General features: G+C 59.8%; 216 protein-coding genes, 2 pseudogenes and 1 riboswitch (2 of these 219 only partly in view). Of the genes and pseudogenes, 159 read left to right on the forward strand and 59 right to left on the reverse strand.

The features are described from left to right. The 4 genes in view from ACNYC6_RS20895 to speB are tightly spaced (at most 54 nt apart) and all read right to left on the reverse strand, a layout consistent with a single transcriptional unit that may run on beyond the window. Positions 1-1,129, reverse strand: the 5' portion of a protein-coding gene (locus tag ACNYC6_RS20895; RefSeq protein ID WP_419708964.1) for a sodium:solute symporter. The gene continues 251 nt to the left of window position 1, outside the view; the window shows 1,129 of its 1,380 coding nt (coding positions 1-1,129); its start codon is at positions 1,127-1,129; its stop codon lies beyond the left edge, outside the window. Positions 1,130-1,170: 41 nt separating this feature from the next. Continuing rightward, a complete protein-coding gene (locus tag ACNYC6_RS20900; protein WP_419708965.1) occupies positions 1,171-2,682 on the reverse strand; it encodes a purine-cytosine permease family protein in 1,512 nt (503 codons plus the stop codon). A gap of 54 nt (positions 2,683-2,736) precedes the next feature. Beyond that, positions 2,737-3,159, reverse strand: coding sequence for a YybH family protein (locus tag ACNYC6_RS20905; protein ID WP_419708966.1), 423 nt, complete (start codon positions 3,157-3,159; stop codon positions 2,737-2,739). Between the two features lie 9 nt (positions 3,160-3,168). After that, entirely contained in the window at positions 3,169-4,119 is a 951-nt protein-coding gene (gene speB / locus ACNYC6_RS20910; protein ID WP_056853080.1) for an agmatinase, read from the reverse strand. 356 nt (positions 4,120-4,475) lie between these two features. Between speB and ACNYC6_RS20915 the strand changes: the two genes are divergently transcribed. Then, positions 4,476-5,369 carry a LysR family transcriptional regulator gene (locus ACNYC6_RS20915; RefSeq protein ID WP_007972518.1) on the forward strand — a complete coding sequence of 298 codons (894 nt, stop codon included), beginning with the start codon at positions 4,476-4,478 and terminating at the stop codon, positions 5,367-5,369. A 5-nt stretch (positions 5,370-5,374) separates the two neighbouring features. Further along, the gene (locus ACNYC6_RS20920) at positions 5,375-5,971 is read left to right on the forward strand and encodes a tRNA-uridine aminocarboxypropyltransferase (protein ID WP_419708967.1); all 597 of its coding nucleotides are present in this window, start codon (positions 5,375-5,377) and stop codon (positions 5,969-5,971) included. 140 nt (positions 5,972-6,111) lie between these two features. Here ACNYC6_RS20920 and ACNYC6_RS20925 read toward each other — a convergent pair whose 3' ends face one another. Genes ACNYC6_RS20925 through ACNYC6_RS20935 form a run of 3 tightly spaced genes read right to left on the reverse strand, consistent with a single transcriptional unit; the run spans position 6,112 to position 11,022 of the window. Next, positions 6,112-7,476 (reverse strand): HlyD family type I secretion periplasmic adaptor subunit, encoded by a 1,365-nt coding sequence (locus tag ACNYC6_RS20925; RefSeq protein ID WP_419708968.1) that lies wholly within the window; start codon positions 7,474-7,476, stop codon positions 6,112-6,114. A 9-nt stretch (positions 7,477-7,485) separates the two neighbouring features. Continuing rightward, complete coding sequence (locus ACNYC6_RS20930) at positions 7,486-9,645, reverse strand: type I secretion system permease/ATPase (RefSeq protein WP_338582434.1); 2,160 nt, start codon at positions 9,643-9,645, stop codon at positions 7,486-7,488. Positions 9,646-9,663: 18 nt separating this feature from the next. Then, positions 9,664-11,022, reverse strand: coding sequence for a TolC family outer membrane protein (locus ACNYC6_RS20935; protein ID WP_419708969.1), 1,359 nt, complete (start codon positions 11,020-11,022; stop codon positions 9,664-9,666). Positions 11,023-11,615: 593 nt separating this feature from the next. On the opposite strand from ACNYC6_RS20935, the gene ACNYC6_RS20940 reads away from it, so the two are divergent. Beyond that, entirely contained in the window at positions 11,616-18,056 is a 6,441-nt protein-coding gene (locus ACNYC6_RS20940) for a retention module-containing protein (protein WP_419708970.1), read from the forward strand. Between the two features lie 115 nt (positions 18,057-18,171). On the opposite strand, the gene lapD is transcribed toward ACNYC6_RS20940, so the two are convergent. The 4 genes from lapD to ACNYC6_RS20960 form a co-directional block, all read right to left on the reverse strand. After that, positions 18,172-20,112 (reverse strand): cyclic di-GMP receptor LapD, encoded by a 1,941-nt coding sequence (gene lapD, locus ACNYC6_RS20945; protein ID WP_419708971.1) that lies wholly within the window; start codon positions 20,110-20,112, stop codon positions 18,172-18,174. Positions 20,113-20,134: 22 nt separating this feature from the next. Next, positions 20,135-20,842, reverse strand: coding sequence for a cysteine protease LapG (gene lapG / locus ACNYC6_RS20950; protein WP_419708972.1), 708 nt, complete (start codon positions 20,840-20,842; stop codon positions 20,135-20,137). Positions 20,843-20,984: 142 nt separating this feature from the next. Then, positions 20,985-21,380, reverse strand: coding sequence for a YbaN family protein (locus ACNYC6_RS20955; protein ID WP_419708973.1), 396 nt, complete (start codon positions 21,378-21,380; stop codon positions 20,985-20,987). Positions 21,381-21,390: 10 nt separating this feature from the next. Beyond that, entirely contained in the window at positions 21,391-21,978 is a 588-nt protein-coding gene (locus tag ACNYC6_RS20960; protein WP_338582428.1) for a YecA family protein, read from the reverse strand. A 272-nt stretch (positions 21,979-22,250) separates the two neighbouring features. On the opposite strand from ACNYC6_RS20960, the gene recQ reads away from it, so the two are divergent. The 4 genes from recQ (at position 22,251) to ACNYC6_RS20980 (ending at position 27,048) form a co-directional block, all read left to right on the forward strand. Next, positions 22,251-24,377: a DNA helicase RecQ gene (recQ, locus tag ACNYC6_RS20965; RefSeq protein ID WP_419708974.1), complete on the forward strand. Its 2,127-nt coding sequence runs from the start codon at positions 22,251-22,253 to the stop codon at positions 24,375-24,377. Positions 24,378-24,495: 118 nt separating this feature from the next. Further along, positions 24,496-24,930 carry a MarR family transcriptional regulator gene (locus ACNYC6_RS20970; protein ID WP_338582426.1) on the forward strand — a complete coding sequence of 145 codons (435 nt, stop codon included), beginning with the start codon at positions 24,496-24,498 and terminating at the stop codon, positions 24,928-24,930. A gap of 127 nt (positions 24,931-25,057) precedes the next feature. Further along, positions 25,058-26,713, forward strand: a complete 1,656-nt coding sequence (locus ACNYC6_RS20975; protein WP_419708975.1) for a FimV/HubP family polar landmark protein — start codon at positions 25,058-25,060, stop codon at positions 26,711-26,713. Positions 26,714-26,760: 47 nt separating this feature from the next. Then, positions 26,761-27,048, forward strand: a complete 288-nt coding sequence (locus tag ACNYC6_RS20980) for a SelT/SelW/SelH family protein (RefSeq protein WP_084320512.1) — start codon at positions 26,761-26,763, stop codon at positions 27,046-27,048. Here the strand turns inward: ACNYC6_RS20980 and ACNYC6_RS20985 are convergent. Both ACNYC6_RS20985 and ACNYC6_RS20990 read right to left on the reverse strand, forming a co-directional pair. After that, positions 27,042-27,935, reverse strand: coding sequence for a DMT family transporter (locus ACNYC6_RS20985; protein ID WP_419708976.1), 894 nt, complete (start codon positions 27,933-27,935; stop codon positions 27,042-27,044). The genes ACNYC6_RS20980 and ACNYC6_RS20985 overlap by 7 nt on opposite strands. Before the next feature lie 76 nt (positions 27,936-28,011). Continuing rightward, complete coding sequence (locus ACNYC6_RS20990) at positions 28,012-28,770, reverse strand: AraC family transcriptional regulator (protein WP_419708977.1); 759 nt, start codon at positions 28,768-28,770, stop codon at positions 28,012-28,014. A 135-nt stretch (positions 28,771-28,905) separates the two neighbouring features. On the opposite strand from ACNYC6_RS20990, the gene ACNYC6_RS20995 reads away from it, so the two are divergent. Beyond that, positions 28,906-29,721 (forward strand): UDP-2,3-diacylglucosamine diphosphatase, encoded by an 816-nt coding sequence (locus ACNYC6_RS20995; RefSeq protein ID WP_248692372.1) that lies wholly within the window; start codon positions 28,906-28,908, stop codon positions 29,719-29,721. Between the two features lie 17 nt (positions 29,722-29,738). Here the strand turns inward: ACNYC6_RS20995 and ACNYC6_RS21000 are convergent, their stop codons facing one another. Together ACNYC6_RS21000 and ACNYC6_RS21005 are read right to left on the reverse strand one after the other, a co-directional pair. Further along, positions 29,739-30,329 (reverse strand): HD domain-containing protein, encoded by a 591-nt coding sequence (locus ACNYC6_RS21000; RefSeq protein WP_419708978.1) that lies wholly within the window; start codon positions 30,327-30,329, stop codon positions 29,739-29,741. Between the two features lie 18 nt (positions 30,330-30,347). Next, a complete protein-coding gene (locus ACNYC6_RS21005) occupies positions 30,348-30,659 on the reverse strand; it encodes an Mpo1-like protein (protein ID WP_419708979.1) in 312 nt (103 codons plus the stop codon). A 160-nt stretch (positions 30,660-30,819) separates the two neighbouring features. On the opposite strand from ACNYC6_RS21005, the gene ACNYC6_RS21010 reads away from it, so the two are divergent. Continuing rightward, on the forward strand, positions 30,820-31,881 hold the full coding sequence (locus tag ACNYC6_RS21010) for an AraC family transcriptional regulator (RefSeq protein ID WP_419708980.1): 1,062 nt from the start codon (positions 30,820-30,822) through the stop codon (positions 31,879-31,881). Here the strand turns inward: ACNYC6_RS21010 and ACNYC6_RS21015 are convergent. After that, on the reverse strand, positions 31,838-33,292 hold the full coding sequence (locus ACNYC6_RS21015; protein WP_419708981.1) for a TrkH family potassium uptake protein: 1,455 nt from the start codon (positions 33,290-33,292) through the stop codon (positions 31,838-31,840). The two genes, ACNYC6_RS21010 and ACNYC6_RS21015, sit on opposite strands and share 44 nt — an antisense overlap. 122 nt (positions 33,293-33,414) lie before the next feature. Here ACNYC6_RS21015 and ACNYC6_RS21020 point away from each other — a divergent pair, with 122 nt between their 5' ends. After that, positions 33,415-33,981 (forward strand): NAD(P)H nitroreductase, encoded by a 567-nt coding sequence (locus ACNYC6_RS21020; protein ID WP_419708982.1) that lies wholly within the window; start codon positions 33,415-33,417, stop codon positions 33,979-33,981. Positions 33,982-34,006: 25 nt separating this feature from the next. Here ACNYC6_RS21020 and ACNYC6_RS21025 read toward each other — a convergent pair whose 3' ends face one another. From ACNYC6_RS21025 to ACNYC6_RS21050, 6 genes are all read right to left on the reverse strand, one after another. Beyond that, positions 34,007-35,350: a sensor histidine kinase gene (locus ACNYC6_RS21025; RefSeq protein WP_419708983.1), complete on the reverse strand. Its 1,344-nt coding sequence runs from the start codon at positions 35,348-35,350 to the stop codon at positions 34,007-34,009. A gap of 160 nt (positions 35,351-35,510) precedes the next feature. After that, the gene (locus ACNYC6_RS21030) at positions 35,511-35,960 is read right to left on the reverse strand and encodes an LTXXQ domain protein (protein WP_419708984.1); all 450 of its coding nucleotides are present in this window, start codon (positions 35,958-35,960) and stop codon (positions 35,511-35,513) included. Between the two features lie 150 nt (positions 35,961-36,110). Then, the gene (locus ACNYC6_RS21035; RefSeq protein ID WP_027922300.1) at positions 36,111-36,788 is read right to left on the reverse strand and encodes a response regulator transcription factor; all 678 of its coding nucleotides are present in this window, start codon (positions 36,786-36,788) and stop codon (positions 36,111-36,113) included. 7 nt (positions 36,789-36,795) lie between these two features. Further along, a complete protein-coding gene (locus ACNYC6_RS21040; RefSeq protein WP_419708985.1) occupies positions 36,796-37,209 on the reverse strand; it encodes a translation initiation factor 2 in 414 nt (137 codons plus the stop codon). A 109-nt stretch (positions 37,210-37,318) separates the two neighbouring features. Continuing rightward, the gene (locus tag ACNYC6_RS21045) at positions 37,319-37,618 is read right to left on the reverse strand and encodes a YciI family protein (RefSeq protein WP_007984134.1); all 300 of its coding nucleotides are present in this window, start codon (positions 37,616-37,618) and stop codon (positions 37,319-37,321) included. Between the two features lies 1 nt (position 37,619). Further along, positions 37,620-38,216 (reverse strand): septation protein A, encoded by a 597-nt coding sequence (locus ACNYC6_RS21050; protein ID WP_419708986.1) that lies wholly within the window; start codon positions 38,214-38,216, stop codon positions 37,620-37,622. Positions 38,217-38,303: 87 nt separating this feature from the next. Here ACNYC6_RS21050 and ACNYC6_RS21055 point away from each other — a divergent pair, with 87 nt between their 5' ends. From ACNYC6_RS21055 to arfB, 7 genes are all read left to right on the forward strand, one after another. Continuing rightward, positions 38,304-39,167 (forward strand): PHP domain-containing protein, encoded by an 864-nt coding sequence (locus ACNYC6_RS21055; RefSeq protein WP_419708987.1) that lies wholly within the window; start codon positions 38,304-38,306, stop codon positions 39,165-39,167. 13 nt (positions 39,168-39,180) lie between these two features. After that, a complete protein-coding gene (locus ACNYC6_RS21060) occupies positions 39,181-39,810 on the forward strand; it encodes an L-threonylcarbamoyladenylate synthase (RefSeq protein WP_338582410.1) in 630 nt (209 codons plus the stop codon). Positions 39,811-39,930: 120 nt separating this feature from the next. Beyond that, positions 39,931-40,629 carry a segregation and condensation protein A gene (locus tag ACNYC6_RS21065; RefSeq protein ID WP_419712993.1) on the forward strand — a complete coding sequence of 233 codons (699 nt, stop codon included), beginning with the start codon at positions 39,931-39,933 and terminating at the stop codon, positions 40,627-40,629. 11 nt (positions 40,630-40,640) lie between these two features. After that, a complete protein-coding gene (scpB, locus tag ACNYC6_RS21070) occupies positions 40,641-41,612 on the forward strand; it encodes an SMC-Scp complex subunit ScpB (protein ID WP_419708988.1) in 972 nt (323 codons plus the stop codon). Positions 41,613-41,886: 274 nt separating this feature from the next. After that, positions 41,887-43,098, forward strand: coding sequence for a 23S rRNA pseudouridine(2605) synthase RluB (rluB, locus tag ACNYC6_RS21075; RefSeq protein ID WP_419708989.1), 1,212 nt, complete (start codon positions 41,887-41,889; stop codon positions 43,096-43,098). Positions 43,099-43,905: 807 nt separating this feature from the next. Continuing rightward, entirely contained in the window at positions 43,906-45,318 is a 1,413-nt protein-coding gene (locus tag ACNYC6_RS21080; protein ID WP_419708990.1) for an amino acid permease, read from the forward strand. A gap of 222 nt (positions 45,319-45,540) precedes the next feature. Beyond that, a complete protein-coding gene (gene arfB, locus ACNYC6_RS21085) occupies positions 45,541-45,954 on the forward strand; it encodes an alternative ribosome rescue aminoacyl-tRNA hydrolase ArfB (RefSeq protein ID WP_419708991.1) in 414 nt (137 codons plus the stop codon). Here the strand turns inward: arfB and ACNYC6_RS21090 are convergent. The 6 genes from ACNYC6_RS21090 to phhA form a co-directional block, all read right to left on the reverse strand. Next, positions 45,951-47,150, reverse strand: a complete 1,200-nt coding sequence (locus ACNYC6_RS21090; protein ID WP_419708992.1) for an MFS transporter — start codon at positions 47,148-47,150, stop codon at positions 45,951-45,953. The two genes, arfB and ACNYC6_RS21090, sit on opposite strands and share 4 nt — an antisense overlap. 99 nt (positions 47,151-47,249) lie before the next feature. Continuing rightward, entirely contained in the window at positions 47,250-47,435 is a 186-nt protein-coding gene (locus ACNYC6_RS21095; protein WP_056853044.1) for a hypothetical protein, read from the reverse strand. A gap of 72 nt (positions 47,436-47,507) precedes the next feature. After that, complete coding sequence (locus ACNYC6_RS21100) at positions 47,508-47,639, reverse strand: hypothetical protein (protein ID WP_275428116.1); 132 nt, start codon at positions 47,637-47,639, stop codon at positions 47,508-47,510. Positions 47,640-47,831: 192 nt separating this feature from the next. Then, positions 47,832-49,025: an amino acid aminotransferase gene (locus ACNYC6_RS21105; protein WP_419708993.1), complete on the reverse strand. Its 1,194-nt coding sequence runs from the start codon at positions 49,023-49,025 to the stop codon at positions 47,832-47,834. Further along, a complete protein-coding gene (locus ACNYC6_RS21110; protein ID WP_008055502.1) occupies positions 49,025-49,381 on the reverse strand; it encodes a 4a-hydroxytetrahydrobiopterin dehydratase in 357 nt (118 codons plus the stop codon). The genes ACNYC6_RS21105 and ACNYC6_RS21110 overlap by 1 nt, the downstream gene beginning before the upstream one ends. Positions 49,382-49,485: 104 nt before the next feature. Continuing rightward, on the reverse strand, positions 49,486-50,277 hold the full coding sequence (phhA, locus tag ACNYC6_RS21115) for a phenylalanine 4-monooxygenase (protein ID WP_419708994.1): 792 nt from the start codon (positions 50,275-50,277) through the stop codon (positions 49,486-49,488). A gap of 278 nt (positions 50,278-50,555) precedes the next feature. Here phhA and ACNYC6_RS21120 point away from each other — a divergent pair, with 278 nt between their 5' ends. The 71 genes and pseudogenes from ACNYC6_RS21120 to ACNYC6_RS21470 all read left to right on the forward strand — a co-directional run bounded on the left by ACNYC6_RS21120 (position 50,556) and on the right by ACNYC6_RS21470 (position 129,442). Beyond that, on the forward strand, positions 50,556-52,121 hold the full coding sequence (locus ACNYC6_RS21120; protein ID WP_419708995.1) for a sigma-54-dependent transcriptional regulator: 1,566 nt from the start codon (positions 50,556-50,558) through the stop codon (positions 52,119-52,121). A gap of 241 nt (positions 52,122-52,362) precedes the next feature. Further along, positions 52,363-53,103, forward strand: coding sequence for a flagellar basal body rod protein FlgF (locus tag ACNYC6_RS21125; RefSeq protein WP_419708996.1), 741 nt, complete (start codon positions 52,363-52,365; stop codon positions 53,101-53,103). A 45-nt stretch (positions 53,104-53,148) separates the two neighbouring features. Beyond that, positions 53,149-53,934 (forward strand): flagellar basal-body rod protein FlgG, encoded by a 786-nt coding sequence (gene flgG / locus ACNYC6_RS21130; protein ID WP_008055493.1) that lies wholly within the window; start codon positions 53,149-53,151, stop codon positions 53,932-53,934. A 53-nt stretch (positions 53,935-53,987) separates the two neighbouring features. Beyond that, complete coding sequence (gene flgH, locus ACNYC6_RS21135; protein ID WP_419708997.1) at positions 53,988-54,683, forward strand: flagellar basal body L-ring protein FlgH; 696 nt, start codon at positions 53,988-53,990, stop codon at positions 54,681-54,683. Positions 54,684-54,725: 42 nt separating this feature from the next. Further along, the gene (locus ACNYC6_RS21140; protein ID WP_419712994.1) at positions 54,726-55,799 is read left to right on the forward strand and encodes a flagellar basal body P-ring protein FlgI; all 1,074 of its coding nucleotides are present in this window, start codon (positions 54,726-54,728) and stop codon (positions 55,797-55,799) included. A gap of 13 nt (positions 55,800-55,812) precedes the next feature. Beyond that, entirely contained in the window at positions 55,813-57,093 is a 1,281-nt protein-coding gene (flgJ, locus tag ACNYC6_RS21145) for a flagellar assembly peptidoglycan hydrolase FlgJ (protein WP_419708998.1), read from the forward strand. Between the two features lie 24 nt (positions 57,094-57,117). Next, on the forward strand, positions 57,118-59,178 hold the full coding sequence (flgK, locus tag ACNYC6_RS21150; RefSeq protein ID WP_419708999.1) for a flagellar hook-associated protein FlgK: 2,061 nt from the start codon (positions 57,118-57,120) through the stop codon (positions 59,176-59,178). Between the two features lie 13 nt (positions 59,179-59,191). Continuing rightward, positions 59,192-60,763, forward strand: coding sequence for a flagellar hook-associated protein 3 (locus ACNYC6_RS21155; RefSeq protein WP_419709000.1), 1,572 nt, complete (start codon positions 59,192-59,194; stop codon positions 60,761-60,763). 95 nt (positions 60,764-60,858) lie between these two features. After that, positions 60,859-64,431, forward strand: coding sequence for a glycosyltransferase (locus ACNYC6_RS21160; RefSeq protein ID WP_419709001.1), 3,573 nt, complete (start codon positions 60,859-60,861; stop codon positions 64,429-64,431). A gap of 242 nt (positions 64,432-64,673) precedes the next feature. After that, entirely contained in the window at positions 64,674-65,447 is a 774-nt protein-coding gene (gene rfbF / locus ACNYC6_RS21165) for a glucose-1-phosphate cytidylyltransferase (protein WP_419709002.1), read from the forward strand. Next, complete coding sequence (rfbG, locus tag ACNYC6_RS21170) at positions 65,429-66,511, forward strand: CDP-glucose 4,6-dehydratase (protein ID WP_419709003.1); 1,083 nt, start codon at positions 65,429-65,431, stop codon at positions 66,509-66,511. The genes rfbF and rfbG overlap by 19 nt, the downstream gene beginning before the upstream one ends. Then, entirely contained in the window at positions 66,508-67,068 is a 561-nt protein-coding gene (locus ACNYC6_RS21175; RefSeq protein WP_419709004.1) for a dTDP-4-dehydrorhamnose 3,5-epimerase family protein, read from the forward strand. The genes rfbG and ACNYC6_RS21175 overlap by 4 nt, the downstream gene beginning before the upstream one ends. Further along, a complete protein-coding gene (locus ACNYC6_RS21180) occupies positions 67,065-68,291 on the forward strand; it encodes a methyltransferase domain-containing protein (RefSeq protein WP_419709005.1) in 1,227 nt (408 codons plus the stop codon). Before ACNYC6_RS21175 ends, ACNYC6_RS21180 begins: the two co-directional genes overlap by 4 nt. Beyond that, a pseudogene (locus ACNYC6_RS21185) lies at positions 68,288-69,124 on the forward strand (NAD-dependent epimerase/dehydratase family protein); the annotation flags it as partial. The gene ACNYC6_RS21180 and the pseudogene ACNYC6_RS21185, both read left to right, overlap by 4 nt. A gap of 87 nt (positions 69,125-69,211) precedes the next feature. Beyond that, on the forward strand, positions 69,212-69,946 hold the full coding sequence (locus ACNYC6_RS21190) for a cephalosporin hydroxylase family protein (RefSeq protein ID WP_419709006.1): 735 nt from the start codon (positions 69,212-69,214) through the stop codon (positions 69,944-69,946). 45 nt (positions 69,947-69,991) lie between these two features. Then, on the forward strand, positions 69,992-72,922 hold the full coding sequence (locus ACNYC6_RS21195; RefSeq protein ID WP_419709007.1) for a TIGR00180 family glycosyltransferase: 2,931 nt from the start codon (positions 69,992-69,994) through the stop codon (positions 72,920-72,922). A gap of 30 nt (positions 72,923-72,952) precedes the next feature. Continuing rightward, positions 72,953-73,954, forward strand: a complete 1,002-nt coding sequence (pseB, locus tag ACNYC6_RS21200) for a UDP-N-acetylglucosamine 4,6-dehydratase (inverting) (protein WP_419709008.1) — start codon at positions 72,953-72,955, stop codon at positions 73,952-73,954. Further along, entirely contained in the window at positions 73,951-75,114 is a 1,164-nt protein-coding gene (gene pseC / locus ACNYC6_RS21205) for a UDP-4-amino-4,6-dideoxy-N-acetyl-beta-L-altrosamine transaminase (RefSeq protein ID WP_419709009.1), read from the forward strand. The genes pseB and pseC overlap by 4 nt, the downstream gene beginning before the upstream one ends. Positions 75,115-75,120: 6 nt before the next feature. Beyond that, complete coding sequence (gene pseF / locus ACNYC6_RS21210) at positions 75,121-75,816, forward strand: pseudaminic acid cytidylyltransferase (RefSeq protein ID WP_419709010.1); 696 nt, start codon at positions 75,121-75,123, stop codon at positions 75,814-75,816. Continuing rightward, positions 75,813-77,312, forward strand: a complete 1,500-nt coding sequence (pseG, locus tag ACNYC6_RS21215) for a UDP-2,4-diacetamido-2,4,6-trideoxy-beta-L-altropyranose hydrolase (protein ID WP_419709011.1) — start codon at positions 75,813-75,815, stop codon at positions 77,310-77,312. The genes pseF and pseG overlap by 4 nt, the downstream gene beginning before the upstream one ends. Beyond that, positions 77,309-78,361: a pseudaminic acid synthase gene (gene pseI, locus ACNYC6_RS21220; protein WP_419709012.1), complete on the forward strand. Its 1,053-nt coding sequence runs from the start codon at positions 77,309-77,311 to the stop codon at positions 78,359-78,361. The genes pseG and pseI overlap by 4 nt, the downstream gene beginning before the upstream one ends. 229 nt (positions 78,362-78,590) lie before the next feature. Next, positions 78,591-79,517, forward strand: coding sequence for a ketoacyl-ACP synthase III (locus tag ACNYC6_RS21225; RefSeq protein ID WP_419709013.1), 927 nt, complete (start codon positions 78,591-78,593; stop codon positions 79,515-79,517). Between the two features lie 80 nt (positions 79,518-79,597). After that, on the forward strand, positions 79,598-80,890 hold the full coding sequence (locus tag ACNYC6_RS21230) for a motility associated factor glycosyltransferase family protein (protein ID WP_419709014.1): 1,293 nt from the start codon (positions 79,598-79,600) through the stop codon (positions 80,888-80,890). Then, positions 80,887-81,156, forward strand: a complete 270-nt coding sequence (locus ACNYC6_RS21235; RefSeq protein WP_419709015.1) for a hypothetical protein — start codon at positions 80,887-80,889, stop codon at positions 81,154-81,156. Before ACNYC6_RS21230 ends, ACNYC6_RS21235 begins: the two co-directional genes overlap by 4 nt. Positions 81,157-81,409: 253 nt before the next feature. Continuing rightward, positions 81,410-82,261: a flagellin domain-containing protein gene (locus tag ACNYC6_RS21240; protein ID WP_419709016.1), complete on the forward strand. Its 852-nt coding sequence runs from the start codon at positions 81,410-81,412 to the stop codon at positions 82,259-82,261. Between the two features lie 72 nt (positions 82,262-82,333). Further along, the gene (locus tag ACNYC6_RS21245) at positions 82,334-82,702 is read left to right on the forward strand and encodes a flagellar protein FlaG (RefSeq protein ID WP_419709017.1); all 369 of its coding nucleotides are present in this window, start codon (positions 82,334-82,336) and stop codon (positions 82,700-82,702) included. A gap of 82 nt (positions 82,703-82,784) precedes the next feature. Continuing rightward, positions 82,785-84,209, forward strand: coding sequence for a flagellar filament capping protein FliD (gene fliD / locus ACNYC6_RS21250; RefSeq protein WP_419709018.1), 1,425 nt, complete (start codon positions 82,785-82,787; stop codon positions 84,207-84,209). Between the two features lie 129 nt (positions 84,210-84,338). Then, positions 84,339-84,734, forward strand: a complete 396-nt coding sequence (fliS, locus tag ACNYC6_RS21255; protein ID WP_419709019.1) for a flagellar export chaperone FliS — start codon at positions 84,339-84,341, stop codon at positions 84,732-84,734. A gap of 10 nt (positions 84,735-84,744) precedes the next feature. After that, positions 84,745-85,041, forward strand: coding sequence for a flagellar protein FliT (locus tag ACNYC6_RS21260; RefSeq protein ID WP_419709020.1), 297 nt, complete (start codon positions 84,745-84,747; stop codon positions 85,039-85,041). Positions 85,042-85,213: 172 nt separating this feature from the next. Then, positions 85,214-86,689: a sigma-54 dependent transcriptional regulator gene (locus tag ACNYC6_RS21265; RefSeq protein ID WP_160106523.1), complete on the forward strand. Its 1,476-nt coding sequence runs from the start codon at positions 85,214-85,216 to the stop codon at positions 86,687-86,689. Positions 86,690-86,817: 128 nt separating this feature from the next. After that, positions 86,818-88,023, forward strand: a complete 1,206-nt coding sequence (locus ACNYC6_RS21270) for a sensor histidine kinase (RefSeq protein WP_419712995.1) — start codon at positions 86,818-86,820, stop codon at positions 88,021-88,023. Between the two features lie 5 nt (positions 88,024-88,028). Next, positions 88,029-89,414, forward strand: a complete 1,386-nt coding sequence (locus ACNYC6_RS21275; protein ID WP_419709021.1) for a sigma-54-dependent transcriptional regulator — start codon at positions 88,029-88,031, stop codon at positions 89,412-89,414. 132 nt (positions 89,415-89,546) lie between these two features. Next, positions 89,547-89,876, forward strand: coding sequence for a flagellar hook-basal body complex protein FliE (gene fliE, locus ACNYC6_RS21280; protein ID WP_419709022.1), 330 nt, complete (start codon positions 89,547-89,549; stop codon positions 89,874-89,876). Between the two features lie 15 nt (positions 89,877-89,891). Then, a complete protein-coding gene (gene fliF / locus ACNYC6_RS21285) occupies positions 89,892-91,679 on the forward strand; it encodes a flagellar basal-body MS-ring/collar protein FliF (protein WP_419709023.1) in 1,788 nt (595 codons plus the stop codon). After that, positions 91,672-92,691: a flagellar motor switch protein FliG gene (gene fliG / locus ACNYC6_RS21290; protein WP_056853022.1), complete on the forward strand. Its 1,020-nt coding sequence runs from the start codon at positions 91,672-91,674 to the stop codon at positions 92,689-92,691. Before fliF ends, fliG begins: the two co-directional genes overlap by 8 nt. A gap of 4 nt (positions 92,692-92,695) precedes the next feature. After that, positions 92,696-93,487, forward strand: coding sequence for a flagellar assembly protein FliH (gene fliH / locus ACNYC6_RS21295; protein WP_419709024.1), 792 nt, complete (start codon positions 92,696-92,698; stop codon positions 93,485-93,487). Then, a complete protein-coding gene (gene fliI, locus ACNYC6_RS21300; RefSeq protein WP_419709025.1) occupies positions 93,477-94,835 on the forward strand; it encodes a flagellar protein export ATPase FliI in 1,359 nt (452 codons plus the stop codon). The genes fliH and fliI overlap by 11 nt, the downstream gene beginning before the upstream one ends. A 6-nt stretch (positions 94,836-94,841) precedes the next feature. Continuing rightward, positions 94,842-95,291, forward strand: coding sequence for a flagellar export protein FliJ (gene fliJ, locus ACNYC6_RS21305; RefSeq protein ID WP_419709026.1), 450 nt, complete (start codon positions 94,842-94,844; stop codon positions 95,289-95,291). A gap of 108 nt (positions 95,292-95,399) precedes the next feature. After that, positions 95,400-95,699, forward strand: a complete 300-nt coding sequence (locus tag ACNYC6_RS21310; protein ID WP_419709027.1) for an STAS domain-containing protein — start codon at positions 95,400-95,402, stop codon at positions 95,697-95,699. A gap of 5 nt (positions 95,700-95,704) precedes the next feature. Beyond that, complete coding sequence (locus tag ACNYC6_RS21315) at positions 95,705-97,411, forward strand: ATP-binding SpoIIE family protein phosphatase (RefSeq protein ID WP_419709028.1); 1,707 nt, start codon at positions 95,705-95,707, stop codon at positions 97,409-97,411. A 30-nt stretch (positions 97,412-97,441) separates the two neighbouring features. Beyond that, positions 97,442-97,792, forward strand: a complete 351-nt coding sequence (locus ACNYC6_RS21320) for an Hpt domain-containing protein (protein WP_419709029.1) — start codon at positions 97,442-97,444, stop codon at positions 97,790-97,792. 101 nt (positions 97,793-97,893) lie between these two features. Next, complete coding sequence (locus ACNYC6_RS21325) at positions 97,894-99,234, forward strand: flagellar hook-length control protein FliK (protein ID WP_419709030.1); 1,341 nt, start codon at positions 97,894-97,896, stop codon at positions 99,232-99,234. A gap of 228 nt (positions 99,235-99,462) precedes the next feature. After that, positions 99,463-99,963 carry a flagellar basal body-associated protein FliL gene (fliL, locus tag ACNYC6_RS21330; protein WP_419709031.1) on the forward strand — a complete coding sequence of 167 codons (501 nt, stop codon included), beginning with the start codon at positions 99,463-99,465 and terminating at the stop codon, positions 99,961-99,963. A gap of 9 nt (positions 99,964-99,972) precedes the next feature. Next, positions 99,973-100,941: a flagellar motor switch protein FliM gene (gene fliM, locus ACNYC6_RS21335; RefSeq protein WP_419709032.1), complete on the forward strand. Its 969-nt coding sequence runs from the start codon at positions 99,973-99,975 to the stop codon at positions 100,939-100,941. A gap of 62 nt (positions 100,942-101,003) precedes the next feature. Then, on the forward strand, positions 101,004-101,462 hold the full coding sequence (gene fliN, locus ACNYC6_RS21340) for a flagellar motor switch protein FliN (protein WP_419709033.1): 459 nt from the start codon (positions 101,004-101,006) through the stop codon (positions 101,460-101,462). Next, positions 101,463-101,912, forward strand: coding sequence for a flagellar biosynthetic protein FliO (gene fliO, locus ACNYC6_RS21345; RefSeq protein WP_419709034.1), 450 nt, complete (start codon positions 101,463-101,465; stop codon positions 101,910-101,912). Then, on the forward strand, positions 101,912-102,670 hold the full coding sequence (gene fliP, locus ACNYC6_RS21350) for a flagellar type III secretion system pore protein FliP (protein WP_095195713.1): 759 nt from the start codon (positions 101,912-101,914) through the stop codon (positions 102,668-102,670). Before fliO ends, fliP begins: the two co-directional genes overlap by 1 nt. Then, positions 102,667-102,936 (forward strand): flagellar biosynthesis protein FliQ, encoded by a 270-nt coding sequence (fliQ, locus tag ACNYC6_RS21355; protein ID WP_008058625.1) that lies wholly within the window; start codon positions 102,667-102,669, stop codon positions 102,934-102,936. Before fliP ends, fliQ begins: the two co-directional genes overlap by 4 nt. A gap of 3 nt (positions 102,937-102,939) precedes the next feature. Further along, a complete protein-coding gene (gene fliR, locus ACNYC6_RS21360; RefSeq protein WP_419709035.1) occupies positions 102,940-103,725 on the forward strand; it encodes a flagellar biosynthetic protein FliR in 786 nt (261 codons plus the stop codon). Positions 103,726-103,728: 3 nt separating this feature from the next. Next, on the forward strand, positions 103,729-104,868 hold the full coding sequence (gene flhB, locus ACNYC6_RS21365; RefSeq protein WP_419709036.1) for a flagellar biosynthesis protein FlhB: 1,140 nt from the start codon (positions 103,729-103,731) through the stop codon (positions 104,866-104,868). 237 nt (positions 104,869-105,105) lie between these two features. Next, positions 105,106-107,235, forward strand: a complete 2,130-nt coding sequence (flhA, locus tag ACNYC6_RS21370) for a flagellar biosynthesis protein FlhA (protein WP_419709037.1) — start codon at positions 105,106-105,108, stop codon at positions 107,233-107,235. Positions 107,236-107,246: 11 nt separating this feature from the next. Beyond that, positions 107,247-108,572, forward strand: a complete 1,326-nt coding sequence (gene flhF / locus ACNYC6_RS21375) for a flagellar biosynthesis protein FlhF (RefSeq protein ID WP_419709038.1) — start codon at positions 107,247-107,249, stop codon at positions 108,570-108,572. 116 nt (positions 108,573-108,688) lie between these two features. Beyond that, a complete protein-coding gene (gene fleN / locus ACNYC6_RS21380; protein ID WP_008001746.1) occupies positions 108,689-109,519 on the forward strand; it encodes a flagellar synthesis regulator FleN in 831 nt (276 codons plus the stop codon). After that, on the forward strand, positions 109,516-110,256 hold the full coding sequence (fliA, locus tag ACNYC6_RS21385; protein ID WP_419709039.1) for an RNA polymerase sigma factor FliA: 741 nt from the start codon (positions 109,516-109,518) through the stop codon (positions 110,254-110,256). Before fleN ends, fliA begins: the two co-directional genes overlap by 4 nt. 165 nt (positions 110,257-110,421) lie before the next feature. After that, complete coding sequence (locus ACNYC6_RS21390; RefSeq protein ID WP_003183998.1) at positions 110,422-110,793, forward strand: chemotaxis response regulator CheY; 372 nt, start codon at positions 110,422-110,424, stop codon at positions 110,791-110,793. A gap of 19 nt (positions 110,794-110,812) precedes the next feature. After that, positions 110,813-111,601: a protein phosphatase CheZ gene (locus tag ACNYC6_RS21395; protein ID WP_419709040.1), complete on the forward strand. Its 789-nt coding sequence runs from the start codon at positions 110,813-110,815 to the stop codon at positions 111,599-111,601. 35 nt (positions 111,602-111,636) lie between these two features. After that, positions 111,637-113,907, forward strand: a complete 2,271-nt coding sequence (locus ACNYC6_RS21400) for a chemotaxis protein CheA (protein WP_419709041.1) — start codon at positions 111,637-111,639, stop codon at positions 113,905-113,907. Between the two features lie 49 nt (positions 113,908-113,956). Further along, on the forward strand, positions 113,957-115,087 hold the full coding sequence (locus ACNYC6_RS21405; protein ID WP_419709042.1) for a protein-glutamate methylesterase/protein-glutamine glutaminase: 1,131 nt from the start codon (positions 113,957-113,959) through the stop codon (positions 115,085-115,087). Then, positions 115,087-115,827, forward strand: a complete 741-nt coding sequence (locus ACNYC6_RS21410; RefSeq protein ID WP_419709043.1) for a flagellar motor protein — start codon at positions 115,087-115,089, stop codon at positions 115,825-115,827. Before ACNYC6_RS21405 ends, ACNYC6_RS21410 begins: the two co-directional genes overlap by 1 nt. A gap of 12 nt (positions 115,828-115,839) precedes the next feature. After that, complete coding sequence (motD, locus tag ACNYC6_RS21415) at positions 115,840-116,733, forward strand: flagellar motor protein MotD (protein ID WP_419712996.1); 894 nt, start codon at positions 115,840-115,842, stop codon at positions 116,731-116,733. A 43-nt stretch (positions 116,734-116,776) separates the two neighbouring features. Beyond that, a complete protein-coding gene (locus tag ACNYC6_RS21420) occupies positions 116,777-117,565 on the forward strand; it encodes a ParA family protein (protein WP_338582367.1) in 789 nt (262 codons plus the stop codon). A 1-nt stretch (position 117,566) separates the two neighbouring features. After that, on the forward strand, positions 117,567-118,523 hold the full coding sequence (locus ACNYC6_RS21425; RefSeq protein WP_419709044.1) for a chemotaxis protein CheW: 957 nt from the start codon (positions 117,567-117,569) through the stop codon (positions 118,521-118,523). Positions 118,524-118,564: 41 nt separating this feature from the next. Further along, positions 118,565-119,050 (forward strand): chemotaxis protein CheW, encoded by a 486-nt coding sequence (locus tag ACNYC6_RS21430; RefSeq protein WP_007980742.1) that lies wholly within the window; start codon positions 118,565-118,567, stop codon positions 119,048-119,050. Next, positions 119,051-119,443, forward strand: coding sequence for a DUF2802 domain-containing protein (locus tag ACNYC6_RS21435; RefSeq protein ID WP_419709045.1), 393 nt, complete (start codon positions 119,051-119,053; stop codon positions 119,441-119,443). 451 nt (positions 119,444-119,894) lie between these two features. Further along, on the forward strand, positions 119,895-120,149 hold the full coding sequence (locus tag ACNYC6_RS21440; protein WP_419709046.1) for a PAAR domain-containing protein: 255 nt from the start codon (positions 119,895-119,897) through the stop codon (positions 120,147-120,149). Between the two features lie 9 nt (positions 120,150-120,158). Then, complete coding sequence (locus tag ACNYC6_RS21445) at positions 120,159-121,238, forward strand: hypothetical protein (RefSeq protein WP_419709047.1); 1,080 nt, start codon at positions 120,159-120,161, stop codon at positions 121,236-121,238. Between the two features lie 35 nt (positions 121,239-121,273). Then, positions 121,274-124,150: a type VI secretion system Vgr family protein gene (locus tag ACNYC6_RS21450; protein ID WP_419709048.1), complete on the forward strand. Its 2,877-nt coding sequence runs from the start codon at positions 121,274-121,276 to the stop codon at positions 124,148-124,150. A gap of 2 nt (positions 124,151-124,152) precedes the next feature. Further along, positions 124,153-126,114 carry a phospholipase D-like domain-containing protein gene (locus ACNYC6_RS21455; protein WP_419709049.1) on the forward strand — a complete coding sequence of 654 codons (1,962 nt, stop codon included), beginning with the start codon at positions 124,153-124,155 and terminating at the stop codon, positions 126,112-126,114. A gap of 3 nt (positions 126,115-126,117) precedes the next feature. Next, entirely contained in the window at positions 126,118-127,149 is a 1,032-nt protein-coding gene (locus ACNYC6_RS21460; RefSeq protein WP_419709050.1) for a DUF6396 domain-containing protein, read from the forward strand. Positions 127,150-127,232: 83 nt separating this feature from the next. Next, positions 127,233-128,297, forward strand: a complete 1,065-nt coding sequence (locus ACNYC6_RS21465; RefSeq protein WP_419709051.1) for a DUF6396 domain-containing protein — start codon at positions 127,233-127,235, stop codon at positions 128,295-128,297. 80 nt (positions 128,298-128,377) lie between these two features. Next, complete coding sequence (locus ACNYC6_RS21470; RefSeq protein WP_419709052.1) at positions 128,378-129,442, forward strand: DUF6396 domain-containing protein; 1,065 nt, start codon at positions 128,378-128,380, stop codon at positions 129,440-129,442. A 265-nt stretch (positions 129,443-129,707) separates the two neighbouring features. On the opposite strand, the gene ACNYC6_RS21475 is transcribed toward ACNYC6_RS21470, so the two are convergent. Both ACNYC6_RS21475 and ACNYC6_RS21480 read right to left on the reverse strand, forming a co-directional pair. After that, positions 129,708-130,037 carry an EscU/YscU/HrcU family type III secretion system export apparatus switch protein gene (locus tag ACNYC6_RS21475; RefSeq protein ID WP_419709053.1) on the reverse strand — a complete coding sequence of 110 codons (330 nt, stop codon included), beginning with the start codon at positions 130,035-130,037 and terminating at the stop codon, positions 129,708-129,710. Further along, positions 130,034-131,608 (reverse strand): flagellar hook-length control protein FliK, encoded by a 1,575-nt coding sequence (locus tag ACNYC6_RS21480; RefSeq protein ID WP_419709054.1) that lies wholly within the window; start codon positions 131,606-131,608, stop codon positions 130,034-130,036. Before ACNYC6_RS21480 ends, ACNYC6_RS21475 begins: the two co-directional genes overlap by 4 nt. A gap of 198 nt (positions 131,609-131,806) precedes the next feature. On the opposite strand from ACNYC6_RS21480, the gene ccmA reads away from it, so the two are divergent. The 25 genes and pseudogenes from ccmA to ACNYC6_RS21605 all read left to right on the forward strand — a co-directional run bounded on the left by ccmA (position 131,807) and on the right by ACNYC6_RS21605 (position 151,659). Beyond that, positions 131,807-132,442 carry a cytochrome c biogenesis heme-transporting ATPase CcmA gene (gene ccmA / locus ACNYC6_RS21485; RefSeq protein ID WP_419709055.1) on the forward strand — a complete coding sequence of 212 codons (636 nt, stop codon included), beginning with the start codon at positions 131,807-131,809 and terminating at the stop codon, positions 132,440-132,442. Continuing rightward, positions 132,439-133,107, forward strand: a complete 669-nt coding sequence (ccmB, locus tag ACNYC6_RS21490; protein WP_007980754.1) for a heme exporter protein CcmB — start codon at positions 132,439-132,441, stop codon at positions 133,105-133,107. The genes ccmA and ccmB overlap by 4 nt, the downstream gene beginning before the upstream one ends. A gap of 78 nt (positions 133,108-133,185) precedes the next feature. After that, positions 133,186-133,941: a heme ABC transporter permease gene (locus ACNYC6_RS21495; RefSeq protein ID WP_419709056.1), complete on the forward strand. Its 756-nt coding sequence runs from the start codon at positions 133,186-133,188 to the stop codon at positions 133,939-133,941. Next, positions 133,938-134,114 carry a heme exporter protein CcmD gene (gene ccmD / locus ACNYC6_RS21500; RefSeq protein WP_008055370.1) on the forward strand — a complete coding sequence of 59 codons (177 nt, stop codon included), beginning with the start codon at positions 133,938-133,940 and terminating at the stop codon, positions 134,112-134,114. The genes ACNYC6_RS21495 and ccmD overlap by 4 nt, the downstream gene beginning before the upstream one ends. Next, positions 134,111-134,566, forward strand: coding sequence for a cytochrome c maturation protein CcmE (ccmE, locus tag ACNYC6_RS21505; protein ID WP_008052305.1), 456 nt, complete (start codon positions 134,111-134,113; stop codon positions 134,564-134,566). The genes ccmD and ccmE overlap by 4 nt, the downstream gene beginning before the upstream one ends. Before the next feature lie 3 nt (positions 134,567-134,569). Then, positions 134,570-136,558, forward strand: a complete 1,989-nt coding sequence (locus tag ACNYC6_RS21510) for a heme lyase CcmF/NrfE family subunit (RefSeq protein ID WP_419709057.1) — start codon at positions 134,570-134,572, stop codon at positions 136,556-136,558. Then, positions 136,555-137,091, forward strand: coding sequence for a DsbE family thiol:disulfide interchange protein (locus ACNYC6_RS21515; RefSeq protein ID WP_338582361.1), 537 nt, complete (start codon positions 136,555-136,557; stop codon positions 137,089-137,091). Before ACNYC6_RS21510 ends, ACNYC6_RS21515 begins: the two co-directional genes overlap by 4 nt. After that, a complete protein-coding gene (locus ACNYC6_RS21520) occupies positions 137,088-137,558 on the forward strand; it encodes a cytochrome c-type biogenesis protein (protein ID WP_419709058.1) in 471 nt (156 codons plus the stop codon). Before ACNYC6_RS21515 ends, ACNYC6_RS21520 begins: the two co-directional genes overlap by 4 nt. Next, complete coding sequence (ccmI, locus tag ACNYC6_RS21525; protein WP_419709059.1) at positions 137,555-138,757, forward strand: c-type cytochrome biogenesis protein CcmI; 1,203 nt, start codon at positions 137,555-137,557, stop codon at positions 138,755-138,757. Before ACNYC6_RS21520 ends, ccmI begins: the two co-directional genes overlap by 4 nt. A 14-nt stretch (positions 138,758-138,771) precedes the next feature. Continuing rightward, complete coding sequence (locus tag ACNYC6_RS21530; protein WP_419709060.1) at positions 138,772-139,182, forward strand: hypothetical protein; 411 nt, start codon at positions 138,772-138,774, stop codon at positions 139,180-139,182. 1,145 nt (positions 139,183-140,327) lie between these two features. Next, on the forward strand, positions 140,328-141,161 hold the full coding sequence (gene phnC / locus ACNYC6_RS21535) for a phosphonate ABC transporter ATP-binding protein (protein ID WP_419709061.1): 834 nt from the start codon (positions 140,328-140,330) through the stop codon (positions 141,159-141,161). Between the two features lie 44 nt (positions 141,162-141,205). Beyond that, positions 141,206-142,216 (forward strand): phosphonate ABC transporter substrate-binding protein, encoded by a 1,011-nt coding sequence (gene phnD / locus ACNYC6_RS21540; RefSeq protein ID WP_419709062.1) that lies wholly within the window; start codon positions 141,206-141,208, stop codon positions 142,214-142,216. A gap of 167 nt (positions 142,217-142,383) precedes the next feature. After that, entirely contained in the window at positions 142,384-143,166 is a 783-nt protein-coding gene (gene phnE, locus ACNYC6_RS21545; protein ID WP_419709063.1) for a phosphonate ABC transporter, permease protein PhnE, read from the forward strand. A 36-nt stretch (positions 143,167-143,202) separates the two neighbouring features. Then, complete coding sequence (phnF, locus tag ACNYC6_RS21550) at positions 143,203-143,907, forward strand: phosphonate metabolism transcriptional regulator PhnF (RefSeq protein WP_419709064.1); 705 nt, start codon at positions 143,203-143,205, stop codon at positions 143,905-143,907. Positions 143,908-143,918: 11 nt separating this feature from the next. Further along, on the forward strand, positions 143,919-144,368 hold the full coding sequence (phnG, locus tag ACNYC6_RS21555) for a phosphonate C-P lyase system protein PhnG (protein WP_419709065.1): 450 nt from the start codon (positions 143,919-143,921) through the stop codon (positions 144,366-144,368). Then, positions 144,368-144,958 carry a phosphonate C-P lyase system protein PhnH gene (gene phnH, locus ACNYC6_RS21560; RefSeq protein ID WP_419709066.1) on the forward strand — a complete coding sequence of 197 codons (591 nt, stop codon included), beginning with the start codon at positions 144,368-144,370 and terminating at the stop codon, positions 144,956-144,958. Before phnG ends, phnH begins: the two co-directional genes overlap by 1 nt. Next, complete coding sequence (locus ACNYC6_RS21565) at positions 144,958-146,034, forward strand: carbon-phosphorus lyase complex subunit PhnI (protein WP_419709067.1); 1,077 nt, start codon at positions 144,958-144,960, stop codon at positions 146,032-146,034. Before phnH ends, ACNYC6_RS21565 begins: the two co-directional genes overlap by 1 nt. After that, positions 146,035-146,899 (forward strand): annotated as a pseudogene (locus ACNYC6_RS21570) (alpha-D-ribose 1-methylphosphonate 5-phosphate C-P-lyase PhnJ); the annotation flags it as partial. Continuing rightward, entirely contained in the window at positions 146,896-147,702 is an 807-nt protein-coding gene (gene phnK / locus ACNYC6_RS21575; protein ID WP_419709068.1) for a phosphonate C-P lyase system protein PhnK, read from the forward strand. The pseudogene ACNYC6_RS21570 and the gene phnK, both read left to right, overlap by 4 nt. Before the next feature lie 28 nt (positions 147,703-147,730). After that, entirely contained in the window at positions 147,731-148,450 is a 720-nt protein-coding gene (phnL, locus tag ACNYC6_RS21580) for a phosphonate C-P lyase system protein PhnL (RefSeq protein ID WP_419709069.1), read from the forward strand. Further along, positions 148,440-149,585: an alpha-D-ribose 1-methylphosphonate 5-triphosphate diphosphatase gene (locus ACNYC6_RS21585; protein WP_419709070.1), complete on the forward strand. Its 1,146-nt coding sequence runs from the start codon at positions 148,440-148,442 to the stop codon at positions 149,583-149,585. Before phnL ends, ACNYC6_RS21585 begins: the two co-directional genes overlap by 11 nt. After that, positions 149,585-150,154, forward strand: coding sequence for a phosphonate metabolism protein/1,5-bisphosphokinase (PRPP-forming) PhnN (gene phnN, locus ACNYC6_RS21590; protein WP_419709071.1), 570 nt, complete (start codon positions 149,585-149,587; stop codon positions 150,152-150,154). The genes ACNYC6_RS21585 and phnN overlap by 1 nt, the downstream gene beginning before the upstream one ends. Beyond that, positions 150,145-150,894, forward strand: a complete 750-nt coding sequence (gene phnP, locus ACNYC6_RS21595) for a phosphonate metabolism protein PhnP (RefSeq protein ID WP_419709072.1) — start codon at positions 150,145-150,147, stop codon at positions 150,892-150,894. The genes phnN and phnP overlap by 10 nt, the downstream gene beginning before the upstream one ends. 148 nt (positions 150,895-151,042) lie before the next feature. Further along, entirely contained in the window at positions 151,043-151,255 is a 213-nt protein-coding gene (locus ACNYC6_RS21600; RefSeq protein WP_419709073.1) for a type II toxin-antitoxin system HicA family toxin, read from the forward strand. After that, entirely contained in the window at positions 151,255-151,659 is a 405-nt protein-coding gene (locus ACNYC6_RS21605) for a type II toxin-antitoxin system HicB family antitoxin (RefSeq protein ID WP_419709074.1), read from the forward strand. Before ACNYC6_RS21600 ends, ACNYC6_RS21605 begins: the two co-directional genes overlap by 1 nt. A 23-nt stretch (positions 151,660-151,682) precedes the next feature. Here the strand turns inward: ACNYC6_RS21605 and ACNYC6_RS21610 are convergent, their stop codons facing one another. The 9 genes from ACNYC6_RS21610 to gcl form a co-directional block, all read right to left on the reverse strand. After that, positions 151,683-152,888: an MFS transporter gene (locus ACNYC6_RS21610; RefSeq protein ID WP_419709075.1), complete on the reverse strand. Its 1,206-nt coding sequence runs from the start codon at positions 152,886-152,888 to the stop codon at positions 151,683-151,685. Between the two features lie 979 nt (positions 152,889-153,867). Continuing rightward, entirely contained in the window at positions 153,868-154,866 is a 999-nt protein-coding gene (locus ACNYC6_RS21615) for a sulfate ABC transporter substrate-binding protein (RefSeq protein ID WP_419709076.1), read from the reverse strand. Between the two features lie 103 nt (positions 154,867-154,969). Further along, positions 154,970-155,794 carry an ion transporter gene (locus tag ACNYC6_RS21620; RefSeq protein ID WP_419709077.1) on the reverse strand — a complete coding sequence of 275 codons (825 nt, stop codon included), beginning with the start codon at positions 155,792-155,794 and terminating at the stop codon, positions 154,970-154,972. A gap of 21 nt (positions 155,795-155,815) precedes the next feature. Continuing rightward, a complete protein-coding gene (locus ACNYC6_RS21625; RefSeq protein ID WP_419709078.1) occupies positions 155,816-156,730 on the reverse strand; it encodes an urea transporter in 915 nt (304 codons plus the stop codon). Positions 156,731-156,919: 189 nt separating this feature from the next. Next, on the reverse strand, positions 156,920-158,335 hold the full coding sequence (gene pyk / locus ACNYC6_RS21630; RefSeq protein ID WP_419709079.1) for a pyruvate kinase: 1,416 nt from the start codon (positions 158,333-158,335) through the stop codon (positions 156,920-156,922). Next, a complete protein-coding gene (locus ACNYC6_RS21635; protein WP_419709080.1) occupies positions 158,332-159,606 on the reverse strand; it encodes a glycerate kinase type-2 family protein in 1,275 nt (424 codons plus the stop codon). The genes pyk and ACNYC6_RS21635 overlap by 4 nt, the downstream gene beginning before the upstream one ends. A gap of 150 nt (positions 159,607-159,756) precedes the next feature. Next, positions 159,757-160,650, reverse strand: a complete 894-nt coding sequence (locus ACNYC6_RS21640) for a 2-hydroxy-3-oxopropionate reductase (protein WP_416129955.1) — start codon at positions 160,648-160,650, stop codon at positions 159,757-159,759. Between the two features lie 225 nt (positions 160,651-160,875). Continuing rightward, positions 160,876-161,658: a hydroxypyruvate isomerase gene (hyi, locus tag ACNYC6_RS21645; protein ID WP_160388288.1), complete on the reverse strand. Its 783-nt coding sequence runs from the start codon at positions 161,656-161,658 to the stop codon at positions 160,876-160,878. Positions 161,659-161,765: 107 nt separating this feature from the next. Next, positions 161,766-163,541 (reverse strand): glyoxylate carboligase, encoded by a 1,776-nt coding sequence (gene gcl, locus ACNYC6_RS21650; protein WP_419709081.1) that lies wholly within the window; start codon positions 163,539-163,541, stop codon positions 161,766-161,768. Positions 163,542-163,808: 267 nt separating this feature from the next. Here gcl and ACNYC6_RS21655 point away from each other — a divergent pair, with 267 nt between their 5' ends. Both ACNYC6_RS21655 and ACNYC6_RS21660 read left to right on the forward strand, forming a co-directional pair. Further along, positions 163,809-164,249: a GlcG/HbpS family heme-binding protein gene (locus tag ACNYC6_RS21655; protein ID WP_416129954.1), complete on the forward strand. Its 441-nt coding sequence runs from the start codon at positions 163,809-163,811 to the stop codon at positions 164,247-164,249. 211 nt (positions 164,250-164,460) lie between these two features. Next, complete coding sequence (locus tag ACNYC6_RS21660; RefSeq protein WP_419709082.1) at positions 164,461-164,919, forward strand: REP-associated tyrosine transposase; 459 nt, start codon at positions 164,461-164,463, stop codon at positions 164,917-164,919. A 124-nt stretch (positions 164,920-165,043) separates the two neighbouring features. Here ACNYC6_RS21660 and ACNYC6_RS21665 read toward each other — a convergent pair whose 3' ends face one another. Continuing rightward, complete coding sequence (locus ACNYC6_RS21665; RefSeq protein WP_419709083.1) at positions 165,044-165,652, reverse strand: TetR/AcrR family transcriptional regulator; 609 nt, start codon at positions 165,650-165,652, stop codon at positions 165,044-165,046. Positions 165,653-165,786: 134 nt separating this feature from the next. Here ACNYC6_RS21665 and ACNYC6_RS21670 point away from each other — a divergent pair, with 134 nt between their 5' ends. After that, positions 165,787-166,701 (forward strand): DUF808 domain-containing protein, encoded by a 915-nt coding sequence (locus ACNYC6_RS21670; protein ID WP_419709084.1) that lies wholly within the window; start codon positions 165,787-165,789, stop codon positions 166,699-166,701. Between the two features lie 125 nt (positions 166,702-166,826). Here the strand turns inward: ACNYC6_RS21670 and ACNYC6_RS21675 are convergent, their stop codons facing one another. Both ACNYC6_RS21675 and ACNYC6_RS21680 read right to left on the reverse strand, forming a co-directional pair. Continuing rightward, positions 166,827-167,615, reverse strand: coding sequence for a VacJ family lipoprotein (locus ACNYC6_RS21675; protein WP_419709085.1), 789 nt, complete (start codon positions 167,613-167,615; stop codon positions 166,827-166,829). Continuing rightward, the gene (locus ACNYC6_RS21680) at positions 167,608-168,906 is read right to left on the reverse strand and encodes a serine/threonine protein kinase (RefSeq protein WP_419709086.1); all 1,299 of its coding nucleotides are present in this window, start codon (positions 168,904-168,906) and stop codon (positions 167,608-167,610) included. The genes ACNYC6_RS21675 and ACNYC6_RS21680 overlap by 8 nt, the downstream gene beginning before the upstream one ends. A gap of 223 nt (positions 168,907-169,129) precedes the next feature. On the opposite strand from ACNYC6_RS21680, the gene ACNYC6_RS21685 reads away from it, so the two are divergent. After that, the gene (locus tag ACNYC6_RS21685; protein ID WP_419709087.1) at positions 169,130-169,498 is read left to right on the forward strand and encodes a hypothetical protein; all 369 of its coding nucleotides are present in this window, start codon (positions 169,130-169,132) and stop codon (positions 169,496-169,498) included. Positions 169,499-169,607: 109 nt separating this feature from the next. On the opposite strand, the gene ACNYC6_RS21690 is transcribed toward ACNYC6_RS21685, so the two are convergent. Next, positions 169,608-170,555, reverse strand: coding sequence for an IS110 family transposase (locus ACNYC6_RS21690; protein ID WP_419708264.1), 948 nt, complete (start codon positions 170,553-170,555; stop codon positions 169,608-169,610). A gap of 340 nt (positions 170,556-170,895) precedes the next feature. On the opposite strand from ACNYC6_RS21690, the gene ACNYC6_RS21695 reads away from it, so the two are divergent. Further along, positions 170,896-171,936: an RHS repeat-associated core domain-containing protein gene (locus ACNYC6_RS21695; protein ID WP_419709088.1), complete on the forward strand. Its 1,041-nt coding sequence runs from the start codon at positions 170,896-170,898 to the stop codon at positions 171,934-171,936. 51 nt (positions 171,937-171,987) lie between these two features. Here ACNYC6_RS21695 and ACNYC6_RS21700 read toward each other — a convergent pair whose 3' ends face one another. Beyond that, positions 171,988-173,583, reverse strand: a complete 1,596-nt coding sequence (locus ACNYC6_RS21700) for a beta (1-6) glucans synthase (RefSeq protein ID WP_419709089.1) — start codon at positions 173,581-173,583, stop codon at positions 171,988-171,990. Positions 173,584-173,884: 301 nt separating this feature from the next. Between ACNYC6_RS21700 and ACNYC6_RS21705 the strand changes: the two genes are divergently transcribed. The 3 genes from ACNYC6_RS21705 (at position 173,885) to ACNYC6_RS21715 (ending at position 176,945) form a co-directional block, all read left to right on the forward strand. After that, a complete protein-coding gene (locus tag ACNYC6_RS21705; RefSeq protein ID WP_416129946.1) occupies positions 173,885-174,736 on the forward strand; it encodes a glycine betaine ABC transporter substrate-binding protein in 852 nt (283 codons plus the stop codon). 242 nt (positions 174,737-174,978) lie between these two features. Beyond that, on the forward strand, positions 174,979-175,290 hold the full coding sequence (locus tag ACNYC6_RS21710) for a DUF485 domain-containing protein (protein ID WP_419709090.1): 312 nt from the start codon (positions 174,979-174,981) through the stop codon (positions 175,288-175,290). After that, positions 175,287-176,945 (forward strand): cation acetate symporter, encoded by a 1,659-nt coding sequence (locus tag ACNYC6_RS21715; protein ID WP_419709091.1) that lies wholly within the window; start codon positions 175,287-175,289, stop codon positions 176,943-176,945. The genes ACNYC6_RS21710 and ACNYC6_RS21715 overlap by 4 nt, the downstream gene beginning before the upstream one ends. 391 nt (positions 176,946-177,336) lie before the next feature. Here the strand turns inward: ACNYC6_RS21715 and gltA are convergent, their stop codons facing one another. Further along, the gene (gltA, locus tag ACNYC6_RS21720) at positions 177,337-178,626 is read right to left on the reverse strand and encodes a citrate synthase (protein WP_075948473.1); all 1,290 of its coding nucleotides are present in this window, start codon (positions 178,624-178,626) and stop codon (positions 177,337-177,339) included. 363 nt (positions 178,627-178,989) lie between these two features. On the opposite strand from gltA, the gene sdhC reads away from it, so the two are divergent. The 10 genes from sdhC to brnQ all read left to right on the forward strand — a co-directional run bounded on the left by sdhC (position 178,990) and on the right by brnQ (position 192,021). Continuing rightward, positions 178,990-179,364, forward strand: coding sequence for a succinate dehydrogenase, cytochrome b556 subunit (gene sdhC / locus ACNYC6_RS21725; protein WP_056852964.1), 375 nt, complete (start codon positions 178,990-178,992; stop codon positions 179,362-179,364). Continuing rightward, positions 179,358-179,726 carry a succinate dehydrogenase, hydrophobic membrane anchor protein gene (gene sdhD / locus ACNYC6_RS21730; protein ID WP_007977503.1) on the forward strand — a complete coding sequence of 123 codons (369 nt, stop codon included), beginning with the start codon at positions 179,358-179,360 and terminating at the stop codon, positions 179,724-179,726. The genes sdhC and sdhD overlap by 7 nt, the downstream gene beginning before the upstream one ends. Before the next feature lie 3 nt (positions 179,727-179,729). Continuing rightward, positions 179,730-181,502: a succinate dehydrogenase flavoprotein subunit gene (gene sdhA / locus ACNYC6_RS21735; RefSeq protein WP_419709092.1), complete on the forward strand. Its 1,773-nt coding sequence runs from the start codon at positions 179,730-179,732 to the stop codon at positions 181,500-181,502. An 11-nt stretch (positions 181,503-181,513) separates the two neighbouring features. After that, entirely contained in the window at positions 181,514-182,218 is a 705-nt protein-coding gene (locus ACNYC6_RS21740; protein WP_056852962.1) for a succinate dehydrogenase iron-sulfur subunit, read from the forward strand. Between the two features lie 259 nt (positions 182,219-182,477). Beyond that, the gene (locus ACNYC6_RS21745; protein WP_419709093.1) at positions 182,478-185,309 is read left to right on the forward strand and encodes a 2-oxoglutarate dehydrogenase E1 component; all 2,832 of its coding nucleotides are present in this window, start codon (positions 182,478-182,480) and stop codon (positions 185,307-185,309) included. A gap of 42 nt (positions 185,310-185,351) precedes the next feature. After that, positions 185,352-186,572, forward strand: coding sequence for a 2-oxoglutarate dehydrogenase complex dihydrolipoyllysine-residue succinyltransferase (gene odhB / locus ACNYC6_RS21750; RefSeq protein ID WP_419709094.1), 1,221 nt, complete (start codon positions 185,352-185,354; stop codon positions 186,570-186,572). 98 nt (positions 186,573-186,670) lie between these two features. Next, positions 186,671-188,107: a dihydrolipoyl dehydrogenase gene (gene lpdA / locus ACNYC6_RS21755; RefSeq protein ID WP_419709095.1), complete on the forward strand. Its 1,437-nt coding sequence runs from the start codon at positions 186,671-186,673 to the stop codon at positions 188,105-188,107. Positions 188,108-188,303: 196 nt separating this feature from the next. Next, on the forward strand, positions 188,304-189,470 hold the full coding sequence (gene sucC / locus ACNYC6_RS21760) for an ADP-forming succinate--CoA ligase subunit beta (protein ID WP_007919879.1): 1,167 nt from the start codon (positions 188,304-188,306) through the stop codon (positions 189,468-189,470). Continuing rightward, positions 189,470-190,351 (forward strand): succinate--CoA ligase subunit alpha, encoded by an 882-nt coding sequence (sucD, locus tag ACNYC6_RS21765; protein WP_008032672.1) that lies wholly within the window; start codon positions 189,470-189,472, stop codon positions 190,349-190,351. Before sucC ends, sucD begins: the two co-directional genes overlap by 1 nt. 356 nt (positions 190,352-190,707) lie before the next feature. After that, positions 190,708-192,021: a branched-chain amino acid transport system II carrier protein gene (gene brnQ, locus ACNYC6_RS21770; protein ID WP_419709096.1), complete on the forward strand. Its 1,314-nt coding sequence runs from the start codon at positions 190,708-190,710 to the stop codon at positions 192,019-192,021. 14 nt (positions 192,022-192,035) lie between these two features. Here the strand turns inward: brnQ and ACNYC6_RS21775 are convergent, their stop codons facing one another. Further along, positions 192,036-192,308, reverse strand: a complete 273-nt coding sequence (locus ACNYC6_RS21775; protein ID WP_419709097.1) for a hypothetical protein — start codon at positions 192,306-192,308, stop codon at positions 192,036-192,038. On the opposite strand from ACNYC6_RS21775, the gene ACNYC6_RS21780 reads away from it, so the two are divergent. Together ACNYC6_RS21780 and ACNYC6_RS21785 are read left to right on the forward strand one after the other, a co-directional pair. Beyond that, positions 192,298-193,035, forward strand: a complete 738-nt coding sequence (locus ACNYC6_RS21780; RefSeq protein WP_419709098.1) for a DUF599 domain-containing protein — start codon at positions 192,298-192,300, stop codon at positions 193,033-193,035. The genes ACNYC6_RS21775 and ACNYC6_RS21780 overlap by 11 nt on opposite strands. Then, entirely contained in the window at positions 193,035-193,436 is a 402-nt protein-coding gene (locus ACNYC6_RS21785; RefSeq protein WP_419709099.1) for an MAPEG family protein, read from the forward strand. Before ACNYC6_RS21780 ends, ACNYC6_RS21785 begins: the two co-directional genes overlap by 1 nt. A 79-nt stretch (positions 193,437-193,515) precedes the next feature. On the opposite strand, the gene ACNYC6_RS21790 is transcribed toward ACNYC6_RS21785, so the two are convergent. Beyond that, positions 193,516-193,761: a hypothetical protein gene (locus ACNYC6_RS21790; protein WP_150702767.1), complete on the reverse strand. Its 246-nt coding sequence runs from the start codon at positions 193,759-193,761 to the stop codon at positions 193,516-193,518. A gap of 160 nt (positions 193,762-193,921) precedes the next feature. On the opposite strand from ACNYC6_RS21790, the gene ACNYC6_RS21795 reads away from it, so the two are divergent. From ACNYC6_RS21795 to ACNYC6_RS21810, 4 genes are all read left to right on the forward strand, one after another. Beyond that, a complete protein-coding gene (locus ACNYC6_RS21795) occupies positions 193,922-194,398 on the forward strand; it encodes a PaaI family thioesterase (protein WP_419709100.1) in 477 nt (158 codons plus the stop codon). Further along, the gene (locus ACNYC6_RS21800; protein WP_419709101.1) at positions 194,395-194,844 is read left to right on the forward strand and encodes a PaaI family thioesterase; all 450 of its coding nucleotides are present in this window, start codon (positions 194,395-194,397) and stop codon (positions 194,842-194,844) included. Before ACNYC6_RS21795 ends, ACNYC6_RS21800 begins: the two co-directional genes overlap by 4 nt. Before the next feature lie 82 nt (positions 194,845-194,926). Next, positions 194,927-196,831 carry a molecular chaperone HtpG gene (gene htpG, locus ACNYC6_RS21805; RefSeq protein WP_419709102.1) on the forward strand — a complete coding sequence of 635 codons (1,905 nt, stop codon included), beginning with the start codon at positions 194,927-194,929 and terminating at the stop codon, positions 196,829-196,831. A gap of 67 nt (positions 196,832-196,898) precedes the next feature. Continuing rightward, positions 196,899-197,627 carry a dienelactone hydrolase family protein gene (locus ACNYC6_RS21810; protein ID WP_419709103.1) on the forward strand — a complete coding sequence of 243 codons (729 nt, stop codon included), beginning with the start codon at positions 196,899-196,901 and terminating at the stop codon, positions 197,625-197,627. Positions 197,628-197,743: 116 nt separating this feature from the next. Here ACNYC6_RS21810 and ACNYC6_RS21815 read toward each other — a convergent pair whose 3' ends face one another. The 5 genes from ACNYC6_RS21815 to purM all read right to left on the reverse strand — a co-directional run bounded on the left by ACNYC6_RS21815 (position 197,744) and on the right by purM (position 201,658). Beyond that, positions 197,744-198,604: a pirin family protein gene (locus ACNYC6_RS21815; RefSeq protein WP_419709104.1), complete on the reverse strand. Its 861-nt coding sequence runs from the start codon at positions 198,602-198,604 to the stop codon at positions 197,744-197,746. Positions 198,605-198,666: 62 nt separating this feature from the next. Next, complete coding sequence (locus ACNYC6_RS21820) at positions 198,667-199,083, reverse strand: OsmC family protein (protein WP_419709105.1); 417 nt, start codon at positions 199,081-199,083, stop codon at positions 198,667-198,669. A 144-nt stretch (positions 199,084-199,227) separates the two neighbouring features. After that, entirely contained in the window at positions 199,228-199,941 is a 714-nt protein-coding gene (locus tag ACNYC6_RS21825; protein WP_419709106.1) for a DUF3108 domain-containing protein, read from the reverse strand. 8 nt (positions 199,942-199,949) lie between these two features. Further along, positions 199,950-200,600, reverse strand: a complete 651-nt coding sequence (gene purN, locus ACNYC6_RS21830) for a phosphoribosylglycinamide formyltransferase (RefSeq protein WP_419709107.1) — start codon at positions 200,598-200,600, stop codon at positions 199,950-199,952. Then, positions 200,600-201,658, reverse strand: coding sequence for a phosphoribosylformylglycinamidine cyclo-ligase (gene purM, locus ACNYC6_RS21835; protein ID WP_034146362.1), 1,059 nt, complete (start codon positions 201,656-201,658; stop codon positions 200,600-200,602). The genes purN and purM overlap by 1 nt, the downstream gene beginning before the upstream one ends. A 383-nt stretch (positions 201,659-202,041) precedes the next feature. Here purM and ACNYC6_RS21840 point away from each other — a divergent pair, with 383 nt between their 5' ends. The 6 genes from ACNYC6_RS21840 to ACNYC6_RS21865 all read left to right on the forward strand — a co-directional run bounded on the left by ACNYC6_RS21840 (position 202,042) and on the right by ACNYC6_RS21865 (position 207,368). Then, positions 202,042-203,106, forward strand: a complete 1,065-nt coding sequence (locus ACNYC6_RS21840) for a DUF2066 domain-containing protein (protein ID WP_419709108.1) — start codon at positions 202,042-202,044, stop codon at positions 203,104-203,106. A gap of 37 nt (positions 203,107-203,143) precedes the next feature. Beyond that, positions 203,144-204,217, forward strand: a complete 1,074-nt coding sequence (locus ACNYC6_RS21845) for an AI-2E family transporter (protein ID WP_419709109.1) — start codon at positions 203,144-203,146, stop codon at positions 204,215-204,217. A gap of 197 nt (positions 204,218-204,414) precedes the next feature. Continuing rightward, positions 204,415-205,119 carry a DnaA regulatory inactivator Hda gene (gene hda / locus ACNYC6_RS21850; protein WP_338582304.1) on the forward strand — a complete coding sequence of 235 codons (705 nt, stop codon included), beginning with the start codon at positions 204,415-204,417 and terminating at the stop codon, positions 205,117-205,119. A 226-nt stretch (positions 205,120-205,345) separates the two neighbouring features. Beyond that, the gene (locus tag ACNYC6_RS21855; RefSeq protein ID WP_419709110.1) at positions 205,346-205,993 is read left to right on the forward strand and encodes a C40 family peptidase; all 648 of its coding nucleotides are present in this window, start codon (positions 205,346-205,348) and stop codon (positions 205,991-205,993) included. Between the two features lie 166 nt (positions 205,994-206,159). Further along, on the forward strand, positions 206,160-206,696 hold the full coding sequence (locus ACNYC6_RS21860; RefSeq protein WP_419709111.1) for a C40 family peptidase: 537 nt from the start codon (positions 206,160-206,162) through the stop codon (positions 206,694-206,696). Between the two features lie 18 nt (positions 206,697-206,714). Continuing rightward, positions 206,715-207,368, forward strand: coding sequence for an O-methyltransferase (locus tag ACNYC6_RS21865; RefSeq protein ID WP_419709112.1), 654 nt, complete (start codon positions 206,715-206,717; stop codon positions 207,366-207,368). A 4-nt stretch (positions 207,369-207,372) separates the two neighbouring features. Here ACNYC6_RS21865 and ACNYC6_RS21870 read toward each other — a convergent pair whose 3' ends face one another. Next, on the reverse strand, positions 207,373-208,686 hold the full coding sequence (locus ACNYC6_RS21870) for a PQQ-dependent sugar dehydrogenase (protein WP_419709113.1): 1,314 nt from the start codon (positions 208,684-208,686) through the stop codon (positions 207,373-207,375). 67 nt (positions 208,687-208,753) lie between these two features. Then, positions 208,754-209,338, reverse strand: a complete 585-nt coding sequence (locus ACNYC6_RS21875; protein ID WP_419709114.1) for a hypothetical protein — start codon at positions 209,336-209,338, stop codon at positions 208,754-208,756. A gap of 152 nt (positions 209,339-209,490) precedes the next feature. Then, a riboswitch (cobalamin riboswitch) is annotated at positions 209,491-209,725 on the forward strand. 82 nt (positions 209,726-209,807) lie between these two features. Between ACNYC6_RS21875 and cobO the strand changes: the two genes are divergently transcribed. From cobO to ACNYC6_RS21945, 14 genes are all read left to right on the forward strand, one after another. Beyond that, a complete protein-coding gene (gene cobO / locus ACNYC6_RS21880; protein WP_419709115.1) occupies positions 209,808-210,419 on the forward strand; it encodes a cob(I)yrinic acid a,c-diamide adenosyltransferase in 612 nt (203 codons plus the stop codon). Beyond that, positions 210,416-211,723 (forward strand): cobyrinate a,c-diamide synthase, encoded by a 1,308-nt coding sequence (locus tag ACNYC6_RS21885; protein WP_419709116.1) that lies wholly within the window; start codon positions 210,416-210,418, stop codon positions 211,721-211,723. Before cobO ends, ACNYC6_RS21885 begins: the two co-directional genes overlap by 4 nt. Next, positions 211,720-212,370, forward strand: a complete 651-nt coding sequence (gene bluB, locus ACNYC6_RS21890) for a 5,6-dimethylbenzimidazole synthase (protein ID WP_419709117.1) — start codon at positions 211,720-211,722, stop codon at positions 212,368-212,370. Before ACNYC6_RS21885 ends, bluB begins: the two co-directional genes overlap by 4 nt. After that, on the forward strand, positions 212,367-213,275 hold the full coding sequence (cbiB, locus tag ACNYC6_RS21895) for an adenosylcobinamide-phosphate synthase CbiB (protein ID WP_419709118.1): 909 nt from the start codon (positions 212,367-212,369) through the stop codon (positions 213,273-213,275). The genes bluB and cbiB overlap by 4 nt, the downstream gene beginning before the upstream one ends. Next, positions 213,268-214,260, forward strand: a complete 993-nt coding sequence (gene cobD, locus ACNYC6_RS21900) for a threonine-phosphate decarboxylase CobD (protein WP_419709119.1) — start codon at positions 213,268-213,270, stop codon at positions 214,258-214,260. Before cbiB ends, cobD begins: the two co-directional genes overlap by 8 nt. Then, a complete protein-coding gene (locus tag ACNYC6_RS21905; RefSeq protein WP_419709120.1) occupies positions 214,257-215,708 on the forward strand; it encodes a cobyric acid synthase in 1,452 nt (483 codons plus the stop codon). The genes cobD and ACNYC6_RS21905 overlap by 4 nt, the downstream gene beginning before the upstream one ends. 65 nt (positions 215,709-215,773) lie before the next feature. Continuing rightward, positions 215,774-216,295 carry a bifunctional adenosylcobinamide kinase/adenosylcobinamide-phosphate guanylyltransferase gene (gene cobU, locus ACNYC6_RS21910; protein ID WP_419709121.1) on the forward strand — a complete coding sequence of 174 codons (522 nt, stop codon included), beginning with the start codon at positions 215,774-215,776 and terminating at the stop codon, positions 216,293-216,295. After that, positions 216,292-217,347 (forward strand): nicotinate-nucleotide--dimethylbenzimidazole phosphoribosyltransferase, encoded by a 1,056-nt coding sequence (gene cobT, locus ACNYC6_RS21915; RefSeq protein ID WP_419709122.1) that lies wholly within the window; start codon positions 216,292-216,294, stop codon positions 217,345-217,347. Before cobU ends, cobT begins: the two co-directional genes overlap by 4 nt. After that, positions 217,344-217,919: an alpha-ribazole phosphatase family protein gene (gene cobC / locus ACNYC6_RS21920; protein WP_419709123.1), complete on the forward strand. Its 576-nt coding sequence runs from the start codon at positions 217,344-217,346 to the stop codon at positions 217,917-217,919. The genes cobT and cobC overlap by 4 nt, the downstream gene beginning before the upstream one ends. Positions 217,920-217,921: 2 nt before the next feature. Further along, entirely contained in the window at positions 217,922-218,653 is a 732-nt protein-coding gene (locus tag ACNYC6_RS21925; protein ID WP_419709124.1) for an adenosylcobinamide-GDP ribazoletransferase, read from the forward strand. Between the two features lie 54 nt (positions 218,654-218,707). After that, complete coding sequence (locus tag ACNYC6_RS21930; RefSeq protein ID WP_419709125.1) at positions 218,708-219,112, forward strand: MarR family winged helix-turn-helix transcriptional regulator; 405 nt, start codon at positions 218,708-218,710, stop codon at positions 219,110-219,112. Between the two features lie 52 nt (positions 219,113-219,164). Beyond that, complete coding sequence (locus tag ACNYC6_RS21935; RefSeq protein ID WP_419709126.1) at positions 219,165-220,373, forward strand: MFS transporter; 1,209 nt, start codon at positions 219,165-219,167, stop codon at positions 220,371-220,373. Continuing rightward, the gene (locus ACNYC6_RS21940) at positions 220,370-220,492 is read left to right on the forward strand and encodes a hypothetical protein (protein WP_419709127.1); all 123 of its coding nucleotides are present in this window, start codon (positions 220,370-220,372) and stop codon (positions 220,490-220,492) included. Before ACNYC6_RS21935 ends, ACNYC6_RS21940 begins: the two co-directional genes overlap by 4 nt. Positions 220,493-220,535: 43 nt before the next feature. Then, positions 220,536-221,105 (forward strand): glutathione peroxidase, encoded by a 570-nt coding sequence (locus ACNYC6_RS21945; RefSeq protein WP_419709128.1) that lies wholly within the window; start codon positions 220,536-220,538, stop codon positions 221,103-221,105. An 89-nt stretch (positions 221,106-221,194) separates the two neighbouring features. On the opposite strand, the gene ACNYC6_RS21950 is transcribed toward ACNYC6_RS21945, so the two are convergent. From ACNYC6_RS21950 to ACNYC6_RS21960, 3 genes are all read right to left on the reverse strand, one after another. Further along, entirely contained in the window at positions 221,195-222,481 is a 1,287-nt protein-coding gene (locus ACNYC6_RS21950) for an OmpP1/FadL family transporter (protein WP_419709129.1), read from the reverse strand. Between the two features lie 147 nt (positions 222,482-222,628). After that, a complete protein-coding gene (locus tag ACNYC6_RS21955; protein ID WP_419709130.1) occupies positions 222,629-223,111 on the reverse strand; it encodes a hypothetical protein in 483 nt (160 codons plus the stop codon). Between the two features lie 273 nt (positions 223,112-223,384). Beyond that, positions 223,385-223,609, reverse strand: coding sequence for a hypothetical protein (locus tag ACNYC6_RS21960; RefSeq protein ID WP_130908481.1), 225 nt, complete (start codon positions 223,607-223,609; stop codon positions 223,385-223,387). Positions 223,610-224,604: 995 nt separating this feature from the next. On the opposite strand from ACNYC6_RS21960, the gene ACNYC6_RS21965 reads away from it, so the two are divergent. Next, positions 224,605-224,928, forward strand: a complete 324-nt coding sequence (locus ACNYC6_RS21965) for a sel1 repeat family protein (protein WP_419709131.1) — start codon at positions 224,605-224,607, stop codon at positions 224,926-224,928. A gap of 175 nt (positions 224,929-225,103) precedes the next feature. Next, positions 225,104-226,468, forward strand: coding sequence for a DNA recombination protein RmuC (rmuC, locus tag ACNYC6_RS21970; protein WP_419712997.1), 1,365 nt, complete (start codon positions 225,104-225,106; stop codon positions 226,466-226,468). Positions 226,469-226,502: 34 nt separating this feature from the next. On the opposite strand, the gene ACNYC6_RS21975 is transcribed toward rmuC, so the two are convergent. Both ACNYC6_RS21975 and ACNYC6_RS21980 read right to left on the reverse strand, forming a co-directional pair. After that, positions 226,503-229,973: a NahK/ErcS family hybrid sensor histidine kinase/response regulator gene (locus ACNYC6_RS21975; protein WP_419709132.1), complete on the reverse strand. Its 3,471-nt coding sequence runs from the start codon at positions 229,971-229,973 to the stop codon at positions 226,503-226,505. A gap of 141 nt (positions 229,974-230,114) precedes the next feature. Next, positions 230,115-230,686: the end of a methyl-accepting chemotaxis protein gene (locus ACNYC6_RS21980; protein ID WP_419709133.1), read on the reverse strand. Its footprint extends 910 nt past the window's final position; the window shows 572 of its 1,482 coding nt (coding positions 911-1,482); its start codon lies beyond the right edge, outside the window; its stop codon occupies positions 230,115-230,117.

A 230,686-nucleotide genomic window follows, 5' to 3' on the forward strand; every position in this document is an offset into this window, starting at 1 on the left:
TCAGGGCGCTGATCACGTCATTGACCACCAGTGCGATGCCCAGCACAACAATACCGGTCAACAGGGTGAACAGGCGGTTGGTGGCGATGTTCGACTCTCTACCGCCGCGCAGTTTCGGCAGCAGGTCTTCTGTCAGGGTGGTCGACGCAGCCAGCAGGCCGGCGCTGGCGGTGGACATCATCGCTGCCAGGGCAGCAGCAATCACCAGGCCACGGATGCCGTCCGGCAGCGAGACTTTGACGATAGCGGCGAAGGCGTTGTTGACGTTGTCCAGATCCGGGATCAGCACGTGGGCGGCCATACCGATCAGGGCGCAGACCAGACCGTAGATGATGCAGTAGATACCGGCCGAAGTACCGGCATACTTCGCCACTTTTTCGCTCTTGGCGGTGAACACCCGTTGCCAGATGTCCTGACCGATCAGGATGCCGAAGAAGTAGATCATGAAGTAGGTGATGATGGTGTCCCAGCCAATGCTGGTGAAGTTGAAGCTGGCCGCCGGCAGTTGCGCGACCAGTTGATCCCAGCCACCCACACGGTACAGGCAGATTGGCAACAGCAGGAACATCAGGCCGACGGTCTGGATACCGAACTGGACGATGTCGGTCAGGGTCAGCGACCACATGCCGCCGATGGTCGAGTAAATGACGACGATGCCGCCGCCTACCAGTACAGAGACCCAGAACGGCAGGTCAAACAGCACTTGCAGTACGGTGCCGATGGCCAGGATCGAAACCACGCCGATCATCAAGGCGTAGGCCAGCATGATGGTTGCGCTGGCGGTACGGGCCATTGGGTTGTAGCGCTTTTCCAGCACCTGGGTGACGGTGAACACTTTCAGTTTCAGCAGCGGTTTGGCGAGGAACAGGTTCAGCGCGATGATCCCGCAGCCCAGTGCGGCGCACAACCAGAAACCGGAGATGCCGTGCACGTAGCCCAGACGCACGGTGCCCACGGTAGACGCGCCGCCCAGAACGGTGGCGGCCATGGTGCCCATGTACAGGCTCGGGCCGAGGTTACGACCGGCGACCAGGTAGTCTTCGTGGGTCTTGGCCTTGCGCATGCCGTAGTAGCCGAGTAACAGCATCGCTGCGGCGTAGATGAGTACGACGATTAAATCCAAAGCCATGATGGCGTGTCTCCGATTGTATTTTTTATGTGAGGCGAAAATCAGGCGACGGGTTGCATCGCCGGTTTAACGAGCGGGTCCGTGCTCTTGCTGCGTGAATCATTCGGGCCGAATACGGCGCTCGCTTCCGGGAACATCTTGAGCAACACCAGGTACACCACCGAAGCCAGGCCCAGGGTGACCGGCAAACTGATGTCAATGCCATCGGCCAGGTTGCCCAGCGGGCCGACGAACTGCCCCGGCAGGTTCACGAAGCACAGGCCGACGGCCGCGCTCGGAATCCAGGCACCCATGCCACGCCAGTTCCAGCCGTGGGTGAACCAGTAACGACCACCTTTCTCGCCACGGGTGAACACTTGCAGGTCATCCGGGCAGTAGAAGCCGCGACGCGTGACCAGGCCGATGATCATGATCACCATCCATGGCGTGGTGCAGGTGATGATCAGTACGGCGAAGGTCGACACGCTCTGCACCAGGTTCGCCGCGAAGCGACCGATGAAGATGAAGGCAATCGACATCACGCCGATCAGCAATGTGGCCTTGACCCGCGACAGCACCCGTGGGAACACGCTGGACATGTCCAGCCCGGTGCCATACAGCGAGGTGGTGCCGGTGGACATGCCGCCGATCACCGCAATCAGGCACACCGGCAGGAAGAACCAGGTCGGCGAAACCGCCAGCAGGCCGCCGACATAGTTGTTGGCCGCGATGTAGTCCGGTGCCTTGATCGCCACGATGGTGGCGGTGGCGAGGCCGAACAGGAACGGAATCAGCGTGGCCAGTTGCGCGGCGATCACCGAAATCATGATCCGGCCTTTCGGCGTTTCACGCGGGATGTAGCGCGACCAGTCACCGAGGAACGCACCGAAGGAAATCGGGTTGCTCATGGCGACCAACGCTGCGCCGATGAACGCGGCCCAGAAACCGGCCTGGCCCATGGCGACTGTGCCTGCGTACTGGCTGTCGAACGCCGGGGCGAAAGCAAAGATGCCCAACAGGAACAACAGGCTGGCCGCCCACACCGCAATGCGGTTGACCCACAACATGAAACGGAAGCCGTAGATGCACACCGTCAGAACCAGCAACGCGAACAGACCGTAGGCCAGGCCCAGGGTCAGGTCGGTTTCCGGCAGATCGATCAGGCGTTTGGCGCCGCCCACCAGTGCATCGCCCGAACTCCAGACGGAGAGCGAGAAGAACGCGATAGCGGTCAACAGCGACAGGAAAGAACCGACGATTCGCCCGTGCACGCCGAAGTGTGCACCGGAAGACACGGCGTTGTTGGTGCCGTTGATCGGGCCGAACAGGCCCATCGGCGCGAGGATCAATGCACCGAGCACCACGCCCAGCACAATCGCCCAGACGCCTGCCTGAAACGACAGGCCGAACAGTACCGGGAAACTGCCAAGCACGGCGGTGGCAAAGGTATTGGCGCCGCCGAAGATCAAGCGAAACAGGTCGCTGGGCCGGGCGGTGCGCTCATTGTCCGGGATCTGTTCGACCCCGTTTGTTTCGATGCTGCTAAGGCTTTGTTCGTTGTTGTTGTTATTCATGATCTGCTCCGATCATAAAGGCGCGCTCATCGTGCGTGAGCGTCACCTGTTTGGCTAAGGGGTTGGCAGCCCTTCCGGCATTGCGGACAAATGTTCGTGACAGGCCAGCCATAGGCCTTGTTGTTCTTGGCCAGACGCTTGTTTCTTGAAAACAATCGTCTCGCGCTCCTGGCTGAAGTGTTGCTCCCCTTGCATGCGCAGCTCGGTGGCCACGTCATGGATGAAAATCGCCACGTCACCCTGCAGGCTGACGAAGGCGTTGCTCGACGTGCACGACAGCACTTCGAAGCCGTCCTCGGCACGCCAGCTGTCCCACAACGCCTGGTAGGCATCGCGCGACAGCAGCGGCTGTTCGAGGGTGTAGAAGACGAAGCTGGCTTCAACGCTGAACGCGCCGAAGTAGGCTTCGCGATCGTTACGGGCGAAGGCGGACACCAGGTCGGCGGCCGCTTTCAAAACCTCATCACGTGGGTTCATGACTGATCCTCAGCGATGGACCACGCCAGGCAGTACGCAGAGCATTTCGTACAGCAGGTTGGCGGCCAGCAGCGAGGTGTTGCCGGTGGTGTCGTAAGCGGGCGAGACTTCTACCAGATCGCAACCGATCAGGTCGAGGCCTTGGCAGCCGCGAACGATTTCGATCGCCTGAATGGTCGTCAGGCCACCGATTTCCGGGGTGCCGGTGCCTGGTGCCCAGGCCGGGTCGATACCGTCGATGTCGAAGCTCAGGTAGACCGGACCGCCGCCGACTTTCTCGCGAACTTCGGCCATCAGTGGCGCCAGGGATTTGTGCCAGCACTCTTCGGCCTGGACCACACGGAAGCCCTGGTTGCGGCTCCAGTTGAAGTCGTCAGCGGTATAGCCCTGGGCGCGCAGACCGATTTGCACAACGCGGTCCGGGTCGATCAGGCCTTCTTCGACGGCGCGACGGAAGGTGGTGCCGTGGGCGATTTTCTCGCCGAACATGTGATCGTTCACATCGGCGTGGGCGTCGATGTGCACCAGGCCAACCTTGCCGTGCTTTTTATGGATGGCACGCAGGATCGGCAGGGTGATGGTGTGGTCGCCACCCAGGGTCAGGGGAATCACATCGTGTTCGAGGATGTTGTCGTAGGATTCTTCGATGATCCGTACGGCATCCAGCAGGTTGAACGTGTTGATCGCCACGTCGCCGATGTCGGCAACCGACAGCGAGTCGAACGGTGCGGCACCGGTGGCCATGTTGTACGGGCGGATCATCACCGATTCGGCGCGGATGTCACGCGGTCCGAAACGGGTGCCGGGGCGCAGCGAAGTACCGATGTCCAGTGGCACGCCTACGAAGGCAGCGTCCAGACCGGCAGCGGTAGGTACGTGGGGGAGTCGGAGCATGGTGGCGATGCCGCCGAAGCGCGGCATTTCGTTGCCGCCCAGTGGTTGGTGAAGAATCTTGTCCACGGGTAGGGCCTCATCGTCGTTGTTTTATTTATGTCGGTTGCGCCGTTCACGGAAGGGACGGGCACCGTTGTGGGGCGATTCTGCGAAATGTAGTGGCCGGGAAGAATCGCTACGGGCAAATACTTAGTTCAGGTTTTTCTAAACTAATGGCTGGGACAGCGATAGACTTACGGCGCTCCACAGAATCCTGTGGCGAGGGAGCTTGCTCCCGCGGGGGTGCGAAGCAGCCCCAAACCATTGATCTCAGTGCGGCAGACAAACCACATGAGCAGGTTTTACGACTGCTGCGCAGCCGAGCGGGAGCAAGCTCCCTCGCCACAAGAGCAACATGCTTTACCCAGCAAATGGAGCCCGCCATGGCCAACGCTTTACCCGACCTGAAACTATTGCGCATCTTCGTCAGCGTGGTGCGTCATCAGGGATTCGCCAACGCCCAGCAAGAGCTCAACCTCTCGACGTCGGCCATCAGTACCTACATGAGCCAGCTCGAAGCGGCGCTGGGTCTGGTGCTGTGCCATCGTGGGCGCGGCGGTTTCAGCCTGACCAGCAAGGGTGAGCTGTTCCATCAGGAAACCCTGCGTCTGCTCGGCGAACTGGAAGGCTTCGAGCAATACGCTGCTGCGCTCAAAGGCGAATTGCGCGGCACACTGAACCTTGGAGTGATCGATTCCACGGTCAGCGACAAGGCCTTGCCGTTTGCTGAAGCCATCGGCGCCTACAGCCAGGAACACCCGGCCGTGCACTTGCACCTGTCGGTGATGAGCCCTTATGAGTTGCAGCTTGGCGTGCAGGACAACCGTCTCGACCTGGCCATCGGCGCGTTTTCCACGCGCATGAGCGGTCTGGTGTACATGCCGTTGTACCGCGAGCAGCACTGGCTTTATTGCAGCACGCGGCATCCGTTGTTCAACGAGCGGCGCATTCCCGAGCAGGTCATCACCCAGCAGCGCATGGTCGGTCGCGGTTATTGGAGCCAGGCCGAACTGGCGCGTCACGGCTTCAAGCACAGTGCCGCGACGGTAGAAAGTATGGAAGCGCAGCTGATTCTGGTGCTGTCCGGCGCCTACATCGGCTACCTGCCGGAGCACTACGCCCAGGCTTGGGCCGACAAGGGCGATCTGCGTGTGCTGTTGCCGGCGACGTTCGGTTATCAGGCGCCGTTCTCGATGATTGTGCGTCGTGGCCGCAGCCGCGAACCGTTGATCCAGACTTTCCGTGATCTGCTCAAAGCACAACTGAATCAGGCCTGAAGACCATGTCCAGAATCCAATGCCCGCGCTGCCTGCGTCCGCAAAGCCATTGCCTGTGCCCGTTGATCCCCAGCCTCGACAGCCGCACCCGGGTGTTGCTGTTGCAGCATCCGAGCGAAGTGAACCATGCGTTGAATACCGCGCGGCTGGCGGCGCTGGGGTTGAAGCATGCCGAGTTGATCGTCGGTGAGGTGTTCGAGGATTTGCCCAGCCTATTGAATCAGTCGGGGTATCGGGCGCGGTTGTTGTTTCCCGGTGAAAACGCGCAGCCGATGCAGGCTTGTGCGGTGACGGATGAGCCACTGTTGCTGGTGGTCCCGGACGGCACCTGGCGCAAGGCGCGCAAGATGCTGCACCTCAATCCGTTGCTGGCAGCATTGCCGAGGGTGACGCTGGCTGAAGGCGGCGTGTCCCGTTATCGGCTGCGCAAAGCGCCGGGGCCGGGGGCGTTGTCGACGGTGGAAGCGATTGTTCAGGCGCTGGAAACCCTTGAGGCACCGACCTCGTTTGCGCCGTTGTTGAAGCCGTTCGAGGCGTTGATCGAGGGGCAGATTGCGGCGATGGGGGAGGAGGTTTTCCAGCGTAATCATGCCGACAAGTAAGGGTTGTTTGTGCGGGCCTCATCGCGAGCAGGCTCACTCCCACATTTTGATCGGGTTCCTCCAGGAGAAATGCGGTCCACTGCAGGAGCGAGCCTGCTCGCGATGGCGTGAGTTCAATCACCACAAAAACCGGAGAATGCCTACCGCTCCCGCATCGCCTCAGTCCGCGCCTTAAGCACCGGCTTCAGCAGATAATCCAGCACCGTCTTCTCCCCGGTAATAATGTCCACCGTCGCCACCATCCCCGGAATGATCAGCAACGGTTTCACGTCCCCGCCCAAATGGTTTTTATCGGTGCGCACCTGAATCAGGTAGAAGCTGTTGCCCTTGTCATCGGTGATGGTGTCAGCGCCGATCAGTTCCAGCTTCGCGCTCAGCCCGCCGTAGATCGTGTAGTCGTAAGCCGTGAATTTGACCATGGCTTTCTGGCCTGGATGCAGGAACGCGACGTCCTGGGGGCGGACCTTGGCTTCTATCAGCAGGTTGTCTTCCAGCGGCACGATTTCCACCATGTCGCTGCCCGGTTGGACCACGCCGCCGATGGTATTGACCTTCAACACCTTGATGATGCCTTTGACCGGCGAGGTCACCGTGGTGCGCGTTACGCGGTCGTCGATGGCGATGCTCGATGCCGTGATTTTCGACAGGTCGGTGCGTTTTTCATTCAGCTCTTTGGCTGCGTCCGAACGGAAGGATTGTTCCGACTCGTCGATCTTGCTCCTGATCTCGGCAATCGCCGATTCAGCCCGGGGAATCGCCAGGGTGGTGGCGTTCAGCGAGCCGCGGATTTCCACGGCGCTGCGTTTGAGCCGCAGGATCTCCACCGGCGACACGGCGCCGGTCTTGACCAGTGGCTCGGACATGTTCATCTCTTGGTTGACCAGCGCCAGGCTGGAACTGTACTGCCCGGCTTTCGAGCGGAATTCCGCCAGTTCCTGGGCTTTTTGCCTCAGTTGTTCTGACAGTGTGCGCTGTTCGCTGGCCAGTCGGCGTTGCCGTTGTTCGTACAGTGAGCGCTCGTCCTCGGCCACTTGTGGAGCCTTGGCGATCACTTCGTCCGAGAGCTTGAAAGGTCGGCCTTCGGCTTCCGCCGACAGTCGCTCGACTTGCGCGGTCAGTGCATAGCGATCGGCCTCGCTTTCGCCCTTGTTCGACAGGTAGCGGGTGTCGTCGAGGCGCAACAAGGTATCGCCCTTGCTGACCATTTGCCCTTCGCGCACGAAGATCTCGGTGACGATGCCGCCCTCCAGGTTCTGGATCACCTGAACCTTGCTCGACGGAATCGCCTTGCCTTCGCCCATCGTCACTTCCTGCAACACCGCGAACTTGGCCCAGACCAACGCGCTGATCAACAGCGCGGCCGCCAGCCACACGGTCACCCGCGACCAGCGCGGCGAGTCCTGCAATGAAGCGCCGGCGGTTTCCGGCATGAATTCGGCTTCGGCGCTTTTGCCGAAACTGTCGAAGTAGCCGCGATCTTTCGAAGAATCCGATGAAGCAGACATGGGCAACTCCTAGACCGCCGCAGAGCCGACACGGCCCTTGCGCAGTGCATCGATGACCGCTTCTTTCGGCCCGTCGGCGACGATCCGCCCGTTGTCCAGCACCACCAGCCGGTCCACCAGGCTGAGCATCGAGGTGCGGTGAGTGACCAGCAGCACGGTTTTACCCTGGACCCAGCCGTGGAGTTTTTGCCGCAGTACGTCTTCGCTGCTGTTGTCCATGGCGCTGGTAGGTTCGTCGAGCAACATGATCGGCGGGTCGAGCAACAACGCCCGGGCCAGCAGCACAGCCTGGCGTTGGCCACCGGAGAGCAATTGCCCGCGCTCGCCCACGGGGCGGTCGAAGCCTTGCGGGTGTTGCCGGGCCAGTTCGGTAACGCCGGTGAGTTCGGCCACTTCGAGCATGCGTGCGTCGCTGATGTAGCGCGCGCCGAGGGTCAGGTTGTCGCGCAGGCTGCCGGCCAACAGCGGCAGGTCATGGGCGACGTAACCGATTTGATGGCGCAGGTCAGCGACGTCGAGTTGCCGCAGGTCCAGGCCATCGAGCAGCAACTGGCCTTCCTCCGGCTCATAAAACCCCATCACCAGTCGCCCCAAGGTGCTTTTGCCCGAGCCGCTGCGACCAATGATGCCGATGCGCTCGCCGGGTTTGACGCTGAAACTGATGTTGGCCAGCGCCGGGGCGTTCTGGCCGTTGTAGTGGAAGGTTACGCCGACCACATCCAGCGCGCCTTGCAGTTGGGTGCGCTCCAGCGGCCTTTGCCGGGCATCGCGCTCCTGGGGCAACGACATCAGCGCATCGGTGCTTTTCATGGTCAGTTGGGCTTGCTGGTAGCGGGTGATCAACCCGGCAATTTGCCCCAGCGGCGCCAGCACCCGGCTGCCGAGCATGTAGGTCGCCACCAGTGCGCCGACGCTGAGGTTGCCGGCGATGATGCTGTAGACCCCGGCAACGATGGTCGCCATGCCGGAAAACTGCTGGATGAACAATGTGCCGTTGGTCGCCAGCGCCGAAAGGTTGCGCGCGTGGCTGTCGAGGCGGGTGAGGGCGCCGTGCGTGCTTTCCCATTTGTGCTGGCGCTCGCTTTCGGCGCTGCACGCCTTGAGGGTTTCCAGACCGCCGAGGGTTTCGATCAGCAACGCCTGGCGTTCGGCGCCAAGGCTCAGGCTTTTCTGCACGGTGTCGCGCAGGCGTGCCTGAATGATCATGGCGAAGATAATCGTAATCGGAAACGCCAGCACCGGAATCACTACCAGCCAGCCGCCCAGCAGGCCAATCACCACCAGCATCAGCAGGGCGAAGGGCAGGTCGATCAGGCTGGTCAGCGTGACCGCGGTGAGAAATTCCCGCAGGCCCTGGAAGTCATGGATGCTCTGGGCAAAGCCGCCGATGGTCGCCGGCCGCGCTTTCATCGCCATGCCGGTGATGCGTTCGAACAAGGTTGCCGAGAGAATCACATCGGTCTTCTTGCCGGCAGTGTCCAGCAAATGCGCGCGCACCACCCGCAGCACCAGTTCGAAGCCGGTGCCGATCAGCAGGCCGATGGACAGCACCCACAAGGTCGACGTGGCCTGGTTCGGCACTACGCGATCATAGGTCTGCATCACGAACAGCGGCACCATCAGGCCCAACAGGTTGATCAGGAAACTGGCGAGAATCGCATCGCTGTACAGCCATTTCGACAGCTTCAGGGTGTCACGAAACCAGGCCTGTACGCGGGGCACGAGTGGCGAGCGCAGGTCTTCGAGTTCATGCCGTGGCCGGGCGAACAAGGCCTGGCCGGTGTAGTGTTCAGCCAGCTCCTGCGGGCTGATCCACTGTTCGCCACCATCGGCTTCGCTGGGCAGGATCAGCACCCGGCCGTCCTCGCCATAACGGCGCAGGACCGCGGTGCGGCCATTGTTGAGCAGCAGCATCACGGGCAGGTTGAGCGGGGAGATGTCCTTGAGGTCGCGGCGCAGCAGGCGCGCCTGCAAACCGGCCCGGGCCGCTGCGCGGGGCAGCAGGTCCAGGCTCAGGCGTTGGTGTGCCATTGGCAGCCCGGCACTCAGGCTGGCGCGACTGACGGTCGCGCCATGAAGTTTGCAGAGGATCAACAGACCGTCCAGAAGCGGGTCATCGAAGCTCAGGCGCGGATCGACACCGGTGTTGCCGGGTTCCATGCTGGTCACATTGATCGCTCCCGTGCACTACTTCAGTTCAGGCAAACGAGCGTCGCTCTTCACTTCGGCCTGGGCGATGGCATCGGCGGGCAGTACGACCCGCTGCTTGCTCAGCAGCTGGCCCATGTTCGCCAGTACACGGTACATCGAAAACTCTTCGGTGTAGCGCACTTCGGTGTAGCGGCGGTTGGCGTTGTAGAGTTCGTTTTCGCTGTCCAGCAGGTCGAGCAGGGTGCGTTGGCCGAGGCCGAACTGGTCTTGATACGCCACGCGCACGCGTTTGCTGGTGTCGGCGTATTCACGAGCGGTCGGGGTTTGTTTCTTGGCATTGACCATGGCGTTCCAGGCCAGGTGAATGTTTTCGTTGAGCTGGCGCAGGGCGTTGTTGCGGATGTCCATCGCCTGATTGATCTTGTGCGCATCCGATTGCAAACGCGCCTTGTCGCTGCCACCGCGGAACAGGTTGTAGTTCATCACCACGCCCACCCGCCATTCGTTGTCGTGGCCTTCTTCACCGGCAATGTTGTTGTTCGCGCCCACCGCGGCCTCGGCGTCGAAACGTGGGTAGAACGGCGACTTGGCGACTTCGTACTGGCTCTCGGCCGATTGCACGTCGGCCTGGGCGGATTTCAGGTACGGGTTGTTGTCCACCATGCTTTGCTGGGCTTCTTGCAACGTGGCCGGCAGTTCGCCGCGGGTCGATGGCGGTGTTTCCAGTTCATCGGGCAGACGCCCGACCACGGCGTAGAAATTCGATTCGGCGTCGGCCAGGTCGACCTCGGCGGTGTCGAGGTTGTTCTCCGCCAGCGCCCGACGAGCGGTGGACTGGTCGGCGTCGGCGCTGCTGCCGATCCCGCGCTCGGTGCGCAGGCCAATTTGATCGTTGACCCGCAAATGCGCCTGCAGGTTGTTCTTGGCCAGCGTCGCCAATTCGCGGCGCTTGAGCACTTCGAGATAGACCTCGATGGTGCGCAGGGCCAGATCCTGAGCGGTGCCCTGAGCGTAATAGGCCCGGGAATTGACCACGCCTTTGGTGCGCTCGACTTCGTTGGCGGTATTGAAGCCGTCGAAGAGCATCTGCCGCAGACGCAGTTCCGACTGGGTGTAATTGAGGATTTCGGTGTGGTGATTACCGAATGCCCGGGTGTTGGTGTTATCGCTGTACCCGCGCCCGTACGCAGCATTCAAGTCAACCGACGGATAAAAGCCCCCCTTCGCGACCTTCACGTCTTCGTCAGCCGACAGACGGCTGTCCACCCGCGACGCCAGTTCCGGGTGTGTGGCGATGGTGCTTTGAATGGCTTCGGTCAATGACATGGCATGTGCTTGAGAAGTGCAGGCCATGGCCAGCAGAACCGCGCTGCAAAGGGGGGTTAAAAGGCGCATGGAGCATCTCCCTGATTCCTGATGGTGCTTTATAGGTCGCCAATTATTTGACGACATTTATAGGTAAACCGTTTCACGCGTTTTACAGAAGAGCTAAGAACATTCTGGAGCGAACCTAAGAAGTGTTTCTCATAAGACTTATGCCGAAAAAAACTTATGCGCTCTGCAAAATCCAGCACATTGTTCACTACGAAAGCCCTTGATTTATGAGCTTTAGGGCGCTCGTCAGGGCAGGTAAAAAGTTCCGATCCACTTATCGACATAGGGCGGAGAAGTGCTGGAGGGGAGGGAAGCGTAGCGGAATTGGGTGACGGTTTTTTGTCACTCGGGTGATTCAGAACCGTTACGCATCGCTCGCAGGGCAACGTGTTTGCGATGTGGTCCCGATGCCTTTGATTGCAAAGGGGTTTGTTGCGCAACGAAACGTGGTCCGTGGGCAACACCCAGGCGGGATCGTCGCCAGGTCAGCGGCTTACTCAGGTAAACCCGCTGACCGGTAGATGATCCGCCGGGCAACCCGTTGAGCCATCCATGAGCATTGCTCCGCGCAATAAAAAAAATGCCGACAGCGGTTGGCAGCGGAGGAAATGCACATGGCTACGCTCATCGGTATCGTCAGTAAGATCGTCGGGCAGGTGTTCGCGGTTTCAAGCGACGGCACGCGTCGTGCCCTGATTGAGGGAGACCGGTTATTCGCCGGTGATCAACTGACGACCGGGGCCGAAGGCGCGGTGGCGGTGCATTTGCAGAATGGCCAGGAACTGACGCTTGGACGGGGCAGCAGCCTGCAAATGACGCCACAGTTGCTGGCTGATCACGCGCCCCACGTCGACACGGCCGAAGCGGTGACGCCGAGCCAGGCGCAACTGAGCGATGTCGAGCAACTGCAAAAAGCCATTGCCGCCGGTGACGACCCGACGCAAACCGCTGAAGCCACCGCGGCTGGCCCGTCGACCGGTGCACCGGGTGGTGCGGCGGGTGGCGGACACAGTTTCGTGATGCTTGAAGAGGTCGGTGGTCGCGTCGATCCGAACATCGGCTTTCCCACTGCCGGTTTCGATGGCATCCCCGAGCTTCCCGAAGAGCGCCACGATGGCGATGCCGATCCTGATGCCGGCACGCCAGCGGCAGCGATCGAGCCGGTCGTTCCTCCCGTCATCCCACCGGTGGCGAACGAGCCGGTCGTTCCTCCCGTCATTCCTCCGGTGGCGGACAATCCCGTCACCCTCAAGGGCCTGTCGGTGGAGGGCGGTGAACTTACCGTCAACGAAGCCAATCTCGCCGACGGCTCGGCCAGCAATCCTGGCGCACTGACCCAGAACGGCACGTTCACCATCACGGCTCTCGACGGGCTGAGCAGCCTGAGCATCGGTGGGATCACCGTGATCAGTGGCGGTGCGACGGTTGGCTTCCCGCAGTCGATCACCACCCCGTTGGGCAGCACCCTGACCATCACCGGTTACAACCCGGCCACTGGCGTTGTGAGTTACAGCTACACCCTCAACGGCAACGAAACCCATACGAGCGGTGACGGCACCACCCTCAGCGAACACTTCACCGTGGTGGCCAGCGACAGCGATGGCGACACCGCAACCGGGTCGCTGGACATCAACATCACCGACGACGTGCCAAAAGCCATCGACGACGGTAACGGCGTGGCGTCGGAAACCCAGCTGACCCTCAACGGCAACGTGCTGACCAACGATGTGCAAGGCGCGGACCGTGTGGCGGTCGGTGAAAACGCCGGGCCGATTACCCCCGGCACTTTCGTCGGCACTTACGGCACCTTGGTGCTGAATGCCAACGGCACTTACACCTATACCCTGAACACCAGTGACGCCGATTTCAAAGCCCTGCATGGCGGTGGCAACGGCACCGAAACGTTTACCTACACCTTGACCGATGCCGACGGCGATTCCAGCACCGCCAACCTGGTGCTGAACATCCACAACAACGACGATGGCGTGACCATCGACGGCCTGAACGTCGAAGGCGGTGAACTGACCGTCTACGAAAAAAACCTCAGTGACGGCACTGACCCCAACACACCGGCGCTGACCCAAAGCGGCACGTTCACCATTACCGCGCTGGACGGCGTGCAAACCCTGACCGTTGGCGGTATCGCTGTCGTCAGCGGTGGCGTGGTCGCAGGCTTCCCGCAATCGGTCGTCACCCCGCTGGGCAGCATGCTGACCATCACCGGGTTTGATCCTGTCACCGGTGTTGTGAGCTACAGCTACACCCTGGTCGATAACGAAAATCACCCGACTGGCAATGGCACCAACAGCATTTCCGAGCCGTTTGCCGTGGTGGTGACCGATGACAACAACACCACCGCCACCGGTGAGTTGAATGTCAACATCGTCGATGACACACCGACGGCCAAAGCCGATTTTGATTCGGTACAGGAAGGCGGCACCGTCCGCGGCAATGTGCTGGATAACGACATCGGCGGGGCGGATGGCCCGGCGGCCAGTGGCGCGGTGGTCGGCGTGCGTGCCGGCGGCGACACTTCGACTTCGGCCATCGGCGGCCTGAACAGCCAGATCAACGGCACCTACGGTTACCTGACCCTCGATGCCAATGGCAGCGCGGTCTATCACAGCAACCCGAACGCAGTCAGCGGTCCCGGCGCGGTGGATGTGTTCACCTACACCGTACGCGATGCAGACGGCGACGAAAGCACCACGACCATCACCATCGACGTCTACAACAGCTGCCTGAAAGCGGTCAGCGACACCGATGTGACCGTCTACGAAAAAGCCCTCGACCTGAACAAGGACGGCCAGGACCTGGCCGCTGGTACGGTCGTTGGCAGTCAACCGGGCAACACCGGTGAAACCGCGTCCGGCACGTTGGTCGGCTCGGTCAGCGGCGCAGTGGGCGCGGTCACCTATGCGCTGGTCGGCAGCGCTACCGGGGCGCACGGGCAAATCGTCCTCAACCCGAATGGCACCTACACCTACACCCTGACGTCGCCAGCGAGCACCACACCAAACGCCAATGACGGCCCGAACGTCACTCACGAAACCTTCACCTACCAGGCCACCGATTCTCTCGGCAACACCGTCACCAGCACCATCGTGGTGAACATCGTTGATGACGTGCCGACGGCCAAAGCCGATTTTGATTCTGTACAGGAAGGCGGCACGGTCCGCGGCAATGTGCTGGATAACGACATCGGTGGCGCCGATGGCCCGGCGGCCAGTGGCGCGGTGGTCGGCGTGCGTGCCGGCGGCGACACTTCGACTTCGGCCATCGGCGGCCTGAACAGCCAGATCAACGGCACCTACGGTTACCTGACCCTCGATGCCAATGGCAACGCGGTCTATCACAGCAATCCGAACGCAGTCAGCGGTCCCGGCGCGGTGGATGTGTTCACCTACACCGTACGCGATGCCGACGGCGATCAAAGCACCACCACCATCACCATCGACGTGTACAACAGCTGCCTCAGAGCAGTCAGCGATACCGATGTAAAGGTCTACGAAAAAGCCCTCGACCTGAACAAGGACGGCCAGGACCTGGCCGCTGGTACGGTCGTTGGCAGTCAACCGGGCAACACCGGTGAAACCGCATCCGGCACATTGGTCGGCTCGGTCAGCGGTGCGGTCGGTGCGGTCACCTATGCGTTGGTCGGCAGCGCTACCGGGGCGCACGGGCAAATCGCCCTCAACCCGAATGGCACCTACACCTACACCCTGACGTCGCCAGCGAGCACTTCGCCGAACGCCAACGATGGCCCGAACGTCACTCACGAAACCTTCACGTATCAGGCCACCGATTCTCTCGGCAACACCGTCACCAGCACCATCGTGGTCAACATCGTTGATGACGTGCCGACGGCCAAAGCCGATTTTGATTCTGTACAGGAAGGCGGCACCGTCAGCGGCAACGTACTGGACAATGACATCGGCGGCGCCGACGGTCTCGGTGCCGTGATCGGCGTACGCGCTGGCGGCAATACCTCGACCCCGGCGGTGGGCGGGCTCAACACGCCGATCAACGGCAACTACGGTTACCTGACCCTCGATGCCGATGGCAACGCGGTCTACCACAGCAACCCGAATTCGGTCGCTGCACAGGGAGCCACCGACACGTTCACCTACACCGTACGCGATGCCGATGGCGACCAAAGCACCACGACCATCACCATCGACGTCTGCAACAGCAACATCAAAGCCGTCACTGACACCGACGCGACGGTCTACGAAAAAGCCCTCGACCTGAGCAAGGACGGCCAGGACCTGGCGGCCGGCACGGTCACCGGCAGCGAGCCGGGCAACACCGGTGAAACCGCTACGGGAACACTGGTGGGTTCAGTCACCGGCGCGGCGGGAGCGATCACCTACACCCTGGTCGGCAGTGCCAACGGCGCCTTTGGGCAAATCCTGCTCAACCCCAACGGCACCTACACCTACACCCTGACCTCGGCACCGAAAACCACGCCGGGCGCCAACGATGGCCCGAACACCCTGAGCGACAGTTTCACCTACAAGGCCACCGATGCAGGGGGCAACAGCACCACCAGCACCATCGTGGTCAACATTGTCGATGACGTGCCCAAGGCCGTGGCCTCGGAGCGTTCGGTGGCAGCGGTGGAAATCGACACCAACCTGCTGCTGGTGATCGACGTGTCCGGCAGTATGGCCGACTCGTCCGGCGTATCAGGGTTGTCGCGGCTGGAACTGGCCAAGCAGGCCATCAGCGCCTTGCTCGACAAGTACGACGACCTTGGCGACGTCAAAGTGCAGATCGTGACGTTCAGCAGCAACGCCACTGACAAGACGTCGGTGTGGGTGGACGTGGCGACTGCCAAGGCGATCGTTTCCGGTCTGTCGGCGGGCGGCGGTACCAACTACGACGCGGCGGTGGGCGTGGCGCAAGACGCGTTCAACACCAACGGCAAACTGACGGGCGCACAGAACGTCGGCTACTTCTTCTCCGACGGCAAACCCAATGAAGGTTCGATCGGCACACAGGATGAGGCGAACTGGAAAGACTTCCTCACCGACAATCAAATCAAGAACTACGCGATCGGCTTGGGTAAAAACGTCGACAACGATGCCCTCGATCCACTGGCCTATGACGGCACCGGCACCGGCACCAATACCAACGCGGTGATCGTCACCGACCTCGGTCAACTCAACTCGGTGCTCTCGGGCACCGTGATCGGCGCACCGGTCACCGGTTCGCTGCTGGGCGAGGGCGGTACGTTCGGGGCGGATGGCGGCTTCATCAAAACCATCACCGTCGACGGCACCACGTACACCTACGATCCGAAAGGCAACAACAACCAGGGTTTGCTGAACTTCAGCGGCGGCACCAACCACGGCACGTTCAACACCACCAACAACACCCTGAGCATCGCCACCGACAACAAAGGCACCCTGGTGGTGAACCTGGACACCGGCGAATACAACTACGTGTCGCAGAAAACCACGTCGGCGGTGCTCACCGAAAATATTGGTTTCACCGTCAGCGACAACGACGGCGATCTGGCCAACTCGACGCTGGTGATCAAAGTCATTCCGAACGCGCCACCGGTGGCCACCGATGACCACATCATCACCAACGTGCTGTCCAACAGCGTGACAGTGCCGGGCGAGTTGCTGCTGGCCAACGACACCGACGCCGACGGCGACCCGCTCAAGGCTTCGCCAACCACCTTCAACACCGGCTGGGTCGCCAAGGGAGCGGATTTCATCGGCACCGGCGCGATCGACTTCTCCGGCATCGGCGTCAAACCGAGCAACCAGAGCCTGAGCAATGTGCGCGGCTCATTCGCGGCCAACACCGTAACGATGACCGCCCTGTTGGTGATCAGTGGCTACCTGGGCCCGGTCACCGCCGCTAATACCAACGATGAGGACCGCATCACCGTCAACCTCAAGCAGGGTGAAACCCTGAATCTGGACCACAACCTGGCGGCCGGCCATATCACCATGGAGTACTCCATCAACGGCGGCGCCTGGATTCCCCTCGCCGATGGCCAGACCATCACAGCAAACGCCGATGGCGTTTACCAGATTCATGTCACCAACATTGCCAACGTCGGTGGCGGCAGCGGTGCAGGCAACGCGGAAGCCTATCAGCTGACCATGAAGCTCGATTATTCCGGCGCCCACGACAGCACGCCGGACTACCACGGCAGCTACACCGCCAGCGACAGCCATGGCGGCAGCGACAGTGCCAACGTGGCCATCAGCTACCAGGACGGCCACACCCTCACCGGGACCGCAGGCAACGACACGCTGGTGGCAGGCAACGGTGACAACGTCATCAATGCCGGTGACGGCAATGACATCCTCACCGCCGGCACCGGCAACAACACGCTGCATGGCGATGGGGGCAATGACTTGCTGTTCAGCGGTATCGGCAATGACCTGCTGGACGGCGGCACTGGCAACGACACCGCCAGCTACGCCCATGCCACTTCTGCGGTGACGGTCAACCTGGGCCAGAGTGGACCGCAGAATACCTTCGGCGCCGGCACCGACACGCTGACCGCCATCGAAAACCTCATCGGCTCCGACTTCAACGACAAACTGACCGGCGACAACAACAGCAACATCATCACCGGGGGCCTGGGCAACGACGTGCTCAAGGGCGAGGGCGGTGACGACTTCCTGATCGGCGGCCTGGGCAACAACACCCTGACCGGCGGCAGCGGCGCCGACACCTTCCAGTGGCTCAAGGGTAACAGTGGCCATGACGTGATCACCGACTTCACGCCGGGCACCGACAAACTCGACCTGTCGCAATTGCTGCAAGGAGAAAACAGCACCGCGGCTTCGCTGGATGACTACCTGCACTTCACCGTCAGTGGCAGCGGCGCGTCACTGGTGACTAGCATCGACGTCAGCGCCATGGCCGGCGCGGCAGCGAACCAGACCATCGACCTGGCGGGCGTCAACCTGGCCAGCCATTACGGCGTCACGCCGGGGGCAGGTGGGGTGATTTCCGGAGCGGACACGGCGACGATCATCAACGGCATGCTTAATGATCATTCGTTGAAGGTGGATACTGTTTGACCTGAAAAATGTGGGAGCAAGGTTGCTTGCGATTGTGGTGGCCCCGTCAACATCATTGTTGAATGGGAAACCGCTATCGCGAGCCGGCTTGTTCCCACAGGTTTTTTCGTGAGGCTCACATCGGCTCCGGCGGCCCGATCAATCTTCCCATCACCCCGAACACCCCCAACTCCCTGATCGCTTCCAGCTCACCCTGGGTCTCGACCATTTCCGCAATCAACGGTAGATCAATGCTGTTGGTCGCCCGGTAAATCGCGTCGATGAACAGTCGTTTGTCCCGCTGCTGATCAATGTGGCGGATATAGGCCCCATCGATTTTCAAGTACGCCAGGCCCAGTTGAGTGAGGTTGCCGATCTGGCTGAAGCTGCCGCCAAAATGCTGCAGGCCGATGTGATATCCGGTGTCGAGCAGGCTGTGGCTCAGCCGCTGCAATTCGTCGGGCGGCGGCAGTTGGCGTTCGTCGATTTCCAGGGTCAGCAACGGTGCCAGTTCCGGCAGTGATTCAAGCATGTCGAGGATCAGTTGCAGCTGCGACTGATCGCGCAAGGTGCCGCCGGACAGGCTCAGCGCCAGCGGCCAGCGATTGACGGCGAGGTAGTCGAGTGTCACCTCGAGCATTGCCAGGTCGAAGCGTGCCGACCAGCCAAGTCGCTCGATCCACGGCAGGAAATGCCCGGCGGCAATCGCTTGGCCCTGCGGGTCGAGCAGCCGTGCGAGGACTTTGTGATGCAGCACCTCACTGGTGTCGGCGCACTGCACCACCGGTTGAAAGTACAGCTGTAGTTTGCCTTGGGTCAGGGCGTCGTCGATCCAGCCGCGCCAGTCATGTTGCGAGTGGTTCGGTGCAGTCTCGCCATGGCTCAGCAGCATCCAGGGTCGTTCCGGGTGTTGGCGGGCCTGGGTCAGCGCCTGATCGAGTCGCATCAGCACGTCACTGGCCGGTTCGCCGGGGTGATAGGCGACGATGCCCAGATGCGCGACCGGCATGCAGTCACTGGCACCGGTCAGGCGCAGGTTTTCCAGGGTGGCGCTGATTTCTGCGGCCAGATGTTCGGCGTCTTCGGTGTTCAGGCCCGGCGACAGCAGGCTGAATTCGCCGCCACGGTTGCGCGCGGCCAGCCAGGTACGACGCTCCGGCAATAAGGTCAGTCGCTTGAGCAGTTCGCCGACCGCACTGATCAACGCATCGGTGCGTTGACCGCCCAGGCGTTGGTTTAGCCCGCTCAGATCATTGATCTGCAGCGTCAGCAAATGACCGTGGCAATGTTGCTCGGCGACCAGCAAATGGTCCGCCAGTTGTTCATCCAGCATGCGCCGGTTGGCCAGCCCGGTCAGGCTGTCCTGATAGGACTCGCTGCGCAGTTTTTCACTGCGCGCGGCCTCTTCGGTGAACAAGGCTTTGAGCTTCTCGACCATCTGGTTCATCGCCAGCACCACGCGTTTCAGTTCCGGCGTGCGTGGCAGTTTCGGCAGGCTCAAAAACTCGCGTTTACTGATGGCTTCGGCCTGTTTGACCAACGATTCGAGAGGACGAAGTTGCCGACGCAACAGCCAGCCACCGAACACAGCGCTGAGCAGTCCGCAGACCAACAACCAGATCAGACTGCCGAGGGTACTGTCCCAGAGCTTGGCCAGGGCGAACTGCGGATTGCTCAGCACTTCGACCCGGGCCGCCTGCTCCCAGCCGCGCATGATCAGCGCGTCGCCACCCTCGTGACGCAAATTGACCAGGCTGACAAACCAGCCCGGCACGCCTTTGGTCCGCGCCGGAATGCTGCGTTCTACCAGCACTTGCTGATTGTCGATACTGACGATGCGGATGTTGCTGAAATAGCCACTGTCGAAAATCGAACTGACCATCAACTCCATCATCGCGGGGTCATCGATCTGCGCGGTCAGCGAAAGCCCGAGCGCGGTGGCCGCGTCCTGGGCGTGAGCGCGCAACTGGCCGAGGGTTTGTTCGCGAGAGCTTTCCAGGCTGACAAAAAAACTGCCGCTGAACGCCACCAGCAAGAACAGGCAGATGGCGAGAAACAATTGATTGCGCAGTTTCATTCAACGCTCCTTGCTGCGGCCTTCAGCCATCGCCCACGGCGAAGCCTTCGGCCTGCATCTTTTGCAATACGTCTTGCCAGCGCGACAGCTTTTTCGAGTCGCTGCTGCGTTTTCCGCCGTTGGCGCCCGGCAGGTACAGGCCTTCGGCATTGAAGGCGTACACCGGCAGCAGGTCTTTGCGTTGCGAGGCGGGGCGGATGTCGCCAATCAGGTTGTCCAGCACCAGCGGGTCGGCGGTGGGGCTGCTGTAGAAGGTGAGCACCATGTGCGCCTGATTCTGGGTCAGGGCCTTGACGTAGGTGATGCGTAGTTTTTCGCTGGGAATGCCGAGTTCGCGCAGGCTGAAATATTTCGCCAGGGCGTAGTCTTCGCAGTCGGCAGCACCCTTGATCAGGGCTTCGACGGGCGTGGCCCAGTAATCGGTCTGACGCCAGATGCGTGTGTCGTCCTGGAAGTTGAGTTGTTGATTGAAGAAGCGATTGACCGCGGTCAGTTGCTCGCGCTCAGGCGCATCGCGCTCGCTTTGCAGCAGTTGACTCCAGGCCTCGATTCGCCCACGCGCGGGGCCGAGGGTGCCGTAGCGTTTTTCGGCGGTTTGCAGGATCTGTGTGAAATTCCAGTCGGCCCAGACAGTGTTCAGTCCGGCTAGCAGGAAAGCGGTCAGCAGCAGCCATCCGCCGAACCGAAGTCGGGGCGTTGGCCATCCTGGACTACGCGGACCGCGGGGCATGTCAGGCTGCTCGGATGCAGATTTGTGAAGTCTAGGTGGTGTTTTTTGAAATGTGGGGTTGGTCGTCGGGCGGTTTTTTTTGATGGTGTACATATCCGTTACCGCAGAAACGGATATGTACACCAAAACACCAACCAAAGACTCAAGACTTGCGCAAAGTCTTCTGCCGAAGAATATAAATCGTCACCAACACCGCACTGGTCAACATGAACCCCCGCGCCCAAGGCATCGGCACCAGATAGCAGGAAAACAGAATGCTCGCCCACATCAGCCCAATGGCATAGACCTTGCCCTTGAGCGGAATCCCATTGCCATCGAGATAATCGCGAATCCAGGGCCCAAGCCGCGGATGATCGACCAGCCATTGATAGAAACGCGGCGAACTGCGGGCGAAACAGGCGGCTGCCAGCAACAGGAAGGGAGTAGTGGGCAACACTGGCAGGAAAATCCCGATCACCCCCAACGCTACGCTCAGCCAGCCGATGGCCAGCAGCACGTAGCGCAACATCAGTGAGCGGTTGCCTATGGGGTTGTCCATAGGCAGGACCTTAGTGGTGACGAGGCTTGAGGATCGCCGGTTTTTCGTCTGGCGCGTTGCACAGCAGGTACAGCGCGGTCAGGGCTTCCGGGATCTGCACAATCATGTCGTCCATCAGGTTGGCATCTTTGGCGATGTCTTCGAACTCAGGCTGCTCGTCGAACAGGCCCGAGCCGACCATGATCGGCAGCAGCATTTCGCTGACTTCTTCTTCGGCGCTTTCGAACCAGGCCGCTTCACGCAGGAACACGCCTTCCATGAAACCGATGCACCAGCCGCGCAATTCGGAGTCGTCCGGGTCGTCGCCCAAGTCCAGATCGCACGGCAATTCGAATTCTTCATCCGAAGCCAGTTGACGAGCGATGTGAGCCTTGAGGCCGATCAAAGTGGCTTCGATCTCTTCGCGTTGAGCTTCACTGCTGTAATGCGGCTCTTCGGCAAAGAGGGCATCGATCCACTCACGATCGGGAACGACTTCGGAACAGATCGACAGCGCAGTGAGGTAGCCGTGGGCGGCCACGTAGTCCAGCGCCTCGTCATGCAGTTCATCGGCGTCGAGGAAGACTTGCAGGCGGGTAAGTTGCTCAGCGAAGGACATTAAAGGACTACCTTGGGGAATATTCGATGCGGGAATTCTAGGCCTTCTTGAGCGCTTGGGCCAGCCGCAAGGCACATTTGCACTTCCATGTGTCTTCTCAGCGGCGCCCTTTGCCGGACAGGGCTCGGGTATACTCGCGCGTTTTGTGATGCCCTGCCGGCTTCTTGGCTGAAATGTGAAGCGTCATGCAATGCGCACTTACGATTTGTCGGTGCAGCGTCGCGGGTTCTGAACCAGCCTGCAGGGATGTTTCGGTGATTTTTGGAGTTTTTATGCTCGAACAGGCTCAACGCGTCCTCAAGGACATCTTCGGCTACGACAGTTTCCGTGGCCGCCAGGGTGCAATCATTGAGCGCGTGGCCAGCGGCGGCGATGCCCTGGTCCTGATGCCTACCGGTGGCGGCAAGTCCCTGTGCTTCCAGGTCCCGGCGCTGTTGCGCGAAGGCCTGGCGGTGGTGGTCTCGCCGTTGATCGCATTGATGGACGATCAGGTCGCCACCCTTGAAGAGCTGGGCGTGGCTGCCGCTGCGTTGAACTCCACTCTCAGCGCCGAGCAGCAACGCGATCTGGCGGCCCGCATCCGCCGCGGTGAAGTGAAAATGCTTTACCTCGCGCCAGAACGCTTGGTCCAGCCGCGCATGCTCTCCTTCCTGCAAGGGCTGAACATTTCCCTGTTCGCTATCGACGAAGCGCACTGCGTGTCGCAGTGGGGCCATGACTTCCGTCCGGAATACCTGCAATTGGGTCAGTTGGCGGAAATGTTCCCCGATGTGCCGCGCATCGCCCTGACCGCCACCGCCGACAAGCGTACTCGCGAAGAAATCGTCACACGCCTGCATTTGCAGAATGCCGAGCGCTTCCTGTCGAGCTTCGACCGGCCAAACATTTTTTACCGCATCGTGCCCAAGGAACAGCCGCGCAAGCAGTTGCTGGCGTTCCTCGCCGAGCGGCGCAGCGACGCAGGCATCGTTTACTGCCTGTCACGGAAAAAGGTCGAGGAAGTGGCCGCGTTCCTCAGCGAGCAGGGCTTTCCGGCGCTGCCGTACCATGCCGGCCTGCCCAACGATCTGCGCGCCTATCACCAGAAACGCTTCCTCAATGAGGAAGGCCTGATCATGGTCGCCACCGTGGCGTTCGGCATGGGCATCGACAAACCCAACGTGCGGTTTGTCGCGCACCTGGACTTGCCGAAATCCCTTGAGGCTTACTATCAGGAAACCGGGCGCGGCGGCCGTGACGGTCTGCCGGCGGATGCCTGGATGGCCTACGGCCTGCAAGACGTGGTGATGCTCAAGCAGATGCTGCAGAACTCCGAGGGCGACGAGCGCCACAAGCGCCTGGAGCAGCACAAGCTCGACGCCATGCTGTCGCTGTGCGAAGAAACCCGCTGTCGCCGCCAGACCCTGCTGGCCTACTTCGACGAAGACATGCCCGAGCCGTGCGGTCATTGCGACAACTGTGTCGACGGTGTGCAAACCTGGGATGCCACTGAGCCTGCCCGTCAGGCACTGTCGGCGATCTACCGCACCGGCCAGCGCTACGGTGTCGGGCACCTGGTGGATGTGTTGCTGGGCAAGGACAACGAAAAGGTTCGCAGCTTCGGCCATCAGCACCTGTCGGTGTTCGGGGTCGGCAAGGCGCGGGCCGAAGGGGAGTGGCGATCGCTGTTCCGCCAGTTGGTGGCTCGCGGTCTGGCCGATGTCGATCATGAGGGCTACGGCGGTTTGCGCCTCAGTGACACATGCCGGCCGCTGCTCAAGGGAGAAGTGACCCTGGAGCTGCGCCGCGACCTCAAGGCGCAAACCACCGCGAAAAGCAGCAAGAGCCAGGCGAGCCAACTGGTCCGGGGCGAAGAGCGCGAACAGTGGGAAGCCTTGCGTGCCCTGCGGCGCAAACTTGCCGAAGAGCATGGCGTCCCACCGTACGTCATTTTTCCCGACTCGACCTTGCTGGAAATGCTGCGCAGCCAGCCAACCTCGCTGGCGGAAATGGCCACGGTCAGTGGCGTCGGTGCGCGCAAGCTCGAACGCTACGGCGAGGCCTTCCTCGAAGTCCTTGGCGGTCAGGTCGAGGCGCCGAAACCCGTGGCCGATGTGCGCCACGAACTGATTACCCTGGCCCGCGCCGGCATGACGCCGTTGCAGATCGCCGGTCAACTGCAATGCTCGGAAAAGAACGTCTACACCATGCTTGCCGAAGCCATTGGCAAACAGCAGTTATCGCTGGAGCAGGCACTGGATTTGCCCGAAGAGCTGATGGGCGAAGTTCAGGACGCGTTCCTTGACGGTGAAGGTGAGTTGCCGCCCGTGTCGGAGATTTCCACACTGTTTGCCGGACGGGTGCCGGAAGGTGTTTTGTATTGCGTTCGGGCCGCTTTGCAGTCCGAATTTGAAATTTGAGTAATAGCGCTCACTGATGTAACGATTCAGTAAAGAACAGTCCTTGCCTCCAGTCGAGGCTCATGCTTAGCTGACTAATAATTAGTTTTCACTATTTCAGTCTAATCATGAGTGTTTTATGCCGTTAACCGATCAACACCGCTTTGGCATGCAATTGGCCCAGATGTCGCGCGGCTGGCGCGCCGAACTGGATCGCCGACTGGCTGGCCTCGGACTGTCCCAGGCCCGCTGGCTTGTGCTGCTGCATCTTGCGCGTTTCGAAGAGGCCCCGACCCAGCGTGAATTGGCGCAGAGTGTTGGCGTCGAGGGTCCGACCCTGGCGCGCTTGCTCGACAGCCTGGAAAGCCAGGGCCTGGTACAACGCCAAGCGGTGCTGGAGGACCGTCGGGCGAAGAAAATCGTCCTCTGCGCCCCGGCGCTTCCCCTGATCGAGCAAATTGAAACCATTGCCACTCAACTGCGCCACGAACTGTTCGAAGGCGTCGATGAGGCGGATTTGCGGGTCTGCATGCGGGTTCATGGGCACATCCTGGGCAACCTTGAAAAATCTTGAGGCATAACCCCACGCCAGGTTTTTGAGATGCCGCGTTGAGCCGACTATAAGAACTACTGCGCAATATCGTGTTCGTACCGGATGTGCGAACACGTGCAGGTTGGTTCTGGTTACCTAAGGGATGCTCATGCTTGAAAGTCGGCGAGTCGTTGTGCGGTGTTGTTTTCGGTGGTTGCTGGTCGCTGCTGCTGTCACCTGGTCGGCCCTGGCGCCGGCGTTGGGCCTGGGTGAGATCACCCTGCACTCAGCGCTGAATCAGCCGCTACGTGCAGACATCGCTATGGTGGACGCCGCCGGTCTGGAAGAGGGCGAGCTGTCGGCCAAGCTGGCGACGGCGGATGAGTTCAATCGTGCGGGTGTCGAGCGGGTGCTCTTCCTCAACGATCTCAAGTTCACACCTGTCTTGCGGGGCAACCGCAGCCTGATCCAGGTCACGTCCAACAAACCGGTCAATGAACCGTTCCTGAATTTCCTCGTGCAACTCAATCAGCCCAACGGCCGCGTGCTGCGCGAGTACACGGTGTTGATCGATCCGCCGGGGACGCCGGGCATTGAGCCCGCCACGGATGAACCGGTGGCCAGCCGTCCATCTTCGGCCTTTCCGAGTGTCCCGCCCGCCGTCGCGCCAAAGTCTGCTCCTAAGGAACCGCTGCCAAAACCTGTCGCTGCACCCGTGGCGGATCCTCTCGCAGAGCAGCTGGCCGCGAGCGTCCTGCAGAACCAGCAATTGCAGGCCACCATCAATGAACTCAGCGCGAAACTTCAGGCTCAGGACGAGCAGATCGCCGCTGAGAAAAAACAGCTGACCGAATTGCAAGCCCGATTGGCCGAGGTCAGGCACGTGCCGCCGGAGCCCGTTGCACCTGTTGTTGAGGCTCCTGCGCCTGTGGTTGTCGAAGAGCCCGGGACAAACTGGCTGTTGATCGGCGGCTTACCGGGGCTGCTCGCGTTGGTGATTCTGGCGGTGTGGGTTCGTCGGCAACGACAGCAAGATCAGGCAACGTTCGTCTCGACCACCGATCCGTCTCCCCGGCATGAACCCTTACCCGATCACACGTCAAAACCTGCGGTACAAGCTGGCGCACTGCAACCCACACATACACACCACGAAGAAACACCCGCGAATGATGTGCTTGAAGCGGTCGCGATTTACCTGACGTACGGCCGCTATGGCGAGGCAAGCGTCCTGTTGCGAGAGGCGATGATCAAAGACCCGCAGCGCATCGATGTTGCTGTGCAATTGCTGGATGTTCTCGGTAAACAAGGTGATGCAGCTGCATACGCGGTGCAGGAAGCCAGCCTGCGCAATGCCGGGTTCGACGGGCAGAAACTTCAGGAGATACGTGCGCATCATCCAAAACTGGGACCGATGGCTGTGATGCCGGAGCCGATGCCCAAGGACGAATTCCAGTTGAATCTGGATGACCTGTCGATGGACACGAATTGGGACCTGGACCCGATGGAAACCACTTCCTCTTCTGGCAAGCCATCGAGCGTGCCAATGCTGCCCGAGCCGGAGATAGACTGGGAAATCGAGCCGGTTGCCCAATCCCTGGACGACAGCTTTCTTGAGGCATTCAGCGAGCCGGATCAGTCGTTCGAACTTGTGCCACTGAACCTGGAATCGACCGGGCCGGGTAACGCAGGCAAACTGGAACAGGCCCAGACCTGCATCGATGACGGTGACCTCGACAGCGCCATCGAACTGCTCAACGAGCTGCTCAAGGACGCCGATGAGCCGCTGAAGCAGACCGCCCGAAGTTTACTGGCCGGAATACGATAACCTTGGGTATCGAGATCGCTCACTCTCCCTCAGGAACCCCGTCACCCATGACCGCCCATAAACCGGAAATCGTCATCACCTATTGCACCCAGTGCCAGTGGCTGTTGCGTGCAGCCTGGTTGGCCCAGGAGCTGCTCAGTACATTTGGCGACGACCTTGGCAAAGTGTCCCTGGTGCCCGGCACCGGCGGGGTCTTTCACATTTTCTGCGACGACGTGCAGATCTGGGAACGCAAGGCCGACGGCGGCTTCCCCGAGGCGAAAGTGCTCAAGCAGCGCGTTCGCGACCAGATCGATCCGGACCGCGACCTGGGGCACAACGATCGCACTCAGTGAGACGCCGCTTCCGCCGCCACGGCTTTCTTGCTTGAACTGCCAGCGAGCCGGCTGGACACCACGATCGCGACGATGATCAACGCACCGCCGAGCAGCATGCGCAGGGTCGGGTTCTCATTGAACAGCAACCAGGCCATGGTGATGCCGTAAACCGGCTCCAGGGCGAAGACCACGGCGGCGGTTCTCGCCTTGATCACTGCAAGGCTGGCGACGAACAAACTGTGGGCGACCCCGGTGCAGAACACCCCGAGCAGGGCGATCCACAACCAGTCGATGGCACGCACTTCACTCAAGTGCGGTGCCGCCGCCGGCAGCAGGCACAATGCGACCACGACGTTCTGACACAGCGCGGCCTGTACCGGCGGGATGCGTGCGGAACTTGCGCGATTGGTCAGCGACAACAGGGAGAACAGTAAGCCGGAAAGCACCGACCACAGCAGGCCGGTGGTGGCACCGCTGGCCAGATCGAACTCAGGCGTGACCAGCACCAGCCCGACGCTGACCAGCACCACCAGCAGGACTTCATTGGCGCGAATGCGCTCGCGGAAAATCAGCCCTTCGAGGATCACGGTGAAGGCCGGAAAACTGGCGAAGCCCAGCGTCGCGATGGCCACGCCGGCGACCTTCACGGAAATGAAGAAACTCACCCAGTGCCCGGCCAACAACAGGCCGCTGAGCAACAGTCGGCGGACATCCACGGCTGCGAGTTTTTGCCAGCGGGTATTGCTGGCGAAGCGTGCAAAGAACGCCAGCGCCAACACCGCGAACATCGCCCGGCCGAACACGATGATCGCCGGTGACGCGGCGGCGAGTTTGCCGAACACACCGGTCAGGCCGAACATCAGTGCGCCGATATGCAGGGCGCCAAGGGCGGTGCGGGGAGTCATGGCAATCCTTGGTAAACGTAGTGGACGCGGTCATTTAACCGCGCCCGCCGGCGTTGTGTCTGTCGCCAGACTCGCGTTATTTGTCGCCAGCCTCGCGCCGCAGCTTGCCGGGTGATGCGCCGAACTCGCGCAGTACCGCAGCAGCAAAGGCACTCTGGGAGCTGTAGCCGACCTGACAGGCAATCTCGCCGATGGGCAGTTGCGAATTTCGCAGCAGTGCGACGGCCTTGTGCAGGCGGCGACTGCGAATGTAATCCATCGGCGTCTGACCGCATTCGGAGACAAAGCGTGCATGCAGGCGTGCGCTGGATAGGCCGGCCACGCGGGCCAGGTCGGCGACTTGCAGCGGGTAGGCGGCGTACTGGTCGATGTGCGCATTCAGCGCTGCATAGGGCAGGCGCCGGCCGCCAACAACGTCGGGCGTGGCGTTGTTGAGACTGGCCAGCAGCAGCACCGCGCCTTGTTGGGCAATCAGCGGGTCATCGACCTTGCTGTTGGCCAGCCAATCGACCAATTGGCTTTGCCCGGCATCCAGTGACAAACGACCCGCATTGTCGAGCAAGCGCCGACTGGCATCGGCATGCTCGCCCAGGGACTGGACAATCCATTGATCGCCGGGCACGTCCAGCACCAGGCAACGGCTGCCATTGGGACTGCCGCAGGCGTGATGAAACCCAGACGGAATGACCACGAAACTTTGCTGAACCACCTGGCTGCCACGCCCGTCGACCTCGAAATCCAGCGCACCCGACAGCCCGAACACCAGTTGCGCGTGTTCGTGGCTGTGGACGATCAGGTCTTCGGTGTATTGGCGCAGGGTGAGGATCGGTCTCATCGCGGGTCTCCCGGTTCTGGGCGTCAGTCTACACCGACCCGGCCTGCACACGTTGTCACAGGACTGACTTGCCGCTGTCATGGGCCATTAACCCGACCGGCGCAAGCTTGCCAAAACTTGTCCTGAGGGTTGCCCATGACCAGCGCCGAGCTCGCCAAACCCAGCCGTAAACAACGAGTGCGGACCCTGTGGATTTCCGACGTGCATCTTGGCACCCGCGATTGTCAGGCCGAGCACTTGTCGCAGTTTCTCAAGGGTTATCACGCGGACAAGATCTATCTGGTCGGCGACATCATCGACGGCTGGAAACTGCGCGGCGGCATGTACTGGCCGCAGGCGCACACCAATGTGATCCGGCGCCTGCTGACCATGAGCAAGCGCGGCACCGAGGTGATCTACGTCACTGGCAACCACGACGAATTCCTGCGCCGCTATTCGAAGTTGATTCTGGGCAACATCCAGTTGGTGGACGAAGCCGTGCACGTCACCGCTGATGGCCGGCACCTGCTGGTGATCCACGGCGACCAGTTCGACGTGATTACCCGCTACCACCGCTGGCTGGCGTTTCTTGGCGACTCGGCCTACGAGTTCACCCTGACCCTCAACCGCTGGCTCAACCATTGGCGCGCTCGTTATGGCTATGGTTATTGGTCGCTGTCGGCCTACCTCAAGCACAAGGTGAAAACCGCGGTCAGCTTCATCAGTGACTTCGAAGAAGCCATCGCCCACGAGTGCGTCAAGCGTGAGTTGCATGGGGTGGTGTGCGGGCACATCCACCATGCCGAGATTCGCAAGGTGGGTGAGGTGGACTACCTCAATTGCGGTGATTGGGTGGAGTCGTGCACGGCGCTGATCGAGCATTGGGATGGCACGATCGAGTTGTATCGCCTGGCCGATGCACAGGCGCGGGCGGCGCAGTTGAAGGCGGCGAAGGTGGCAGAGCTGGCTTGAAGAAGCGTCAAAAGATCTCAGGCCGGCGAATGCTCTTGCATCGCCGCCTTGTAAATTGAATTCTTGGGCTGCGCAAACAACCGTTCCATCATCGGCTCGAAGAAGCTCAGCGGCAGCGTGTCATACGCCGGATCAAACGCCGCTGCATCGTACTTGGCACAGAACTCGATGGTCGCCTGGTACTGCGGATGTTCCTTGTATTGCTCGCGCAGGTGCCGGTCCATGCCCAGGTGATGGAAGAAGTAGTAGCCCTGGAAAATCCCGTGTTTCTCCACCATCCACAGATTTTCGACGCTGACGAACGGCTTGAGGATCGCCGCCGCGATATCCGGGTGATTGTAGGAACCCAAGGTGTCGCCGATGTCGTGGAGCAGGGCGCAGACCACGTACTCTTCATCGCGACCGTCGCGCCAGGCGCGGGTGGCGGTTTGCAGGGAATGGGTCAGGCGATCTACCGGAAAACCGCCGAAATCACCCTCCAGCAACTTCAGGTGCGCCGCGATCCGTGTCGGCAACTGACGGGCGTAGGCACTGAAATCCGCGGCGATGATCGCCCAGTCTTCCTGTGTGCCGTCCTTCATGTGGGTGAAACGAGCATTGGCATTCATCGGCAATCCTCTTGTGATCTAGAACGGCACGCGCCCCAGAATCATGTCGCGATACATGACGAAATCGCCAAGCAGGCTGTAGAAAGGATGTTGGAACGTCGCAGGACGATTCTTCTCGAAGAAGAAATGGCCAACCCAGGCGAAGCTGTAACCCGCCAGCGGCAAGGCCCACAGCAGCATCCAGGCGCCCCGACCGATGGTCAGTGCCAGGATGAAAATGACCAGCGTGGTGCCGATGAAGTGCAGTCGTCGGCAGCTGCTGTTGCTGTGTTCGCTGAGGTAATACGGGTAAAACTCAGCGAAGCTATTGAAACGCTTGATGTTTTCCACGACAGCGATCTCTGTGGTTATTGTTCTGACTGCAAGTTGTTCTGCGGGTAGCTTATTTGAGTCTAGAGTGATCAATGGCGGCAGCCAGTGACAATCGGCGCCACTTTAGTATCCTTCGCAAATCGGCCGTGAAATACGGCTCTTCATGCAAGAACCCGACATGAGCGAACGAACGACTTCTGCAAGCTGGGCGATGGGGATTGTCAAAGCACTGGAAATGGACGGCCTGGATTGCCGGGTTCTGTTCAAACAGCTAGGGCTCGACTACGCGGCACTGGATGATCCGGATGCACGCTTCCCGCAAGATTCCATGACACGACTGTGGCAACGCGCGGTCGAGCTGTCCGGCAACCCGGCGATTGGCCTGAACATGGGCAAAGTGGTGCGACCTGCGCAATTTCACGTCGCGGGCTATGCCTTGATGTCCAGCCAGACCCTGGCCGAAGGCTTTCAGCGCCTGGTGCGTTTTCAGCGCATCATTGCCGAAAGTGCCGACCTGAGTTTTCGCCTGCTGGATGAAGGCTACGCACTGATCCTGACGGTGCACGGCGATCACTTGCCGCCGACCCGGCAAAGCGCCGAGGCCTCGCTGGCCTGCGCCCTGGCGCTGTGTGGCTGGCTGACCGGGCGCACGCTGCATCCGCGCAAGGTGCTGGTGCAGGGCGATCAACCGGTCAATCTCGAACCCTACAAACAAGCCTTCCATGCGCCGCTGGTGTTCAACGCGCCTTACGATGCGTTGATATTCGAGCGCGCCGACATGGAAGCCCCGCTGCCGACCGCCAACGAGGCGATGGCGCTGCTGCATGACCGGTTTGCCGGTGAATACCTGGCGCGATTTTCCGAGAGCCGTGTGACCCACAAGGCGCGGCAGGTGCTGTGTCGCCTGTTGCCTCAAGGTGAACCGAAGCGCGATACGGTGGCGCAAACGCTGCACCTGTCGCAACGCACCTTGCAGCGACGGTTGCAGGAAGAGGGCACGAGTTTCCAGACGTTGCTCGATGACACCCGACGCGAGCTGGCCGAGCAATATCTGGCGCAACCGACCATGACCCTGCTGGAAATCGCCTACCTGCTGGGATTTGCCGATCCGAGTAACTTCTTCCGCGCCTTCCGCCGGTGGTTCGATACCACGCCCGGTGAATACCGGGCGCGGTTGCTGCAAATGCCTGCGGCGGTCAATGACGCCAAAATGCCGGAATACACAGCACAAACACGGTGATGATTTCCAGTCGGCCCAACAGCATGCCGAACGAGAGAATCCACTTGGCGGCGTCCGGCAGGGTGGCGAAGTTGCCTGCCGGGCCAATGGTTTCCCCCAGCCCCGGACCGACGCCGGACACGGTGCTCGCCGCGCCGGTGAGGGCGGTCATCCAGTCCACGCCGAGCAGCGACAGCAACAGCGCGATCACACAAATGGTGATGGCGAAGAAGAACGAGAAAGTCAGAATCGAACGCACGATCTCTTCGTCGAGACGGTGACCGTTGTACTTCTGCTTGATCACCGCGCGCGGGTGAATCAGTTGGTTAAGGTTGGCCTTGAGCAGGATGTAGGCCACCTGGAAGCGGAAAATCTTGATCCCGCCAGCAGTCGAGCCGGAACAACCGCCAACGAAGCCCAGATAAAAGAACAGCATCAGCGAGAAATTGCCCCACAGGCTGTAGTCCCCCAGCGCGAACCCGGTGGTGGTGACCACCGATGTCACGTTCAGCGCCACATGCCGCAACGCTTCCAGCCAGTGCAGCTTGGTGGTCCACCAGTACCAGGTGCCGAGTACCAGCCAGGTGACCAGCAACATGCCCAGCAAGCCTTGCACCTGTTGATCCTTGATCAGCGCCCGGCGGTTGCCGCGCAGGGTTGCCACGTACAGGGTGAACGGCAGGCTGCCGAGAATCATGATGACGATCGCCACCCAGTGCACCGCCGGTTGCGTCCACTTGGCCAGTGACTGGTCCGAGGTCGAGAAACCGCCGGTGGAGATTGCCGACATCGCATGGTTGATCGCATCGAACGGACTCATCCCGGCCCACCAGAACGCCAGGCTGCCGAGAATGGTAATGCCGACGTAAGCCGCCACGATCAGGCGCGCCACCATATGCGAGCGGGGCATGACTTTTTCCGAACGGTCCGAGGATTCGGTCTGGAACAGTCGCATGCCACCGATACGCAGCAGCGGCAGAATCGCGACCGCCATGCCGATAAACCCGATGCCGCCGATCCAGTGCAGCAGCGAACGCCACATCAAGATGCCCGGGGACATTTCGTCCAGATGGTTGAGCACGGTCGAACCGGTGGCCGTAATGCCGGACATGCTTTCGAAGAACGAGTCGGTATAGCTGATGTGCTGGGTCAACAAAAACGGCAGCGCGGCGAAGATACACACCACCAGCCAACTGCTGACGGTCAGCAGGTACATGTCTCGCGGTCGCAGGTGGACATGCTCGGGGCGCCCGGGAATCACCAGGGCCAGGCCGGCGACAAAGGTGATCATGCTGGCCCAGAGGAACGACGGCAGGTCACCGGTGCGTTCGAAGATCACCAGCGTGCCCATTGGGACGACCATGGCGATGGCCAGGGTGATCAGGAAGATGCCGATGATGAAACCAATGAGACGTAAGGTCGGCAACGCCATGAAGTCCGCTCGGGCTGAAATAGGGAAGGGCGCCATTCTACCTGTGGGGCAGGGCATGTAAACCGGCACTGCCTTCGCGGTTACAGCTAGAATAGCCGCACAAATTTTTCTGGAGGTGGCCGATGCAGGCTCTCGACGTTTTGCTCAACCGTGTTTCCGTCCCGCGCCTGATCGAGCCGGCACCGTCCCAGGCACAGCGCGAAGTGCTGTTTGCCGCTGCCATGCGCGCACCGGATCACGGTCACTTGCAACCTTGGCGGTTCCTCACCGTCGAAGGCGAGGCGCGTGAGCAAATGGGCGAGTTGCTGGCCGAAGCGGCGAAGCAGCAGGACAGCGAAGTCACCGAAGCGGCCATCGACAAGGCGCGTAACGGACCGCTGCGGGCGCCGTTGGTGGTGGTGGTGATCGCTAAAGTGCAGGACCACATCAAATATCCGAAGTCCGAGCAATTGCTGGCGGCAGGTTGTGCAGCCCACGGGATTTTGCTGGCGGCCTATGCGCAAGGCATTGGCGCGGTGTGGCGCACCGGGGATCTGGCTTATTCGCCGCACGTGGCCAAGGGGTTGGGGTTGGCGGAAGGCGAAGAGGTGATTGCCTTCCTGTACCTCGGCACGCCGCAGAAGGAACCGCGTGTGGCGGAGAAAGTCGATCTGGCAGAGTTCGTCAGCGCCTGGCCCGGTAAAGCCTGAAGATCAATAGATCGCAGCCGCATTTTTACGGCGAAACGACAGCCCCCGGCACCAAAGGCAATTCCAGGCTGGCAATAAACCCGCCCTCAGGGTGATTGGCCAGTACCAGATGCCCGCCATGTCGCTCCGCCGCTCGCCGGGCAATCGCCAGACCCAGGCCATGCCCGGCCGCTGTCTGCCCAGGCGCACGGTAGAACGGCTCACCGAGCTGGTTCAAATGTTCAGCTTCGACCCCAGGGCCATGATCACGCACGCTCACCACGATCCGTTCGCCATTACGTAACGCCTGCATTTCAATCGGCAAACCGCCGACCGGATTGAAGCGTTGGGCATTGCGCAACAGGTTGTCCACGGCGCGTTCGATCATGGTCGGCCAGCCCTTGAGGCTCAGTTGTGCTTCGGCTTCGAGATGGACGAGTTGATCCGGTGAAGCCAATTGCGCATCTTTTTGCAGGGTATTGAGCAGCGAGTTCAGGTCCACTTCTTCGGCGCTGGCATTGTCGGCATCGACCCGTGCCAGCACCAGGATTTCGCTGATCAGCGCTTCGAGCCGGTCGCATTCGCGGGTAAGGCGCGGCCAGAGTTTATCCCGTTCCTCAGGCGTGGCCCGTTCGGCCAAGGCCAGGGCGATGCGCAGTCGGGCAAGCGGAGAGCGCAGTTCATGGGAGACGTCTCGCAGCAACTGGCGTTGGCTGCCGATCAGGCTTTGCAGGCGCGAACCCATGCGGTTGAAGTCGTTGGCCAGTACCCCGAATTCATCGCGCCGGTTGGCCAGTTTGATCAGGCTGTTCTGTTGGTACGTGGTTTGCCCCAGATCATGCACCGCTCCGCGCAAACGGCTGAGCGGGCGGGTGATGGAGAAGGTCACCAGCAGGCTGAACAGGGTCAGCACCACCAAGGCAATGCCCAATGCACTCAGCGGCCAGAGCAGGCTTTCGCGGTGCCAGGCGTCGAGTTCGGGGTGGGGGATCCGGTAGATGAACAGGTAGGTGTCGCCAGTTTTTTCGCTGGTGTATTCGTCGGTCAGGCGTCGCCATGGCAGGCGTCGGTCGTCGTTATTCTGCCGTGCTTCGAAGGCGGCGGCGCGGCGCGGAAAGGTGCCGCGCACCACCGGGTCACCGCTCTCGTTGAGCACCTGGACGTCGATGTGATATTGGCGTTTGCGCTGTTCCAGCAGGTCCTGGGCGTCCGCTTCGCCCTGGGCTTCGTAGGTTTGCGTCCACTGTTCGGCCAGGGTGTTGAGGCCCGGATGGCGGCTGAGAATCCATGCATCCTGGTTGAGCATGTGCCCGAGCAATATGGACAGCCCTGCAACCAGAGCGATGGCCAGCCAGAAGCTGGCCAGGATACGCCAGAACAGTGAACGCACGGAAAATCCTCAAAACCTGCAGGAGCGAGCCTGCTCGCGATAGCGTCTGCACATTCAACTGTGACTGAAAGAACGCTATCGCGAGCAGGATCGCTCCCACATTTAATTGGCGTGGTATCAGACCCAACGGCGTTCAGCCGTTGGGTCCAGGGTCAGCGCATTATTGCGCTTTTTGCGGCTGTTGCGCTTTCCAGGCCTTGAATTCTGCCCATTCGGCGCGACGCTCAGCCTGTTTTTTCTGGATCTCGTCGAATTTCTTCTGTTGATCCGGTTTCAGCAAGGCGCGTACATCCGCCTCGCCTTTTTTGTGGTTCGCGGCCATTTCATCTTTCATGGCTTTCTGGTCGGCCGGGGAGAGTTTCTCCAGGTATTTGTCGACCAGTTGCTTACGGTCGTGCATCTGCTCGCCCATAATCTTGCGGATCTGCTCGCGCTGTTCGCGGCTCAGGTCCAACTGGCTGTAAGGGCCTTTACCGTGCATGCCGTGCATCTGACCGCCATGGCGCGAACCGTCCATTGGGCCACCCATCGGGCCGGCGCCTTCAGGCATGGCCATGGCAACGGTCGGCAGGGCAGCGGCGAACATCAGAGCGATAAGAGTCTTGCGCATGGTGAATCTCCTTGTCTCATTCCCGGTACGTTCCGGATGTGTGCAGATTACGGAGATCAAGGTCAGCGGCGGTCAGCGGAGCGTAAAGCTTGGGTAAAGATGATTTTCGGCTGACCTGACAAAACCTACCGGCAGCTCCTGCAGGAGGATTCAGAGGCTGTAGTAGTAGCCGCGACTACGCAGGGCCACGATGCGCGGGCGGCCATCCGGATGCGGGCCAATTTTTTTGCGCAGGTTGCTGACGTGCATGTCGAGGCTGCGGTCGTACAGGGTCAGCTTGCGACCGAGGGCGATTTGCGCCAGTTCCTGTTTGTCCAGCGGCTCGCCGGGTTGCTTGAGCAGGGCTTCGAGCAAACGGCTTTCGGAAACGGTGAGGGTAAACTCTTGCTCATCAATGCTGACCACACCGCGCACCGGGCTGAAACACAGGTCGCCCAGCTCCAGCTGGCTGGACACCGCCGCCGGATGGCTGCGCCGCAACACGGCGCGCAGGCGGGCTGTCAATTCCCGTGGATCGCACGGCTTGGCCAAGTAGTCGTCGGCGCCCAGTTCCAGGCCGAGGATGCGGTCCAGGGGTTCGCCCCGGGCCGAGAGCATCAGCACCGGCAAATCCGGATGATCGCTGCGCAACTGCTTGAGCAGTTCCAGGCCGCTGCCGTCCGGCAGCATCACATCCAGCACCACGGCTGCCGGAGAGGTTTCGGCCAGTGCGCGACGAGCGCTCTGTCCATCGTGACAGGCACGTACCTGAAAGCCTTCCTGGCTCAGCCAACTGCTCAGGAGCTCACACAGCTCCTGGTCATCATCAATTAGTAACAGCTCGCTCATGACTCACTCAATTTAGCCATTGTCGACGTTTTCGACTTGCACCACTGGCGAAGATACCGCAGAGCAGGGCCAGTAGTGCAACCCCGGCGCCAATGACGAACCACTGTTGCTGGTCGGTCAGCAAGCGCGGGATCGAGCTGCCGGCCTGGGTTTCCTTGAGTTGCAGCTTCAAACGCTGGTTCTCCTGGCGCAACCGGGTCAGTTGGGCACTTTCGCGTTCGCCATCGGCACTCTGCAATTGTTTGTTCAGTTCTTCTCGTTGCCGCTCGCTTTCCTTCAAGCGTTGCTGCAATTCGTTGATCTGGCTGCCGGCGCTCAAGGACAAAGGCGTCGAACTGCCGCCCTCGGCACTGTCTTCGCCGTGGGCGGGGGCCATGATCGACAACGTGACCAATAACAGACACAACGGACCTTTGCGCATCGCGACTCCTGATTCCAATACGAGTATTGGGAAGTTGTCGGCCGGCAAACGAGAATAATGAGCGATTGAGAACGCGATGAACCGATAAGGTTCATCGCGTAGGGGGGCGTTACGGCAGGACTTGCTTGAATGGCTTGACCAGAACGTTGGCGTAGACGCCTGCGGCGATGTACGGATCGGCATCGGCCCAGGCCTGTGCGGCGCTCAGGGAATCGAATTCGGCGACGATCAGGCTGCCGGTGAAACCCGCTGCGCCCGGATCATTGCTGTCGACCGCCGGGTGCGGTCCGGCCAATACGATGCGACCTTCGCCTTTGAGCACTTGCAGGCGCTCAAGGTGTGCCGGGCGTGCGGCCAGGCGGGCTTCCAGGGAGTTGGCGACGTCTGTGGCAATGATTGCGTAAAGCATGTCAGTCCTCGGTTTTTGGCGATGTGGTATCGGCGTCGTGCAGGTGACGGGACAGGTAGATGCCCTGGCCGATCAGGAACAGCAAAGTCATGCCCAGGCTGCCGAAGACCTTGAAGTCGACCCAGTAGCTCTGGAAGGTGAACGCGACGAACAGGTTGGCGGCACCGCAAAACAGGAAAAACACGATCCAGGCGATGTTCAGGCGCGTCCAGACCGGCTCCGGCAGCGTCAGCGCGTGGCCCATGATGCGCTTGATCAGCAAGCGGTCACCGATGAAGTGGCTGCCGATGAAACCCAGGGCGAACAGCCAGTTGACCGCCGGGGCTTTCCATTTCAGGAAGGTCTCGCTGTGGAAGGCCAGGGTCAGGCTGCCGAAGACCAGGCAGGCGACGAGGGTCAGCCACTGGCTCTTCTCCAGCTTGCGCTGTTTGATGAACAGCGTGCCGTAGACCACCAGCGAACTGATGATCAGCATCGCGGTGGCGCTGTAAATACCGCCTACAGTTACCTCGTGGCCGGCAATGTCGACGACCCGTGGATCGATTTTGAAAACGATGAAAAACAGCAGGAGCGGGATGAAATCGATGAATTGTTTCACAGTGGCAGCCAGAAGCAGGATGTGGCGGCATAATAACAAACATATGGGCGCGCGATAGCGCCAGCTGATTTGAGGTTACAAAGCCCTGTGAATGTTGATTTGCATTGCCATAGCACGGCCTCCGATGGCGCCCTGGCGCCTGCCGTTCTGGTTGCGCGTGCGTTCGAGAAAGGCGTGCGAGTCCTGGCCTTGACCGATCACGATACCCTCGAAGGCATCGCTGAAGCCCGGGAAGCAGCGAATGCGTTGGGGATGCAACTGGTCAACGGCGTCGAGTTGTCCTGTACCTGGGGCGGCGCGACCATTCATGTGTTGGGCTACGGATTCGACGTCAATGCCGCACCGTTGGTCGAGGCGATTGCCAAATTGCACGATGGCCGCTGGCTTCGGTCGGAAGAAATAAGCCGCAAACTGGCATTGAAGGGCATGCCCGGTGCGCTGGAAGGCGCGCGCGAGATCCAGCAGGAACTGGGCGACAGCGGCAACGCACCGGCCCGACCGCATTTCGCTGACTGGATGGTCCGTGAAGGTATCGTCAAGGATCGCGCCGAAGCGTTTCGCAAATGGCTGGGCGCCGGTAAGCTCGGGGACGTCAAGCAGCACTGGCCGACCCTGGAAGACACCGTCGAAACCCTGCGCGCCGCCAAGGCCTGGGTCAGTCTGGCCCATCCCTGGCATTACGAATTTACTCGCAGCAAGCGTCGCCGCCTGATTGCCGACTATATTCAAGCGGGGGGGCACGCGATCGAAGTGGTCAATGGTTATCAGCCTGCCGATCAAGTGGGCAGCCTGGCCATTCTGGCCCGCGAGTTCGGTCTGCTGGTCAGCGCCGGCAGTGATTTCCATGGCCCAGGCGGGTGGTCGGAAATCGGTGAGTACCGCCCGCTACCGGAGGATCTGCCACCCCTGTGGTGTCGGTTCAAACATGACACAGTTATTGCCGCCGTCTGAACAGGTAGAGAACGTGAGTCAATTTTTCCAGATTCATCCGGAAAACCCGCAACCGCGCCTGATCAAACAGGCTGTCGAGATCATCCGTAGCGGCGGGGTGGTGATTTATCCCACGGACTCCTCCTACGCAATCGGTTGCCAGATCGGTGACAAGGTCGCCGTGGAACGGGTGCGCCGATTGCGCGGGCTGGACGACAAGCACAACTTCGCGCTGATTTGCAGCGACCTGTCGCAACTGGGCCTGTTCGCCAAGATCGACACCGGCACCTTCCGCATTCTCAAGGCCCATCTGCCGGGGCCGTATACCTTCATTCTCAACGCCACCCGCGAAGTTCCGCGGCTGTTGTTGCACCCGAAAAAACGCACCATCGGCCTTCGGGTGCCGAGCCATCCAATCGCCCTGGCATTGCTGGATCAACTCGGCGAGCCGCTGATGAGCGTGAGCCTGATCATGCCCGGTGAAACCGACCCGATGTTTGATCCCTATGAAATGCGTCAGTTGCTGGAGCATCAGGTCGACCTGATCATCGACGGCGGTTTCGGCGGGATCAAGGCGTCCACCGTGATCAGCCTCGCCGATGGCGAACCGGAAGTGATCCGCGTCGGTTGCGGCGATCCTGCGCCGTTCATGGCCGAGGCCTAGATGTCTGCAGTAGAACCCGTCGACAGTCAGGCCGGAGCCCAACAAGAGCTGCCCTTCGCCATGGTCTATGGCCAGGCGGTCATGGAAATGCCGCTGGACCTGTACATCCCGCCGGATGCACTGGAAGTCTTTCTCGAAGCTTTCGAAGGCCCGCTCGACTTGCTGCTGTACCTGATCCGCAAACAGAACATCAACATCCTCGACATCCCGGTGGCGGAAATCACCCGCCAGTACATGGGTTATGTCGAGTTGATGCAGTCTGTGCGCCTGGAACTCGCCGCCGAGTACCTGGTGATGGCCGCGATGCTCGCCGAGATCAAGTCGCGGATGCTGCTGCCCCGGGCCGAAACCGTCGAGGACGAGGAAGAAGACCCGCGCGCCGAACTGATCCGCCGCTTGCAGGAGTACGAACGCTTCAAGGCTGCGGCAGAAGGCATCGATGGCCTGAGCCGTGTCGGTCGCGACGTAATAGTGCCCAAGCTCGATGCTCCGGAGGCCCGAGCGCGCAAGTTGTTGCCGGACGTGCGTCTGTCGGAGTTGCTGCTGTCCATGGCCGAGGTGCTGCGCCGTGGCGACATGTTCGAAAGTCACCAGGTCAGCCGCGAGGCGCTGTCCACCCGCGAACGCATGAGCGATGTGCTCGAACGTCTCAAGGGCGGCGGTTTCGTGCCGTTTGTCGAGCTGTTCACCGCGGAAGAGGGGAAGTTGGGGGTCGTCGTGACCTTTATGGCGATCCTTGAACTGGTGAAGGAATCTTTGGTCGAGCTGGTGCAGAATGAGCCGTTCGCCGCGATCCATGTGCGAGCCCGAGCCGAATAACGAGTCGAATCATGAACCTGAGTGAACCCCGCGAGCTGGCGCCACTGCTCGAAGCCTTTCTGTTGGCCTCGGGAAAACCGCAATCCCTGGAGCGCCTGTTCGAACTCTTCGAAGAAGGCGAGCGCCCGGAGCCGGCGGTTTTCAAGAAAGCCCTGACCATTCTGGGCAAGTCCTGCGATGGTCGCGCGTACGAGTTGAAGGAAGTCGCTTCCGGCTATCGCCTGCAAATTCGCGAGAAATTTTCGCCGTGGGTCGGGCGTTTGTGGGAAGAGCGGCCGCAGCGTTACTCGCGGGCCATGCTCGAAACCATCGCTTTGATCGCCTACCGACAGCCGATCACCCGGGGCGAGATCGAGGATGTGCGGGGCGTGGCGGTCAACAGCCAGATCGTCAAGACGCTGATGGAGCGCGAGTGGATCCGCATCGTCGGCTACCGTGACGTGCCGGGTAAACCGGCGATGTTCGCCACCACCAAGGCGTTTCTCGATCACTTCAACCTGAAGAATCTCGACGACCTGCCGCCACTGGCGGAGTTGCGCGAGCTGGAACCCGATCCAGTCCTCGATTTCGACGACGCGCCGGTGCCGGCATCCCTGCAAGAGTTGGCAGATGCCAGCGCCGAGCCGGAAGAGCCGAAGGAAGAGACCAGTTTCCATACGCTGTTGCTGGAACTGGACAGCATGGAAGAGGGGATCAAGACCGATTTCGATGATCTGTTGCGTGACGGCGTGGCGCCTGAGTTTGATTCGGAGCAGCCCGACATCGAACCGGAACCTGAAATTGCCCAAATCGAGCCTGAGCCGGACATTGAACCGGAGCAAGAAGACGACATTCTCGGCGTGGCCGAGGCTCGTGAAAAACTCCTGGCCGCCGTTGCCGCGCTGGAGCAGCCGAAACCCCAGCCCGAGTTAAGCGACGAAGAAGCCGAAGCCCTGGCGCTCGCCGAAGCCATCGAAGCTGAACGCCGCGAATTCGAAGACTGACCCAATACCTGCTGGCAATGGAGATCCCCTGTGTGCGAGCTTGCTCGCGATGACGGCGGAACATTCAACATCCTTGTGGCAGACACACCGCTATCGCGAGCAGGCTCACTCCCAGGGTTTTGTGTGAGTCGCCGGTCGGCGGAAAAATTAATAACCTTGTCTCGATCAGCTAGTCTCTGATGCGCAAACGCCCTCATGCGCGTATGATTCGCGACCCTTCGGCGATCCCTTCGCCCAAGTACCCAGTTTTCAGAACACACCGGGAGGTGCCCAGATGAGTATCAAAGACCAGAAAGACGACCAGGAAATCGGCCCAGCAGGCGAAAAGCTACAGAAAGTCCTCGCCCGTATCGGCGTCGGCTCGCGCCGTGACGTGGAAGCCTGGATCAGCCACGGCCGCATCAAGGTCAACGGCAAAGACGCCACCCTTGGTCAGCGCGTCGACATGCACGACGCCATCACCATCGATGGCAAGGTGATCAAGCGCGAAGAGGCTGCCGAATCGGTCCGCCGCGTGATCATGTACAACAAGCCCGACGGCGAGATCTGCACCCGCGTCGACCCGGAAGGTCGCCCGACCGTATTCGACAAGATGCCGCGCCCTAAAGAAGGCCGCTGGATCAATATCGGTCGTCTCGACATCAACACCACCGGTCTGTTGATGTTCACCACTGACGGTGAGCTGGCCAACCGCCTGATGCACCCTTCCTACGAAATGGACCGTGAATACGCGGTGCGTGTGCGTGGCGAAGTCGATGACGAGATGATTGAGCGCCTGAAGGCTGGCGTTGTCCTCGAAGACGGCCCGGCCAAGTTCACCGATATCAAGCAGGCACCAGGTGGTGAAGGCTTCAACCACTGGTACCACTGCGTGGTGATGGAAGGTCGTAACCGCGAAGTTCGTCGCCTGTGGGAATCACAGGGTCTGGTGGTCAGCCGCCTGAAGCGCGTGCGTTTCGGTCCGGTGTTCCTCAACTCCGACCTGCCGATGGGCCGCTGGCGCGAAATGAGCCAGTACGAAGTCGACATCCTCAGTGCCGAAGTCGGCCTGACGCCGGTCGCGATGCCGCAGATGAACGCCAAGAGCAAAGACAAGCTCGACCGGATGCAACGCAAGTCGTCGCGTCCGATGGCCAAGACCGAGCGCGTGCGCACCTTGCGCCCGGCCACTGCCGCACCTGCCGCGCCACGGGAAAACCGCGAGCCGCAGATCGAAGGCGAGCGTCCGGGTCGCAAGCCAGTGGCCCGTCAGGACGGTGAGCGCGGTCCACGCACGCCACGTCCGGCCAATGGCCGTACCGAGCGCGGCGAAGGTCGTGGTACGCCGGTAGCGGATCGCCCAGTCGACACCAAGCGCCCGGCCAAACCTGCACCGAAGCGTCCGGGGATCAAACTGGTCGATGGCGACAAGCCGTCGGGCAAGCGCCGTGGCGCACCGGCCGGTTCGGGCCAGCGCCCGGGCTTCGGTCGCCGCAAGCCTGAGTAATCGGCAAGCGCTTCATAAAAAACGCCAACCTTCGGGTTGGCGTTTTTTTGGGTCCGGCTTTTATGTCTGTGTTGTTTTTGAGGGCGCCATCACGATCAAACGGTAGGAGCGAGCCTGCTCGCGATGGCGCCAGTCGCCGCACCGAATAGGTCCAGATGGAAATTAAGCATTACGGCTCGTAAAGAAAACCTTACGAAATCCCCGGCTTGCTCCCCTGAATTCGCCACTCCTTCAATCCTGTATAAAATTGCTTACGCACTAACGTCGTCCTCAATCCTCCAGGCCCTCTAGCCCGCTTGTTTCAGTGCCCCATGCAAGGTGTTATGCGCGCCATGCCTGTCGTGCAGGTGCATAACAAAAAGGAGGCGCAATGAACGCCGCAATCCGTTTCCAGCTTTTCGCGCGGGCCGGTTTTCCCACCGTCCCCGTCAACGACCCGCAAAGGTCTGACTCCCTTTTTGCAGCCGCCCGAAGCCATCGGGGCGGACACAGGCAATCCCGGCAACCGATACGCTGATCCAGCGGGTCTGGCAGCAGGGGGTTAGCGGTGTACAATGCGCCGCGTTTTACCTGTGACCTCCTGCGCACCTGCGCAAACCTCAAGGCTATCCGCCTTGTTCACTCCGCCGCGTCACGAGCGTGTCGGGTTCGATTTCGTCACAGATAAAAACAAACAGGTGACGCATGACCGTTGTAAATACGCTGAACTCCTGGTGCCTACGCTGGGGTTTGATCGGTGCTGCTTAATGTCTTTGCCAAGCAGCAACGTCTTCTGAACATCATCAAACCTTGCGTGAGACCTTTTTCATGAGTGGACAAAACTCGCATTCGGGCGAGCTGAAACGCGGCCTGAAAAATCGCCACATTCAACTGATTGCCCTCGGTGGCGCGATCGGTACCGGATTGTTCCTCGGCTCGGCCGGGGTGCTGAAATCCGCCGGACCGTCGATGATCCTCGGCTACGCCATCTGCGGCTTCATTGCCTTCATGATCATGCGCCAACTGGGCGAAATGATCGTCGAAGACCCCGTAGCCGGTTCCTTCAGCCATTTTGCGCACAAGTACTGGGGCGGCTTTGCCGGCTTCCTGTCGGGCTGGAACTGCTGGATTCTGTACATTCTGGTGGGCATGTCGGAGCTGACCGCGGTTGGCAAATACATCCACTACTGGGCACCGGACATCCCGACCTGGGTCTCCGCCGCTGCCTTCTTCGTGCTGATCAACGCCATTAACCTGGCCAACGTCAAAGTGTTCGGCGAGGCCGAGTTCTGGTTCGCGATCATCAAGGTCGTGGCGATCGTCGGCATGATCGCGCTGGGCAGCTACCTGCTGGTCAGCGGTAATGGCGGCCCGCAAGCGGCGGTCAGCAACCTGTGGTCCCACGGTGGCTTCTTTCCGAACGGTACGAGCGGTCTGGTGATGGCCATGGCGTTCATCATGTTTTCCTTCGGTGGCCTGGAAATGCTCGGCTTCACCGCTGCCGAAGCCGACAAACCGAAAACCGTGATCCCGAAAGCCATCAACCAGGTGATCTACCGGATCCTGATTTTCTACATCGGTGCCCTGGTGATCTTGCTGTCGCTGACACCGTGGGACAGCTTGCTGGCCACTCTGAACGCCTCCGGTGATTCCTACAGCGGCAGCCCGTTCGTGCAAGTGTTCTCGATGCTGGGCAGCAACACCGCGGCGCACATCCTCAACTTCGTGGTCCTGACCGCGGCGCTGTCGGTGTACAACAGCGGCACCTACTGCAACAGCCGCATGCTGCTGGGCATGGCCGAGCAGGGCGACGCGCCGAAGGCCTTGGCGAAGATCGACAAGCGCGGCGTACCGGTGCGTTCGATCCTGGCGTCGGCTGCGGTGACGTTGATTGCCGTACTGCTGAACTACCTGATCCCGCACAGCGCACTCGAGTTGCTGATGTCGCTGGTAGTGGCCACGCTGGTGATCAACTGGGCGATGATCAGCTACTCGCATTTCAAGTTCCGCCAGCACATGAACAAAACCAAACAGACGCCGCTGTTCAAGGCCCTGTGGTACCCGTACGGCAACTACATCTGCCTGGCGTTCGTGTTGTTCATTCTCGGCGTGATGCTGTTGATTCCGGGGATTCAGACTTCGGTGTACGCGATTCCGGTGTGGCTCGTGTTCATGTGGGTCTGCTACGGCATCAAGAACAAGCGCAGTGCCCAGCGCACGTTGCAGGCTGCGACGGAGTAACTCCGCGCGCAAACAACAAACCCGGCCACGTGCCGGGTTTGTTGTTCCAAGGCATACACATTTCCCTGAGGGAGCCAGCCTGCTGGCGATGAGGTCCTATCAGTGACATTTTGATTTCCTGTCACATCACAATCGCCAGCAGGCTGGCTCCCTCAGGGATTTGTGGCGTGCTGAAGATCTGATCGCGGTATTCTGCACGCTCTGAATACGGACGCTTTTTCCATGCTGGTGATTTCCAACAACGTGCATCTGCCGGATGCCGAGATCGAGTTGACGGCCATTCGCGCCCAGGGCGCCGGTGGGCAGAACGTCAACAAGGTCTCCAGTGCGGTGCACCTGCGCTTCGACATTCCAGCCTCGTCCTTGCCCGAATACTACAAGGAGCGGCTGCTGGCGCTGCGTGACAGCCGTATCACCAGCGATGGCGTGTTGATCATCAAGGCCCAGCAATACCGGACGCAGGAGCAGAATCGTGCTGATGCGCTGGAACGCTTGGTCGAGTTGATCCAGAGCGCCACCAAGGTCGAAAAGAAACGCCGCCCGACCAAGCCGACCCTCGGTTCGAAAACCCGTCGGCTGGAATCCAAATCCAAGCGCGGCAACATCAAGGCCGGGCGCGGCAAGGTCGATTTCTAACGCGTGTCCCGCGCTTCGCGTTGCTTCGGCGCCTGCCGGTACAAGTAAACGCTGAGCCCCAGGCCGCTGAGTGCGGCCAGTGCGGCGAACAGGAAGATCGAAGCAAAGCCGAATCCCGCCGCAATCGCACCGGCTAATGGCCCGGTGATGCCCAGCGACAAATCGATGAACAGCGAATAAGCACCGACCGCTGCGCCACGGCTGGAGGCCGGCACCAGGTTGACCGCTTCAACCCCCAGCGCCGGAAACACCAGCGAGAAACCGAAACCGCTCAGCGCTGCGCCCGCCAGCGCCCAATGAGCATCCGGTGCCAGCCACAGCAGCAACAGGCCCAGGGTCTCCACCGACAGGCAGGCAATTGCCACGCGAAAACCGCCGAGACGGTTGATCAGGTTGCCGAACAACAGCCGTGCGCCAATGAAACTGGCGCCGAACAGGCTCAGGCACAGCACCGCGTTATCCCAGTGCTGCGTGGCGTAATACAGGGTGATGAAGGTGGCGATGGTGCCGAAGCCGATGGAGCCCAAGGCCAGGCCGCAACCGTGGGGCAGCACTCGGCCGAGCACATGCATGAACGGCAAGCGTTCACCGGTCACGATCGGCGCCGCGGTTTTCGGCCAGGCCAGCAGCAGGCCGATTACAGCCAGCAACACGATGCTCACGCCCATGCTCCACAAGCCCATGTTGTTCACCAGCAGCACGCCCAGCGGTGCGCCGACCGCCAGTGCGCCGTAACTGGCGATGCCGTTCCACGAAATGACTTTGGCGGTGTTCGCCGCGCCGACGCGGCCGATGCCCCAACCAATCGAACCGGAACCCACCAGGCTTTCTGCGCTGCCGAGTACCAGGCGACCGATCAACAGGCTGATCAGGCTAAGCATCGGCAAGCTTTGCGTCCATGCCGAAATCAGCATGAATACGCCGCTCAAACCACACCCGGCGAGGCCATACATGACCGCCAGTTTGCTGCCTTTGTTATCGATGATTTTCCCGGCATACGGACGGCTGAGCAGGGTGGCCAGGTATTGCACACTGATCACCAGGCCTGCGATCACCGCGCCGAAACCCAGGTCGCTGTGGACGTAACCCGGCAATACGGCCAGGGGAATGCCGATGTTCAGGTAGCCGATGAAGGTAAAAAGGACGATGGAAACAACTTGCAGCGTGACCGCCAGGGGGCGCTGATTTTCAGGCATGGGGAAAGGTCCACGGTAAAGCAGGATAGATAGGCTGCTTATGATAGCGGTGATGGCTGTCGTGGGTTGTGTAAAAGTAAAACTATTTGCCGGGCGGGGTCATTCGGGTTTGGCAGGTGCCACCAGTTGCGTGGTCACCAGTGCGGCCAAGGCATTTTCTTCGGTGCCGAAACGGGCGAGCAATGCGGCCTGTTTTTCGGGGGAGAGGCGATTCCAGATCTCGATCATTTTCTCGGCGGTGCCAATCAGGACGCTGGCCTGTGCTTCGCTGAATTCATCGGTCATGGGTAAAGGCTCTTTCAGGCAGTGTGGAAAGCGCATGTTAGCGCTTTCCACACGGTCTGTACGGCGGGTGTTTCAGTCTTCGCTGTCAGCCTTGCGACTGTCAGATGCTTCTTTCGGCTCGGGCTGTTGGGCGCCGGCTTGTTGCGTGGTCGTCTGCTCAGGTACGTGCAGGCTTGGGAAGGGGAGATTAGGAATCTCGTGCATGGTTGCGCTCCTCGCTAAGTCTGTTGATAGATCTGGTAGATCCGCGCTTTTAAAAAGCCTGGGCAGGATACAGCACTGAAAATGACAAACAGACTTTTATATCCATTTGTTTCGACGGACGGGGTTGTATAGACAGATGAGTGTAGGAGCGAGCTTGCTCGCTCCTACAGGGGGATTTGCAGTGTTTGAGGGTTACTTGCAGACGCTGGCAATCGCCTCGGCCAACAAATCCAATCGTGTTGCATCAATCCCCGCCACGTTGGCCCGACCCGAATTGACCATATAAACACTGTGATGGTCGCGCAGGTTTTTCACTTGCTCAGGCGTCAACCCAGTGTAGGAAAACATCCCGCGCTGCACACCAATGTGCGCAAAGCGCTCGCGTAAACCGTGTGGTTCCAACGCTTCCACCAAACCACTGCGCAGTTGGGCGATACGCAGGCGCATTGTTTCCACTTCGTCGGCCCACAAGCGTTTCAGCTCCGGGTCGCCGAGGATGGTCGCCACCACGGCGGCGCCATGATCCGGCGGTGTTGACCACAGATTGCGGGCGATGTTGGCCAGTTGGCTGCGGATGTCGGTGAGCTTGTCGGTGGTTTTCGCGCAGACAATCAGCGCACCGGTGCGGTCGCGATACAGGCCGAAGTTCTTCGAGCAGGAGCTGGTGATCAGCACTTCCGGCAACTCGGCGGCGAACAGCCGGGTCGACCAGGCATCCTGTTCCAGGCCATCGCCGAAACCTTGATACGCGAAGTCGATCAGCGGCAGCAGTTCGCGTTTGCGTACGATATCCAGTACACGGCGCCAATCGTCATGGGACAGGTCGAAGCCGGTCGGGTTATGGCAGCAGGCGTGCAGCAACACCACGTCGCCCTTGGGCGCTTCGTTCAGCGCCGCGAGCATACCGTCAATGTCGAGCCGGTTGTCGCTGCCCACGTACGGGTAGTGACTGACCTTGACCTTGGTTGCCGCGAAAATGCTTTCGTGGATCGGCCAGGTCGGATTGCTCAGCCACACGCCACGGCCCGGCAGGCATTGGGCGATGAAGTCTGCGCTCAGGCGCAGCGCCCCGGTGCCGCCCGGTGTCTGGGTGGCGCCGGCGCGTTGTTCGGCGATCAGTTTCGAGTCGGCGCCCAGCACCAACTCATTGATCGCTTTGCCGAACGCCGGCTCGCCGTGACCACCGATATAGGTCTTGGTGGTTTGACGCTCCACCAGACGCGCTTCGGCAAGTTTCACCGACTGCGGAATCGGCGTCAGGCCCTGAGCGTCTTTGTAGACACCCACGCCAAGGTCGAATTTGCGCGGGTTCGGGTCCTGCGCGTAGGCCTCCATCAGGCCGAGAATCGGGTCGCCGGGTACACGGCCGATGGCGTCGAAATGCATTACTTACGACCCTCGGCGTCCTTGGCTACTTCGTCAGTGCGCGCGGCCATGATGAAGTCGTTGCGGTGCAGGCCTTTGATCGAGTGGCTCCACCAGGTCACGGTGACTTTGCCCCACTCGGTCAGCAGGCCCGGGTGGTGACCTTCGGCCTCGGAGATTTCACCGACGGCGTTGGTGAACGCCAGGGCATGCTTGAAATTCTTGAACAGGAAGACTTTCTCCAGCTGCATGATGCCGTCGCGAACTTCGATGTTCCAGTCCGGGATCTGCTTGATCAGGATCGGCAATTCTTCGTCGCTGACTTGTGGGGCATCGGCGCGGCAGGCTTCGCAATGGGCTTGGGTGAGTGCGGTCATGATGTGTTCCTGAAATCGAATGTTGGAAAATCGGCCGTCAGTAGCATCACGCTAATGCATCGCGTGGGTTTCTGACAGGCTCACTTGATTCTAAAAGCGGCGGATCACGCGGCTTTTGGCTTTGGCGGAAATTTCGGTGCGTGCAGACCCATCTGCATCGCTTGCTTGACCATGCCCATGATGTCTTCGTGGGCGAGGTCGAACAGGCGCTTGAGGTTCGGCAGCACGAAATACAGCGGCTGCAGAATGTCGATGCGGTATGGCGTGCGCATGCATTCCACCGGATCAAACGCCTGATGCTCAGGCTCGTCCGACAGGCAGTAAACGGTTTCTTTCGGCGAAGACAGAATGCCGCCGCCGTAGATGCGCTGGCCTTGCGGGGTGTCGACCAGGCCGAATTCGATGGTCATCCAGTACAGGCGCGCCAGGTACACGCGTTCTTCCTTGGAGGCCTGTAGGCCGAGTTTGCCGTAGGTGTGGGTAAATTCGGCAAACCAGGGGTTGGTCAGCAGCGGACAGTGGCCGAAGATCTCGTGGAAAATGTCCGGCTCTTGCAGGTAATCCAGCTCTTCGCGGGTACGAATGAAGGTAGCGACTGGAAACCGCTTGCTGGCGAGCAATTCAAAAAAGGTCTGGAAGGGGATCAGCGCCGGTACACGGGCGACCTGCCAACCGGTGGTTTCACCGAGGACCTTGTTGATCTCGCCCAGTTGCGGAATGCGGTCGTGGGGCAGACCGAGTTTTTCGATACCGCCCAGGTATTCCTGGCACGCACGCCCTTCGATCACTTTCAGTTGGCGAGTGATCAGCGTGTTCCACACCGCGTGTTCTTCAGCGGTGTAGTCGATAAAACCTTGCGCATCGGGCTCGCGAGCCACGTATTGCGTCTGCTTCATGCTGCTCTCCTGCTAGGGGATTCGTTCTTGTTATGTGCTGCTATGGACTCAGAAATAACCCATGAATTGCGCAATGGCAGCAGGTGATCCGTGCTCCGCGTAGGAAAATTCTTCAATAATCGTAAAATTTTCGTTACGTTTTAGCCGTTATCGCGCAGATGTTGAGATTGGCGGGTGGGAAAAGCGCTCCGCGTGTCACATAATCTTGACGACTATCTGAGCGCTCCAGCAGAAAATTTCCTGCGGTGGGCCTCTTTCACCACTGTTCGGGCCTTTACATGCGTATCAAAGTCCACTGCCAGAACCGCATCGGCATCCTGCGCGACATCCTCAATCTGTTGGTGGAGTACGGCATCAACGTCGCTCGCGGTGAGGTGGGCGGTGAGCATGGCAATGCGATCTATCTGCACTGTCCGAACCTGATCAACATTCAATTCCAGGCGCTGCGTCCGAAATTCGAGGCGATTGCCGGGGTTTTTGGCGTCAAGCGTGTAGGGCTGATGCCCAGCGAGCGTCGGCACATGGAGCTCAATGCGTTGCTCGGCGCCCTGGAGTTTCCGGTGCTGTCGATCGACATGGGCGGTTCCATCGTGGCGGCCAACCGTGCGGCGGCGCAGTTACTCGGTGTGCGGGTGGACGAGGTGCCGGGGATCCCGTTGTCGCGTTATGCCGAAGATTTCGATTTGCCGGAACTGGTGCGCGCCAACAAATCGCGGATCAACGGCTTGCGGGTCAAGGTCAAGGGCGATGTGTTCCTGGCGGACATCGCGCCGCTGCAATCGGAGCACGACGACAGCGAAGCGATGGCCGGTGCGGTACTGACGCTGCACCGCGCCGACCGGGTAGGTGAGCGCATCTATAACGTGCGCAAGCAGGAATTGCGCGGCTTCGACAGCATCTTCCAAAGCTCGAAGGTCATGGCGGCGGTGGTGCGTGAAGCCCGGCGCATGGCGCCACTCGATGCGCCGCTATTGATAGAAGGCGAAACCGGCACCGGCAAAGAGTTGCTCGCGCGCGCCTGTCACCTGGCCAGCCCACGAGGGCAATCGCCGCTGATGGCGCTCAACTGCGCCGGCCTGCCGGAGTCCATGGCCGAGACTGAGTTATTCGGCTACGGCCCGGGCGCCTTTGAAGGAGCGCGGGCCGAGGGCAAGCTCGGGCTGCTGGAGCTGACGGCGGGCGGTACGCTGTTTCTCGATGGCGTCGGGGAAATGAGCCCGCGCTTGCAGGTGAAGTTGCTGCGCTTTCTGCAGGACGGTTGCTTCCGTCGGGTAGGCAGCGATGAAGAGGTTTACCTCGATGTGCGGGTGATCTGCGCGACCCAGGTCGATCTTTCCGAGCTGTGCGCGCGCGGCGAGTTTCGTCAGGACCTTTATCACCGCTTGAACGTGCTGTCGCTGCACATCCCGCCGCTGCGCGAATGCCTCGACGGTTTGCCGCCGCTAGTGGAGCACTTCCTCGATCAGGCCAGTCGGCAGATCGGTTGCCCGCTGCCGAAACTGGCCCCGGCGGCCATGGACCGGCTCAGTCACTATCATTGGCCGGGCAACGTCCGGCAGTTGGAGAACGTGCTGTTCCAGGCGGTCTCCCTGTGCGATGGCGGGACCGTCAAGGCCGAACACATTCGCTTGCCGGACTATGGCGTGCGTCAGCCGCTTGGCGATTTTTCGCTGGAGGGAGGGCTGGACGAGATTGTCGGTCGGTTCGAAAAAGCCGTGCTGGAGCGCTTGTATTCCGAGCATCCGAGCAGTCGGCAACTGGGCAGGCGCCTCGGCGTTTCGCATACCACCATCGCCAACAAGTTGCGCGATTATGAGGTGGGCAAAGATTCAAATAACGCTTAGCTCTGCGTAGCAGCTGCCTCGTAGGCTCGGCAGCTGCTACAAGGCAGCGGTTGCTAGTTGCCGTAAGCGGCACAACACCGCCGGTTTTTCGTCTCCGATACAATCGCGCAAATCCCCTCTGAACCCTCAAACCCTTTGTTTACCGGCCCTCGCGCCGCGAAAAACAAGTTGGTCTGCAAATTGCTTATGCCTCGTCAGTACAGCAGTGGGCGGCAAACGTCCGGCAGGCAGAGGAAAGATTGTGGACAAGTACCTTTATGTGGCAATGACCGGCGCCAGCCAGAATGCACTGGCGCAAAAGGCTCATGCCAACAACCTCGCGAACATCTCCACCAACGGCTTCCAGAAAGACCTGGAGCAGGCGCGTTCGATGCCGGTGTTCGGCGACAGCTTTCCGGCGCGTGCGTTTGCCATGTCCGAACGACCGGCCACCGACTTCTCTCCGGGCTCTTTGGTAGAAACCGGCCGCGACCTCGATGTCGCCGTGCAGGGCAATGGCTGGCTGGCGGTGCAGAACCCCGATGGCGGCGAAAGCTATGTGCGCACCGGCAGTCTGGTGGTTGACGCCCTGGGCGTGTTGCGCGCCGGCAACGGCATGCCGGTGATCGGCAACGGCGGCCCGATCGCCGTGCCGCCCGAGCAGCAGATCGAAGTTGGTGAAGACGGCACCATCAGCATTCGTGCGATGGGCGAAGGTCCGCGCGTGATGGCGGAAGTCGATCGCATCAAGCTGGTCAATCCGGACTTCAAGAACATGACCAAGGGCCTGGACGGTTCGATCCACACCAAGGACGGCCAGCCGGCGCAAGCCGATGCCAACGTCAAACTGGTGTCCGGTTTCCTTGAGTCGAGCAACGTCAACGCCGTGGACGAGATGACCTCGGTGCTGGCCTTGTCCAAGCAGTTCGAGCTGCACATCAAGATGATGAACACCGCCAAAGAAGACGACCAGGCCATGGCTCGGGTCTTGCAGATCAGCTAATTATCAGAACGTCGCGCCGTAAAACAGGCGCACGAGGAGAATCGAATGCTTCCGGCTCTATGGGTTGCCAAAACCGGTCTGTCCGCCCAGGACACCAACCTGACCACCATTTCCAACAACCTGGCCAACGTGTCGACCACGGGTTTCAAACGTGACCGCGCCGAGTTCCAGGACTTGCTCTATCAGATCAAACGCCAGCCGGGCGCGCAGTCGACCCAGGACAGCGAACTGCCGTCGGGCCTGCAACTGGGTACCGGTGTGCGCATTGTCGGCACCCAGAAAAACTTCAACGCCGGCAGCCTGCAAACCACTGAGCAGCCGCTGGACATGGCCATCGACGGTCGCGGTTTCTTCCAGATCCTGCAACCGGACGGCACCACGTCCTACACCCGTGACGGTACTTTCCACCTGGACTCCAACGGCCAGATCGTCAACGCCAGCGGTTTCGCCCTGGAACCGGCGATTGTCATTCCGAACGACGCCCAGACCTTCACCGTCGGCAAGGACGGCACCGTGTCCATTACCGTGGCCGGCAACCCGGCTTCCCAGGTGATCGGCAACCTGCAGACTGCCGACTTCATCAACCCGGCCGGTCTGCAAGCGGTGGGTAACAACCTGTTCCTGGAAACCGCTGCCAGTGGTGCACCGCAAGTCGGTACGCCTGGCTTGGCCGGTTTCGGTACCACGCTGCAGAACACTCTGGAAACGTCCAACGTCAGCACCGTTGAAGAGATGGTCAATATGATCACCACTCAGCGCGCCTACGAGATGAACTCCAAGGTGATCTCCACCGCCGACCAGATGCTCTCGTTCGTAACGCAGAATCTGTAATCAAGTCTATGAGGCGGCCATGCGGTCGCCTGCAACACCGTGAGGTAAGGGTCATGAATCGCTTCGTCTCTGTTCTGGCATTGAGTGGGATCACCATGCTCGCCGGCTGTGTCGGTCCGACACCCAAGCCCAATGATCCTTATTACGCCCCGGTGTTGCCGCGCACGCCGCTGCCGGCTGCCGCGAATAACGGCTCGATCTACCAGGCCGGTTTCGAACAGAACCTCTACAGCGACCGCAAGGCGTTCCGGGTCGGTGACATCATCACCATCACCCTGAACGAGAAGACCCAGGCGAGCAAAAACGCCAACTCGCAAATCGGCAAGAACAGCAAGGCCAGCATCGGCCTGAGTTCGCTGTTCGGTTCCGTGCCTAATACCAACAACCCGTTTGGCAGTGGTGACCTGAGCCTGGATGCTGGTTATGAGGGCGATCGCTCGACCAAGGGTGACAGCAAGGCGGCGCAGGGCAACACCCTGACCGGTTCGATCACCGTTACCGTCGCCGATGTGTTGCCCAACGGTATCATTGCCGTACGCGGCGAGAAGTGGATGACGCTCAACACTGGCGATGAGTTGGTGCGCATTGCCGGTCTGGTTCGCGCCGACGATATCTCCACCGACAACACCGTGTCGTCGACCCGTGTCGCCGATGCACGCATCACTTACTCGGGCACCGGTTCGTTTGCCGATGCGAGTCAGCCAGGCTGGTTCGACCGTTTCTTCCTCAGCCCGCTGTTCCCTTTCTAGGTGGCTACGTTGAAATTCAGAAGTCTCATCGTTGTCGCTCTGATGTTGTCGGCAGCCTTCAGCGTTCAAGCCGAACGCCTGAAGGATATCGCCAGCATTTCCGGCGTGCGTTCCAACCAATTGATCGGTTACGGCCTGGTGGTCGGGCTTAACGGCACCGGCGACCAGACGACGCAAACCCCGTTCACCCTGCAGACCTTCAATAACATGCTCTCGCAGTTCGGCATCAAGGTGCCGCCGGGTTCGGGTAACGTGCAGTTGAAAAACGTCGCGGCGGTGTCGATCAGTGCCGATCTGCCAGCGTTCGCCAAACCGGGTCAGCAGGTCGACATCACGGTTTCGTCCATCGGTAACTCCAAGAGCCTGCGCGGCGGTACGTTGCTGCTGACACCGCTCAAGGGTATCGACGGCAACGTCTACGCCGTCGCCCAGGGTAACCTGGTGGTCGGCGGTTTCGACGCCGAAGGTCGCGACGGTTCGAAGATCACCGTCAACGTTCCGTCGGCCGGTCGCATCCCTGGCGGTGCGTCGGTTGAGCGTGCGGTGCCGAGCGGATTCAACCAGGGCAACAGCCTGACGCTGAACCTCAATCGCTCCGACTTCACCACGGCCAAGCGCATCGTCGACAAGATCAACGACATGCTCGGCCCTGGCGTGGCGCAGGCCATCGACGGCGGTTCGATTCGCGTGAGCGCGCCACTTGATCCGAGCCAGCGTGTCGACTACCTGTCGATCCTCGAAAACCTCGAAATCGATCCGGGTCAGGCGGTGGCGAAAGTCATCATCAACTCGCGCACCGGCACCATCGTGATCGGCCAGAACGTCAAGGTTTCCCCGGCCGCCGTCACCCACGGCAGCCTGACCGTGACCATCACCGAAGACCCGATTGTCAGCCAGCCCGGCCCTCTGTCCAATGGTCAGACGGCGGTCGTGCCGCGCTCGCGGGTCAACGCCCAGCAGGAAGCCAAGCCGATGTTCAAATTCGGCCCGGGCACCACCCTCGACGAAATCGTCCGTGCGGTGAACCAGGTCGGCGCGGCGCCGGGCGACTTGATGGCCATCCTCGAAGCACTGAAACAGGCCGGCGCCTTGCAAGCCGACCTGATCGTGATCTAAGGACGGCGATCATATGGACATGTTCAAGAGTGGTCGGGTCAGCAGCAGCGATTCAGGTGCATTCTCCGACCTGAACCGGCTGAACCAACTCAAGGTTGGCGACAAGAACAGCGACGCGAACATGCGCAAGGTGGCGCAGGAGTTCGAATCGTTGTTCCTCGGCGAGATGCTCAAGTCCATGCGCTCGGCCACCGAAGCGCTGGGCAAGGACAATCCGCTCAACACCGCTGAAGCCAAGCAATACCAGGAAATGTACGACCAGCAGTTGGCCGTTTCCATGTCCCGCGAGGGCGGTGGTATCGGCCTGGCCGACGTGCTGATGCGGCAGATGTCGAAGAACAAACCGCTGGCTCCGGGTGAGGCGGCAACCTTGTCCGCCGCCAAGCAGGAGGCCGCGAAAGCCGCTGCACAAACGCCAGTCGCGGCGGGTACGGTGGCAATCAACGGGCCGCTGTCGCGGGTCAACGGCGAGCGTCCGTTGTGGGCCTCGCGTTCGGTCAAGGCACCGACCGGCGAGGGCGAGCATCGCAATGACATGGCGCTGATCAATCAGCGGCGCCTGGCATTGCCGCCGAAGCTGGCCGATCGTTTGCTGGCAGGTCTGGTGCCTTCCGCCACGACGACCGCTGCGGCAGTCAACAAGACACAACTGCCGGAGCGCGTCGCAGCCGCAGGCGCCGGGCCTTTGTATAACAGCGACTGGCTGGCGAATGCGCAAGCGGCCTCGAGCGGCTCCCTGCAGATTCATGGTCGCGCCATTGCGCAAATTCCTTTGGCGCCGGCGAAGAAAGCCTTCAGTTCCGCCGACGAATTCGTCAACACCATGCTGCCGATGGCCAAGGAAGCAGCCGATCGCATTGGCGTCGATCCGCGTTACCTGGTGGCCCAGGCCGCACTGGAAACCGGATGGGGCAAGTCGGTCATGCGCGCGCAGGATGGCAGCAGCAGCCACAACCTGTTCGGCATCAAGGCCAGCAGTAACTGGCAAGGCAATTCGGCGCGGGCGATCACCAGCGAATTCAGGAATGGCGAGATGGTCAAGGAGACGGCCGAGTTCCGTTCCTACGATTCTTACAAGGACAGTTTCCATGACCTTGTGACTTTGCTGCAGTCCAATAATCGCTATCAAGATGTGCTGAAGTCGGCCGATAACCCAGAACAGTTTGTACGCGAGTTGCAGAAGGCCGGTTATGCAACCGACCCGGACTACGCAAGCAAGATTTCGCAGATAGCCAAGCAGATGACGAGTTACCAGAACTACGCTGCGGCGGGCGTTTCCACCACGCCTTTATAAGGCACCAGGAATAAGGTCTGAACCATGAGTTTGCTCAATATCGGGATGTCGGGGCTGAGCGCAAGCCATAACGCCCTGGCGACCACCGGCAACAACATTGCCAACGCTGATACCGCCGGGTACTCGCGTCAGCAAACCGTGCAGAGCACCAAGGGCTCTATTCAATACGGTAACGTCTACATCGGGACCGGCACGACGCTGGCCGATGTGCGCCGGGTCTATAACAGCTATCTCGATGCACAGTTGCAGACCACGACATCGCTCAACAGTGATGCGGCCGCCTATCAAGGGCAGATCACGCCACTCGATACCCTGATGTCGGATAGCGGCACCGGCCTCAACGGCGCACTGACCAATTTTTTCGCGTCAGTCCAGAACGTAAACGCCAAGCCGGGCGATGACGCATCTCGTCAATTGCTGCTCAGCAACACCCAGGCCTTGAGCGCTCGTTTCAACTCGATGGCCAGTCAGTTGAACGCACAGAACAACACCATCAACGGCAACTTGAGCAACATGGCCGACCAGGTCAACAAGTTGGCGGCGACCGTGGCGCAGCTAAACCAGAAGATCACCGAGATCTCGAGTTCCGGTGGCCAGCCGAACGACCTGCTCGACGCCCGTAACGAAACCATCCGCCAACTGTCGACCCTCACCGGCGCACAGACCGTCGAGCGCGATGGCAACATTGATATCTACCTGGGCAGTGGCCAGCCGCTGGTCATGGGCAACACCGTCAACAAGCTGGAAACCGTGCCGAGCCAGGACGATCCAGGTCGTTTGGCACTGCAACTCAATCGCGGCTCGAGCACCATCGACATCACGTCGATCATGACCGGCGGCGAGATCGGTGGCCTGTTGCGTTACCGAAGCACCGTGCTGGATCCGGCCATGAATGAGCTGGGCCGCGTAGCGCTGGTGGTTGCTGACCAGATGAACACCCTCCAGGCCCAGGGCATCGACAAGAACGGTGACTTCGGCTCGAACCTGTTCAACAGCATCAACAGTGCGGCACAAATATCGCAGCGCAGCATTGCCTCCGGCGGCAACACAGGCAATGGCAACTTCGATGTGAGCATCGAGGACACCGGCCAGCTGACCATCAACGATTACAAGGTGACCTTCACCTCGGCGACGGACTACTCCGTTACGCGCCTGCCGGATAATTCAACGGTGGGCTCGTACAGCACAACGACCACGCCGGCACCGGTGATCGAAGGGTTCTCGCTTAAACTCAACGGTGGTGCGGCCGTCGGCGATACGTTCAAGATCACCCCGACCCGCAACGCGGCCACCAACATCAAGACCGAGATGACTGACTCCAAGCGTCTGGCACTCGCGGCGCCATTGGGCGCGGCTATTGCAGCGGGCAGCAGCGGCACTTTGTCGATTCCGGCCAGTGGCCAGCCGACCCTGAAGACCTCTCTGGATATCTATGACACCGCTGCCACTCAGGCGATCCAGAACGGCCTGAAGAACTCGACACCGGTCAAGGTCGTGTTCGGCGCGGTTTCGACCGACGGCACCAGCCAGGCTTACCAGTTCCTTGACGCCCAGGGTAGTTTGATCAGCAGCGGCACGATCAAGCCAGGCGAGAACAACACCCTGAGCCTGTCTATTCCCTTGACCGATGCCAGCGGTGCGCCGATCAATGACCCGGGCCCGCCTGTCGTACAGCGTACGGCTCAGTTCGACATGACCGTTGCCGGTTCGCCCTCCGATGGCGCGGCGATCAACGTGACGCTCAGCCAGCCCGGTACCCTGGACAACCGCAACGGTACGACGCTGGCCGGCCTGCAAACCGCCCAGGTGGTAGACACCGGTTCGGCCAGCAAGGGTATTTCCCTGACTGATGCCTACGGCAAACTGGTTGAAGGCGTTGGCGCCAAGGCTGCCCAAGGCAAGCTCGACAGCGCCGCGACCGACGCCATTCTGGCGAACGCCAAGGGCGCCCGTGATTCGCTGTCAGGCGTTGACCTCGACGAGGAAACCGGCAACCTGGTCAAGTATCAGCAGTACTACACCGCCTCTTCGCAGATCATCAAGGCTGCGCAGGAAATCTTCAGCACACTGATCAACAGTCTTTAAGGAGTCGTAGCCCATGCGCATTTCTACCGCCCAGTTTTACGAGTCCACGGCAGCGAACTATCAAAAAAACTTCGCGAATATCGTTAAGTCCAGCGAAGAGGCCAGCAGCCTGGTCCGCGTCAACACCGCTGCCGATGATCCGGTCGGCGCTTCGCGTTTGCTGCAACTGGGTCAGCAGGCTTCGATGCTCGATCAGTACCAGACCAATGCCAACACCATCAAGGCGACCCTGGGTGCGACTGAAGCGGTGATGACCAGCATCAACAACGTACTGCAACGCGCCAAGGAATTGGCCGTCGGTGCCGGCAACGCCGGTTACACCGATGAGGATCGCCAGGCTAACGCCGCGGAACTGGGGCAGATCGAAGAGCAACTGCTCAGCCTGATGAACAGCAAGGACGAGAATGGTAAATACATCTTCGCCGGTTCCAAGGGCGACACTGTGCCATTCACACGCAACAACGACGGTACTTACAGCTACAACGGCGACCAGGTGACCCTTGATCTGGCCGTTGGCGATACGATGTCGATGGCCACCAACAGCACCGGCTGGGAAGCGTTCGAGCAGGCTGTCAATACCAGTCGCAGCCAAGTCACGATGAATGCGCCGGCGGTGGATGATGGTCGTGTGACCCTGTCCAATGGCCAAGTGTCGTCGAACGTCAGTTACAACAGCAAATTTCGCAGCGGCGAGCCCTACACCGTGGACTTCGTCAGCGGCACGCAGTTGAGGATCACCGATTCGGCCGGCAATGATGTGACCGCCGAAGCCAGCCAGGGTGGTGCGTTCGATCCGACCAGCAAAAGTGGGCAAAGCGTGAGTTTCCGAGGCGTCGACCTGACCCTGAATATCAACCTGGGCACCGGTGACGTACCTGGCACCGTGCTGCCGGGACACTCCTTTACTCTGGCCGGCAAGCCCGACACGTTCACCGCTACCCGCAGCCCGGGCAATCCGACGGCCGCACAGGTGACTGGCAGCAGCATCACCAACCCGGCTGACTACCACGCCAGTTTCCCGTCGGGGGCAGCGGTGATCAAATTCACCACCGCTACCGATTTCGAGTTGTATGCCGCGCCGCTGACGTCCACCAGTAAACCAGTGTCCACCGGCACCATGGCCGGTAACGTTGCCACGGCATCTGGCGTGAGTTTCACTCTCACCGCTGCACCAGGGCCAGGCGCCGGTGATCAGTTTAGCGTTGCGGTCAACACTCACGAAACCCAGAACATTCTGGATACCGTGAGCCAGTTGAAATCGGCGCTGAACACGCCCACAAATGGCGATCCGATTGCCGTCCAGAAGCTGCAAGCCTCTCTGGCCTCGGGCATCGCCAACCTGGCAAGTGGCACCGATCAACTGTCCAGCGCCCTGAGCTCGGTCGGTGGTCGTGGGCAGGCCCTGGATACGCAAATCGATACCAATCAGAGCATGGTGTTGGCCAACACCCAGACACAATCGGCGATTCGCGACTCCGATCCGGCCGAAGTGATGACCCGCCTGACCTTGCAACAAACCATGTTGCAGGCCTCGCAACTGGCCTTCAGCAAGATTGCTCAGTTGGGCTTGTTCAACAAGGTCTGAGTTTGCGCCCGTCGAGCAGCCAGCCGTCTTTTTCCAAGCGGTTCCGGGGTCTCTGCCTGAAAGGGTAGGGGCCCGCCGCTCGAGAGTTTCCCGCCGTGAATCAACACCCCCTCGTCAGCATTGTCATCCCTGCGTTCAATCCGCGTTTTTTCAGCCAGGCGCTGGAAAGTGCCCTCGCGCAAACCTATCGGTCGGTAGAAATCGTCGTCTGCGACGATTCATCCAATGACGTAATCCGTGGCATCGTCGATTCCTTTGTCGAGCCGGCTCACCCGATTCGCTACTTGCGCAATCCGCAACGCCTGGGTTTGCAAAAGAATGTGCTGCGTTGCGTTGAAGAAGCCCGGGGCGAATTCATCAAAGTGCTATGCGATGACGACCGTTTGTTTGCGCCAAGCGTGGCCCTGCAGGCGAAGGTGCTGATCGAGCATGCCGACGTCAACCTGGTGTTAGCGCTGCGCATGTTCAGTGATGCGGGTAGTTTCATCTTGCCGTCGCGGGTCGACAACTGTCGGTTTGCGCCCGCGGATGCGCTGTTGAAGGGCGACGACATGCTCGCCATTTTCGAGGGCACACCGAAGAACTTCCTAGGTAACTTCAGTGCCTCTCTGATGCGTCGGGCCGATGTCCTGGAGTTGTTGCCGACCTTGATTCAGGAGGGTGCAGGATTTGTCGCGATGCTCGATTTCGCCTTGTTCGTGTGCCTGATGCGGCGCGGTAACCTGGTATCGCTTGGTTCTGTATTGAGCAGCGAGCGCCTGTACCCGGAGCGTTTGAGCAAGACCCCGGAGATGCTCAAGGCGGCTGTTGCGGAATGGGGCTGGTTAAACCAGATGCTGGCCGCACGCAGCGGCGAAGCAGCACCTGCTTCGGGATGGGTGCGCTACATCGAGTTGGCGAAAATCACCGATCAGCCTCACGCATGGGAAGAGTTGTGCGTCGTGCGAATCCTTGGCAATCGCTACACCGTGGTCAATGGCCGGGTGGGCGGGGAGAGCGACAGTTATGCCGACTTCTACCGCGAGTGGTTGGCTATACGCAGGTTCTCGGATGTGGAACAGCGTGTGATGCCGCAACGCATCGATAGCTGGCCGTTCAAGCCGCAGATCGTGCCGATTGTGATCGACAGCGATGCCGATGGCAGCGCGCTGAAGGTGACCTTGCAAAGTCTTCAGGGACAGCTGTATCCGCCCCAGGCCGTTGTCGTGCTATCCGACGCGCACTGCGCCGCCGACGAGTGTGTGCTGCAGTTGCCGTATCAGACCGACTGGGTGCAACAGCTCAATGCCGTGATCCCGCAGCTGGAAGGTGCTCACTGGTTCTACCTGCTGCACGCTGGTGACTGCGTGCGCGAATCCGCATTGTTGATCCTGGCCGAACGTATTGCCGGTTCCCCGGGCATTCTTTGTGCCTATAGTGACGAGGGCACGCTGATCGAAGGGGAATCCATTGATCCGGTGTTCAAGCCGGATTTCAACCTGGACTTGATGCGCGCCTATCCCTATGTCGGGCGCACCCTGGCTTTTGCACGTGAGCGCTTTTTGACATTGGGTGGCTTCGATCCGGACATGGGCGAGTTGGCCCCCCATGATCTTCTGTGGCGCCTGGTGGAAGATGCCGGGCCACAGACCATTGAGCACATCGCGGAAATACAGGTTGAAGCAAATCTGAGCTACGCCCGGTGGCTATCGTTGTCGACCGTGGTCAACGGCAATTCGCGAGTGGTCAGTGCACATCTGGACCGCATTGGCGTGGCGCACGAGATCCGGCAGGACAGCTTGCCGTTGATCAATCGCATCGACTACTTGCATGGCGAGCGACCGCTGGTGTCGATCATTGTACGCACCGGTGATTCGTTGTACGCCTTGCAGCGTTGTGTCGAAGGTTTGATCGAACGCACCGCGTACACTCAATATGAAATTCTGATCGTCGACAGTGGCACCCAAGACCCGGCGATGCTCGACTGGTTGGCGGCCATGGCGCAAATCGGCGCCTCCATGCTGCGGGTGCTGCGCTATGCCGGTGACGACAATGAAGCAGCGATTCGCAATTTCGCTTCGGAACAGGCCCGTGGCGAGTATCTGTTGCTGCTCGACGCGCAGGCAGTGATTTGTGACGCGGACTGGCTCGACGAATTGCTCAACCATGCCCAGCGTCCTGAGGTGGCTGTGGTCGGTGCGCGTATCCTCAGTCCTGAGGGCACCATTGTCAGCGCCGGGTTGATCCTGGGACTTGCCGGGCCGGTCGGTTCGCCGTTTCGCGGTGAAGCGGCCGGGGCTCGCGGGTACATGCAGCGTATGCACGTCACCCAGAACTGGAGTGCGCTGAGCAGTCATTGCCTGATGGTCCGCAAGCAGGTGCTTGAGGAACTGGAGTGGTTTGATGAGAAGCGCTTCAGCCTCGGCCTAAGCGAAGTCGATTTGTGTTTGCGAGCAAGCAAGGACGGCTACCTGGTGGTCTGGACGCCTTACGCCAGTGTGGTGCTGGCGCCTGAGGTCGGCCCACTGGCTGCGCCTTCAAACCCGGCCTTGCTCGAACAAGAGCAGGAAACCTTTTATCGCCAATGGTTGCCGAAAATTGCCAGGGACCCTGCCTACAGCCCGTCGTTGAGCCTTGGCAATTCCAGCTTCAGTCTGGAGCCCGCGTTGCGCAATAACTGGAATCCGTTCTGCAGCCGGACTTTGCCGCTGATACTTGGAATGCCGGTCAATAGTACGGCTGTGGGGCACTATCGTGTCACCGCGCCGTTGGCAGAGCTCGAGGCCGCCGGGCGAGTGATTGCACATGTTGCCTACGAGTCGCCCTCGACGGTGGATATCGAGCGATTGTCCCCGGACACCCTCATTCTGCAATGCCGCTACAGCGAAGGCGCCGTCAGTGACATTCTGCGAATGAAGAAGTATTCAGGAGCCCTGCGGATTTTCGAACTCGATGATTATGTGGTCAGTGCTCCGAAGAAAAACACCCATGCCCGTAACAAGCCGGTCAATACCGAGCAGATGCTGCGTGAGGGGATCGCGTTGTGTGATCGCGTGGTGGTGACGACCCAACCGTTGGCCGATGCATTGTCGAGCATGCACAGCGAGATTCGCGTAGTGCCGAACATGCTCTCACCAGAACCTTGGGCGACATTGACCAGCCAGCGGCGCACCGCGCGTAAGCCACGTGTAGGTTGGGGCGGCGGCACCAGTCACACCGGCGACCTGGAAGTCATCGCCGAGGTGGTGCGCGAGTTGGCGGACGAGGTTGAATGGGTATTCTTTGGCATGTGCCCGGATAAATTGCGCCCGTATATTCACGAGTTTCATTCCACCACCAGCTTTCAAAGCTACCCGTTCAAACTGGCGAGCCTGAACCTCGACCTGGCGCTGGCGCCGCTGGAATTCCACATTTTCAACGACTGCAAGAGCAACCTGCGCTTACTGGAATACGGCGCCTGCGGTTACCCGGTGATCTGCACCGACACCGAGGCCTACCGCGGCCACTTGCCGTGCACCAGGGTCTACAGCAACAGTACCGAAGAGTGGCTACAGGCGATCCGCATGCACCTGGCCGATCCGGACGCCAGTTATCGCATGGGCGATGAATTGCGCGAGGCGGTGCACCGCGATTTCATGTTGCGTGGCGACAACCTGAACCACTGGCTGTGGGGCTGGTTGCCGGACTGATTCCCGGTGCGTCGCCAACCTTGAAAAACGCCCGTGCGTGACTCGCATCCGGGCGTTTTTTTTGTTCTGTGCAATTGGCTCACTTCCTGCAAGTCACCCGGTATATCGCCATAAAACCTTCACCTCCAGGGGGCTGAACGGCCCAATGGCTGCGGGTAAATGATGTGCATCTGACGGTTCGCCGACCCTTGCGGAGGGCGCCGCACCAAGCAAAGAGCAAGAGCAAGAGCAAGAGGACAGCGATGAAGGCAGTAATTCTGGCGGGTGGTCTCGGTACGCGGATCAGCGAAGAGTCGCACCTCAAGCCCAAGCCGATGATCGAGATCGGTGGCAAGCCAATTCTTTGGCACATCATGAAGCAGTACTCTGTCCACGGGATTCATGACTTCGTGATCTGCCTTGGCTACAAGGGCTACGCGATCAAGGATTTTTTCGCCAACTACTTCCTGCATACCTCAGACGTTACTTTCGACATGCGTAACAACCGCATGGACGTCCACCAGAACTACAGCGAGCCGTGGAGCGTTACCCTCATCGATACCGGTGAGGAAACCATGACCGGTGGCCGACTGCTGCGGGCAGGTCGCTACCTGAAGGATGAGCAGGCATTCTGTTTCACCTACGGTGATGGCGTCTCCGATCTCAATATTCGTCAGTTGGTGGATTTCCACAGCGCTCACGGCAAGCTGGCGACTGTGACGGCGGTGCAGCCTCCCGGTCGCTACGGCGCGTTGGAGCGGGTCGGCGATCAAGTGCTCGGTTTTACCGAGAAGCCTCGAGGTGACGGCGGCTGGATCAATGGCGGGTTCTTTGTACTGTCGCCCAAAGTGCTGTCGTACATCGCCGGTGATGAAACCACTTGGGAGGCGGAGCCATTGGCTCAGCTTGCTGCCCAGGAACAATTGCAGGCGTTCGAACACGACGGCTTCTGGCAACCGATGGACACCCTGCGCGACAAAAATCACCTCGAAGCGCTGTGGCAGAGCGGGGAGGCCCCATGGAAGCAATGGGTCTGAGCCCGCAATTCTGGCGCGGCAAGCGAGTCTTGCTGACCGGCCATACCGGTTTCAAAGGCAGCTGGCTGACGTTGTGGCTGCAAAGTCTCGGTGCCGAGGTCAGTGGCTTTTCGCTTGATCCGTCAACTGAGCCGAGCCTGTTCGAACTGGCGCGGGTGGCTGAAGGCATCAACGATCAACGCGGCGATCTGCGCGATCTGGGCGCCTTGCTGGAACTGATCGCCGACGTGCAACCGGAAATCGTCCTGCACCTGGCGGCACAACCGTTGGTGCGCGAAGGTTATCGCGACCCGCTGGGAACTTACTCCAGTAACGTCATGGGCACTCTCAATCTGCTCGAAGCGATACGCCAGATCGGCGGCGTGCGCGCCTGTGTGCTGGTGACGACTGACAAGGTCTACGCCAACCAGGAGTGGCAGTGGCCTTACCGCGAAAACGAAGCGCTCGGTGGACACGATCCGTACAGCAGCAGCAAGGCCTGTTGCGAATTACTGGCGCAATCCTACGCCGCATCGTTCTTCCCGGCCGAGCGTTATGACAAACACGGTCTGGCTTTGGCTACGGCACGCGCCGGCAATGTACTGGGCGGTGGCGACTTCGCTCCAGAGCGTTTGGTTCCCGATGTGCTCAAGGCCTGGTCGGCGGATGAACCGGTGACCCTGCGTTACCCGCAAGCCGTGCGCCCATGGCAGCACGCCCTGGAGCCATTGGCCGGTTACCTTCAACTGGCCGCCGGCCTTTACGAGCAGGGCCCCGAGTTCGCTGGCGCGTGGAACTTCGGCCCCGGCGAATCCGATATGTGCAGCGTCGGCGAAGTGGTCGAACGGCTCGCCAAGCGCTGGCCGCAAGCGCCTGGCCTGCGCATCGAGCCGAGCGATTTGCATGAAGCCGGCCTGCTGCGTCTGGACAGCAGCCGCGCCCGTCAGCGACTGGCCTGGCAACCGCGCTGGTCGTTGCAGCAATGTCTGGCGCAGACCCTCGATTGGCACTTGGCCTGGAAAAAAGGCGACGACATGCGTGAATTCACGTTGGGTCAGTTGAATCTGTACCGAGGCGTGCTGTGAGCGAGTTTCTGTTGAAAACGTTGCCACTGGCTGGGCTGTTCAGCGTGCAGCACAAACGCTTCGAGGATCAGCGGGGGCACTTCGCTCGACTGTTTTGCGAAGGCAGTCTGAGCGCCTTTGGCCAGCCGTTCCATATTCGTCAGATCAACCATTCCTGTACCCGTGAACGGGGCAGTGTCAGAGGCCTGCACTATCAGAACGCAAGTGTACCGGAAGCCAAGTTGATCACTTGCCTGCGTGGCGAGGTCTGGGATGTGGCGGTGGACTTGCGGCCCGACTCCGAGACTTTCCTGCACTGGCACGCCGAACACCTGCGGGCCGGCGATGGTCGCGGTCTGCTGATTTCGGCCGGATTCGCCCACGGTTTTCAGACGCTGACCGACGATGCCGAGTTGCTCTACCTGCACAGCGCCGACTACACGCCGGAACACGAGGGCGGGTTGTCGGTGAACGATCCACGGCTGGCGATTGCCTGGCCGTTGCCTGTCAATAATCTGTCGGCCAGGGATTCCAGCCATCCCTTGCTCGATGAACACTTCGCTGGAGTACGTCTATGAACTGCCGTGGTTGCGGTACTCCTCTGACCTTGCCGCTGATCGACCTGGGCACCTCACCGCCGTCCAACGCTTATGTGCGCGCCGATCAGCTTGAACAAGCCGAGCAATGGGTGCCGCTGAAGGTTGCGGTGTGTCAGCAATGCTGGCTGGTGCAGACCGAGGATTACACCAGCGCCGACAGCCTGTTCGACGCCGAGTACGCCTATTTCAGTTCGTTCTCCAGCACTTGGCTGGCCCATGCCGAGCGCTATGTGGCAGAGATGGTCGAGCGCTTCGGCCTGACGGCTGACAGCCGCGTGGTGGAAATCGCCGCCAACGACGGATACCTGTTGCAGTACGTGGCCGGGCGTGGCATTCCTTGCCTGGGTGTCGAACCCACGCGCAGCACCGCACAAGCGGCGCGGGAAAAAGGCCTGGAGATTCGCGAACTGTTCTTCGGCTGTGAGACGGCAACGCAGCTGAGCGGCGAAGGTTGGGCGGCAGACCTGATGGCCGCCAACAATGTGCTGGCCCACGTCCCTGACATCAATGATTTCCTCGGTGGTTTCGCGACCCTGCTCAAACCCTCCGGTGTGGCAACGTTCGAGTTTCCGCAGTTGCTGACGCTGATGGCCGGGCAGCAGTTCGACACGCTGTATCACGAGCACTATTCCTACTTGTCCCTGACCGCTGTGCAGACCTTGTGCGAGCGCAATGGCCTGGAAGTGTTCGACGTCAGTCAGTTGTCGACCCACGGCGGTTCACTACGAGTATTCGTCCAGCGTGACGACGGTGATCGCCGCGCCGTGCAGCCGGCGGTTCAGCAGCAATTGCAGGCCGAACTCGCCGCGGGAGTGAAAACCCCCGATTACTACAAGACCCTCGCGCCCGCCGCCGAGCGGATCAAGCACGAACTGCTGCGATTCCTGTTGCAGGCCAGGGCCGACGGCAAGCGTGTGGTCGGTTACGGCGCGGCGGCCAAGGGCAATACGTTGCTCAACTATGCCGGCGTCAAACCGGATCTGCTGGCCTGGGTCGCCGATGCCAACCCGCACAAACAGGGCAAGTATCTGCCGGGCAGTCGTATCCCGATTGTCTCGCCGGCGCAGATCGACATGGAGAAGCCGGATTACGTCCTGGTGCTGCCATGGAACCTGCTGCACGAAGTCAGTGAGCAGTTGGCCCGGGTACGCCAGTGGGATGGCCGTTTCGTGATCGCCGTGCCAGAGTTGATCGTCCTGTGAAAGTTCTGGTTACCGGGGCCACCGGGTTCGTCGGCCGGCATCTGGTTGCAGCGTTGCTCGCCCGTGGCTGTCAGGTACGGGCAGTGGCGCGTAATGCCCAGACCGCTGCCAACCTGCCATGGATCAACGACGTGGAGTTCGTCGCCATGGATGTGCACGCCATCGATCTGGACATTGCCACGCTGACGGAGGGCGTCGATGCCCTGGCGCATCTGGCCTGGCCAGGGTTGCCGAACTATCAGGCGCTGTTTCATTTCGAGCACAACCTGATGGCCGATTACCGGTTCATCAAAAGCATTGTCGAAGCGGGTGTATCGCAGGTAATGGTGACCGGGACCTGTTTCGAGTACGGCATGCAGAGCGGGCCGCTCAGCGAGCTGAGCACGCCGCAGCCGAGCAACGCCTACGGCTTGGCGAAGAATACCCTGCGCCTATTTCTTGAAACCTTGCAGCGCCAGCAGCCGTTCACCCTGCAATGGGCGCGACTGTTTTACCTGCACGGCGCCGGACAGAACCCCGGCAGTCTGCTGGCGGCGCTGGATCGGGCCATTGATGCCGGTGAAGCGACGTTCAACATGTCCGCGGGTGAACAACTGCGTGACTACCTGGCGATCGACACGGCCGCCGGTTATCTCGCCGCGATCTTGTTTCAGCGGCGGTTCGACGGTGTTATCAACTGCGCCAGCGGACAGCCGATATCGGTTCGCGCATTGGTCGAGCAGCGGCTGCGAGAACGCGACGCATCGATCCATTTGAACCTGGGTCATTACCCTTATCCAACCCATGAGCCAATGGCGTTCTGGGGCGATAGCGAGCGACTGCATGAGTTGCTGCTCAAAGAACAAACCCCATCGCTTGATCGAATCGACCTGACGACGTTGGCCGGGCCAGCGATATTTAATATTGAGTGAGATTGGAAAATGACCAAAACAGTGAATGAAGCATTCGAAGCCGAATGCCAGGCTGAAATCGTTGAGCAGGGTGCTAACGCAAAGCTCAAAGACCTGGCCCGTGATTTTTACAACGAATCGGCCAAGCACAAGTACACCTATCACTTTTCCTGGATGGGCCGACCGATTATCCAGCTGCCCCAGGACATGATGGCGATGCAGGAAATCATCTGGCAGGTCAAGCCGGATCTGGTGATCGAGTGCGGCATCGCCCACGGCGGTTCGATCCTGTACTACGCCTCGTTGCTGGAGCTGCAAGGCCATGGCGAAGTGCTGGGTATCGATCGTGATATCCGCGCGCACAACCGTCAGGCCATTGAGGCGCACCCGATGTTCAAGCGCGTGAGCATGATCGAAGGTTCGAGCCTTGATCCGGCAATCGTCGAACAAGTGCGTGCGGCGGCGGCAGGCAAGAAAGTCATCCTGGTGCTCGACTCCAACCACACCCATGAGCACGTGCTCCAGGAGCTGCGTCTGTATGCACCACTGGTCTCGGTCGACAGCTACTGCGTCGTCATGGACACCGTTGTCGAAAACATGCCAGAAGATGCGTTTCCGGATCGTCCGTGGGGCAAGGGTGATAACCCGCGAACGGCTGTCTGGGCCTTTCTCGAAGAAAACCGCGACTTCGAAATCGACCGCCAGATGCATAACAAACTGCTGATCACTGTGGCGGAAGACGGTTACTTGCGTCGTATTCGCTGATCTCGGTTTTTTCAAAGCATAAATAATTGATGGTAGGGAAAGGTGATGCACGTGCAGATCAACGCAGAAAAATTCGGGCCTTTGAGTGAGCGTTTCACGCTGGTACTGATTACTCACAATCGGCCTGCGTTCCTGCAAAGAGCCTTGCAGTACTACAGCAGTTACGCCTGCAAGATTCTGGTTCTGGATTCAACGCCTGAAGCCAATGCGCTCGCGACAGCGCATTTTCCTGACGTGGACTATCGCCATCTTCCCCAATTCAGCTATACCGGCCTGCAGGACAAGGTCACTTATGGTGTCGAGCAAGTCACCACACCGTACATGGTGTTTGCGGCTGATGATGACTTCCTGTTGCACGATGCTATGACGCGGTCAGTCGAATTCCTTGAGGCCAACCCGGATTACGGCTTGTGCCATGGCTACGGCATGATGTATCTGGCCCGCGCTACCGAGGTCAATTACTACCGACGTGATCTTCGGGTGTGCGAGGACTATTCGTCCGAGCTGGGCGAAGAGCGGGTCATGGAATTCATGAGCCAGTTTCTGCCGCCCTTTTATGCGGTGACCCGTACCGATCTGCTGCAACAGTGGTACCGCGCCCTTCCACCGGGTACGAGTTTCGAGTGGCAGGAAATTGGCCACACCTACTATCTGCTGGCCTGTGCCAAGGCACGCATTCTGCCGATTCCATTCGCGGTACGTGAGGTGAACTACGGTGGTTCCGAGCACAACACCAATGTGCTCACTGTACTGACCTACACCGATCCGAAAACCATTGCCGACCGGGATCGCTTCGCGGAGTTTCTGGCGTCCCTACCTACCGGGATCGCCAATCAGGACCCGCAACAGCGCAAACAGATAGCGCTGGACAGCTTCAAGGCCATGGCCGATTGCTTGCTGACCGGTAAGTCGCTGGCCTCCGTACTGGTTTTTCGATCACTGTGGAAACAACATGACGCGGATCCTTCCCGCCGTTTCGGTGAGTTGCAGTTCGTCGAGATGCCTTTCTACAACAAGCCGATGTTCGATCTGCTGACGGAGTTCGAGTTCCTGATTCACGCGATGCCGGCCGGTCGTCTGCAACTTCAGGAGCTGGAAGGCATTCTGCTGCGCCAGCACGAGCTGATGCGCGTCCAGCCTAACGACAACGAGCGCACCTTGCGCGCCCGTCTGTGGGAGGCATTGAGCCTCAACGTGTTCAACCGCTCGGTGGTAAGACGCCTGGCTGAGTTGCTCAAAAGTACCGAAGAGGCAGAGGAAGGTCTGAAGTTGCAGGCCTGGGTCGAGCGCCTGGATTCGGTGCCGGGGCAGGACGACCGTGCATTGTTCAAGAACATGCCGTCCGGGCGTCTGCTCGACTGGCTGGAGTCGCGCAATCCCGATGCTGCGCAGCTACCCGCCATTGCCAGCCACCTGGACGCGCACAATGGCGGCCCGCAGTTCGGGATTTTGCTGTTGGACCTGGACGCGGACATGTTTAAGTTGCAGGCGACTTTCGACAGCCTGGTCAACGGTCATTGCAAGGCCTTCAAGGTGGTGGTCTTCACCACCGGTGAGTTGCCGGCAACCACGTCCGCGCGCGACACCGTGCACTTTGTCAAAGTCAGCGCCGCGAACTATGTGGAGCGAATCAACCAGGCTGTCGCTCAATCCACGGCGGACTGGCTGCTGCTGGCCGAGGCCGGTGACCAGCTCACCTCCAGTGGCTTGCTGCGTGCAAGCCTTGAGCTCATCGGTGCCGAAGGTGTGCGTGCGGTGGCGATGGACGAAATCCAGCGTCAGGAAAACGGTGCCCTGGTGGATGTATTCCGTCCCGGGGTCAACCTCGATTTGCTGCAAACCGTCCCGTCGATGATGGCGCGGCACTGGTTGATCCAGCGTGACGTTCTGGTTCAGGCCAAAGGTTTCTCGCCGGAGTGCACCGATGCTCTGGAGTTCGACCTGTTGCTGCGCTTGATTGAAAACGGTGGCCTGGGTGGCCTGGCACACCTGGCCGAGCCATTGTTGATCTGCAGCGCAAGCGCTACTGAAGAGAACGCCGAGGAACGTCGGGTGCTGACGCGCCATCTGGCTAACCGTGGCTACCGCGGCCAGGTCCGCTCGTCGCTGCCGCCAACCTGGCAGATTGATTACCAACACGCCGAGCGACCACAGGTATCGATCATCCTGCACAGTCAGGACAATCTGGAACATCTGCAACGGGCACTGATCAGTGTGCTGCAACGCACCCGATATCAGCGTCACGAAGTGTTGATCGCCGACAATCACAGCCAGTCACCAGAACTGGCAGCTTGGCTGAGCAGCCTGCAAGGCAAGGGCGAGCGTATTCGTGTCCTGCACAGTGGCCAGCGTCTGAGCAGTTCGGCGCTGCACAACCTGGCGGTCGGTGAAGCCAAGGGTGAATACCTGGTGTTGCTGTCAGCCGAGGCTGAAGTGTTCAACGCCAACTGGCTCGACGCCATGCTTAACCAGGCTCAGCGACCTGAAGTCGGTATCGTTGGCGCCAAATTGATGGACATTCGTGGTGTGACGACTCAGGCCGGTTTGATCCTTGGTCCCAATGGCCTGATCGGGTCGGCATTTGTCGGTGAGCGCAAAGACGCCAAGGGCTATATGTTCGGCCATCAGGTCGAGCAGAACTATTCGGCTGTTTCCGGTGCCTGCCTGATAATCCGCAAGGATCTGTACCAGGCCGTCGGTGGCCTGGACGAAGAGCATTTCGACGAGGCGTTTGCCGATATCGACCTGTGCCTGAAAGTCGCTGATGCCGGTTACCTGACGGTTTGGTGCCCGCAGGCGCAGCTCCTGCACCCGGGCCTGCTGCCAGACGCTCCCCAATTGGCCAGCGCCCTGCGTGACAAGTGGCAAGCGCGCTTCGCTCAGGACGCCGCTTACAACCAGAACCTGGCCCTGACCGGCAAGGGCTTTACCCTTAGCGACGCCTCCAGTGTGAACTGGGCGCAGTTGCTCGCATAAGTCTGGCTGACAGGTAATAGGACTCAAGGCATGTTCAACGGTAAATCGATTTTCATCTCGGGCGGCACCGGTTCGTTCGGGCGCAACTTCATCCGCCGTTTGCTCGAGCAATACCAGCCCAAGCGTGTGGTGGTGTTCTCGCGCGACGAGCTCAAACAGTACGAGATGCAGCAGACGTTCAACGCTCCGTGCATGCGCTACTTCCTGGGCGATGTGCGCGATGCCGAGCGATTGCGCCATGCCATGCGCGGCATCGATTACGTGGTGCACGCTGCCGCGCTGAAACAAGTGCCGGCGGCGGAATACAACCCTACCGAGTGCATTCGTACCAACGTCAATGGCGCGGAAAACATCATCGCCGCCGCCATCGACAATGGCGTGAAGAAAGTGGTTGCGCTGTCCACCGACAAGGCTGCCAGCCCGATCAACCTGTACGGCGCGACCAAGCTGCTGTCGGACAAACTGTTCGTGGCCGCCAACAACATTGCCGGCGAACAGCCGACCCGCTTTGCTGTGGTCCGCTATGGCAACGTGGCTGGCTCGCGCGGCTCTGTGGTGCCGTTTTTCAGCAAACTGATTGCCGACGGCGCAACTGCGTTGCCGATCACCGACGAGCGCATGACGCGCTTCTGGATCAGCCTCGATCACGGTGTGCAGTTTGTGCTCGACAGCTTCGCGCGAATGCACGGCGGTGAAGTGTTCGTGCCGAAGATTCCGTCGATTCGCATTGTCGATCTGGCGCTGGGCATGGCTGAGCACTTACCGCACATAAACGTCGGTATTCGTCCGGGGGAAAAACTCCATGAACTGATGGTGCCGCTGGACGACGCGCGCATGACCCTGGAGTTCGCCGATCACTACACCATTCAGCCGTCGATCCGCTTCACCAGCGTCGATGTGGACTTCGCCGTGGACAAGCTGGGCGAGCAGGGCAAGCCTGTGAGCGAAGACTTCGAGTACCGCTCCGACACCAATCCGCATTTCCTTTCAGTCGGCCAGATCGCCGACCTGCACGCGGAACTGTCGGCATGATTCCCTACGGTCGGCAAAGCCTCGATCAGGCGGACATCGATGCGGTGGTCGCCGTGTTGCAGTCCGACTGGCTGACTCAAGGGCCGACCATCGAGCGTTTCGAGCAGGCCATGGCCGAGCGTTGCCAGGCTGATTTTGCGGTGGCGGTGTGCAATGCCACCGCCGCGCTGCACATCGCCTGCCTGGCGGCGGGACTTGGGCCGGGCGATCGGTTGTGGACCACGCCGAATACCTTTCTGGCCTCGGCCAACTGCGGTCGCTACTGCGGCGCTGAAGTCGATTTTGTCGACATCGATCCGCTGACCTGGAACCTCGACGCCTTTGCCCTGGCGACAAAGCTCGAGCAGGCCGAGCGCGACGGCAAATTGCCGAAGGTGCTGGTGGCGGTGGCGTTTTCCGGTCAAAGCTGCGACATGCGGATGATCGCAGAACTGGCCGAGCGCTATGGTTTCACGGTGATCGAAGATGCCTCCCACGCGGTCGGTGCGTCCTATGCCGGGCGCCCGGTGGGGTGTGGCGAATTTGCGGCGATGACGGTGTTCAGTTTCCATCCGGTGAAGATCATCACCAGTGCCGAAGGCGGTATGGTCCTGACCAATCGCCCGGAACTGGCCGAGCGCCTGCAGCGTCTGCGCAGCCACGGCATGACCCGCGATCCGCAGCAGATGACCGAACCCAGCCACGGTCCCTGGTACTACCAGCAAGTGGAATTGGGCTTCAATTATCGGATCACCGATCTGCAAGCCGCCCTCGGTCTGTCGCAGATGAACAAGCTCGATGGCTTCATCGAGCGCCGTCGTGAACTGGCGGCGCGTTATGACCGGTTGCTGGCGTACTTGCCGCTGACCTTGCCCAGCGCTCAACCCGAGGCCGAGTCGGCGTGGCATCTGTACGTGGTGCGGCTGCAGACGGATCGAATCAGCCTCAGCCACCGGCAGGTATTCGAAGGCTTGCGAGCGGCCGGGATTGGCGTGAACCTGCACTATATTCCGCTGCACTTGCAGCCCTACTATCGCGAACTGGGGTTTGCCGAAGGTGACTTCCCGCAGGCCGAACGTTATTACGCCGAGGCCATCAGCCTCCCGCTGTTTCCTTTGCTGAGCGATGAACAACAGGACGCTGTGGTCGAGCAACTGCGACGGCTGGTCCTTGAGGAGTAGTGACTCTTGAACTGCGTTGCGATCATTCCGGCCCGTGGTGGCAGTAAGCGCATCCCGCGCAAGAACCTCAAACCGTTCGATGGTGTGCCGATGATCGTCCGTTCGATCCGCACGGCACTGGATTCGAAGCTATTCGATCAGGTGATCGTCAGCACCGACGATGAGGAAATCGCCGATGTCGCGCGGGCTCACGGCGCTCAAGTGCCGTTCATGCGTCCCGCGTCGCTGGCCGATGATTTCACCGGCACCGCTGCGGTGATCATGCATGCCTTGAATCAATTGCAACCGTTCGACTATGCCTGCTGCCTCTACGCGACCGCGCCATTGTTGCAGGCGCGGTATCTGCGTCAGGGACATGAATTGCTGGAGCAGCATGCAGACAAGTCTTACGCATTTTCCGTCACCGGTTTCGGCTTCCCGGTGCAGCGCGCCTTGACCCTCGACAAGCAGGGTGCCTTGATCTCGCTCTATCCGGAATTTCGCAACACTCGTTCTCAGGATTTGGCCGAAGCCTATCAGGACGCAGGCCAGTTCTACTGGGGGCGCTGCGAAGCGTGGTTGCGCGGTGATGTGTTGTTCTCCCCGGCGAGCCTGCCGGTGATTCTGCCGCGACACTTGGTGCAGGACATCGACACCCTCGAAGACTGGAAACGTGCCGAGTACCTTTATGCCGCGTTGAAGGCCGGTGGAGAGCTGCAATGAGAGTGCTGATTCGCGCCGACGCTTCGCCGACCATTGGCAGCGGCCACATCGCCCGTTGCCTGACTCTGGCCCGAGTGTTGCGCAAGCAAGGTACGCACGTGGCTTTCGCGTGTCGCCTGTTGCCGGGGCATCGACTGGACAGCCTGGCCGCGGAGGGTTTCGAGACCTTCGCGCTGATGAATCGTTATCCCGATGAAGACCCGCAGCAGGCCATCGAAGCCATGTTGCCATGGCAGGCAGATATCGATGCGTTAGGGCAAGCATTGGAAAACCATCCGGCCTTTGACTGGATCATCGTTGACCACTATGGCCTCGACCATCACTGGCAGACTGCGGCCCGTCGCTGGGCGCCACGGATCGCGGCGGTGGACGACCTCGCCACTCGAATCTACAGCGTCGATCTGCTGCTCAATCAAAATCTGTCGGGTACCCAGGAAGCGTATGCCTCGCTGCTGGCACCCGGCTGCCAGACGTTGCTTGGCCCACGTTTCGCGATGCTGCGCGATGAGTTCTGCTGCCCTGCGATCGAGATCAAGCCTCAGGTCAAGCGCGTGCTGGTGAATTTCGGCGGCTTCGATGCGGCGATGCAGACTCATCATGCGATGCTGGCGCTGGCGGATTTTCATGAGCTGGAGGTCGATTTCGTTGCTGGCGTCGACAACCCGGCCTGGGAGCAGATTCAGAGCCTGGCGGCTTATCGTCCGAATTGGCGCCTGAACAGTTTTATCAGCGATTTCTTTCGGCTGATGACCGAGGCCGACCTGTTTGTCGGTGCCGGTGGCGGCACCAGTTGGGAGCGCGCGGCCATGGGGCTGCCGACGATCTGCATTGCGGTTTCGAATAATCAGCAGGCCAATGGCGAGTTGATGGCGATCTCGGGTGCTCATGTGTTCCTGGGTAATCGCGAGCAGGTCGGCATCGAGCAGTTGCGCCAGGCCATCGCTTTTGTCGCGGGCAATCACGGTTTTCGTCAGAGCCTGGCCGAGCGTTCTCGGCAGTTGGTCGATGGCCGCGGGGCACTGCGAGTGGCGGCAGCACTGGCGGGTGCGGTACTGCAGCTTCGTCGGGCCAATCAGGAAGATGCGCACTTGTTGTTCGAGGGGCGCAATGCCGAGGCGGTACGACGCTGGTCGCTGGACACGCACGTCATCGATTGGCAGCGGCATCAGGTTTGGCTGGCCGCGAGCCTGAGCAATCCGCGCCGGTTGCTGTTGATTGCCGAGGCGGATGATGGCCCGGTCGGCGTGCTGCGTTATGACTTTGACGGCTCTCGGGCCGAAGTGTCGATTTATCTGTTCGAAGGCCGTTTCGGTCTGGGCTGGGGCAGGGCGCTGCTGGTGCGGGGCGAAGCCTTCGTCGCCGCACATTGGCCGCAACTGCAAGCTATCACCGCTCAGGTGTTGCCGGCCAATCAGCCGTCGCTGAAGGTTTTCCGCGAGGCTGGTTTCACCCAGAATGCTTGTGCGTTTACGCGCGTGTTAAAGGATCACCAATGACTAGTTTCAAGATCGGCAATCGCTTGATCGGTGCCGATGCGCCGCCGTTCATCATTGCCGAGATGAGCGGTAACCATAACCAGTCGCTGGATGTGGCCTTGCAGATCGTCGAAGCCGCGGCCAAGGCCGGCGCCCACGCCTTGAAGCTGCAAACCTACACCGCCGAAACCATGACCCTGGACTTGTCCGAAGGTGAGTTTTTCATCAAGGACCCCAACAGTCTTTGGGCCGGCACTTCGTTGTACGCGCTGTACGAGAAGGCTCATACGCCATGGGAATGGCATGCGCCGATTTTCGCCCGTGCCAGGGAACTAGGCATGCTGGCGTTCTCCACACCGTTCGATGACAGTGCGGTGGACTTCCTCGAAAGTCTCGACGTGCCGGCTTACAAAATCGCCAGTTTCGAAAACACCGACCTGCCTTTGATTCGTCGGGTCGCGGCCACCGGCAAGCCGTTGATCATCTCCACCGGCATGGCCAGCATCGCCGAACTTGACGAGACCGTGCGCGCGGCCCGTGAAGCGGGGTGCAAGGACCTGGTGCTGCTCAAATGCACCAGCACGTACCCGGCGACGCCGGCCAACAGCAATGTGCGGACGATCCCGCACCTGCGTGAGCTGTTTGGTTGTCAGGTTGGGCTTTCCGATCACTCGATGGGCGTGGGCGTCTCCGTCGCCGCCGTGGCACTGGGAGCGACTGTGGTGGAAAAACACTTCACACTCGACCGCGCTGCGGGCGGGGTGGATGCCAGTTTCTCCCTGGAGCCGGCAGAGCTTGCCAGTCTGGTAGTGGAAACCGAACGTGCCTGGCAAGCCTTGGGTCAGGTGCAATACGGCGTGACCGAGGCCGAGCAAAAGTCATTGGTGTATCGCCGTTCACTGTACGTCGTCCAGGACATGGTCGCCGGGGACGCCTTCACGGCGACCAATCTGCGGGCCATTCGTCCGGGGCTGGGACTCGCCCCCAAACACGCCGAGCGCCTTATCGGCCGCCGCGCCAAGCAGGACCTGAAGCGCGGTACGCCGCTGGACTGGTCGTTGGTCGAATAACCCTTTGCAGGATTGATTCGGCAATTTAGCGTGACCTGCGAGTCAGAACGCGCATCTTCACTGTATTGTATTGACCGGGGAGATGGCGCCTGACCCTTCGCAGGGTTCAGTGATAGCCCTTTATTCTTCTCGCTGTCGCTCCTTGGCGGGCGGCGGAATGACTGTTTGTCGGCGCCCCTCGATTCCTTGCGAGCGGTTGTATTGGGCTGTTTATTATTGGGAAGCCGTAATGATTGGCATAAAAAGCATTGCGAGCTACGTTCCTGTAGCCGGCGTGGACAATTACGCACAAGGTGCAAAATTCGAAAAGGATGAAGAATTCATCCTGGGCAAGATCGGTTCGGCCTTCCTGCCGCGCAAGGGCGTTGATCAGGAAACCTCCGATCTGTGCGTTGAAGCGGCCAATGCGCTGTTTGCCAGTAATCCTGAGTTGAAGCGCGAGTCCATCGACGCGCTGATCGTTGTCACCCAGAACGGCGACGAAGAAGGTCTGCCGCACACGGCCGCCATCGTCCAGGACAAACTCGGTCTGCCAACCAACGTGGCTGCGTTCGACATATCCCTGGGCTGCTCCGGCTACGTTTACGGCATCTACGCGATCAAGGGCTTCATGGAAGCTGCCGGCCTGAAGAACGGCCTGCTGATCACCGCCGACCCATATTCGAAGATTGTCGACCCGGAAGACCGCAACACCACCATGTTGTTCGGCGATGCCGCCACCGCGACCTGGATGGGCGAGAATCCGGTCTGGGAGCTGGGCAAGTCCAAATTTGGCACTGACGGTTCCGGTGCGCCGCACTTGAAGGTCACCGACGGTGTGTTCTTCATGAACGGTCGTCAGGTATTCAACTTCGCCCTGCTTAAAGTCCCGGCGCATCTGCATGAGCTGCTCGACGATTCTGGCCTGAAGGTCGACGACATCGACGCCTTCTGCATCCACCAGGGCAGTGCGGCCATTGTCGATGCCGTTGCGCGGCGCTTCGAGGGTGCGCCGGAGAAGTTCATCAAGGACATGGTAGAAACCGGCAACACCGTGTCATCGAGCATTCCATTGCTGCTCGAAAAACACGTACTGGACTCCGACTGGAATCGCATTGCAATCAGTGGTTTCGGTGTAGGCCTGTCGTGGGGCTCGGCGATTATCCATCGCCCTTGAGTGATAAACCCAAGCACAACAATAGCGTTCAAGGTGTAACCTTGAGCGCTATTTTTTTGTCCGATTGAAAGCGAGGCTCCATGAGCGAGTTCTTTGAACCCAACGTCGCGGTCATACAGCGCCGCTGGCCAGCACTGGCCGAGCGTTTGTTGGTTGAAGAGACGCACCTGTTGGAGGTTGATCTGACAGAAGGCCTGGGCTCGACCCTGAGCATCAACGGCATTCAGCTGACCAGCCGGCATGACCGCACCCGCGAGGCCGGGCTCCAGGCGGGCAGCCTACCGATCGACTGCCAGGTGCTGCACGTCTACGGCACGGGCCTTGGTGATCTGCAACTGGAGCTATTGCGACGCGTCGGGCTTGAACGCTTGTGCGTGCACATACTGAACGGTGCGGTGTTCGCTTTGGTCCTGCAATTGCTCGACCAACAACCCTGGCTAAGCGATCCTCGAGTGGAGCTCCGGTATGCAGGAGATCTACCGGAAATTCACCTGCCGTACTTTGCCTTGCCGTCGGAGTTGGTGCTGGCGGATGACTTCAATGCGAAAATTCGCGACCGGTTGATCAGCGAAACCCACCTCACCTTCAATAACCGTGAGTTCGATCCGCAGGCGCCGCAGATCGTCGAGCGCTTGCAGGCCAGCCTGAAATGGGTGCAGTCCGATGGTGATGTAGCTGAACTGTTCGGCAAGCGGCAAGGACAGGAAGTGTTTGTCATTGCCACCGGCCCGAGCCTGGAGCCGCACTTCGAGGCATTGCACGTTCTGCGCAATCAGGTGGAGCGACCGTTGTTCATCTGTGTCGACACCGCCTATCGACCGTTACTCAGGCACGGTATCCGCCCCGACATTGTGGTCAGTATCGATCAGCGCATCTCGACCAGCCATTTGCCGCCGGAAGGTACCTCAGGCATCAGCTTGGTTTACATGCCAATGGTCGATCCGCAGGTGTTGGGGGCCTGGCAGGGCGAAAAGTATGCGGCTTACTCCGCCAGCCCGATGTACCAGTCATTGCGAATCCAGTTGCCCAGAGGTGAGCTCCATTATGGTGGCAGCGTGATTCACCCGGCGGTGGACCTGGCGGTGAAGATGGGCGCGGCGCAAATCACTCTGTTCGGTGCAGACTTCGCTTTCCCCGGCGACAAGACCCACGCCGGTTGGGGCGATGGCGAGCTTGGGCCTCAGCTGGGGGCCGCCAGGCACTGGGTACTGGATGGTCATGGGCAGCGGATCAAGACCCAGCTCAACTTCCGCAGCTATTTGTGTGAGCTGGAGCGTTTTATTACTGGCCACCCGCATGTGCGCTTCTATAACAGCAGTCGGGCCGGGGCGATGATCGCCGGTGTTGTGTTTCATCCGGAGTTGGCGGTATGAGTACGGTCGAGTCCTTCGTCAGGGAGGCACAACGCTGCGCGGTGATGTTCCGTCTGGGGCGCGACGTGGAGGCCGGTCTGGCGATGATTGAGTTGGCTGCTGCGCTGCAGGTGTCCTTCGATTTTGCACCGACAGATGTTCAACAGCAGTGGCTGGCCTTGCTCGGAAGTCTGCTTCTATGTCAGGAGGCTCAAAACTGGTTGGCGCTGGCTGATTATCTGGAGTATGAGCTGCCTCATCTACTGGCTGACAATCTGTCCCTTTAAACAGTTTCTCTTCTGTCGGTACTAGTAAGTCCTCTTGCGCAATTCAGCGCCACTTCCATGACGCCATTTTTTCGCTGTCGCGGTGCTCGCAATCCATTGATTTATGAGGGATGGCGTCGTGATGGCAAATATTTTTCAAAATCCCCTAAAGCAAGTTGCATTCCCGACGATAACTATTACGAAGGTTCTCTAGGCCATACCCGGCGGTTGCCAGGGCCGGAAGCCGCAGTACCCAACCAACGAGGAATTCGTCATGGCTTTAACAGTAAACACTAACGTTACATCGTTGAACGTACAGAAAAACCTGAACAAGGCTTCTGATGCTCTGTCGACTTCGATGACTCGTCTGTCCTCCGGCCTGAAAATCAACAGCGCTAAAGACGACGCCGCCGGTCTGCAAATCGCTACCCGTATGACTTCGCAGATCCGCGGTCAGACCATGGCGATCAAAAACGCCAACGATGGTATCTCGATTGCTCAGACCGCTGAAGGCGCGATGCAGGAATCGACCAACATTCTGCAGCGTATGCGTGAACTGGCTGTTCAAGCACGAAACGACTCGAACGGCACCGATGACCGTGCTGCTCTGAACAAAGAATTCGCAACAATGTCGGACGAGTTGACTCGTATCGCCGCGTCGACCAACCTGAACGGCAAAAACCTGATCGACGGTACTGCTGGCACCATGACCTTCCAGGTCGGTTCCAACACTGGCGCTACCAACCAGATCACCATCACTCTGGACAGCGGCTTCGACGCGGCTACCCTGAGCGTAGATTCTGCAACCATCGCTGTAACTGGTACTGACAGTGCCACGGCTGAAGCCAGCACCAAGGCTGCAATCGACGCAATCGACTTGGCACTGAAAACCATCAACACCAGCCGTGCTGACCTGGGTGCTGCACAAAACCGTTTGACCAGCACCATCTCCAACCTGCAGAACATCAACGAAAACGCCAGTGCTGCACTGGGTCGCGTACAAGATACCGACTTCGCTGCTGAAACTGCACAGCTGACCAAGCAACAAACTCTGCAACAAGCTTCGACCGCAGTTCTGGCCCAGGCCAACCAACTGCCGTCCGCTGTACTGAAACTGCTTCAGTAATAGCTGGGTGCGTTTTGGCGGGGGAGTGTGCATGTCGCGCTCTCTCGCTTTTTACTTTAAGAGGTGATGGACATGGATATGAGCGTCAAGCTGAACTTGTCTTATCCTGCGTCGCAGCAGGCGACGACGACTGTTGCCGATACGCCTGCGCGCAAGCCTCTAGCGGAAACTGCGCCAGTGGTTGCCGTCAAGGATGAAGGTAAAAGCGATCAGACCGAGCAGGAAAAACTGAAGATGGCCGTTCAGGAAATCGAAAAGTTCGTGCAATCGGTCAAGCGTAACCTGGAGTTCTCGATTGATGAGCCCTCCGGCAAAGTTGTAGTCAAAGTGATTGCCAGTGACTCCGGTGAGGTGATTCGTCAGATCCCCAACGAAGAAGTCCTTAAGCTGGCCAATAGTTTGAATGATGCAAGCAGCCTGTTGTTCAGCGCTAAAGTCTGATAACTGGCACGAATTTTGTTGCAATGTTCTTTTGGGCGTTGTAGTGGTCAAAAGGCCGGCGAGACACTGAAGGGAGATCTGCATGGCAAGTATAATTCTACCGGGTACAGGCTTGGGCTCCGGCCTTGATACCTCGTCGATCATCACTGCTCTGGTTGACGCCGACAAGGCTGCTAAACAAAGCCAGATCGACAGGCAGACCAAAGTCAACACTGCTGCTCTGTCGGGCGTCGGGCAGTTGAAAAGCGTTCTCGCGGCTTATCAGGCGGCCTTGGATAAACTCAATAGCACCACAACTCCAGCATTTCTGGGGTTTGCGGCGACTTCTTCCAATGAGGCGTCCGTCAAGGCTACCGCGACCAACTCTGCGGTCAGCGGTTCCTATGAGATAGCAGTGCAAAGCCTGGCCACTTCATCGAAAGTAGCCACCTCGTCCTTGACTGCCGCTCAGGCCAGTGCAATTCCTGCTGGTAGCCTGGAGATCACTCAAGGCACCAATGTCTATACGGTGGATATCAGTGCGACCTCGACGCTGCAAGAGGTTCGTGATGCGGTCAACAGCAAGCTGCAGGCCAGCGGCATTTCTGCAAACATCATTAATGACTCTAGTGGCTCGCGCCTGGTTTTCGGCTCTACCGTAACCGGGGAAGGCTCGGATATTTCTGTTGCTGCTTCCGCTGCCGATGGCAGTACGGATCTCGATTTTTTGAATATCGATGGCAAGAAGCTGATTTCTGACACGGGTGGCGCGGGGGCCATTTCCGCCCTGGCGGCAGACGCCAAGTTCACAGTCGACGGTCTGGCTTTGACCAGCGCCAAGAACACGGTCAGCAATGCGATTTCCGGTTTGAGTTTTGATCTGGTGGCGGCGGGTGGCAAGTCGACAGTAACGGTCGCTACCAACACTACTGGCTTGAAGACTTCGCTGCAGTCTTTCGTCGATGCTTACAACAATCTGGTAAAAACGATCGGCACCCTGACCACTAATACAGCCGATGAGGATGGTAATCTGACCGTTGCTGCAGCCTTGTCAGGTGATTCGACGCCTCGCTCGATCCTGGCGGCTGTGCGTTCCGAGTTGGCGACCTCTACTTCGAGTGGGAAGCTCACGGTACTGTCCCAGTTGGGTATTGCTACTCAGCGGGATGGCACCCTGGCGTTTGATAGCACTACTTTCACCGCCGCCCTTGAGGATAAGAAGTTGGGCGGGGAGATTCAGAGCCTCTTCCTGGGGGATGATGGGTTGCTGGCTCGGATGAGCAGTGCTATCGAGCCTTACACTGATACGATCGACGGCATTCTCACCAGCAAGACCGCCAATCTGAATTTGCAGAAATCAAAGTTGAGCGATGATCAGGAGGCTCTGGATCGTCGCATTGAAACGCTGACTGCGGTGCTCACGAAAAAATACAACGCCATGGATCTTCTGGTTGGCCAGCTCAAGGCGACGGCCAGCAACATCACTTCAATGTTTGAAGCGATGAATGCTCAAAAAAGTAGCAGCTGATTCTGTTTAAGCGCCAAAAGCCCGGCAGCTTTTTTTAGCGAGCCGGGTTTTTCGCTTTTGGATCTAAAGCTTTTTGACGCGTCGTCGATACATTGGTTATACGAGCTACAGAATTTGATGAGGTACAACATGAATCCAATGTTAGCCCTTCGCCAATACCAGAAGATTGGCGCGCAGGCGCAGACTTCCGAAGCCAGTCCTCACCGTCTGGTGCAGATGTTGATGGAAGGTGGCCTGGATCGCATCGCACAGGCCAAAGGTGCCATGGAGCGCAAGGATATCCCGAACAAAGGCATTTTGATCGGCAAGGCCATCGGCATCATTGGCGGTCTGCGTGAAGGTCTGGATCTTGAGAATCAGGCTGAGTCGGTAGGGGAGCTGGATACCCTGTACACCTATATGATGAAGCGTCTGGTCGAGGCCAACACCAAGACAGATCCAAGGATTCTCGACGAAGTCGCCGATTTGCTTCGCACCGTCAAGGACGGTTGGGATGCTATCGCCGCGGCGGGTCCGCAATTCTAAGGAGATCACCATGAGTCTTGTCTTGCAGAGAATCGAAGAAACTCGTGAAAGCCTGGTGGGAGCTCTCGCCGAGCGAAACTGGGAAGCTATCGGTGAGTTGGACCTGGCTTGCCGTTCCTGCATGGAAGACGTCTTGAGTGAGGCTTCGGTGGACGAGGTGGCGTTGCGCGAAAACCTTGAGGAGTTGCTGAGGGTGTACAAGCAGCTTCTGGAAGCGGCGACTGGGGAAAGACAGGCGATAGTTGATGAAATGTCGCAGATCCATCAAGCACAGAACGCGGCAAAGGTTTACCATCTGTTTGGTTAATTGACGCCAGTTAATCCAAACATAGTGCGCCATAAATTTGACTGTGCACGGTTTTTTGACTTAACTAGTGGCTGTTCCAGATTTCAGTCGTCTTCAGGCATATTTTTGCCTGCAAGCGTTTAGCTTGCCCCGGTATTTTGGGCATCAAGTTGACTAGGGAAGTAGCTATTGCATGTGGCGTGAAACCAAAATTCTGCTGATAGACGACGATAGCGTCCGCCGCCGCGACCTGGCGGTGATTTTAAATTTTCTCGGTGAAGAAAATTTACCCTGCGGTAGCCATGACTGGCAGCAGGCTGTCGGCTCTTTGTCGTCTAGTCGAGAAGTGATTTGTGTCCTCATCGGGACGGTCAATGCTCCTGGTGCGCTTCTGGGCTTGCTAAAGACACTCTCTACATGGGATGAGTTCCTTCCGGTTTTGCTAATGGGCGATAATTCTTCCATTGACTTGCCAGAAGACCAGCGTCGCCGGGTGCTTTCGACGCTCGAAATGCCGCCCAGCTACAGCAAATTGCTCGACTCGCTGCACCGTGCCCAGGTCTACCGCGAAATGTACGACCAGGCCCGCGAGCGCGGTCGCCATCGCGAACCCAATCTTTTCCGTAGCCTTGTCGGCACCAGCCGGGCGATCCAGCACGTCCGTCAGATGATGCAGCAAGTCGCCGACACCGATGCCAGCGTGCTGATCCTCGGCGAGTCCGGGACCGGCAAGGAAGTGGTTGCGCGCAACCTGCACTATCATTCCAAGCGCCGCGAAGCGCCGTTCGTGCCCGTCAACTGCGGGGCGATCCCGGCTGAGCTGCTCGAAAGCGAATTGTTCGGTCACGAGAAGGGCGCCTTCACTGGCGCGATCACCAGCCGCGCCGGTCGATTCGAACTGGCCAACGGCGGCACCCTGTTCCTCGACGAAATCGGCGATATGCCGCTGCCGATGCAGGTCAAATTACTGCGCGTATTGCAGGAGCGCACCTTCGAGCGCGTGGGCAGCAACAAGACCCAGAGCGTCGACGTACGCATCATTGCGGCGACCCACAAGAATCTCGAAAGCATGATCGAGATCGGCACCTTCCGCGAAGACTTGTACTACCGCCTGAATGTGTTCCCGATCGAGATGGCGCCGTTGCGTGAGCGCGTCGAAGATATTCCGCTGCTGATGAACGAGCTGATCTCGCGCATGGAGCATGAGAAGCGCGGCTCGATCCGCTTCAACTCGGCCGCCATCATGTCGCTTTGCCGTCACGGCTGGCCGGGCAACGTCCGCGAGCTGGCAAACCTGGTGGAGCGCATGGCGATCATGCACCCATACGGTGTGATCGGTGTGGTCGAGTTGCCGAAGAAATTCCGCTATGTCGATGACGAAGACGAGCAGATGGTCGACAGCCTGCGCAGCGATCTTGAAGAGCGGGTGGCCATCAACGGTCATACCCCGGACTTCACGGCCAGCGCCATGCTGCCGCCGGAAGGCCTGGACCTGAAGGACTACCTTGGTGGTCTGGAGCAGGGCTTGATCCAGCAAGCGCTGGACGACGCCAATGGCATTGTGGCGCGTGCCGCCGAACGGCTGCGTATCCGCCGTACCACGCTGGTAGAGAAGATGCGCAAGTACGGCATGAGCCGTCGTGACGGAGACGAGCAGGCGGATGATTGACGCCTGTTTTTCAAGCGGTTCATTTTTAAGTAGTTTTTTTTAGGCACGGGTATTGCTACGTCCCTCGCAACGTTCCGTTTCACTGACGGTCAGCCAAGCGAGAGAGCACGATGCCCCAAGTCGCCCAGATGTCTCCTGTCCCTAATGCCCTGGGGCAATCGTCGTCCGTAGAACAGGCAAGCCGGCTTGGCCTCGAGCAGGCATTCGCCCTGTTTAACCAGATGTCCAGTCAGTTGACCAGTTCCTACAGCATGCTCGAAGCCCGGGTCACTGAGCTAAAGGGTGAGCTGGCTGTGGTCAGCGCCCAGCGCATGCAGGAGCTGGCGGAAAAAGAACGCCTGGCCAACCGTCTACAGAACCTTCTCGACCTGCTGCCCGGCGGCGTGATCGTCATCGACGCCCAGGGCATCGTGCGCGAAGCCAACCCGGCAGCCTGCGAACTGCTCGGTCTGCCGCTGGAAGGTGAGTTGTGGCGGCATGTCATTGCCCGCTGCTTTGCGCCTCGTGAAGACGACGGTCATGAAGTCTCGCTCAAGGATGGGCGGCGTTTGTCGATTGCGACTCGCTCGCTGGATGCTGAGCCCGGCCAGCTGGTGTTGCTCAACGATCTGACCGAAACCCGTCACCTGCAAGATCAACTGGCCCGCCACGAGCGACTGTCCTCTCTCGGTCGCATGGTTGCGTCTCTCGCTCATCAGATTCGTACGCCGTTGTCCGCCGCGCTGCTCTACGCCAGTCATTTGACTGAGCAGGAATTGCCAGTCGAGACCCGGCAACGTTTCGCCGGGCGTCTCAAAGAGCGCCTGCACGAGCTGGAACATCAGGTGCGCGACATGCTGGTGTTTGCACGCGGTGAATTGCCGCTGACCGATCGCGTAACCCCCAAGCAATTGATGCAGTCGCTGCAAGCGGCAGCCCTGACCCATGTGCAAGACCTGCCTGTCCGCTGGCAATGCGACAGCCATGCCGGCGAGTTGCTGTGCAGTCGCGACACCTTGGTCGGGTCCATTCTCAACCTCATCGAAAACGCCATTCAAGCCAGTGCCGGCGACGTGCGCCTGAAGGTTCATCTGTATACCCGGGACAACCACTTGCGTGTGTGTGTCAGCGACAGCGGCAGCGGGATTGACGGCGTTGTGCTGGCGCGTCTGGGTGAGCCGTTTTTCACCACCAAGGCCACCGGCACCGGCCTCGGCCTGACCGTGGTCAAGGCCGTTGCCCGTGCCCATCAAGGCGAATTGCAATTGCGTTCGCGGGTGGGCCGAGGTACGTGTGCGCAGGTCATCCTGCCGCTTTTTGTCAGCGAAAAAAGCAGTGCTCAGGGAGCGGAGTGAAGGTCATGGGTATCAAGGTTCTACTGGTCGAGGATGACCGCGCTTTACGCGAAGCACTGGCCGATACGCTGTTGCTCGCCGGCCACGAATACAAAGCCGTTGGTTCGGCGGAAGAAGCCTTGGCCGCGGTCGAGGCTGAGGCGTTCAATCTGGTGCTCAGCGACGTCAACATGCCGGGCATGGATGGTCATCAACTGCTGGGTTTGCTGCGGGCACGCCAGCCGCAACTGCCGGTGTTGCTGATGACCGCGCACGGTGCCGTGGAGCGCGCAGTGGATGCAATGCGTCAGGGCGCGGCGGATTATCTGGTCAAGCCGTTCGAGCCCAAGGCTTTGCTTGATCTGGTCGCTCGGCATGCGCTGGGCAGTCTCGGCACTGCCGACAGCGAAGGGCCGGTGGCTTTGGAGCCGGCCAGTGCACAGCTGCTGGAATTGGCTGCGCGGGTGGCCCGCAGTGATTCCACGGTATTGATCTCCGGGGAGTCCGGGACGGGCAAGGAAGTGCTGGCGCGCTACATCCATCAACACTCCCATCGCGCCGGTCAGCCGTTCATTGCGATCAACTGCGCGGCGATCCCCGACAACATGCTCGAAGCCACACTGTTCGGCCACGAAAAAGGCTCGTTCACCGGCGCCATTGCCGCGCAGGCCGGCAAGTTCGAGCAAGCCGATAGCGGGACCATCCTGCTCGACGAAATTTCCGAAATGCCCCTCGGCCTGCAAGCCAAACTGCTGCGTGTGCTGCAAGAGCGCGAAGTCGAGCGCGTCGGCGCTCGCAAGCCGATTACCCTGGACATTCGCGTGGTCGCTACCACCAACCGTGACCTGGCCGGGGAAGTGGCGGCGGGGCGTTTCCGTGAAGACCTTTACTATCGTCTGTCGGTGTTTCCGCTGGCGTGGCGTCCGTTGCGCGAGCGCACCGCCGATATCCTGCCGCTGGCCGAGCGGCTGCTGGCCAAACACGTCAATAAAATGAAGCATGCCGCGGCGCGACTGTCGCCCGACGCGCAAGCGTGCCTGATCGGTTATCCGTGGCCGGGTAACGTGCGTGAGCTGGATAACGCGATTCAGCGCGCGTTGATCCTGCAACAGGGCGGCCTGATTCAGCCGCAGGACTTCTGTCTGGCCGGACCGGTCGCCTGCGCGCCATTGCCGTCATTGGCGCCGGCGCCGGTGCGTCCACTGGAAGTCGATGCCGAGTCTGCCGGTGCACTGGGCGATGACCTGCGTCGTCGCGAGTTCCAGATGATCATCGACACCCTGCGCACCGAGCGTGGCCGTCGCAAAGAGGCCGCCGAGCGCCTGGGTATCAGCCCGCGCACATTGCGCTACAAGCTGGCGCAGATGCGTGACGCCGGGATGGACGTAGAAGCGTATTTATTTGCTACCTGACTCTATTCCTGCAGGAGCGAGCTTGCTCGCTCCTGCAGGAATAGAGTCTCGAAAGCTGGCACCCTTGTTGCTAACACCTCAGTACCCGCCGAGTGAGTGTCAAAAAATTGCGGGTCGCCAAAGAGAGAAATCATGAGCCAAGGTATTGAATTCAATCGGTTGATGCTGGATATGCGCGCCATGCAAATGGACGCGATGTCTGCGCCGAAATCGTCTGCCGCCGTCCCTGAACTGAATGGCAGCAGCTTTTCCGACATGCTCGGTCAGGCCGTCAATAAAGTGAACGACACCCAGCAGGCTTCCAGTCAGTTGGCCAGTGCCTTCGAGATCGGCAAGAGCGGCGTCGACCTGACGGACGTGATGATTTCCTCGCAGAAGGCCAGCGTGTCTTTCCAGGCATTGACCCAGGTGCGTAACAAGCTGGTTCAGGCTTACCAAGACATCATGCAGATGCCGGTTTAAGGACGAGATTGAGTCATGGCAGAAGCAGTCGCCGATAATGTTCCGGCCAAGGCCACACCGATAGACGGCAAGCCGCCGCTGTTCGGTCTGTCTTTCCTGGAAAACCTCTCCGAGATGACCATGTTGCGTCAGGTGGGCCTGTTGGTCGGCCTGGCCGCGAGCGTGGCGATTGGCTTTGCCGTGGTGTTGTGGTCCCAGCAGCCGGACTACCGTCCGCTGTACGGCAGCCTTGCCGGTATGGACGCCAAGCAGGTGATGGACACCTTGGCCGCCGCCGATATTCCTTATACCGTCGAACCGAATTCCGGTGCCTTGCTGGTCAAGGCCGAAGACCTGTCCCGTGCGCGGCTGAAACTCGCGGGCGCTGGTGTCACTCCCAGCGATGGCAACATCGGTTTTGAAATCCTCGATAAAGAACAAGGCCTGGGTACCAGCCAGTTCATGGAAGCTACGCGTTATCGTCGTGGTCTCGAAGGTGAACTGGCCCGCACGATTTCCAGCCTGAACAACGTCAAGGGTGCCCGCGTGCACCTGGCGATTCCGAAGAGTTCGGTGTTCGTGCGCGACGAGCGCAAGCCGAGTGCTTCGGTACTGGTTGAGCTGTATTCCGGTCGTTCGCTGGAGCCGGGTCAGGTGGTGGCCATCGTCAATTTGGTGGCAACCAGCGTTCCTGAACTGAGCAAGTCGCAAATCACCGTGGTCGACCAGAAGGGCAACCTGCTATCCGATCAGGCGGAAAACTCCGAACTGACCATGGCCGGCAAGCAATTCGATTACAGCCGTCGCATGGAAAGCATGCTCACCCAGCGTGTGCACAACATCCTGCAACCGGTGCTGGGCAACGATCGCTATAAAGCGGAAGTCTCGGCCGATGTCGACTTCAGCGCCGTCGAGTCCACTTCCGAGCAGTTCAACCCGGATCAACCGGCGTTGCGCAGCGAGCAGTCGGTCAACGAACAACGCACCGCCAGCAATGGTCCGCAAGGTGTGCCGGGTGCCTTGAGCAACCAGCCTCCATCGCCGGCTTCCTCGCCGCAAACGACTGCGGGCGCAGCTCCCGCTGCCGGCATGGTGCAACCAGGCCAGCCACTGATCGATGCCAACGGCCAGCAAATCATGGATCCGGCCACGGGCCAGCCAATGCTCGCGCCGTATCCGGCAGACAAGCGTCAACAGTCTACGAAGAACTTCGAACTCGACCGCTCCATCAGCCACACCAAACAGCAACAAGGCCGTTTGAATCGCCTGTCGGTGTCGGTGGTGGTGGACGATCAGGTCAAGATCAATCCGGCCAACGGTGAAACCACCCGTGCCCCGTGGACCGCCGATGAATTGGCGCGCTTCACTCGCCTTGTGCAGGACGCGGTCGGTTTCGACGCCAGCCGTGGCGACAGCGTCAGCGTGATCAACATGCCGTTCTCCGCTGATCGCGGCGAAGTGATTGCCGATATTCCGTTCTACTCCCAGCCGTGGTTCTGGGACATCGTCAAACAAGTGATGGGTGTCCTGTTCATCCTGGTGCTGGTCTTCGGTGTGCTGCGTCCGGTGCTCAACAACATCACCGGTGGCGGCAAGGACAAACAACTGGCCGGCATCGGCAGCGACGTCGAGTTGGGTGGTATGGGCGGCCTGGACGGCGAACTGGCCAACGACCGCGTCAGCCTCGGCGGCCCGCAAAGCATCCTGCTGCCGAGCCCGAGCGAAGGCTATGACGCGCAGTTGAACGCAATCAAGAGTCTGGTGGCAGAAGACCCGGGTCGTGTGGCCCAGGTCGTGAAAGAGTGGATTAACGCAGATGAGTGATAACCGAGCCGTTGCCGCCAAGCTGACCAAGGTCGACAAAGCCGCGATCCTGCTGCTGTCCCTTGGCTCTACCGATGCCGCCCAGGTGTTGCGCCACATGGGGCCCAAAGAGGTCCAGCGTGTGGGCGTGGCCATGGCGCAGATGGGTAACGTGCACCGCGAGCAGGTCGAACAGGTGATGAGCGAGTTCGTCGACATCGTCGGCGACCAGACCAGCCTGGGCGTCGGCTCCGACGACTATGTACGCAAAATGCTCACCCAGGCACTGGGCGAAGACAAGGCCAACGGCCTGATCGACCGCATCCTGCTGGGTGGCAACACCAGTGGCCTCGACAGCCTGAAGTGGATGGAGCCGCGTGCCGTCGCCGATGTGATCCGTTACGAGCACCCGCAGATCCAGGCGATCGTGGTGGCGTATCTCGACCCGGACCAGGCCGGTGAAGTGCTCGGCAACTTCGACCACAAGGTGCGACTGGACATCATCCTGCGCGTCTCGTCGCTGAACACCGTGCAGCCTGCGGCCCTGAAAGAACTCAACCAGATCCTCGAGAAACAGTTCTCCGGCAACTCGAACGCCTCGCGTACCACGCTGGGTGGCATCAAGCGTGCGGCGGACATCATGAACTTCCTCGACAGCTCGATCGAAGGCCAGCTCATGGACTCGATCCGCGAAGTCGACGAAGACCTGTCCGGTCAGATCGAAGACCTCATGTTCGTGTTCAACAACCTGGCCGATGTCGACGACCGCGGTATCCAGGCACTGTTGCGCGAAGTGTCCTCCGACGTGTTGGTGCTGGCCCTTAAGGGTTCGGACGAAGGCGTCAAGGAGAAGATCTTCAAGAACATGTCCAAGCGTGCGGCGGAACTGTTGCGCGACGACCTGGAAGCCAAAGGCCCGGTGCGCGTCAGCGACGTGGAAACCGCGCAGAAAGAAATCCTCACTATCGCCCGCCGTATGGCCGAGGCCGGGGAAATCGTTCTCGGTGGCAAGGGCGGCGAGGAAATGATCTAACACCATGGCCAAACATGATGATTCACCCACTGACCTGATCCGGGCCAGGGATGTCAGTGGTTTCGATACCTGGGCGCTGCCCAGTTTCGACCCGCCGGCACCCGAGCCTGAACCGGAGCCGGAACCCGAACCGCCGGAAATGGAAGAAGTGCCGCTGGAGGAAGTCCAGCCACTGACCCTCGAAGAACTCGAAAGCATCCGCCAGGAAGCCTATAACGAAGGCTTCGCGGTGGGTGAAAAAGAGGGTTTCCACAGCACCTCACTCAGGGTCCGCCAGGAAGCCGAACAGGCACTGGCGCCTAAGATCGCCGGGTTGGAACAGCTGATGGCGCACCTGTTCGAGCCTATCGCCGAACAAGACACCCAGATTGAAAAGTCGCTGGTCGACCTCGTGCAGCACATCACCAAACAGGTGATTCAGCGCGAACTGGCCATCGACTCGACGCAGATCGAACACGTCATGCGCGACGCCCTCAAGCTGCTGCCGCTGGGCGTGGGCAATGTGCGGCTGTACATCCATCCGCAGGATTTCGAGCAGGTCAAAGCCCTGCGCGAACGCCATGAAGAAACCTGGCGCATCGTCGAAGACGAGTCGTTATTGCCCGGCGGTTGCCGGGTCGAGACCGAGCACAGTCGCATCGATGCCACGGTGGAAACCCGCGTCAAACAGGTCATGGACAAACTGTTCGATCAGCTCCACGAACAGGCCTTGCACCCGGCCGCGCCGGACGTAAGTCTGGAACTGCCAGTCGAAAGCAAGCTCGTTGCCGATCCGGACCTTCCCGATGCGCCTTGATCGCACCAGTTTCGCCAAGCGCCTGGGTAGCTATGCCGAGGCCACGGAACTGGCCGGTGCGCCGATCCTTGAAGGTCGTCTGCTGCGCATGGTCGGCCTGACCCTCGAAGCCGAAGGCTTGCGCGCCGCCATGGGCAGCCGCTGCATGGTCATCAACGACGACAGCTATCACCCGGTGCAGGTCGAAGCCGAAGTCATGGGGTTCTCCGGCAGCAAGGTTTTCCTGATGCCGGTGGGCAGCGTGGCCGGTATCGCCCCCGGCGCCCGCGTCGTTCCTCTTTCCGATACCGGTCGCTTGCCGATGGGTATGAGCATGCTCGGGCGCGTGCTGGACGGCGCCGGTCGTGCGCTGGACGGCAAGGGCGGGATGAAGGCCGAAGACTGGGTGCCGATGGACGGCCCGACCATCAACCCGCTCAAACGCGAACCGATCAGCGAGCCGCTGGACGTGGGCATCCGCTGCATCAACGGCATGTTGACGGTGGGTCGTGGTCAGCGTCTCGGCCTGTTCGCCGGTACCGGTGTCGGTAAATCCGTGCTGCTGGGCATGATGACCCGCTTTACCGAGGCCGACATCATCGTCGTCGGGCTGATCGGTGAGCGGGGTCGTGAAGTTAAAGAGTTCATCGAGCACATCCTCGGTGAAGAAGGGCTCAAGCGCTCCGTGGTGGTGGCGTCCCCGGCGGACGATGCGCCGCTGATGCGTCTGCGCGCCGCCATGTACTGCACACGAATTGCCGAATATTTCCGCGACAAGGGCAAGAACGTCCTGTTGCTGATGGATTCGCTGACGCGTTTCGCCCAGGCCCAGCGGGAAATCGCCCTGGCCATCGGGGAGCCGCCGGCAACCAAGGGCTATCCGCCGTCGGTGTTCGCCAAGTTGCCGAAACTGGTGGAGCGGGCGGGTAATGCGGAGAAGGGGGGCGGTTCGATCACCGCGTTCTATACCGTGTTGTCCGAAGGCGATGACCAGCAGGACCCGATTGCCGACTCGGCGCGAGGCGTGCTCGACGGGCATATCGTGCTGTCGCGGCGTCTGGCCGAAGAAGGTCACTACCCGGCCATCGACATCGAGGCGTCCATCAGCCGGGTGATGCCGGCGGTGGTGTCGCCGGAACACATGACGCGCGCGCAGTACTTCAAGCAGTTATGGTCACGTTATCAACAGAGTCGCGACCTGATCAGCGTCGGCGCCTACGTCGCCGGTGGTGATCGTGAGACCGACCTGGCGATTTCCCTGCAACCGCAACTGGTCAAATACCTGCGTCAGGGCCTCAATGACAGCATCAGCCTGGGCGAAAGCGAAGCGTATCTCGCCTCGATCTTCGCGCCTGCGGCGGGCGGCTAACCGGTCATGGCACAGACTCGGGCAGGGCGGCTGGCACCCGTGGTGGAAATAGCCGAGAAGGCCGAGAAAACCGCAGTCCAGCGTCTGGGGCATTTCCAGGGACAGGTACGTTTGGCCGAAAGCAAACTCGCCGACCTCGAAGCCTTTCGCCTCGATTATCAAGAACAGTGGATCGTGCGCGGCAGCAGCGGCGTGTCGGGCCAGTGGTTGCTCGGCTATCAGGGTTTCCTGGCACAACTGGGCACGGCCATCGATCAGCAGCGACAAAGCCTGGCCTGGCACCAGAACAACCTGAACAAGGCGCGGGACACCTGGCAACAGGCGTTCGCCCGGGTCGAAGGCTTGCGCAAACTGGTTCAGCGCTACGCCGATGAGGCGCGGGCAATCGAAGACAAACGCGAGCAAAAGCTGCTGGATGAGTTGTCCCAGCGCTTGCCGCGTCAGGATCAGTATTGAGGAAGGCTGCAATCTTTTGATCCTGACTACCTGCCTTGCCCCAACCTCTACCAAATGCTAAACCTTGTACAAGCAGGTTTACCAATGACAAGACAAGGAAGCCATGACATGTCAGTCGTTACAGAAGTCTCGCCGGATGGACAAAAACTGACGATATCGATCAAAGGGCGCTTCGATTTCGCCAAGCATCAGGAATTTCGTGAATCCTACGAAAGCCGGGATCTGGCTGAGGTCGTTGTCGACCTGAAGGAAGCAACCTACCTCGACAGCTCCGCGCTGGGCATGCTCCTACTGTTGCGTGACCACGCCGGTGGCGAAAAATCCGATATTCGCGTGGTCAACAGCAGTTCCGACGTGAAGAAGATCCTCGCCATCTCCAATTTCGACAAACTGTTCGACATCAGTTGATCGCCGTGCAGCCTGCGCTCGAATCGCTGACGATCCTGATCGCCGAAGACAGCGCGGCCGACCGCATGCTGTTGTCGAGTATCGTCCGGCGTCAGGGCCATCAGGTGCTGACCGCCGCCAACGGTGCTGAAGCGGTCGAGGCGTTTCGCCTGCTACGTCCGCAACTGGTGTTGATGGACGCGATGATGCCGGTGATGGACGGTTTCGAGGCCGCACAACAGATAAAGGCCCTGGCCGGCGAGCACCTGGTGCCGATCATCTTCCTCACTTCGCTATCCGAGAGCGAAGCCTTGGCTCGCTGTCTGGAGGTCGGGGGTGACGATTTTCTGGCGAAGCCGTACAACCAAGTGATCCTTGCCGCCAAGATCAAGGCGATGGACCGTTTGCGGCGGTTGCAGGCGACCGTGTTGAAGCAACGTGATCAGATCGCCCGGCACCACGACTATTTGCTCAATGAGCAGCGGGTGGCCAAGGCTGTATTCGACAAAGTGGCCCATTCAGGTTGCCTGAACGCGCCCAATATCCGCTACCTGCAATCGCCTTACGCACTGTTCAACGGTGATTTGCTGTTGGCCGCGTTCACCCCGGCGGGCGACATGCATGTGTTGCTGGGCGATTTCACCGGCCATGGTTTGCCGGCCGCAGTCGGCGCGATGCCGTTGGCCGAAGTCTTCTACGGCATGACTGCCAAGGGCTACGGTCTGGCGGAAACCCTGCGCGAGATGAATGCCAAGCTCAAGCGCATCCTGCCGGTGGACATGTTCTGTTGTGCGACGCTGCTGTGCCTGAGTTTTCAGCGGCGCTCAGTGGAAGTCTGGAACGGCGGCATGCCGGACGGGTATCTGCACAGCATCGCCAGCGGTGAACGCACGCCGCTGATCGCCCGGCACTTGCCGCTTGGCGTGTTGAGCCCGCAAACATTCGATGACCGCACCGAAGTGTTTCCAATGGCGCTGGGGGATCGGGTTTTCCTGTTGTCCGACGGGGTGATCGATACCTGCGATGCCAATGATCAGTTGTTTGGCGTGCAGCGTTTGCAGCAGGTGTTTGCGGCCACTCGTCAGCCGGATGCGCTGTTCGAGGACATCCAGCAGGCGCTGCGGGACTTTGGTGGCGAGGCCCGCGACGATGTGAGCATGGTCGAAGTCAGCCTGTTGGAGCCGACTCAGCTGAGTCCGCCCGCGCCGGTCTATTCCGACAGCGGCCAGTCCTGCCCGCTGGACTGGTCGGTAAGTTTCGAGTTTCGCGCCGCCACGCTCAAGCGCTTCAACCCGCTGCCGTACTTGCTGCAACTACTGCTTGAGGTTCACGGCCTGCGAGCTCAGGGCGGGGCGCTTTACAGTGTGCTGGCCGAGTTGTATTCCAATGCCCTGGAGCATGGCGTGCTGGGCCTGGACTCAAGCCTCAAGCGCGATGTCACCGGGTTTGGTCGTTATTATCAGCAGCGCAATGCGCGCCTTGATGAGTTGCAGGACGGTTATGTGCGGGTGCACCTGCAAGTCACGCCGCAGGACGAGGGGGGGTGTCTGGTGATTCGCGTCGAGGACAGCGGCAAGGGGTTTGATGTTGACCGAGTGTTGAAGCGCCCCGTGGACCCTGTCCGTTTGTCGGGGCGCGGTGTAAGTCTGGTCCGTCAGTTGGGGCGTAATGCCAGTTGGTCCGACGATGGTCGTACTGCCCGCGTGGAGTTTTTCTGGGAGGCTCTGGCATAATCCGCGCATTCTTGATCAAGGAGTGAGCAAGTGGCTGACAAACATCTGGACCCGGACGCGCTGAGCGCGTTACGGGAAGTCATGGAGGATGAGTTTTCGACATTGGTCGATACCTTCCTCGCGGATTGCGAAGAACGCCTGCGCCTGTTGCGTCAGGCGAATTCGGCTGATCAATTGACCGAGATAGCCCATAGCTTCAAAGGCAGCAGCAGCAATATGGGCGCCATCAGGCTCGCGGAGCTGTGTGGCACGTTTGAGCACAATGCCAAAACCCTTACAGCTGCCGATATTGAGCAATTGATCGCCGAGATCGAGGGTGAGTTCGCTATCGTGCGGCCTCTCTATGAATTCGAGCGACAACGTTCACCAGCGGCAAGCTGAGTCGACTCGCGCCTTTCGTCGTCAACCGGCGAAACTGGCGCGACCCTTGCAGATAACTCTTCCAACTGTACCTACGATCCCAGTGCAGCGGAGACCGTTAAATGCCCGTTACCCCCAATAATCTTCTTCAGGCCGTCGCGCCGGCCAAGGCGCAAGCCAACGCCGCCAATTCCACGGCGCTGACCGCTGAGCCCGGGGACAAGGCTTCCAGCTTCGCTCAGGTGTATGCCAAGCAAGGACAGAACAAGCCCGTCGCTGCGGCAGATAGCTCGGTCAAACCGGTACGTGAGAAGGTGGCGGACGGCGCCGGCAAGAAGGACGTCGTCGAGGATAAGCCTGCCGCCGCAGAGCCGGTGGTTGCCGATAGCGGCAAAACCTTGCCCGCCGACAAACCGACACAGTCCGACGATGCTGCCAGCGACGCTGCTACCGATACCGAGCAAACACCGGTCGTCGATGCCGTGCCTGTTGATCTGACGCTTGATCCTGCCTTGCTGCTCGCGGCGCAACCCGTAACGGCGACGCCTGCACCGGTGGTAACGCCGGTTGTGGATGCCGTTCAGTTAACGGCTGAAGCCCCGGTTGCCGCGTTGCCGGCGGCTGTCTCCACAGACACCGCCTTCGATCCCGAAGCCGATCCGCTCGATGCATTGCCAGCCTTGCGCATGGCCATGGAGCAAAGTGGTCACGTTTCCGCGTCCAGCCAGTCACAACCCAAGGCTGCCCCGACGTCCGCCCAAGCCCAGGCCGATGGCGAACAGACCGCCGCGCAGAACTTTGCCGCCGGTATGGCCAGCATGCTTGACGTGCAGGCCGACAAGGACAGCACCAGCCAGGGGGGCGAGAAGGCTTTCAGTGGACTGATCGATGACGGTCTGAAGGATCTGAAGTCGGCCAGCAGCGATACGCGGGTCGACGATTTCGCCAATCGACTGGCGGCACTCACGCAAGCGGCTACGCCGAAAACCGCCAATGCGTTGCCGGTGAACCAGCCGATCGCCATGCATCAGAGTGGCTGGACCGAAGAAGTGGTGAATCGGGTCATGTACTTGTCCAGCGCCAATCTCAAGGCGGCGGACATCCAGTTGCAACCGGCTGAGCTGGGGCGCCTCGACATTCGCGTGAACATGGTTCCGGACCAGCAGACTCAGGTGACATTCATGAGCGCTCACCCTGGCGTGCGTGAAGCGCTGGATGGTCAGGTCCATCGCCTGCGCGACATGTTCGCGCAGCAGGGCATGGGCCAGGTCGACGTCAACGTGTCCGACCAGAACCGTGGTTCGCAGGATCAGGGGCAGAATCAGCAGGCCCAAAACGGACGTACTCAGGCCAATGGCGGTCGTCTTGATGCAATGGATGGCGAAATCGCTCCGGGCGTCGCCGAAGTCGCCGCACCGGTTACCAGCGTGATCGGCTCCAGCGCGGTCGACTATTACGCCTGATAGACACTAAACCCTGTAGGAGCAGCCTGCTCGCGATAGCGGCATAGAAGTCGATAAAGATGTCGACAGTTACATGGCCATCGCGAGCAGGCTCACTCCTACAAGGGTTTTGCTGTGATCTTTCGATCACTGCCCGTCCACCCATCCCCCTCCCAACACTTCTGGCATAACACTTGCTCTTGCCTATCCGTGCGACTGTGAAAACCCGAATAGTGACGGATTATTGGCATGGCGAAGAGCGACGCAGCAGTAAAAGATCCCGCAACCAAAGGCAAACTCAAGCTGATTATCGTGGTCGTGGTGGCTCTGCTGCTGGCGATTGGTTTGTCCGTGGGGGCCACCTGGTACTTCATGCACGGCGCCCAGAGCAAGCCTGCGGCCGTGGTTGAAACCGCACCGCTGGGCAAGCAGCCGGCGATTTTCGAGTCGATGGCGCCGGCGTTTGTCGCCAACTACAACCAGAACGGCCGTCAGCGCTACATGCAGGTGAGCATCACCATGCTTGGCCGCAATCAGGCTGATCTGGATGCGCTCAAGGTGCACATGCCGGTGATCCGCAACAACCTGGTCATGCTGTTCTCCGGGCAGGACTTCGCCACGCTCGCGTCGCCGGTCGGTCAGGAAATGCTGCGCCAGAAAGCCACGGCCAGCGTCCAGGAAGTGGCGCAGAAGGAGCTCGGCAAAGTGGTCATCGAACAATTGCTTTTCACTAATTTCGTACTGCAGTAGGAACACGACATGGCCGTGCAGGACCTGCTGTCCCAGGATGAGATCGATGCGCTGTTGCATGGCGTGGACGATGGTCTGGTACAGACCGATATCGCTGCCGAACCCGGCACCGTCAAAAGCTACGACCTGACCAGCCAGGATCGCATCGTCCGTGGACGCATGCCGACCCTGGAAATGATCAACGAACGTTTCGCCCGCTACACGCGCATCAGCATGTTCAACATGCTGCGCCGCTCGGCGGACGTGGCGGTCGGTGGCGTACAGGTGATGAAGTTTGGCGAATACGTGCACTCGCTGTACGTGCCGACCAGTCTCAACCTGGTCAAGATCAAACCGCTGCGCGGCACCGCGCTGTTCATCCTCGACGCCAAACTGGTGTTCAAGCTGGTGGACAACTTCTTCGGCGGCGACGGCCGTCACGCCAAGATCGAAGGGCGTGAATTCACCCCGACCGAACTGCGCGTGGTGCGCATGGTGCTGGAGCAGGCCTTCATCGACTTGAAGGAAGCCTGGCAGGCGATCATGGAAGTCAACTTCGAGTACATCAACTCGGAAGTGAACCCGGCGATGGCCAACATCGTCGGCCCGAGCGAAGCCATTGTGGTCTCGACCTTCCACATCGAACTCGATGGCGGTGGCGGCGACCTGCACGTGACCATGCCGTACTCGATGATCGAACCGGTGCGCGAAATGCTCGACGCCGGCTTCCAGTCGGACCTCGACGACCAGGACGAACGCTGGGTCAACGCCCTGCGTCAGGACGTGCTGGATGTCGACGTGCCGATCGGTGCCACGGTTGCCCGACGCCAGTTGAAACTGCGCGACATCCTGCACATGCAGCCGGGGGACATCATCCCGGTGGAAATGCCGGAAGACATGATCATGCGCGCCAACGGCGTGCCGGCCTTCAAGGTCAAGATGGGCTCGCACAAAGGCAACCTTGCGTTGCAGGTGATCGAGCCGATCGAGCGCCGTTGACCGGCGCTCGTACCCATTCGCTGTTAACCGAATTCTGAATTTTTGCTCGCCGAGGACACATCATGGCTGACGATATGAACATGCAGGACGACCAGGCGCTGGCCGATGAGTGGGCTGCGGCCCTGGAAGAAACCGGCGATGCCGGGCAGGCCGACATCGACGCCTTGCTGGCAGCCGATTCTGGCGGTTCCGCGTCCAATCGCCTGCCGATGGAAGAATTTGGCAGCATGCCGAGAAACAACGATCCGGTCACGCTCGATGGGCCGAACCTGGACGTGATCCTCGACATTCCAGTGTCCATTTCCATGGAAGTGGGCAGCACCGACATCAACATCCGCAACCTGCTGCAACTCAACCAGGGTTCGGTGATCGAACTCGATCGCCTGGCCGGTGAGCCGCTGGACGTGCTGGTCAACGGCACGCTCATCGCCCACGGCGAAGTGGTTGTGGTCAACGAGAAGTTCGGCATCCGCCTGACCGACGTGATCAGCCCAAGCGAACGCATCAAGAAGCTGCGCTGAGTGAAAAGGTTTCTCGGGGTTCTTCTGGCGTTGCCATTGAGCGTGCTGGCGGCCGAGCCTGTCGCGACCGCCACTACCGCCGTTGCTGCGCCTGTAGCCAGTAGCGGTGTGGCGGGGCAATTGACGCAACTGGTGTTCGGCCTACTGCTGGTGCTGGGGTTGATCTTCTTCCTCGCCTGGCTGTTGCGCCGGGTGCAGCAGGCAGGCTCGGCGGGCAAGGGGCAGATCATCGAGCTGATCGGTTCCCGAGCCCTCGGCCCGCGTGATCGCCTGATGCTGGTACAAGTCGGCAACGAGCAGATTCTGCTTGGCCTGAGCCCCGGAACCATCACCGCGTTGCATGTGCTCAAGGAGCCGGTGCAGGTGCCGAGCGCGACTGAAAAGACCACGCCGGAATTTGCCCAGCGCCTGCTGGAGATCCTGGGCAAAGATCAAAAGGATAAGAAGTAATGGGCGCGCTGCGCATCGTCTTGACGCTGGCCCTGTTGCTGGCGGCTCCTTTGGCGTTCGCCGCCGACCCGTTGTCGATCCCGGCGATCACGCTGGGCACCAACGCCGAAGGTGCTCAGGAATATTCGGTCAGCCTGCAAATCCTGCTGATCATGACCGCGCTGAGCTTCATCCCGGCGTTCGTCATGCTGATGACCAGTTTTACCCGGATCATCATCGTCTTCTCGATCCTGCGTCAGGCCCTTGGCTTGCAGCAAACGCCGTCGAACCAGATCCTCACCGGCATGGCGTTGTTCCTGACCCTGTTCATCATGGCGCCGGTGTTCGATCGCGTGAACCAGGACGCCCTGCAACCGTACCTGGCGGAAAAAATGACCGCTCAGGATGCCGTGGCCAAGGCCCAGGTGCCGATCAAGGATTTCATGCTGGCCCAGACCCGCACCAGCGATCTTGAGCTGTTCATGCGTCTGTCCAAGCGCACCGACATCGCCTCGCCGGATCAGGCACCGCTGACCATCCTGGTGCCGGCCTTCGTGACGTCGGAGCTGAAAACCGCGTTCCAGATCGGCTTCATGATCTTCATTCCGTTCCTGATCATCGACCTCGTCGTGGCGAGCGTGCTGATGGCCATGGGTATGATGATGTTGTCGCCGCTGATCATTTCCCTGCCGTTCAAAATCATGCTGTTCGTGCTGGTCGATGGCTGGGCGCTGATCATCGGCACTTTGGCCAGCAGCTTCGGCGGTGTCTCGCCATGACGCCTGAAGTTGCGGTCGACATCTTCCGTGAAGCGTTGTGGCTGACCACGCTGATGGTCGCCGTGCTGGTGATTCCGAGCCTGCTGGTGGGCCTGATCGTGGCGATGTTCCAGGCTGCCACCCAGATCAACGAACAAACCTTGAGCTTCCTGCCGCGCCTGCTGGTGATGCTGGTGACGCTGATCGTGGCCGGGCCATGGCTGGTGCAGACCTTCATGGAATACATCCTGCAGTTGTACGGCAGCATTCCGCAGGTCATCGGTTAAGCCATGTCGTCGCTGCTGCAACTGACCGATACCCAGATCAGCACCTGGGTGGCGACGTTCATGTTGCCGCTGTTTCGCGTCGGCGCCTTGCTGATGGTCATGCCAGTGTTCGGCACTTCGCTGGTACCCAAGCGCATACGGCTTTACTTTGCGATCGCCATCACCGTGGTCATCGCCCCCAATTTGCCGCCCATGCCGCCAGTCAATGCGCTGGATTTGAGCGCACTGCTGCTGATTGCCGAGCAGATTCTCGTCGGCGCGATCCTCGGGTTCTCCTTGCAGTTGTTCTTCCAGGCGTTCGTGGTGGCGGGGCAGATTGTCGCGATCCAGATGGGCATGGGTTTCGCCTCGATGGTCGACCCCACCAACGGCGTGTCGGTGGCGGTGATCGGGCAGTTTTTCACCATGCTGGTGACGCTGATGTTCCTGGCGATGAACGGCCATCTGGTGGTGTTCGAGGTGCTCACCGAAAGCTTTACCACGCTGCCGGTCGGTAGCGGCTTGATGGTCAATCACTACTGGGAAGTGGCCGGCAAACTGGGTTGGGTGCTTGGCGCAGCACTGTTGCTGGTGCTGCCGGCGATCACCGCGCTGCTGGTGGTCAACATCGCCTTTGGCGTGATGACCCGGGCGGCGCCGCAACTGAACATTTTCTCCATCGGTTTCCCGCTGACCCTGGTGCTTGGACTGTTTATCGTCTGGGTCGGGCTGGCGGACATTCTCAATCAGTATCAACCGCTGGCCACCGAGGCCCTGCAGTTTTTACGCGAACTGGCACAGGCACGCTGAGTCATGGCTGAGAGCGAAAGCGGTCAGGACAAAACAGAAGACCCCACGGAGAAAAAGAAAAAGGACGCCCGTGAGAAGGGTGAAATCGCCCGCTCCAAGGAGCTCAACACCCTGGCGATCATGCTCGCCGGTGCCGGTGCGTTGCTGATATTCGGCGGGGCGCTGGCCCAGGAAATGATGGACCTGATGCGCCTTAACTTTTCCCTGTCGCGGGAAGTGGTGCTGGACCAGCGCTCGATGGGCACCTATCTGCTGCACTCGGGGCAAATTGCCTTGCTGGCGATTCAACCGGTGATGATCACTTTGTTGCTGGCCGCATTGATCGGTCCGATTTCCCTCGGTGGCTGGCTGTTCTCCGCCGGCACCATGGCCCCTAAATTCAGCCGTATGAACCCCGGCGCCGGCCTCAAGCGCATGTTCTCGGCCAAGGCCATTGCCGAACTGCTCAAGGCGCTGGCGAAGTTTTTCATCGTGCTCTTCGTGGCTCTGTTGGTGTTATCGGCGGACATCGACGACCTGCTGCGCATCGCCCACGAACCGCTGGACCGGGCAATCATCCACAGTCTGCAAGTGGTCGGCTGGAGCACGCTGTGGATGGCCTGCGGCTTGATCATCATCGCCGCCGTGGACGTGCCGATCCAGCTCTGGGAAAGCATCAAGAAACTGAAGATGACCAAGCAGGAAGTGCGCGACGAGCACAAGGATCAGGAAGGTCGACCTGAAGTCAAACAACGCATTCGCCAACTCCAGCGAGAAATGTCCCAGCGGCGGATGATGGCGGCGATTCCCGACGCCGACGTGGTCATCACCAACCCGACCCACTACGCCGTCGCCCTCAAGTACGACCCGGACAAGGGCGGCGCGCCAATGCTGATCGCCAAGGGCAGCGACTTCCTGGCGCTGAAAATTCGTGAAATTGCGGCGGCTAACGAGATTTTGCTGTTGGAATCGCCGGCGCTGGCGCGGTCGATTTATTACTCGACGGAGCTTGAGCAGGAAATTCCGGGTGGGCTTTACCTGGCTGTTGCCCAAGTGCTGGCGTATGTCTATCAGATTCGCCAGTACCGGGCGGGCAAGGGCAAGCGGCCTGATCCGCTCAAGGATGATTTGCCGATTCCGCCGGATCTGCGCCGCGACTCCTGATTTCTGTACCCGTAGCAGCTGCCGAGCCTGCGAGGCTGCGTTCGAGGAGGAAGTCCTCGCCAGAACCTGACGACTGCTACGCAGTCGAACGCAGCCTCGCAGGCTCGGCAGCTGCTACAGAGGATGTGCGCGACTCTCTATTTCGTGCCTGCGCAAAAGTTGGAAGGCTTCTTGCAATACTCGCCCCGAGCCTGCTTCAGGCGTCAAAAGTTTGCTTCAAAGGAACGGGGAATACCGGTGGATCGCTCTCAGTTAATCAACAGTGCCCGCACGAACATGGCAGACCTCAGTCGAGGCAATCTGGGCGTGCCGCTGTTGCTGCTGGTCATGTTGGCAATGATGATGTTGCCGGTGCCGCCGTTCCTGCTCGACGTGTTTTTTACCTTCAACATTGCTCTGTCGATCGTGGTGCTGCTGGTCTGCGTGTACGCCTTGCGGCCGCTGGATTTCGCAGTGTTCCCGACCATCCTGCTGGTGGCGACGTTGTTGCGCCTGGCGTTGAACGTGGCCTCGACGCGGGTGGTGATGCTCCACGGGCAGGACGGCCACGCTGCGGCCGGTAAGGTGATCCAGGCCTTCGGTGAGGTGGTGATTGGCGGTAACTACGTGGTTGGTATCGTGGTTTTCGCGATTTTGATGATCATCAACTTCGTCGTGGTGACCAAAGGTGCCGGGCGGATTTCCGAGGTAAGCGCGCGTTTCACCCTCGATGCGATGCCCGGCAAACAGATGGCCATCGACGCCGACCTCAACGCCGGCCTTATCGATCAAGCGCAAGCCAAGGCCCGCCGTTCGGAAGTAGCCCAGGAAGCCGAGTTCTATGGCTCCATGGACGGTGCCAGCAAGTTCGTGCGCGGTGACGCCATCGCCGGCCTGCTGATTCTGTTCATCAACCTGATCGGCGGCATGGCGGTCGGTATCTTCCAGCACAACATGGGCTTTGCCGACGCCGGCAAGGTGTATGCGCTGCTGACCATCGGTGACGGTTTGGTGGCGCAATTGCCATCACTGTTGTTATCGACAGCCGCCGCAATCATGGTGACCCGTGCTTCCGGCTCGGAAGACATGGGCAAGCAAATCAATCGCCAGATGTTCGCCTCGCCAAAAGCGTTGGCCGTTTCGGCGGGTTTGATGGCGGTGATGGGCCTGGTGCCTGGCATGCCGCATTTCTCGTTCCTGAGCATGGCAGCGCTGGCGGCTGGCGGCGCATACCTGTTCTGGCGCAAGCAGAACATCGTCAAGGTCCAGGCCCTGCAAGAGGTCAAGCGTCAGCAGGAATTGCTGCCATCGCCGGCCCGCGCTCAGGAAACCAAGGAGCTGGGCTGGGATGACGTGACGCCAATCGACATGATCGGCCTGGAAGTGGGTTACCGCCTGATTCCATTGGTGGACCGCAACCAGGGTGGTCAATTGCTGGCGCGGATCAAGGGTGTGCGCAAGAAACTGTCCCAGGACCTGGGCTTCCTGATGCCGACCGTGCACATCCGCGACAACCTGGACCTGGCGCCGAGTGCCTATCGCCTGACCCTGATGGGCGTGATTCTGGCCGAAGCGGAGATTTACCCGGATCGTGAACTGGCGATCAACCCGGGACAGGTCTACGGCACGCTCAACGGCATTACCGCCAAAGATCCGGCTTTCGGCCTGGAGGCGGTGTGGATCGAGATCAGTCAGCGCGCCCAGGCACAATCCCTTGGCTATACAGTGGTCGATGCCAGTACAGTAGTGGCCACGCACTTGAACCAGATTCTGTACAAGCACTCCAGCGAGCTGATCGGCCACGAGGAAGTGCAGCAACTCATGCAATTGCTGGCGAAAAACTCGCCGAAACTGGCTGAAGAGCTGGTGCCGGGTGTGCTGTCGCTGTCGCAATTGCTCAAGGTTCTGCAAGCGCTGTTGGCCGAACAGGTGCCGGTGCGCGACATTCGCAGCATTGCCGAAGCCATCGCCAACAATGCTTCCAAGAGTCAAGATACCGCCGCATTGGTGGCCGCGGTGCGCGTCGGCGTAAGCCGCGCAATCGTGCAAAGCATTGTAGGCACTGACTCCGAGCTGCCAGTGATCACGCTGGAGCCAAGGTTGGAACAAATATTGCTCAATAGTCTGCAGAAGGCAGGACAAGGCTCGGAAGAGGGTGTTTTGCTGGAGCCAAGCATGGCTGAGAAGCTGCAACGCTCGTTGATCGATGCAGCGCAACGTCAGGAAATGCAAGGTCAACCGGTGATCCTGCTGGTGGCCGGTCCGGTTCGCGCGATGCTCTCGCGTTTTGGCCGGCTGGCAGTCCCGGGGCTGCATGTGCTGGCCTACCAGGAAATACCTGACAACAAGCAAGTGACCATCGTTGCGACAGTAGGGCCCAACGGCTGAGGTAGTGGTTTATGCAAGTTAAGCGTTTTTTCGCCGCCGATATGCGTCAGGCCATGAAACTGGTTCGTGATGAGCTGGGCGCCGATGCCGCCATCATTGGCAACCGCCGGATCGCCGGTGGTGTCGAGCTGACGGCTGCCCTGGATTACAAGCTGTCGGCGCTGGCTCCGCGCGTTCCGAACATGGAGCTCGAAGACGAGCTGCGCAAGACCCAGTCGCGGATCGTCACCGCCCAGGCCGAATTGAGCCTGCGCAGCGAAGGCGAGAGCGACAACGCCACCAATCGCCAGTTGTTCGCCGGCCTGCCGTTGACCGCCGCCGAACCGCTCATCGAGCCGACTTACGCCGAGCCACGTCGCCCGGCGCCAGCACCGAGTGCTGCACCGGCTGTCGATTCGCGAGTGTTCGACTCGATGCGTTTCGAGCTCAACAGCCTGCGCGAACTCATGGAAGTCCAGCTTGGCTCTCTGGCGTGGAATCAGCTGCAAGGCAGCCGTCCGGCCCAGGCCAACCTGTGGCGTCGCCTGCAACGCATCGGCCTGTCCGGCCCGTTGTCGCGCGACTTGCTGGCGATGATTACCGATATCGAAGAACCTCGTCAGGCCTGGCGCATGCTGCTGGCGCACCTGGCGCGGATGATCGCTACCCCGGAAGTCGAGCCGCTGGAAGAGGGCGGTGTCATTGCCATGGTCGGTCCTGCCGGCATGGGCAAGACCACCACGCTGGCCAAGCTGGCTGCCCGCTACGTGCTCAAGTACGGCGCGCAAAACATCGCGCTGGTGAGCATGGACAGCTACCGTATAGGTGCCCAGGAGCAACTCAAGACCCTTGGTCGGATTCTCAATGTGTCGGTGACCCACGTCGATCCGGGCCAATCGCTGGTGCAGGCGCTGGAACCACTGCTGCGCAAACGCGTCGTACTGATCGATACCGCTGGCCTGCAAGCCAGCGATCCGGCGCTGCGCATGCAGCTCGAAAGCCTGGCCGGGCGCGGCATCCGTTCCAAAAATTATCTGGTCCTGGCAACCACCAGCCAGAAGCAGGTGCTCACGGCCGCTTATCACAGTTACAAGCGCTGCGGGCTCGCTGGCTGCATTCTGACTAAACTGGATGAAACGGCGAGTCTGGGCGAGGTGTTGAGCCTGGCCATCAGTCATGAATTGCCGGTGGCCTACCTGACCGACGGCCCGCGGATTCCGGATGATTTGCATCTGCCGCGCCGTCATCAACTGGTCAGTCGTGCCGTCAGCGTGCAAATGCAGGAAGAGCCCAGCGAAGAAGCCATGGCTGACATGTTCGCTGATATCTACCACAGCCCCACCAAGCAGGTAGGCTGAGGTAACAATGAATAGTTTTTGTACCTACATCGATGGTCTGCCATGCATTGTTCCGTTTGTGAACGCGCAGCCAGTAATGTGGCCTCCGTCTATGCAAGACAAGGTAAAGAAATAACATGGGCAGCATGCATCCCGTACAGGTGATCGCGGTGACCGGCGGCAAAGGTGGCGTCGGGAAAACTAACGTGTCAGTGAACTTGTCCCTGGCTTTGGCTGAGCTTGGCCGGCGCGTCATGCTGCTGGATGCCGACCTGGGGCTGGCGAACGTCGACGTTCTGCTGGGCCTGACACCCAAACGTACCCTGGCCGACGTGATCGAAGGCCGTTGCGAGCTGCGCGACGTCCTGTTGCAGGGGCCCGGCGGCATCCGCATCGTTCCAGCCGCGTCCGGCACCCAGAGCATGGTTCATTTGAGCCCGGCGCAGCACGCCGGCCTGATCCAGGCCTTCAGCGACATCGGCGACAACCTCGACGTGCTGGTGATCGACACCGCTGCGGGTATTGGTGACTCGGTAGTCAGCTTCGTCCGCGCGGCCCAGGAAGTGTTGCTGGTGGTCTGCGACGAGCCGACCTCGATCACCGACGCCTACGCGTTGATCAAACTGCTTAACCGCGACTACGGCATGAACCGCTTCCGCGTCCTGGCCAACATGGCCCAGAGCCCGCAGGAAGGGCGCAACCTGTTCGCCAAGTTGACCAAGGTCACCGATCGCTTCCTCGACGTCGCCCTGCAATACGTCGGCGCCGTGCCTTACGACGAAAGCGTGCGCAAGGCCGTGCAGAAACAACGTGCCGTCTACGAAGCCTTCCCGCGCTCCAAGTGCTCGCTGGCGTTCAAGGCGATCGCACAGAAGGTCGACACCTGGCCGCTGCCGGCCAACCCGCGCGGGCATCTGGAATTCTTCGTCGAGCGCCTCGTGCAACAAACGGCAGGACCGGTTCTATGACAGCCAGCGGCTACAACCTCTACAAGAAATCGGCACGCGATGCGCAGTACGAGCTGATCGAGCGTTATGCGCCGCTGGTCAAACGCATTGCCTATCACTTGCTGGCGCGTCTGCCGGCGAGTGTCCAGGTCGAAGATTTGATCCAGGCCGGGATGATCGGCCTGCTGGAAGTTTCAACCAAATACGACGCCAGCAAAGGCGCGAGTTTCGAGACGTACGCGGGCATCCGCATCCGCGGTGCCATGCTCGATGAAGTGCGCAAGGGGGACTGGGCACCACGTTCGGTCCACCGCAATACCCGCATGGTCAGCGACGCCATTCGCGCGATTGAAGCTAAAACCGGCCGTGACGCTAAAGATCACGAGGTTGCGGCCGAACTCCAATTGAGTCTCGACGATTATTACGGGATTTTGAACGACACCCTGGGCAGCCGGTTGTTCAGTTTCGACGATCTGTTGCAGGACGGCGAACACGAAGGGCTGCACGAGGATGGCGCGAGTGCTCATCTCGAGCCGTCACGCGATCTGGAAGATGAACGCTTCCAGGCGGCGCTGGCGGACGCGATTGCCAATTTGCCGGAGCGTGAGCGACTGGTGTTGGCGCTGTACTACGACGAAGAGTTGAATCTCAAGGAAATCGGTGAGGTCCTGGGCGTCAGCGAGTCTCGGGTCAGCCAGTTACACAGCCAGTGCGCGGCCCGTTTGCGGGGGCGTTTGGGAGAGTGGCGAGCGCGCTGAAGGCAGTGTGGGGGCACTGCGACGTGGCTGGTGGGGTGAAAACCGCGCCGGTCTCGATCCGCTGTACTCCAGACAGTCATCGAGTGTTTTGCCAGATTGATTGAAATGGCGCGTCCAGGTGCTGGGCGCGTTTTAGTCTGCTTGGAGGTCGAATTGGACAAGAACATGAAAATCCTCATCGTTGATGACTTCTCAACGATGCGGCGGATCATAAAAAACCTGTTGCGTGACCTTGGGTTCACCAACACGGTCGAGGCCGACGATGGCACTACCGCCATTCCGGTTCTCAACAGCGGGAGCATCGACTTTCTGGTAACGGACTGGAACATGCCTGGCATGACCGGTATCGATCTGCTGCGCCACGTGCGCGCCGATGAAAAGCTCAAGCACCTGCCGGTGCTGATGGTGACCGCTGAAGCCAAGCGCGAGCAGATCATCGAAGCGGCCCAGGCCGGTGTAAACGGCTATGTGGTCAAACCCTTCACGGCCCAGGCGTTGAAAGAAAAAATCGAGAAGATTTTCGAACGCATCGGTTGAACTGCGCCACGGGGGAGCTATGGGGCATAACGAATCTTCGCAGGGCGATTTTGAATCGACCCTGAAAAAACACGCCGTCGAACTGGTCGCGAGCCTTGAAAAGGGCAAGTTCGGCGATGCTGTGCAATTGATCCATGAGCTCAACCAGACCCGTGACCGCGGCCTGTATCAGGAAGTGGGCAAGCTGACCCGTGAGCTGCATAGCGCGATCGTCAATTTCCAGATTGACCCGCACATGCCGCAAGCCGAGGAAGTGTCACAGATCACCGACGCCACCGAGCGTTTGGGGTATGTGGTCAAACTGACCGAAGCCGCGGCCAACCGCACCATGGACCTGGTGGAAAACGCCACGCCGCTGGTCAACAGCCTGGCGGACGAAGCCCAGGCCTTGAGCACGGATTGGGGACGCTTCATGCGTCGCGAAGTCGGGGCTGAAGAGTTCCGCGAGCTGGCCCGTCGCGTCGACGGATTCCTGGCGCGCAGCAGCACGGATAACCGCGCCGTGTCGACCAACCTCAACGACATCCTGCTTGCCCAGGATTATCAGGACCTCACAGGTCAAGTGATCAAGCGAGTGACCCAACTGGTCACCGAAGTTGAGAGCAACCTGCTCAAGCTCGTGCTTATGGCCAGCCAGGTGGACCGCTTTGCGGGCATCGAACATGACCGTGAAGCGATGCTTGCAGAAAAAGATCCACAAAAACATCTCTCTCAGGGTGAAGGTCCGCAGATTCATGCCGATAAAAGAGAAGACGTTGTGTCCGGTCAGGACGATGTGGACGATTTGTTATCCAGCCTTGGATTTTAGGTTTTTAGACCTGTTCTGTTAGGAGCACACCATTAATGAGCTTCGGCGCCGATGAAGAGATCCTTCAGGATTTCCTGGTTGAGGCCGGCGAGATTCTAGAGCAACTGTCCGAGCAACTGGTCGAGCTGGAAAGCCGTCCGGATGATGCGGATTTGCTCAATGCAATTTTTCGCGGTTTTCACACTGTAAAAGGGGGCGCCGGCTTCCTCCAGCTCAACGAGCTGGTGGAGTGCTGTCACATCGCCGAGAACGTGTTCGACATCCTGCGCAAGGGTGAGCGTCGCGTCGACTCGGAACTGATGGACGTGGTTCTCGAAGCGCTGGACGCGGTGAACAGCATGTTCAGCGAAGTCCGCGAGCGCAGCCCGATCACGGCTGCCACGCCTGAATTGCTCGCCGCACTGGCCCGACTGGCCGAGCCGCAAACGGCGGACGAGGCGGCGCCTGCGCCTGTCGCCGAAGGGGTTGAAGAGCCTGTCGCTGAAAGCGAATCGGGTGACATCACCGACAATGAATTCGAACAACTGCTGGACTCGCTGAACGCTGTCAAGGCTCAGGCCGAGGCGCCGACGGCTGCTCCAGCGCCTGCCAGCGATGCCGCGGCCAGCGACGAAATCACCGATGCCGAGTTCGAGTCGTTGCTCGACCAGCTGCACGGCAAAGGCCAGTTCGCCGTCGATGCCGTGGCACCTGTTGCCCCGGCCGAACCGCAGGCTCCGAAAGCCGCGGGCGATAGCTCCGACATTACCGACGACGAATTCGAAGCACTGCTCGACCAGCTTCACGGTAAAGGCAACTTTGCCGTCGATGCGCTGGAATCGGCCATCGCTTCGGTGCCGACGCCAGTCGCGCCATCCGCTGCTGCAGCCGGAAGCGACCTGATCACCGATCACGAATTCGAATCGCTGCTCGACGAATTGCACGGCAAAGGCAAGTTCACCGAAGTGGGTGCGACGGCTGGAACGGCAATCGGCGCCAGCGCGTCGGTTGCAGCCCCTGTCGCCAAGGCTGCGGCGCCGAAACCGATAGCCAAGGCGCCCGAGCCGAAAGCCGAAAAGCCGGCACCTGTCGCCGCGTCTGCACCGGCTCCGGCCCGTGCCCCGGCCGCGCCACCGGCGGAAAAACCGGCCAGCGAAGCCGAGACCACCGTGCGGGTCGATACCGCGCGTCTCGACGAAATCATGAACATGGTCGGCGAATTGGTGCTGGTGCGGAACCGCCTGGTCCGCCTGGGTGCCAACAGCGCCGATGAAGCCATGTCCAAAGCCGTGTCGAACCTCGACGTGGTCACGGCCGACCTGCAAACCGCGGTCATGAAAACCCGGATGCAACCGATCAAGAAAGTCTTCGGGCGCTTCCCGCGTCTGGTTCGCGACCTGGCTCGCCAGCTCAAGAAAGAGATCAACCTGGAACTGGTCGGCGAAGAAACCGACCTCGACAAGAACCTCGTCGAGGCCCTGGCCGACCCGCTGGTCCACTTGGTGCGCAACGCGGTCGACCACGGCATCGAGTCGCCGGAAGAACGCGAAGCTTCGGGCAAGTCCCGCGGCGGCAAAGTGATCCTGGCGGCAGAGCAGGAAGGCGACCACATCCTGCTGTCGATCTCCGATGACGGCAAAGGCATGGACCCGAATGTCCTGCGTTCCATCGCGGTTAAACGCGGTGTGATGGACAAGGACGCGGCCGATCGCCTGAGCGATACCGAGTGCTACAACCTGATCTTCGCCCCGGGCTTCTCGACCAAGACCGAGATCTCCGACGTGTCGGGCCGTGGCGTGGGCATGGACGTGGTGAAAACCAAGATCTCCCAGCTCAACGGTTCGATCAACATCTTCTCGGCCAAGGGCCAGGGATCGAAGATCGTCATCAAGGTACCGTTGACCCTGGCGATCATGCCGACGTTGATGGTCATGCTCGGCAACCAGGCGTTCGCGTTCCCGCTGGTGAACGTCAACGAGATCTTCCACCTCGACCTGTCGACCACCAACGTGGTGGATGGCCAGGAAGTGGTGATCGTGCGGGACAAGGCGCTGCCGTTGTTCTACCTCAAGCGCTGGCTGGTCAGCTCCGCCGCTCACGAAGAGCAGCGTGAAGGCCATGTGGTGATTCTTTCGGTGGGCACCCAGCGGATCGGCTTCGTCGTCGATCAACTGGTAGGCCAGGAAGAAGTGGTCATCAAGCCATTGGGCAAAATGCTCCAGGGAACCCCGGGCATGTCGGGCGCCACCATCACCGGTGACGGTCGCATCGCTCTGATTCTCGATGTTCCGAGCATGCTCAAGCGTTACGCCGCACGGCGTATTTGATTCTGGTGGAGCGGGGCGACTGAGCCTCGCTCCGTCTAACGGAGTGTTTATGGCAGTCAAAGTCCTGGTGGTGGATGATTCGGGGTTTTTCCGCCGCCGCGTCTCGGAAATTCTTTCAGCGGATTCGAATATCCAGGTCGTCGGTACGGCGACCAACGGAAAAGAGGCGATCGATCAGGCCCTGGCCCTCAAGCCGGACGTGATCACCATGGACTACGAGATGCCGATGATGGACGGCATCACGGCGGTGCGGCACATCATGCAGCGCTGCCCGACCCCGGTCTTGATGTTTTCCTCGCTGACCCACGAAGGCGCCCGGGTCACCCTGGATGCGCTGGACGCCGGCGCGGTGGACTTCCTGCCGAAGAATTTCGAAGACATCTCGCGCAACCCCGAGAAGGTCAAGCAACTGCTGTGCGAGAAGATCCTGAGCATTTCGCGCAGCAACCGTCGTGTCAGTTCTTACAGCGCTCCGGCTCCTGCGGCCGCACCCGCCCCGACGCCAACGCCTTCGAGTATCGGCAGTTACGGCAGCACCGCGCCTGCACGTCCGGCACCCGCACCGATTCCGGCACGTGTCCACGCGGCCACGCCGTCGTCGCCCGCGCCGAAACGCAAAGCCTACAAACTGGTGGCCATCGGTACGTCCACTGGCGGTCCGGTTGCCCTGCAACGGGTACTGACCCAATTGCCGGCCAACTTCCCGGCACCGATCGTGCTGATCCAGCACATGCCGGCCGCGTTTACCAAAGCGTTCGCCGAGCGCCTGGACAAGCTCTGCCGCATCAGCGTCAAGGAAGCCGAGGATGGCGACATCCTGCGTCCGGGCCTGGCGTTGCTCGCGCCGGGTGGCAAGCAAATGATGATTGACGGCCGTGGCGCGGTGAAAATCCTGCCGGGTGACGAACGTCTCAATTACAAGCCGTGCGTGGACATCACTTTCGGTTCGGCGGCCAAGTCCTACGGCGACAAAGTTCTGGCGGTCGTGTTGACCGGCATGGGCGCCGACGGTCGCGAAGGCGCGCGCCTGCTCAAACAGGGCGGCAGTTCGATCTGGGCTCAGGATGAAGCCAGCTGCGTGATCTACGGCATGCCGATGGCGATCGTCAAAGCCGAGCTCGCTGACGCGGTGTACAGCCTGGACGACATTGGCCGGCACATCGTCGAGGCCTGTATCTGATGGATGTTCTCAGCCTTATCGGCATCATCATGGCGTTCGTCGCCATCATCGGCGGTAATTACCTCGAAGGCGGCCACCTCAGTGCGCTGGCCAACGGCCCGGCAGCCCTGATCGTACTCGGCGGCACCATCGGCGCAGCGTTGCTGCAATCGCCGATGAGCGCCTTCAAGCGCGCCATGCAGATTCTGGCGTGGATCCTGTTTCCACCACGCGTCGACCTCGCCGGCGGCATCGATCGCGTCGTCAACTGGAGCTTGACCGCGCGCAAGGAAGGCTTGCTCGGTCTGGAAAGCATTGCCGACGCCGAGCCCGACAACTATTCGCGCAAAGGCCTGCAATTGCTGGTCGACGGCGCCGAGCCGGAAGCGATTCGCAGCATCCTGGAAGTGGATTTCTACACCCAGGAAAGCCGCGACATCGAAGCGGCCAAAGTCTTCGAAAGCATGGGTGGCTATGCGCCGACCATCGGCATCATCGGTGCGGTCATGGGCCTGATTCATGTCATGGGCAACCTCGCTGATCCATCGCAACTGGGCAGCGGTATTGCCGTGGCGTTCGTTGCCACCATCTACGGCGTGGCCAGCGCCAACCTGGTGTTGTTGCCGATTGCCGCCAAGTTGAAGTCAATCGCGTTGCGTCAGTCGCGTTATCGCGAAATGTTGTTGGAAGGGATCCTGTCGATCGCCGAAGGTGAAAACCCACGCTCAATTGAGTTGAAGCTTCAGGGCTTCATGGATTGATGGGGGTAATGGATTATGGCTCGTCGTCGGCACCAGGAAGAACACGTTAACCACGAGCGTTGGCTCGTGTCCTATGCGGACTTCATCACGCTGCTGTTCGCTTTTTTCGTGGTGATGTACTCGATTTCTTCGATCAACGAAGGCAAGTACAAGGTCATTTCCGAGGCATTGATCGGCGTTTTCACCGACTCCGACCGGGCGCTCAAGCCGATCCCTATCGGCGAAGAGCGACCGAAGACCGTGACCCCGGCCAAGCCTCTGGTCAAGGACAGCGAGCAGGTCGACGCCGGGGTTGCCGGCGCGAGCGATCCGCTGAAAAGCATCGCCGACGACATCAGTGCGGCGTTCGGCGATCTGATCCAGTCCAACCAGATGACCGTGCGCGGCAACGAGTTGTGGGTCGAGATCGAACTCAACTCCAGCCTGTTGTTCGGCAGCGGCGACGCCATGCCCAGCGACATCGCGTTCAACATCATCGACAAGGTCGCGGCGATCCTGAAGCCGTTCGACAACCCGATCCACGTCGAAGGTTTTACTGACGACCAACCGATTCGCACCGCGCAGTACCCGACTAACTGGGAACTGTCATCGGCCCGTTCGGCGAGCATCGTGCGCATGCTGGCGATGCAAGGGGTGAACCCCGGTCGCCTGGCGTCGGTGGGTTACGGTGAATTCCAGCCGGTGGCCAATAACGCCACGGCGGAAGGCCGGGCGCGCAACCGTCGCGTGGTGCTGGTGGTGTCACGCAATCTCGATGTGCGCCGCAGCCTGACCGGTACCGGGACCGCCAATGCGCAACCGGATGCGGCGTTGAAGCGTGCTGGCACACAAACTGCACCGACCCCGATCAAGTCGCCGGTACGAGAGAGCGCCGTCAATTCTCCGTCACCCGCATTAACACGTTGAGCTATTTCTCGGTCGATCCATTCGGCCGGGAGGAACAATCCGAATGAGAGTCTGGGCAGTCGCCAATCAAAAGGGTGGTGTCGGTAAAACCACTTCCTCCATCGCTTTAGCCGGTTTGCTGGCCGAGGCGGGCAAGCGCGTGGTCGTGGTCGATCTCGACCCCCACGGCTCGATGACCAGCTATTTCGGTTACGACCCCGACAGCCTGGAACACAGCAACTACGACCTGTTCCTGCACAAAGGCAGCGTGCCGCAGGGCTTGCCGGGTCAGTTGCTGCTGTCGACCAGTGACGAACGCATTTCCCTGTTGCCGTCGAGTACCGCGCTGGCAACCCTCGAACGTCAATCTCCAGGCCAGAGCGGCCTGGGCCTGGTGATCGCCAAGAGCCTGGCGCAGTTGTGGCAGGACTTCGATTACGCGGTGATCGACAGCCCGCCGTTGCTCGGTGTGCTGATGGTCAATGCCTTGGCGGCAAGCCAGCAACTGGTGATCCCGGTGCAGACCGAACACCTGGCGGTCAAAGGCCTGGAGCGCATGGTCAATACGCTGGCGATGATCAACCGTTCACGCAAACAGGCGTTGCCGTTCACCATCGTGCCGACCCTGTTCGACCGCCGCACGCAAGCGTCCCTCGGTACGCTGCGTGTCTTGCGCGACAAATTTCCGGAAGACATCTGGCAAGGCTACATCCCCGTGGACACACGCCTGCGCGATGCCAGCCGTGCCGGGTTGACGCCTTCGCAATTCGACGGCAAGAGCCGTGGCGTTCTCGCTTACCGCGCGCTGCTCAAGCATCTGCTGGCGGCGCAACTTGTTCCGCAGGTGGCGTGAGATGAGTCCAGGCCGGCCATTGAAACTGACGTCACGCCCGCAACTGGCGTTGCAGTCGTACCTCGACAACCTCCTGCAAGAAGTAACCGAGGAATTATTGCCGCCGGTCGAAGCGCTGCCCGAGTTGGTCGAGGCTGAAGCGGCACTCGATGAATTCCAGGCGGCGGTGCTTGAAGAGCAGGCGCGTGATGCCCGACAGGTCAAGGTCAGTGTCGAGCCGGTCGCCCAAGCGATCGCGCCGATGGACGTGCCTGCGCGTCCGGTTGTTGCGGTGATCGAAGCACCCGCGCCGATCCTGTCGCCGGTATCGACCATCGCGCCGTTGTTGCAAACACTGGCGGCGCCTGTCGCCGAAGTGCAGCAAGCGCCGGTGCCGGTGGTTGTCGAGGTGCCGTCAACGCTGGTGGCACCGGTGGTCGAAGTTCACCTGCCACCCACCAACACGCCGCCACCGATGGATACCGACGGTCGTCCGTCCTGGGCCGCCGAACCGTTCGAATGCCTGTTGTTCGATGTCGCCGGGCTGACGCTGGCGGTGCCGCTGGTGTGCCTGGGTTCGATTTACTCCCTGGCTGGTCATGAGCTGACGCCGTTGTTCGGCCAGCCGGAATGGTTCCTCGGCATCCTGCCGAGTCAGGCGGGCAACCTCAAAGTGCTGGATACCGCACGGTGGGTCATGCCCGACCGTTATCGCGACGATTTCCAGCAGGGCCTGCAATACGTTATCTCGGTGCAGGGCTATGAGTGGGGGCTGGCGGTGCATCAGGTCAGCCGCTCGTTGCGCCTGGACCCGAACGAGATCAAGTGGCGCAGTCACCGTGGCCAGCGGCCATGGCTGGCGGGCACGGTGATTGAACACATGTGTGCGTTGCTCGATGTTTCCTCGCTGGCCGAGTTGATCGCCAGCGGTGGGGCAAAGCACATGGGCGGCACTAAGCCGACCCACAAAACTACATAACAGAACAACACCGCTAGGGCGGTTTCTTGAGGGGTCAGGGTATGAATGACAAGGCAACGGCGGCAAAAGGTTCCGAAGATCCGATCCTGCAATGGGTCACCTTCAAGCTGGATAACGAGACCTACGGCATCAACGTGATGCGCGTTCAGGAAGTCCTGCGCTACACCGAAATCGCCCCGGTACCGGGTGCCCCGAGCTACGTGCTGGGCATCATCAACCTGCGCGGCAACGTCGTTACCGTGATCGACACCCGCCAGCGCTTCGGCCTGATGAATGCCGAAATCAGCGACAACACCCGTATCGTCATCATCGAAGCCGACAAGCAGGTAGTCGGGATCATGGTCGACAGCGTGGCCGAAGTGGTTTATCTGCGTCAGTCGGAAATCGAAACCGCACCGAACGTCGGTAACGAAGAATCCGCCAAGTTCATCCAAGGCGTGTGCAACAAGAATAACGAACTGCTGATCCTGGTCGAACTGGACAAGATGATGAGCGAAGAAGAATGGTCGGAACTGGAGAGTATCTGATTGATTCTCGAGGTTGCGGTCATTGTCCTGTTCCTGTTCTGGGCAGGCACGCTGGCAATGTTTCTGGCGTACATTCGCGGTCAAAAACTGATCGCCGCGCAACAGGCCCAGGGTGATGCGCTGCGCGATCAGCGCATCAAGGACCTGGCCAAGCGCGTCGACGACTACCAGAACGGCAATGTGCGCATGGGGGAAGACCTGCACGAGCTACGCTCGATCGTTGCGCCGTTGCCGGAAAAACTCGTTCAGCTGGAGCAGCGCGACCCCACCAGCCTGTCGTTCGCCCAAGCGGCGCGACTGGTCGGGATGGGCGCGAGCATCGACGAACTGACCCAGTCCTGCGGCTTGACCCAGGCTGAGGCGGAGTTGATGAGCAAGTTGCACAAGAACTGACACCCTGTAGGAGCGAGCCTGCTCGCGATGGACGCCAACGATGACGCGTGCTTCCTGGAGAAACGCGGCGCCCGTACGTCCATCGCAAGCAGGCTCGCTCCTACAGTGGTTCTATGCCGGACACAGAACATGTGTTCATTGAAGATCCAATGTGCGAGCGCGCCTGCTCGCGATGGCGTCTTCGAATGCGCAGCAATCCTCCCCGTCCCCGGCAATGTCCTCCTCCGCCATCAGCCCATCCGGTTCCATTTCCGCCTGTAACTTCAACGCATCCATGTTCCTGAACGGGCCCTTCGTGATCTCGGGCAGGTTCGCACCCGGCATACGGCCTACGTGGTCTTGGGAATCGGACTACTTGATTTGAGGAAAGGGCCGGCTTGAGACAATCGGCTTCCGTCCGTACCGTGCGGTGCCTGTATGTCCTGGCCATGTTCAAACACGGAAATTCACCATGCGCCCCATCATCGTAATCGACGATCCGACCTCTGATGGAGGGCGGGTGTGTGAAGGATCTCCCTGGACGGATATCAACGGTCTCGCGGTTGCAAGAATCGGAGATCGAGTCTTGTGTCCGCACGGGGAATGCATGATCGAAGGTGGTGATGAAGCACTGCTGGTCGATGACAGGGCGGTTGCTCGTGACGGTGACCTGACTTCCTGCGGTGCAAGGCTGATCTCTACGCAAAAGGACACGGGCCTTCTCTAAGGAACAGAGATGGAATATCGAACAAGTATCTACGATCGGATCTCCGAACGACGGCTGGCGGCGCAGGAGGCGCAACATCTGGCGGACGCGGTATTTTCCACGGGGGATTTCACCTCCCGCTGCGTCAGCATTGCGCGGGCCTGGGTCTGGCTACCCTGCGGTGCCTATGGCGCACCATTGCCGGTGAGCGAATTGGCAGGGAAACGTACCGACTTCTCTCATGACCCACGCCTGCTAGATGCCAGGGGACTGCGCCGACCCATTTGTCGTCTCGCCACGCCAGAGGAAGGATGGCCGGCGGTGGAGGCGCTTGGTCGCTCCAGCGAAATCTTGCAGGGCGCCCTGAAAAAATGGGCGTCGACAATGCGGGACTCAATCGACTGGTCGAACACCCAGGTTGTGTTGTTTGTTCCAGATGCTGTCGGCGCAATGGACTGGATTGATCGAGCCGAGAGCCTGTGGCCTCGGGAGCTGATGCCGCTACATGGTTTTGACCTGCAGACCCAAGCCCCGGCGCAGTGGTTGCCCGAGGTCCTTGGTCACAGTGCCGGGCCGCAGTACCTGTTGTGCCTGAGTCTGGACACATGGGTCTGCAAGGAGCAAGCGTCGTGTTGCGCACCTGATGAGATGGCTGGCGAAGCGGTCAGCGCGGTGTTGCTGCGTCGTCAGCCAAAGCTGACGGACCCGCAGACAGCCAACGCTCTGAAACTGTTTTCGCCGATCCAGCTGGATCACCCGGCGCGCACTTCCCAGGCGCGTACCGACACGCAAACCCTCGAGCTGTTGATGGCAAAACTGTACGAGCTCACAGCCATCGATCCGGCTCGTGTCAGCGTGTTGATCGGTGAGGGCGCACTCGGTGACAACCGTCTCACTCAGCTTGGCGAATATGCCCGGAAATTCTTGCCAGGCCTGGACCTCGATCGTCAGGTTCGACTCAACGCAATCAGCGCCCGGTTCGGGCCTGTGACCGGGCAATGGGTGCAAATCGGCCTCGCCTGGCTGACTGCAAGCGCTGAACCCGGCTGCGCCGCGTGGATATTGGATCGCACATTGTCCGACCAGACCCGGGGCTGGCTGATCGGCTGAAGCCTCATGCATTTGAGAAACAGGGAGTTTGAACGGTGAATTCAATCACAGACACCGCATTGGCTTCGCTAGACCAGCCATTGAGCCAGGCCGGACGCCTGTTACAACTGACGACGCCTCAAGGGCAGGAGCTGTTCGCGCTGCGAGCCCATGCCCGGGAGCGGCTGGGTCGGGTGCCTCGCTATACGGTTGACGTAATCAACCAGGCGACGGTGTTCGACCCCGAGCAATTGATTGGTCAGGCGGTGCAACTGAGCATCAAGCTGGACGACGGCAGCTTGAGCCCCAGGCATGGCTGGGTGGAAAGCGTGCGCTACCTGGGAAGTGATGGCGGTCTGGACGATTGGCAACTGGTCTTCGCTCCCTGGTTCAGCCTGCTGGAATACCGTGTCGATTGCAGGATCTGGCAGGAGGTGAGCCTTCCCGACATCCTCGCCCAGGTGTTCCAGCACTACAGCCAGGCGCGTGGCGCATACCGCTTCGAACTGTCACGGGAATATCCGCTGCTGTCCTACGTCACCCAGTTCAACGAGACCGATGCCCATTTCGTGCAGCGCTGGTGCGAACAGGAAGGTTTGTTCTGGTACGTGGAACACGCGCTTGATAGCCACTGCATCGTCTTCACTGACAGCGCCATGTTTTTACCGACCTTGAACCCATCTGCCTTGCGTTTTCATACGCAACAGGCCGCTGACCGGCAAGACAGCATTACTCAATGGAGCCCCGGAGCCCGATTGCTCAATGGCCTGGTGCAATCAAGCAGCAGCGACTACCTCTGTCATGCCCGATCACAAATAACCCGAACCTCGGCGCTGCCTGCATCCTCGGCGCCACCAGACCTCGAGCATTATCAATACCGTGGGCAATATGCCTGGCAAAACCCGGACCGTGGCGACTGGCTGAGCCGAGTGCAGATCGAGCAGGACGAGTCGGCTGCCAGACGCATCCATGGGCGAGGTGGCGTGCGCCAGATGCAACCGGGTCATGGTTTCGAGCTGACCCAACATCCGTTGTATGAATACAAGGCGCCCAAGGAGCGCCAGTTCCTGATCATCGCGGTCGAGTTCTTTGCCCAGAGCAACCTGCCGGTCGGCACGCAGCGAGCAAGCCCGCCCGGTAGTCTGAAAGCGCTTTTCGAATCCGAGCAGCGTCAGTCGATGCACGAAGTGGATAACGCAGGCTTTTACCTGAACCGCTTTGAGACCCAGCGTCTGGATATTGCTTATCGCAGCCCTTTTGCCCATGCCAAACCGGCCAACCCCGGCCCGCAGACCGCCGTCGTCGTGGCCCCGGGCGGTCGCGAGGTCTTTACCGACAAGCTCAACCGTATCTGCGTACGCTTTCATTGGGACCGTCTGCTCAAGGATGGCGAACTGGGCTCATGCTGGCTGCGCATGATGCAGGCCAGCAGCGGCGAGGGTTGGGGCAGCGTGAACGTGCCGCGCTCGGGGGAAGAGGTCGTGGTGACGTTCCTCGACAACGACATCGACCGCCCCCTGGTGATGGGGCAGGTCTATGGCGGACACAAGCCCGCCTGGCACTCAAGCGGGTTGATGAGCGGTTACAAGAGCCAGGAGATAAAGGGACTTGGCTACAACCAATGGGTGATGGACGACTCCACCGGCCAGGTACGGACCCAGATCCACAGCAGCCACGGCCACAGCCAGTTGAACCTCGGTTATCTGATCGACCAGCAGGGCAATCAGCGTGGCGCCCTGCGGGGCACAGGTTTTGAGTTGCGCACCGATGCCTACGGTGCCCTGCGCGCGCAGCAGGGTTTGTATCTCAGCACCTGGCCACGCACCAAAGCGCAAGGCGGCCAGGTCGATGTCGAGGAAGCCCGGACGCAACTGACAAACGCCCAGGAGCGGGTCAAGGCATTGTCCGAGGCCGCTCGCCAGCACAATGCCCTGCCGATGCAGGGAAGTGTCGACAGCCTCGATCAACTTGATGCCGATACTCGGTTGGACTATGGCAGTGAGGGCCAACACCTCACCAGTACTCAACGACAACCCCGCAATGGCGGCGACACCGATGCGGCGATCAACAGTGGTGGCCGTGGCCGCACGGCCGGCTTTCACAAGCCGCTGTTGATCGCTTCAGCGCCTGCCGACATCGTCACCGCGACGCCGCAAAATACTCACGTTCACAGCGGCAAGCAGTTGACCTTGTCGAGTGGAGAAGACATCAACCTTGCCGGCGGCCAGTCATTGCTGGCCAGTGTTGCTCAAAGCATCAGCCTGTTCGCCAAGGCCGCGGGCGCCAGGCTGTTCGCGGCCAAAGGCAAGATCGAAATACAGGCACAGAGCGATGCCATCGAGCTCACCGCCCAGGACAGCGTGCGCATCACTTCGACCGGGCGTTCGGTCGAGATTGCCGCTCAGGATGAAATCCTGCTGACCTGCGGTGGCGCCTACATCCGCATCAAGGACGGCAACATCGACATCCATGCGCCCGGCACCGTTGATGTAAGGGGCGTGAAAAAGTCCTTCAGGGGCCCGGCACATCTCAACCGCGACAACCCGGCGTGGCCGACAGGCTCGGTCAGCCAAACGCTGACATTGGCGGTCGGGAAAAGCAGTGCCGCAGGTTTTCAGTCGTGGGAGGGCATGCCTTACACCCTCTTTGCCGATGGGCTTCAGGCCGCAAAAGGTGTCATGGACGCCAGTGGTCGGATTGCCGTCGACCACCACGTCACCACCCGCCGTTATCACATCGAACTGGCCAACGGCGTCAGTTACGAGGTGCCGGTGGGCGGCGATTACCTGGGAGAACCGGGCAATGCCGAGCGGGCCAACCAGGGTTTCCACCGTCATGAGCACCAGCCTCGACCGGGTGGTACACCGCTGGACAGTTCCAGTCGGTTCCGCCAGGCCTATGTCCAATTGAACACTGCAGAGCCGGAGGCTTGAAGATGACCACACCCACGATCACCGTCCCGATCGCCACGAGCAAGACCACCTCCTGCCAGCTCAACCTGCCGTGGTTCGTGCAGTGCACCGAATACGTCCCGGTGCCCGCCACCTTCGAGCCGCTGGTGAACGGCGAGCGCGCCTTCAGCTCGGTTTATGACGCCATCTGGGCCGCTAAAAGCAGCGTGGAAATCATCTGTTGGGGTTTTCAGCCGTCGATGTACTTCAAGCGCGGCGATACCGGTTCGCTGTGCATTGGGGATCTGTTGATCAAGAAAGCCCTTGAAGGCGTTCAAGTCCGAATCCTGTGCTGGTACGACACGTTGCGCCTCGCCCAGACTTCGGAAAACCCGACGCCCGGTGACAACGTCACCAACTGGTTCGGCAAGTACAAGCAGAACCGCAACGACGCACAAATCGAATATGACAAGAGGTGGTATCGCCAGATCCGGCTGGCCTATACGGGCGCCGAAACCGGCCCCATCGAGCTGGGCCAGCGTTTCTTTCGCCTGATGCGATGGGGTAACGATCCCTCTCTTGGCATCAAGAACATCGAATTCGTCACCCGCGACTTCGGCTTGCTGGATCGTGCAGAAATTGCCTGGCGCCTGACTTTGAAGGCACTGGACAAGGATCGCGACACGACCAACAAAGTCATGAGTTCGGTGGCGATGGTCGCCGAGCCGAGCCACCACCAGAAAATGGTGCTGGTGGACTACGAGCAACCGGAGGTCGCCGTCGGGTTCGTGATGGGGCACAACACGCTGGATGCCTATTGGGACAATGATGATCACAGCCACGTGCGACATCACGGGCAGTTCGGACGCAACGGCGAAACGCCCCGGCAGGATATTTCCAGCCGGGTGAGCGGTCCGGTGCTTGAGTTCTTGAACGACAACTTCTGTGCCGCCTGGAAAAAAGAAACCCGCGTCGACCTGCTCGGCCCTCGTCAACACTTCGCCGGACAACTGCGCGTGCGACCAGACTATGGCCCTCCCGTCATGGCGCAAATACTCAGGACCCAAAGCCAGGAAAACATCCGCGACATCGAGAAGGTCTACCTGAAGGCCGTCAACAACACGACCCGATTCATCTACATCGAGAACCAGTACTTTCGCTGGCCACCGCTGGCGGACAAGATCAAGAGCGTCGTGCAAAACCTTCTTAACGGGGGGCGCGATCTTGAAAAAGACGGGCCGCTGTACCTGTTCGTCGTGACCAACTCCTCCACCGAGGCCATGGGCGATGGCTCGGTCAATACTTTCCGTATGTTGAAGCAACTGGGCCGCCCGGAGCTGATGCCGGGTGTCGCCAAGGCCGAACGGCGCGACGGTCTAGAGGCCGAACTTGCCCAAGCCAGGCTGGCCGAGCGCCTGGCTTCCATCAATGCGCGCATTTTCAAGGATCAGCGCGATACCGAGCGTGACCCGGCGGCGGCTCGGTATTACGAAACCTTGAAAGACAAGCTGGAACGCGCACGCGCCAGGGTCGCGCAGCTTGAAAAAGAGTTTCCCCAGCAAGACCAGGCCGTCATATCCCCCACGGAAATTCCCGGCCTGAAAGTGCACATTTGTACCCTGGTGGCCCCAGATTCCCCGCCGGAAAACTGGATGGATGTGTATGTGCACAGCAAGTTGATGATTGTCGATGACGTGTTCACCACGTTGGGTTCCGCGAACATCAATACGCGCAGTATGCAGGTGGACAGTGAGTTGAATATTTGTATTGAAGATCCGGCGGTGACGAGGCCGTTGAGGGAGCATTTGTTTGGGGTGCATACGGGGGAAGAAACCATTGGGGCTGACATGGCTGAGATATTCAAAAAATGGACGGAAATTCTTAAAAAAAATAACACGCGAAGAATGCGCAGCCTACAAAGAGAAACTGTGAAGACTTCAACTTCGCCTGTTGCATCATTGGTTGAGTTTCTACAAGAGAGTCCTGACAGGAAAGATTGGGACTAAGTGATGAAAAAAATAGTACTTGCTTCATTGTTGTGTTTATCCATGTTGGCTTGTTCAAAAAAGGAAGAAGGGATGACCGAGTCCTCGCAGACGGATTTTGCCTACAGTAGGTTGAAATTTAAGTGTTTATATGAGCGTGATTCGTTACCGACGTTGAATCAGGATGCAGACATCCTCTATCGGTATGGCATTTACCTGGAAAAACGTAAAGCACAAAAGGATTACGATGAGATAGCCCGCTACTATCGTATCGCGGCTGCACACGATCATTACAAGTCCGCGACCAATCTGCAATTTCTGCTGTCAACCGGACAAGCCCGCGCTCCTGACGCCAGTAAAGAGGTCATCGATCTAGCCGAATACTATGTTTCTCTAGGCATTCCTGGGGCTTATTACGATATGGCGCATTACCTGGAGTTGGGTTATGGTGTAAAACAGGATGTCGCCGCCTCAAGAGCCTACTTTCGGCGTGCAGCCGACTTGGGGAACCCAGAGGCCCAATACTATATAGGTAGGCTTCTGACCTACGTGCCAAATACGGCCGATATCGTATTGGCAATGTACAAGTGTGCGATGGAGCAAGGTAATCGATTGGCAGCAAGAGACTACTCAAGTTACTCGCAAGACTCAGGATTTTATCAAGAGGCTTTGCAGGGCTACCAGACAGCTACCCGAAATGGTGACGATCTGAGTGCATATAGTCTCGCTAATGCATTCAAAGGACCGCCTGCTTCCAATGAACTAAACTATCTGGCTTTACAGCAAGATGACGAGCGCGTCGATCGATACAATAAAATCAGCGATTTCCTGACGCGACACGAACACCTCGGGGCAAAAATGCCCGATCTGGATGATATCGTCCCACTCCCACCTGCGACCCTCCCCGAGTGGGACGGTACCTTCCAATGGAAACGCGAGCGTGACTCGGCTGTACCCATCATTCCATCAGCAGAGCTCATCGAAAAACTCAGCGCCGAAAAGGGACTTGATCCCGCCACGGGCTTGCCGCTACCAAAACTCACCGGGAATACCTGACCGTTACCGTCGGGGTGCATCCGGTTTGGCAGTTCGGAGAGGTGAATCGATGATGGGTAACTCATTAATTATCGAGTGAAGTTATGCAAGGGTCTTCAATAAATAATCGGGTGGGGGCGACTAAGCTACTACTGGCATTGTTCAGCTTCTTGATGATCACGGCCTGTTCAAAAGAAGAAGAGCAGATGCCTGATGCCGCGTCGGTGGACTTTGCCTACAGTAGGCTCGAGTTTAAGTGCACATATGAGCGCGATTCGTTGCCTGTATTGAATCAGGATGTGGACGTCCTATACCTGTATAGCCTTTACCTAGAAAAGCGTAAAGGGCAGAAAGATTACGACGAGATCGCCCGCTATTATCGTATTGCGGCAGCTCACGATCATTACAAGGCCGCGACCAATCTGCAGTTCCTGTTGTCAACCGGACAAGCTCGCTCTCCTGACGCGAGTAAAGAAGTCATCGATCTGGCCGAACTTTATATTGCTCAAGGTATCCCGGGGGCTTATTACGACATGGCGCATTACCTGGAGTTGGGTTATGGCGTCAAACAGGATGTCCCGGCCTCCAGAGCCTATTTTCGGCGAGCGGCCGATTTGGGGAGTCCGGACGCTCAGTATTACATAGGCAGACTGCTGTCCTATGTACCCAATACGGCAAAAATCATGCTGGCGATGTACGAGTGTTCGATGGAGCAAGGCAACAGATTGGCGGGGAGAGAGTATGCAAGTTATTCGAAGGTCTTAGGTTTGTATCGAGAGTCCTTGGCAGGCTACCAACATGCGACTAGAAATGGTGACGCAAACAGTGCCGGAAATCTGGCGAGTGCCTTCGAAGGGCCTCCAGCCTCCGATCGGCTGTACTACCTAGCTGTTCAGCAAGATGACGAGCGCGCCGACCGATACAATAGAATCACCGACTTCCTGACGCGACACGAACACCTCGGAGCAAAAGTCCCTGATCTGGATGACATCGTCCCACTCCCACCTGCAACCCTCCCCGAGTGGGACGGTACCTTCCAATGGAAACGCGAGCGTGACTCGGCTGTACCCATCGTTCCTTCAGCAGAGTTGATCGAAAAACTCAGCGCCGAAAAGGGACTTGATCCCGCCACGGGGTTGCCGCTGCCAAAACCCACCGGGAATACCTGACCATTATCGTCGGGGTAGCGAGCTGGGCAGTTCGGAGGGCGTGAATAGATGGCAGGATTCATTAATTTTTGAGTGGGGTTATGCAGGGAAATTCAATAAATTATCGGGCGGGGGCGAGTAGGTTGCTGCTGGCATTGTTCAGTCTCTTGATGATCACGGCCTGCTCAAAAAAAGAAGAGCATATGTCTGATGCCGCGTCGGTAGACTTTGCCTACAGTAAGCTGGAATTCAAGTGCGTATATGAGCGCGATTCCTTGCCGGTGTTGAACCAGGATGCAGACGTTTTCTATCGGTATGGTCTTTACCTGGAAAAGCGTAAAGGGCAAAAGGATTACGACGAGATCGCCCGCTATTATCGTATCGCGGCTGCGCACGATCATTACAAGGCAGCGACCAATCTGCAATTTCTGCTGTCAACCGGACAAGCCCGCTCTCCTGACGCGAGTAAAGAGGTTATCGATCTAGCCGAATACTATGTTGCTCTAGGCATTCCTGGGGCTTATTACGATATGGCGCATTACTTGGAATTAGGTTATGGCGTCAAACAGGATGTCGCGGCCTCCAGAGCGTACTTTCGGCGGGCAGCTGACTTAGGGAGTCCGGACGCCCAGTATTACATAGGCAGGCTGCTGTCCTATGTACCCAATACAGCCGATATCATGCGGGCGATGTACAAGTGTGCGATGGAACAAGGTAATGGCGTAGCGGGAAGAAGATATTCGATTTACTTAAAAAACTCACGGCTTTATCAAGAGGCTTTGCAAGGCTTCCAATTAGCAATTCGCAATGGTGATGACAGCAGTGCCAGTCGACTGGCGAGTGCTTTCGAAGGACCGCCAGCGTCCGATGAATTGTACTATCTGGCTGTTCAGCAAGATGACGAGCGCGTCGATCGGTACAATAAGATCAGCGACTTCCTGACGCGACACGAACATCTGGGGGCAAAAATGCCCGATCTGGATGATATCGTCCCACTCCCACCCGCAACTCTCCCCGAGTGGGACGGTACCTTCCAATGGAAACGAGAGCGTGACTCGGCTGTACCCCTCATTCCCTCAGCAGAGCTGATCGAGAAACTCAGCGCCGAAAAGGGACTTGATCCCGTGACGGGGTTGCCGCTGCCAAAAACCGCCGGGAAGCTCTAATTAATGCTGTTCCTGCAATAACTGCACGTGATGGTCGTCATGGGCTGACCCAGTCCTGCGACTTGGTCCAGGCTTAGGAAACCTGTAGGAGCGAGCCTGCTCGCGATGGACGTTAACGATGACGTGGGTGTCCTGAAGAAACGCGGCGCTCATACCTCCATCGCGAGCAGGTTCGCTCCTACCTTTGCTCTGTGGTGCTCACACGACGTGTGTTCGTTGCTGATCTCTGCAGGAGCTGGCTTGTCAGCGACGCGTCCTGGAACCCTCAGTAGTCATCCCCGCGCTCAGTGACGTCTTTCTCTGCCATTAGCGCATCCGGATCCTGCCCCGCCGGAAACTTCCCTTTCAGATTCCACGCAAATGCAATGATCTCGGCGATCGTCCGATAAAGCTCTTCCGGAATGCTGTCCCCCAATTCCATCCGCGCCAATAATCTCACCAACTCCGCGTTCTCGTAGATCGGCACTTCATAGTCGCGGGCGATCCGCAGAATCTCTTCCGCCAGTTCTTCGTCGCCCTTGGCGGTGAGGGTCGGGGCGTGGGTGCCGTCGTATTTGAGGGCGATGGCCTGGCGAGGGGCGTTGGGGTTTTTCATGCGTTTTCGTCGACCCAGCGTTGTTCGAGGCGGGTTTGCGGGCCTTGGGGTGGTTTGCCGTGGTGGCAATCGAGATCGCCGACGTTCAGGCCTGAGGCGAGCATGCGTGCCCGCAATGACGCCAGATTGCTTTCGATCAGGCTGGCGGTGTACGGCCGTTCGGCCCACAGCTGACTGGACAGGCAGCCCTTGATCAACTGCGCCTGGACCTGCATCGGCCCCAACGGCTCCATGTCGAAGGCCAATTCGACCCGCCACAGTTGTGGTTTCGGTTCGCGCTCGTCGCGGCGCTCCTGGGCTTGTTCCTGGTCCGGCGCTTCTTCGCGCTGGAACTTGATCTGCAACGGCACGATGTCTTGCAGGTTGCGCATCGGCACTTCCAGTTGCCAGGTGCTCATCAAACGCCCGTCACTGGTGACGCCGGTCTGCTCCAGGCTCGACAGTTGATGGCTTTGCAGGCGCGAAACCGCCGCGGCGGCCAGGCGCAGCAGCTGTTCGAGATCGTCCTCTCCGTCGGCGCTTTGCAACAGGCGCTCGGGCAGCGGAAAACTGCTCGGCGACGGTTTGGCGCTGACCTGTCCGAGCATGCCCAGCGCATTGCGCACGAAACTGGGCATGGCCTGGGCCAGGGTGTTGGCGGCGATGATCGCGCTGAGAGGGGTGCTAGCGGGCAGTCCTGGTGTCAGTTGTGCGATCAGTTTGAGCAGATCGGCCTTCATGTCCGGGGCGAGCGTCGGGTTTTGCCCACTCAACAGTTTCGATTCGAGGAATGCACCGCTGCCGGCCAGTGCGAGTGCCAGACCTTTGGGTGTGCTCAGTTGTTGCACGTCCGGCAGGCCCGTGAGCAATTTGTCCACGGCCGCGCGCAGATCGCTGGAGGTCTGGTTCGAGGGTGGCAGGTTTTGCAGGAGTTTGAGCAAGCCGTCCAGCGAGCCCTGGCGGCTGGTCTGGCTGACCAGTTGCTGGGTCACGGCCAATTGTTCCTGACGGCTGCTGAGCGGTACGAACTTCAGTGTCTGCGTGTCCTGCACCTGCGCACTGAGCAAGGTGCCGATACGCAACGGTTGCGCGCTGTCGATGCTCAAGGTGCTGCCGCTGAGCGCGGTGTTGAGCAGGCTGACCATTGAACGAAACACCGTCGGCTGGCCCGGCACTTGCGGCAACACCTGAGAAGTCAGCACTTTGCCCTGCAGCAGCGTGCCGACCGGCAGTTGCGCGGTGTCGATGCGGGTGAGGGTGGCGACGCTGGAGGCGATGGCCTGTTGCACGGTGATGGCCAGATTACCCGCCGACGGCTGGGTGACGGCTACGCTGGTGCCTTGGGCCAATGGCTGGTTGCTGGTGGCCTGCACCGTGGTCTGGCGGCCGCTGTCGAGGGTGACCTTGAGCAACAGTTGAAACGTCTGATCCGCCTGCTTGAGCGACAGCACTTCGGCCTTGGCGGTCTGACCGGCGGTGATCAGCCCTTCGATCGGCGTCAACAGCTTGAGCAACTCGCCACTGACCGCCAGCGGACGGCTCGTCGCCGGGGTGGTCGGCGGTAGCGGGAGGATGTTCATTTCGCCTGTCATACGCGGTCACAACCTTGGGAAAATGCACGCTTGAGAGTAGGAGCTGGCATGTATAATGCCGCCCGGTTGTATACAGAGTGCACAAAACATTGCAATTATTTGACGCAGCTCGCTGGTTTGGGCCGCCAATACATTTATTCTGCATCTCTTTAACGGCCGCGCCAGAGCCGACTTGAACCGTATAAGGCCCGTGAACCCTTGACCAGTCCTGTCCTGCAAACCGTTGCCCTTGCCTGTGAGCGAGACCTTCGGCTGCTTTTCGAAAATCTCGATTTGAGACTGGCCAGTGGCGAAATGGTGCAGATCAGCGGCCCCAACGGCAGTGGCAAGACCAGCCTGTTGCGCCTGCTGTCGGGGCTGATGCATCCGACGGCCGGTGAGGTGTTGCTTAACGGCCAGCCGCTGAACGAGCAACGTACGGAGCTCGCGCGCAACCTGTTGTGGATTGGCCATGCCGCGGGGATCAAGGACTTGCTGACCCCGGAAGAGAACCTGAGCTGGCTCTGTGCCCTGCATCAACCGGCCTCCCATGAAGCGATCTGGCAGGCCTTGGCGGCGGTCGGATTGCGCGGTTTCGAAGACGTTCCCTGCCACACATTGTCTGCTGGCCAGCAGCGCCGCGTTGCCTTGGCACGCCTGTATCTGGACAGCCCGCCGCTGTGGATTCTCGATGAGCCGTTCACCGCCCTCGACAAGCAAGGCGTGGCACAACTCGAAGAACACCTGGCAGGGCACTGCGAACGCGGTGGCATGGTGGTGTTGACCACTCACCACACGCTGAGCCGGATGCCGGCCGGTTATCGCGACATTGATCTGGGGAAGTGGGCCGTATGAGTGTTTTCGGCCTGTTGGTCGCCCGTGAAGCCCGTCTGCTGTTCCGTCGTCCTGCGGAGTTGGCCAATCCACTCGTATTCTTCGCCATCGTGGTATCCCTGTTCCCGCTGGCGGTCGGTCCCGAGTCGCAATTGTTGCAAACCTTGTCCCCGGGACTGGTCTGGGTGGCAGCCCTTTTATCGGTTTTGCTCTCGCTGGACGGGCTTTTCCGCAGTGATTTCGAAGACGGATCACTGGAACAGTGGGTCCTTTCGCCGCACCCCCTGGCTCTTCTGGTTTTGGCCAAGGTGCTGGCACACTGGGCCTTTTCCGGCCTGGCACTGGTTTTGCTCGCACCGTTGCTGGCGTTGATGCTCGGTTTGCCTGCCGCCTGTCTGCCGGTGTTGCTGCTTTCGTTGTTGCTGGGTACACCGGTGCTGAGCCTGCTCGGTGCGGTGGGCGCGGCGCTGACGGTCGGTTTGAAGCGCGGTGGCCTGTTGCTGGCGTTGTTGATTCTGCCGTTGTACATCCCGGTGTTGATCCTCGGCAGTGGCGCCTTGCAGGCCGCCCTCCAGGGCATGCCGGCGACCGGTTATCTCCTGTGGCTTGGCAGCCTGACCGCCTTGGCGATAACCCTGACACCTTTTGCAATAGCGGCTGGCCTGAAGATCAGTGTCGGCGAATAATGAGGTCTGGTTGTTTTTTAACCAGTAAAGACCCTGGCTGGAGCGTGACAACGCACAGCAACCGTGATGGATACAGTAATGAACTGGACGTGGTTTCATAAGCTCGGCTCGCCCAAATGGTTTTATGGCATCAGCGGCAAAATGCTGCCATGGCTGAGCGTCGCGGCGTTGCTGCTGATCGGCGTTGGCGTGGTCTGGGGCCTGGCCTTCGCGCCGCCTGACTACCAGCAAGGCAACAGCTTCCGCATCATCTATATCCACGTTCCGGCCGCGATGCTGGCGCAGTCCATCTACGTGATGCTGGCGGTGTGCGGTGTCGTCGGCCTGGTGTGGAAAATGAAACTGGCCGACGTCGTCCTGCAATGCGCGGCGCCCATCGGTGCCTGGATGACCGCAGTGGCGCTGGTCACCGGGGCGATCTGGGGCAAACCGACCTGGGGCTCGTGGTGGGTCTGGGATGCACGCCTTACGTCCATGCTTATCCTGCTTTTCCTGTACTTCGGTCTCATTGCGCTGGGCAACGCCATCAGCAATCGTGACAGCGCGGCCAAGGCCTGCGCGGTGCTGGCGATTGTGGGCGTGATCAACATCCCGATCATCAAGTACTCGGTGGAGTGGTGGAATACGCTGCATCAGGGCGCGACCTTTACCCTCACCGAAAAACCGGCGATGCCTGCCGAAATGTGGCTGCCATTGTTGCTGACGGCGCTGGGGTTCTACTGTTTCTTCGGTGCGGTCCTGCTGCTGCGCATGCGCCTCGAAGTGCTCAAGCGTGAAGCGCGGGCCAGTTGGGTGAAAGCCGAAGTGGAAAACAGCCTGGAGGTCGTTCGATGAGTTTTGCTTCATTCGGCGATTTCCTCGCCATGGGCCATCATGGCCTGTATGTCTGGTCGGCCTATGGCATTTGCCTGGCGGTGCTGGCCCTCAACGTGGCGGCGCCGATCCTGGCCCGCAAGCGGTATCTGCAACAAGAGGCGCGTCGTCTGCGCCGGGAGAACGGCAAGTGAATCCGCTGCGTAAAAAGCGTCTTATCATCATTCTGGCGATTCTGGTCGGGGTCGGCGCTGCCGTAGGCCTGGCCCTGAGCGCCCTGCAGCAGAACATCAATCTGTTTTACACGCCGACCCAGATCGCTAACGGCGAGGCCCCGCAAGACACGCGCATCCGCGCCGGCGGCATGGTCGAGGCGGGTTCCTTACAGCGTTCCGGCGACTCGCTGGACGTGAAGTTCGTCGTTACCGACTTCAACAAATCCGTGACCATCACCTATCGCGGCATCCTTCCGGACCTGTTCCGCGAAGGGCAGGGCATTGTCGCTCTGGGCAAACTGAACGCCGATGGCGTGGTGGTGGCCGATGAAGTGCTGGCCAAGCACGACGAGAAGTACATGCCGCCGGAAGTGACCAAAGCGTTGAAAGACAGTGGTCAGTCCGCTCCAACACCCGCGAAGGAGGGTTGATCGATGACTTCCGGCATTTTCATTCCAGAGTTGGGCCATTTGGCCATGATTCTGGCGCTGTGTTTCGCGCTGGTGCAGGCCGTGGTGCCACTGGTCGGAGCCTGGCGCGGTGATCGCTTCTGGATGAGCCTGGCCCAGCCGGCCGCGTGGGGGCAGTTCGCGTTCTTGCTGTTCGCCTTCGGTTGCCTGACCTACGCCTTCATGGTCGACGATTTCTCCGTGGCCTACGTCGCCAACAACTCCAACAGCGCGTTGCCGTGGTACTACAAGTTCAGCGCCGTGTGGGGCGCGCACGAAGGTTCGTTGCTGCTGTGGGCGTTGATCCTCGGCGGCTGGACCTTCGCCGTGTCGGTGTTCTCGCGGCAGTTGCCGCAAGTCATGCTGGCCCGCGTGTTGGCGGTGATGGGCATGATCAGCACCGGTTTCCTGCTGTTCCTGATCCTCACGTCGAATCCGTTCAAACGCATCTTGCCGCAAATGCCGAGCGACGGCGCCGACCTCAACCCGTTGCTGCAAGACATCGGCCTGATCGTTCACCCGCCAATGTTGTACATGGGTTACGTCGGTTTCTCCGTGGCGTTTGCCTTCGCCATCGCGGCGTTGATGGGCGGTCGCCTCGATGCGGCGTGGGCGCGCTGGTCGCGTCCATGGACCATCGTAGCCTGGGCCTTCCTCGGCATCGGCATCACCCTTGGCTCGTGGTGGGCCTATTACGAACTCGGCTGGGGCGGCTGGTGGTTCTGGGACCCGGTGGAAAACGCCTCGTTCATGCCTTGGTTGGTGGGCACGGCGCTGATTCACTCGTTGGCGGTCACCGAAAAACGTGGCGTGTTCAAGAGCTGGACCGTGTTGCTGGCCATCGCCGCGTTCTCGTTGAGCTTGCTCGGCACCTTCCTCGTGCGTTCCGGCGTGCTGACGTCGGTTCACGCGTTTGCCTCCGATCCCGAGCGCGGCGTGTTCATCCTGATTTTCCTGCTGTTCGTGGTCGGTGGTTCGCTGACGCTGTTCGCTTTGCGCGCCCCGGTGGTCAAGAGCCAGGTCGGCTTCAACCTCTGGTCGCGGGAAACCCTGTTGCTGGGCAACAACCTGGTGCTGGTGGTGGCGGCGTCGATGATCCTGCTGGGCACTTTGTACCCGTTGATTCTCGATGCAATGACCGGCGCCAAGCTGTCGGTCGGCCCGCCATACTTCAACGCGCTGTTCATTCCGTTGATGGCGTTGTTGATGCTGGTGATGGCAGTCGGCGTGATCGTGCGCTGGAAAGACACGCCGGTGAAATGGCTGCTGGGCATGCTCACTCCGGTGTTACTCGGCAGTGCCGCGTTGGCCGTGGTGGCCGGCGTCGCTTATGGCGATTTCAACTGGGCAGTGATCGCGACCTTCATGCTCGCAGCCTGGGTGTTACTGGCCGGTGTGCGTGACATCTTCGACAAGACGCGCCACAAAGGCCTGATCAAAGGCCTGCCGACCCTGACCCGCAGTTACTGGGGCATGCAGGTTGCGCACTTGGGCATCGCGGTCTGCGCCCTCGGCGTGGTGCTGTCGAGCCAGAACAGTGCCGAGCGCGACCTGCGCCTGGCGCCGGGCGAGTCGATGGACCTGGGCGGCTACCAGTTCATCTTCGAAGGCGCCAAGCACTTCGAAGGCCCGAACTTCACCTCCGACAAGGGCACCGTACGGGTGATTCGCGATGGCAAGGAAGTCAGCGTGCTGCACCCGGAAAAACGCCTCTACACCGTGCAGAATTCGGTGATGACCGAGGCCGGGATCGACGCCGGTTTCACCCGTGACCTCTACGTCGCATTGGGCGAACCGCTGGGCGATGGCGCCTGGGCGGTGCGCGTGCACGTCAAACCGTTCGTGCGCTGGATCTGGTTCGGGGGCTTGCTCACCGGTCTGGGCGGATTGCTGGCAGCGCTGGATCGGCGTTATCGGGTCAAGGTGAAAAGCCGCGTGCGTGAAGCACTGGGCATGTCGGGAGCCACTGCATGAAGCGTTGGTTGATGTTGTTGCCACTGGCGATTTTTCTGGTGGTTGCCGTGTTCCTTTATCGCGGTCTGTACCTGGACCCCGCCGAGCTGCCGTCGGCAATGATCGGCAAGCCGTTCCCGGAGTTTTCCCTGCCGGCGGTGCAGGGCGACAAGACCCTGACCCGGGCCGACATCCTCGGTAAACCGGCACTGGTCAACGTCTGGGGCACCTGGTGCATTTCCTGCCGGGTCGAGCACCCGGTGTTGAACAAACTGGCCGAGAAGGGCGTGGTGATCTACGGCATCAACTACAAGGACGTCAACGCCGACGCCTTGAAGTGGCTGGCGGAATTCCACAACCCGTATCAACTGGATATCCGCGACGATGCCGGCACCCTGGGCCTGAACCTCGGTGTGTACGGCGCGCCGGAAACCTTCTTCATCGACGCCAAGGGCATCATCCGCGACAAATTCGTCGGTGTGATCGACGAGCAGGTCTGGCGCGAAAAACTGGCGGCCAAGTACCAGGCGCTGGTCGATGAGGCCAAGCCATGAAGCGCTGGCTAGCTGCCGTAGTGTTGGGTTTAAGCATGATCGGCGTGGCGCATGCCGCCATCGACACCTACGAGTTCGCCAAAGAGGGTGATCGCGAACGCTTTCGCGAGTTGACCAAGGAACTGCGCTGCCCCAAGTGCCAGAACCAGGACATCGCCGACTCTAATGCGCCGATTGCCGCCGACCTGCGCAAAGAGATTTTCCGCATGCTTGGCGAGGGCAAGGACAACCAGCAGATCATCGACTTCATGGTTGATCGCTACGGGGATTTCGTCCGCTACAAACCGGCCCTCAACGCCAAGACTGCGCTGCTCTGGTTCGGTCCCGCCGGCTTGCTGCTGGGTGGTTTTGTGATCATCGCGGTGATTGTCCGCCGTCGTCGCGTGCAACGCGCTGACACCCCGGACACGCTTTCTGCCGAGGAGCGCAAGCGCCTCGATCAACTGTTGGATAAAAACCAAGAATGATTGATTTCTGGCTCGCTGCAGGTCTGCTCCTTCTGGTGGCCCTGAGTTTTCTGTTGATCCCTGTTCTGCGCAATCGTCGCGCCCAGCTCGAAGAGGATCGTACTGCCCTGAACGTGGCGCTGTATCAGGAGCGCGTGGCTGAGCTTCAGTCTCAGCAGGAAGAAGGCGTACTCGATGCCGCGCAAATGGACGCCGGCCGCGCTGAGGCTGCCCGCGAATTGCTCGCTGACACCGAAGGCGTGGCCGCGCCACGCGTCACGCGTCTGGGCAAACCGGCGCCGTTGCTGGCGGCGATTCTGGTTCCGGTGTTGGGCCTGGGTTTGTACCTGCATTTCGGTGCCAGCGACAAAGTCGAGCTGACCCGGGAGTTCTCCCAGGCGCCACAGTCGATGGAAGAGATGACCCAGCGTCTGGAACGTGCGGTCGCGGCGCAACCGGACTCTGCCGAAGCGCTGTATTTCCTTGGTCGCACCTACATGACTCTGGATCGTCCGGCCGACGCGGCGAAGATCTTCGAGCGCACCGTCAACATCGCCGGTCGTCAACCTGAACTGTTGGGGCAGTGGGCGCAGGCCCAGTACTTCGCCGATGGCAAGAAATGGTCGGACAAGATTCAGGCGCTGACCGACGAAGCGCTGAAAGCCGATCCGAAAGAAGTCACCAGCCTCGGCTTGTTGGGCATCGCTGCATTCGAAGCCGAGCGTTACCAGGACGCCATCGATTACTGGAATCGTCTGCTGGAGCAGCTGCCGCCGGAAGACAAATCCCGAATCGCGCTGCAGGGCGGCATTACCCGTGCCAAGGAAAAACTGGTCGCCAGCGGCGGTCAGGTTGCCGAGGCTCCGGTGACCAAGGTTACTGCGCTGCTCAAGGTCCGGGTGGATCTGGCAGCGGATCTCAAAGCCAAGGTCCAGCCGGGTGACAGTGTGTTCATCTTCGCCCGCGCCACCAACGGTCCTCCCGCGCCGTTGGCCGCCAAGCGTTTGACCGTGGCTGACCTGCCGGCAACTGTTGAACTGGGCGATGCTGACGCGATGATGCCGCAGTTGAAACTGTCGAACTTTCCTGAAGTCCAACTGGTTGCGCGCATCTCCCGTGCAGGCAAACCAACGGCCGGCGAGTGGATCGGTCGTAGCGAGCCTCTGGCCAGCAGCACCACCGCGCCGCAAAAACTGACTATCGACAGCCCGGACAAATAACAGGAAGCACCGCCATGACCGCCATCGCTCGTATCACCCTGCTCAGTGTTGTTTTAGGGCTGAGCGCTTGTGCGGTCCAGCGCCCGCCGGTGGAGCAGCCGACGCCGCCACCGATTCCGCCGTCGCAGCCGAGTACCAAGCCTGCGCCGTCGACCGTACCGAGCAAGCCGTCCACTCCGGCCAAGCCTGCCAAGCCGCTGCCGCGGACCTCAGCCAGTTTCGCGCCGCCGCCTGGGGGTAATAGTCACTGGGATCCTAAATTGGGTGTCTATGTGCTGGATGACCAGCCGAATACCTTTTATCGCCAGCGGACTTATTACCGTTGGGATAATGGCTGGAGCCGGTCGATCAGTCCGAAGGGGCCTTGGGAGGAGACGGATATTCATGGGGTGCCTGGGGGATTGGGGCGGCAGTTCGGCCAGTGACACAAGAGGCGACCTTCGGGGTCGCCTTTTTTGTGGGTGCTGAATGGCGATGGCGGCCTTATAGCCGACCGGGATTTTTTATCGGGTACATATCCGTTCCTGCGGTAACGGCGGCTTAGGGTTTCGCCCTTACGGCGAGTCACTTTTTTTACAAGCGCCTAAAAAAAGTAACCAAAAAAACGCTCGCCCCTTACGTACGGCACCTCGCTAGAGCTCGGTGTTCCTTCGCTCCGGCATTCACCCGGGGGCATCGCCTCCGGTCTGCTTCGCGACGACCTCCTCTCGATGTGTGCGGCTTTGCCGCACGGCGCTGCGCGCCCACCCCCGGATGAACGCCTCCACTCAGCCTTCCGATGGGGCGGGTGGATCAAGATCAAAAGCTGCAGGCGAGCTAACGCTCGGCCTGTGGAGTGGTGAAGAGCTTGGGTGTACGCCGATCCATTGTAGGAGTGAGCCTGCTCGCGATGGCGGCCTGACAGCCGACCTGAATTCGCGGCTGCATCACGTCAAATGTAGGAGCTGCCGAAGGCTGCGATCTTTTGATCTCGCTTGTAAAAAACAAAATCAAAAGATCGCAGCCTCGTTGCACTCGACAGCTCCTACAGGGAAATGCGTACGAACTAACGACCAGGCCGGCCGGTAGGCCGCCTCGCTTTTGTTTTTGATCTTTTGCCCCTTCGGCAGGCCGAGCGTAGGTGTTCATCAGGGGGTTAGGCGCGTAGCGCCGTGCGGCGAAGCCGCACACATCGAGAGGAGGTCGTCGCGAAGCAGACCGTAGGCGATGCCCCCTGATGGACACCGTAGCGAGGGCAAACACCGAGCCTCAGCGAGGTGCCGTACGCCGGGGCAAAGCCTTTTGCTTACTTTTTGGTGTTTGAAAAAGTGAGTCGCTGTAAGAGCGAAACCGCCAGCGGCCGTTAGCGCAGAAATGGATATGTACTCGATCAAAAATCCCGGTCGGCTATAAGGCCGCCATCCCGAGCAGGCTCACTCCTGCAGGTTCATCCGCTCAACCTTTCACAAAACCTTCATCAAATAGTTATTCCAGTGACTTGTGCGAGTCATAGGGCTGACATGCCCGGTGCCTAAAGTTGGTTGAACTCCAATACAGCCACGGACGGCTGTTCAACCAGACAGAGAAGCCCATGAACGCTGCTATCCATGTCGATCATCTGAACAAGACCTTTGCGCGTAAAACCGCACTGGTCGACCTCGAACTGACCATCGCGGCCGGTGAGATGGTCGCGCTGATCGGCGCGTCCGGCTCCGGCAAGTCCACCTTGCTGCGCCACCTCGCGGGCCTGGCCTGTTGCGATAAAAACAACGGCGGCAGCGTCACGGTCCTGGGCCGCGAAGTGCAAGCCAGCGGACGACTCAATGGCAAGGTGCGTCGCCTGCGCGCCGACATCGGCTACATCTTTCAGCAGTTCAACCTGGTCAACCGCCTGAGCGTACTCGACAACGTGCTGCTCGGTTGCCTGGGGCGCATGCCCCGCTGGCGCGGCAATTTGAGCCTGTTCAACGCCGAAGAAAAACAGTTCGCGATGGAGTCCCTGGACCGTGTCGGCCTGGCCGATCTGGCGGCGCAGCGCGCTTCGACCCTGTCTGGCGGTCAGCAGCAACGCGTGGCGATTGCCCGGGCGTTGACCCAGAAGGCCGAGGTGATTCTGGCGGATGAGCCGATTGCCTCGCTCGACCCCGAGTCGGCGCGCAAGGTCATGGAAATCCTTGCCGACATCAACCGTCGCGACGGCAAGACCGTGGTGGTGACCCTGCATCAAGTCGATTACGCGACCCGCTATTGCCCGCGTGCCGTAGCGCTCAAGGGCGGACGCATCCATTTCGATGGTCGTGCTGCCGAGCTGAGCGGTCAGTTCCTCAACGATTTGTATGGTGCCGACATCGACACCAGCCTGATGTGCTCCGACCAGCTTCGCCCCGTCGAAGCCACGCCCCGCCTGGTCATGGCGCGCGCGTGACAACTCCCGAATTTTCCAACCGTTCACCCTCAGGAAACCCTTCCATGTTGAACCGTATCGGTCGTGTTTTTGCTGGCGCAGCACTGCTCGCCAGTTGCGTAATGGGCACCGCCCAGGCTGAAGAAAAAGCCATCAACTTCGGCATCATGTCCACCGAGTCCTCGCAGAACCTCAAGAGCATCTGGCAGCCGTTTCTGGATGACATGCACAAGCAAACCGGCCTGAAGATCAACGCCACGTTCGCCTCGGACTATGCCGGCCTGATCCAGGGCATGCGCTTCAACAAGGTCGACGTCGCCTGGCTGGGCAACAAGGCGGCCATTGAAGCCGTGGACCGTTCCAACGGTGAAATCTTCGCCCAGACCGCCGCCGCCAGCGGCGCCGCCGGTTACTGGAGCGTGTTGATCGCGCGCAAGGACAGCCCGATCAACTCGGTTGACGACATGCTGAAAAACGCCAAAAACCTGACCTTCGGTAACGGCGATCCGAACTCCACCTCCGGCTACCTGGTGCCGGGCTATTACGTGTTCGCCAAGAACCACGTCGATGCCGCCACTGCGTTCAAGCGCACGCTGAACTCCAGCCATGAAGTCAACGCGTTGAGCGTGGCCAAGGGGCAACTGGATGTCGCGACGTTCAACACCGAAAGTTGGGATCGCCTGGAAGTCACCCAGCCTGATAAAGCCGCGCTGCTGAAAGTGATCTGGAAGTCGCCGCTGATCCCCGCCGACCCGCTGGTGTGGAGCAAGGCACTGAGTGACAGCGAGAAAACCAAGATCCGCGATTTCATCTTCAGCTACGGCGACACCGACGAAGAGAAAGCGGTGCTCAAGGGTATGCAGTTGGGCAAGTTCCTGAAGTCCAGCGACGACCAGTTGCTGCCGATCCGTCAGCTCGAACTGTTCAAACAACGCACCACGATCAGCGCCGACACCAAGCTTGAAGCCGCTGACAAGGCCAAGAAACTGGCCGACATCGACGCCGAACTGGCCAAGCTGCAAGAGCGCATCACTTTGCTCGAGAAGAGCGACAAAAAGACCGCCAACGCCGGTTGATTCATGGCGCGGAAATGTGGGAGCGAGCCTGCTCGCGATGACGTCGGCACCTTCAACAGAGAGGTTGACTGATTCAGCGCCATCGCGAGCAGGCTCGCTCCCACAAGGTTTTGCATCAGGCATTAACGATGTGTCACGCCTCTTGAAACGTTTTTTAGAGAACCCTCATGACCACTCTGCACGCTGAAGCTGTCGGCAAGCGTACCTGGCCGCAGTACACCGGTTGGGGCCTGTTCCTGGTCCTGCTGGCCTGGGCCTGGCACGGCGCCGAAATGAATCCGATGGCGCTGTATCGCGACTCGGGAAACATGGCGACCTTCGCCGCGGACTTCTTCCCTCCGGACTTCCATGAATGGCGCTCGTACCTCAAGGAAATGATCGTCACCGTACAAATCGCCTTGTGGGGCACGGTGCTGGCGATTGTCTGCTCGGTGCCGCTGGGCATTCTCTGTTCGGAAAACATCACGCCTTGGTGGATTCACCAGCCGCTGCGCCGGGTGATGGATGCCTTCCGTTCGATCAACGAAATGGTCTTCGCGATGTTGTTTGTGGTGGCCGTCGGCCTGGGGCCGTTTGCCGGTGTTCTGGCACTGTGGATCAGCACCACCGGCGTACTCGCCAAGCTGTTCGCTGAGGCGGTGGAAGCGATTGATCCAGGCCCGGTCGAAGGCGTGCGCGCTACCGGTGCCAGTGCCTTGCAAGAGGTGATCTACGGCGTGATCCCGCAGGTGATGCCGCTATGGGTTTCGTATGCGCTCTACCGTTTTGAAGCCAACGTGCGCTCGGCGACGGTGGTGGGGATGGTCGGTGCAGGCGGGATCGGGGTGATTCTGTGGGAGAACATCCGCGCCTTTCAGTTCGTTCAGACCTGCGCCGTTCTGCTGGTGATCATCGTCGTCGTCAGCCTGATCGACATCCTCTCGCAACGTCTGCGCAAGCAGTTCATCTGATTTTCGGAGGGGTGCCTGCGGGCGCTTTTTTAAAGCATGCAGTTGTCTAGACAAGATGAGCCGGTGTACCGCGAACTCGCCGACATCCTGCGTCGTGAGCTGGGTGACTACCGCGCCGGAGACTTCCTGCCGGCAGAGGTGCAGTTGGCCGAACGCTTCGGCGTCAACCGCCACACCTTGCGCCGCGCCATCGATGAGCTGGTGTTCGAGGGCAGCCTGTTGCGCCGTCAGGGCAAAGGCACGCAAGTGCTGGAACGCCCTCTGATCTATCCGATGGCTGCCGACAGCGCCTACAGCCAATCGCTGTCAGCCCAGGGACATGGCGTCGAGGCGGTGCTGCTCAAGCGTCGCTACTGCTTTGCCAGCCGTGAAGAGGCGCAGTACCTCGGTATCGCCGAGATGGCGCCAATGATCGAATTGCAAACCTTGCGCAAGCTCGACAACCAGCCAGTCAGCCTGATCCGTCACCGCTACTGCGCCAGTCATGCGCCGTTGTTGGCGGATTACAACGGCGGCTCGTTGCGCCAGTACCTCAGCGAGCGGGACATGCCGCTGACCCGCACCCAGAGCCTGATCGGCGCCCGTTTGCCCAACCGCGAAGAAGCCGCGCTTTTGATGATGCCCCGGCATTTGCCAGCGCTGAGTGTGTTCACCCTTTCCCGCGATCGCGATGGCCGTGCGGTGGAGCTGGCCCAGTCCACCAGCCGTTCGGATCGCTTCCAGTACCAGGTCGTTACCTGATGGAGAACGCCATGCAAAACCCTGTTCCTCACACTGAGCGGCAGCACTGGATCGGCGTGCTGGCCCGCGCTCGTCGCAGTGAATTGCAGCCCTTCGAAGATGCACTGCGCGACATCGAATACCAACTGATCCGCGCTCCGGAAATCGGCATGACCCTGGTTCGCGGTCGCATGGGCGGCAACGGTGCGCCGTTCAACGTCGGCGAAATGAGCGTGACCCGTTGCGTAGTGCGCCTGGCCGATGGCCGCACCGGCTACAGCTACCTGGCGGGCCGTGACAAGGTCCACGCCGAACTCGCCGCGCTGGCTGATGCGCATCTGCAAGGCGCGCAACAGCGTCACTGGCTGGCGGAAATGATCACGCCACTGGCAGCAACCCAGGCCGAACGCCGAGCGCAGAAAGAGGCGGAAACCGCCGCCACCAAAGTCGAATTCTTCACCCTCGTGCGAGGAGAAAACTGATGAGCGCACAGCTGTTGCAACCGGCGTTCGCCGACCCGGTGCTGGATGCCCAGCGCGGGTTTCGCGCGGCAATGAAAGCCTTGGCCGGTCCCGGTCTGATCCAGACATTGCAACCGACTCCGAGCCTCGAAGGATTGGAATCGGCGACCTATGCACTGTGCCTGGCACTGCTGGATGCCGACACGCCGCTGTGGCTGGCGCCGTCCTTCGACACGCCGCTCATCCGCGCCAACCTGGCATTTCACTGTGGCTGCCCACTGACCGCCAAGCGTGCAGACGCGCGGTTTGCCTTGCTTGCGGCCGACGATCTGCTCGACCTGAGCGGCTTCGATCATGGCAACGATCGCTACCCGGACCAATCCTGCACCTTGCTCGTCCAACTGCAGAATCTCGACGGCGGGGCAGGGCTGAAGTGGCGCGGACCGGGGATTGAAACCGAACACGTCGTGGCGCTCCCCGTGGCCGATGGCTTCTGGCGCGAACGTGAACGCCGCAACGAATTCCCCCGGGGCCTGGACCTGTTTTTCGCTGCCGGCCATGACCTGATCGGTTTGCCGCGCAGCACCCGCATCACAGAGGAGCGTGCCTGATGTACGTAGCCGTCAAGGGTGGCGAACAGGCCATCGACAATGCCCACCGTCTGCTGGCGAAAAAGCGCCGGGGCGATACCTCGGTCACTGAGCTGAGCGTCGAGCAGATCCGTCAGCAACTGCCGCTGGCGGTGGCGCGGGTGATGAGCGAGGGCTCGCTGTACGACGAAGAGCTGGCCGCGCTGGCGATCAAGCAAGCGGCGGGGGATCTGGTCGAGGCGATTTTCCTGCTGCGTGCCTACCGCACCACCTTGCCGCGCTTCAGCCCGAGCCTGCCGATCGATACACAGAACATGCAGCTCAGCCGACGCTTGTCCGCCACGTTCAAAGACGTGCCCGGCGGGCAACTGCTGGGACCGACCTTCGATTACACCCATCGTCTGCTGGACTTCGCGCTGCTCGCCGAAGGTGAATATCCGGGCCCGCAAACCACCCCGGATGCCAGTCTTGAACCGTGCCCTCGCGTCCTCGGGTTACTGGCCAGGGAAGGCTTGATCAAGAACGAATCCGACAACGGCGAAGCGGTGGCGGACATCACCCGCGATCCGCTGGAATTGCCGGCCAATCGCGCCCAGCGCCTGCAAGCCCTGGCCCGTGGCGACGAAGGTTTCCTGTTGGCGCTGGGCTACTCGACCCAACGCGGTTATGGCCGCAACCATCCGTTCGCCGGGGAAATTCGTATCGGTGAAGTCGAGGTGTGGATCGACCCTGAAGAGCTGGGGTTTGCGATCAACCTGGGCAGCATCGAAGTCACCGAGTGCGAAATGGTCAACCAGTTCGTCGGCTCGGCCACGGAGCTGGCGCAGTTCACTCGCGGTTATGGCCTGGCCTTCGGGCATGCCGAGCGCAAGGCCATGGGCATGGCGCTGGTCGACCGTGCGTTGCGCGCCGACGAGTACAACGAAGAGATCGTGTCCCCGGCGCAGCAGGAGGAATTCGTGCTGATGCACTGCGACAACGTCGAAGCCTCCGGTTTTGTCTCGCACCTCAAGTTACCTCACTACGTGGACTTCCAGGCCGAACTGGAACTGATCCGCAAACTGCGCAAGCCTGCCGAGGGCATCAACCATGAATGACCTGACTCAAGCGCCGGTCCGCGATGCGGCGTACAACTTCGCCTACCTCGATGAACAGACCAAACGCATGATCCGCCGCGCCTTGCTCAAGGCTGTGGCGATCCCCGGTTACCAGGTGCCGTTTGGTGGACGCGAGATGCCGCTGCCTTACGGCTGGGGCACCGGCGGCATGCAGTTGACCGCCGCGATTCTGGGCGACGATGACGTGCTCAAGGTCATCGACCAGGGCGCGGACGATACCACCAACGCCGTGTCGATCCGCCGTTTCTTCGCCCGCACCGCTGGCGTCGCAACCACCGAAAGCACCCCGGACGCGACGGTGATCCAGACCCGTCACCGCATCCCCGAGACGCCGCTGCACGCCGACCAGATCATGGTCTATCAAGTGCCGATTCCCGAGCCGCTGCGCTTTATTGAACCGTCGGAAACCGAGACCCGAACCATGCACGCCCTCAACGATTACGGGGTCATGCACGTCAAGCTCTACGAAGACATCGCCACCTTCGGCCACATCGCCACGGCTTACGCTTACCCGGTGATGGTCGACGAGCGTTACGTGATGGACCCGTCGCCGATCCCGAAATTCGACAACCCGAAACTCGACATGAGCCCGGCGCTGATGCTGTTCGGTGCGGGTCGCGAAAAGCGTCTGTACGCGGTGCCGCCGTACACCAAAGTCACCAGCCTCGATTTCGAGGATCACCCCTTCCAAGCGCAGAAATGGGAAGAGTGCTGCGCCATCTGCGGCAGCCGTGAATCGTTCCTCGACGAGTTGATCCTCGACGACGCCGGCACCCAGAGCTTTGTCTGTTCCGACACCTATTACTGCGCCCAGCGCGTCAGCCAGCAGGAGCAGGGCCAATGAACCAGGCGCTGAAAAACGATCTGTCCGTGTCCACTGAACCCTTGCTGCAAGTGCGTGACCTGTCGTTGTTGTACGGTCCGGAAAAGGGCTGTCAGGACGTCAGCTTCGATTTGTACCCCGGTGAAGTATTGGGGATTGTCGGTGAGTCCGGCTCGGGTAAATCGACCTTGCTTTCGCTGCTCAGCGGACGCCTGCCACCGCAGAACGGCCGCATCGGCTACCGCGACAAACAGAACCAATGGCTGGACCTGTACAGCGCCAGTGAAGCCGAGCGCCGCACGTTGCTGCGCACCGAGTGGGGCTTCGTCGAACAGAACCCGCGGGACGGTTTGCGCATGGGCGTGTCTGCCGGTGCCAACATCGGTGAGCGCCTGATGGCCCAGGGCGTGCGCAACTATCAGCAGTTGCGCGGGGCCGGGCTCGACTGGTTGAGCCAGGTGGAAATCGACCCGCAACGCATCGATGACCTGCCTCGGACCTTCTCCGGCGGCATGCAGCAGCGCCTGCAAATCGCCCGCAACCTGGTGTCGAGCCCGCGTCTGGTGTTCATGGACGAACCGACCGGTGGCCTCGATGTGTCGGTGCAGGCGCGTTTGCTCGACCTGTTGCGCGGCTTGGTGCGGGAGCTGGACTTGGCGGTGGTGATCGTCACCCACGACCTGGCGGTGGCGCGGTTGCTGGCCGACCGCTTGATGGTGATGCGCCGTTCGCGGGTGGTGGAAACCGGCCTGACCGACCAGATCCTCGACGATCCGCAGCACCCTTATTCGCAACTGCTGGTGTCTTCGGTGTTGCAGCCGTGAAGCCCCGTCCAACTGTGGAAACCGAGCGATGAATACCTTGATCGAGGTCCGTGACCTCTCGAAAACCTTCACCCTGCATCAGCAGAACGGCGTGGTCCTCAACGTGTTGCGCGGAGTGGACTTCAGCGTAGCGGGCGGTGAGTGCCTGGTGCTGCACGGCCAGTCCGGCGCCGGCAAAAGCACTTTGCTGCGTACCCTGTACGGCAACTATCTGCCGGCGGGCGGCAGTATCCGTGTGGCGCATGACGGCCAGTGGCTGGAGCTGGTGGGCGCCGAACCCCGGGACATTCTGCAAGTGCGTCAGCGCACGCTCGGCTATGTCAGTCAGTTCCTGCGGGTGATCCCGCGTGTGGCGTGCCTGGACGTGGTGATGGAACCGGCGCTGGCCCGAGGCTGGTCGAAACAGCTGGCGCAATCGCGTGCCGAATTGCTGCTCAGTCGCCTGAATATTCCGCAACGCCTGTGGCAACTGGCGCCTGGCACTTTCTCCGGTGGCGAGCAACAACGGGTCAACATCGCCCGTGGCTTCATGGTCGCGTGGCCGGTGATGTTGCTCGATGAACCGACAGCCTCGCTCGACGACAACAATCGTCAGGTGGTGCTGGAGCTGATGAACGAAGCAAAAGCCGTCGGTGCCGCGTTGATCGGCATCTTCCACGATCGCATCGCCCGCGAGGCCGTTGCCGACCGCCATCTCGACATGACGCCCGCCGCTGTGACTGAAAAGGAATACGCCGATGTCCGTTGAACAGATCCTCAGCAATGCCCAACTGGTCACCGCTGACCGCGTGTTCTACGGCACCGTGGTGCTGCGCGACGGTTTGATCGCCGAAGTCGCCGAAGGCCCGAGCCGCTTGCCCCAGGCGCTGGACCTCAACGGCGATTACCTGCTGCCGGGTCTGGTGGAGTTGCACACCGACAACCTGGAACGCCACATGACCCCGCGCCCAGGCGTCGACTGGCCGTCGGTACCGGCGGTGCTCAGCCACGATGCGCAGATCATCGCGGCCGGCATCACCACGGTATTCGACGCGGTGTCCATCGGCGACGTCAATCCCAAGGGCAATCGCATGCAGAAACTGCCGGCGATGTTGGAGGCGATTTCCAGGGCGTCCGACGCCGGGCTGACCCGGGCCGAACACCGCTTGCACCTGCGCTGCGAGTTGTGCCACCCGGACACCCTCACAGTGTTTCGCGATCTGGTGGAAAACCCGCTGGTGCAACTGGTGTCGGTGATGGACCACTCGCCGGGTCAGCGACAGTTCGTGCTGGAATCCAAGTACCGTGAGTACTACATGGGCAAATACCACCTGACCACCACGCAGATGGATGAATTCATCACGTTGCAGATGGCCAACTCGCGCACCTACAGCGACCGTTACCGTGCGGCGATTGTCGAACACTGCCTGGCCCTTGGCCTGTCGGTGGCCAGTCATGATGACGCGACCCTGGCCCACGTCGAGGAGTCGGCGCGCTACGGCATGACCATCGCCGAGTTCCCGACCACCGTCGAGGCCGCGCGCGGTTGCCGGGACAACGGCATGCAGGTCTTGATGGGCGCACCGAACATCGTGCGCGGCGGTTCGCACTCGGGTAACGTGGCCGCCGCAGAGCTGGCCGCCGAAGGCTTACTGGACATCCTGTCCAGCGACTACTACCCGGCGAGCCTGCTGCAATCGGCGTTCGCGCTGGCGGCGCAGAGCGAGCGGATCGGCTTGGCCGAAGCGGTGCGCATGGTCAGTCTGAACCCGGCCCGGGCCGCGGGGCTCAATGATCGCGGCGAAATTGCCCCGGGCTTGCGCGCCGATCTTGTACAAGCGCGCAGTCAGGACGGTTTGCCGGTGGTCCAGCAAGTATGGCGACAAGCGAAGAGGGTGTTTTGATGGCTGGCAGGTTGATCTATCTCATCGGGCCTTCGGGTTCGGGCAAGGACAGCCTGCTCGATGCCGCCCGAGAGCGGTTGGCTGAACGCGGCTGCCGCATCGTGCGGCGGATCATCACACGCTCGGCGGAAGCGGTGGGTGAGGCGGCGCTGGGCGTCAGTGCGCAGCAGTTCGCCGACATGGAGGCTCAGGGCGCGTTTGCCCTGAGCTGGCACGCCAATGGTCTGTACTACGGCATCCCGCGGGAAATCGACGATTGGCTGGCCGCCGGACAGGACGTGTTGGTCAACGGCTCGCGGGGGCATTTGCAGAACACTCGCCTGCGCTATCCGAATGTGTTGGTGTTGCTGCTGACGGTGGATCAGGCGGTATTGCGCCAGCGTCTGCTGGCGCGTGGGCGTGAATCGCTGGTCGAGATCGATCAGCGTCTGGCGCGCAATGCCCGTTTCACCGAACGCTTGCTGGCCGACAACGACCCGGCGCTGCACGTGCTCGACAACTCCGGGCCGCTGGAGAACACGGTCGAACGCTTGCTGGCCTGCATTGACGAGCAAGCCCAATGCGCCTGACGTTGCTGGGCACCGGTGATGCCCGGCAAGTCCCGGTCTACGGCTGTGAATGTGTCGCCTGCGAGGCTGCACGCTACGATGAGCGTTTACCGCGTTTGCCCTGTAGCGCGTTGATCGAGTGCGGCGATCAGCGCTGGTTGATCGACAGCGGCTTGCCCGATCTGTGTGAGCGTTTTGCGCCGCGCAGTTTCAACGGCATTTTCCAGACTCACTACCACGCCGATCACGCACAGGGTCTGCTGCATTTGCGCTGGGGGCAGGGGCTGGTGATCCCGGTGCTCGGCCCGGTCGACCCGGAAGGTTTGGCCGACCTCTACAAACACCCCGGCATACTTGATTTCAGCCAGCCATTCGAGGCTTTCGAAACCCGTTCTTTCGGCACGCTGAAGGTCACCGCGCTGCCGTTACTGCATTCCAGACCGACCCTCGGTTATCTGCTGGAAGGCGAAGGTCGGCGGATTGCCTACCTGACTGACACCGTCGGTTTGCCTTCCGACACCACGGCGTTTCTGCAAGATCAACCGCTGGACTTGCTGGTGCTCGACTGCTCGATGCCACCACAACCCCAGGCCCCGCGTAATCACAACGACCTGAACCTGGCTTTGCGGTGCATTGAAGAACTACGGCCGACGTTGGCGGTGTTGACGCATGTCGGGCATACGTTTGATGCGTGGTTGATGGAGCATCGCGGCGAGTTGCCGGGCAATGTCAGTGTCGGGTTTGATGGGTGTGTGCTGTAGGCGCAGCCTGCGATCTTTTGATTTTTCCTTATGCATCTCGCTTCATCACACGCTGCAATACAACCGAACGTCGTGCTTTGGTTTTTTATGCTTGAGTAAATATAACTCCAGGGTTACTTTTATTTAAGCCGGAGCAAGGAGGCTGGTGGTGCAAAGCAGGCTATTGATTAAGGAGTTGATGGAGGCGGGTTGGACTTTGGACAGGGTCACTGGCAGTCATCACATCTTCATACACCGTTACAACCCGTACACGATCCCCGTTCCCCATCCGAAAAAGGATTTACCGATCGGGACGGTCAAGAGCATCAGGCGGCGAGCCGGGCTTTACTGCCCGCCAGCCAGTTACACAGGAGATCCATAATGCAATATCCAATCTGTATCGAATGGGGCGATGAGAACACTGCCATCGGTATCCAGATCCCCGATATTCCAGGCGCGGTCACAGCCGGGGATACTTTTGAAGATGCTTACAACGCTGCTGTCGAAATAGCTCACATCATGCTGCAGGAGATTGCGACAGATGGAGATTCGATTCCGATGCCGACTTCGGCGGCGGCGCATCGTGGTAATCCGGAATTCGCCGACATGGGCTGGGGGATGCTGGAGTTGGACATCTCGCCGTACATGGGCAAGACCGAGAAGGTCAATGTCACGCTACCTGGCTACGTGATCCAGCGAATCGATCGTTACGTTCGTGAACACAATGTCAAAAGCCGCTCCTCGTTCCTCGCGGATGCGGCCATGGAGAAACTGGTTCGCAATTGACGAAGTTCAATGTGGGAGTGATCTCAAGCCGTCGCCATCGCAGCCTTTTTCGAAACACTCAAGAACCGCAACAGCGCCAGCAGCGCAAACGCACTGCCGACAATCACGATCCACAGCCAGCCGCCGTGCTCATACACCGCACTGGCCACGGAAGAGCCGAAGGCACCGCCGATGAAGATGCTGGTCATGTACAGCGCATTCAAGCGGCTGCGGCTTTTGCCGTCGAGGGCGTAGACCGCACGCTGGCCGAGGACCATGTTCATCTGGACGCAGAAATCGAGGACCACGCCGGTGACGGCAAGACCGATGACGCTGTAGACCGGATGGATGAACGCAGGCAAAAAGCTCAGGCTGGCGAACAGCAGCGCTAACAGCGAAGCGATGCGGGTGTGACCGGCATCGGCAAGGCGACCGGCGATGGGCGCGGCGATGGCGCCGATGGCTCCGACCAGGGCGAAGATCGCGATCTGGCTTTGCGACAAACCATGATTACGCGCCAGTTCCAGCGGTACCGCAGTCCAGAACAGGCTGAACGTGGCGAACATGCAGCCCTGATAAAACGCCCGCTGACGCAGTACCGGTTGTTGGCGCAACAACGTCCAAAGCGAACCGAGCAATTGTCCGTAGGACGCGCTGTGATCTGGCTGGCGCTTGGGGATGGTCACCGCCAGTACGATGCTGATCGCAGCCATCAACACTGCCGCAATCACAAACATGGCGCGCCAGCCGAAATGGTCGGCAACCACGCTGGACACCGGCCTTGCCAGCAGAATCCCCAGCAACAAGCCGCCCATGATTGCGCCGACCACGCGACCGCGAGACTCTTCCGGCGCCAGGTGTGCGGCCAGTGGAATCAGGATCTGCACCGACACCGAACTGAACCCCACCAACAGCGAAATCAGCAAGAACACGTTCGGTTGATCGGTGAACGCCGCGCCCAGCAGGCTGGCAATCGCCACCACTGTGGTGATGATCATCAACCGACGGTTTTCCAGCAGATCGCCCAACGGCACCAGGAAGAACAGGCCCAGCGCATAGCCGATCTGGGTCAGCGAAACGATCAGGCTGGCCATGGTATTGGTCAGGCCGATGTCCGGTGCGATCAGGCCGATGATCGGTTGTGCGTAGTAGATGTTGGCCACAATGGCGCCGCAGCAAAAAGCGAACAGCAGCACCATGCCTCGGGTCATTGTTGCGGTGCCGTGGGGCACCTGAGTTGCTGGGTTCATAACGGGTCTCGCTGTACAGAAGGGAATGCGCGCAGGCTAATGGCCTGACCGGAGCGGCGGAAGAGAGATTGGAGTGATAGCCGTCATTCCATTGCGGAATGAGTGACGAACGTGCGTGCCGTTCGCCTGTGAATGTTGCGTCAGCATAGGAGCGGTCGATGATACATTCACTTACATCTTGTTCGATAGCGGGGGAAAGCCCGGCCGATGGAAACCGGAATATTTTCTGCGGCAGTGCGGGTAAATCGCAAACCCACAAAAAAGGCGACCTCTGCAGGTCGCCTTTTTCATTGGTGCGCCAGGCATGGCGCGTTGCGCGCAAGCGCAACCAGCTTGGCTGTGGTGGCCACGCTGGTGACTTGGAGGTGAAAGTCCTCTACACACCCGGCAAGGGGAAGTGTTAGCCAGAGGCAAGGGTGTCGCGGGCGACTGCGAATCTGAAGGAAGCCCGAGGCAAAATGCTGGCCTGACGAACAGGAAGCGGATTAGGCAGTGCAGCGGGGTAAGAAGGCCAATATCTTCAAAGCCCAATACTTGCACGGAACGCTGTGACGTAGATCCGACAGGCATAAGCAGGAAGGTCGCGCGAATTACCCTGGGAGATCTGTATAGCCTGCCATGTGCTACCGGCGTCGCGAGATGACGGGATGGGCGACAGAAGTCAGCAGAGGCCGTAGTAGTTGCTCGACACCGGAGTAACGAAGGGCTGAACCTGCCATGAGTGGATAGTCGGGTGTGATCTCTGTTGGAGCGTAAAGCAGAAACACCGCATAGCGGGGGTCGAGACCATCAGGAGGTAGGAGCCGGAAGCTCCGAGGGCCGGTCTGGGCGCTTAGATACCACAGGCGACACATCAACGGAACCAAGCTCGCTGACGTTGTATGTCAGTAGGCAGGAACCGCCGTATACGGAACCGTATGTACGGTGGTGTGAGAGGACGGCGGGGGCAACCCCGCCTCCTACTCGATCCGCTCAGCGATTACTGACCGCTGTAGATCTGATCGAAAACGCCGCCATCATTGAAGTGGGTTTTTTGCACGGTGCGCCAGTCACCGAAGGTTTTCTCGACCGACAGGAAATCCACTTTCGGGAAGCGGTCGGTGTGCTTGGCCAGCACAGCCGGGTCACGCGGGCGCAGGTAGTTGGCGGCAGCGATTTCCTGGCCTTCCGGCGACCACAGGTATTTCAGGTATTCCTCGGCGGCGGCGCGGGTGCCTTTCTTGTCGACGGTTTTATCGACGACGGAAACCGGTGGCTCAGCTTCGGCGGAGACGCTTGGGTAGATGACTTCGAACTGGTCGCGGCCAAACTCGCGGGCGATCATTTCCGCTTCGTTTTCAAAGGTCACCAGCACGTCGCCGATCTGGTTGGTCATGAACGTGGTGGTCGCGGCACGGCCACCGGTGTCGAGTACCGGTGCTTGCTTGAACAGCTTGCCAACGAAGTCTTTGGCCTTGTTCTCGTCGCCACCGTTTTTCAGCACATAGCCCCAGGCCGAGAGGTAGGTGTAGCGCCCGTTGCCCGACGTTTTCGGGTTCGGCACGATGACTTGCACGCCATCCTTGAGCAGGTCCGGCCAGTCTTTCAGGGCTTTCGGGTTGCCTTTGCGAACGATGAATACGGTGGCCGACGTGAACGGCGCGCTGTTGTTCGGCAGGCGCGTGACCCAGTTGTCCGGGACCAGTTTGCCGTTGTCCGCCAGGGCGTTGATGTCGGTGGCCATGTTCATGGTGATCACGTCAGCCGGCAGACCGTCGATGACCGAGCGCGCCTGTTTGCTGGAGCCGCCGAAGGACATCTGCAGGGTGATGTTTTCGTTGTGCTCGGCTTGCCAGTGCTTCTGGAACGCAGTGTTGTAGTCCTTGTAGAAATCACGCATCACGTCGTAGGAAACGTTGAGCAGGGTCGGTGCGGCCTGAGCCACGCTGGTCAGGGCCAGGCCAGCGGCCAGAAGTGAGGCGCCAAAGAGTTTTTTCACTGCGCATTCCTTGTTCGAGAAGATGTTTTTATAAAAACGAGGCAATTTGCCAGCGACTATAGCCGGGCTTGCATAGTCGTTTAAAGATTAAAAAGCTCTTTGCTTATTCCAGTTTCTTGAACAGGGCGTTGCCGCAACGGGAGCAAAACGATGCCTCGGGTTCATGGGTATCTTTGGCACACACCGGGCAATCGCGATGCTGCTGGCCGCCACGCATGGCGGTGGCCAGCTCGGCGGTGAAGATCCCGGTGGGCACGGCAATGATCGAGTAACCCGTGATCATCACCATCGACGAAATCACCTGGCCCAGCGCTGTCTTGGGCACGATGTCGCCGTAACCGACAGTGGTCAGGGTAACGATAGCCCAGTAGATGCCTTTGGGAATGCTGGTAAAACCATGTTGCGGGCCTTCGACCACGTACATCAGGGTGCCGAACACCGTCACCAGCGTGCAGACACTGAGCAGGAACACGAGGATTTTCTGCTTGCTGCCGCGCAGGGCATCAAGCAGGTAATGGGCTTGCTTGAGGTACGGACCAAGCTTGAGCACACGAAAGATTCGCAGCATCCGGATCACCCGGATGATCAGCAGGTACTGGGCATCGCTGTAATACAGCGCGAGGATGCCCGGCACGATGGCCAGCAAATCCACCAGACCGTAGAAACTGAAGGCGTAGCGCAGGGGCTTGGGCGAGCAATACAGGCGCAGGATGTACTCGCCGAGGAAGATCACCGTGAACCCCCACTCGATGGCTGCCAGCACGCCAGCGTAGCTCTGATGTACCTCATCGATGCTGTCCAGAATCACCACCACCAGGCTGGCGAAGATGATCAGCAGGAGGCTGGTGTCGAAGCGTCGCCCGGCGACGGTATCGGTCTGGAAAATGATCACGTACAGGCGATGACGCCACGTGTCGTTGCTGTTCATGCAAATCGCCTTGGCTACAAATCAGCGCAGCCTAGGTTGATTCTCCTCCAGAGTGCAAGGCGTACGGGTGACCGTGGCCTTGCCGAGCATTTGCAAAAGGCTGCGGATCAGCCAGCAACCGAGGATGAACGGCGCGGTGAGCGTGGGCAGACCGATGGCGGCGAACATCGGCGTCAGCACCAGCGCCAGGCCGATGCCAACCATCGGCAGCCACGGTTGGCGACGCTGAGCGCTGAAGGCGAGGGCGGCGAGCACCGCGTTATAGCCGCCGAGACCAAGCAGTGCGGTGTAGAAGTCGTGGTGCAGCATGCTCCAACCCATGCCCGCGACAGACGCCAACAATGCCCAGCAGAAGGCGCGGCGATCAGCGATCAGCAAACCGGCGGCAATCATCGCTCCGGCCAGTGGATGACCAAGGAACATCACCTGGCCGATGCCTTTGAAGGGGGCGGCGAGCATGTTCAGCGTGCTGACTTCGATCAATCGGGCTTCGGTCGAGGGGGTGGCGAAGCACAGCAACAACCAGCCAAGCACCACGAAGGGCGCCGTGTAGGCCGGCAGGAATTGGCTGACCCGCACGCGTTTGAGCCACTGTTGAGTGATCATCGCGCTCAGGCCGCCAGCGGCCAGAATCAGTGGCGGCATCATCGCCGACCAGGGGAAATACAGGCTCAGTAGCAGACCGAGCAAAACGCCGTTGTAGCTGAACAACCCGGCCTGACGATCAGCCTTGGCATAATTGCGACGTTGCGCAGTGAGCAACCCGGCGACACCGCCGAGCAATGCACCGCCGAGCAAGGCGGGCGCGGTGAACAGGATGGCCGAAAGAATCAGCAATCCACACAGCGGATTGCGCTGGAGAAAGATCTGACTGAAGCCGTTCAGCAAGGCTTCGGCCCAGTCGGGGCAGTGGGTGTTGAAATGGTTGGCAGGCATTTTGAAATCTAGGGCAGTGGAAAATCAAAGGTGTTGCACAAACTCTGTGGCGAGGGAGCTTGCTCCCGCTGGGACGCGAAGCGGCCCCGGATCCGGTGAATGCGGTTTCTCTGTGGATCCCGTCATGCCGAAAAGGCGACTGCTACGCAGTCGAGCGTGAGCAAGCTCCCTCGCCACAAATTGCGTTCGTTAGATCAACGTCTCGATACGCAAGGAGTTAGTCGACCCCGGCTGCCCAAACGGCACACCCGCCGTGATCAGCAACGTATCGCCGCGCTGCGCCATACCTTGCGCCTGAGCGATTTCAAGCGCCGTGGAGCACACTTCATCGACCTGGCGCAGGCGATCGTTGACCACCGAGTGCACGCCCCAGGCCACGCTCAGGCGACGAGCGGTTTGCAGGTTCGGTGTCAGGTTGAGGATCGGCACCGTTGGTCGTTCACGCGCCGCACGCAGACTCGAAGCGCCGGATTCGCTGTAATTGACCAGCACCGCCACCGGCAGCACGTTGCTGATACGGCGGATCGCGCAGCTGATGGCGTCGGAAACCGTCGCCTCGGCTTTCGGCCGGCTGACGTCCAGTTGTGCCTGGTAGTCCGGACCGTTTTCCACCTGGCGGATGATCTTGCTCATCATCTGCACGGCTTCGAGCGGGTATTCGCCGGACGCGGTTTCCGCCGACAGCATCACCGCGTCCGCACCTTCGGCCACGGCGTTGGCCACATCGGTTACCTCGGCGCGGGTTGGAGCCGGTGAGAAGCGCATGGACTCCAGCATCTGTGTTGCCACCACCACGGGCTTGCCGAGTTCACGGCAGGTGCTGATGATGTTTTTCTGGATTTGCGGCACGCTTTCGGCCGGTACTTCCACACCCAAATCACCGCGAGCGACCATGATTGCGTCGCTCAGCTCGGCGATTTCCCGCAGTTGCTCAACGGCTGACGGCTTCTCGATTTTCGCCATCAGGAAGGCCTTGTCGCCGATCAGTGTGCGGGCTTCGCGGATGTCGTCCGGGCGCTGCACGAACGACAGCGCCACCCAGTCCACACCCAGTTCCAGACCGAAGCTCAAGTCGCGGCGATCCTTGGCGGTCAGCGGGCTGAGGTCGAGCACCGCTTGCGGCACGTTCACGCCTTTGCGGTCCGACAGCTCGCCGCCGTTGAGTACGGTGGTGTCGATGGCGTCGGCGTACTTGGTGACCACGCGCAGGCGCAGCTTGCCGTCGTCCAGCAGCAGGTCCATGCCCGGCTCAAGCGCAGCGATGATTTCCGGGTGCGGCAGGTTGACCCGGCGCTCATCGCCCGGCGTGGTATCCAGGTCCAGGCGCAAGGCCTGACCGCGCACCAGTTGCACCTTGCCCTCGGCGAACTTGCCGACCCGCAGTTTCGGGCCTTGCAGGTCCATCAGGATGCCCAGCGGATAGTTCAGCTGGCGCTCGACTTCACGAATCCACTGATAGCGCAGGGCGTGATCGGCATGATCGCCGTGGCTGAAGTTCAGGCGGAAAATGTTCACCCCGGCCAGCACCAGTTCACGGATGTCGTCGATTCCGTCGATGGCCGGGCCGAGGGTGGCGAGGATTTTGACCTTTTTATCAGGCGTCATGATTTTGGGCTCTCGAGGATCAGGATGGCGCGGAAGTCGTTGACGTTGGTGCGGGTCGGCTCGGTGACGATCAGTGCGTCGAGTGCCTCGAAATAGCCGTAGCCATTGTTGTTGTCCAACTCGTCGCTGGCGCTCAGGCCGAGGGCGGCGGCGCGGGCGTAGCTGTCCGGGGTCATGATCGCGCCGGCGTTGTCTTCGGAGCCGTCGATGCCATCGGTGTCGCCGGCCAGCGCATAGACGCCGGACAAGCCTTTGAGGCTCTCGGTCAGGCTGAGCAGGAACTCGGCATTGCGTCCGCCACGGCCATTACCACGTACGGTGACGGTGGTTTCACCGCCAGAAAGAATCACGCACGGTGCGGCCAGCGGCTGGCCGTGCTGCACGACCTGACGGGCGATGCCGGCGTGAACCTTGGCCACTTCGCGGGATTCGCCTTCCAGATCGCCGAGAATCAACGGACTGAAACCGGCCTGACGGCATTTCACCGCTGCCGCTTCCAGCGATTGTTGTGGACGGGCGATCAATTGGAAATGGCTGCGGGCCAGGCTAGGATCGCCGGGTTTGACCGTCTCCGATTCCGGGCTTTGCAGCCAGGTGCGTACCGAGGCCGGCACGTCAATGTTGTAGCGCTTGAGGATCGCCAGCGCTTCGGCCGAGGTGCTCGGGTCGGCCACGGTGGGGCCGGAGGCGATGACCGTGGCGAGGTCGCCCGGCACATCGGAAATCGCATAGGTATAAACAGTGGCAGGCCAGCAGGCTTTGCCCAGACGCCCACCCTTGATCGCCGAGAGGTGCTTGCGCACGCAGTTCATCTCGCCGATGGTTGCGCCGGATTTGAGCAGGGCTTTGTTGATCGACTGCTTGTCGGCCAGGGTGATGCCATCTGCCGGCAGTGCGAGCAGGGCAGAGCCACCGCCGGACAGCAGGAAGATCACACGGTCTTCTTCGCTCAGGTCGCTGACCAGCTCGAAGACACGTTTGGCGACGGCAAGACCTGCAGCGTCAGGCACCGGATGCGCGGCTTCGACCACTTCGATTTTTTCACACGGGGCGCCGTGACCGTAACGCGTCACCACCAGACCGGACACTTCACCCTGCCAGCAGCGCTCGACCACCTGGGCCATGGCGGCGGCGGCTTTACCGGCGCCAATGACGATTACCCGACCGCTGCGATCTTTGGGCAAGTGGGCTTCGAGGACTTGCTGAGGATGGGCCGCGTCGATGGCTGTGGCGAACAGCTCGCGCAGGAATTGTTGCGGATCGACCGACATGGCGGGCTCCCGGAATTCTTGTTATTGGGGGTGGAGCAACTCGGATCCTTGTGGGAGCCAGCCTGCTGGCGATTCAGGCGCTGAGGTCTATCAGACACACCGCGTTGATTTCATCGCTAGCAGGCTAGCTCCCACAGGTTCAGGCAGGGCTTAGTTCTTATCGCGAATCGAGAAGTTCGCCATGTGTTCCAGGCCCTTGATCAGCGCCGAGTGGTCCCAGTTGCTGCCACCGATGGCTGCGCAGGTGCTGAACACTTGCTGGGCGTTGGCGGTGTTCGGCAGGTTGATGTTCAGCTCTTTGGCGCCTTGCAGGGCCAGGTTCAGGTCCTTCTGGTGCAGGCTGATGCGGAAGCCCGGATCGAAGGTGCCTTTGATCATGCGCTCGCCATGGACTTCGAGGATCTTCGACGAAGCGAAACCGCCCATCAGTGCTTCACGCACCTTGGCTGGATCGGCACCGTTTTTCGAAGCGAACAGCAGGGCTTCGGCCACGGCCTGGATGTTCAGCGCCACGATGATCTGGTTGGCCACCTTGGCGGTTTGACCGTCGCCGTTGCCACCGACCAGGGTGATGTTCTTGCCCATGGCCTGGAACAGCGGCAGGGCGCGTTCGAAGGCATCGGCATCGCCGCCGACCATGATGCTCAGGGTCGCAGCCTTGGCGCCGACTTCACCGCCGGACACCGGCGCGTCGAGGTACTGGGCGCCTTTTTCGTTGATCTTGGCCGCGAACGCTTTGGTGGCGGTTGGCGAGATCGAGCTCATGTCGATGACGACTTTGCCTTTGCCCACGCCAGCAGCGATACCGTCGGCGCGGAACAGCACGTCATCGACCTGCGGGGTATCCGGGACCATGACGATGATGAATTCGGCTTCCTGGGCGACTTCTTTCGGGTTCGCCAGTGCGATGGCGCCGGCGGCGACCAAGTCGGCAGGGGCAGCATCGTGGTGCGCCGACAGGAACAGGCTGTGACCGGCTTTCTGCAGGTTCAACGCCATTGGGTGGCCCATGATGCCGGTGCCGATAAATCCGATTTTAGCCATGAGAAAATCCTCTTGTTTTTGTGTAGCCAAATTTTGTCTACGTAGCTGAGGCGAGCACACCCTGTGGCGAGGGAGCTTGTCGGATCGCCGCATCGTCCCGCTCAGCTGCGAAGCAGTCGTAAGTCCTGAGAGCCGGTTCTGCCTGATTCACCGCAGTGAATGGTTTAGGGGCGCTTCGCACCCCAGCGGGAGCAAGCTCCCTCGCCACAGAGATCCGGTTTAATCTCAGATTGCGTTGTGGGTTTTCAACCAGCCCAGGCCCGCTTCAGTGGTGGTCAGCGGCTTGTATTCGCAACCGACCCAACCCTGGTAACCGATGCGGTCCAGGTGTTCGAACAGGAAGCGGTAGTTGATTTCACCGGTGCCTGGTTCGTTACGCCCCGGGTTGTCCGCGAGCTGTACATGGTTGATCTCGCCCAGGTGCGATTGCAGGGTGCGGGCCAGATCACCTTCCATGATTTGCATGTGGTAGATGTCGTATTGCAGGAACAGGTTGGCACTGCCGACCTGCTCGCGAATCGACAGGGCTTGCGCCGTGTTGTTCAGGTAGAAACCTGGAATGTCACGGGTGTTGATCGCTTCCATCACCAGTTTGATGCCCGCCGCTTGCAGCTTGTCGGCTGCGTACTTGAGGTTGGCAACGAAGGTTTTTTCCACGGTAGCGTCGTCAAAACCCTGCGGACGAATACCGGCCAGGCAGTTGACCTGGGTGTTGCCCAGCACTTGCGCGTAAGCGATTGCCAGGTCGACACCGGCGCGGAACTCTTCAACGCGGTCCGGCAGGCAGGCGATGCCGCGCTCACCCTTGGCCCAGTCACCGGCCGGCAGGTTGAACAGCACTTGAGTCAGACCGTTGGCGTCGAGCGTGGCCTTGATTTCGGCGGAGCTGAAGTCGTACGGGAACAGGTATTCGACACCACTGAAACCGGCCTTGGCGGCCGCTTCGAAACGGGCGAGGAAGTCCTGTTCGGTGAACAGCATGGACAGGTTGGCTGCGAAACGCGGCATGGTGGTCTCCCGTAAATTTGTGAAGGCCCCTTGTAGGAGCGAGTCGTGGCGAGGGAGCAAGCTCCCTCGCCACACAGGCTCGCTCCTACAGGGGAGCGAGCAGCTAGTTAATCCAGCAACGAAATCGCAGTCGGTGCGTCGTTACCGACCAGCGCCAGGTCTTCGAATTCGTTGACGGCGTTGATCTCGGTACCCATGGAAATGTTGGTCACGCGCTCCAGGATGATCTCGACGATCACCGGCACCTTGAACTCCTCGATCAGTTCCTGGGCCTTGCGCAGGGCAGGCTGGATCTGAGCCGGTTCGAACACACGCAGCGCCTTGCAACCGAGGCCTTCGGCAACCGCGACGTGGTCGACACCGTAACCGTTGAGTTCCGGTGCGTTCAGGTTATCGAAGGACAGCTGCACGCAGTAGTCCATGTCGAAACCGCGCTGTGCCTGACGGATCAGACCCAGGTACGAGTTGTTTACCACCACATGAATGTACGGCAGCTTGAACTGCGCGCCCACCGCCAATTCTTCGATCATGAACTGGAAGTCATAGTCCCCCGACAGGGCCACGACTTTACGGTCCGGATCAGCCTTGACCACGCCCAGTGCTGCCGGAATGGTCCAGCCCAACGGGCCGGCCTGACCGCAGTTGATCCAGTGACGCGGCTTGTAGACGTGCAGGAACTGCGCGCCGGCAATCTGCGACAGACCGATGGTGCTGACGTAGCAAGTGTCTTTGCCGAACACCTGGTTCATTTCTTCGTAAACGCGCTGCGGCTTGACCGGTACGTTGTCGAAGTGAGTCTTGCGCTGCAGGCTGGCTTTGCGCTGCTGGCAGTCTTGCAACCAGGCGCTGCGGTTCTTCAGTTTGCCAGCGGCTTGCCATTCGCGAGCCACTTCGATGAACACGGTCAGCGCGGCAGCCGCGTCGGACACGATGCCCAGGTCCGGGGTGAACACGCGGCCAATCTGAGTGCCTTCGATGTCGACGTGAATGAACTTGCGGCCTTCGGTGTAGACGTCGACCGAACCGGTGTGACGGTTGGCCCAACGGTTACCGATACCCAGCACTACGTCGGATTTGAGCATGGTCGCGTTGCCGTAGCGGTGCGAGGTCTGCAAGCCAACCATACCGACCATCAGCGGGTGATCGTCAGGAATGGTGCCCCAGCCCATCAGGGTCGGGACAACCGGAATACCGGTCAGCTCGGCGAACTCCACCAACAGATCGCTGGCGTCGGCATTGATGATGCCGCCACCGGCCACCAGCAATGGGCGTTCAGCCTGATCCAGCAAGGCCAGAGCCTTCTCGACTTGAACGCGGCTAGCGGTCGGCTTGGCCAGCGGCAGTGGCTGATAAGCGTCAATGTCGAATTCGATCTCGGCCATCTGTACGTCGAACGGCAGGTCGATCAGCACCGGGCCTGGACGGCCGGAGCGCATTTCAAAGAAAGCTTTCTGGAACGCGTAAGGCACCTGGCCCGGTTCGAGAACAGTGGTTGCCCACTTGGTGACTGGCTTGACGATGCTGGTGATGTCGACAGCCTGGAAGTCTTCCTTGTGCATACGGGCGCGGGGTGCCTGGCCGGTAATGCAGAGGATTGGAATCGAGTCGGCCGAGGCGCTGTAGAGCCCGGTGACCATGTCGGTACCGGCAGGGCCGGAAGTCCCGATGCACACGCCGATGTTGCCGGCCTTGGTGCGGGTGTAGCCCTCGGCCATGTGCGAGGCGCCTTCAACGTGGCGAGCGAGTACGTGATCGATGCCGCCGACCTTTTGCAGGGCGGAGTACAGCGGGTTGATGGCTGCACCCGGGATGCCAAAAGCGGTATCAACCCCTTCACGGCGCATCACCAGAACGGCGGCTTCGATTGCTCTCATTTTGCTCATGGTTTTGTGCCTCTTTACGTTTTGTAATTGTATACAAGTGGCTTTGCGCAGAGTGTATTCACGGCGGACGGCGCAGGTCAATCCATTTTCTCAAGCGGTCGTTTCATTCGTCGGAAGCCCAATCTACTGTGGCTTTTCGTCGCATGTAGCGCTTTTCGAGAATTATTGTATACAAAAAAATAACTCATTGTGTTCTATTTGTTGCATCGGGCTGCGGCACAAACGCGCAGCCCACGGCTTTCCGAAAAACAAAATGAGGACGGCACCATGAGCGCTTTAACCTTGAAAGTCGCAGTCAACCTAGTCAACGAGGCCATCACCGCAGGGCGTGCAATTTCCGCGGCGCCCTTGACCATCGCGGTACTGGATGCCGGCGGGCATCTGATCACCCTGCAACGCGAAGACGGCGCGAGCCTGCTGCGCCCGCAGGTCGCCATCGGCAAAGCCTGGGGCGCCATCGCCCTGGGCAAGGGCTCACGCCTGCTGGCGCTGGACGCACAACAACGCCCGGCGTTTATCGCTGCTTTGAATAGCCTGGGGCAGGGCAGTGTGGTGCCCGCACCGGGTGGGGTGTTGATCCGCGATCAGGGCGGGAATGTGTTGGGGGCGGTAGGGATCAGCGGGGATCTGTCGGACGTTGATGAACAGTGCGCGATCACTGCGATCGAGGCGTTGGGGTTGACGGCGGATGCGGGGGTTGTGGCTTGATTCACGGCACCTGAACAAATGTTCATTGCTGGCAAGCCAGCTCCCACAAGGACCGGGGTGTACCCATGATTTTCGGACACCATCAAACCCTGCGGGAGCTGGCTTGCCAGCGATTGCCATCTGCCAGACACATCCAGCTAAAAGTGTGCATTTCCGTTCAGGGTTTCCGGGTCTAGCCTTTTCTTGAGGTCACCATGAGAAAGGCAAAGGAATGCCCAATTTTCCCTCATCAAACCGATTGCGAACGGGGCGCTACGCCGAGCCCAATCGAATCTATTTATTGACCACCAACACTCTGGATCGCAAGCCGGTTTTTGCAGACTTCGCTTTGGGCAGATTGGTGGTTCATCAATTTCGTCGTGCACAAGATCTTGGAATGGTGAAATCACTGGCTTGGGTTGTCATGCCCGACCATTTTCATTGGTTGGTCGAACTGGAGAACTGTTCGCTCAGAAAGCTCATGCGCCAGACTAAATCCCTGATTACGCGGGAGGTGAATCTTTCGAGTAGTAGCGGTGGGCCGCTTTGGCAACAGGGCTATCACGACCGGGCGCTAAGGCGGGAGGAGAATTTGGTGAAATTGGCCCGGTATGTGGTAGCAAATCCACTGCGGGCCGGGCTTGTTGAAAAGCTGGGTGACTATCCGCTGTGGGATGCCATTTGGGTTTGAGCCGGTACCGAGTCGCCTTCATCGCTGGCAAGCCAGCTCCCACAGAGATTTGTGTCGTTCACAAAGCGTGAGTTCACGCAGAAACCTGTGGGAGCTGGCTTGCCAGCGATGAAGGCAACGCGGTCTACCGGTCCGGCTCACACCCCTTCAACACCAACCGAATGATCGTCTGCGCCGCCGCCTCATAATCCTCTTCATCCAGTTTGGCCTTGCCGGTGATGGCGGTGATTTGCCAGTCGAAGTCGGCGTAGGTCTGGGTGGCGGCCCAGATGCTGAACATCAGGTGGTTGGGGTCGAGCGGGGCGATCTGGCCGCGGTCGATCCAGGTCTGGATGCAGTCGATGTTGTGCTTGGCCTGGCCGTTGAGTTGTTCGACCAGGTCGGCGCTCAGGTGTGGGGCGCCGTGCATGATTTCGCTGGCAAATACCTTGGAGGCGAAAGGCAAGTCACGGGAGATGCGGATTTTCGAGCGGATGTAGCCACTCAGGACTTCGCTCGGCACGCCATCAGGATTGAACGGCGTCGAGGCCTGCAGGATCGGCTCGATGATGCTTTCCAGGACCTCGCGGTAGAGGTTTTCCTTGGATTTGAAGTAGTAGTAGACGTTGGGCTTGGGCAATCCCGCCTTGGCTGCGATGTCGCTGGTTTTGGTCGCAGCGAAGCCCTTGTCGGCAAATTCTTCACTGGCGGCACGCAGGATCAGTTGTTTGTTGCGCTCGCGGATGGTGCTCATAAACCAGGGGGTTCCTTGCCTGTTCTGGCGGTTGCGCATGGTAGCACCGGCCTTCGGCGGCGCTCAAGAATGCGCCATGCGGCGCTCGGCCACGCTATGCTGCACCGCATTCACTTTAGAAGGAAACCCGATTCATGGCAGGAAGCAGTTTGCTGTTGCTGATCGACGACATTGCTGCGGTGCTGGACGATGTGGCGTTGATGACCAAAATGGCCGCCAAGAAGACCGCCGGTGTGCTCGGCGACGATCTGGCGCTCAATGCCCAACAGGTCAGTGGCGTGCGTGCCGAACGGGAAATTCCCGTGGTCTGGGCAGTGGCCAAGGGTTCGTTCATCAACAAACTGATCCTGGTGCCGTCGGCATTGGCCATCAGCGCGTTCATCCCGTGGCTGGTCACGCCGTTGTTGATGGTCGGCGGTGCTTACCTGTGTTTCGAAGGGTTCGAGAAACTCGCCCACAAATTCCTGCACAGCAAAGCTGAAGACCAGGCCGAGCATGCCGAACTGGTCGAGGCGGTGGCGGACCCGGCGGTCGATCTGGTGGCGTTCGAGAAGGACAAGATCAAGGGCGCAATCCGCACTGACTTCATCCTCTCGGCGGAAATCATCGCCATCACCCTTGGCGTCGTGGCCGAATCGGCGCTGACCCAGCAAGTCGTCGTGCTCTCGGGTATCGCCATCGTCATGACTGTCGGCGTTTACGGGTTGGTCGCGGGCATCGTCAAGCTCGACGATTTAGGGCTTTGGTTGACCCAGAAGCCTGGGCAAATGGCCAAAAGCATCGGTGGCGGAATTCTAAGTGCAGCGCCGTACATGATGAAAAGCCTGTCGGTGATCGGCACGGCAGCGATGTTTCTGGTCGGTGGCGGCATCCTCACCCACGGCGTGCCGGTGGTGCATCACTGGATCGAAAGCGTCAGCGCAGGGGCGGGCGGTGCCGGGTTTATCGTGCCGGTATTGCTCAATGGCATCGCGGGGATTGTGGCGGGGGCGGTGGTGTTGATTGGGGTGATGGCCGTCAGCAAAATCTGGAAAGTGCTGAAAGGCTGAAGTCAGCACATTACAAATGTAGGAGTGAGCCTGCTCGCGATGGCGGTATGTCAGTCAACTTTGATGCTGGCTGAGACGACGCCATCGCGAGCAGGCTCACTCCTACAGGTTTTTGTGTAGCCGAATTACTCGGCAATCTGCAGTTTGCGCGCCTCGGTGTACACGTAACGCACCTTTTCGTACTCGAACGGCGAGTTCATCTGACCGTAGCGGAAGCTGGTCTGATATCGCTTGTCGACGCCACGCAGAATCCAGACTTCAGGGTGGTTGGAACTTACCTCGGAAACATTGAGGAAGTTGATCGCCGACTCGGCGCTGAAGTCGACCACCAATCCGCCGGTATCACGCAAGTTCGACGGACCGAAGATCGGCAGCACGAAGTAGGCACCACCCGGTACGCCATAGAAGCCCAGGGTCTGGCCGAAGTCTTCGCTCTGGCGCGGCAGACCCATGGCGGTGGCCGGGTCCCACAGGCCGGCGATGCCGATCGTGGTGTTGAGCAGCAGTCGCGCCGTGGTCTCCATCGAACGCTGGCCCTTGAGCTGCAACAGGCTGTTCAGCAAGTTCGGTACGTCGCCAAGGTTGTTGAAGAAGTTGCTGACGCCGGTGCGCAGAAAACTCGGCGTGATGTAGCGATAGCCATCAACCACCGGCAGGAACACCCATTGGTCGAACCGGTAGTTGAAGTGGTAAACGCGACGGTTCCACTCTTCCAGCGGGTCGTAGACGTTCAGCGCGCTGAGTGTCGAGCGCTCGAACTCGCGCTGGTCCAGTCCGGCGTTGAACTTGAGTTTGGTCAGTGGTTCCTTGAAGCCGTCACTGTCGACGACCACCGGGGCGTTGGCCTTGCTGTTGTCGGCATTGGCAGCGCTGGCACAGAGTAACGCGGCGAGAAGCAGGAGATATTTAGCCACGGAAGAACTCCAGCATGGCGTCGCTGTTGACGCGGTAGTTAATGTTGCCGCAGTGACCGCCCAACGGGTAAACGGTCAGGCGATCGCCGAAGGTCTTGCGCAGGAAACCGAGGTCACCCGGACCGAGGATCACATCGTCGGCGTTGTGCATGACGGCGATTTTCGGGCTGTCGCGCAGGTAGTCTTTCAGCGCATACAAACTCACTTGGTCGATCAGTTGCAGCAGGCTGCCGCCGTCGGTGCGGGCGCGCCACATCGGAATCACTTGCTCGGTGATGTAGCAGTCGAAATCACACTGCAGCGCACGCTTGAGGTATGGCGTGAGGCTGGTGCCTTCTGTGATGGGCGTTTTAGGTGGAGTGATCAGGCCGCGACGGTTGATCAGGTCTGAGGTGAAGGCGATGTCGGCCGCAGAGAACCGGAACGAGGTGCCAATGAGCATCGCCATCTGTTCGTTGGTCAGGTGCTGCTTGGACTGCTGGAAGTCATAGAGCAGCGCATCGTTGAGGTCGATGTAGCCCTTCTGCTGGAAGTAGCGGGTCAGTTTGTTCAGCACCAGTTCATAGAACGTGGTGGTGTTGTTGATGCCCTTGACCTCGGTTTGCACCAGTTTGTCGAGGTTGGTGATCGAGGTGTAGAGGTTGACCGGCGGGTTGAGCAGCAGGACTTTCTTGAAGTTGAAGCTGCGGCGGGTTTCGTCCAGGTGCGCGACGAATGCGGCGTCCAGCGCACCCAGGCTGTAACCGGTCAGGTAGAAATCGGTAACCGGCAGATTGGGGTTCTGTGCACGTACGGACTGCATCACCCGGTACATGTCCTCGGCATCATCCTTGGAAATGCCCGGCGTGGCGAAGCGTGAAGCGGCGCTCATAAAGTCGAAGCTGGTGGGCGACGACAATTGCACCACATGATAACCGGCCTTGTAGTAGAGCTTCTTCAGGTATTCGTTAAGGCTACTGTCATAGCGCGCGCCGGTGCCGGCGATCAGGAATATCAGTGGAGCAGCTTTATCCTGGGTGGCGATGCGATAGGTGAGTTTCTTCACCGCCCAGAAATTGTCGGGCAGTTCGAAGGCCCGCTCCGGGCGCAAGGTCAGGGTGCGGTCCGACTGATCGATGTCGTCGTCCAGCGGCAGTTCGGGGCGCAAATCGGGTGGCGTCGTGGCAATGGTTGCCTCGAACGGGTTGGTCAGGGGGTAGCCATAACTGGCGGCGTCGATGTCGACCGCCAGTGCGGACGCACTCAAGATAAGGCCGCCAAACAAGGCGGCGAAGCGCAAGGAACGGAGCATGACTAGATCCCTTAGAAAAGGTGCCGAATGAAGTTCGCAGGCTGTGACCACTTAAATTGCGCCAAAGTGCCACGCATCGGCACCAAACAGGCTTAATTCCAAGTAATAGTAGCTGGACGATACACTTTGCAGCGATTGAATGACCAGTTAACAGTTGTTATCGCTTGCGTAAGGCTGTCGGGGGATTAAGCTGGCCGCCGTTTTTCGTCAATTGGAGTGCTTCATGTCCCGCCGTCTGCCCGTGATTCTGCTGCTTGTTTTGCTGCCCCTGTGGCTGGCCGCCAGTTATGGCGCGCGTTATGGCTTCATGGAGGATGCGCAGTGGGTCGGTATTTGCGTGGACGAGGCGAGTCGCTGGGAATGCCAGGTTCGTTCGAACCTGGGGCTGATGATTCACTTCAAGATTCTGGGTTATGGCGCGTTGGCGGCGGCCATCATCGGCTTCGTTGTGCCGGGACGGGCAGGGTGGTGGCTGGCGGCGCTGGCGCTGGCGCTCGGGTTCCCGGCGCTGGCGTTGTACAACACGACGCTGGCGGTGTTTGCGGTGGTGATTGCCGGGATGCGGTTGGTCAGAGACTCCCGTAGCGCTTGATAGATTGCTATCGCGAGCAGGCTCGCTCCTACAGTTGATCTTTGTGGCTCACGGATTTTGTGTTCATTGAAGAACTAATGTGGGAGATTCTATGGTTGAGGGGAAGCCTTCAACCTGCTTTCGGTTGGTATTCACCTTGCCCTTTCAGCAGTGCAAATACGATCCGGGCAAGTTTACGGGCCAAGATCACCAGTGCCTGCGTAGTACTGAACCCTTTAGCTCTTTGTTCTTGGTAAAAACCTTTCCAGGCGGCTGTGCGGCTGGCCGACATGGCAGCGTTGTGCAAAAGCCGACGCGCCTCCGGATCGCCGCGCTTGGTCAGGCTGCGGCGACCGTCTTTTTGTCCTGACTGCGATACCCGCAAATCCATCCCCAAAAACGCGATGAAGGCATCTGCATTTCTGAAATCGCCTCGCTGAAAAGCCGCGATCAAGCGGGCACCAGTCAGAAAGCCGATACCTTCGACTTTCATGCAACGCTTCAACTGGGCAAGCAAGCCGGCTTCTTTCAGGCGGTCGTTGATCATTTTCTCGACCAGCCCTTCAAGCCTCTGCATGGAGGCCACTTGCTCGGCAAAAGCGGCTTTGAGCAGCGGTTCATTTGTCCAGCTCTGCACCAAGCCAACCCGCGCCTGAACCAGCGCCGCGCGCCGGCGGAAAAGGCTCAAGAGGCAGCGGTACAACGGCGATGGCGGAATCCATGGATGAAGCTCTTCATACTCGTTCTTCAGATAGCGAGCGAGTAACTTTGCATCCAGCGCGTCAGTTTTGGCGCGAACTTTCACACCTTTGCGGTAATGGCTCAGTTCATAGCCACCGACCATGTAAATGGTGCAACCGGCCTCATGGGCCAGGTCGGCGAACTCCAGGTGATAGATATTGGTCGACTCAATAGCGATATCGACCGGTGCCAGCAAGGCTTTCAGCCATTTCTTGATGGCTGGCTTGTTATTGGGAAGCGTCTCAAGCAGATCCAGTTCGGCCTGATAGATCATCAACTCACTCTTGGCGACATCCACGCCCACGATTGGCTTGATAGCAGAAACCGGCATTGCCATTAAACATCCCCCGAGATATGGTTTTGAGCACTTGAAGGGCTCACCCAGAGGCGCAGGCTTGTTCCTATCGTCGGTCTAGCCAGATGCATTCTTTATCGGCGCTTGGGTGAAAGGAGGAGGGGCGAAATCTCCCACGGATCTGTACTGCGCTAACAGTCAGAATCGAGCCTTGTCCCTCCTCCTCCCTTCAAGTCCTAGCATACAAGTGAGCCTGCTCGCGATCAGGCCTGAAGCCGCACTGGATTTTCATTGCCGAACTATCACTTCTGATAGTAGACGGCCGTTCCAAATGCTCCGAATCTAGCAATCCATCCCTCTGGATATGAATCGGAGCAAGACCATGAACCTTCAGCGAGACACATTGCTGTGCCGCTATTACTACGATCCGCAGGATCGGATTGCCGGTTGTTCGCCGCTGAATCAGGACAGTGTTCAGCGCTTCTATCGGAAAGACCGTTTGACCACAGAGATACAAGGGCAGGGCCGGCATTCGGTGTTTGAGCACGAAGCGCAGATCCTGGCGCAGCAACTACGTCACGCCGGGAAAGTTGAGTGTGCATTGCTGGCGACCGATCTCCAGCGTTCCGTTCTGCATTTGGTTTCCGCCGACCACCATCAGCAGCCTGTTTATTCCCCTTACGGTCACCGCTTTCCCGAAGGTGGCTTGATCAGTCTCTTGGGTTTCAATGGTCAACGGCGTGATCCGGTGACTGGGCATTATTTGCTGGGGAATGGGTATCGTGCGTTCAATCCTGTGTTGATGCGGTTCAATAGCCCGGACAGTTTGAGTCCGTTTGGGAAGGGTGGGGTGAATGCGTATGCGTACTGTGCGGGGGATCCGGTCAATATGGTGGATCCGATGGGGGAATTTGGAATACTCGCTAACGCGATAAATCAACTTGTATCAGCACCAGTCGCTACTGTGCAGCGGGTTGTTAAAGGATTGAGCACTTTCCAAAATGACGTAATGAAAAGCTTCACCAAAGCACCGTCACCGGTCCGGCCAGGGCATGGCCCGTTAACTCCAATGGAATCAGGTCGGGAGGGAATCACGAAGATAACCCCCCAGTTTATTGATGAAGTAAATCTACATATCATCGGCGAAAAATTTACAATGGTCCGCAAGGCTGATGGGCCGCCACCTATTGCCCGGTTCGCAAAATCCAAGGGCTACAGTGAGCAGGAGTTATTTGCGGAAGACGGGTTTAAAAACGATCCCGAGGTTCGGAGGCAATACTTCCATTCGCAACAGCCGGAAGCGATAGAGCGGTTGCGGCAGGCAGACGTCAATTTATTAGTGGCAACAGGTATTCACGTAAAAAAATATCCTACTTATGCGCAGGCTACACGAGATCTAGTTTCGAAAATTCGATCACAGTGATCCGGCCCCATTAGTTGTGTGCCGGCTATTTTACTTCGGTTTATGTGGCGTTTACTTTACGCGAACCCGCAAGCACCGCCACAAAGCCACCACCATCAGCCCACTCACCAGCGCCCAACCCCAGGCCTGCTGGTTCTGCAATCCTTCACGAAACAACTGCGGCGCAATACCGGCACCGATGATGAAGGTCAGCAACGCAATCTCCCGACGCGGCACGCTCACGGGCCGGCACAGATACACCAACGCCGGAACGATGAACGCCACGCTCGGGAAGCTGCGATAGCGCGGGTCGAACACCAGCTCCAGCATGCTCACCGCAGCCGCAAATCCAACCACCGCAACCAGCCAGCCCGCCCGGCGTTCCAGGGCGTTGAAAGCCTGCCCGCGCCAACCTGCGCGGGGGCTCAGGGTTAGTGCGGCGTGCACCAGCACCAATAGGTTCAACGCAGTCAGCAACGCGACCCACAACCATTCACTGGTGAAGCGGGTGGTAACGCGCGCCAGGTCGCCCCAAACGCCGATAGAGCATGCAGCCAATGCGGCAAACAACGGTAGAGCCAGTGCGGCGCGGGTGCTGCGAACGCGACCACCCAGGATCAGCGTGCCTAGGAAAATCAGCCCACCCACCACCAGCCACTGCGACCAATACGGCACGTTTGTCACTGGTCCGGCCAGCACGCCCTTGTCCTGACGATCAGCATCAAACAGTCCCCAGTAACCACCTACCGCGCCTTCGCTGGCGCGTTTCCACGGTTGGTCAAACGCTTCGATCAGGTTGTAGTGCCAGCCTTGTTGCTCGGCCATGGTGACAAAACCGCGAATGAACTTGGCCTCATTGACTCGGCTCGGCAGAGCAGTTTCACGCTGACGACCTTCGCTCGGCCAGCCGGTTTCGCCAATCATCACGTCCTTGGGCGCGAATTTGTTGCCGAACACCTGGCGCACTTCCGCCACGTGTTGCAGGGCGGCATCGATGTTCGATGGATCATCTTCCCAGTAGGGCAACAGGTGGATGGTCAGGAAATCCACGGCCGGTGCGATTTCCGGATGCTTGAGCCAGAACTCCCAGACGTCGGCGTAAGTGACAGGTTGTTTGACGTGACTCTTGACCTTGTTGATCAGCTTCGCCAACTGCGCACCGGTGACTTCCTTGCGCAGCAGGGTTTCATTGCCGACGATCACGGCGGTCACCACGTCGGGGTTGGCGTTGGCCGAGGCAATCAGCAGGTCGACTTCTTTTTCGGTGTCCACCGGGTTGCTGTTGACCCAGGCGCCGATCATCAACTTCAAGCTGTGCTTGCGCGCCAGATCGGGCAGCGCTTCGAGGCCGGTCATGGAGTAGGTGCGGATGCATTCGAAACTCTTCGACAGCAGCGCGAGGTCGGCGTCCATGCGCTCGGGGCGCAGATTGAACGGCACGTCGAACGGCGATTGGTCTTTGTCGAACGGCGTGTAGGAGGCGCATTGCAGCTTGTGCGTCGCGCTGGCGACATCCGGCAGAATCACCGGTTTGCCAATACCGTACCAGAAGCCGCAAAGGGCAAAGATTCCCAGCAGGCAGGCGAATAGATAAGCAAAAAAAGGAAAGCGGGATGTCGCGGGCATGGTCAGGCCGTCTGGGAGCAAAGCGGCGCATGTTACCTGCATTTGTCGCGTGCTTGGTGGTTCGCATAATTTTGACATGCAAAGTTCGGGCGGATTGCCCGGAGCGACCGCGGTGCTCGAGATTAATGGCGTTGTGATGTCGTTTCTCGATGTCTTGAGGTCGCTGGCAGAGAAGGTCGTTGATGGCGTCAGGTTGATTATCGGAAGTGTCAGTCCCTCGTTGGTAAATCGCGCTGATGATCGAACGAGTTTGCGGTGAGGCGTGATGGGGGCGCTGTGCACCATAACAATACGTTTAAGCGACTCGGCATCCGTCGAGCGCAGCACTTTCGGGGAAGTAACGATGAAGATGCGACGACTCTTGGGCGCAGGTGCCGCTTTGGTGCTGGCGATCAGTTCTACCGTGGCCAGCGCCGCAGGTAAGGAAGTGACTATCGGTTATGTTGACGGCTGGTCGGACAGCGTCGCTACGACCAACGTCGCTGCCGAAGTGATCAGGCAGAAACTCGGTTACGACGTGAAGTTGCAAGCCGTCGCGACCGGGATCATGTGGCAAGGCGTGGCCACCGGAAAACTCGACGCGATGCTGTCAGCCTGGCTGCCAGTGACTCATGGTGAGTACTGGACGAAGAACAAGGATCAGGTCGTCGATTACGGCCCGAACTTCAAGGATGCGAAAATCGGCCTGATCGTGCCGGAGTACGTCAAGGCCAAGTCCATCGAGGATCTGAAGACCGACGACACTTTCAAGAATCGTATCGTCGGCATCGACGCCGGTTCAGGCGTGATGCTCAAGACCGATCAGGCGATCAAGGACTACGACCTGACCGGCTATCAACTCAAGGCCAGTTCCGGCGCCGGCATGATCGCCGAGCTGACCCGTGCCGAGAAGAAAAACGAATCCATTGCCGTGACCGGTTGGGTACCGCACTGGATGTTCGCCAAGTGGAAACTGCGCTTCCTCGAAGACCCGAAAGGCGTGTACGGCGCGGCTGAAACCGTGAACAACATCGGTAGCAAAGGCCTGGAGGCCAAAGCGCCGGAAGTGGCCAAGTTCCTGAAGAACTTCCAGTGGGAATCCAAGGATGAAATCGGCCAGGTCATGCTGGCGATCCAGGATGGCGCCAAGCCTGAAGCGGCCGCGAAAGATTGGGTAGCGAAACACCCTGAGCGTGTGGCGGCCTGGACCAAGTAATTACATAGAGCATGCTTGAACCTGTGGGAGCGAGCCTGCTCGCGATAGCAGTCGGTCATTTAACTGAAAAGTTGCCTGACAAGACGCCTTCGCGAGCAGGCCCGCTCCCACATTTATTTGGTAGTGCTGGAGATTGGCAAAAACGTCATGTGGTTCTAAGACTAAGGTCGTCTGGAACCTGCCCCGCAGCCGCATAGAGTGGATACCGTTCCAACTAAATCTGTGCTGCGAGGATAAAAACAATGAACGACAGCATTTACCTCTCGATTCAAAACAGCCCGCGCTTCAAGGAGCTGGTTACCAAGAGGGAACGATTCGCCTGGATTCTTTCGGCGATCATGCTAGGGCTTTACTCCGGATTCATCCTTTTGATTGCCTACGGGCCGCATGTACTGGGGGCGAAACTCAGCCCTGAGTCATCGATTACCTGGGGCATCCCGATCGGTGTCGGACTGATCCTTTCGGCCTTCGTCCTGACCGGTATTTACGTGCGACGCGCCAATGGCGAATTCGACGACCTGAACAATGCGATTCTCAAGGAGGCTCAGCAATGATCCGGCGTCTAATGGCTCTATTGAGTATCGCAGCCTTCGCACCTGGAGCCTGGGCGGCTGACGCCCTGACCGGCGCCGTGCAGAAACAACCGCTGAACGTCGCCGCGATCCTGATGTTCGTGGCGTTTGTCGGCGCAACGTTGTACATCACTTACTGGGCGTCCAAGAAAAACAACTCGGCCTCCGACTACTACGCGGCGGGTGGCAAGATCACCGGTTTCCAGAATGGCCTGGCGATCGCTGGCGACTACATGTCGGCGGCATCCTTCCTGGGTATTTCCGCGTTGGTGTTCACCTCCGGCTACGACGGCCTGATCTACTCGATCGGCTTCCTGGTGGGCTGGCCGATCATTCTGTTCCTGATCGCCGAGCGTCTGCGTAACCTGGGTAAATACACCTTTGCCGACGTGGCGTCCTATCGCCTCGGGCAAACCCAGATTCGCTCGCTGTCCGCTTGCGGTTCGCTGGTGGTGGTGGCGTTCTACCTGATCGCGCAAATGGTGGGCGCAGGCAAGCTGATCCAGCTGCTGTTTGGTCTGGACTACCATGTTGCGGTGATCCTGGTCGGTATCCTGATGTGCGCCTACGTATTGTTCGGCGGCATGCTGGCGACCACCTGGGTGCAGATCATCAAGGCCGTGTTGCTGCTGTCCGGCGCCTCGTTCATGGCGCTGATGGTGATGAAGCACGTCAACTTCGACTTCAACATGCTGTTCTCCGAGGCGATCAAGGTTCACCCTAAAGGTGAAGCGATCATGAGCCCGGGCGGCCTGGTGAAAGATCCGGTCTCGGCATTCTCCCTGGGTCTGGCACTGATGTTCGGTACCGCTGGCCTGCCACACATCCTGATGCGCTTCTTCACCGTGAGTGACGCGAAAGAAGCTCGCAAAAGCGTGCTGTACGCAACTGGCTTCATCGGTTACTTCTACATCCTGACCTTCATCATCGGCTTCGGCGCGATCCTGCTGGTTAGCACCAACCCGGCCTTCAAAGATGCGGCTGGCGCGCTGTTGGGCGGCAACAACATGGCGGCGGTGCACCTGGCCAACGCGGTCGGTGGCAGCATTTTCCTGGGCTTCATCTCGGCAGTAGCGTTCGCGACCATTCTGGCCGTGGTTGCCGGTCTGACCCTGGCCGGTGCTTCGGCGGTCTCTCACGACCTGTACGCCAGCGTGATCAAGAAAGGCAAGGCCAACGAGAAGGATGAAATTCGCGTCTCGAAAATCACCACCATCGCGCTGGCGGTGCTGGCCATTGGTCTGGGCATTCTGTTCGAAAGCCAGAACATCGCGTTCATGGTGGGCCTGGCATTCTCCATCGCGGCGAGCTGTAACTTCCCGGTCCTGCTGCTTTCCATGTACTGGAAAAAGCTGACCACTCGTGGTGCGATGATCGGCGGCTGGATGGGGCTGATCAGTGCCGTGGGTCTGATGATTCTTGGTCCAACCATCTGGGTGCAGATCCTGCATCACGAGAAAGCAATCTTCCCGTATGAGTATCCGGCGCTGTTCTCGATGATCATTGCGTTTGTGGGGATCTGGTTCTTCTCGATCACTGACAAGTCGACTGCTGCGGACAATGAGCGGGCGCTGTTCTTCCCTCAGTTCGTTCGTTCGCAGACTGGTCTGGGGGCGAGTGGGGCGGTTTCGCACTAAGGTTTGATGCTTTTATATAAGTAACGCAGTTGTACGAGATGCCCCGGTCGAGAGATCGGGGCATTTTTTATTGGGCGGTAATCGACCTGAATTTGTTGGGTGTACCTGATTTACTGTGGGAGATTCTATGTTGCGGATATCCCCAGTCCCTATGGGAGCCAGCCTGCTGGCGATGACGGCCTGACAGTCGAGCTGGATTCTCGGATGTATCAGGTCAAAAGATCGCAGCCTCGTTGCACTCGACAGCTCCTACAGGGAAAGGCGTTCGAACTAACGACCAAGCCGGTAGGCCGCCTTGAATTGACTGAGTAAACCGGCACGAACAAAAACGGCCCCTATATAAATAGAGGCCGTTCCCGGTACAACTCAACACGCTACAGCAAGAAAAATCTTACTTGCGGTCTTCCAGCTTGGTGATATCACGCGACTCGTAGCCGGTGTACAGCTGGCGTGGACGGCCAATCTTGTACGGGCTGGAGAGCATTTCCTTCCAGTGGGAGATCCAGCCGACAGTCCGCGCCAGGGCGAAGATCACGGTGAACATGCTGGTTGGAATGCCGATCGCCTTGAGGATGATCCCCGAGTAGAAATCGACGTTCGGGTACAGCGAGCGTTCGATGAAGTACGGGTCGGTCAGGGCGATCTCTTCCAGGCGCATGGCCAGTTCGAGTTGCGGATCGTTCTGGATGCCCAGTTCCTTCAACACTTCGTCGCAGGTCTGCTTCATTACTGTTGCGCGTGGGTCGCGGTTTTTGTAAACGCGGTGACCGAAGCCCATCAGTTTGAACGGATCGTTCTTGTCCTTGGCCTTGGCGATGTACTTGTCGATGTTCGAGACATCGCCAATTTCATCGAGCATGGTCAGAACGGCTTCGTTCGCACCGCCGTGGGCAGGGCCCCACAGTGCGGCGATACCGGCGGCGATACAGGCGAACGGGTTGGCACCCGAGGAGCCTGCCAGGCGCACGGTGGAAGTCGATGCGTTCTGCTCGTGGTCGGCATGGAGGATGAAGATCCGGTCCATGGCCTTGGCGAGTACCGGGCTGATCGGTTTGATCTCGCACGGGGTGTTGAACATCATGTGCAGGAAGTTTTCCGCGTACGTCAGGTCGTTGCGCGGGTACATCATGGGTTGGCCCATGGAGTACTTGTAAACCATCGCTGCCAGGGTCGGCATCTTGGCAACCAGGCGGATCGCGGAGATTTCGCGATGCTGCGGGTTATTGATGTCCAGGGAGTCGTGGTAGAAGGCCGACAGGGCGCCGACTACACCGCACATGACGGCCATCGGGTGGGCGTCGCGACGGAAACCGTTGAAGAAGGTCTTCAGCTGCTCGTGAACCATGGTGTGGTTCTTCACAGTGCTGACAAACTGGGCCTTCTGTTCTGCGGTCGGCAATTCACCGTTGAGCAGCAGATAGCAGGTTTCCAGGTAGTCCGACTTTTCAGCCAGCTGTTCGATCGGGTAGCCGCGGTGCAGCAGAATACCGTTGTCGCCGTCGATATAGGTGATCTTCGACTCGCAGGAAGCGGTCGACATGAAACCAGGGTCAAAGGTGAAGCGGCCCGTGGCCGTCAGGCCCCGAACATCGATAACATCGGGACCAACGGTGCCGGTTAAAATGGGCAGCTCGACGGGGGCTGCGCCCTCGATGATCAACTGCGCTTTTTTGTCAGCCATGTGGCCTCCTATTTATGCTTGAAATCATCAGACAGACCCCCCACGCAGGGCCCGCACCACTATAGTGAGATAAATTCGAATGTCAATTTGCCTAAAGTCTTGCTCCAGAAGGCTTTAACCCGACTTTTTTCTCGAAATTGCCTGCCATTTACGCCTTTTATGTCAGTTGCGCAATCCGCTGTTTGGGTGAGGTCTTTGCGTTGTCATTAGTAGCCTAACTGTCTATACTCGGCCACCGACCGCCAAGGGCTTTTGGGCCTGCTTTATTGGGGGTCGCATCCCTGGGTGGTGGTTACCTGACCAGTGCACTCCCCAACAACTTTGCCCTGATTGTTAGGGGCTCTTCAGTGTGAAAAAAAAGCCGTGAAAAGCCAACGACCTGTAAACCTAGACCTAAGGACCATCAAACTCCCCATCACCGGCGTTACGTCGTTTCTTCACCGTGTTTCCGGCATCATCCTCTTCCTGGGCCTTGGCTTCATGCTTTATGCATTGGGCAAGTCTTTGGGTTCCGAGGAAGGTTTTGCCGACGTGAAGGCATGCTTGACCAGCCCGCTGGCCAAGTTCGTAGCATGGGGCCTCCTGTCCGCTCTTCTTTATCACCTGGTAGCCGGTGTGCGCCACTTGATCATGGACATGGGCATCGGTGAGACGCTGGAAGGCGGCCGCCTGGGCTCGAAAATTATCATCGCCGTTTCCGTGGTGTTGATCGTTCTGGCAGGAGTTTGGATATGGTAACCAGCGTTACGAACCTTTCGCGTTCCGGTCTGTATGACTGGATGGCGCAACGTGTGTCTGCGGTCGTTCTCGCGGCTTATTTCATCTTCCTGATCGGATACCTCGCTGCGAACCCGGGCATTGGCTATGACCAATGGCACGGCCTGTTCGCCCACAACGGGATGCGTATCTTCAGTCTGCTGGCCCTTGTGGCCCTGGGCGCTCACGCCTGGGTCGGCATGTGGACCATCGCGACCGACTACCTGACGCCAATGGCGCTGGGCAAGTCCGCGACTGCAGTACGTTTCCTTTTCCAGGCAGTATGCGGCGTTGCGATGTTCGCTTACTTCGTCTGGGGTGTGCAGATTCTCTGGGGTATCTGATTCATGGCTAACATTCCAACGATTTCTTTCGACGCCATCATTATTGGTGGTGGCGGTGCCGGCATGCGCGCAGCGCTGCAATTGGCACAAGGCGGTCACAAGACTGCCGTGATCACCAAGGTGTTCCCGACCCGTTCGCACACCGTATCCGCTCAAGGCGGCATCACCTGCGCCATCGCTTCGGCCGACCCGAACGATGACTGGCGCTGGCACATGTACGATACCGTCAAGGGTTCCGACTACATCGGTGACCAGGACGCTATCGAATACATGTGTCAGGAAGGCCCGGCCGCAGTTTTCGAACTGGACCACATGGGTCTGCCGTTCTCCCGTACCGAACAAGGCCGCATCTATCAGCGCCCGTTCGGCGGTCAGTCCAAGGACTACGGTAAAGGCGGCCAGGCTGCGCGTACTTGCGCTGCATCCGACCGTACCGGTCACGCTCTGCTGCACACCCTTTATCAGGGCAACCTGAAAGCCGGTACCACGTTCCTGAACGAGTACTACGCTGTCGACCTGGTAAAGAACTCGCAAGGCGAGTTCGTCGGCGTGATCGCGATCTGCATCGAAACCGGCGAAACCACCTACATCCGTGCCAAGGCTACCGTTCTGGCCACCGGCGGTGCAGGTCGTATCTACGCGTCGACCACCAATGCCCTGATCAACACCGGTGACGGCGTTGGTATGGCGCTGCGTGCCGGCGTACCGGTACAAGACATCGAAATGTGGCAGTTCCACCCGACCGGCATCGCCGGTGCCGGTGTACTGGTTACAGAAGGTTGCCGTGGTGAAGGTGGTTACCTGATCAACAAGCACGGCGAGCGTTTCATGGAGCGTTATGCTCCGAACGCCAAAGACCTTGCCGGTCGTGACGTTGTTGCCCGTTCGATGGTTAAGGAAATCATCGCCGGCAACGGTTGCGGTCCGAATGGCGACCACGTAATGCTCAAACTCGACCACTTGGGCGAGGAAGTGCTGCACAGCCGTCTGCCAGGCATCTGCGAACTGTCGAAAACTTTCGCACACGTTGACCCGGTAGTTGCTCCGGTTCCGGTTGTTCCGACTTGCCACTATATGATGGGCGGCGTTGCCACCAACATTCACGGCCAGGCGATCACCCAGGACGCTGACGGCGTCGATACCATCATCCCTGGCTTGTTTGCAGTGGGCGAAGTGGCTTGCGTATCGGTTCACGGTGCCAACCGTCTGGGCGGCAACTCGCTGCTCGACCTGGTGGTATTCGGCCGCGCTGCCGGCCTGCACCTGGAAAAAGCACTGACCGACGGCATCGAATACGACGACGCCACCGACGCCAACATTGAAGCTGCCCTGGCGCGTCTGTCCGCTCTGAACGATCGTACCGAAGGCGAAGACGTGGCTACCCTGCGTCGCGAACTGCAAAGCTGCATGCAGAACTACTTCGGTGTATTCCGTACCGGCGAATACATGCAGAAGGGTATTGCCCAGTTGGCTGACCTGCGCAAGCGTATCGCCAACGTCAAGATCAACGATAAGTCGCAAGCGTTCAACACTGCGCGTATCGAAGCTCTGGAACTGCAAAACCTGCTGGAAGTGGCTGAAGCTACCGCCATCGCTGCCGAAGTGCGTAAAGAGTCCCGCGGTGCTCACGCCCGTGAAGACTTCGAAGATCGTGACGACGAAAACTGGCTGTGCCACACCCTGTACTTCCCGGGTGACAAGCGCGTGACCAAGCGTGCTGTGAACTTCTCGCCGAAGACTGTTCCGACTTTTGAACCTAAGATTCGGACTTATTAAGGGTGGCCGCCATGTTGCAAGTCAGCGTTTATCGTTACAACCCTGATCAGGACGCCGCGCCGTTCATGCAGGAATTCCAGGTTGATACCGGTGGTAAAGACCTGATGGTGCTGGACGTACTGGCCCTGATCAAAGAGCAGGACGAAGGTTTCTCCTATCGTCGCTCTTGCCGTGAAGGCGTTTGCGGTTCCGACGGCATGAACATCAATGGCAAGAACGGCCTGGCCTGCGTCACGCCGCTGTCTGCTGTTGTAAAAGGTAACAAGTTGATCGTTCGTCCTCTGCCAGGTTTGCCGGTTATCCGTGACCTGGTCGTCGATATGAGCATCTTCTACAAGCAATACGAGAAGGTTAAGCCATTCCTGCAGAACGACACGCCGGCTCCGGCCATCGAGCGTCTGCAGTCCCCTGAAGAGCGTGAAAAGCTCGACGGTCTGTACGAGTGCATCCTGTGCGCTTGCTGCTCGACCTCTTGCCCGTCCTTCTGGTGGAACCCGGACAAGTTCCTGGGTCCAGCTGCCCTGCTGCAAGCGTACCGCTTCCTGGCAGACAGCCGCGACACCAAGACTACCGAGCGACTGGCTTCGCTGGATGACCCGTTCAGCGTATTCCGCTGCCGCGGGATCATGAACTGCGTCAACGTATGTCCGAAGGGCCTGAACCCGACTAAGGCCATCGGTCACATCCGTAACATGTTGCTGCAAAGCGGCGTGTGATTCAGCAGCTGTAGATGTACCGCTGTACCCGTAGATGCTACGGCGCAGGCTTCAACCGGCGCCGTAGTTTTAACCTGAGCAGCAGCTTGTAAGGCTGCGGCTCTTATTTTGAAGAAATGAGACAAGCAGGGGCATCCGGGCTGGTACCCGGACTATCAGCGTGATCCTAAGTGGCTTGTTTTGGTCGCTGCATTCGGACTTCTGCAAGTTTGCTCGGTGTCGACGCCGGTGGTGTTCCCCTAACCGAGGGTGACCAAGCATGCAAGAAAGCGTGATGCAGCGCATGTGGAACAGTGCCTACCTTTCCGGTAGTAACGCTGCCTATGTGGAAGAGCTCTACGAGCTCTACCTGCACGACCCTAACGCTGTGCCAGAAGAGTGGCGCACCTACTTCCAGAAGTTGCCTGCTGACGGCAACTCTGCCACCGATGTTTCGCACTCCACAATTCGCGATCATTTCGTCTTGCTGGCAAAGAACCAGCGCCGCGCCCAACCGGTTTCCGCCGGCAGCGTGAGCAGTGAGCACGAGAAGAAGCAAGTTGAAGTGCTGCGATTGATCCAGGCCTACCGTATGCGTGGCCACCAGGCATCCCAGCTTGACCCGCTGGGACTGTGGCAGCGTCCTGCACCTGCAGACCTGTCGATCAATCATTACGGCTTGACCAATGCCGATCTTGATACGACCTTCCGTGCCGGCGACCTGTTCATCGGCAAAGAGGAAGCGAGCCTACGCGAAATTCACGAAGCGTTGCAGCAGACATATTGCCGCACCATCGGCGCTGAATTTACGCACATCACCGATTCCGAGCAGCGCCAGTGGTTCCAGCAGCGTCTGGAAAGCGTGCGCGGCCGTCCGACGTACTCCGCCGACATCAAGAGCCACCTGCTTGAGCGCGTGACCGCCGGTGAAGGCCTGGAGAAATACCTGGGCACCAAATACCCGGGTACCAAGCGTTTCGGTCTGGAAGGCGGCGAGAGCCTGATCCCGATGCTAGACGAGTTGATCCAGCGTTCCGGTTCCTACGGCACCAAGGAAATCGTCATCGGCATGGCCCACCGTGGCCGTCTGAACGTCCTGGTCAACACCTTCGGCAAGAACCCGCGCGAGCTGTTCGACGAGTTCGAAGGCAAGAAGAAGGTCGAGCTGGGTTCCGGTGACGTTAAGTACCACCAGGGCTTCTCGTCCAACGTGATGACCACCGGCGGTGAAGTTCACCTGGCCATGGCGTTCAACCCGTCCCACCTGGAAATCGTTTCCCCGGTGGTCGAGGGTTCGGTTCGCGCCCGTCAGGACCGTCGTAACGACCCGACCGGTGAGAAGGTTCTGCCGATCTCCATCCACGGAGACGCTGCTTTCGCAGGTCAGGGCGTGGTGATGGAAACCTTCCAGATGTCGCAGACCCGCGGTTTCAAGACCGGCGGTACCGTGCACATCGTGATCAACAACCAGGTTGGTTTCACCATCAGCAACCCGCTGGACTCGCGCTCCACCGAGTACGCGACCGACGTTGCGAAAATGATCCAGGCGCCGATCCTCCATGTGAATGGGGATGATCCGGAAGCCGTATTGTTCGTGACCCAGCTGGCCATTGACTACCGCATGCAGTTCAAGCGTGATGTGGTGATCGACCTGGTCTGCTACCGTCGTCGCGGCCACAACGAAGCCGACGAACCAAGCGGCACCCAGCCGATCATGTATCAGCAGATCACCAAACAGCGCACTACCCGTGAGCTGTATGCCGATCGTCTGACCCAGGGCGGTGTGCTGGACGCAGAGCGTGTTCAGGCGAAAGTCGACGAATACCGCAACGCGCTGGACAACGGTCTGCACGTAGTGAAAAGCCTGGTCAAAGAGCCGAACAAAGAGTTGTTCGTGGATTGGCGTCCGTATCTGGGTCACGCCTGGACCGCGCGTCACGACACTCGCTTTGACCTCAAGACCTTGCAGGAACTGTCCGCCAAGCTGCTGGAAATCCCGGAAGGCTTCGTGGTTCAGCGCCAGGTTGCGAAGATCTACGAAGACCGTCAGAAGATGCAAGCCGGCGGCCTGCCGATCAACTGGGGTTACGCCGAAACCATGGCGTACGCGACCCTGGCGTTCGAAGGTCACCCGATCCGCATGACCGGCCAGGACATCGGCCGCGGTACGTTCTCGCACCGCCATGCTGTTCTGCACAACCAGAAAGACGCGGGCACCTACGTCCCGTTGCAGAACCTGTACGACGGTCAGCCACGCTTTGACCTGTACGACTCGTTCCTGTCCGAAGAAGCAGTATTGGCGTTCGAATACGGTTACTCGACCACCACGCCGGATGCGCTGGTGATCTGGGAAGCCCAGTTCGGCGACTTCGCCAACGGTGCCCAGGTGGTTATCGACCAGTTCATCACCAGTGGCGAGCACAAGTGGGGCCGTCTGTGCGGTCTGACCATGCTGCTGCCGCACGGTTATGAAGGTCAGGGTCCGGAGCACTCCTCGGCTCGTCTGGAGCGTTACCTGCAGCTGTGCGCCGAGCACAACATTCAGGTCGCGGTACCGACTACGCCGGCGCAGATCTACCACTTGCTGCGTCGTCAGGTGATTCGCCCGCTGCGCAAGCCGTTGATCGTTCTGACTCCGAAGTCGTTGCTGCGTCACAAGCTGGCCATCTCGACTCTGGAAGATCTGGCCGAAGGTTCGTTCCAGACCGTTATCCCGGAAATCGATGCCCTGGACCCGAAAAAGGTCGAGCGCGTTGTTCTGTGTAGCGGCAAGGTCTACTACGACCTGCTGGAAAAACGCCGTGCCGAAGGCCGTGACGATATCGCCATCGTGCGTATCGAGCAGCTGTACCCATTCCCTGAGGATGACTTGAAAGAAGTCCTGGCTCCTTATACCAACGCCAAAGCTGCCGTTTGGTGTCAGGAAGAGCCAATGAACCAGGGTGCGTGGTACTGCAGCCAACACCACATGCGTCGCAGCATCAGCAACCTCGACAAGTCTCTCGTACTTGAGTACGCGGGCCGTGAGGCTTCTGCTGCACCGGCATGCGGTTACGCATCGATGCACGCTGAGCAGCAGGAAAAACTGCTGCAAGACGCCTTTACTGTTTAACGCCTTCGCGCACCTGAAACCGAATTTAAGGACCCACAGATAATGGCTATCGAAATCAAAGCCCCCACTTTCCCGGAATCGGTTGCCGATGGCACCGTTGCCACCTGGCACAAACAACCGGGCGACGCCGTCAAGCGTGACGAACTGATCGTCGACATCGAAACCGACAAAGTCGTACTGGAAGTTCTGGCGACTGCTGACGGCGTGCTGGGCGCAATCGTCAAGGGCGAAGGCGAAACCGTTCTGTCCGACGAAGTCCTGGGCTCCATCGTTGAAGGCGGTGCTGCTGCCGCTGCTCCGGCTGCCGCTGCTGCTCCGGCCGCTGCTACTGCCGCTCCGGCTGCCGGCGCTGACGAAGACGCTATCGCTGCTCCGGCTGCTCGCAAGCTGGCTGAAGAAAACGGCATCAACCTGGCGTCCGTCAAAGGCACCGGCAAAGATGGTCGTGTAACCAAGGAAGACGTGGTTGCCGCTGTCGAAGCCAAGAAAGCCGCTCCGGCTGCCGCACCTGCCAAGGCTGCTGCTCCGGCTGCCGCTGCTCCTGTGTTCGCCGCTGGCGACCGCATCGAGAAGCGCGTACCGATGACACGCGTTCGTGCCACCGTAGCCAAGCGTCTGGTTGAAGCTCAATCGAACATGGCCATGCTGACCACTTTCAACGAAGTCGACATGACCGAAGTCATGGCCCTGCGTTCGAAGTACAAGGACCTGTTCGAGAAGTCCCACAACGGCGTGCGCCTGGGCTTCATGTCGTTCTTCGTGAAGGCTGCCACCGAAGCGCTGAAACGCTTCCCGGCTGTCAACGCCTCGATCGACGGTGGCGACATCGTTTACCACGGCTACGCTGACGTCGGCGTTGCAGTTTCCAGCGATCGCGGCCTGGTTGTACCGGTTCTGCGTAACGCCGAACTGATGAGCCTGGCTGAAATCGAAGGCGGCATCGCCACCTTCGGCAAGAAAGCCCGCGACGGCAAACTGTCGATGGATGAAATGACCGGTGGTACTTTCACCATCACCAACGGTGGTACTTTCGGTTCGATGATGTCGACCCCGATCGTCAACCCGCCACAAGCGGCCATCCTGGGCATGCACAACATCATCCAGCGTCCTATGGCCATCAATGGTCAGGTCGTTATTCGTCCGATGATGTACCTGGCTCTGTCCTACGATCACCGTCTGATCGATGGCAAAGAAGCTGTGACCTTCCTGGTGACCATCAAGAACCTGCTGGAAGATCCGGCTCGTCTGTTGCTGGATATCTGATAGAAGCAGCCATGGACTGCAAGCTCGAGCTGTCGGAAAACCCGCGGCTTGGCTTGCAGCTTGCGGCTTGAAGCTTTTCGCTAAAGAGGATTTTTTGAATGTCGCAGAAATTTGACGTAGTAGTGATCGGCGCTGGCCCTGGCGGCTATGTGGCTGCCATCAAGGCGGCCCAGCTGGGCCTCAGCACTGCCTGCATCGAGAAGTACACCGACAAGGAAGGCAAACTGGCTCTGGGCGGTACTTGCCTGAACGTCGGCTGCATTCCATCCAAGGCGCTGCTGGACAGTTCCTGGAAGTACAAGGAAGCCAAAGAAGGCTTCGCGATCCACGGTATCAACCACGCTGGCGTGACCATGGACGTGCCAGCAATGGTCGGCCGCAAGGCCACCATCGTCAAAGGCCTGACCTCTGGCGTTGCGACCCTGTTCAAAGCCAACGGTGTGACTTCGATTGAAGGTCACGGCAAGCTGCTGGCCGGCAAGCAAGTTGAAGTCACCAAGCCAGACGGCTCGGTAGAAATTATCCAGGCCGAGAGCGTGATCCTGGCTCCAGGTTCGCGTCCGATCGACATTCCGCCAGCTCCGGTTGACCAAAATGTGATCGTCGATTCGACTGGCGCACTGGAATTCCAGACCGTGCCTAAGCGTCTGGGCGTGATCGGCGCTGGCGTGATCGGCCTGGAACTGGGTTCGGTCTGGTCGCGTCTGGGTGCAGAAGTGACTGTCCTGGAAGCCCTGGACACCTTCCTGATGGCAGCGGATGCCGCTGTTTCCAAGGAAGCGCTGAAAACCCTGACCAAACAGGGTCTGGACATCAAGCTGGGCGCTCGCGTGACCGGCTCCAAAGTGAACGGCGACGAAGTCGTTGTGAACTACACCGATGCCAACGGTGAACAGAACATCACTTTCGACAAGCTGATCGTAGCCGTTGGTCGCCGTCCGGTGACCACTGATCTGCTGGCTGCCGACTGCGGCGTGACCCTGGACGAGCGCGGTTTCGTGCACGTTGATGATCACTGCGCCACCACAGTACCGGGCGTCTACGCCATCGGTGACGTGGTTCGCGGCATGATGCTGGCGCACAAAGCGTCGGAAGAAGGCATCATGGTTGTCGAGCGCATCAAGGGCCACAAGGCTCAGATGAACTATGATTTGATCCCTTCGGTTATTTATACTCACCCGGAAATCGCATGGGTCGGTAAAACCGAGCAGGCCTTGAAAGCTGAAGGCGTTGAAGTTAACGTCGGCACCTTCCCGTTCGCAGCCTCCGGCCGTGCCATGGCTGCCAACGATACCGGTGGTTTCGTCAAGGTCATCGCAGATGCCAAGACAGACCGCGTATTGGGCGTCCACGTGATTGGCCCAAGCGCTGCCGAACTGGTTCAGCAGGGCGCAATCGGTATGGAATTCGGCACCAGCGCTGAAGACCTGGGCATGATGGTTTTCTCCCATCCGACCCTGTCTGAAGCCTTGCACGAAGCTGCTCTGGCAGTGAATGGCGGCGCCATCCACATCGCCAACCGCAAGAAGCGTTAAGACAATAAGAAACCACGGCGGAATGGCCCGTCGTGAGCCTTGCATGCAAGACTCACCGCGGAATATCCGCCGGACGCAGTCTTGCATAGCTGCACCGGGTATCCGGAAAGGCTATGCAAGCAGCAGTCACAGGTGGTGCGGCACTTGAATGAGTGCAGCACCGAATGCGCAGTACCTAACGAAGACGGTAATAAGCATGAATCTTCACGAGTATCAGGGTAAGCAGCTGTTCGCTGAGTACGGCCTGCCAGTTTCCACCGGTTACGCGGTAGACACCCCGGAAGCAGCAGCAGAAGCTTGCGACAAAATCGGCGGCAGCGAGTGGGTTGTCAAAGCCCAGGTTCACGCCGGTGGTCGCGGTAAAGCGGGCGGCGTAAAGCTGGTTCGCAGCAAAGAAGACGCCAAAGCCTTCGCACAGCAGTGGCTGGGCAAGCGTCTGGTGACTTACCAGACTGACGCCAATGGCCAGCCAGTCACCAAGATCCTGGTTGAATCGTGCACTGATATCGCTAAAGAGCTGTACCTGGGCGCTGTCGTTGACCGTTCGAGCCGTCGTATCGTGTTCATGGCTTCCACCGAAGGTGGCGTGGACATCGAGAAAATCGCTCACGACACTCCAGAAAAAATTCTGAAAGCCACCATCGATCCACTGGTTGGCGCTCAGCCATTCCAAGGTCGCGAGCTGGCATTCCAGTTGGGTCTGGAAGGCAAGCAAGTTGCTCAGTTCGCCAAGATCTTCGTAGGTCTGGCCAAGCTGTTCAAGGATCACGACCTGGCCCTGCTGGAAGTGAACCCGCTGGTGATCAAAGCTGACGGCGATCTGCACTGCCTCGATGCCAAGATCAACATCGACGCCAACGCCATGTACCGTCAGCCTAAGCTGAAGACTTTCCACGATCCGTCGCAAGACGATCCGCGCGAAGCGCACGCTGCCAAGTTCGAACTGAACTACGTAGCGCTGGAAGGCAACATCGGTTGCATGGTCAACGGTGCTGGCCTGGCCATGGGTACCATGGACATCGTCAACCTGCATGGCGGCAAGCCAGCCAACTTCCTCGACGTGGGCGGCGGTGCTACCAAAGAACGCGTTACCGAAGCGTTCAAGATCATTCTGTCCGACACCAACGTCGCTGCAGTACTGGTTAACATCTTCGGCGGCATCGTTCGTTGCGACATGATTGCCGAAGGCATCATCGGTGCAGTGAAAGAAGTCGGCGTGAAAATCCCGGTTGTTGTTCGCCTTGAAGGCAACAACGCTGAGCTGGGCGCTAAAGTACTGGCAGAAAGCGGTTTGAACATCATCGCTGCTACCAGCCTGACCGACGCTGCTCAACAAGTTGTCAAAGCTGCGGAGGGCAAATAATGAGCGTCCTGATCAATAAAGACACGAAAGTTATCTGCCAGGGTATTACCGGTTCGCAAGGTAGTTTCCACACCCAGCAAGCCATCGAGTACGGCACCAAGATGGTGGGTGGTGTAACGCCAGGCAAAGGCGGCACCGAGCACCTGGGTCTGCCAGTGTTCAACACTGTTAAAGACGCAGTAGCTGCCACCGGCGCTACCGCCAGCGTGATCTACGTTCCGGCTCCTTTCTGCAAAGATTCGATCCTGGAAGCTGCTTTCGGCGGCATCAAGCTGATCGTCTGCATCACCGAAGGCATTCCTACCCTGGACATGCTGGACGCTAAAGTTAAGTGCGACGAGCTGGGTATCACCCTGATCGGCCCTAACTGCCCAGGCGTGATCACCCCAGGCGAATGCAAGATCGGCATCATGCCAGGTCACATTCACTTGCCAGGCAAGGTCGGTATCGTTTCCCGTTCCGGCACCCTGACGTACGAAGCTGTGAAGCAAACTACTGACGCCGGTTTCGGTCAGTCGACTTGCGTCGGCATCGGTGGTGACCCGATCCCGGGTTCGAACTTCATCGACATCCTGAAGCTGTTCCAGGAAGACCCGAAGACCGAAGCGATCGTAATGATCGGTGAGATCGGCGGTTCGGCTGAAGAAGAAGCGGCAGCCTACATCAAGGCACACGTGACCAAGCCGGTTGTTTCCTACATCGCTGGTGTGACTGCTCCTCCGGGCAAGCGCATGGGCCATGCTGGCGCAATCATCTCTGGCGGCAAAGGCACTGCAGACGAGAAATTCGCTGCTCTGCAAGACGCAGGCGTTAAAACCGTGCGTTCGCTGGCAGACATCGGCAAAGCCCTGGCTGAGCTGACTGGTTGGGCTGTCAAGTAAGCCTCGCGCTTAGCTGACGCTTCACCAAACAAAGGCCACCTTCGTGTGGCCTTTGTCGTTTCCGGAATTTGGAAAGTGGTCGATTTTATGGCGAGGGAGCAAGCTCCCTCGCCACAGGTGCTTTTTAGTAGAAAATTGATATGTAAACGCGACACAAAAATGTCGTAGATCGGATAGTTCGCCCTCTAACAGTGCGTTTGTCGCCTAAATTCGTTAGGCTACTCGCCATTTTTGCGTCCGCGCCCACAAGGCAGCAACGCGCTAAAAGGGTTGGTCTCATACGGACCGACAGCATTTCCCTCACCCATAGGGAAATCCCTCTCTAAATTCCGATTCAGTAGTGTGGTATTTCCTTAATGAAAGTGTTGAAAGGCCAGGACATCCTGGCACTTGGTTTTATGACGTTTGCCCTGTTCGTGGGCGCCGGCAACATCATCTTCCCGCCTATCGTCGGTTTGCAGTCCGGGCCTCATGTCTGGATGGCGGCGCTAGGTTTCCTCGTCACCGCGGTCGGCCTGCCGGTGATCACCGTCGTGGCGCTGGCCAAGGTCGGTGGTGCGATGGATGCATTGAGCAGCCCGATCGGTAAAGTTGCCGGTGGCCTGTTGGCAGCGGCTTGCTACCTCGCTGTTGGCCCACTGTTCGCGACGCCACGGACTGCCACCGTCTCGTTTGAAGTGGGTTTGGCGCCGCTGACCGGCGAAAGCCCGTTGGCGCTGTTCCTCTACAGCTCGGTGTACTTCCTGCTGGTGTTCTTCATCTCGCTGTATCCGGGCCGTTTGCTGGATACCGTAGGACGTTTTCTCGCACCGCTGAAGATCATCGCCCTCGCCGTACTGGGCATCGCCGCATTCGCCTTGCCGGCGGGTGACATTGGTCATGCCACGCCTGAGTACGTGGCAGCACCGTTCTCCCAGGGTTTCATCAATGGTTACCTGACCATGGATACTTTGGGCGCACTGGTGTTCGGCATCGTCATCGTCAACGCCATCCGTTCCCGCGGCATCGAGTCGCCAGCGCTGATCACCCGTTACGCGATCATCGCGGGTCTGATTGCCGGTGTGGGCCTGGCACTGGTCTACATCAGCCTGTTCCGTCTTGGTTCGGGCAGCCATGAAGTGGCCGCCGGTGCCACCAATGGTGCGGCGGTGTTGCATGCCTACGTGCAACACACGTTCGGTTCGTTGGGTAGCGGCTTCCTTGCTGTGCTGATCTCCCTGGCGTGCCTGGTGACCGCAGTCGGCCTGACCTGTGCCTGCGCCGAATACTTCAGCCGTGTCGTGCCTCTGTCATACAAGACGCTGGTGATCATCCTTGCAGCGTTCTCGCTGCTGGTGTCCAACCTGGGCCTGACCAAGCTGATTGCGTTCTCGATCCCGGTGCTGACCGCGATCTACCCGCCGTGCATCGTTCTGGTGGCTCTGAGCTTCTGCAAGGACTTCTGGCATGAGCACAGCCGCATCCTCGGCCCGGTAATGCTGGTGTCGTTCATCTTCGGCTTGATCGATGCACTCAAGGGGGCCGGCCTGGCGGACTGGATGCCGACACAACTGGCCCACCTGCCGCTGAGCGAGCAGGGCCTGGCGTGGCTGGTGCCGTCGGTGATGGTCCTGGTGGTCGCGGTGGTTTGCGACCGTCTGCTGGGCAAGCGCGAAGAAGCGCTGGCGTAAGTTTCACTGGCCCGTCACGAGCGGGCTTTTAAACAACAATGGAAATGCCCCGTATCAATCGATGCGGGGCATTTTTTTTGTGGGGGATGCGGTGCCTTTTCTTCTGCGCTAACGTCGAAGCACTGCAAAGCCCTTTGTGTAGGCGCGAGCTTGCTCGCGAAGAACCAGAGAGTGACGCGTTTATCCAGCAAATGCGCGCCATGGTTTGCGATCTTCGCGAGCAAGCTCGCTCCTACAAGGGTTTCGGTGTTCTGCCACTCCATCACAAGGACCTGCATGTCGTTCATCCAAGCCAACCTGATCCACATTCTTGCCGCCGTCTGGTTCGTAGTCTGTTGGGGCGGTTACACCCGCTATGCCACCTGGAAGGGTCGTGACACAGCCTGCCTGGCCAGCGTGCTTCATCTATACCGTGAAGACTGGATGCGCCGCATGTTGTTGCGTGACAACCGCATCGCCGACGCCAGCGTGATCGGCAACCTGGAACGCAATGCGTCGTTTTTTGCGTCCAGTACGCTGATTATCCTGGCCGGTATCCTCACGGTACTCGGGGCATCGGATCGCGCGGTGTCGCTATTGGCGGATATTCCGATGGTGCAACAGGCTTCCCAGGGCATGTCGGAGATCAAGTTGTTGTGCCTGGCCTTGGTGTTCGTCTATGCCTTCTTCACCTTCAGCTGGTGCATGCGCCAATACAACTTCGCCGCCATTTTGGTGGGGTCGGCGCCGATGGTGGGTGAGCGGCATGTGTCCGAGCAGGAACGCAAAGCCTTTGCCGCCCGAGCGGCACGCGTCATTTCCATGGCCGCCAATCAGTTCAACTTCGGCCTGCGCTCTTACTACTTCGGCATGACCATGCTGGCCTGGTTCGTCAGCCCTTGGCTGTTCATGTTGATGAGTGCCGGTGTGGTGTTTGTGTTGTACCGCCGCGAGTTTCACTCCGACGTCCTCGACGTGATGGTCTATACCCCTACGGAGGCGCCATTGCCCGAGGTCAATAAAGAGGCTGTTTGATGAGTATTCCATTCTGGTGTGTGTTGATCAGTGCGGTACTGATTTACGTGGCGCGCATGCCTGTAACCACCGCCATGAAAGAGCAGGGCGGTTACAACAATCACTTGCCGCGCCAGCAGCAGGCGCAACTCACGGGGCTGGGTGCCCGTGCACTGGCAGCGCATCAGAACAGTATCGAGGCGTTCATACTGTTTGCGGTGGGTGTGCTGATGGCGCATACCACGCAGACAGCGGGATGGCTCATCGACTTGCTGGCGATCATCTTTGTGATCTCGCGAGTTATCTATTTGATCTGTTACTGGAAGGACCTGGCATGGCAGCGCAGCCTGGTTTGGGTGATAGGGCTAGTGTGTTCGTTGTTGTTGATGATTAGTCCGACTTTTCGAACGATTTTGCTCTAACGCTGATGCTGCAGCAAAAACTGCAGGCAAAAGAAAACCCGCACTTGGCGGGTTTTCTTTTATCACGCTAAAAACCGAATTAGTTCTTAGGTGCTTCCGGAGCTGCTTCTTTAGCCGCTTCTGCGTTCGATTCAGCCTGATCTTTGGCGGCTTCGGCGTTTTCTTTTGCAGCGTCGTTCACTTTATCCTGAGCTTTGCTCATGTCTTGCTGAGCTTGCTCAGCATGTTTGGCAGCATCTTGAGCTTTGTCCTCGGATTTTTTATCGCAGGCAGCGAGACCGAGGGAAGCGGTCAACATCAAGGCAATAGCTAAAGTCTTACGCATGGGGTGTTTCTCCTTATGGAAAATATCTATCTGGCCTTAAGAGCCCAGGCGGCAAGGTTAAGTTCCTCAAAATGCTCAGATATATAAGTTTGTTCTAAGGCGGAACTTTTACCAGGACCGCTACTGCATTGTACGAACATTAAATTAGAGTTTTTATCAAATGGCCGAAAACCCCATTTTTGAGCGTGCGACGCGATTTCTCTCGGCATTGCGGCATTGTCAGGTCCTTGGTTTGAGGGTGCACAGCGCCAGCAGCGAGGGCCTCACCGTGGTGCTGCCCTACAGCCCGCAGATCGTCGGCAACCCGCAGACAGGTGTGATTCATGGTGGCGCACTGACATCGCTGATGGACACCGCTTGCGGCATGTCCACCCTCTGCGTGTTGCCGGAATTCGAGGTGTGCCCGACCCTCGATCTGCGCATCGACTACATGCACGCCGCCGAACCCCATAAAGATGTCTACGGTTTCGCCCAGTGCTACCGGGTCACCACTGACGTGATCTTTGCCCGTGGCTTTGCCTACCAGGACGATCCCGAGCAGCCGATCGCCCATGTCGTGGGCACCTTCATGCGCATGGGCAAAAACATCAAGGGCACCAAGGGCTTTGGTGGCGCCATCGCCGGAGGCACGAAATGACTGGTTTTCAAGAACAACTGCAAACGGCCCATGAGAAGGGCGACTACAGTTCGCTGCTGCAATTGATTCCCTACGCCACGCTGATCGGCGTCGAATGCTCGCGAGTGGGGGATGAGTTGCTGTTTCGTCTGCCGGCCAACAAGGACAACATTGGTAATCCTTTATTGCCCGCTATCCATGGTGGCGTGATTGCCGGCTTCATGGAGCTGTCTGCCGCGTTGCACCTGCTGATTGCTACCGGTTCGCCGGGCGTGCCGAAGATTATCGACTTCTCCCTGGATTACCTGCGTGCCGGCCAGTTCCGCGATACGTGGGCTCGATGCCAGGTCTGCCGGCAGGGGCGACGCGTGGCTAACGTGGCGATTACCGCCTGGCAAAGCACCGAAGGCGAGCCGATTGCCACGGCCCGGGCGCATTTCAAACTCGAGGAGCCCTTGAAATCCTGAACTCAGCCCCCAACTCTGATGACAACCCGCCGCCGACCGCTCAAGGTCGCGGCCAATGCCATCTGATTGGAGTTTGATGACCATGAGTGTGGAAACTCAAAAGGAAACCCTGGGCTTCCAGACCGAGGTGAAGCAGCTGCTGCACCTCATGATCCATTCGCTGTATTCCAACAAGGAAATTTTCCTTCGCGAATTGATCTCGAACGCCTCTGACGCTGTAGACAAATTACGTTTCGAAGCGCTGTCCAGGCCAGAACTGCTGGAAGGTGGCGCCGAACTGAAAATTCGTGTGAGCTTCGACAAGGACGCTAAAACCGTCACCCTCGAAGACAACGGTATCGGCATGAGCCGCGAGGATGCGATTACGCACCTGGGCACCATCGCCAAATCCGGCACCGCCGATTTCATGAAGCATCTGACCGGCGACCAGAAGAAAGACTCGCACCTGATCGGCCAGTTCGGTGTTGGTTTCTACTCCGCATTCATCGTCGCTGACAAAGTCGACGTGTACAGCCGTCGTGCCGGCAGCGCCGCCAGCGAAGGCGTGCACTGGTCGTCCAAGGGCGAAGGCGATTTCGAAATTGCAACGATTGAGAAAGCCGAGCGCGGCACTCGCATCGTCCTGCACCTGAAATCCGCTGAAGACGAGTTTGCCGATGGCTGGCGTCTGCGCAACATCATCAAGAAGTACTCCGACCACATCGCCTTGCCGATCGAATTGCCGAAAGAAGTGGCAGCCGCCGAAGGCGAAGAGCAACCGGCCGTTGAGTGGGAAACCGTCAACCGTGCCAGCGCCCTGTGGACCCGTCCGCGTACCGACATCAAGGACGAGGAATACCAGGAGTTCTACAAGCACATCGCTCACGACTTCGAAAACCCGCTGAGCTGGAGCCACAACAAGGTCGAAGGCAAGCTGGAATACAGCTCGCTGCTGTACGTGCCGAGCCGTGCTCCGTTCGATTTGTACCAGCGTGAAGCGCCGAAAGGCCTGAAGCTGTATGTGCAGCGCGTGTTCGTCATGGACCAGGCTGAGTCGTTCCTGCCGCTGTATCTGCGCTTTGTCAAAGGCGTGGTCGACTCCAACGACCTGTCGCTGAACGTGTCGCGGGAAATTCTGCAGAAAGACCCGATCATCGACTCCATGAAGTCGGCGCTGACCAAGCGCGTTCTCGACATGCTGGAAAAACTGGCGAAGAACGAGCCTGAGCAATACAAAGGTTTCTGGAAAAACTTCGGTCAGGTCATGAAGGAAGGCCCGGCAGAAGATTTCGCCAACAAGGAAAAAATCGCCGGTCTGCTGCGTTTCGCGTCGACCAACGGCGACGAGGGCGAGCAGGTTGTTGGTCTGGCCGAATACCTGGCACGCGCCAAGGAAGGTCAGGACAAGATTTACTACCTGACCGGCGAAACCTACGCACAAGTTAAAAACAGCCCGCACCTGGAAGTCTTCCGCAAGAAAGGCATCGAAGTGTTGCTGCTGACCGACCGTATCGACGAGTGGCTGATGAGCTACCTCAGCGACTTCGATGGCAAGAGCTTTGTCGACGTGGCACGCGGTGACCTGGACCTGGGCAACCTGGACTCGGAAGAAGACAAGAAAGCTGCGGAAGAAGTCGCCAAGGCCAAAGAAGGCCTGGTTGAGCGTCTGAAAACTGCGCTGGGCGAATCTGTCGCCGAAGTGCGGGTTTCCCATCGTCTGACCGACTCCCCGGCGATCCTGGCCATCGGTGAGCAGGACCTGGGTCTGCAAATGCGTCAGATCCTCGAAGCTAGCGGTCAAAAGGTGCCGGATTCGAAGCCGATCTTCGAATTCAACCCGGCTCACCCGCTGATCGAGAAGCTCGACAACGAGCAGAGTGACGAGCGCTTCGGCGACCTGTCGCACATCCTCTTTGATCAGGCGGCCCTGGCGGCCGGCGACAGCTTGAAAGATCCGGCGGCGTATGTGCGTCGTCTGAACAAGCTATTGGTTGAGCTATCGGCTTAACTGCGTTGCAAGAAAACCCGCTTCGGCGGGTTTTTTCATTCTGGTGTTCAATTATCAGGAGTCAGAAATGAGCCAAATTACTGTACGTTCCGTGGCCTATCAGATTGATGGTCAATCCTATGAAAGCCGTCTGGCCTTCGATGCTGACCACAAAGGCCCGCGTCCGGGTTTGTTGATGGCGCCGAACTGGATGGGCGTCAGCGCCGGAGCGGAGGAGATCGCCAAGTCAGTGGCGGCCAAGGGTTACGTGGTGCTGATCGCGGACCTTTATGGTCAATCGGTTCGTCCGACGAACAATGACGAGGCGGGCGCGGCGATGACGCCGTTGAAGAATGACCGTCCGTTGCTGCGCAAGCGTATGCAGGTGGCATTCGAACAGCTGCAGGGTCAAGGCGAGGTGGCGGTTGATACCTCGAAGCTGGCGACCTTCGGTTTTTGCTTTGGCGGTTGCTGCGCCCTCGAATTCGCCCGCACCGGTGCGCCGGTGAAGGCGGCGGTGTCGTTCCACGGTACGTTGGACACGCCGAATCCAGCTGATGCGAAAAACATCAAGGGTAAGGTCCTGGTGCTGCACGGCGCCTCCGATCCATTGGTGCCGAAGGAGCAACTGCCGGCGTTCGAAGATGAAATGAATGCGGCGGGTGTGGACTGGCAGCTGCTGAGCTACGGCGGTGCGTTTCACTCGTTCACCGATCCGCATGCCAATGTGCCGGGGATGATGATGTACGACGCCAAGGTCGCTGCCCGGGCGTTCACTTCGATGCATAACTTGCTGGATGAAGTGTTCAAGGACTGAGCATGATTTGGCCGGTGTCAGTGCCGGCTCTATCGCGAGCAGGCTCCCACATTGGCATGCATTCACCTTTGGGAGCGAGCCTGGTCGCGATGGCGATCTAACAGGCGCTGAACTATTTAAGGTAATTCGATTCTCTCAACTTCCCCCGGCACCGTCGGCCAGTCACCGGCCGCCCATTTGCGCCGCGCTTCATCAATCGCCGCCGGATCACTCGCCACAAAATTCCAATTGATCCGTCGTGGCCCATCCAGTGGCGCGCCTCCAAACAGCACCGCATGTGTGTCGCTGTCAGCAGATAAAGTCATTTCCTCTCCGGCGGGCAAAACCACCAGCGCATGCGGTTCCAACGGCTCGCCATCCAGTTGTGCCTCTCCGCTCAGCACATACAGCGCGCGCTCTTCATGCTCGGTGGGGATCAGCAGCGTCGTCGCCGTTTGCAGGTTCAGTTCCGCGTACAGCGTAGGAGACAGCACCGGTACCGGTGATTCCAGGCAAAAGCCCGACCCTGCAATCATGCGGATCTTCACCCCAAGGTTATCGCTGACTGGAAGCGTAGCGGCTGGATGGTGGCTGTAATGCCCCGGACCCTGTTCATGATCCTTGGGTGAAGCCAGCCAGATCTGCAAACCGTGCATCTTGAAACGTTGCTCCCACAGCGGCTGCGGCGTGCGTTCAACGTGGGCGATGGCACTGCGGGCAGTCATCCAGCTCACGTCCCCGGCACTGACCACCTGATCCGAACCGAGGCTGTCCTTGTGCTGAAGCTGGCCTTCAAACAGGTAGGTGAGGGTCGACAGTCCGATATGTGGGTGCTGTCGAATGTTCATGCCTTTGCCCGCCGGATACTCGGTTTCGAGCATGTGGTCGAAAAACACGAACGGCCCGACGCTGCGGCATTTGGCTGACGGCAACGGGCGAAGAATCGGCTGGCCTTCGACATCTTCGGCGCGGGGGCGGATCACGAGCGGAGTGTTCATGGTGCATTCCAGGCTGAGCGGGTGATGCGGTCGAGCATAACCCGCTTGCGCAGACCTTGCCGCTATTGGCTGAACGCACCTTCGGCGAGGTGGGTTTCGATACTGACTTCGCTGGTGGTCATCAACTTGTGGATCGGGCAGCGATCGGCCACGCGGTGCAGTTCGTCACGCTGGGCATCGGTGAGCACGCCCTTGAGGGTCAGTTTCACGTGCAGCGCGTACTTGCCTTTCTGCTCCTGGCTGTTGTCGCGCTTGACCTCGACGCCGACACCGGTGAGCGGGATGTCTTTTTTCTTCGCGTACATTTTCAGTGTCAGGGCCTTGCAGGCACCGAGGGCGGCATCGAAGTAATCGTGCGGCTCCGGCGCCGTTCCCTCGCCGCCCGAAGCGACAGGCACGTCGGCAAAGATTTCGTGGTCATCGATCTGGACGCTGTGACGAAAACCTTCGGCGGAAACGGTATTGACGGTAACGGTCATGGGAAACCTCGCAGGCATCAGGAAAAATCATTCGATCAAAAAAGACCTTGAAGGTATAGAGCATGCCTGCGGGGAAGCGTTCCGGTTTTTTGTCCGGCATGAAAAAGCCCCGCGATTGCGGGGCTCTTCGTATCGATCCGGGGATCAGTTGCCTTTGACAGCCTTGCCGTTGACCGTGCCGTCCAGGAGCATGATGTTGTACTCCTTGCCGTCGGTTTCGACCTGTTGCAGGCGGACCAGCAAGTAGTCCCAATCCTTGGCGAACCACAGCACGGTGATGCGCTTGCTTTGTGTCGGGTCGCGCACGCGCTCGACCTTGATTGCATCGATCTGGCCAGCCTTGGTGTCGACCTTTTCCGAACCCAGCACGCGGAAGTCATAGGTATCGACTTCGCCATCATCGACAACCTGATAGCTCATGCTCTTTTTGCCGGCGGCCACGTCATGCTGCAGTGCCAACTGGTAGGTGGATTTGTCGACCATGCCGCGGTTCAGCGGAATGTTGACCGCGTCACCACGATCAGTGCCGGTCACTTTTTTCGCGGTCCAGTCGAAGTCCAGGTCTGCTTTCTTGGCTTTGCCCAGGCCGCCACGTTCGAAGTGGTAGGACTGTGGTAGCAAGGTGTCTTTGTCGACGGTCAGGGTGCTTTCTTCGGACAGGCTGGCGATCATCATCGAAGCCTTGAAGCTGAGCTTCCAGACGCCGTTGGCTTCCTTGGTCAGGCTGCGTTCGGCGGTGCCGCTCATGGGCAACTGCTTCCAGTCGGCGGTGTAGCTGGCGGAGAAGGGTTGAAGGTCTGCGGCCTGCGCGAAGGGCAAGGCAAGCAGAGCACAAGCGAAGAGCAGGGCGCGACGCATAAAATCTCCTAGGTTCGAATCAAGTGGCCGCTGGCCGCGAGTAACTGTCCATCCAGTAAAGCACCCTGATCGCCAAGTGATAACCGGCCTTCGGCAAACCAGCGCACAGCCATCGGGTAGATCAGGTGTTCCTGTACATGGACTCGCTGCGCCAGACTCTGCGGCGAGTCGTGCAACTCTACCGGTATTACTGCCTGTACGACCAGTGGTCCGCCATCGAGTTCCTCGGTGACGAAGTGCACGGAGCAACCGTGTTCAGTGTCGCCGGCTTCCAGCGCGCGCTGATGAGTGTGTAACCCTTTGTATTTGGGTAGCAGCGAGGGATGGATGTTGAGCAGGCGACCCTGGTAATGGCGTACGAAATCAGCGCTGAGAATGCGCATGAAACCGGCCAGCACCACGAGTTTTGGATTGAATTCGTCGATCAGTTTGATCAGCGCGGCATCGAAGGCTTCACGGCCCTCGAAAGCCTTGTGATCCAGGGAGCGGGTGTCGATACCCGCGTCCCTGGCGCGTTGCAGGCCGTAGGCGTCGGCGCGGTTGGAAATCACCGCAGCGACGCGGATCGGGCTGTCGCCGGTCCGCGTGCTGTCGATCAAGGCCTGCAAGTTACTGCCGGTGCCGGACAACAGCACCACCACATCACAGGTCTGGTGCATCAATGAGCCTTGAGGTTCTTCAGTTCAACCTGAGCCGCGCCTTCGGCAGCGGTGGAGATCTGACCGATGACCCAAGGTTGCTCGCCGGCTTCACGCAGAACGTTCAGGGCTGTTTCAACGTGCTCTTGAGCCACGCAGATGACCATGCCCACGCCGCAGTTCAGTACGCGGTGCATTTCGTTTTCGTCGACGTTGCCTTTCTCTTGCAGCCAGTCGAACACTGCCGGGCGGGTCCAGCTCGCCACGTCAACCACGGCTTGTGCGCCTTTTGGCAGAACACGCGGAATGTTGTCCAGCAGGCCGCCACCGGTGATGTGGGCCATGGCTTTGACAGCGCCGGTTTCCTTGATCAGCTTGAGCAGCGGCTTCACGTAGATACGGGTCGGGGCCATCAGCAGGTCGGTCAGCGGCTTGCCGTCGAGTTGGGTGTTTTCGATGTCGGCACCGGAGACTTCGATGATCTTGCGGATCAGCGAGTATCCGTTGGAGTGCGGGCCGGAGGACGGCAGGGCCAGCAGGGCATCGCCAGCAGCGACTTTGGAACCGTCGATGATTTCGGACTTTTCCACCACGCCGACGCAGAAACCGGCCAGGTCGTAGTCTTCGCCTTCGTACATGCCAGGCATTTCAGCGGTTTCGCCGCCTACCAGGGAGCAGCCGGAGAGCTCGCAGCCTGCGCCGATGCCGGTCACGACCTGAGCGGCGGTGTCGACGTTCAGTTTGCCGGTTGCATAGTAGTCGAGGAAGAACAGCGGCTCGGCGCCGCATACGACCAGGTCGTTGACGCACATGGCAACCAGGTCGATGCCGATGCTGTCGTGCTTGTTCAGGTTCAGGGCCAGGCGCAGCTTGGTGCCGACGCCGTCAGTACCGGAAACCAGCACAGGCTGCTTGTAGCCGGCCGGGATTTCGCAGAGGGCGCCGAAACCGCCCAGGCCGCCCATGACTTCCGGGCGCGCAGTGCGCTTGGCGACGCTCTTGATGCGTTCGACCAATGCTTCACCGGCGTCGATGTCTACACCGGCGTCCTTGTAGCTCAGGGAGGGTTGCTTGCTCATGATCCAGGCCTTTAGGGGGGATTCAGGGGTAACGACCGAGTCCAGCGGGGCCGCCGAAATCGACGAAGGCGATTGCCTCACACGAATTTCGAGGGTGCCCGGCTGTTGCCGGTCTGCGAAGGCGCGCGATTTTATCAGGCTTGAAGGGCAGCGGCCATCCTCAGGCCGACGGCAGGGCCATATCCGCCTAAAAAAACCGTAATTCTTTTACGTTGATGGCATCCTCCTGACCTGAGCAAGGTATCGCCATTAACCGTCTATCGTTATGACAGTGCGAAAACTTACCCAGGACGTGTGAATGTTTTGCGCCGGGCGATGGTCACAGCCCTGCTCGATCGTCTCATGCGATCTGTTCCAGCCGCTCTTGTCGTCAGGAATCTTCCATGCGTTTTTGTAAATTCTTGTTTGTAGGCTGTTTGTCATTGGTCAGCCTGGTCAGTCATGCCGAAACCGTTAAAGGCCTTTATCAAGTTCGCGAACCGGTCAGTGGCCAGTCGCCGGAAGAGCGCGACCAGGCGACTCAGCGCGCCCTCGATACACTGGTCTTGCGCCTGACGGGCGACCCCAAGGCGGCGCAAAGTCCGGGTTTGGCGGCGGTCCGCAAAGACCCGCAACAAATCATCACTCAGTTTGGCTATGACGCCGGACCGCCGGAAGTCCTGAAGGTCGATTTCGATCCGGGCACCACCGAACAGGCATTGCGCCGCGCCGGGCTGGCGATGTGGGGCGCCAATCGGCCGTCGATCCTCGGTTGGTGGTTGAACGACAACACCGAAGGTTCGAGCCTGGTGGGTGATGGCCAGGCCAGTGCGGTACCCTTGCGCCGTGCAGCGCAACACCGTGGCTTGCCATTACGTTTGCCGCTGGCGGATCTGAATGAACAGATCGTCGCCACCGCACCGAATCTGGAAAGTGCTGATCCGACGCCGCTGCGCAGCGCCTCGGAACGTTACAATGCCGACGCCTTGCTGGCGGTGCACGCCCGTGAAGAGGGGGGGCAGTGGCAAGCCAAATGGCGTTTGTGGCTGGGCGATCAAAAAGAGGCAGGCAACGTTCAAGGTGCGGATCAGGCGGCCGTGGCGGACGCCGTGATGCTGGCGGTCAACGAGCGACTGGCGCCGCGATTCGTCGCCAAGCCTGGGGCTTCGACCCCGCAATTGCTGGAAGTGAAGGGCATGAATCTTGAGCGTTATGCAGCCCTGGGGCGTTTGCTTGAGCCTTTTGGCGGGCGTCCGCAAAGCGTCGATGGCGACCGGATTCTTTATCGGGTCAACGGCAGTGCCGAGCAGTTGCGGGCGCAATTGTCGCTGGCGAAATTGCAGGAAGTTGCAGTGGCGCCGGCAGCCGCTCCGGCTTCGGCTCCCGTTCCGCCGGCAGCCGACGGTGCAGCGGCGCCTGTCGTGACGCTTGCGCCGGCACCGACACCGCAAATGAGTTTCCGCTGGTAGGTTTTTCTTTCTTTATATAGAAGCAATGGAGTGGTTTATGGGCGATACGCGGCGTTGGTTCTGGTTGGGTGCAGTGGTTTTGCTCTGCGCATTTATCTGGCTGTTGCATCCGATCCTCACGCCGTTCCTGGTGGCGTTGCTGCTGGCTTATCTGTTCGATCCAGTGGTGGACCGGCTGGAAAGGGCCGGGCTGTCACGGACCTGGGGCGTGATCACGGTGTTCGCATTGTTCACTCTGATCGTCACCACGCTGTTGCTGGTGTTGGTGCCGATGCTCGCCAAACAGCTGTTCCGCTTGTATGAACTGGCGCCACAGATGCTCGATTGGTTGCAGCACACCGCGCTGCCATGGGCGCAATCGAAATTTGGTCTGTCGGAAGGCTTCTGGAGATTCGACAAGCTCAAGGCAGCCATCAGCGAGCACATGGGGCAAACCACGGACATTGTCGGCGTGGTGCTGACTCAAGCCACGGCATCGGGCCTGGCGCTGATTGCCTGGCTGGCGAACCTGGTGCTGATTCCGGTGGTGAGTTTTTACCTGCTGCGCGATTGGGACCTGATGATGGCCAAGATCCGCAGCCTGCTGCCCCGTGATCGCGAAGAACGGGCAGTGATGCTGGCCGGTGAGTGCCATGAAGTGCTGGGGGCGTTCGTTCGCGGACAATTATTGGTGATGCTGGCGCTGGGCGTGATCTACGCTGCGGGCCTGATGCTGGTGGGGTTGGAATTGGGTCTGTTGATTGGCCTGATTGCCGGTCTGGCGGCGATCGTGCCGTACATGGGGTTTGTCATCGGCATTGGCGCGGCATTGATTGCTGGCCTGTTCCAGTTCGGCGGCGATCTGTATCCGATGGCGGGTATCGTCGCAGTGTTCATGGTCGGTCAGGCGCTTGAGGGGATGGTGCTGACGCCGTTACTGGTCGGGGATCGCATCGGGCTGCACCCGGTGGCGGTGATCTTCGCGATTCTCGCCGGCGGTGAGTTGTTCGGTTTTACCGGTGTTTTGCTGGCGTTGCCGGTGGCGGCGGTGATCATGGTGCTGGTGCGTCATGTTCATGATTTGTATAAGGATTCAGATATCTACAGCGGTGTTGACGAGCCGGAGCTTTAGACTGCTACGCAGGCAACCCGAATTGATGCCGGGTTGCCACCCGCAGCGCCAAAGAAACTGTCATAAAACCGGAGCGTCAACGCAAACCTTTGATTTTGCTTGTGGTCTGTCGCATTGTGCGGTCGGCTTCACGGGTATAAACTTCGCAAACTTTACACAGAGGCCACTAACGGTTCCTTTGGAACTGTTCAGTCAGCATGAAACCGATTCAGCTGCCCCTAGGTGTGCGTCTGCGTGACGACGCCACCTTTATCAACTACTACCCAGGCGCCAATGCCGCTGCACTCGGCTATGTCGAGCGGCTGTGCGAAGCCGACGCCGGGTGGACCGAAAGCCTGATATACCTCTGGGGCAAGCATGGGGTAGGGCGCACGCATCTGTTGCAGGCCGCTTGCCTGCGTTTCGAACAGATGGGGGAGCCGGCGGTGTATCTGCCGCTGGCCGAGTTGATGGATCGCGGCATCGAAATCCTCGACAACCTTGAACAGTACGAACTGGTTTGCCTCGATGACTTGCATGCAGTGGCAGGCAAGGCGGATTGGGAAGAGGCGCTGTTCCATCTGTTCAATCGTCTGCGCGACAGCGGTCGGCGTTTGCTGATTGCCGCGTCGACCTCTCCGCGTGAGTTGCCGGTGAAACTGGCGGACCTCAAATCCCGCCTGACCCTGGCGCTGATCTTCCAGATGCGCCCGCTCTCCGACGAAGACAAATTGCGTGCCCTGCAACTGCGCGCATCCCGTCGTGGCCTGCACCTGACGGATGAAGTCGGGCATTTCATTCTGACTCGCGGCACCCGCAGCATGAGTGCGCTTTTCGAGTTGCTTGAACAGCTCGATCAGGCCTCCCTTCAAGCGCAGCGCAAGCTGACTATCCCCTTCCTGAAAGAAACCCTGGGCTGGTAGCTGAGCCGGGCAAATTCGGGGTGTGCAACGGTTTAAAGCATATTTCAGGCGCCAGAAAATCCGCTTTCCTGCAATGTGCAGGCTGCGCGAACGATCAAAATGGGCTTAAGCGCTTAGATGTAAACGAGAAACCGAGAAGTCACAAAAAGATCGATTGAATTTGCAAATGAGGTTGATAGCGGGCATAGTCTCGGCTTCTTTACAACTATCAGCCACGGTCGTGCCCATGCTAAATCGCTTTGCACCCCTCGTGCCTCTCGCACTCGTTACCCTGCTGTTCGGTTGCGCTGCCCACTCTCCAGTGTCGCAGCAAGCGCAACAACAGCAGGCTCAAAACTCGGTTACCGCCCAGTCTTCCGTTCGTTATCAAGACTCTCTTTACCAGGAAGAAGTGGCCACCGAAAAAGAACTGGCCGCCTTTTCCGACGGCAAGTCCTACCAGCTACCGGTTCTGGCCGACAGCATCCTCGAACGCGGCATGTCCCTGATCGGTACCCGTTACCGTTTCGGCGGCACCTCTGAAGCCGGTTTCGATTGCAGCGGTTTCATCGGTTATCTGTTCCGTGAGGAAGCCGGCATGAACCTGCCGCGCTCCACCCGCGAAATGATCAACGTCGACGCACCGCTGGTCTCGCGCAGCAAGCTTGAGCCGGGTGATCTGCTGTTTTTCGCAACCAATGGCCGTCGCGGTCGCGTCAGTCACGCCGGGATCTACCTGGGTGACAACCAGTTCATCCATTCCAGCAGCCGCCGCAGCGGTGGTGTGCGGATCGACAGCTTGGGCGACAGCTACTGGAGCAAGACCTTCATCGAAGCCAAGCGCGCACTCGCCATGGCTCCAGGCGCTTCTCCGATCGTCACCGCACGCAAGTAAGCGGACAGTTTGTAAGGTTAACTTAAAGTCTTACTTGAAGTTTGCCTGATAAGCGCTAGAATTCTGATCTATCAATGATGGCAAACCGCCTGCGTACTGCGCAGGCGGTTTTCTTTTCTGCGTCCCCAGCAGAAAAAAGCCGCAGCCAGATCAGGATGCTCTGCTTATGTCGACGTCGGCCCGCCTCGCAATCATGTTCCTCGCAGCGCTGCTCAGCGCTTGCGCCAGTCACACACCGCCGCCAGCGCCGGTGGTTCGCGCCCCCATCGTATTCGGTCCATCCCAAGCCTTTTCGCCTGAAGCGGAAGATGTGTTGTTTCGCGCGTTGGGCCTGGTCGGCACGCCTTATCGCTGGGGCGGCAACACGCCGGATTCGGGGTTCGATTGCAGTGGGCTGATCGGCTACGTGTACCGTGATGTCACTGGCATTTCCCTGCCGCGCACAACCCGTGAAATGATTTCCATGCAAGCGGCCAACGTCGGTAAGGAAGGCCTGCAAACGGGTGACCTGGTGTTCTTCGCCACCAATGGCGGTTCCCAGGTCAGCCATGCTGGCATCTACGTCGGCGAAGGTCGTTTCGTCCATGCGCCAGCCACGGGCGGCACGGTCAAGCTCGACAGCTTGTCCAAGGCGTATTGGCAGAAAGCCTACCTGAGCGCCAAACGCGTCCTGCAACCGGAGCATCTGGCGCGCAATCCGTAATAGCCAGAGGTTGTGGTCATGACCGCTCGCACGCTCAATCTCGACGATTCGCTGTATCAATATCTGCTCGACGTGTCCCTGCGCGAGACACCGCTGCTCAAGCGTTTGCGCGACGAAACCCAGGCGCTGCCCATGGCGCGCTGGCAGATTGCGCCGGAGCAGGGGCAGTTTCTGGCGTTGTTGGTGAAACTCACCGGCGCCCGGCGGTTGCTGGAGGTCGGCACCTTTACCGGTTACAGCGCCCTGTGCATGGCGGCGGCATTGCCGGATGACGGTTCGCTGATCTGCTGCGACATTCCCGGCGATTACAATGCCACGGCCCGCCGTTACTGGCAGGAAGCCGGATTGGCCGGGCGAATCGATCTGCGTCTGGCGCCAGCGCTGGAGACCCTCGGCAAGTTGGCCCAGCCAGGCCAGTTCGACCTGATGTTCATCGATGCCGACAAGGCCAACTATCCCGCCTATCTGGAGCATGCGCTGCGGTTGCTGCGGGTCGGTGGGTTGGCGGTGTTCGATAACACGCTGTGGAGCGGCCGGGTGCTGGAGGACAATCCAGATAGCGCAGACACCCGCGCGATTCAGGCGCTCAATCGAGCGTTGAAGGAGGATGCGCGGGTGGACCTGTCGTTGTTGCCGTTGGGGGATGGGTTGACGCTTTGTCGTAAGCGCTGACACATCACCTGATCGCCGACACTCGCCAAACCTTGTTTCCCACATCATCGGCCACCAGCAAATCTCCCTGCTGATCAATCACCACGCCCACCGGCCGGCCCATGGCTTTTTCATCTTCATTGAGGAAACCTGTGAGCACGTCCACGGGTTGCCCGACCGGTTTGCCGGCGCTGAACGGTACGAAAATCACTTTGTAGCCACTGTGCGGCTTGCGGTTCCAGGAGCCGTGCTGGCCGATGAATGCGCCTTCCTTGAACTGCGCCGGCAGCGTGTTGCCTTCGGCAAACGTCAGGCCCAGTGACGCGGTATGCGGCCCGACGGCGTAGTCAGGCGCAATCGCCTTGGCCACCAGGTCGGGGTTTTGCGGTTCGACGCGCACGTCGACGTGCTGGCCGTAGTAGCTGAACGGCCAGCCATAAAACCCGCCGTCCTTGACCGAGGTGATGTAGTCCGGCACCAGGTCACTGCCGATTTCGTCGCGCTCGTTGACCGCCGTCCACAGCGCACCGCTTTGCGGTTCCCAGGCCATGCCGTTGGGGTTACGCAAGCCTGAGGCGAAGATCCGGTGGTTACCGGTGGCGCGATCCACTTCCCAGATCGCCGCGCGTCCCTCTTCCTGATCCATGCCGTTTTCGCCGACGTTGCTGTTCGAGCCTACGGTCACGTAAAGCTTGCTGCCGTCCTGGCTGACGATGACGTTTTTGGTCCAGTGGTGATTCAGCGTTCCGCCCGGCAGGTCGACGACTTTGATCGGCTGCGACTTGATGGTCGTGTCGCCGGTTTCATAGTGGAAACGCAGCAGTCGATCGGTATCGGCGACGTACAGGTCATTGCCGACCAGGGTCATGCCGAAAGGCGAATTGAGGTTTTCCAGGAATACCGTGCGGGTTTCGGCAATGCCGTCGTGGTTGGTGTCGCGCAGCAGCGTGATGCGGTTCGGGCTCGGTACGCCTGCTCCGGCGCGGCCCATGACTTTCCTGGTGATCCAGCCCTTGATGCCTTTATTGTCATCGGGTTTGGGCGGTGCATTGGTTTCGGCGACCAGTACGTCGCCATTGGGCAACACGTATAACCAGCGTGGATGATCAAGGCCCTCGGCAAACGCGGCCACTTGCGTGCCGCTGGCGGCGACGGGTTTCGCGCCGTCCGGCCAGCCGATCGCCGGGGCGATGTTCATCGTCGGGAACAGGGTTTTGTTGGGTTCGGGCAACTTGGGTGACGGACCGGTGCCGTCGGAGACTTGCACGCTGGAGGTTTCACCGCAAGCGGCGAGCCCTCCGGCGAGAGCGACAACGAATACGAGCTGAGACGTGCGCATGGCTGATCTTCCCTATGAGTGCCTTGATTTATTCATAGAGAAGCGTGGATGCAGGATGGTTCAACCTTCAGTTGCGCGCCTCCTTGAGCAGAACGGCAATGCCTGGGTGATAGTGGCCGGCTTCGTTGTGCAATTTGCGATAGGCATAGGGGAAATACCAGGCCACGGCACAGGCGTGCTCTTTTTGCAGATCGTCGACCATGTCCTGCAGTTCTTCCGGGGTGGCGCCATGCTGGAGTTTTTGCGGTGCGACGAACAGGCAGCCGAGTTTCAGGTCGCTGGCGTAGCTGATGCGTTTGGCATCGCTGGTGATGTCGTGCAGCGCCTGGGTCAGGTTCAAGCTGTTGACTCGCGGCCAGCGTTGCGTGGCCTGCAACCAGGCGCGTGTTTCGGCGGTGGCGATGAACAGGTCGGCGCGAGCGTTGCGCTCGCCTTCTTCGATCTGTTTGCGGGTGGGCGATTGTTGCAGGGTGATCATCTCGGCCATCCACGCAGCGCAGGACAGCAGGCCGAGGTTGGCCTTTTCGTCGAGCCAGTAGGGCGTTTCGTTATCGCCGCGCACGGCGTTGTAGCGGTCGATACAGTCAAACCAGCGCTCCAGCACCGGGCGCAGGAATTCGAGCTTCGGATTGCTGATGATCGTGCCTTGCATGGGGCTCACCCTTGTTATTGTGTTGTGAGATTGTGGCTCTTTGATATCACTGCTGGGAGTGTGGCACAAGATTGACGTCAAATTGCTGATCGGCGGCAGTTATTCACTCGCGCGCCCCGTCTTCAATTGACGCTCCCCCCCCAACCCTCTAACCTTCGCGGCTTGTTTCAGGTGCTCTGTGGCTTGGGTCGACAGAGTGAAACAGGGAAGTCGGTGAGTGGTCGCTTCAATCCATGAAGCCCCTGCGATCCCGGCGCTGCCCCCGCAACGGTAAATGAGTGAAAACTGCGTCTTGCGCCACTGTGTCGACTGTCGACATGGGAAGGCACGCAGTCCGGCCAGCGCCGCTCATGAGCCCGGAGACCGGCCTGATCCATCCAAGCGGCATCACGGTGGGCGATGCCAGGCTTCTTGCCATCTATTCTTGTGCCTGCCCGCCGTTATTCCTGCCTCAACGGAGAGCTCCCCCATGACTGATACCCCTGATCGTGACGAACGTCATCTGGCGCGCATGCTGCGCAAAAAAGCCGTGATCGACGAACGTATCGCCAATTCCCCGAACGAATGCGGCCTGTTGCTGGTGCTGACCGGCAACGGCAAGGGCAAGAGCAGCTCGGCGTTCGGCATGCTCGCGCGCGCCATGGGCCACGGCATGCAATGCGGCGTGGTGCAGTTCATCAAGGGACGCAACAGCACGGGCGAAGAACTGTTCTTCCGGCGCTTTCCGGAGCAGGTGCGTTTTCATGTGATGGGCGAGGGCTTTACCTGGGAGACCCAGGACCGCCAACGCGACATCGCTGCCGCTGAAGCCGCCTGGGCCGTGTCGCAGGAACTGCTGCGCGATCCGTCGATCGGCCTGGTGGTGCTGGATGAATTGAACATCGCTCTCAAGCACGGTTACCTCGATCTCGATCAAGTGCTCAGCGATTTGCAGGCGCGCCCGCCCATGCAGCACGTGGTGGTCACCGGTCGCGGCGCCAAGCCGGAGATGATCGAACTGGCTGACACCGTCACCGAGATGGGCATGATCAAGCACGCCTTCCAGGCCGGCATCAAAGCGCAAAAAGGCGTCGAGCTGTGAATCAACCTCGACATTGCCCGGCGGTACTGATTGCCGCGCCGGCCTCCGGTCAGGGCAAGACCACCGTCACCGCCGCGCTCGCCCGTTTGCATCGCAATCAGGGGCGCAAGGTGCGCGTCTTCAAATGCGGCCCGGACTTCCTCGACCCGATGATCCTCGAGCGCGCCAGCGGTGCGCCGGTCTATCAACTGGACATGTGGATGGTCGGCGAGCAGGAAAGTCGTCGTCTGTTGTGGGAGGCAGCGGGCGAAGCCGATCTGATTCTGATCGAAGGCGTGATGGGACTGTTCGACGGTACGCCGTCCAGCGCTGATCTGGCGCGTCATTTCGGTGTGCCGGTACTCGGCGTGATCGACGGCACGGCCATGGCCCAGACGTTTGGCGCATTGGCTTTGGGGCTGGCGCGTTATCAGCCGGACTTGCCGTTTGCTGGTGTGCTGGCCAATCGCGTCGGCACCCTGCGTCATGCGCAATTGCTCGAAGGCAGCCTCACTGAAGGTCTGCGTTGGTACGGCGCATTGTCCCGGGAAACCGGGATCGAATTGCCGAGTCGCCACCTCGGACTGGTGCAGGCCAGCGAGTTGAACGATCTCGATGTGCGTCTGGACGCGGCGGCCGATGCCTTGGCCAGCAGTTGCGAAGTCGCGTTGCCGCCAGCGGTGCAGTTCGCCGCGCCGGATGTGATCGCCGCCGAACCGCTGTTGGCTGGCGTGCGCATTGCCGTGGCCCGTGATGAAGCATTCGCCTTCACTTATGGCGCCAGTCTCGATTTGCTGCGGGCGATGGGTGCCGAGTTGCTGTTTTTCTCGCCGATCCGCGACGGACAATTGCCGGAAGCAGACAGCCTGTATCTGCCGGGTGGTTATCCGGAATTGCACCATGTGGCCCTCTCGCAAAACACCTCCATGCTGAGCGCGATTCGCGCGCACCACGCAGCGGGCAAACCATTGCTGGCCGAGTGTGGCGGCATGCTTTATCTGCTCGATTCGCTGACGGATGTCGAAGGCACTCGTGCAGAGCTGGTGGGTTTGTTGAGCGGTGACGCGGTGATGCAAAAACGCCTCGCCGCGCTGGCCTTGCAAGCGGTTGAACTGCCGGAGGGTTCGCTGCGCGGGCACACCTATCACCACTCGCTGACCACCACCGAACTGACGCCGATTGCCCGAGGCTTGAGCCCTAACGGTGGGCGCGGGGCGGAGGCGGTTTATCGCGAGGGGCGGATGACGGCCTCTTATGTGCACTTTTATTTTCCGTCCAACCCAGCGGCGATTGCTGCGTTGTTTACGCCAGCGATGAGGTCATGACAGACAACGCCTTCTCCGAAGACGACCGCGCAGCCGTCTACCGCGCCATCGCCGAACGCCGCGACATGCGTCACTTCAGCGGCGGCACTGTCGAGCCCGAATTGCTCCGGCGCCTGCTCGAAGCCGCGCACCAGGCGCCGAGTGTCGGCCTGATGCAACCCTGGCGCTTCATTCGCATCAGCGATCGCGGTTTGCGCGGCAAGATCCAGGCGCTGGTGGAAGAAGAGCGCATCCGCACCGCCGAAGCCCTCGGCGAGCGCACCGACGAGTTCATGCAGCTCAAAGTCGAAGGCATCAACGACTGCGCGGAAGTGTTGGTCGCCGCGCTGATGGATGATCGCGAGCGGCATATCTTCGGGCGCCGCACATTGCCGGAAATGGACCTGGCTTCGTTGTCCTGCGCGATCCAGAACCTGTGGCTGGCGTCCCGTGCAGAAGGGCTGGGCATGGGCTGGGTTTCATTGTTCGAACCGCAAGCCCTCGCGGATTTGCTGGGCCTGCCATCCGGCGCCAAACCACTGGCCATTTTGTGCCTGGGGCCGGTCAAGGAATTCTATCCGGCGCCGATGCTGGTGCTCGAAGGCTGGGCGCAGGCGCGCCCTCTGAGCGAATTGTTGTACGAGAATTTTTGGGGAGTGAGTCAATGAGTGTGGCGTTGTTGAGTGTCGCCGCAGTGGCGCTGGATGCGTTGCTGGGTGAACCCAAACGCTGGCATCCGCTGATGGCGTTCGGCCAATTTGCCGAACGCATCGAGCAACGTTTCAACGGCGGTGGTCGTGGCTGGCGCAGTCATGGCGTCACGGCGTGGGTGATCGCGGTGTTGCCGCTGACGTTGCTCGCCACGGCATTTTCCTGGGCACCTTACGTGGGCTGGATCGTCGAGATCCTCGCGCTCTATTGCGCCCTCGGCATGCGCAGCCTCGGTGAACACGTCGAGCCTGTGGCGAAAGCCCTGCGCAGCGGCGATCTTGAAGAAGCACGCAAACGCGTCAGTTATCTGGTCAGCCGCAAAACCAGCGAGCTGGATGAAACCGAAGTCGCCCGTGCCGCCACCGAATCGGTGCTGGAGAACGGTAGCGACGCGGTGTTCGCCGCATTGTTCTGGTTTGCCGTGGCGGGTGCGCCGGGCGTGGTGCTCTACCGTTTGAGCAATACGCTGGATGCGATGTGGGGCTATCGCAACGAACGCTTCGAGCGCTTCGGTTGGGCGGCAGCGAAGATCGACGACGTCCTCAATTACATTCCTGCGCGACTGGTGGCATTGACCTACGCGTTGCTGGGCAAAACCCGACTGGCCATGAAATGCTGGCGCACCCAGGGACCGACCTGGGACAGTCCGAATGCCGGTCCGGTGATGGCGGCGGGCGCCGGTGCGTTGGGTGTCGAATTGGGCGGACCGGCGATTTATCACGGTGAACTGCATCAACGTCCGCAACTGGGCGAAGGCGTGCCGGCGGATGCCGACGCCATTGACCGTGGCTGGCAATTGGTCCAGCGCGGGGTATGGTTATGGCTGCTGATTCTGTGCGTGGGAGCTGAATTTTATGCTTGAACACGGTGGACGGTTGCGCAAGGCGGCGCTCGAATACGGCATCGAGGAAGCCGATTGGCTTGACCTGTCCAGCGGCCTCGCGCCCTGGCCGTTTCCGGTTCCGGATATCCCGCTGCGGGCTTGGGCGCGGCTGCCGGAAACCGATGATGGCCTGGAGCAGGCCGCCTGTGATTACTACGGCACCTTGCAGGCATTGCCGGTGGCCGGTTCGCAGATGGCCATCCAGTTGCTGCCGCGTTTGCGTCGTGTCGGCAAAGTCGGCGTGCTGTCGCCGTGTTACGCCGAGCATGCCGAAGCCTGGCGCCGCAATGGCTACATCGTGCGTGAAGTGCTGGAGCAGGAGGTCGATTTCTTCGTCGACAGCCTCGACGTGCTGGTCGTGGTCAATCCGAACAATCCCACGGGCCTGAGCCTGACTCCCACCCGATTGCTGGACTGGCATGCGCGACTGGCGCAGCGCGGTGGCTGGCTGGTGGTGGACGAGGCGTTCATGGACAACACGCCGCACTTGAGTGTGGCGCCGTTTGCCCATCAGGTTGGTTTGATCGTGCTGCGTTCGTTCGGCAAGTTTTTCGGTCTGGCCGGTGTGCGTTTGGGATTCGTACTGGCCGAGCGCAAGCTGCTCAAGTTGCTCGCCGAACAGGTGGGGCCGTGGGCGGTCAGCGGGCCGACCCGTGAGTTGGGGCAGGCGTGCCTGCGCGATACCGAAGCGCATAGGCGGCAACGGGTTCGCGCCGACGAAGCCAGCGAGCGCCTCGGGTCATTGCTGGCGCAACACGGTTTCCAGCCACAGGGCGGCTGTGCCCTGTTCCAGTGGCTGATCACCGAGCGCGCCGAAGAATTGCATGAGTTCATGGCTCGGCGCGGCATTCTGCTGCGCTTGTTCGCGCACAACAGTAGCCTGCGTTTTGGCTTGCCGGGCGAGGAAGCGGATTGGACGCGTCTCGCCGCAGCTTTCGAAGCCTTTGCCAAGGACAGCCAATGACCACGTTGATGGTGCAAGGCACCACGTCCGATGCCGGTAAAAGCACACTGGTCACTGCACTGTGCCGCTGGGTCACGCGTCAGGGCGTGAGCGTGGTGCCGTTCAAACCGCAGAACATGGCGCTCAACAGCGCGGTGACCGCCGACGGTGGCGAGATCGGTCGCGCGCAAGCGGTGCAGGCCCAGGCGGCGTATCTCGAACCGCACACCGACATGAACCCGGTGCTGCTCAAACCCAACAGTGACACCGGCGCTCAAGTGATCATCCACGGTCGTGCGGTCACGACGATGAACGCCGTCGCTTATCACGACTACAAAGCCATCGCCATGCAAGCGGTGCTGGCCTCCCACGAGCGCTTGAGTTCGGCGTATCCGGTGGTGATGGTCGAAGGCGCGGGCTCGCCGGCCGAGATCAATCTGCGTGCCGGCGACATCGCCAACATGGGTTTCGCCGAAGCGGTGGATTGCCCGGTGGTGCTGATCGCCGATATCAACCGCGGCGGGGTTTTCGCGCATCTGGTGGGCACGCTGGAGCTGCTGTCGCCGAGCGAGCAGGCGCGGGTCAAAGGCTTCATCATCAATCGTTTTCGTGGCGACATCGCGTTGCTGCAACCTGGTCTCGACTGGCTTGAAGAGCGCACCGGCAAACCGGTGATCGGTGTGCTGCCTTACGTGATGGACCTGCATCTGGAGGCCGAGGACGGCATCGATCAGCGCCAGACCGACAAGGCCGAGCAGGTCCTGAAAGTCGTGGTGCCGGTGCTGCCGCGCATCAGCAACCACACCGATTTCGACCCGCTGCGCCTGCACCCACAGGTGGACCTGCAATTCATCGGCCCCGGCCAGGCGATTCCAGCGGCCGACCTGATCATTCTCCCCGGCTCGAAAAGCGTGCGCAGCGACCTCGCGTATCTGCGCACCAATGGCTGGGAAACGGCGATTTCCCGGCATTTGCGCTACGGCGGAAAAGTCTTGGGCATTTGTGGCGGCCTGCAGATGCTCGGCGAGCAAGTCCACGATCCGTTGGGTCTTGAAGGCGCGCCGGGTTCCAGTTCGGGGCTTGGATTGCTGGCGTTTCAAACGCAGCTCGAACAGGACAAGCAACTGCGCAATGTGCGCGGGCGTCTGGCGCTGGATGATGCCGAAGTCAGCGGCTATGAAATCCATGCCGGCGTAACCACCGGCCCGGCGCTGGAGCATGCTGCCGTGCAACTGGATGACGGTCGTTGCGATGGCGCGCAGAGCCTCGACGGGCAGATTTTCGGCACCTACCTGCATGGCTTGTTTGAGTCTCCGGCGGCGTGCAGTGCGCTGTTGCGTTGGGCCGGTTTGCAGGCGGTGCAGGATGTGGATTACCACGGGTTGCGCGAGCGCGATATCGAACGGCTGGCCGATCTGGTGGAGAAGCATCTGGATACCGGGCTGTTGCGGGATCTCTGTGGGATTTGAGCCGGTTTAGAGACCGCTATCGCGAGCAGGCCGGCCGCCTCACCAAAGATTTTAAGGAATAAACCATGCTGCAATTGATCCTCGGCGGCGCCCGCTCCGGCAAAAGTCGCCTGGCCGAAAAACTGGCGACTGACAGTCTGCTGTCCGTGACCTACATCGCCACCAGCCAGCCGCTGGACGGCGAAATGAACGAGCGGGTCGCCCATCACCGCGCCCGTCGTCCGGCCGAATGGGCGCTGATCGAAGAGCCGCTCGAACTTGCTCGCGTCCTGCGTGAAAACGCCCGCGCCGATCATTGCCTGTTGGTCGATTGCCTGACGCTGTGGCTGACCAATCTGCTGATGCTCGACGATGCCGATCGTCTGAGCGCCGAGCGCGATGCCTTGCTGGAGTGCCTGGCGTTGCTGCCGGGTGAAATTATTTTTGTCAGCAACGAGACCGGTATGGGTGTCGTGCCGCTGGGCGAATTGACTCGCCGTTATGTCGATGAAGCCGGTTGGCTGCATCAAGCTCTGGCCGAGCGCTGTCAGCGAGTCGTCCTGACCGTCGCCGGCCTGCCCCTGACTCTGAAAGGAACTGCGTTATGACTCAATCCTGGTGGCTTAACCCGTGCCGACCGATCAATGCCCAGGCCGTCGAGCAGGCGCAGGCGCGGCAACAGCAGTTGACCAAACCGGCCGGGTCGCTCGGTCAACTTGAATCGGTAGCGGTGCAACTGGCCGGGTTGCAAGGGCAAGTCAAGCCAGGCCTGGAACAGCTGTGGATCGCGATTTTTGCCGGTGACCATGGTGTGGTCGCCGAAGGGGTTTCGGCATTTCCTCAGGAAGTCACCGGGCAGATGCTGCATAACTTCGTCAGCGGCGGTGCGGCGATCAGCGTATTGGCGCGGCAATTGGGGGCGTCCCTCGAAGTGGTCGACCTCGGCACGATCACGCCGTCGTTGGATTTGCCGGGGGTGCGTCACTTGAACGTTGGTCCGGGCACGGCGAATTTTGTGCAAGGCCCGGCGATGACTGTGGCTCAAGGTGAACACGCGTTGCAGGCCGGTCGCGACAGCGTGCTGCGGGCGAAAGCGGCCGGTGCGCAGCTGTTCATCGGTGGTGAGATGGGTATCGGCAACACCACGGCAGCCAGTGCGTTGGCCTGTGCGTTGCTCGATTGCCCGGTGGCACACCTGACCGGGCCCGGCACTGGGTTGAATGCGGCGGGTGTCAGCCACAAGGCCGAGGTGATCGAGCGAGCATTGGCCTTGCACGGCGCTCAGCGTGGTGATGCGCTGCAAACATTGTTCAATCTTGGCGGTTTCGAAATTGCAGCGTTGGTCGGCGCGTATCTGGCCTGCGCCCAGGAAGGCATCGCGGTGCTGGTGGACGGTTTCATTTGCAGCGTCGCGGCGTTGGTCGCGGTGCGCCTCAACCCTGATTCCCGGGAATGGCTGTTGTTCGGTCATCGCGGCGCAGAGCCGGGGCATCGACATGTCCTGGAAACCCTCAATGCGCAGCCGCTGCTCGACCTCGGTTTACGTCTGGGCGAGGGCAGCGGTGCGGCATTGGCGGTGCCGTTGCTGCGTCTGGCCTGTGATCTGCACGGGCAGATGGCGACCTTCGCTGAAGCGGCGGTCGCGGATCGTCCGGCATGACCTTGCGCCTGGACCTGCTGCGCCATGGTGAAACCGAACTCGGCGGCGGCTTGCGCGGCAGTCTTGATGATGCGCTGACCGGCAAGGGCTGGCAGCAGATGAGTGAGGCGGTGATGGCGCAGGGGCCCTGGGATCGCTTGGTCAGTTCGCCGTTGCAGCGATGTGCGCGGTTCGCCGAGGAACTCGGTGCCCGGTTGAGTGTGCCGGTGCAATTGGATAAAGACCTGCAAGAGCTTCACTTCGGAGCCTGGGAAGGGCAGAGCGCTGCCGAATTGATGAAAACCGACGCACAAGGCTTGGGCCTGTTCTGGGCTGATCCTTATTCATTTACGCCGCCTGAAGGTGAGCCGGTGACGGACTTTTCGCTGCGGGTGTTATCGGCCGTGGCACGCTTGCAGTCGGCGTACGCCGGCGAACGCGTGTTGCTGATCAGCCATGGCGGTGTCATGCGCTTGTTGCTGGCCCAGGCGCGAGGCTTGCCCCGTGAGCAGTTGCTCAACGTCGAAGTCGGTCATGGTGCGCTGTTCTCGCTGGCGGTCGAGTCCGATGGTTCGTTAAGGGAAGTGCGCTGATCATGCTGCCGTTCTGGATCGCCCTGCAATTTCTGAGCAGCCTGCCGATTCGTCTGCCGGGCATGCCTGCGCCGCAGGAGCTGGGGCGGTCGTTGCTGTTTTATCCGCTGGTGGGATTGTTGTTCGGCGGGATTTTGTGGGCGTCGAACTGGCTGTTGTCGGGCACACCGCTGTTGCTGCATGCCGCATTGTTGCTGACGGTTTGGGTGTTGCTCAGTGGCGCGCTGCATCTGGACGGACTGGCTGACAGCGCCGATGCCTGGCTCGGCGGTTTTGGTGATCGCGAGCGTACGCTGACGATCATGAAAGATCCGCGCAGTGGCCCGATCGCGGTGGTCACGCTGGCGGTGGTGTTGTTGCTGAAGTTTTCCGCCCTGGTTGCGCTGATTGAGCAGCAGCATGCGCTGGTCCTGATCATCGTGCCCTTGATCGGCCGCAGCGCGTTGCTGGGGTTGTTCCTGACCACGCCGTATGTGCGTGCCGGTGGCTTGGGGCAGGCGTTGGCTGATCATCTTCCACGTTCGGCGGGCAAGCAGGTGCTGGCGATCAGTGCCTTGGTTTGTGTGTTGATCGCAGGTGTCAGCGGTGTTCTGGCACTGGTGCTGGCGGCGGGAGTGTTTGTCTGGCTACGGCAGGTGATGCTGCGACGCCTGGGCGGAACAACGGGCGACACCGCCGGTGCATTGCTGGAATTGCTGGAAGTTGCGGTGCTGGTGGGCTTGGCGATTTTCTGAACTTCCCACATCATGTAACTTGATTTAACACAACCGCGGGTATATACACGCACCATGCTCGACTCCCAATGTTTATGTATCAACCTGCGTCGCGCCGCCCGTGGCGTCAGCAGGCACTACGACGGCGCTCTCGATGGCTTTGGGATCAACGTTGCGCAGTATTCTTTGCTGTGCAATCTGCAGCGTCTGGATCAGCCGAGCATTTCCACGCTGGCCGAGGCCATGGGCCTGGATCGCAGCACCCTCGGGCGCAACCTGCGGGTATTGGAAGGTGAAGGGCTGGTGACGCTGGTCGAGGGCGAGGACATGCGCAATCGCATCGTGAAGCTGACCGACGCCGGCGCTGAGCGGTTGAAGGCCGCCTTGCCGGCCTGGGAGGCGGCGCAACAGCGTTTGATCGATCGCCTGGGCGCCGAAAAGCGCGAAACATTATTGAAGTTGCTGGACGAACTGGCTTAATGCCGGTTTGTTCGATCTTAAGCGGGTATATACCCGCGCCCGGAGAACAAGAATGACATCGATGTGGCGTACGTGCGGTTGGGTTTTGTTGGGGAGTGCGCTGATTCTTGCGTTGTCTCTGGGCGTTCGCCACGGCTTCGGGCTGTTTCTGGCGCCGATGAGTGCCGAATTCGGCTGGGGGCGTGAGGTGTTCGCGTTCGCCATCGCCTTGCAAAACTTGATCTGGGGCCTGGCCCAGCCATTTACCGGCGCGTTGGCCGACCGCTTCGGCGCGGCGAAAGTGGTGCTTATCGGTGGCGTCCTGTACGCCCTGGGCCTGGTGTTCATGGGCCTGTCCGATTCGGCGGTGACCTTGTCCTTGAGCGCCGGTCTGTTGATCGGTATCGGCCTGTCCGGCACTTCATTCTCGGTGATCCTCGGCGTGGTTGGCCGAGCTGTCCCACCGGAGAAACGCAGCATGGGTATGGGCATTGCCAGCGCCGCCGGTTCGTTCGGCCAGTTTGCCATGTTGCCCGGCACGCTGGGGTTGATCGGCTGGCTCGGCTGGTCTGCGGCACTGCTTGTGTTAGGGCTGTTGGTGGCGCTGATCGTGCCGTTGGTGAGCATGCTCAAGGACAAACCGTTGCCGGTGCTCGGCCATGAGCAAACCCTTTCCGAAGCACTGCGCGAAGCCTGCTCACACTCGGGATTCTGGCTATTGGCGTTCGGTTTTTTTGTCTGCGGTTTCCAGGTGGTGTTCATCGGCGTGCACTTGCCAGCGTACCTGGTGGATCAACATCTTCCGGCGACGGTTGGCACGACGGTGCTGGCGTTGATCGGGTTGTTCAACATCTTCGGCACCTACACCGCTGGCTGGCTGGGCGGGCGCATGTCCAAGCCGCGGTTGCTGACCGGTTTGTATCTGCTGCGGGCGGTGGTGATCGGGCTGTTCCTGTGGGCGCCGGTGACGACAACCACCGCGTATCTATTCGGCATGGCCATGGGTTTCCTGTGGTTGTCGACGGTGCCTTTGACCAACGGCACGGTGGCGACCTTGTTCGGCGTGCGAAATCTGTCCATGCTCGGTGGGATCGTGTTTCTGTTTCACCAGCTCGGTTCGTTCCTGGGTGGCTGGTTGGGCGGGGTGGTGTATGACCGGACCGGGAGCTATGACTTGATCTGGCAGGTAGCGATTCTCTTGAGCCTGCTGGCCGCTGCGCTGAACTGGCCGGTGCGGGAACGGCCGGTGGCGCGTCTGCAAAGCCAAGCGAGTGCGATATGAACAGTCTCTGGCCGCGTATCACTGTTCTTGCCGCTTGTGCCTTGCTGTTGGCCCTCGCGTGGTGGGGCTGGCATCAGGGCGGGCTGGCCTTGATGCAGTTGGGCATGGGGGCCTGCTAAAGTAACTTCCAATCCTGACGATTCCTCACAAGGAAGCACCGATATGTTGATGCGCTGGTTAGCAGTTTCCGCGTTACTGGTGGCGTTTACCGGATTGGCTCAAGCAACAGAGTGCCCGGCGCTGCTGCAAGGCTCCTTGCCCAAGTTGCGCGCCAATGAATCCATCGATTTGTGCAAGCGCTTTGCCGGCAAGCCGTTGGTGGTGGTCAATACCGCCAGCTTCTGTGGCTTTGCCCCGCAGTTCAAAAGCCTCGAAGCGTTGAATCAGCGTTACAAGGCGCAGGGGCTGGAGGTGATTGGCGTGCCGTCCAATGACTTCAAGCAGGAGTCCAAGGACGGTGCCGAGACTGCCAAGGTTTGCTACGTGAACTATGGCGTGACGTTCACCATGACCGAACCGCAGAAAGTCCGCGGTGACGATGCGACGAATCTGTTCAAGGTGCTCGCTAAACAGTCCAAAAATGCGCCGAAGTGGAATTTCTACAAGTACGTGGTTGACCGTCAGGGCAAGGTAGTTGCCAGCTTTTCCAGCCTGACCAAGCCTGATGATCCTGACTTCATCGCAGCGGTGGAAAAGGCCCTGGCTTCACCGCCCCTGGCCTCCGCACCCTGATCGACACCCACTAAAAAGCCCCGCCTCTGTAGCAGAGTGCGGGGCTTTTTTGATTCAGGTAGCGAGTGGTTCAAGCTCGCCGGGAATCATCAGAAACGGTAAGTCGCACCGACACCGAAACCGTTTGCACTGTTTTCGTACTTGGCGTTGTAGGACTGACCCAAAGCGTTAGAGCGGTTGACAGTGACATCTTCTTCCTTGAGGTAGGAGTAAGCCACATCAATGGTCCAGTCTTCGGTTGGGCTGAAGCCCGCACCGACGCTGAAGATCGTCCGGTCGCCAGTAGGAATGCGTGGCGAACGATCAGTGTTGTTGGTGGGCGACTGGTCAAAAGTGAGACCGGTACGCAGAACCCATTGCTTGTTCAACTGGTAGGAAGTACCCACGGCGTAGGCCCAGGTGTCATGCCAGTCCTGGTCTTCCTTGATGGTACCAACGATTTGTGGGGCGAGTGCACCACCGCTGGATGCGGTTACGCCTTCGTTGTTGACCGTGATGTCTTTCAGGCGGCTCCAGCGAGTCCAGGTGGCACCGGCATAGAGCTTCCAGGCCTCATTGATATCTTGAGTCACGGAAAGGTCCCAGGACTCAGGTGTATCAATCTTCAGCGAGGCATCGTAACGGGCTGTTCTGAGTGCCTGAGGTGGCACGCCAGCGCCGGCAGTCACTTCGGTGTGGCCGTCGAGCTCGTACTTCACTTTCGAGTGATAAGTCAGGCCCAGGCGAGTGGTGTCGGTGGCTTGCACCAGGATACCGGCGTTAAAACCCCAGGCCGTATCATCGCCCTTGATCTGTACATTGTTGTCGCCAGTCCCGCGGATAGGGAGAGCAATGTCCGATTCCAGGGTGCCGGAAATCCGGTTGATGGTAGGGCCAAAACCAATCGAGACTTTATCGTTGAACGCGTAGCTGACGGTGGGCTGAAAAGTGATGACTTTGACTTCACTCTTGCTGCCGAATGCGCGGCCCTGAAAGCCGTTTTCGTAGTCGGTAACCAGTCCGAACGGAGCGTAGACACCAAAGCCGACAGCCCACTCATCGTTGAGTTTATTGGTATAGAAACCCATGGGTACTGCAGTGAACGGAACCATATCGCCTTTGTTGGTTCCGCTTGAACGGCCGCTGGTATCGCTGATATCGGTCGAGGCGTCGATCGCTGCAATACCGCCAGTGATTTGCTGACCATTGAGGCGGGCCATGCCGGCAGGGTTACCAAAAACTGTACTTGCATCGTCGGCAGATGAAGATCGCCCGGCAAAACCTGTCCCCATCGCGCTGATGCTTTGTTCGTTCAGGGCAAAGCCACTTGCGAAGATCTGGGTGGATGCCATGGCAACGGCGAGGCTAATGGTGGTTTTGAGCATTACTTTTTTCATTATTAGAACTCCTGGTGATCACCGGGGCGAAAATTACCAACATTTTCGTCCCGGCGCCATAGGCTGTATCGCTTGATTTAGAGCGGTTTTGTAGGACAATCCAACCAGATTCGCGGCATGTTGCGCGATCATTGGATCCAGATGAGATCAGCAGGCAACCTGATTCAGCGATGAAACACAGGTTTGCCAAGCGAAGGTGAAGTCTCTCAGGCGTCCTTGGGGCTGGAAGGTCTGGCGCCAGATTCGGGCCATGCCCAGCAGGTCGTCTGCTTCGGGGAGCGGGGTGTTTTGTTCTTCGACCAGCAACCAGGCGATGGCTGTGGCGTAACGCAGGTTAACGGTCAATTCCAGGTGTGGGCCACTGAGAAAAGCATGCTGGCTGGCGAGGCCGCGAACCAGGCTGGCGCGCTCGGGGTCGAGTGCCAGGTAATGGTCCCAAAGCGCTTGGTGGCGGGGTTCGGCGATCCGGTACAGGCCGTGTCCACGGCGGTCATGCAGGGCGGAACCAAGGGCTGACTGACTGGCGGCGATGCCCAGCAGCAGGGATTCGGCAGTTGCGCTATGGCGTCCCAGGTAGATCAGCGTCGGACGGATCACATAACGGCACAGTTCGCTGGCAGCGATACCCATAAAACCCTCGAAACCATCAAATTGGGGCGATGCCTGATGGGCTTTGGCAGCGGTGAATCGACTCAGGCTCGCCGGAAGCGGTTCACGCCGCTTGAGTTGAAGTGTAGTGTCATATTCGCTACGTAAAGGCCTGTTTTTAAAATATTTCCGGCTTCCAGTTATAACCGTTATATCGGTTGGTGCTTAGGCGCTGCGCCGTCAATGTGAAATGTCGGGCAACAAAAAGCCCCGCTTTTTGAGCGGGGCTTTTGGTGTTTCAGCCTTGCTGGCGTCTCAGGCAACCAGTGCCTGACGAGTACGTTCGATCACAGCCTGCAACGGTTCTGCGCTGGAGTATTGATCGGGGTACAGGCGTTCGCTGTGACGGGCGATGCCGTGTTCGTTGACCAGGGTGAAGCTGAAGCAGCCTTTTCGAGCGGCCATGATCAGGCAGTTCATGGGTGCAAAAGCGTTGGTTAGGGTGCGGATGGCATCCTGTGCATGGATTTGAGTAGTCATTAATGGTGTTCCTGCAAGCGACACGGATAAGAACCGTGCAAAATTAAAACGTTCCAGTAACGACGACCACCATTGGTCGAACGAAGAACCCGACTGGAACAAAGCAGCCAGTTTGAAGCGCTATGATTTTTGCGCGCTTGGGCCGGCAGGTAGGTACTTAGGAGGGCAGGCAACACATCGAGGGCAAAGGTTCTGGGCCCGGGGTGAAGATCCTGATCAATTTGCAGGTTGGTTCGGTCAGAGTAAGTGAGCCTGGCAACACCCTTCGCTTTCGATTCAAAGGCTGTGTTGGCGCAAGATTTACCTGGAAACCATCGAGGTGGTCGATCCCGCTTGTTCGGTGGAAGGCTTCCTGTTGGAAGACTGACCGGGGGGATTTGTTCGACCAGAATTGACTTTCAGCTTGGTACTAACGCCGCGGATACTAACGGATTGAACTGATGAAGGGAAGTGTGTTAGCAAAAAAGATTGGGGGACTCAAGGTTTTAGTGCCTGCGAAACGTCTTTCACCGAAGATCGTGAACCCCGTCAATGCCCTGAGACAGTCAGAATCCGACCGATGGTCATCACCACTCAGCGGGTAGTAAGCAGCCTGAATCACGGGTTTGCCAAGGTTTATCCCCAGGCAAAGAGATAAAGTGTGCCGAAAAGGCGCTTCGATATAACCGCTGCGAAGGTACTTGTGCACACTAGTTGCGCAGTCTGTCACACCGCTGTCATCTAGCGTTCAAGCGTAGTGGGTGCCTGTAACCAAAATTTAAGTCAATGAAAAACATCGCTTTTTTTAACTGGTGAAAAAATCGTCAGTTTGACTGCAGGCCCCATTCCACAGGGCTTTGCGCGACTTCAGGGGCGGTTGTCCACTGAGTTATCCACAGCTTCTGTGGATTGTCCCGAGCGCTTGCTCTAGCACGGGCGTGCCGGGATTTTTTCGGCTTTACCTGTAAGAAAAAAAGAGTAGAGTGGCGCGCCTTCCGATCTGCCCACAGTGCTTTATGAAGTTTCGTACACCTTCCGATTCCTCTTCCTCCAACACCTCCACAGTTGCCCCACCCAAGCGCTTTTCAATGCGGGTGGCCGAGTGGTTGCTGGACAGTCCACGCCTGGGTGAAAACCCTAACGTCAAACACATCGCCGGACGATTGCTCAAGCAACCGGCCCGTGAAGGGATCGTGGCGGCACAAAGTCGTCTTGGCCAGTTGATGTGCCGCGAATGCGGGAATGCCCGCGATCGCCGGATTGGCCAAGACCTTTTGCGTCAGGCCGCACGGGCAGGGGATCTGCGTGCGCAACAGGAACTGGGTCTGATCGAAGACTGAGCTGTCCAAGACCTGACGCCTTGGTTAACCTTCAAGCTTTATTTCATTGGCAGGAATGGCTATGGCTATGGACTTGACCAGCGCGTTGCTCGGTCTGGCGGGCGCTGCTCTGCCGTTACTGGTATTGGCCTGGCAGCTCCAGCGCCGGGCGAGCACCGTACAGGCCGAGGCGGCGCTGCTGGAAGAGCGCCTCGCTACGGCGCAACTGGCACAGGATGGCTTGAACGCGCAACTTGAAGCCAGTCGCGATGAGATTGCTGACCTGGGGCAGGCCAATGCCGCCAAGCAGGCGGACCTCGCCGCCGTGCGCCGTGAAGTCGAGCTGCTGCAAATCGAACGTGACGATGCCCGCGACGCCGCTCACGCCTGGAATATCGAACGTGCCGGCAAAGAAGCGGAATTGCGCCGCCTGGACGCGCAGGCCGCTTCGCTCAACGCCGAGCTGCGTGAGCAGCAGGAAAGCCATCAGCAGCGCCTCAACGACTTGCAGGGCTCGCGAGACGAGTTGCGTGCGCAGTTTGCCGAGTTGGCGGGGAAAATCTTCGATGAGCGCGAGCAACGTTTCGCCGAAACCAGTCAGCAGCGCCTGGGGCAGTTGCTCGATCCGCTGAAGGAACGCATCCAGTCTTTTGAAAAACGCGTCGAGGAAAGTTATCAGGCGGAAGCGCGGGAACGTTTCTCGCTGGCCAAAGAGCTTGAGCGCTTGCAACAGCTCAATCTGCGCCTGAGCGACGAAGCCACCAACCTGACCCGTGCCTTGAAGGGGCAGAAAACCCAGGGCAACTGGGGCGAACTGATTCTGGAGCGGGTGCTTGAACACGCCGGTCTGGAGAAGGGCCGCGAGTACCAGACCCAAGTCAATCTCAAAGGCCCGGACGGCGAGCGGTTCCAGCCGGACGTGATCATCTATCTGCCGGGCGACAAGCAAGTGGTGGTCGACTCCAAGGTCAGCCTCACGGCCTATCAGCAATACGTGGCGGCCGAGGACGAAGGCATCGGCCAGATCGCCATCAAGCAACACGTGCTGTCCCTGCGCAATCACGTCAAAGGCTTGGCCGGCAAGGATTACAAGCGACTCGACGGCTTGCACAGTCTCGATTTCGTTCTGTTGTTCGTGCCCATCGAAGCGGCGTTTTCCGCTGCGTTGCAGGCCGAGCCGACGCTGTTCCAGGAGGCGTTCGACCGCAACATCGTGATCGTCAGCCCGACCACTCTGCTGGCGACCCTGCGTGTGATCGACAGCCTGTGGAAGCAGGAGCGGCAAAGCCAGAATGCCCGGGAAATCGCTGAACGCGCCGGGTGGCTGTACGACAAGTTCGTGTTGTTCATCCAGGATCTGGACGAGGTCGGCAATCGCTTGCAGCAACTGGACAAAGCCTACAGCTCGGCGCGCAACAAACTGACAGAGGGCCGCGGCAATCTGGTCAGCCGCAGCGAACAGCTCAAGTTGCTGGGCGCACGGGCGAGCAAAAGCCTGCCGACGGATTTGCTGGAGCGGGCGATGACTGATGTCGATGGGTTGGTCGAGTTGCCGGAATAAAGATCAAAAGATCGCAGTCTTCTCAAAGAGTACGCTACAACGGCAAATGTCGACTCAACAGCGCCCGTAACGCCGCCGGTTTCACCGGTTTGGCCAGGTAATCCAGCCCCGCCGCATGCACCTGGGCCATCGTTTCGGGCCGCCCATCGGCGCTGATCACCACGCCCGGCACCGGTTCACCCAGTCGGGTGCGCAACCAGGCCATCAGCTCGGTTCCGGTTTCGCCGTCGTCCAGATGGAAATCCACCAAGGCCAATTGCGGACGCACGCCGTCACTGAGCAGCGCCATGCATTCTTCGCGATTGCGCGCGGTCCAGACCTGACAACCCCAGCGGGTCAACAAGCTGTTCATGCCGATCAGGATGCTGTCTTCATTGTCGATGCACAGCACCTGCGCGCCGTTGAGCAATTTGCCATTGAGTTCGGCCGCCTTGGTTGGCAACGCGGTTTGCGCCCGAGCCAGCGGAACCCTGACGCTGAACACGCTGCCGCGTCCCGGCCAGGAACGTACGAGCAAAGTGTGCCCCAGCACTCGGCACAGCCCATCGGCAATCGCCAGGCCCAATCCCAGGCCTTTTTCGGCGCGGGTCTGATGGCTGTCGAGGCGTTTGAACTCTTCGAAAATCACCTGCTGCTTGTCTTCAGGAATACCCGGCCCGCGGTCCCAGACTTCCAGGCACAACTCGCCCTTGCGCCGGCGAACCCCGAGCAGCACCGGGCCTTTGGCGTAGCGGAAGGCGTTGGTGAGGAAGTTTTGCAGGATCCGGCGCAACAGTTTGATGTCGCTGTCGATGCGCAGGGTGCTGCTTCTGACGCGGAACTCCAGCCCCTGATCCCGCGCCAGCGCCTTGAATTCGGCACCGAGTGGGGCGAACAACTCGTTGAGCGCGAATGGCTTGGGGTCGGGGTTGATCTTGCCGTTTTCCAGGCGGGAAATGTCTAGCAAATCGCTGATCAGGTCTTCGGCCGAACGCAGTGAGCTGTCCAGGTGGTGGATCAGTTTTTGCGCCTCGCCGGACAAGCCGTCGTCCTGGTGGGTGAGGGCGGCGGAAAACAGGCGTGCGGCGTTCAACGGTTGCATCAAGTCATGGCTGACGGCCGCCAGGAACCGGGTTTTCGACTGGTTTGCCGCTTCGGCGGTGCCCTTGGCTTCGGTCAGGGCCACATTGAGCTGCGACAGTTCGTGGGTGCGTTCGGCCACCCGTTGTTCCAGGCCCTCGTTGGCTTCGGTCAGCGCCTGTTCGGCTTCGCGGAACGGGGTGATGTCGGTGAAGCTCATGACGAAGCCGCCGCCGGGCATCGGGTTGCCGATCAGCTCGATCACCCGGCCGTTGGGGAATAAGCGCTCGGACGTGTGCGCCCGGCCCTGGCGCATCCAGTGCAGGCGCCGGGCGACATGCACTTCGGCTTCGCCGGGGCCGCACAGCCCACGCTCGGCATTGTGGCGAATGATGTCGGCAATCGGCCGGCCAACGCTGATCAAGCCATCCGGGTAGTTGAACAGCTCCAGATAGCGACGGTTCCAGGCCACCAGTTTCAGCGATTGGTCGACCACGCTGATGCCCTGGCTGATGTTCTCGATGGCCCCTTGCAGCAGCGCGCGGTTGAATTGCAGGACTTCCGAGGCTTCGTCGGCAATGCGCACCACGTCCTCAAGTTGCATCTCCCGGCCTTCGATGGCGGCTTTAACCACGGCGCGGGTCGACGAGGCCCCCAGCACACCGGCCAGCAAGCGTTCGGTGTGGGCGATCCATTCACCGTCGGCGTTCTGGCTCGGGTTAAAGCCTTTACCCTGGCGGTAGGCAAAGCGAATGAAACTCTGGCGGGCGCGCTCCTCGCCGACGAAGCGCGCCGCGAGTTGCAGCAGATCGTCGATTTGTACCGCGAGCATCGAGCGTGCGCTGGGCCGGGCACTGATTTCCTGGCCGATGAAACGACCGGCCTGCCAGTGTTCCGAGACCCGTGTGCGCGACAGCACCGAGACCCAGGCGAACAGCGTGAAGTTGCCGGCCAGGGACAGGACCACGCCTTGGGTCAGCGGGGTGATCGGCAGGTTCAGCGGGTTGCTGTGCAGCCAGGCCAGGCCCGGAAAACTGTTCAAGGACATGCCGAGGCTATGCGCGGCGATCGGCAGGATCAGCGTGTAGAACCACAGGAACGTCCCGGCGGCGAGGCCGGCAAAGACGCCGCGACGGTTGGCCTGTTTCCAGTACAGCGCGCCGAGCATGGCCGGCGCCAGTTGTGTCACGGCGGCGAAGGCGATCTGGCCGATGGTTGCAAGGCTGGCGGTCGAGCCCAGTAGTCGATATGCGACGTAGGCCAGAAGCAGAATGGCCACGATACTCACGCGGCGCACCGAGAGCATCCACTGGCGGAACACTTCGAATGGGCGCTCGGCATTGTTGCGGCGCAGCAGCCACGGCAACAGCATGTCGTTGGAGACCATGGTCGATAGCGCCACGCTGGCCACGATCACCATGCCGGTGGCCGCCGACGCCCCGCCGATAAAGGCCAGCAACGCCAGCGCCGGGTGGGCCTGGGCCAGTGGCAGGCTGATGACGAAGGAGTCCGGCAGCACAGAGCTTGGCAACAGCATCTGGCCCGCCAGCGCGATCGGTACGACGAACAACGCCGCCAAAGCGAGGTAGGCCGGGAACACCCATTTGGCCAGACGCAGATCCTGCGGGTCGATGTTCTCGACAACGGTCACGTGGAACTGTCGCGGCAGGCAGATGATCGCCATCATCGCTACACCGGTCTGCACCACCATCGACGGCCAGTTGATGGTTTCTTTCCAGTATTCCTCGAGGCGCGGGGCGAGCATGGCTTGATTGAACAAATCATCGAAACCGTCATACAGCCCGAAGGTCACGAACGCGCCGACTGCCAGGAACGCGAACAGCTTCACCAGCGATTCGAACGCAATCGCCAGCACCATGCCGCGGTGGTGCTCCGTGGCGTCGAGGTTGCGCGTACCGAAGACGATGGTGAACAGCGCCAGCACCAGTGACACGATCAATGCCGTGTCTTGCGCGCGAACCCCCATGGCGTCGGCGCCGGCGCCGATCAGCAGGTTCACGCCAAGCACAATACCCTTCAGTTGCAGGGCAATGTAGGGGAGCACGCCGACCAGGCAGATCAACGCCACCACCACCGCCAGTGACTGGGATTTGCCATAGCGCGCGGCGATGAAGTCGGCGATGGAAGTGATGTTCTCCTGCTTGCTGATCATCACCATTTTTTGCAGAACCCACGGCGCACCGATCAGCAGCAGGATCGGCCCGAGGTAGATCGGCAGGAATGACCACAGTTGTTCGGCCGCCTGACCCACCGCACCGAAGAATGTCCAACTGGTGCAGTACACCGCCAGCGACAGGCTATACACCCAGGCGCGCACCCGCGGCGGCAATGGCGCGCTGCGACGGTCACCATAAAAAGCGATGGCGAACATGATGGCCATATAGGCCAGGGCGACGGCGGCAATCAGCCCGCTGGATAGCGACATGGGAACTCCAGGCAACCAAAGACACCCGGGCCTCCCGCCCGGACAGACAGTCTCGCACGACCGCCCCGGTTAGTCAGTGTCGACCAAGGTCGTGGCGCGGCGGGGTGTCGCAGGCCTTCGTGTATCGCCATCCGACGGCCGTTACAGTTTGAGTTGCCCGATCGCCTTGCTCAATTCTGCGGCCAATGCCGCCAGTTCATTACTGGTGGTCGCCGAACGGACTGTCTGCTGCACCGTGTTCTCGGTGACGTCGCGGATGCTCACCACTGCGCGGTTCATCTCTTCCGCGACCTGGCTTTGTTGCTCGGCCGCCACTGCGATCTGCGTATTGCTTTCACGCATCTGCGCCACCGCCCCGGTGATTTCCGCCAGCGCCGCGCCAGCCTCTTGTGCCTGTTGCACGCAGTCGTCGGCCTTGAACGAGCTCTCCTGCATGAAGTCAACGGCGTCCCGCGTTCCGGCCTGCAATGCCGAAACCATCACCGTGATTTCATCTGTCGAGGTTTGCACACGCTTGGCCAGGTTGCGTACTTCATCGGCGACCACGGAAAAACCACGACCCATTTCACCGGCCCGGGCCGCTTCAATGGCGGCGTTCAGCGCCAGCAGGTTGGTCTGCTCGGCAATGCTGTGAATCACATTGACCACGCCGTTGATCTTCTGGTTGTCCTCGGCCAGGCGCTGGATCATCTCGGCGGTCTGCTGCACGCCGG

The organism is Pseudomonas sp. NFX224 (assembly GCF_048565165.1).
Lineage (GTDB): Bacteria > Pseudomonadota > Gammaproteobacteria > Pseudomonadales > Pseudomonadaceae > Aquipseudomonas.

Coding starts and splice junctions, on each gene's coding strand:
- ACNYC6_RS20900 (WP_419708965.1), bottom strand. CDS start 2,682: ATGAATAACAACAACAACGAACAAAGCCTTAGCAGCATCGAAACAAAC.
- ACNYC6_RS20905 (WP_419708966.1), bottom strand. CDS start 3,159: ATGAACCCACGTGATGAGGTTTTGAAAGCGGCCGCCGACCTGGTGTCC.
- ACNYC6_RS20915 (WP_007972518.1), top strand. CDS start 4,476: ATGGCCAACGCTTTACCCGACCTGAAACTATTGCGCATCTTCGTCAGC.
- ACNYC6_RS20920 (WP_419708967.1), top strand. CDS start 5,375: ATGTCCAGAATCCAATGCCCGCGCTGCCTGCGTCCGCAAAGCCATTGC.
- ACNYC6_RS20925 (WP_419708968.1), bottom strand. CDS start 7,476: ATGTCTGCTTCATCGGATTCTTCGAAAGATCGCGGCTACTTCGACAGT.
- ACNYC6_RS20935 (WP_419708969.1), bottom strand. CDS start 11,022: ATGCGCCTTTTAACCCCCCTTTGCAGCGCGGTTCTGCTGGCCATGGCC.
- ACNYC6_RS20940 (WP_419708970.1), top strand. CDS start 11,616: ATGGCTACGCTCATCGGTATCGTCAGTAAGATCGTCGGGCAGGTGTTC.
- lapD (WP_419708971.1), bottom strand. CDS start 20,112: ATGAAACTGCGCAATCAATTGTTTCTCGCCATCTGCCTGTTCTTGCTG.
- lapG (WP_419708972.1), bottom strand. CDS start 20,842: ATGCCCCGCGGTCCGCGTAGTCCAGGATGGCCAACGCCCCGACTTCGG.
- ACNYC6_RS20955 (WP_419708973.1), bottom strand. CDS start 21,380: ATGGACAACCCCATAGGCAACCGCTCACTGATGTTGCGCTACGTGCTG.
- ACNYC6_RS20960 (WP_338582428.1), bottom strand. CDS start 21,978: ATGTCCTTCGCTGAGCAACTTACCCGCCTGCAAGTCTTCCTCGACGCC.
- recQ (WP_419708974.1), top strand. CDS start 22,251: ATGCTCGAACAGGCTCAACGCGTCCTCAAGGACATCTTCGGCTACGAC.
- ACNYC6_RS20970 (WP_338582426.1), top strand. CDS start 24,496: ATGCCGTTAACCGATCAACACCGCTTTGGCATGCAATTGGCCCAGATG.
- ACNYC6_RS20975 (WP_419708975.1), top strand. CDS start 25,058: ATGCTTGAAAGTCGGCGAGTCGTTGTGCGGTGTTGTTTTCGGTGGTTG.
- ACNYC6_RS20980 (WP_084320512.1), top strand. CDS start 26,761: ATGACCGCCCATAAACCGGAAATCGTCATCACCTATTGCACCCAGTGC.
- ACNYC6_RS20985 (WP_419708976.1), bottom strand. CDS start 27,935: ATGACTCCCCGCACCGCCCTTGGCGCCCTGCATATCGGCGCACTGATG.
- ACNYC6_RS20990 (WP_419708977.1), bottom strand. CDS start 28,770: ATGAGACCGATCCTCACCCTGCGCCAATACACCGAAGACCTGATCGTC.
- ACNYC6_RS20995 (WP_248692372.1), top strand. CDS start 28,906: ATGACCAGCGCCGAGCTCGCCAAACCCAGCCGTAAACAACGAGTGCGG.
- ACNYC6_RS21000 (WP_419708978.1), bottom strand. CDS start 30,329: ATGAATGCCAATGCTCGTTTCACCCACATGAAGGACGGCACACAGGAA.
- ACNYC6_RS21010 (WP_419708980.1), top strand. CDS start 30,820: ATGAGCGAACGAACGACTTCTGCAAGCTGGGCGATGGGGATTGTCAAA.
- ACNYC6_RS21015 (WP_419708981.1), bottom strand. CDS start 33,292: ATGGCGTTGCCGACCTTACGTCTCATTGGTTTCATCATCGGCATCTTC.
- ACNYC6_RS21020 (WP_419708982.1), top strand. CDS start 33,415: ATGCAGGCTCTCGACGTTTTGCTCAACCGTGTTTCCGTCCCGCGCCTG.
- ACNYC6_RS21030 (WP_419708984.1), bottom strand. CDS start 35,960: ATGCGCAAGACTCTTATCGCTCTGATGTTCGCCGCTGCCCTGCCGACC.
- ACNYC6_RS21035 (WP_027922300.1), bottom strand. CDS start 36,788: ATGAGCGAGCTGTTACTAATTGATGATGACCAGGAGCTGTGTGAGCTC.
- ACNYC6_RS21040 (WP_419708985.1), bottom strand. CDS start 37,209: ATGCGCAAAGGTCCGTTGTGTCTGTTATTGGTCACGTTGTCGATCATG.
- ACNYC6_RS21045 (WP_007984134.1), bottom strand. CDS start 37,618: ATGCTTTACGCAATCATTGCCACAGACGTCGCCAACTCCCTGGAAGCC.
- scpB (WP_419708988.1), top strand. CDS start 40,641: ATGAACCTGAGTGAACCCCGCGAGCTGGCGCCACTGCTCGAAGCCTTT.
- rluB (WP_419708989.1), top strand. CDS start 41,887: ATGAGTATCAAAGACCAGAAAGACGACCAGGAAATCGGCCCAGCAGGC.
- ACNYC6_RS21080 (WP_419708990.1), top strand. CDS start 43,906: ATGAGTGGACAAAACTCGCATTCGGGCGAGCTGAAACGCGGCCTGAAA.
- arfB (WP_419708991.1), top strand. CDS start 45,541: ATGCTGGTGATTTCCAACAACGTGCATCTGCCGGATGCCGAGATCGAG.
- ACNYC6_RS21090 (WP_419708992.1), bottom strand. CDS start 47,150: ATGCCTGAAAATCAGCGCCCCCTGGCGGTCACGCTGCAAGTTGTTTCC.
- ACNYC6_RS21095 (WP_056853044.1), bottom strand. CDS start 47,435: ATGACCGATGAATTCAGCGAAGCACAGGCCAGCGTCCTGATTGGCACC.
- ACNYC6_RS21100 (WP_275428116.1), bottom strand. CDS start 47,639: ATGCACGAGATTCCTAATCTCCCCTTCCCAAGCCTGCACGTACCTGAG.
- ACNYC6_RS21105 (WP_419708993.1), bottom strand. CDS start 49,025: ATGCATTTCGACGCCATCGGCCGTGTACCCGGCGACCCGATTCTCGGC.
- ACNYC6_RS21110 (WP_008055502.1), bottom strand. CDS start 49,381: ATGACCGCACTCACCCAAGCCCATTGCGAAGCCTGCCGCGCCGATGCC.
- phhA (WP_419708994.1), bottom strand. CDS start 50,277: ATGAAGCAGACGCAATACGTGGCTCGCGAGCCCGATGCGCAAGGTTTT.
- ACNYC6_RS21120 (WP_419708995.1), top strand. CDS start 50,556: ATGCGTATCAAAGTCCACTGCCAGAACCGCATCGGCATCCTGCGCGAC.
- flgG (WP_008055493.1), top strand. CDS start 53,149: ATGCTTCCGGCTCTATGGGTTGCCAAAACCGGTCTGTCCGCCCAGGAC.
- flgH (WP_419708997.1), top strand. CDS start 53,988: ATGAATCGCTTCGTCTCTGTTCTGGCATTGAGTGGGATCACCATGCTC.
- ACNYC6_RS21140 (WP_419712994.1), top strand. CDS start 54,726: ATGTTGTCGGCAGCCTTCAGCGTTCAAGCCGAACGCCTGAAGGATATC.
- flgJ (WP_419708998.1), top strand. CDS start 55,813: ATGGACATGTTCAAGAGTGGTCGGGTCAGCAGCAGCGATTCAGGTGCA.
- flgK (WP_419708999.1), top strand. CDS start 57,118: ATGAGTTTGCTCAATATCGGGATGTCGGGGCTGAGCGCAAGCCATAAC.
- ACNYC6_RS21155 (WP_419709000.1), top strand. CDS start 59,192: ATGCGCATTTCTACCGCCCAGTTTTACGAGTCCACGGCAGCGAACTAT.
- rfbF (WP_419709002.1), top strand. CDS start 64,674: ATGAAGGCAGTAATTCTGGCGGGTGGTCTCGGTACGCGGATCAGCGAA.
- rfbG (WP_419709003.1), top strand. CDS start 65,429: ATGGAAGCAATGGGTCTGAGCCCGCAATTCTGGCGCGGCAAGCGAGTC.
- ACNYC6_RS21180 (WP_419709005.1), top strand. CDS start 67,065: ATGAACTGCCGTGGTTGCGGTACTCCTCTGACCTTGCCGCTGATCGAC.
- ACNYC6_RS21190 (WP_419709006.1), top strand. CDS start 69,212: ATGACCAAAACAGTGAATGAAGCATTCGAAGCCGAATGCCAGGCTGAA.
- ACNYC6_RS21195 (WP_419709007.1), top strand. CDS start 69,992: ATGCACGTGCAGATCAACGCAGAAAAATTCGGGCCTTTGAGTGAGCGT.
- pseB (WP_419709008.1), top strand. CDS start 72,953: ATGTTCAACGGTAAATCGATTTTCATCTCGGGCGGCACCGGTTCGTTC.
- pseC (WP_419709009.1), top strand. CDS start 73,951: ATGATTCCCTACGGTCGGCAAAGCCTCGATCAGGCGGACATCGATGCG.
- pseG (WP_419709011.1), top strand. CDS start 75,813: ATGAGAGTGCTGATTCGCGCCGACGCTTCGCCGACCATTGGCAGCGGC.
- pseI (WP_419709012.1), top strand. CDS start 77,309: ATGACTAGTTTCAAGATCGGCAATCGCTTGATCGGTGCCGATGCGCCG.
- ACNYC6_RS21225 (WP_419709013.1), top strand. CDS start 78,591: ATGATTGGCATAAAAAGCATTGCGAGCTACGTTCCTGTAGCCGGCGTG.
- ACNYC6_RS21230 (WP_419709014.1), top strand. CDS start 79,598: ATGAGCGAGTTCTTTGAACCCAACGTCGCGGTCATACAGCGCCGCTGG.
- ACNYC6_RS21235 (WP_419709015.1), top strand. CDS start 80,887: ATGAGTACGGTCGAGTCCTTCGTCAGGGAGGCACAACGCTGCGCGGTG.
- ACNYC6_RS21240 (WP_419709016.1), top strand. CDS start 81,410: ATGGCTTTAACAGTAAACACTAACGTTACATCGTTGAACGTACAGAAA.
- ACNYC6_RS21245 (WP_419709017.1), top strand. CDS start 82,334: ATGGATATGAGCGTCAAGCTGAACTTGTCTTATCCTGCGTCGCAGCAG.
- fliD (WP_419709018.1), top strand. CDS start 82,785: ATGGCAAGTATAATTCTACCGGGTACAGGCTTGGGCTCCGGCCTTGAT.
- fliS (WP_419709019.1), top strand. CDS start 84,339: ATGAATCCAATGTTAGCCCTTCGCCAATACCAGAAGATTGGCGCGCAG.
- ACNYC6_RS21260 (WP_419709020.1), top strand. CDS start 84,745: ATGAGTCTTGTCTTGCAGAGAATCGAAGAAACTCGTGAAAGCCTGGTG.
- ACNYC6_RS21265 (WP_160106523.1), top strand. CDS start 85,214: ATGTGGCGTGAAACCAAAATTCTGCTGATAGACGACGATAGCGTCCGC.
- ACNYC6_RS21270 (WP_419712995.1), top strand. CDS start 86,818: ATGTCTCCTGTCCCTAATGCCCTGGGGCAATCGTCGTCCGTAGAACAG.
- ACNYC6_RS21275 (WP_419709021.1), top strand. CDS start 88,029: ATGGGTATCAAGGTTCTACTGGTCGAGGATGACCGCGCTTTACGCGAA.
- fliE (WP_419709022.1), top strand. CDS start 89,547: ATGAGCCAAGGTATTGAATTCAATCGGTTGATGCTGGATATGCGCGCC.
- fliF (WP_419709023.1), top strand. CDS start 89,892: ATGGCAGAAGCAGTCGCCGATAATGTTCCGGCCAAGGCCACACCGATA.
- fliG (WP_056853022.1), top strand. CDS start 91,672: ATGAGTGATAACCGAGCCGTTGCCGCCAAGCTGACCAAGGTCGACAAA.
- fliH (WP_419709024.1), top strand. CDS start 92,696: ATGGCCAAACATGATGATTCACCCACTGACCTGATCCGGGCCAGGGAT.
- fliI (WP_419709025.1), top strand. CDS start 93,477: ATGCGCCTTGATCGCACCAGTTTCGCCAAGCGCCTGGGTAGCTATGCC.
- fliJ (WP_419709026.1), top strand. CDS start 94,842: ATGGCACAGACTCGGGCAGGGCGGCTGGCACCCGTGGTGGAAATAGCC.
- ACNYC6_RS21310 (WP_419709027.1), top strand. CDS start 95,400: ATGTCAGTCGTTACAGAAGTCTCGCCGGATGGACAAAAACTGACGATA.
- ACNYC6_RS21325 (WP_419709030.1), top strand. CDS start 97,894: ATGCCCGTTACCCCCAATAATCTTCTTCAGGCCGTCGCGCCGGCCAAG.
- fliL (WP_419709031.1), top strand. CDS start 99,463: ATGGCGAAGAGCGACGCAGCAGTAAAAGATCCCGCAACCAAAGGCAAA.
- fliM (WP_419709032.1), top strand. CDS start 99,973: ATGGCCGTGCAGGACCTGCTGTCCCAGGATGAGATCGATGCGCTGTTG.
- fliN (WP_419709033.1), top strand. CDS start 101,004: ATGGCTGACGATATGAACATGCAGGACGACCAGGCGCTGGCCGATGAG.
- fliP (WP_095195713.1), top strand. CDS start 101,912: ATGGGCGCGCTGCGCATCGTCTTGACGCTGGCCCTGTTGCTGGCGGCT.
- fliQ (WP_008058625.1), top strand. CDS start 102,667: ATGACGCCTGAAGTTGCGGTCGACATCTTCCGTGAAGCGTTGTGGCTG.
- fliR (WP_419709035.1), top strand. CDS start 102,940: ATGTCGTCGCTGCTGCAACTGACCGATACCCAGATCAGCACCTGGGTG.
- flhB (WP_419709036.1), top strand. CDS start 103,729: ATGGCTGAGAGCGAAAGCGGTCAGGACAAAACAGAAGACCCCACGGAG.
- flhF (WP_419709038.1), top strand. CDS start 107,247: ATGCAAGTTAAGCGTTTTTTCGCCGCCGATATGCGTCAGGCCATGAAA.
- fleN (WP_008001746.1), top strand. CDS start 108,689: ATGGGCAGCATGCATCCCGTACAGGTGATCGCGGTGACCGGCGGCAAA.
- fliA (WP_419709039.1), top strand. CDS start 109,516: ATGACAGCCAGCGGCTACAACCTCTACAAGAAATCGGCACGCGATGCG.
- ACNYC6_RS21390 (WP_003183998.1), top strand. CDS start 110,422: ATGAAAATCCTCATCGTTGATGACTTCTCAACGATGCGGCGGATCATA.
- ACNYC6_RS21395 (WP_419709040.1), top strand. CDS start 110,813: ATGGGGCATAACGAATCTTCGCAGGGCGATTTTGAATCGACCCTGAAA.
- ACNYC6_RS21400 (WP_419709041.1), top strand. CDS start 111,637: ATGAGCTTCGGCGCCGATGAAGAGATCCTTCAGGATTTCCTGGTTGAG.
- ACNYC6_RS21405 (WP_419709042.1), top strand. CDS start 113,957: ATGGCAGTCAAAGTCCTGGTGGTGGATGATTCGGGGTTTTTCCGCCGC.
- ACNYC6_RS21410 (WP_419709043.1), top strand. CDS start 115,087: ATGGATGTTCTCAGCCTTATCGGCATCATCATGGCGTTCGTCGCCATC.
- ACNYC6_RS21420 (WP_338582367.1), top strand. CDS start 116,777: ATGAGAGTCTGGGCAGTCGCCAATCAAAAGGGTGGTGTCGGTAAAACC.
- ACNYC6_RS21425 (WP_419709044.1), top strand. CDS start 117,567: ATGAGTCCAGGCCGGCCATTGAAACTGACGTCACGCCCGCAACTGGCG.
- ACNYC6_RS21430 (WP_007980742.1), top strand. CDS start 118,565: ATGAATGACAAGGCAACGGCGGCAAAAGGTTCCGAAGATCCGATCCTG.
- ACNYC6_RS21440 (WP_419709046.1), top strand. CDS start 119,895: ATGCGCCCCATCATCGTAATCGACGATCCGACCTCTGATGGAGGGCGG.
- ACNYC6_RS21445 (WP_419709047.1), top strand. CDS start 120,159: ATGGAATATCGAACAAGTATCTACGATCGGATCTCCGAACGACGGCTG.
- ACNYC6_RS21455 (WP_419709049.1), top strand. CDS start 124,153: ATGACCACACCCACGATCACCGTCCCGATCGCCACGAGCAAGACCACC.
- ACNYC6_RS21460 (WP_419709050.1), top strand. CDS start 126,118: ATGAAAAAAATAGTACTTGCTTCATTGTTGTGTTTATCCATGTTGGCT.
- ACNYC6_RS21465 (WP_419709051.1), top strand. CDS start 127,233: ATGCAAGGGTCTTCAATAAATAATCGGGTGGGGGCGACTAAGCTACTA.
- ACNYC6_RS21470 (WP_419709052.1), top strand. CDS start 128,378: ATGCAGGGAAATTCAATAAATTATCGGGCGGGGGCGAGTAGGTTGCTG.
- ACNYC6_RS21475 (WP_419709053.1), bottom strand. CDS start 130,037: ATGAAAAACCCCAACGCCCCTCGCCAGGCCATCGCCCTCAAATACGAC.
- ACNYC6_RS21480 (WP_419709054.1), bottom strand. CDS start 131,608: ATGACAGGCGAAATGAACATCCTCCCGCTACCGCCGACCACCCCGGCG.
- ccmB (WP_007980754.1), top strand. CDS start 132,439: ATGAGTGTTTTCGGCCTGTTGGTCGCCCGTGAAGCCCGTCTGCTGTTC.
- ACNYC6_RS21495 (WP_419709056.1), top strand. CDS start 133,186: ATGAACTGGACGTGGTTTCATAAGCTCGGCTCGCCCAAATGGTTTTAT.
- ccmD (WP_008055370.1), top strand. CDS start 133,938: ATGAGTTTTGCTTCATTCGGCGATTTCCTCGCCATGGGCCATCATGGC.
- ACNYC6_RS21510 (WP_419709057.1), top strand. CDS start 134,570: ATGACTTCCGGCATTTTCATTCCAGAGTTGGGCCATTTGGCCATGATT.
- ACNYC6_RS21515 (WP_338582361.1), top strand. CDS start 136,555: ATGAAGCGTTGGTTGATGTTGTTGCCACTGGCGATTTTTCTGGTGGTT.
- ACNYC6_RS21520 (WP_419709058.1), top strand. CDS start 137,088: ATGAAGCGCTGGCTAGCTGCCGTAGTGTTGGGTTTAAGCATGATCGGC.
- ccmI (WP_419709059.1), top strand. CDS start 137,555: ATGATTGATTTCTGGCTCGCTGCAGGTCTGCTCCTTCTGGTGGCCCTG.
- ACNYC6_RS21530 (WP_419709060.1), top strand. CDS start 138,772: ATGACCGCCATCGCTCGTATCACCCTGCTCAGTGTTGTTTTAGGGCTG.
- phnC (WP_419709061.1), top strand. CDS start 140,328: ATGAACGCTGCTATCCATGTCGATCATCTGAACAAGACCTTTGCGCGT.
- phnD (WP_419709062.1), top strand. CDS start 141,206: ATGTTGAACCGTATCGGTCGTGTTTTTGCTGGCGCAGCACTGCTCGCC.
- phnE (WP_419709063.1), top strand. CDS start 142,384: ATGACCACTCTGCACGCTGAAGCTGTCGGCAAGCGTACCTGGCCGCAG.
- phnF (WP_419709064.1), top strand. CDS start 143,203: ATGCAGTTGTCTAGACAAGATGAGCCGGTGTACCGCGAACTCGCCGAC.
- phnG (WP_419709065.1), top strand. CDS start 143,919: ATGCAAAACCCTGTTCCTCACACTGAGCGGCAGCACTGGATCGGCGTG.
- phnH (WP_419709066.1), top strand. CDS start 144,368: ATGAGCGCACAGCTGTTGCAACCGGCGTTCGCCGACCCGGTGCTGGAT.
- ACNYC6_RS21565 (WP_419709067.1), top strand. CDS start 144,958: ATGTACGTAGCCGTCAAGGGTGGCGAACAGGCCATCGACAATGCCCAC.
- phnK (WP_419709068.1), top strand. CDS start 146,896: ATGAACCAGGCGCTGAAAAACGATCTGTCCGTGTCCACTGAACCCTTG.
- phnL (WP_419709069.1), top strand. CDS start 147,731: ATGAATACCTTGATCGAGGTCCGTGACCTCTCGAAAACCTTCACCCTG.
- ACNYC6_RS21585 (WP_419709070.1), top strand. CDS start 148,440: ATGTCCGTTGAACAGATCCTCAGCAATGCCCAACTGGTCACCGCTGAC.
- phnN (WP_419709071.1), top strand. CDS start 149,585: ATGGCTGGCAGGTTGATCTATCTCATCGGGCCTTCGGGTTCGGGCAAG.
- phnP (WP_419709072.1), top strand. CDS start 150,145: ATGCGCCTGACGTTGCTGGGCACCGGTGATGCCCGGCAAGTCCCGGTC.
- ACNYC6_RS21605 (WP_419709074.1), top strand. CDS start 151,255: ATGCAATATCCAATCTGTATCGAATGGGGCGATGAGAACACTGCCATC.
- ACNYC6_RS21610 (WP_419709075.1), bottom strand. CDS start 152,888: ATGAACCCAGCAACTCAGGTGCCCCACGGCACCGCAACAATGACCCGA.
- ACNYC6_RS21620 (WP_419709077.1), bottom strand. CDS start 155,794: ATGAACAGCAACGACACGTGGCGTCATCGCCTGTACGTGATCATTTTC.
- ACNYC6_RS21625 (WP_419709078.1), bottom strand. CDS start 156,730: ATGCCTGCCAACCATTTCAACACCCACTGCCCCGACTGGGCCGAAGCC.
- pyk (WP_419709079.1), bottom strand. CDS start 158,335: ATGACGCCTGATAAAAAGGTCAAAATCCTCGCCACCCTCGGCCCGGCC.
- ACNYC6_RS21635 (WP_419709080.1), bottom strand. CDS start 159,606: ATGTCGGTCGATCCGCAACAATTCCTGCGCGAGCTGTTCGCCACAGCC.
- ACNYC6_RS21640 (WP_416129955.1), bottom strand. CDS start 160,650: ATGGCTAAAATCGGATTTATCGGCACCGGCATCATGGGCCACCCAATG.
- hyi (WP_160388288.1), bottom strand. CDS start 161,658: ATGCCGCGTTTCGCAGCCAACCTGTCCATGCTGTTCACCGAACAGGAC.
- gcl (WP_419709081.1), bottom strand. CDS start 163,541: ATGAGCAAAATGAGAGCAATCGAAGCCGCCGTTCTGGTGATGCGCCGT.
- ACNYC6_RS21655 (WP_416129954.1), top strand. CDS start 163,809: ATGAGCGCTTTAACCTTGAAAGTCGCAGTCAACCTAGTCAACGAGGCC.
- ACNYC6_RS21660 (WP_419709082.1), top strand. CDS start 164,461: ATGCCCAATTTTCCCTCATCAAACCGATTGCGAACGGGGCGCTACGCC.
- ACNYC6_RS21665 (WP_419709083.1), bottom strand. CDS start 165,652: ATGAGCACCATCCGCGAGCGCAACAAACAACTGATCCTGCGTGCCGCC.
- ACNYC6_RS21670 (WP_419709084.1), top strand. CDS start 165,787: ATGGCAGGAAGCAGTTTGCTGTTGCTGATCGACGACATTGCTGCGGTG.
- ACNYC6_RS21680 (WP_419709086.1), bottom strand. CDS start 168,906: ATGCTCCGTTCCTTGCGCTTCGCCGCCTTGTTTGGCGGCCTTATCTTG.
- ACNYC6_RS21685 (WP_419709087.1), top strand. CDS start 169,130: ATGTCCCGCCGTCTGCCCGTGATTCTGCTGCTTGTTTTGCTGCCCCTG.
- ACNYC6_RS21690 (WP_419708264.1), bottom strand. CDS start 170,555: ATGGCAATGCCGGTTTCTGCTATCAAGCCAATCGTGGGCGTGGATGTC.
- ACNYC6_RS21695 (WP_419709088.1), top strand. CDS start 170,896: ATGAACCTTCAGCGAGACACATTGCTGTGCCGCTATTACTACGATCCG.
- ACNYC6_RS21700 (WP_419709089.1), bottom strand. CDS start 173,583: ATGCAGGTAACATGCGCCGCTTTGCTCCCAGACGGCCTGACCATGCCC.
- ACNYC6_RS21705 (WP_416129946.1), top strand. CDS start 173,885: ATGAAGATGCGACGACTCTTGGGCGCAGGTGCCGCTTTGGTGCTGGCG.
- ACNYC6_RS21710 (WP_419709090.1), top strand. CDS start 174,979: ATGAACGACAGCATTTACCTCTCGATTCAAAACAGCCCGCGCTTCAAG.
- ACNYC6_RS21715 (WP_419709091.1), top strand. CDS start 175,287: ATGATCCGGCGTCTAATGGCTCTATTGAGTATCGCAGCCTTCGCACCT.
- gltA (WP_075948473.1), bottom strand. CDS start 178,626: ATGGCTGACAAAAAAGCGCAGTTGATCATCGAGGGCGCAGCCCCCGTC.
- sdhD (WP_007977503.1), top strand. CDS start 179,358: ATGGTAACCAGCGTTACGAACCTTTCGCGTTCCGGTCTGTATGACTGG.
- sdhA (WP_419709092.1), top strand. CDS start 179,730: ATGGCTAACATTCCAACGATTTCTTTCGACGCCATCATTATTGGTGGT.
- ACNYC6_RS21740 (WP_056852962.1), top strand. CDS start 181,514: ATGTTGCAAGTCAGCGTTTATCGTTACAACCCTGATCAGGACGCCGCG.
- ACNYC6_RS21745 (WP_419709093.1), top strand. CDS start 182,478: ATGCAAGAAAGCGTGATGCAGCGCATGTGGAACAGTGCCTACCTTTCC.
- odhB (WP_419709094.1), top strand. CDS start 185,352: ATGGCTATCGAAATCAAAGCCCCCACTTTCCCGGAATCGGTTGCCGAT.
- lpdA (WP_419709095.1), top strand. CDS start 186,671: ATGTCGCAGAAATTTGACGTAGTAGTGATCGGCGCTGGCCCTGGCGGC.
- sucC (WP_007919879.1), top strand. CDS start 188,304: ATGAATCTTCACGAGTATCAGGGTAAGCAGCTGTTCGCTGAGTACGGC.
- sucD (WP_008032672.1), top strand. CDS start 189,470: ATGAGCGTCCTGATCAATAAAGACACGAAAGTTATCTGCCAGGGTATT.
- brnQ (WP_419709096.1), top strand. CDS start 190,708: ATGAAAGTGTTGAAAGGCCAGGACATCCTGGCACTTGGTTTTATGACG.
- ACNYC6_RS21780 (WP_419709098.1), top strand. CDS start 192,298: ATGTCGTTCATCCAAGCCAACCTGATCCACATTCTTGCCGCCGTCTGG.
- ACNYC6_RS21775 (WP_419709097.1), bottom strand. CDS start 192,308: ATGAACGACATGCAGGTCCTTGTGATGGAGTGGCAGAACACCGAAACC.
- ACNYC6_RS21785 (WP_419709099.1), top strand. CDS start 193,035: ATGAGTATTCCATTCTGGTGTGTGTTGATCAGTGCGGTACTGATTTAC.
- ACNYC6_RS21790 (WP_150702767.1), bottom strand. CDS start 193,761: ATGCGTAAGACTTTAGCTATTGCCTTGATGTTGACCGCTTCCCTCGGT.
- ACNYC6_RS21795 (WP_419709100.1), top strand. CDS start 193,922: ATGGCCGAAAACCCCATTTTTGAGCGTGCGACGCGATTTCTCTCGGCA.
- ACNYC6_RS21800 (WP_419709101.1), top strand. CDS start 194,395: ATGACTGGTTTTCAAGAACAACTGCAAACGGCCCATGAGAAGGGCGAC.
- htpG (WP_419709102.1), top strand. CDS start 194,927: ATGAGTGTGGAAACTCAAAAGGAAACCCTGGGCTTCCAGACCGAGGTG.
- ACNYC6_RS21810 (WP_419709103.1), top strand. CDS start 196,899: ATGAGCCAAATTACTGTACGTTCCGTGGCCTATCAGATTGATGGTCAA.
- ACNYC6_RS21815 (WP_419709104.1), bottom strand. CDS start 198,604: ATGAACACTCCGCTCGTGATCCGCCCCCGCGCCGAAGATGTCGAAGGC.
- ACNYC6_RS21820 (WP_419709105.1), bottom strand. CDS start 199,083: ATGACCGTTACCGTCAATACCGTTTCCGCCGAAGGTTTTCGTCACAGC.
- ACNYC6_RS21825 (WP_419709106.1), bottom strand. CDS start 199,941: ATGCGTCGCGCCCTGCTCTTCGCTTGTGCTCTGCTTGCCTTGCCCTTC.
- purN (WP_419709107.1), bottom strand. CDS start 200,600: ATGCACCAGACCTGTGATGTGGTGGTGCTGTTGTCCGGCACCGGCAGT.
- purM (WP_034146362.1), bottom strand. CDS start 201,658: ATGAGCAAGCAACCCTCCCTGAGCTACAAGGACGCCGGTGTAGACATC.
- ACNYC6_RS21840 (WP_419709108.1), top strand. CDS start 202,042: ATGCGTTTTTGTAAATTCTTGTTTGTAGGCTGTTTGTCATTGGTCAGC.
- ACNYC6_RS21845 (WP_419709109.1), top strand. CDS start 203,144: ATGGGCGATACGCGGCGTTGGTTCTGGTTGGGTGCAGTGGTTTTGCTC.
- hda (WP_338582304.1), top strand. CDS start 204,415: ATGAAACCGATTCAGCTGCCCCTAGGTGTGCGTCTGCGTGACGACGCC.
- ACNYC6_RS21855 (WP_419709110.1), top strand. CDS start 205,346: ATGCTAAATCGCTTTGCACCCCTCGTGCCTCTCGCACTCGTTACCCTG.
- ACNYC6_RS21860 (WP_419709111.1), top strand. CDS start 206,160: ATGTCGACGTCGGCCCGCCTCGCAATCATGTTCCTCGCAGCGCTGCTC.
- ACNYC6_RS21865 (WP_419709112.1), top strand. CDS start 206,715: ATGACCGCTCGCACGCTCAATCTCGACGATTCGCTGTATCAATATCTG.
- ACNYC6_RS21870 (WP_419709113.1), bottom strand. CDS start 208,686: ATGCGCACGTCTCAGCTCGTATTCGTTGTCGCTCTCGCCGGAGGGCTC.
- ACNYC6_RS21875 (WP_419709114.1), bottom strand. CDS start 209,338: ATGCAAGGCACGATCATCAGCAATCCGAAGCTCGAATTCCTGCGCCCG.
- cobO (WP_419709115.1), top strand. CDS start 209,808: ATGACTGATACCCCTGATCGTGACGAACGTCATCTGGCGCGCATGCTG.
- bluB (WP_419709117.1), top strand. CDS start 211,720: ATGACAGACAACGCCTTCTCCGAAGACGACCGCGCAGCCGTCTACCGC.
- cbiB (WP_419709118.1), top strand. CDS start 212,367: ATGAGTGTGGCGTTGTTGAGTGTCGCCGCAGTGGCGCTGGATGCGTTG.
- cobD (WP_419709119.1), top strand. CDS start 213,268: ATGCTTGAACACGGTGGACGGTTGCGCAAGGCGGCGCTCGAATACGGC.
- ACNYC6_RS21905 (WP_419709120.1), top strand. CDS start 214,257: ATGACCACGTTGATGGTGCAAGGCACCACGTCCGATGCCGGTAAAAGC.
- cobU (WP_419709121.1), top strand. CDS start 215,774: ATGCTGCAATTGATCCTCGGCGGCGCCCGCTCCGGCAAAAGTCGCCTG.
- cobT (WP_419709122.1), top strand. CDS start 216,292: ATGACTCAATCCTGGTGGCTTAACCCGTGCCGACCGATCAATGCCCAG.
- cobC (WP_419709123.1), top strand. CDS start 217,344: ATGACCTTGCGCCTGGACCTGCTGCGCCATGGTGAAACCGAACTCGGC.
- ACNYC6_RS21925 (WP_419709124.1), top strand. CDS start 217,922: ATGCTGCCGTTCTGGATCGCCCTGCAATTTCTGAGCAGCCTGCCGATT.
- ACNYC6_RS21930 (WP_419709125.1), top strand. CDS start 218,708: ATGCTCGACTCCCAATGTTTATGTATCAACCTGCGTCGCGCCGCCCGT.
- ACNYC6_RS21935 (WP_419709126.1), top strand. CDS start 219,165: ATGACATCGATGTGGCGTACGTGCGGTTGGGTTTTGTTGGGGAGTGCG.
- ACNYC6_RS21940 (WP_419709127.1), top strand. CDS start 220,370: ATGAACAGTCTCTGGCCGCGTATCACTGTTCTTGCCGCTTGTGCCTTG.
- ACNYC6_RS21945 (WP_419709128.1), top strand. CDS start 220,536: ATGTTGATGCGCTGGTTAGCAGTTTCCGCGTTACTGGTGGCGTTTACC.
- ACNYC6_RS21950 (WP_419709129.1), bottom strand. CDS start 222,481: ATGAAAAAAGTAATGCTCAAAACCACCATTAGCCTCGCCGTTGCCATG.
- ACNYC6_RS21955 (WP_419709130.1), bottom strand. CDS start 223,111: ATGGGTATCGCTGCCAGCGAACTGTGCCGTTATGTGATCCGTCCGACG.
- ACNYC6_RS21960 (WP_130908481.1), bottom strand. CDS start 223,609: ATGACTACTCAAATCCATGCACAGGATGCCATCCGCACCCTAACCAAC.
- ACNYC6_RS21965 (WP_419709131.1), top strand. CDS start 224,605: ATGAAGTTTCGTACACCTTCCGATTCCTCTTCCTCCAACACCTCCACA.
- ACNYC6_RS21975 (WP_419709132.1), bottom strand. CDS start 229,973: ATGTCGCTATCCAGCGGGCTGATTGCCGCCGTCGCCCTGGCCTATATG.